Origin of the sequence: Arthrobacter sp. UNCCL28 (genome assembly GCF_900102805.1) — a bacterium.
GTDB lineage: Bacteria > Actinomycetota > Actinomycetes > Actinomycetales > Micrococcaceae > Arthrobacter > Arthrobacter nicotinovorans_A.
Genome location: NZ_FMWE01000008.1, coordinates 1 through 172,385, shown reverse-complemented (window position 1 = coordinate 172,385; position 172,385 = coordinate 1). Strand labels below are relative to the sequence as shown.

At 63.5% G+C, this 172,385-nt stretch carries 170 protein-coding genes, 1 tRNA gene, 2 pseudogenes and 1 riboswitch; of the genes and pseudogenes, 105 read left to right on the top strand and 68 right to left on the bottom strand.

What is annotated here, in order from left to right; translation table 11 throughout:
- Nucleotides 1-327: 327 nt before the first annotated feature.
- From trxA to BLQ01_RS19160, 5 genes are all read right to left on the bottom strand, one after another.
- A complete protein-coding gene (trxA, locus tag BLQ01_RS19180) occupies nt 328-654 on the bottom strand; it encodes a thioredoxin (protein ID WP_021473158.1) in 327 nt (108 codons plus the stop codon).
- Nucleotides 655-689: 35 nt separating this feature from the next.
- A complete protein-coding gene (trxB, locus tag BLQ01_RS19175; RefSeq protein ID WP_026541023.1) occupies nt 690-1,646 on the bottom strand; it encodes a thioredoxin-disulfide reductase in 957 nt (318 codons plus the stop codon).
- A 228-nt stretch (nt 1,647-1,874) separates the two neighbouring features.
- A complete protein-coding gene (locus BLQ01_RS22470) occupies nt 1,875-3,611 on the bottom strand; it encodes an ABC transporter substrate-binding protein (RefSeq protein ID WP_091553665.1) in 1,737 nt (578 codons plus the stop codon).
- 141 nt (nt 3,612-3,752) lie between these two features.
- Complete coding sequence (murJ, locus tag BLQ01_RS19165; RefSeq protein ID WP_026541025.1) at nt 3,753-5,765, bottom strand: murein biosynthesis integral membrane protein MurJ; 2,013 nt, start codon at nt 5,763-5,765, stop codon at nt 3,753-3,755.
- Nucleotides 5,766-5,791: 26 nt separating this feature from the next.
- Entirely contained in the window at nt 5,792-6,295 is a 504-nt protein-coding gene (locus BLQ01_RS19160) for an NUDIX hydrolase (RefSeq protein WP_026541026.1), read from the bottom strand.
- 196 nt (nt 6,296-6,491) lie between these two features.
- On the opposite strand from BLQ01_RS19160, the gene BLQ01_RS19155 reads away from it, so the two are divergent.
- The 5 genes from BLQ01_RS19155 to BLQ01_RS19140 all read left to right on the top strand — a co-directional run bounded on the left by BLQ01_RS19155 (nt 6,492) and on the right by BLQ01_RS19140 (nt 12,426).
- Nucleotides 6,492-7,961, top strand: coding sequence for a CCA tRNA nucleotidyltransferase (locus tag BLQ01_RS19155; RefSeq protein WP_091553663.1), 1,470 nt, complete (start codon nt 6,492-6,494; stop codon nt 7,959-7,961).
- Nucleotides 7,958-8,539: a histidine phosphatase family protein gene (locus tag BLQ01_RS19150; protein ID WP_026541028.1), complete on the top strand. Its 582-nt coding sequence runs from the start codon at nt 7,958-7,960 to the stop codon at nt 8,537-8,539. The genes BLQ01_RS19155 and BLQ01_RS19150 overlap by 4 nt, the downstream gene beginning before the upstream one ends.
- A 609-nt stretch (nt 8,540-9,148) precedes the next feature.
- A complete protein-coding gene (locus BLQ01_RS22465) occupies nt 9,149-9,289 on the top strand; it encodes a hypothetical protein (RefSeq protein ID WP_167332893.1) in 141 nt (46 codons plus the stop codon).
- A 188-nt stretch (nt 9,290-9,477) separates the two neighbouring features.
- Nucleotides 9,478-10,974, top strand: coding sequence for a glycosyltransferase family 87 protein (locus BLQ01_RS19145; protein ID WP_091553661.1), 1,497 nt, complete (start codon nt 9,478-9,480; stop codon nt 10,972-10,974).
- A gap of 6 nt (nt 10,975-10,980) precedes the next feature.
- A complete protein-coding gene (locus tag BLQ01_RS19140; protein WP_091553660.1) occupies nt 10,981-12,426 on the top strand; it encodes a phytoene desaturase family protein in 1,446 nt (481 codons plus the stop codon).
- 15 nt (nt 12,427-12,441) lie between these two features.
- Here the strand turns inward: BLQ01_RS19140 and BLQ01_RS19135 are convergent, their stop codons facing one another.
- Nucleotides 12,442-13,047 carry an NAD(P)-dependent oxidoreductase gene (locus BLQ01_RS19135; protein WP_091553659.1) on the bottom strand — a complete coding sequence of 202 codons (606 nt, stop codon included), beginning with the start codon at nt 13,045-13,047 and terminating at the stop codon, nt 12,442-12,444.
- Between the two features lie 83 nt (nt 13,048-13,130).
- On the opposite strand from BLQ01_RS19135, the gene BLQ01_RS19130 reads away from it, so the two are divergent.
- Nucleotides 13,131-13,529 (top strand): winged helix-turn-helix transcriptional regulator, encoded by a 399-nt coding sequence (locus tag BLQ01_RS19130; protein ID WP_026541031.1) that lies wholly within the window; start codon nt 13,131-13,133, stop codon nt 13,527-13,529.
- Nucleotides 13,530-13,577: 48 nt separating this feature from the next.
- Here the strand turns inward: BLQ01_RS19130 and BLQ01_RS19125 are convergent, their stop codons facing one another.
- Together BLQ01_RS19125 and BLQ01_RS19120 are read right to left on the bottom strand one after the other, a co-directional pair.
- Nucleotides 13,578-14,279, bottom strand: a complete 702-nt coding sequence (locus tag BLQ01_RS19125; RefSeq protein ID WP_091553658.1) for an ABC transporter ATP-binding protein — start codon at nt 14,277-14,279, stop codon at nt 13,578-13,580.
- A 24-nt stretch (nt 14,280-14,303) separates the two neighbouring features.
- A complete protein-coding gene (locus BLQ01_RS19120; RefSeq protein ID WP_091553657.1) occupies nt 14,304-15,383 on the bottom strand; it encodes an ABC transporter permease in 1,080 nt (359 codons plus the stop codon).
- A 194-nt stretch (nt 15,384-15,577) separates the two neighbouring features.
- On the opposite strand from BLQ01_RS19120, the gene BLQ01_RS19115 reads away from it, so the two are divergent.
- The 8 genes from BLQ01_RS19115 (at nt 15,578) to BLQ01_RS19080 (ending at nt 28,954) form a co-directional block, all read left to right on the top strand.
- The gene (locus BLQ01_RS19115) at nt 15,578-16,855 is read left to right on the top strand and encodes a sensor histidine kinase (RefSeq protein ID WP_091553656.1); all 1,278 of its coding nucleotides are present in this window, start codon (nt 15,578-15,580) and stop codon (nt 16,853-16,855) included.
- Nucleotides 16,852-17,508, top strand: a complete 657-nt coding sequence (locus BLQ01_RS19110) for a response regulator (RefSeq protein WP_026541035.1) — start codon at nt 16,852-16,854, stop codon at nt 17,506-17,508. Before BLQ01_RS19115 ends, BLQ01_RS19110 begins: the two co-directional genes overlap by 4 nt.
- 204 nt (nt 17,509-17,712) lie before the next feature.
- Nucleotides 17,713-21,561, top strand: coding sequence for an NPCBM/NEW2 domain-containing protein (locus BLQ01_RS19105; RefSeq protein ID WP_091553655.1), 3,849 nt, complete (start codon nt 17,713-17,715; stop codon nt 21,559-21,561).
- Between the two features lie 107 nt (nt 21,562-21,668).
- Nucleotides 21,669-23,741 (top strand): penicillin-binding transpeptidase domain-containing protein, encoded by a 2,073-nt coding sequence (locus BLQ01_RS19100; protein ID WP_175493496.1) that lies wholly within the window; start codon nt 21,669-21,671, stop codon nt 23,739-23,741.
- Nucleotides 23,742-23,755: 14 nt separating this feature from the next.
- Nucleotides 23,756-25,012 carry an FAD-dependent oxidoreductase gene (locus BLQ01_RS19095; protein ID WP_091553653.1) on the top strand — a complete coding sequence of 419 codons (1,257 nt, stop codon included), beginning with the start codon at nt 23,756-23,758 and terminating at the stop codon, nt 25,010-25,012.
- Nucleotides 25,013-25,170: 158 nt separating this feature from the next.
- Nucleotides 25,171-26,853 carry an ABC-F family ATP-binding cassette domain-containing protein gene (locus tag BLQ01_RS19090; RefSeq protein WP_026541039.1) on the top strand — a complete coding sequence of 561 codons (1,683 nt, stop codon included), beginning with the start codon at nt 25,171-25,173 and terminating at the stop codon, nt 26,851-26,853.
- A 149-nt stretch (nt 26,854-27,002) separates the two neighbouring features.
- The gene (locus BLQ01_RS19085) at nt 27,003-27,770 is read left to right on the top strand and encodes a DeoR/GlpR family DNA-binding transcription regulator (RefSeq protein WP_091553652.1); all 768 of its coding nucleotides are present in this window, start codon (nt 27,003-27,005) and stop codon (nt 27,768-27,770) included.
- Entirely contained in the window at nt 27,767-28,954 is a 1,188-nt protein-coding gene (locus BLQ01_RS19080; protein WP_091553651.1) for an MFS transporter, read from the top strand. Before BLQ01_RS19085 ends, BLQ01_RS19080 begins: the two co-directional genes overlap by 4 nt.
- Here the strand turns inward: BLQ01_RS19080 and BLQ01_RS19075 are convergent.
- The gene (locus BLQ01_RS19075; RefSeq protein WP_091553650.1) at nt 28,899-29,603 is read right to left on the bottom strand and encodes a phosphatase PAP2 family protein; all 705 of its coding nucleotides are present in this window, start codon (nt 29,601-29,603) and stop codon (nt 28,899-28,901) included. The genes BLQ01_RS19080 and BLQ01_RS19075 overlap by 56 nt on opposite strands.
- 75 nt (nt 29,604-29,678) lie before the next feature.
- Here BLQ01_RS19075 and BLQ01_RS19070 point away from each other — a divergent pair, with 75 nt between their 5' ends.
- From BLQ01_RS19070 to BLQ01_RS19030, 9 genes are all read left to right on the top strand, one after another.
- Nucleotides 29,679-31,181, top strand: coding sequence for a bifunctional phosphatase PAP2/diacylglycerol kinase family protein (locus BLQ01_RS19070; RefSeq protein WP_091553649.1), 1,503 nt, complete (start codon nt 29,679-29,681; stop codon nt 31,179-31,181).
- 147 nt (nt 31,182-31,328) lie between these two features.
- Nucleotides 31,329-32,273: an ABC transporter ATP-binding protein gene (locus BLQ01_RS19065; RefSeq protein ID WP_026541044.1), complete on the top strand. Its 945-nt coding sequence runs from the start codon at nt 31,329-31,331 to the stop codon at nt 32,271-32,273.
- Nucleotides 32,274-32,275: 2 nt separating this feature from the next.
- Complete coding sequence (locus BLQ01_RS19060; RefSeq protein WP_091553647.1) at nt 32,276-33,127, top strand: ABC transporter permease; 852 nt, start codon at nt 32,276-32,278, stop codon at nt 33,125-33,127.
- Between the two features lie 26 nt (nt 33,128-33,153).
- A complete protein-coding gene (locus BLQ01_RS19055; RefSeq protein ID WP_026541046.1) occupies nt 33,154-34,443 on the top strand; it encodes a sensor histidine kinase in 1,290 nt (429 codons plus the stop codon).
- Nucleotides 34,440-35,132, top strand: coding sequence for a response regulator (locus BLQ01_RS19050; RefSeq protein ID WP_026541047.1), 693 nt, complete (start codon nt 34,440-34,442; stop codon nt 35,130-35,132). The genes BLQ01_RS19055 and BLQ01_RS19050 overlap by 4 nt, the downstream gene beginning before the upstream one ends.
- A gap of 151 nt (nt 35,133-35,283) precedes the next feature.
- Nucleotides 35,284-35,733 carry an Lrp/AsnC family transcriptional regulator gene (locus BLQ01_RS19045; RefSeq protein ID WP_026541048.1) on the top strand — a complete coding sequence of 150 codons (450 nt, stop codon included), beginning with the start codon at nt 35,284-35,286 and terminating at the stop codon, nt 35,731-35,733.
- A gap of 227 nt (nt 35,734-35,960) precedes the next feature.
- Nucleotides 35,961-37,403, top strand: coding sequence for an amino acid permease (locus BLQ01_RS19040; protein ID WP_091553642.1), 1,443 nt, complete (start codon nt 35,961-35,963; stop codon nt 37,401-37,403).
- Nucleotides 37,404-37,473: 70 nt separating this feature from the next.
- Nucleotides 37,474-38,628 carry an alanine racemase gene (gene alr / locus BLQ01_RS19035; RefSeq protein ID WP_091553622.1) on the top strand — a complete coding sequence of 385 codons (1,155 nt, stop codon included), beginning with the start codon at nt 37,474-37,476 and terminating at the stop codon, nt 38,626-38,628.
- A gap of 36 nt (nt 38,629-38,664) precedes the next feature.
- The gene (locus BLQ01_RS19030) at nt 38,665-39,447 is read left to right on the top strand and encodes an IclR family transcriptional regulator (RefSeq protein ID WP_091553619.1); all 783 of its coding nucleotides are present in this window, start codon (nt 38,665-38,667) and stop codon (nt 39,445-39,447) included.
- A gap of 109 nt (nt 39,448-39,556) precedes the next feature.
- On the opposite strand, the gene BLQ01_RS19025 is transcribed toward BLQ01_RS19030, so the two are convergent.
- The 3 genes from BLQ01_RS19025 to BLQ01_RS19015 all read right to left on the bottom strand — a co-directional run bounded on the left by BLQ01_RS19025 (nt 39,557) and on the right by BLQ01_RS19015 (nt 41,603).
- The gene (locus tag BLQ01_RS19025; RefSeq protein WP_026541051.1) at nt 39,557-40,333 is read right to left on the bottom strand and encodes an IclR family transcriptional regulator; all 777 of its coding nucleotides are present in this window, start codon (nt 40,331-40,333) and stop codon (nt 39,557-39,559) included.
- Between the two features lie 86 nt (nt 40,334-40,419).
- Entirely contained in the window at nt 40,420-41,160 is a 741-nt protein-coding gene (locus BLQ01_RS19020) for a cyclase family protein (RefSeq protein WP_091553603.1), read from the bottom strand.
- The gene (locus BLQ01_RS19015; RefSeq protein WP_026541053.1) at nt 41,157-41,603 is read right to left on the bottom strand and encodes a hypothetical protein; all 447 of its coding nucleotides are present in this window, start codon (nt 41,601-41,603) and stop codon (nt 41,157-41,159) included. The genes BLQ01_RS19020 and BLQ01_RS19015 overlap by 4 nt, the downstream gene beginning before the upstream one ends.
- Nucleotides 41,604-41,766: 163 nt before the next feature.
- On the opposite strand from BLQ01_RS19015, the gene BLQ01_RS19010 reads away from it, so the two are divergent.
- The 3 genes from BLQ01_RS19010 (at nt 41,767) to BLQ01_RS19000 (ending at nt 45,631) form a co-directional block, all read left to right on the top strand.
- A complete protein-coding gene (locus BLQ01_RS19010; RefSeq protein ID WP_091553601.1) occupies nt 41,767-42,645 on the top strand; it encodes an intradiol ring-cleavage dioxygenase in 879 nt (292 codons plus the stop codon).
- Between the two features lie 38 nt (nt 42,646-42,683).
- Complete coding sequence (locus BLQ01_RS19005; protein ID WP_091553599.1) at nt 42,684-43,991, top strand: M18 family aminopeptidase; 1,308 nt, start codon at nt 42,684-42,686, stop codon at nt 43,989-43,991.
- A 224-nt stretch (nt 43,992-44,215) separates the two neighbouring features.
- Complete coding sequence (locus BLQ01_RS19000) at nt 44,216-45,631, top strand: amino acid permease (protein ID WP_026541056.1); 1,416 nt, start codon at nt 44,216-44,218, stop codon at nt 45,629-45,631.
- Between the two features lie 84 nt (nt 45,632-45,715).
- On the opposite strand, the pseudogene BLQ01_RS18995 reads toward BLQ01_RS19000, so the two are convergent.
- The 3 genes and pseudogenes from BLQ01_RS18995 to BLQ01_RS22455 all read right to left on the bottom strand — a co-directional run bounded on the left by BLQ01_RS18995 (nt 45,716) and on the right by BLQ01_RS22455 (nt 46,730).
- Nucleotides 45,716-46,329: pseudogene (locus BLQ01_RS18995) on the bottom strand (DUF1345 domain-containing protein).
- A gap of 54 nt (nt 46,330-46,383) precedes the next feature.
- The gene (locus tag BLQ01_RS22460) at nt 46,384-46,545 is read right to left on the bottom strand and encodes a hypothetical protein (RefSeq protein ID WP_175493495.1); all 162 of its coding nucleotides are present in this window, start codon (nt 46,543-46,545) and stop codon (nt 46,384-46,386) included.
- A 35-nt stretch (nt 46,546-46,580) separates the two neighbouring features.
- Nucleotides 46,581-46,730, bottom strand: coding sequence for a hypothetical protein (locus BLQ01_RS22455; RefSeq protein WP_175493494.1), 150 nt, complete (start codon nt 46,728-46,730; stop codon nt 46,581-46,583).
- A 19-nt stretch (nt 46,731-46,749) separates the two neighbouring features.
- Here BLQ01_RS22455 and BLQ01_RS18990 point away from each other — a divergent pair.
- Nucleotides 46,750-46,832: transfer RNA gene (locus BLQ01_RS18990), tRNA-Leu, on the top strand.
- Between the two features lie 70 nt (nt 46,833-46,902).
- On the opposite strand, the gene BLQ01_RS18985 is transcribed toward BLQ01_RS18990, so the two are convergent.
- Entirely contained in the window at nt 46,903-47,241 is a 339-nt protein-coding gene (locus tag BLQ01_RS18985) for a YnfA family protein (RefSeq protein ID WP_091553597.1), read from the bottom strand.
- Between the two features lie 266 nt (nt 47,242-47,507).
- Here BLQ01_RS18985 and rpsF point away from each other — a divergent pair, with 266 nt between their 5' ends.
- The 4 genes from rpsF to rplI all read left to right on the top strand — a co-directional run bounded on the left by rpsF (nt 47,508) and on the right by rplI (nt 49,284).
- Nucleotides 47,508-47,813 (top strand): 30S ribosomal protein S6, encoded by a 306-nt coding sequence (rpsF, locus tag BLQ01_RS18980; RefSeq protein ID WP_011776755.1) that lies wholly within the window; start codon nt 47,508-47,510, stop codon nt 47,811-47,813.
- Between the two features lie 50 nt (nt 47,814-47,863).
- On the top strand, nt 47,864-48,445 hold the full coding sequence (locus tag BLQ01_RS18975) for a single-stranded DNA-binding protein (protein ID WP_011776754.1): 582 nt from the start codon (nt 47,864-47,866) through the stop codon (nt 48,443-48,445).
- Nucleotides 48,446-48,573: 128 nt separating this feature from the next.
- Nucleotides 48,574-48,813, top strand: a complete 240-nt coding sequence (gene rpsR, locus BLQ01_RS18970; protein WP_003800144.1) for a 30S ribosomal protein S18 — start codon at nt 48,574-48,576, stop codon at nt 48,811-48,813.
- An 18-nt stretch (nt 48,814-48,831) separates the two neighbouring features.
- Nucleotides 48,832-49,284: a 50S ribosomal protein L9 gene (gene rplI, locus BLQ01_RS18965; protein ID WP_024818808.1), complete on the top strand. Its 453-nt coding sequence runs from the start codon at nt 48,832-48,834 to the stop codon at nt 49,282-49,284.
- 64 nt (nt 49,285-49,348) lie between these two features.
- Here rplI and BLQ01_RS18960 read toward each other — a convergent pair whose 3' ends face one another.
- Nucleotides 49,349-49,771, bottom strand: a complete 423-nt coding sequence (locus tag BLQ01_RS18960) for a DUF1801 domain-containing protein (protein WP_091553595.1) — start codon at nt 49,769-49,771, stop codon at nt 49,349-49,351.
- 70 nt (nt 49,772-49,841) lie between these two features.
- Here BLQ01_RS18960 and BLQ01_RS18955 point away from each other — a divergent pair, with 70 nt between their 5' ends.
- Nucleotides 49,842-50,693 carry a PhzF family phenazine biosynthesis protein gene (locus tag BLQ01_RS18955; protein WP_091553593.1) on the top strand — a complete coding sequence of 284 codons (852 nt, stop codon included), beginning with the start codon at nt 49,842-49,844 and terminating at the stop codon, nt 50,691-50,693.
- 16 nt (nt 50,694-50,709) lie between these two features.
- Here the strand turns inward: BLQ01_RS18955 and BLQ01_RS18950 are convergent, their stop codons facing one another.
- Together BLQ01_RS18950 and BLQ01_RS18945 are read right to left on the bottom strand one after the other, a co-directional pair.
- Nucleotides 50,710-52,242 (bottom strand): DUF6297 family protein, encoded by a 1,533-nt coding sequence (locus BLQ01_RS18950; RefSeq protein WP_091553591.1) that lies wholly within the window; start codon nt 52,240-52,242, stop codon nt 50,710-50,712.
- A 1-nt stretch (nt 52,243) separates the two neighbouring features.
- Nucleotides 52,244-52,921: an ABC transporter ATP-binding protein gene (locus BLQ01_RS18945; protein ID WP_091553590.1), complete on the bottom strand. Its 678-nt coding sequence runs from the start codon at nt 52,919-52,921 to the stop codon at nt 52,244-52,246.
- A gap of 80 nt (nt 52,922-53,001) precedes the next feature.
- Between BLQ01_RS18945 and BLQ01_RS18940 the strand changes: the two genes are divergently transcribed.
- On the top strand, nt 53,002-53,793 hold the full coding sequence (locus tag BLQ01_RS18940) for a class I SAM-dependent methyltransferase (protein ID WP_091553589.1): 792 nt from the start codon (nt 53,002-53,004) through the stop codon (nt 53,791-53,793).
- Here BLQ01_RS18940 and BLQ01_RS18935 read toward each other — a convergent pair.
- A complete protein-coding gene (locus tag BLQ01_RS18935; protein ID WP_035760803.1) occupies nt 53,750-53,959 on the bottom strand; it encodes a hypothetical protein in 210 nt (69 codons plus the stop codon). The two genes, BLQ01_RS18940 and BLQ01_RS18935, sit on opposite strands and share 44 nt — an antisense overlap.
- Nucleotides 53,960-54,153: 194 nt before the next feature.
- On the opposite strand from BLQ01_RS18935, the gene BLQ01_RS18930 reads away from it, so the two are divergent.
- Entirely contained in the window at nt 54,154-55,053 is a 900-nt protein-coding gene (locus BLQ01_RS18930; RefSeq protein ID WP_026547766.1) for a diacylglycerol/lipid kinase family protein, read from the top strand.
- A 60-nt stretch (nt 55,054-55,113) separates the two neighbouring features.
- Here the strand turns inward: BLQ01_RS18930 and BLQ01_RS18925 are convergent, their stop codons facing one another.
- Both BLQ01_RS18925 and BLQ01_RS18920 read right to left on the bottom strand, forming a co-directional pair.
- Nucleotides 55,114-56,088 (bottom strand): hypothetical protein, encoded by a 975-nt coding sequence (locus BLQ01_RS18925; protein ID WP_254779537.1) that lies wholly within the window; start codon nt 56,086-56,088, stop codon nt 55,114-55,116.
- Between the two features lie 69 nt (nt 56,089-56,157).
- A complete protein-coding gene (locus BLQ01_RS18920; protein ID WP_254779536.1) occupies nt 56,158-56,505 on the bottom strand; it encodes a hypothetical protein in 348 nt (115 codons plus the stop codon).
- Between the two features lie 165 nt (nt 56,506-56,670).
- Here BLQ01_RS18920 and BLQ01_RS18915 point away from each other — a divergent pair, with 165 nt between their 5' ends.
- Nucleotides 56,671-56,964: a DUF4287 domain-containing protein gene (locus BLQ01_RS18915; protein WP_091553588.1), complete on the top strand. Its 294-nt coding sequence runs from the start codon at nt 56,671-56,673 to the stop codon at nt 56,962-56,964.
- An 85-nt stretch (nt 56,965-57,049) separates the two neighbouring features.
- Nucleotides 57,050-57,499, top strand: a complete 450-nt coding sequence (locus BLQ01_RS18910) for an SRPBCC family protein (protein ID WP_091553587.1) — start codon at nt 57,050-57,052, stop codon at nt 57,497-57,499.
- Between the two features lie 9 nt (nt 57,500-57,508).
- Here the strand turns inward: BLQ01_RS18910 and BLQ01_RS18905 are convergent, their stop codons facing one another.
- Together BLQ01_RS18905 and BLQ01_RS18900 are read right to left on the bottom strand one after the other, a co-directional pair.
- Nucleotides 57,509-58,477, bottom strand: a complete 969-nt coding sequence (locus BLQ01_RS18905; protein ID WP_091553584.1) for a beta/alpha barrel domain-containing protein — start codon at nt 58,475-58,477, stop codon at nt 57,509-57,511.
- Nucleotides 58,474-59,724 carry a CaiB/BaiF CoA transferase family protein gene (locus tag BLQ01_RS18900; RefSeq protein ID WP_091553583.1) on the bottom strand — a complete coding sequence of 417 codons (1,251 nt, stop codon included), beginning with the start codon at nt 59,722-59,724 and terminating at the stop codon, nt 58,474-58,476. The genes BLQ01_RS18905 and BLQ01_RS18900 overlap by 4 nt, the downstream gene beginning before the upstream one ends.
- A gap of 99 nt (nt 59,725-59,823) precedes the next feature.
- On the opposite strand from BLQ01_RS18900, the gene BLQ01_RS18895 reads away from it, so the two are divergent.
- The 5 genes from BLQ01_RS18895 (at nt 59,824) to BLQ01_RS18875 (ending at nt 63,679) form a co-directional block, all read left to right on the top strand.
- Entirely contained in the window at nt 59,824-60,336 is a 513-nt protein-coding gene (locus BLQ01_RS18895) for a GNAT family N-acetyltransferase (RefSeq protein WP_091553580.1), read from the top strand.
- Nucleotides 60,337-60,491: 155 nt separating this feature from the next.
- Nucleotides 60,492-61,478, top strand: coding sequence for an alpha/beta hydrolase (locus BLQ01_RS18890; protein WP_254779535.1), 987 nt, complete (start codon nt 60,492-60,494; stop codon nt 61,476-61,478).
- A 62-nt stretch (nt 61,479-61,540) separates the two neighbouring features.
- Nucleotides 61,541-62,497, top strand: a complete 957-nt coding sequence (locus BLQ01_RS18885; RefSeq protein WP_091553575.1) for an alpha/beta hydrolase — start codon at nt 61,541-61,543, stop codon at nt 62,495-62,497.
- 90 nt (nt 62,498-62,587) lie between these two features.
- Nucleotides 62,588-63,214: an FMN reductase gene (locus BLQ01_RS18880; RefSeq protein WP_026547758.1), complete on the top strand. Its 627-nt coding sequence runs from the start codon at nt 62,588-62,590 to the stop codon at nt 63,212-63,214.
- A 108-nt stretch (nt 63,215-63,322) separates the two neighbouring features.
- The gene (locus BLQ01_RS18875; RefSeq protein ID WP_026541075.1) at nt 63,323-63,679 is read left to right on the top strand and encodes a TFIIB-type zinc ribbon-containing protein; all 357 of its coding nucleotides are present in this window, start codon (nt 63,323-63,325) and stop codon (nt 63,677-63,679) included.
- 6 nt (nt 63,680-63,685) lie between these two features.
- Here BLQ01_RS18875 and BLQ01_RS18870 read toward each other — a convergent pair whose 3' ends face one another.
- Nucleotides 63,686-64,261: a hypothetical protein gene (locus tag BLQ01_RS18870; protein ID WP_026547757.1), complete on the bottom strand. Its 576-nt coding sequence runs from the start codon at nt 64,259-64,261 to the stop codon at nt 63,686-63,688.
- A gap of 7 nt (nt 64,262-64,268) precedes the next feature.
- Nucleotides 64,269-64,742 (bottom strand): hypothetical protein, encoded by a 474-nt coding sequence (locus BLQ01_RS18865; protein ID WP_026541077.1) that lies wholly within the window; start codon nt 64,740-64,742, stop codon nt 64,269-64,271.
- 590 nt (nt 64,743-65,332) lie between these two features.
- Between BLQ01_RS18865 and dnaB the strand changes: the two genes are divergently transcribed.
- Nucleotides 65,333-66,721, top strand: a complete 1,389-nt coding sequence (dnaB, locus tag BLQ01_RS18860; RefSeq protein WP_026541078.1) for a replicative DNA helicase — start codon at nt 65,333-65,335, stop codon at nt 66,719-66,721.
- A gap of 97 nt (nt 66,722-66,818) precedes the next feature.
- Nucleotides 66,819-67,550 (top strand): hypothetical protein, encoded by a 732-nt coding sequence (locus tag BLQ01_RS18855; RefSeq protein ID WP_026547756.1) that lies wholly within the window; start codon nt 66,819-66,821, stop codon nt 67,548-67,550.
- 73 nt (nt 67,551-67,623) lie between these two features.
- Here BLQ01_RS18855 and BLQ01_RS18850 read toward each other — a convergent pair whose 3' ends face one another.
- The 4 genes from BLQ01_RS18850 to BLQ01_RS18835 are packed head-to-tail and all read right to left on the bottom strand — an operon-like array spanning nt 67,624 to nt 71,517.
- Nucleotides 67,624-68,082 carry a ribose-5-phosphate isomerase gene (locus BLQ01_RS18850; protein ID WP_026541080.1) on the bottom strand — a complete coding sequence of 153 codons (459 nt, stop codon included), beginning with the start codon at nt 68,080-68,082 and terminating at the stop codon, nt 67,624-67,626.
- An 8-nt stretch (nt 68,083-68,090) separates the two neighbouring features.
- Nucleotides 68,091-69,839 (bottom strand): dihydroxyacetone kinase family protein, encoded by a 1,749-nt coding sequence (locus BLQ01_RS18845; RefSeq protein WP_091553573.1) that lies wholly within the window; start codon nt 69,837-69,839, stop codon nt 68,091-68,093.
- Nucleotides 69,840-69,872: 33 nt separating this feature from the next.
- On the bottom strand, nt 69,873-70,646 hold the full coding sequence (locus tag BLQ01_RS18840) for an SDR family NAD(P)-dependent oxidoreductase (protein ID WP_026547753.1): 774 nt from the start codon (nt 70,644-70,646) through the stop codon (nt 69,873-69,875).
- 28 nt (nt 70,647-70,674) lie between these two features.
- Complete coding sequence (locus BLQ01_RS18835) at nt 70,675-71,517, bottom strand: sugar phosphate isomerase/epimerase family protein (protein ID WP_091553570.1); 843 nt, start codon at nt 71,515-71,517, stop codon at nt 70,675-70,677.
- A gap of 204 nt (nt 71,518-71,721) precedes the next feature.
- Here BLQ01_RS18835 and BLQ01_RS18830 point away from each other — a divergent pair, with 204 nt between their 5' ends.
- The 4 genes from BLQ01_RS18830 to BLQ01_RS18815 all read left to right on the top strand — a co-directional run bounded on the left by BLQ01_RS18830 (nt 71,722) and on the right by BLQ01_RS18815 (nt 75,804).
- Complete coding sequence (locus BLQ01_RS18830; RefSeq protein WP_026541084.1) at nt 71,722-73,059, top strand: MFS transporter; 1,338 nt, start codon at nt 71,722-71,724, stop codon at nt 73,057-73,059.
- Between the two features lie 64 nt (nt 73,060-73,123).
- Nucleotides 73,124-74,020 carry a transketolase gene (locus tag BLQ01_RS18825; protein ID WP_091553566.1) on the top strand — a complete coding sequence of 299 codons (897 nt, stop codon included), beginning with the start codon at nt 73,124-73,126 and terminating at the stop codon, nt 74,018-74,020.
- Nucleotides 74,017-75,036, top strand: coding sequence for a transketolase family protein (locus BLQ01_RS18820; protein ID WP_026547750.1), 1,020 nt, complete (start codon nt 74,017-74,019; stop codon nt 75,034-75,036). The genes BLQ01_RS18825 and BLQ01_RS18820 overlap by 4 nt, the downstream gene beginning before the upstream one ends.
- Before the next feature lie 111 nt (nt 75,037-75,147).
- Nucleotides 75,148-75,804 carry a GntR family transcriptional regulator gene (locus BLQ01_RS18815; protein ID WP_026541087.1) on the top strand — a complete coding sequence of 219 codons (657 nt, stop codon included), beginning with the start codon at nt 75,148-75,150 and terminating at the stop codon, nt 75,802-75,804.
- A 6-nt stretch (nt 75,805-75,810) separates the two neighbouring features.
- Here the strand turns inward: BLQ01_RS18815 and BLQ01_RS18810 are convergent, their stop codons facing one another.
- From BLQ01_RS18810 to BLQ01_RS18795, 4 genes are all read right to left on the bottom strand, one after another.
- Nucleotides 75,811-76,011, bottom strand: a complete 201-nt coding sequence (locus BLQ01_RS18810; RefSeq protein WP_091553564.1) for a hypothetical protein — start codon at nt 76,009-76,011, stop codon at nt 75,811-75,813.
- The gene (locus BLQ01_RS18805) at nt 76,011-76,985 is read right to left on the bottom strand and encodes an acyl-CoA thioesterase (protein WP_091553561.1); all 975 of its coding nucleotides are present in this window, start codon (nt 76,983-76,985) and stop codon (nt 76,011-76,013) included. The genes BLQ01_RS18810 and BLQ01_RS18805 overlap by 1 nt, the downstream gene beginning before the upstream one ends.
- Before the next feature lie 62 nt (nt 76,986-77,047).
- The gene (locus BLQ01_RS18800; RefSeq protein ID WP_091553558.1) at nt 77,048-77,611 is read right to left on the bottom strand and encodes a hypothetical protein; all 564 of its coding nucleotides are present in this window, start codon (nt 77,609-77,611) and stop codon (nt 77,048-77,050) included.
- Nucleotides 77,608-77,940 (bottom strand): PEP-utilizing enzyme, encoded by a 333-nt coding sequence (locus BLQ01_RS18795; protein WP_091553556.1) that lies wholly within the window; start codon nt 77,938-77,940, stop codon nt 77,608-77,610. The genes BLQ01_RS18800 and BLQ01_RS18795 overlap by 4 nt, the downstream gene beginning before the upstream one ends.
- Before the next feature lie 117 nt (nt 77,941-78,057).
- On the opposite strand from BLQ01_RS18795, the gene aztD reads away from it, so the two are divergent.
- Complete coding sequence (aztD, locus tag BLQ01_RS18790; RefSeq protein ID WP_175493493.1) at nt 78,058-79,371, top strand: zinc metallochaperone AztD; 1,314 nt, start codon at nt 78,058-78,060, stop codon at nt 79,369-79,371.
- Between the two features lie 125 nt (nt 79,372-79,496).
- Here aztD and BLQ01_RS18785 read toward each other — a convergent pair whose 3' ends face one another.
- Nucleotides 79,497-79,931, bottom strand: coding sequence for a DoxX family protein (locus tag BLQ01_RS18785; RefSeq protein ID WP_026541093.1), 435 nt, complete (start codon nt 79,929-79,931; stop codon nt 79,497-79,499).
- A gap of 67 nt (nt 79,932-79,998) precedes the next feature.
- Entirely contained in the window at nt 79,999-80,571 is a 573-nt protein-coding gene (locus BLQ01_RS18780) for an antibiotic biosynthesis monooxygenase (RefSeq protein WP_026541094.1), read from the bottom strand.
- A 41-nt stretch (nt 80,572-80,612) separates the two neighbouring features.
- Between BLQ01_RS18780 and BLQ01_RS18775 the strand changes: the two genes are divergently transcribed.
- The 3 genes from BLQ01_RS18775 (at nt 80,613) to BLQ01_RS18765 (ending at nt 82,957) form a co-directional block, all read left to right on the top strand.
- On the top strand, nt 80,613-81,953 hold the full coding sequence (locus BLQ01_RS18775; protein ID WP_091553553.1) for an MATE family efflux transporter: 1,341 nt from the start codon (nt 80,613-80,615) through the stop codon (nt 81,951-81,953).
- A gap of 9 nt (nt 81,954-81,962) precedes the next feature.
- Nucleotides 81,963-82,544: a DUF308 domain-containing protein gene (locus BLQ01_RS18770; protein WP_175493492.1), complete on the top strand. Its 582-nt coding sequence runs from the start codon at nt 81,963-81,965 to the stop codon at nt 82,542-82,544.
- Nucleotides 82,545-82,612: 68 nt separating this feature from the next.
- On the top strand, nt 82,613-82,957 hold the full coding sequence (locus tag BLQ01_RS18765) for a hypothetical protein (RefSeq protein WP_026541097.1): 345 nt from the start codon (nt 82,613-82,615) through the stop codon (nt 82,955-82,957).
- A gap of 92 nt (nt 82,958-83,049) precedes the next feature.
- On the opposite strand, the gene BLQ01_RS22570 is transcribed toward BLQ01_RS18765, so the two are convergent.
- Genes BLQ01_RS22570 through BLQ01_RS18750 form a run of 3 tightly spaced genes read right to left on the bottom strand, consistent with a single transcriptional unit; the run spans nt 83,050 to nt 84,728 of the window.
- Nucleotides 83,050-83,667: a hypothetical protein gene (locus BLQ01_RS22570; protein WP_217638397.1), complete on the bottom strand. Its 618-nt coding sequence runs from the start codon at nt 83,665-83,667 to the stop codon at nt 83,050-83,052.
- Nucleotides 83,664-84,161 (bottom strand): hypothetical protein, encoded by a 498-nt coding sequence (locus BLQ01_RS18755; RefSeq protein WP_139183518.1) that lies wholly within the window; start codon nt 84,159-84,161, stop codon nt 83,664-83,666. Before BLQ01_RS18755 ends, BLQ01_RS22570 begins: the two co-directional genes overlap by 4 nt.
- An 18-nt stretch (nt 84,162-84,179) precedes the next feature.
- Nucleotides 84,180-84,728 carry a CGNR zinc finger domain-containing protein gene (locus BLQ01_RS18750; RefSeq protein WP_091553543.1) on the bottom strand — a complete coding sequence of 183 codons (549 nt, stop codon included), beginning with the start codon at nt 84,726-84,728 and terminating at the stop codon, nt 84,180-84,182.
- A gap of 71 nt (nt 84,729-84,799) precedes the next feature.
- Here BLQ01_RS18750 and BLQ01_RS18745 point away from each other — a divergent pair, with 71 nt between their 5' ends.
- Nucleotides 84,800-85,819 carry an EamA family transporter gene (locus BLQ01_RS18745; protein ID WP_091553540.1) on the top strand — a complete coding sequence of 340 codons (1,020 nt, stop codon included), beginning with the start codon at nt 84,800-84,802 and terminating at the stop codon, nt 85,817-85,819.
- 57 nt (nt 85,820-85,876) lie between these two features.
- On the opposite strand, the gene BLQ01_RS18740 is transcribed toward BLQ01_RS18745, so the two are convergent.
- Nucleotides 85,877-86,140 carry a WXG100 family type VII secretion target gene (locus BLQ01_RS18740; protein ID WP_011776688.1) on the bottom strand — a complete coding sequence of 88 codons (264 nt, stop codon included), beginning with the start codon at nt 86,138-86,140 and terminating at the stop codon, nt 85,877-85,879.
- Between the two features lie 158 nt (nt 86,141-86,298).
- Between BLQ01_RS18740 and BLQ01_RS18735 the strand changes: the two genes are divergently transcribed.
- The gene (locus BLQ01_RS18735) at nt 86,299-86,571 is read left to right on the top strand and encodes a DUF2277 domain-containing protein (RefSeq protein WP_026541100.1); all 273 of its coding nucleotides are present in this window, start codon (nt 86,299-86,301) and stop codon (nt 86,569-86,571) included.
- Between the two features lie 25 nt (nt 86,572-86,596).
- Here BLQ01_RS18735 and BLQ01_RS18730 read toward each other — a convergent pair whose 3' ends face one another.
- The 3 genes from BLQ01_RS18730 to BLQ01_RS18720 are packed head-to-tail and all read right to left on the bottom strand — an operon-like array spanning nt 86,597 to nt 89,749.
- Nucleotides 86,597-89,092, bottom strand: a complete 2,496-nt coding sequence (locus BLQ01_RS18730) for a heavy metal translocating P-type ATPase (protein ID WP_091553539.1) — start codon at nt 89,090-89,092, stop codon at nt 86,597-86,599.
- Between the two features lie 8 nt (nt 89,093-89,100).
- On the bottom strand, nt 89,101-89,334 hold the full coding sequence (locus tag BLQ01_RS18725) for a heavy-metal-associated domain-containing protein (RefSeq protein WP_026541102.1): 234 nt from the start codon (nt 89,332-89,334) through the stop codon (nt 89,101-89,103).
- Nucleotides 89,335-89,383: 49 nt separating this feature from the next.
- On the bottom strand, nt 89,384-89,749 hold the full coding sequence (locus tag BLQ01_RS18720) for a metal-sensitive transcriptional regulator (RefSeq protein WP_026541103.1): 366 nt from the start codon (nt 89,747-89,749) through the stop codon (nt 89,384-89,386).
- 167 nt (nt 89,750-89,916) lie between these two features.
- On the opposite strand from BLQ01_RS18720, the gene BLQ01_RS18715 reads away from it, so the two are divergent.
- The 4 genes from BLQ01_RS18715 (at nt 89,917) to BLQ01_RS18700 (ending at nt 92,618) form a co-directional block, all read left to right on the top strand.
- Nucleotides 89,917-90,573: an alpha/beta fold hydrolase gene (locus BLQ01_RS18715; protein WP_091553678.1), complete on the top strand. Its 657-nt coding sequence runs from the start codon at nt 89,917-89,919 to the stop codon at nt 90,571-90,573.
- Nucleotides 90,574-90,769: 196 nt separating this feature from the next.
- On the top strand, nt 90,770-91,132 hold the full coding sequence (locus tag BLQ01_RS18710; RefSeq protein WP_368086119.1) for a prevent-host-death protein: 363 nt from the start codon (nt 90,770-90,772) through the stop codon (nt 91,130-91,132).
- 3 nt (nt 91,133-91,135) lie between these two features.
- On the top strand, nt 91,136-91,480 hold the full coding sequence (locus BLQ01_RS18705) for a hypothetical protein (protein WP_091553536.1): 345 nt from the start codon (nt 91,136-91,138) through the stop codon (nt 91,478-91,480).
- A gap of 127 nt (nt 91,481-91,607) precedes the next feature.
- Nucleotides 91,608-92,618 carry a YdcF family protein gene (locus BLQ01_RS18700; RefSeq protein WP_091553534.1) on the top strand — a complete coding sequence of 337 codons (1,011 nt, stop codon included), beginning with the start codon at nt 91,608-91,610 and terminating at the stop codon, nt 92,616-92,618.
- Between the two features lie 15 nt (nt 92,619-92,633).
- Here the strand turns inward: BLQ01_RS18700 and BLQ01_RS18695 are convergent, their stop codons facing one another.
- The gene (locus BLQ01_RS18695; RefSeq protein ID WP_254779534.1) at nt 92,634-94,646 is read right to left on the bottom strand and encodes a glycoside hydrolase family 3 protein; all 2,013 of its coding nucleotides are present in this window, start codon (nt 94,644-94,646) and stop codon (nt 92,634-92,636) included.
- A gap of 60 nt (nt 94,647-94,706) precedes the next feature.
- Nucleotides 94,707-96,002, bottom strand: a complete 1,296-nt coding sequence (locus BLQ01_RS18690) for an exo-beta-N-acetylmuramidase NamZ family protein (RefSeq protein WP_091553532.1) — start codon at nt 96,000-96,002, stop codon at nt 94,707-94,709.
- Between the two features lie 174 nt (nt 96,003-96,176).
- Here BLQ01_RS18690 and BLQ01_RS18685 point away from each other — a divergent pair, with 174 nt between their 5' ends.
- From BLQ01_RS18685 to BLQ01_RS18655, 7 genes are all read left to right on the top strand, one after another.
- On the top strand, nt 96,177-97,085 hold the full coding sequence (locus BLQ01_RS18685) for a MurR/RpiR family transcriptional regulator (RefSeq protein WP_026547738.1): 909 nt from the start codon (nt 96,177-96,179) through the stop codon (nt 97,083-97,085).
- A 78-nt stretch (nt 97,086-97,163) separates the two neighbouring features.
- Nucleotides 97,164-97,700 carry a GNAT family N-acetyltransferase gene (locus tag BLQ01_RS18680; RefSeq protein ID WP_091553530.1) on the top strand — a complete coding sequence of 179 codons (537 nt, stop codon included), beginning with the start codon at nt 97,164-97,166 and terminating at the stop codon, nt 97,698-97,700.
- A 51-nt stretch (nt 97,701-97,751) separates the two neighbouring features.
- Nucleotides 97,752-98,210: a hypothetical protein gene (locus tag BLQ01_RS18675; protein WP_139183517.1), complete on the top strand. Its 459-nt coding sequence runs from the start codon at nt 97,752-97,754 to the stop codon at nt 98,208-98,210.
- Entirely contained in the window at nt 98,207-98,884 is a 678-nt protein-coding gene (locus BLQ01_RS18670; RefSeq protein ID WP_091553526.1) for a hypothetical protein, read from the top strand. Before BLQ01_RS18675 ends, BLQ01_RS18670 begins: the two co-directional genes overlap by 4 nt.
- 79 nt (nt 98,885-98,963) lie before the next feature.
- Nucleotides 98,964-99,899, top strand: coding sequence for a polyphosphate kinase 2 (gene ppk2, locus BLQ01_RS18665; protein ID WP_035760806.1), 936 nt, complete (start codon nt 98,964-98,966; stop codon nt 99,897-99,899).
- Nucleotides 99,900-99,958: 59 nt separating this feature from the next.
- Nucleotides 99,959-100,489, top strand: a complete 531-nt coding sequence (locus tag BLQ01_RS18660; protein ID WP_081733321.1) for an RNA polymerase sigma factor — start codon at nt 99,959-99,961, stop codon at nt 100,487-100,489.
- On the top strand, nt 100,482-101,228 hold the full coding sequence (locus BLQ01_RS18655; protein WP_091553524.1) for a hypothetical protein: 747 nt from the start codon (nt 100,482-100,484) through the stop codon (nt 101,226-101,228). The genes BLQ01_RS18660 and BLQ01_RS18655 overlap by 8 nt, the downstream gene beginning before the upstream one ends.
- Nucleotides 101,229-101,277: 49 nt before the next feature.
- Here the strand turns inward: BLQ01_RS18655 and treS are convergent, their stop codons facing one another.
- Nucleotides 101,278-103,569, bottom strand: coding sequence for a maltose alpha-D-glucosyltransferase (gene treS / locus BLQ01_RS18650; RefSeq protein ID WP_026541114.1), 2,292 nt, complete (start codon nt 103,567-103,569; stop codon nt 101,278-101,280).
- Between the two features lie 353 nt (nt 103,570-103,922).
- Here treS and BLQ01_RS18645 point away from each other — a divergent pair, with 353 nt between their 5' ends.
- The 3 genes from BLQ01_RS18645 to BLQ01_RS18635 all read left to right on the top strand — a co-directional run bounded on the left by BLQ01_RS18645 (nt 103,923) and on the right by BLQ01_RS18635 (nt 107,368).
- Nucleotides 103,923-104,897 carry an NAD-dependent epimerase/dehydratase family protein gene (locus BLQ01_RS18645; protein ID WP_091553522.1) on the top strand — a complete coding sequence of 325 codons (975 nt, stop codon included), beginning with the start codon at nt 103,923-103,925 and terminating at the stop codon, nt 104,895-104,897.
- 56 nt (nt 104,898-104,953) lie between these two features.
- The gene (locus BLQ01_RS18640) at nt 104,954-106,258 is read left to right on the top strand and encodes an LssY C-terminal domain-containing protein (protein WP_091553520.1); all 1,305 of its coding nucleotides are present in this window, start codon (nt 104,954-104,956) and stop codon (nt 106,256-106,258) included.
- Between the two features lie 186 nt (nt 106,259-106,444).
- Nucleotides 106,445-107,368, top strand: coding sequence for an AEC family transporter (locus BLQ01_RS18635; protein WP_091553518.1), 924 nt, complete (start codon nt 106,445-106,447; stop codon nt 107,366-107,368).
- 486 nt (nt 107,369-107,854) lie between these two features.
- On the opposite strand, the gene BLQ01_RS18630 is transcribed toward BLQ01_RS18635, so the two are convergent.
- Genes BLQ01_RS18630 through BLQ01_RS18620 form a run of 3 tightly spaced genes read right to left on the bottom strand, consistent with a single transcriptional unit; the run spans nt 107,855 to nt 111,759 of the window.
- Nucleotides 107,855-108,361 carry a universal stress protein gene (locus BLQ01_RS18630; protein ID WP_091553515.1) on the bottom strand — a complete coding sequence of 169 codons (507 nt, stop codon included), beginning with the start codon at nt 108,359-108,361 and terminating at the stop codon, nt 107,855-107,857.
- A 58-nt stretch (nt 108,362-108,419) separates the two neighbouring features.
- Nucleotides 108,420-108,761 carry a CU044_2847 family protein gene (locus tag BLQ01_RS18625; protein ID WP_026541119.1) on the bottom strand — a complete coding sequence of 114 codons (342 nt, stop codon included), beginning with the start codon at nt 108,759-108,761 and terminating at the stop codon, nt 108,420-108,422.
- Nucleotides 108,745-111,759, bottom strand: coding sequence for a CHAT domain-containing protein (locus tag BLQ01_RS18620; RefSeq protein WP_175493491.1), 3,015 nt, complete (start codon nt 111,757-111,759; stop codon nt 108,745-108,747). Before BLQ01_RS18620 ends, BLQ01_RS18625 begins: the two co-directional genes overlap by 17 nt.
- Before the next feature lie 204 nt (nt 111,760-111,963).
- Here BLQ01_RS18620 and BLQ01_RS18615 point away from each other — a divergent pair, with 204 nt between their 5' ends.
- Nucleotides 111,964-112,164, top strand: coding sequence for a hypothetical protein (locus BLQ01_RS18615; protein WP_026547727.1), 201 nt, complete (start codon nt 111,964-111,966; stop codon nt 112,162-112,164).
- A 165-nt stretch (nt 112,165-112,329) separates the two neighbouring features.
- On the opposite strand, the gene BLQ01_RS18610 is transcribed toward BLQ01_RS18615, so the two are convergent.
- Both BLQ01_RS18610 and BLQ01_RS18605 read right to left on the bottom strand, forming a co-directional pair.
- A complete protein-coding gene (locus BLQ01_RS18610; protein WP_091553511.1) occupies nt 112,330-113,361 on the bottom strand; it encodes an LLM class flavin-dependent oxidoreductase in 1,032 nt (343 codons plus the stop codon).
- A gap of 170 nt (nt 113,362-113,531) precedes the next feature.
- Entirely contained in the window at nt 113,532-113,894 is a 363-nt protein-coding gene (locus BLQ01_RS18605; protein ID WP_175493490.1) for a CBU_0592 family membrane protein, read from the bottom strand.
- Nucleotides 113,895-114,077: 183 nt separating this feature from the next.
- Between BLQ01_RS18605 and BLQ01_RS18600 the strand changes: the two genes are divergently transcribed.
- On the top strand, nt 114,078-115,001 hold the full coding sequence (locus BLQ01_RS18600) for a LysR family transcriptional regulator (RefSeq protein WP_026541124.1): 924 nt from the start codon (nt 114,078-114,080) through the stop codon (nt 114,999-115,001).
- A gap of 43 nt (nt 115,002-115,044) precedes the next feature.
- Here BLQ01_RS18600 and BLQ01_RS18595 read toward each other — a convergent pair whose 3' ends face one another.
- Nucleotides 115,045-115,824, bottom strand: a complete 780-nt coding sequence (locus BLQ01_RS18595; RefSeq protein ID WP_091553509.1) for an isocitrate lyase/PEP mutase family protein — start codon at nt 115,822-115,824, stop codon at nt 115,045-115,047.
- A 112-nt stretch (nt 115,825-115,936) separates the two neighbouring features.
- On the bottom strand, nt 115,937-117,139 hold the full coding sequence (locus tag BLQ01_RS18590) for a GGDEF domain-containing protein (protein WP_091553507.1): 1,203 nt from the start codon (nt 117,137-117,139) through the stop codon (nt 115,937-115,939).
- Between the two features lie 357 nt (nt 117,140-117,496).
- Between BLQ01_RS18590 and BLQ01_RS18585 the strand changes: the two genes are divergently transcribed.
- Both BLQ01_RS18585 and BLQ01_RS18580 read left to right on the top strand, forming a co-directional pair.
- Nucleotides 117,497-118,744 carry a WD40/YVTN/BNR-like repeat-containing protein gene (locus BLQ01_RS18585; protein ID WP_223944218.1) on the top strand — a complete coding sequence of 416 codons (1,248 nt, stop codon included), beginning with the start codon at nt 117,497-117,499 and terminating at the stop codon, nt 118,742-118,744.
- A gap of 8 nt (nt 118,745-118,752) precedes the next feature.
- Nucleotides 118,753-119,040, top strand: a complete 288-nt coding sequence (locus BLQ01_RS18580) for a MoaD/ThiS family protein (protein ID WP_091553505.1) — start codon at nt 118,753-118,755, stop codon at nt 119,038-119,040.
- A gap of 40 nt (nt 119,041-119,080) precedes the next feature.
- Here the strand turns inward: BLQ01_RS18580 and BLQ01_RS18575 are convergent, their stop codons facing one another.
- On the bottom strand, nt 119,081-119,317 hold the full coding sequence (locus BLQ01_RS18575; RefSeq protein WP_026541127.1) for a hypothetical protein: 237 nt from the start codon (nt 119,315-119,317) through the stop codon (nt 119,081-119,083).
- A 227-nt stretch (nt 119,318-119,544) separates the two neighbouring features.
- Between BLQ01_RS18575 and BLQ01_RS18570 the strand changes: the two genes are divergently transcribed.
- Complete coding sequence (locus BLQ01_RS18570) at nt 119,545-122,256, top strand: FG-GAP-like repeat-containing protein (protein ID WP_091553503.1); 2,712 nt, start codon at nt 119,545-119,547, stop codon at nt 122,254-122,256.
- Nucleotides 122,257-122,464: 208 nt separating this feature from the next.
- On the opposite strand, the gene BLQ01_RS18565 is transcribed toward BLQ01_RS18570, so the two are convergent.
- Nucleotides 122,465-123,802: an MFS transporter gene (locus tag BLQ01_RS18565; RefSeq protein ID WP_026541129.1), complete on the bottom strand. Its 1,338-nt coding sequence runs from the start codon at nt 123,800-123,802 to the stop codon at nt 122,465-122,467.
- A 203-nt stretch (nt 123,803-124,005) separates the two neighbouring features.
- Here BLQ01_RS18565 and BLQ01_RS18560 point away from each other — a divergent pair, with 203 nt between their 5' ends.
- From BLQ01_RS18560 to BLQ01_RS18505, 12 genes are all read left to right on the top strand, one after another.
- A complete protein-coding gene (locus BLQ01_RS18560; protein ID WP_091553500.1) occupies nt 124,006-124,776 on the top strand; it encodes an IclR family transcriptional regulator in 771 nt (256 codons plus the stop codon).
- A gap of 524 nt (nt 124,777-125,300) precedes the next feature.
- On the top strand, nt 125,301-126,206 hold the full coding sequence (locus BLQ01_RS18555) for a shikimate dehydrogenase (RefSeq protein ID WP_091553498.1): 906 nt from the start codon (nt 125,301-125,303) through the stop codon (nt 126,204-126,206).
- Complete coding sequence (locus BLQ01_RS18550) at nt 126,206-128,077, top strand: bifunctional sugar phosphate isomerase/epimerase/4-hydroxyphenylpyruvate dioxygenase family protein (RefSeq protein WP_091553495.1); 1,872 nt, start codon at nt 126,206-126,208, stop codon at nt 128,075-128,077. The genes BLQ01_RS18555 and BLQ01_RS18550 overlap by 1 nt, the downstream gene beginning before the upstream one ends.
- A 53-nt stretch (nt 128,078-128,130) precedes the next feature.
- Complete coding sequence (gene pcaH / locus BLQ01_RS18545) at nt 128,131-129,000, top strand: protocatechuate 3,4-dioxygenase subunit beta (RefSeq protein ID WP_026547718.1); 870 nt, start codon at nt 128,131-128,133, stop codon at nt 128,998-129,000.
- A gap of 4 nt (nt 129,001-129,004) precedes the next feature.
- Nucleotides 129,005-129,625 carry a protocatechuate 3,4-dioxygenase subunit alpha gene (gene pcaG, locus BLQ01_RS18540; protein WP_091553493.1) on the top strand — a complete coding sequence of 207 codons (621 nt, stop codon included), beginning with the start codon at nt 129,005-129,007 and terminating at the stop codon, nt 129,623-129,625.
- Nucleotides 129,622-131,040 carry a lyase family protein gene (locus tag BLQ01_RS18535; RefSeq protein WP_091553490.1) on the top strand — a complete coding sequence of 473 codons (1,419 nt, stop codon included), beginning with the start codon at nt 129,622-129,624 and terminating at the stop codon, nt 131,038-131,040. The genes pcaG and BLQ01_RS18535 overlap by 4 nt, the downstream gene beginning before the upstream one ends.
- Entirely contained in the window at nt 131,033-131,836 is an 804-nt protein-coding gene (locus tag BLQ01_RS18530; protein ID WP_091553488.1) for an alpha/beta fold hydrolase, read from the top strand. The genes BLQ01_RS18535 and BLQ01_RS18530 overlap by 8 nt, the downstream gene beginning before the upstream one ends.
- Nucleotides 131,833-132,279, top strand: coding sequence for a 4-carboxymuconolactone decarboxylase (gene pcaC / locus BLQ01_RS18525; protein WP_091553486.1), 447 nt, complete (start codon nt 131,833-131,835; stop codon nt 132,277-132,279). The genes BLQ01_RS18530 and pcaC overlap by 4 nt, the downstream gene beginning before the upstream one ends.
- 98 nt (nt 132,280-132,377) lie before the next feature.
- Complete coding sequence (locus BLQ01_RS18520) at nt 132,378-133,592, top strand: thiolase family protein (RefSeq protein WP_091553484.1); 1,215 nt, start codon at nt 132,378-132,380, stop codon at nt 133,590-133,592.
- A gap of 14 nt (nt 133,593-133,606) precedes the next feature.
- Nucleotides 133,607-134,290, top strand: a complete 684-nt coding sequence (locus tag BLQ01_RS18515) for a 3-oxoacid CoA-transferase subunit A (protein ID WP_091553481.1) — start codon at nt 133,607-133,609, stop codon at nt 134,288-134,290.
- Between the two features lie 2 nt (nt 134,291-134,292).
- The gene (locus BLQ01_RS18510) at nt 134,293-134,961 is read left to right on the top strand and encodes a 3-oxoacid CoA-transferase subunit B (RefSeq protein WP_091553479.1); all 669 of its coding nucleotides are present in this window, start codon (nt 134,293-134,295) and stop codon (nt 134,959-134,961) included.
- A 405-nt stretch (nt 134,962-135,366) separates the two neighbouring features.
- Nucleotides 135,367-136,170, top strand: coding sequence for an IclR family transcriptional regulator domain-containing protein (locus BLQ01_RS18505; RefSeq protein ID WP_091553477.1), 804 nt, complete (start codon nt 135,367-135,369; stop codon nt 136,168-136,170).
- Nucleotides 136,171-136,199: 29 nt separating this feature from the next.
- Here the strand turns inward: BLQ01_RS18505 and BLQ01_RS18500 are convergent, their stop codons facing one another.
- Nucleotides 136,200-136,544 (bottom strand): iron chaperone, encoded by a 345-nt coding sequence (locus BLQ01_RS18500; RefSeq protein ID WP_026541142.1) that lies wholly within the window; start codon nt 136,542-136,544, stop codon nt 136,200-136,202.
- Nucleotides 136,545-136,585: 41 nt separating this feature from the next.
- Entirely contained in the window at nt 136,586-136,984 is a 399-nt protein-coding gene (locus tag BLQ01_RS18495; RefSeq protein WP_026541143.1) for a RidA family protein, read from the bottom strand.
- A gap of 136 nt (nt 136,985-137,120) precedes the next feature.
- On the opposite strand from BLQ01_RS18495, the gene BLQ01_RS18490 reads away from it, so the two are divergent.
- Genes BLQ01_RS18490 through BLQ01_RS18460 form a run of 7 tightly spaced genes read left to right on the top strand, consistent with a single transcriptional unit; the run spans nt 137,121 to nt 145,313 of the window.
- Nucleotides 137,121-137,975 carry a fumarylacetoacetate hydrolase family protein gene (locus BLQ01_RS18490; protein WP_091553474.1) on the top strand — a complete coding sequence of 285 codons (855 nt, stop codon included), beginning with the start codon at nt 137,121-137,123 and terminating at the stop codon, nt 137,973-137,975.
- Between the two features lie 32 nt (nt 137,976-138,007).
- A complete protein-coding gene (locus BLQ01_RS18485; protein WP_091553472.1) occupies nt 138,008-138,490 on the top strand; it encodes a cupin domain-containing protein in 483 nt (160 codons plus the stop codon).
- A gap of 3 nt (nt 138,491-138,493) precedes the next feature.
- On the top strand, nt 138,494-139,366 hold the full coding sequence (locus BLQ01_RS18480) for an acyl-CoA thioesterase (RefSeq protein WP_091553470.1): 873 nt from the start codon (nt 138,494-138,496) through the stop codon (nt 139,364-139,366).
- Between the two features lie 58 nt (nt 139,367-139,424).
- Nucleotides 139,425-141,134, top strand: a complete 1,710-nt coding sequence (locus tag BLQ01_RS18475; RefSeq protein WP_091553468.1) for an AMP-binding protein — start codon at nt 139,425-139,427, stop codon at nt 141,132-141,134.
- A 14-nt stretch (nt 141,135-141,148) separates the two neighbouring features.
- Nucleotides 141,149-143,539: a bifunctional salicylyl-CoA 5-hydroxylase/oxidoreductase gene (locus BLQ01_RS18470; protein WP_091553465.1), complete on the top strand. Its 2,391-nt coding sequence runs from the start codon at nt 141,149-141,151 to the stop codon at nt 143,537-143,539.
- Between the two features lie 2 nt (nt 143,540-143,541).
- The gene (locus tag BLQ01_RS18465; protein WP_026547707.1) at nt 143,542-144,900 is read left to right on the top strand and encodes an MFS transporter; all 1,359 of its coding nucleotides are present in this window, start codon (nt 143,542-143,544) and stop codon (nt 144,898-144,900) included.
- An 8-nt stretch (nt 144,901-144,908) separates the two neighbouring features.
- Nucleotides 144,909-145,313: an acyl-CoA thioesterase gene (locus BLQ01_RS18460; protein ID WP_091553462.1), complete on the top strand. Its 405-nt coding sequence runs from the start codon at nt 144,909-144,911 to the stop codon at nt 145,311-145,313.
- An 88-nt stretch (nt 145,314-145,401) separates the two neighbouring features.
- On the opposite strand, the gene BLQ01_RS18455 is transcribed toward BLQ01_RS18460, so the two are convergent.
- Entirely contained in the window at nt 145,402-145,935 is a 534-nt protein-coding gene (locus tag BLQ01_RS18455) for an ABC transporter permease family protein (RefSeq protein ID WP_026541151.1), read from the bottom strand.
- 266 nt (nt 145,936-146,201) lie between these two features.
- On the opposite strand from BLQ01_RS18455, the gene BLQ01_RS18450 reads away from it, so the two are divergent.
- Nucleotides 146,202-147,086, top strand: a complete 885-nt coding sequence (locus tag BLQ01_RS18450; RefSeq protein WP_026541152.1) for a PaaX family transcriptional regulator — start codon at nt 146,202-146,204, stop codon at nt 147,084-147,086.
- Here BLQ01_RS18450 and BLQ01_RS18445 read toward each other — a convergent pair whose 3' ends face one another.
- Nucleotides 147,087-147,869: a VOC family protein gene (locus BLQ01_RS18445; protein ID WP_175493489.1), complete on the bottom strand. Its 783-nt coding sequence runs from the start codon at nt 147,867-147,869 to the stop codon at nt 147,087-147,089.
- A gap of 211 nt (nt 147,870-148,080) precedes the next feature.
- A complete protein-coding gene (locus tag BLQ01_RS18440) occupies nt 148,081-148,722 on the bottom strand; it encodes an NADPH-dependent F420 reductase (protein ID WP_091553671.1) in 642 nt (213 codons plus the stop codon).
- An 82-nt stretch (nt 148,723-148,804) separates the two neighbouring features.
- Between BLQ01_RS18440 and BLQ01_RS18435 the strand changes: the two genes are divergently transcribed.
- Nucleotides 148,805-149,119 carry a hypothetical protein gene (locus BLQ01_RS18435; RefSeq protein ID WP_223944177.1) on the top strand — a complete coding sequence of 105 codons (315 nt, stop codon included), beginning with the start codon at nt 148,805-148,807 and terminating at the stop codon, nt 149,117-149,119.
- Nucleotides 149,109-149,825 (top strand): HAD family hydrolase, encoded by a 717-nt coding sequence (locus BLQ01_RS18430; RefSeq protein WP_091553460.1) that lies wholly within the window; start codon nt 149,109-149,111, stop codon nt 149,823-149,825. The genes BLQ01_RS18435 and BLQ01_RS18430 overlap by 11 nt, the downstream gene beginning before the upstream one ends.
- A gap of 207 nt (nt 149,826-150,032) precedes the next feature.
- Here BLQ01_RS18430 and BLQ01_RS18425 read toward each other — a convergent pair whose 3' ends face one another.
- Nucleotides 150,033-150,476, bottom strand: a complete 444-nt coding sequence (locus BLQ01_RS18425) for a hypothetical protein (RefSeq protein WP_091553458.1) — start codon at nt 150,474-150,476, stop codon at nt 150,033-150,035.
- 124 nt (nt 150,477-150,600) lie between these two features.
- Complete coding sequence (locus tag BLQ01_RS18420; RefSeq protein ID WP_091553456.1) at nt 150,601-151,212, bottom strand: NADPH-dependent FMN reductase; 612 nt, start codon at nt 151,210-151,212, stop codon at nt 150,601-150,603.
- Nucleotides 151,213-151,408: 196 nt separating this feature from the next.
- Between BLQ01_RS18420 and BLQ01_RS18415 the strand changes: the two genes are divergently transcribed.
- The 5 genes and pseudogenes from BLQ01_RS18415 to BLQ01_RS18395 all read left to right on the top strand — a co-directional run bounded on the left by BLQ01_RS18415 (nt 151,409) and on the right by BLQ01_RS18395 (nt 155,349).
- The gene (locus tag BLQ01_RS18415; protein WP_254779533.1) at nt 151,409-152,755 is read left to right on the top strand and encodes a Re/Si-specific NAD(P)(+) transhydrogenase subunit alpha; all 1,347 of its coding nucleotides are present in this window, start codon (nt 151,409-151,411) and stop codon (nt 152,753-152,755) included.
- A pseudogene (locus BLQ01_RS18410) lies at nt 152,755-153,030 on the top strand (NAD(P) transhydrogenase subunit alpha); the annotation flags it as partial. The gene BLQ01_RS18415 and the pseudogene BLQ01_RS18410, both read left to right, overlap by 1 nt.
- Before the next feature lie 170 nt (nt 153,031-153,200).
- On the top strand, nt 153,201-154,574 hold the full coding sequence (locus tag BLQ01_RS18405; protein WP_091553453.1) for an NAD(P)(+) transhydrogenase (Re/Si-specific) subunit beta: 1,374 nt from the start codon (nt 153,201-153,203) through the stop codon (nt 154,572-154,574).
- 83 nt (nt 154,575-154,657) lie between these two features.
- Nucleotides 154,658-154,912, top strand: a complete 255-nt coding sequence (locus tag BLQ01_RS18400; RefSeq protein WP_026547700.1) for a hypothetical protein — start codon at nt 154,658-154,660, stop codon at nt 154,910-154,912.
- Between the two features lie 89 nt (nt 154,913-155,001).
- Nucleotides 155,002-155,349, top strand: coding sequence for a hypothetical protein (locus tag BLQ01_RS18395; RefSeq protein WP_026541161.1), 348 nt, complete (start codon nt 155,002-155,004; stop codon nt 155,347-155,349).
- Nucleotides 155,350-155,434: 85 nt separating this feature from the next.
- Here the strand turns inward: BLQ01_RS18395 and BLQ01_RS18390 are convergent, their stop codons facing one another.
- The 6 genes from BLQ01_RS18390 to speB all read right to left on the bottom strand — a co-directional run bounded on the left by BLQ01_RS18390 (nt 155,435) and on the right by speB (nt 162,634).
- Nucleotides 155,435-156,352 (bottom strand): ACT domain-containing protein, encoded by a 918-nt coding sequence (locus tag BLQ01_RS18390; RefSeq protein ID WP_026541162.1) that lies wholly within the window; start codon nt 156,350-156,352, stop codon nt 155,435-155,437.
- 158 nt (nt 156,353-156,510) lie between these two features.
- A complete protein-coding gene (gene mscL / locus BLQ01_RS18385; protein WP_026541163.1) occupies nt 156,511-156,975 on the bottom strand; it encodes a large conductance mechanosensitive channel protein MscL in 465 nt (154 codons plus the stop codon).
- A gap of 192 nt (nt 156,976-157,167) precedes the next feature.
- Nucleotides 157,168-158,451 carry a D-arabinono-1,4-lactone oxidase gene (locus tag BLQ01_RS18380; RefSeq protein WP_091553451.1) on the bottom strand — a complete coding sequence of 428 codons (1,284 nt, stop codon included), beginning with the start codon at nt 158,449-158,451 and terminating at the stop codon, nt 157,168-157,170.
- 29 nt (nt 158,452-158,480) lie between these two features.
- The gene (locus tag BLQ01_RS18375) at nt 158,481-160,031 is read right to left on the bottom strand and encodes an aldehyde dehydrogenase family protein (protein WP_254779532.1); all 1,551 of its coding nucleotides are present in this window, start codon (nt 160,029-160,031) and stop codon (nt 158,481-158,483) included.
- Nucleotides 160,032-160,190: 159 nt separating this feature from the next.
- On the bottom strand, nt 160,191-161,633 hold the full coding sequence (locus BLQ01_RS18370; RefSeq protein ID WP_091553448.1) for a purine-cytosine permease family protein: 1,443 nt from the start codon (nt 161,631-161,633) through the stop codon (nt 160,191-160,193).
- The gene (gene speB, locus BLQ01_RS18365; RefSeq protein WP_175493488.1) at nt 161,630-162,634 is read right to left on the bottom strand and encodes an agmatinase; all 1,005 of its coding nucleotides are present in this window, start codon (nt 162,632-162,634) and stop codon (nt 161,630-161,632) included. The genes BLQ01_RS18370 and speB overlap by 4 nt, the downstream gene beginning before the upstream one ends.
- Before the next feature lie 188 nt (nt 162,635-162,822).
- Between speB and BLQ01_RS18360 the strand changes: the two genes are divergently transcribed.
- From BLQ01_RS18360 to BLQ01_RS18335, 6 genes are all read left to right on the top strand, one after another.
- The gene (locus BLQ01_RS18360; RefSeq protein WP_091553443.1) at nt 162,823-164,352 is read left to right on the top strand and encodes a PucR family transcriptional regulator; all 1,530 of its coding nucleotides are present in this window, start codon (nt 162,823-162,825) and stop codon (nt 164,350-164,352) included.
- 75 nt (nt 164,353-164,427) lie between these two features.
- Nucleotides 164,428-164,526: riboswitch (glycine riboswitch) on the top strand.
- A 159-nt stretch (nt 164,527-164,685) separates the two neighbouring features.
- Entirely contained in the window at nt 164,686-167,538 is a 2,853-nt protein-coding gene (gene gcvP, locus BLQ01_RS18355) for an aminomethyl-transferring glycine dehydrogenase (RefSeq protein ID WP_091553667.1), read from the top strand.
- Between the two features lie 11 nt (nt 167,539-167,549).
- Entirely contained in the window at nt 167,550-168,698 is a 1,149-nt protein-coding gene (gcvT, locus tag BLQ01_RS18350; RefSeq protein WP_091553441.1) for a glycine cleavage system aminomethyltransferase GcvT, read from the top strand.
- 455 nt (nt 168,699-169,153) lie between these two features.
- Complete coding sequence (gene gcvH / locus BLQ01_RS18345) at nt 169,154-169,537, top strand: glycine cleavage system protein GcvH (protein WP_091553439.1); 384 nt, start codon at nt 169,154-169,156, stop codon at nt 169,535-169,537.
- The gene (gene glyA, locus BLQ01_RS18340) at nt 169,534-170,853 is read left to right on the top strand and encodes a serine hydroxymethyltransferase (RefSeq protein WP_091553436.1); all 1,320 of its coding nucleotides are present in this window, start codon (nt 169,534-169,536) and stop codon (nt 170,851-170,853) included. The genes gcvH and glyA overlap by 4 nt, the downstream gene beginning before the upstream one ends.
- A gap of 933 nt (nt 170,854-171,786) precedes the next feature.
- Nucleotides 171,787-172,385 (top strand): serine dehydratase beta chain (locus BLQ01_RS18335; RefSeq protein ID WP_302846723.1); only part of this gene is annotated, 599 nt, incomplete at its 3' end.

Sequence of the window (172,385 nt, the reverse complement as noted above, 5' to 3'; positions counted from 1 at the left end):
CCAGGAGGGGGCGGGGATGTGGAAGAGGATCGGCCGGGACCGGGGTGGGGATGTGGAAGAGGGTCGGCCGGGAGGGGGTGGGGATGTGGAAGAGGATCGGCCGGGACCGGGGTGGGGATGTGGAAGAGGGTGCAAGTTCTGCCTACCCCAGGTAGGGCCAACCGAGAAAGCCAAAACCTGAACCGCTGAAGGCTCCCCCGCAACGAACTGAGTGAAATGAAAGCTCTGGAAGTTTACTTATCCATGAAATACAAAAAAGCCGGCGGCTCCCGCTCCCTGAGGAGCAGCAGCCGCCGGCTTTCGTTGACTCGGAGTCAGGAATCCGAGCTAGGACAGGACGTCCGCGAATTCCTTCTCGAAGAACTGCTTCGGCTTGGCGCCAATGACAGTGCTCTTCACTTCTCCCCCGCTGAAGAGGTACACAGCCGGGATGGACGTGATGCCGTACTCAGCCGCGATCGCGGGGTTGTCGTCAACGTTGAGTTTCACAACGTCAACCTTGTCGCCGTACTCGACAGAGATTTCGTCGAGGATGGGGCCGAGCTTGCGGCAGGGGCCACACCACTCTGCCCAGAAGTCCACGATGACCGGCTTCTCGGAAGCCAGGACATCCGTGCTGAAGCTTGCGTCAGTTACGTCTTTTGCGTTGCTCATAACTTTTCCCTTCTTATGGTTGCTTGGATGCAGCTCTAGGAGTGCAGGTCTGCGAGGTAGTGCTCAACATCGAGGGCCGCCACACAGCCGGAACCCGAAGCCGTGATGGCCTGGCGGTAGGTGGGGTCAATGACATCGCCCGCGGCGAAGACACCCTTGATGTTGGTGCGTGAGCTGCGGCCCTCTACGGCGATGGTTCCCTCGGGGGTCAGGTCCACCTTGCCTTTGATGAGGTCCGTGCGGGGATCATTGCCGATAGCCACGAAGACGCCGGTGACAGCCAGTTCGGACTCCGTGCCTTCCACCAGGTTCTTCAGCTTCAGGCCGGTGACCTTGTCTCCACCGAGAACATCTTCGACGGCAGTGTTCCAGACGAAGTTGATCTTCTCGTGGGCCTGGGCGCGGTCACCCATGATCTTGGAAGCCTTGAGGGTGTCGCGCCGGTGGACCACGGTGACCGACTTTGCGAACTTGGTGAGGAACAGTGCTTCCTCCATGGCGGAGTCGCCACCACCGATGACGGCGATGTCCTGATCCTTGAAGAAGAAACCGTCGCAGGTTGCACACCAGCTAACGCCGTGTCCTGAGAGTCGCTTCTCATTGGTCAGGCCGAGCTCGCGGTAAGCCGAACCAGTGGAGAGGATGATGGCCTTCGCCTGGAAGGTCTCCCCCGTTCCGATGGTCACGGTCTTGATGTCGCCGTCGAGGTCCAGTTCCGTGACGTCCTCAAACAGGATCTCCGTGCCGAAACGTGCGGCCTGCTTTTCGAAGTTTTCCATGAGGTCCGGGCCCATGATGCCGTCCGGGAAACCCGGGTAGTTTTCCACGTCTGTGGTGTTCATGAGTTCGCCACCAGCGGTGACGGAACCGGCAATGAGCAGAGGCTTCATGTTGGCACGGGCGGTGTAAACGGCGGCGGTGTAGCCGGCCGGGCCTGAACCTACAATGATGACGTCACGCACCTGCGATGCGCTGTTTTCTGCAATGCTCACGTGGCGTGAACCTCTTTCTTGGTCGATGCTGCGGCTTTCGGGGCAGCCACCTGACTCAACCCCGGTTAAGCCCCAAATATTCCGTTGGAGTTGGGGACCTGAAAGCCACCAACATTCAGGGTACCGTCTGCACGAGCGCCGGTTCCAAGCGGTGAAGTCATTGCGGGTAGCAGCAGGGGCCGTTTCGACTGGTCAAAACGGCCCCTGCTGCTACTTGGATGGATGTGGCTATTGGACGGTAACCTCAGCCAGGCGCAGGCCGAACCCGTACCGGGTCTTCGGTGCGGCCAGCTTGGGCAGGGCCTTGACATCCACGATCAGGTATTTGGTTTGCGTCGGCGCTGCCAATGGCATGGTCAGTTCCGGGGAGGTGAAGCTGTTGGTTCCAACCAGCTTGGCACCGTCCATCGCAGGGCGGTCGTTGGTGTAAACGCTGATGCTGCCCCCGGATCCACCCAACTGGTTCAGCACAATGGACTTAACCTCGGTTTTTTCCTTGAGCTCAATCACCAGCGGCATGTTGGTGACGAGTCCGCCCCAGTCTGCCGTAGCAAATTCCATGTCTGACCAGTAGCTTGCTGCGTTGCCATCGAATGCCCGGACCAGGTCTTTGTCGTACGTGGCGGCGAAGGGGAAATCACCCAGCCGGGAAATGCCCTGGATGGCCGGTGGCACAGCCGGAGGCGCCGTTTCCGAAGGCGTTGGCTCCTCAGCTTGAGTGCTGCTGCTGGTTTGCGGAGCGGGCGTGCTCTGCGTGGCTGCAGGGGCGCCGCTCGGAAGGAGGCTGCCCAAATTCGTGACGGCGAGGACAAGGCCCACGATCAGCACGGCAGCCAGCAAGCCGCCGACGAGCCAGCGGAGTGATCGCGGCTCCTTCTCCGGAGCGTCGTCCTCGTACACTTCCTCGTCGTCGTAGTCTTCCTGGACAGCGGCCGACGCCGGGAAGCTGGTAGGTGCGCGGTCGTAACCCGGGTCGGAGGTACCTCGCGAAGCAGCCGAGGCACCAGCGGCAGCAGCACCACCGGCGGCAGCACCAGCGGCAGCGGCACCACCCGCAGCGGCACCTCCCCCGGCGAAGCCGTAGTCCTCTTCAGACCACAGGGACACCTTGGGCTCTGAAGGTTGACGCGACACTGCCGGTTCGCGTGTGGGTGCCGGCTGCGCATTGACAGCTCGCGTCGGCGGCTGGGGCGGCGCGGCAGGAGGCTGTGCGGCAGGAGCCGGCGGAGCAGCAGGAGCCGGCTGGGACGTCACGGCCTGGGTGGGCGGCTGGGCTGAGGCTCCGGCAGCCGCATCGGAGGCACCAGCAGCACCAGAGCCGGCGTCGTGGTTCTTGGTCCCCGAGTTCTTCCAGGCGGCCAAACCGGCCGCACCAGCGCCGGCGGCGGCAGCAGCCAGCTTGCCGGCGATGCCGCTCTTGGACGACGACGGGCTGGCGGCAGGCCGCGGAGGAACGTTGCCGGCCTCGGGCTCAGCGGCGGGATCGGTGTCGTCCCCGTTGTGGATGGGGTAGCCGTTTTCGTCGTACTGGATGTACGCGGCGTCGTGCTCGTCATCCTCGTACAGGCCGTCATAGGTTTCGGGCTCGTATGTGCGGGGCTGTCCGAAGATTTCGCTGCCCAGAGTCTCGGTGAAGAAGGGCTCAATGTACGGCGGGTTGGTGGCGACCACCAGGTCCAGCAAATCAGGCGCGCTGCTGTGGTTGGTGATGAGGTATGTGGTGTTGTCGCTGACCCCAAGGTCCAGGATCTGGACGTGGCCGGGGCGCTCCCCCGTGGCGACTTCGCGGGCGCTCTGGGCAACCTGCTCGGCGTTGCCGGGTCCTGCGACAAGGATGCTCACGGGACGGTTGAGGACCTGGTCCACGCCGTCGAGCACCTGATCTTGGTCATGCGAGGTCAACACATTGGCCGTGACCTTGTAGCGGCCGCCAAGTACTGATCCGACGTCGATCGGGTGGGACACGTGTTCCTCCTAGGCTGTCCGGGAGCTGCGGGTCCTGCACGCGGCCGGCCCGGCGAGCCGGTTCAACCGCTTTTGCAACTACCTGTATTCATTTTCTAGCCTATCCGATCCATGCCCTGCGCCCATGTTGGCGCCACTGGCTCACTTCCGGTGATTTCCGCGCGTCGGGAAGTAGGGATTGCTCCCGGCGTCGCCTTGGTAGGTGCGTCGGCCCGGCAACGGGACCTGCGGACGGAATCTGCCGCCGCGCGCGGTGCTGGGTGCATCCTCTTCCGGCAGGTATGTCTTGGGGGCGTCCGCAACGTCCGCGGCAGGCGCGGAAGGCACACGTTCCACGGCCGGTCCGGCACGGTAGGAGGCGGCGTCGAACTCACCCGAGATGCGCGGGATCAAGCCGGTGTCGTCCGACACCGTGGCCCGGGCCGCCGTCGTGGTGTCCACAGCCTCGCCGGAAACGGGTGCGGGGACTCCGCGTCCCAAGCGTCCCATCAGCGGCCGCAGGAGGTCCCGCAGTTCGGTGACATGGAAGACGCGAAGCAGGACCAGGTACGCGAGCAGCATGACGGGCCCGACGACGACCACCGTCACCAGGGCGGCCGGGCGGCTGCTCCACGCGAAACCGTCTGCCCGGTAGCTGCCCAGAAGCCACAGTGCAGCGGCACCGGCCAGTGCGGAACCGAGCCCCGCATAGCCCATGCGGATGTACGAGTTGGCAATGCGGGGGCCGTCGAGGTGGCCCAGCAGGCGGCGCAGGAACACCACGCTGATCACAACGGAGAGGATGTTGCCCAGGGTGTAAAGAATGGCGATCGCGTAGATGATCTGGCCGACGGGAAGGAACTGGATGAAGAACGCGCCCACCACGTAGATCACTGCGAGCCATAGCTGGACATACAGGGGCGTGCGGGCGTCCTCGTTGGCGTAGAAGACACGGGACATCATGAAGTTCGCACTGAGGAACGGTGTGCTCAGGGCAAGGATGGTGAGCGTTTGGGCGAGCATGACGCCGTCCTGCGGCTTGCCGCCGGAGAAGAACATGCCCAGCGGACCCGCCAAGGCGAAGAGCGCCAAGGCGCCGAAAACCGTGGCCACAGCCATGGTCCGCAGGCCATGGGACAGGGCATCGCGAAGTTCGGCTTTATTGCCGTCCTGGGACGCACGGGTCATGCGGTTGAAAAGGACGGTAGCCAGGGACAACGCGATGATGGAGTGCGGCAGCAGGTACAGCTGGCTCGCGACTTCCAGGACGGCGTTACCGGGCAGGACCGCTGCGCCGACCGTATCCCCAGCGTTCTGGAGGCGGAGCCGCTCTGCGCCTGGAATGGTGGCGATCCTCATGATGTACAGGAAAGCCAACTGCCCGACGGCGGCAGTCGCCAATGTCCACACGCTCAGCTTGGCTGCCTGGCCCAGTCCAACACCGCGCCAACCGAAGCGGGGCCGCAGGCCGAGGCGCAGGCGGAAAACGGGGACCAGCAGGATGGCAGTCTGGGCGATCACGCCAAAGGTGGAGAACCCTGCGATCAGGAACGTCTGGGTGGGTCCCCAGTTGTCCAGCGTGTGCGGGTTGGTGATGTTGGCGCCCAGGATCCAAATGAACATGCCCAGGCCGGCGATGGCCACCAGGTTGTTAAGGATGGGGGCCCACATGGCGGGCCCGAACGCTCCGTGGGCGTTCAGTATCTGGGTCAGCAGGGCATAAAGCCCGTAGAAGAAGATCTGCGGCAGGCACCAGAAGGCAAAAGTGACGGCAAGGGCCTTCTGCTGCTCGGAGTACCCCTGGGTGGTGAGGTCGATGACCAACGGTGCCGCGAGAGTTACCAGCGCCGTCAAAGCCAGCAGGACCAGCACAGCCAGGGTCAGCAGGCGGCTGATGTAGTCGGCACCGCGGTCCGGGGCTTTGCTCGCTTTGATGATCTGCGGAACCAGGACGGCGTTGAACACGCCGCCGGCCACCAGCAGGAAGATCAGGTTGGGCAGGTTGTTTGCGTTGATGAACGTGTCATTGACCGTGGAACCGAGGCCAAGGGCGGCACCGAGCATCCAGGTTTTTGCGAAGCCAAGGAACCGGGAAACCAGCGTTCCTGCGGCCATGATGGCACTGGAACGGGCTTCTCCGGATTGAACGGACTGGGTTGTTTTGGCTTCAGACATCGCCTTTATCGTCCCACGTACCCGGCTCAGAGGTGTTCGGGCAGCACTTCCCGTGCCAGGTCGGCGATGCGGCGTTCGTTCGGGAAGGACAATTTGCGGGCCAGTTCCTGGATGGGAACCCAGGCAGCGTCAACGGCTTCCTGATCGGGATCGTTCTCGATGGTCAGCTCGCCGCCGGTTGCCTGGAGCAGGAAATGGTGCACGGTCTTGTGGACGCGGTGCCCGCTCACGGTGAACCAGTAATCGATGCTGCCCAGGGGCGCCAGGATGCTGCCTTCGATGCCGGTTTCCTCGGCGATCTCACGGACAGCAGCTTCCTCGTTGTTCTCACGGCCTTCCGGATGTCCCTTCGGGAGGCACCACTCAAGCCGGCCACCCCTATTAAGGCGGGCGATGATCGCAACCCGGAGTTCGCCGTCGGACGTGTCTACTACAACGCCACCGGCTGACACTTCCTCCACAGTGGGAAGCGAGGCCTGCACCGGGTGCTGCTGGGCAGGCGCGACGTGTGCACCGATTGCCGACGGCAACGGTGCGTTTGTCCTCCTGCCAGGAGCGCTCGGGATCGGGTTGGCCATGAGGTCCACTCTAACGACTCTTGCCCTCGAGTGATGACCGGGACATGGCCACAAGATGGACTGCAGGAGATGCTCCGCGGACACATGCCCGATTTCGCATGGAACAGTGGCCCACTGCGGAGCAAAAATCTGCCAAGCTTAAGGAACTATGGCGCACGTATTGGACAGCTCTTCAGTTAACTTCACCATCGATCCGGTGGTGCTCGACCTCGGGCAGCGCTTTGTCGATGCCGGCTTTGAGCTGTCCCTGGTGGGTGGACCCGTGCGCGACCTCTTCCTGGGCAGGACATCCCCGGACCTCGACTTCACCACCGATGCCACACCGGACCAGACCATTGCCGTCATCAAGAAGTGGGCGGACAACTTCTGGGAAATCGGCCGCGCCTTTGGCACCATCGGGATGAAGAAGGACGGCTTCCAGATTGAAGTCACCACCTACCGCGCGGAGGCTTACGACCCCGATTCGCGCAAGCCGGTGGTGGCGTTCGGCAACTCACTGACCGATGACCTCTTGCGGCGCGACTTCACCATCAATGCCATGGCGCTGCGGTTGCCCAGCCTGGAACTCGTGGATCCGTTCGGCGGCGTCCGTGATCTCCATGCCTCCGAACTGGCCACGCCCGGAGCGCCCGAGGCGTCCTTCTCGGACGACCCCCTGCGCATGATGCGCGCTGCCAGGTTCGCGTCCCAGCTCGGCGTGTCGGTCCACGACGACGTGCGGCTCGCGATGTCGCAGATGGCCGACCGCATCAAGATCATTTCCGCGGAGCGCGTCCGTGAGGAGTTGGTCAAACTTATTAACGGAGCACACCCCAGGGTGGGAATCGACCTCCTGGTGGACACCGGGCTCGCCGAATTCGTGCTTCCGGAAGTTTCCGCATTGCGCCTCGAAGCCGATGAGCACCACCGCCACAAAGACGTCTACCAGCACTCGCTTCAGGTCCTCGAACAGGCGGCGGCTTTGGAAACCGGTCCGGACGGCCCCGTGCCCGGCCCTGACTTTGTGTTGAGGTTCGCTGCGTTGATGCACGACGTCGGAAAGCCGGCTACGCGCCGTTTTGAACCGGGCGGCGCGGTGAGCTTCCGCCACCATGACGTTGTGGGATCCAAACTGACGGCGAAGCGGATGAAAGCACTCCGGTTCGACAACGACTCCATCAAAGCCGTGTCCCGCCTGGTGGAACTGCACATGCGCTTCTACGGCTACGGCGACGCCGGCTGGAGTGACTCCGCGGTCCGGCGCTACGTGACCGACGCCGGCCCCCTCCTGGAACGCCTGCACCGCCTCACACGATCCGACGTCACCACGCGTAACCAGCGCAAGGCCGACCGCTTGTCCTTCGCCTACGATGACCTTGAGCAACGCATCTCGACGCTCTTGGAGCAGGAATCGCTGGCAGCTGTAAGACCGGACCTTGATGGAGCGCAGATCATGGCACTCCTGGGACTCAAGCCCGGTCCCGTGGTGGGTAAGGCCTACAAGTTCCTTCTCGAAGAACGGATGGAACACGGGCCGCTGTCCCCCGAGGAAGCCGAGCAGAAACTCTTGGCATGGTGGGAAGCGCAACCCGAGTCCGCCGTCGTCGAACCTTTGACCGAAACCGAGGAGCCTTCATGAACGCTGCGACTTCCCCACGTCCGCAACTATGGATCCTGCGCCACGGCGAGACCGAATGGTCCAAGAGCGGCCAATACACGGGCCTGACCGACCTTCCCCTCACTGTCGAGGGTGAGCAGCAGGCAGTGGAGGCCCGGAAGGTCCTGGAAGGCATCGACTTCGACCTCGTCCTGACCTCGCCACTGCGCCGCGCCCGCCGCACCGCGGAACTGGCCGGCTATCCGGAGGCCGTGCACGAGCCGCTGGCGGTCGAATGGAACTACGGCGACTACGAAGGCATCAGCTCGGACCTGATCCGCAAGGACAACCCGGACTACCTCATCTGGACCGACGGCGTACCCAACGGGGAGACCCTGGACGAGGTTGCCGCCCGGGCCGACAAGATCATTGGGCGGGTCCTGGAATCCGGAATGGACAATGTCCTGATAGTGGCCCACGGACATTTCTCCCGTATCCTCACGGCCCGCTGGCTGGAAATGGACGCCCGGGAAGGCCGGCACTTCATTCTGGGGACTGCCAAGGTTTGCACCCTGGGTTGGGATAAGCGGACGCCGGCAATTGTGCGTTGGGGCCTCTAAACCGGGAATTTAAAAAAACTTTTGGCGAAATGCCTAATTTCGCTGGTCAAACTCCTTCTGCATGCGGTAGCTTATATCTTGTTCCCAGAGCGATCCGCCGGGAACAAGGCGCGCATTCCCTGGTTCAGTCAGCCGGGAGAATGCCACAGCAGGTCCTCGTGACCAGAAAAGGAGGTTGGGAAAAATGATTACTTTGACTAGCGGACGGAAGTTGACCGTCACTGCTGCCCCGGCCTCTGCTGATGATCGACGCCATTTTTGCTCTCTGACCCACTCCTGAACCATCCGGACCGGCCTTGACGCCGGCGGTGTTCTTGTCGGCCTCCTTCCCTGGATGGCCGGGTAGTCAGTTGTAGGCGCGGACCCACGCAGCATGCCGCGGGTGCGCAGTTTCCCCATAGTTCGGAACCAGCTTCTTGTTGGGTCGACTGCCGGAAGCACGCGCAATTGTGCACGGCGTTTCAGGATTTCCTGATTCAGTCCGCTTAATCCCCTTTATTAGCCTCGGCCTTTTATGCCCTTTTTACGCCTTGATTTCTTTCGAATTCATATGGCTCTAATTGTTGTGCCTAAACGCCGGATTAGTTGCCCCCGGAAAGGAGGTGAACCATGCGAAAACGCCCGGAAGACATGCGGTTCTTCAAGAGCACCAATGCTCCCAAGGACCGCACCCTGTTCAACGGCCAGCTGCTCGACCAGCACCGTGAAGACGTCTACGTTGTCCTGCACCAAATGGGACTCATCCGTTGATGTCCTTCAAACTGCCCCGAAGGAGTTCAGGTGCCACACATTCATGCTGAACCTCAAGGAGCCCACGCGGCTGCGCGTGGGCTCCTCCCTTTTAAGGGCCGTTTAGGTCCGCCTTTGTGCTGCCACTTTGTGCTGCCACCCTGCCGGGTGTGATGCTGCAGGCCAAAGGGTGACTGTAAGCTCGATCCATGCAGGAGACGAAGCCGCACCGGCCGCAAAAACGTGCCCGCTTTGTGGTTCCGAGCCGCAGCGACTCCCTGCTCCGGAACTTCACGGAGCTGATAGGTGGCCCGCTGGGCAAGCATGCGTCTCCAGGACGGGTTTCCTCCGGGCCGTTCACTGTTGAGCGCGTCCTCATTGTCCTTACCGTGCTGGCAGCACTGCTGGCCGTGCTTGCCAAGGAGTACTGCCGGGTCAACGGGTGGCAAACGCCCGGCCAGTTCTACGCCACCTGTTACTCCGACTTCCCTGAGCTCTTCAAGAACCGCGGCCTGGGCGACGGCGTCTTCCCGTTCTTCACCCAAGGCAGCTTGTTCGAGTACCCCGTCCTCATGGGGATCATTGCCGGTATCACGGCAATGATGGTGCCGGGCCAGGGAGTGGGCAGCGAACGCATCCTTGGCTACTTCGATATCAACGCCACGCTCATAGTTGCCGTCTGGATACTCACGGTTCTTTTGACGGCCCGCATCAACAAGCGGCGCCCGTGGGACGCGGCCATGGTTGCGGTGGCACCGGGCATCATCCTTGCCGGCTTCATCAACTGGGATATGTGGGCTGTGGGGCTGCTCGCCCTGGGCATGTACTTCTTCTCGCGGGACAAGCTTGTCCTTGCGGGTGTGTGCATAGGGCTCGGTACTGCCACCAAGTTGTATCCCGTCCTGATCCTGGGCGCGGTACTGGTCCTTGCACTGCGTTCGGGCAAGCTGCGGGCGTTCTTTGTGACCGCCGGGGCTGCCCTGGCATCGTGGCTGGCCGTGAACCTTCCCATCGCGGCGATGAACCCCTCCGGCTGGCGCTACTTCTTTGAGTTCACCCAGGAACGCCCCGCCGGCTACAGCTCGCCATGGTTTGCCTACAACCTGGTGGCGGACCGGCTTCAGTGGATGCAGATGAATGCCGCAACCATCAACTCGCTGGCTCTTTACCTGTTCATCATTGCCTGTGCGCTGATTGGCGCCCTGGCATTGTGCGCGCCGCAGCGGCCCCGGATCGCGCAACTGGCGTTCCTGATTGTTGCCGCCTTCATCCTTACCAACAAGGTCTACTCGCCGCAGTTTGTTATCTGGCTCATTCCGCTGCTGGCCCTGGCCCGGCCGCGCTGGCGCGACTTCCTCATCTGGCAGGCAGCCGAAGGCCTGCACTGGGCGGCCATCTGGATGTATCTGGGCCAGGCCACCAGCGGGGGTTCCGTCCAGCACAACATCGATATGTCCTACTACGTCCTTGCCGTCGGCTTGCACATGGTGGCCACGGCCTATCTGATGGCCCGCGTGGTTCTGGATATCTGGGATCCCGCCCAGGACCCCCTGCGTATCCACGGCGAGGACGATCCCCATGGAGGGCCCTTTGACGGCGCCCGGGACTGGCTGAGGATTGACCTCCTCCGTCCTTCACGGTCCCTGCTGCCTTGGCGCGCCGCCCAAAGTGTTCCCGAATCCCGGAAGCCCAGCGAGCGGAGGTAGAAAGCAATGGTGGATGTCGCCGTCGTCGGAGCCGGTCCCAACGGACTGGCGGCCGCAGTAGTCATGGCCCGCGCCGGCCTGGAGGTTGAACTTTACGAGGCCGCCGAGGCCATTGGTGGTGGTTCACGAACCAGCCAACTGATGGAACCGGGCTACCTCTACGATGTCTGCTCCGCTGTGCACCCCATGGCACTCGCGTCGCCGTTCTTCCGCGCCTTTGAACTTTCCCGGCGCGTGGATCTGCGGATCCCCGAAGTCCAGCACGGTACTCCGCTGGACGCAGGGGGCGCTGCGTTGGCCTATCAGTCCTTGGAGCGGACCTCACTGGAACTTGGCGTTGATGGTGACGCATACCGGCGGCTCCTTGGGCCGTTGGTGAAGCGTGCCGACGGTGTGGTGGACTTTACGTCCAACCAGCTGTTGCGCCTTCCCAAAGACCCCTTGGCGGCTGTCATGTTCGGGCTGGCCACGCTGGACCAGGGGACGCCGCTGTGGAACCGCCGCTTCCGCGAAGAGGCCGCGCCTGCGCTGCTGACGGGTGTCATGTCGCATGCCCTGGGTTCCCAGCCGTCCCTCAGCTCGACCGGGGCCGGGCTCCTGCTCAGTATTTTGGCCCATGCCGGCGGCTGGGCCATCCCGGTGGGCGGTTCCATGTCCATCGCCAGGGCCATGGCGGACGACCTGATTGAGCACGGCGGAAAAATCCACGTGGGAGAACGAGTCAACTCGCTGGACCAAATCCGCCCCGCGAAGGCCATTCTGCTGGACGTCGCCCCGCCCACGCTGGCACGGCTGGGCGGACCCGAAATCCCCGACCGCTACCGGCATGCACTGGAAACGTTCCGGTTCGGGAATGCGGCGTGCAAGGTGGACTTCATTCTCTCTGCGCCGGTCCCTTGGCTCGACCCCGGGCTGGCGAAGGCAGGAACGGTCCATGTAGGTGGGTCCCGACGGGCCATGGCTGAGTCGGAGAACCTGGTGGATATGGGAAAGCACCCCACCGAGCCCTATGTCCTGGTGTCCCAGCCATCGGTAGTGGATTCAACCCGCGCTCCCGAGGGCAAGCATGTCCTGTGGTCCTATTGCCATGTCCCTGCCAACTCCACGGTAGACATGGCGGAAGCCGTCACGGCCCGCATAGAGCGGTATGCGCCCGGCTTCCGGGACGTCGTGGTGGCTTCGCAAACCACGACGGCGGCTGAACTGTCTGCGTACAACGAGAACTACGTTGGGGGTGACTTCAGCGCCGGGCTCCTGGACCTGCGCGGCCTGGTGCAACGGCCTGTGGTCTCCAACGTGCCGTGGAGGACGCCGGTGCACGGGGTCTACCTTTGTTCCTCGTCTACTCCGCCCGGACCCGGAGTCACAGGAATGCCCGGATACCACGCTGCCAAACACGCCCTCAAAGACATCTTTGGAATGCAGGTACCCGGGCTGGGCCTGGGGTTGTAGCTGCCAGGGCCTGTATCAGTTGGCTGCCGTGAAGCGGGCGCGGCGGTGGGCCGGGGTTTCGATCTCGTCCAGCATGGCTACTGCGTAGTCCTGCGTAGAGATTGCGTTGCCGGCCGGTGAATCCTTGGCCACGGTGTATACGCCGGTGCGTTCGCCGGGCTGGATCACCGGGGCGGGGGCAAGCACGGTCCAGTCCACGGATTCCGGGGTTTCCTTGACTGCCTCGAGTGCCTTGCCGGCGGTGGTGGCCTCAGCCTTGTACGCCTCCGGGAAGTCCGGTGAATCGAGCAGGCGGACACCATCGATTTCCAGGGTGCCGGCACCCCCTACGATCATGAGGCGGGTTCCTTCGGCGTTGCTGTAAGCGGCTGCCATGGCATCGAGCCATTCTCCGTGGTCACCGCCGGTGCGGCTGGGACCCGTCGCCAACACAACGACGTCGTGTTCCTTTGCAATGGAGGCAAACGCCTGGGTGTCAGCCAGGTCTGCGGCCTGGGCGGCGGCACCCGGGACCTCTGCACCCTTGCGGGAGATGGCCGTGACCTGGTGGCCGCGGGTGATGGACTCGTTGACGATCTGGCTGCCGACCATGCCCGTTGCGCCGTAGACTGCGATTTTCATAGCTCTCCTTGGGGTTGGTATCCTTGCAATAACACAAAGGTATCCATTGGATACTGATAGCTTCAAAGGAACTGAGTTACCTCATGGATACTAATGACCTGGCCGGGAATGTCCTGGACCCCAACTGCCCGTCGCGCGTGGTCTTCCAGCGCATCGGCGATAAGTGGGCATCGCTGGTGATCCAGGTTCTGGGCGACGGTCCCGTCCGCTTTTCCGAACTGCGCAAAATGGTAAACGTGGTTACCCCGAAGGTCCTGACGCAAACACTGCGCACCTTGGAACGCGACGGCCTGATCACCCGAACCGTCTACGCCCAAGTGCCGCCACGCGTGGAATACGAGCTGACAGACCTGGGCCAGTCCCTGCTGCAGCCTCTCACCCTGCTGCGTCGATGGGCCGAGAGCCACGTGCCCACCATCCTGGAAGCGCGGGATGCCTACGATGATGCGCAGGACGAAGCCCTCCTCGGCTCACCCAACTGAGTAACAGCTCTTGCTCCAATGAGGCTCCAGTGGGACGTTTAATGTCACCTAGTTGGGTTGCGCAGACGGGACCACGGAGCGGCTGATCCTTCCGTCCCGCATGGTGGCAACTGCATCGGTGATGGGCAGGAATTCCGTGTCATGCGTGACCATGACGGTGGCCGTGGAGAACTCATCGGTTACCTGCCGCAGCAGCCGGACGATCGATTCGCTCCGTTCGTGATCCAGTGCCGCCGTTGGTTCGTCAACCAGCAGGACACTGGGACTCCCCATGAGGGCGCGGGCAATATTCACCCTCTGACGCTGGCCGCCGGACAATTGATGTGGCCTCTTGGACCCGGCCGCGGACAGACCCACAACATCCAGGAGATCCTCGGCCTTGCGACGGGCCTCCTTCACCGACTTGCCGCGAAGATGCTCGCGGATGAGCAATTGCTCGACGGCGGTCAGTGAGGGAAGGAGGTTGGGTTGCTGGAAGATGATGCCCACCTTGTCCCGGCGCAGCGCCGTGCGTTCGGCCTCCGTGAGGACGGAAACGTCCTGCCCATCAATCACCACGGTTCCCGCAGTTGGCTTGACCAGGGTGGCAGCGACAGCGAGCAAGGACGATTTGCCGGATCCGGACGGGCCCACCAAGGAGAGGAATTCGCTCCTGTGGACCGGGAGGCTGACGGCGTCCAGAGCCTTCAGGACGGACCCGCCGTCGGGATACTCCAGTGAAACGTTGAGGAGATTCAGTGCAATGACCATTGTGTATTCCTTTCGAGGAATGTATTAGTTGCCGCCGAGGGCAAGCAGCGGATCAACGGAAACGACCTTCCGGACTGCCAGCACCGCGCCGGCCAGTCCCAGCAGCACGATCCCTGCCACCGGAAGAAGGGTTGTCAGCGGAGTGATCAGGAAGGGCGCCGCTTGGGCGGCAAAGACGCCAGCAACCAAGCCAATGGCACCGCCCACGGCTGCGCCGGTCACCAAAACCATTGCTGCCTGGGCCAAAGCGTCCTTCAGGACGTACGCGGAGGATCCACCCAGGGCTTTGAGTACGGCGATATCGCGGGTTCGCTGGACAGTCCAAACCGTTAGGAAGGCAACAATCACCAGAGCAGAGATGCCGTAGAGAAATGCCTGCATGAGCATAAGTGAGCCGTTCTCACTCTTGTACGAGGACAGGGCCTGGAACGAGCCCACAGGATCGGAGCTGACCGTGCCGGCCGCCGCATTGGCGGCATCGATGTCCAAGGAGGTCCCGGCGTCGTGCGTGACGGCCAGGACGGTAGCGGTACCGGGTGCCGCATGGGCGATGGTCCGCCAGGTTTCAAGGGTGGTCCAGATGACCCCGGTGTGTGAATACCACTGGTCCTCCACAACATCGGCCACGGTCAGTTCCGAACCGCCCACCCGGACCCGGCTCCCTTTCGAGAGGGACAGTTCCCCGGCCAGGGTTTCGCCGACCACCACCGTCCCGTCCTGCACGGCCGATGGCGCAACTGCTCCGCCGAACACACCTACATTCGCGGTTCCGCTCGGTGTGCCGGAACTGTCCAGTGACTGGAACCGGGTTTGGCTGATTCCCACTGCCTTCGCCGATGAAACCCCCGGTTGTTCACGCCAGGTCGCCAGCTGGGAGGCCGATACTTCGGACTCCGTATAGGAGGCTTTAGGCTCTCCGCCGGCGGGTGCGCCGAAGACAATCTGTTGAGCGGGGAGTGCCGCAATGGCCGACGTCGACTGGTTGCCCAAGCCTGCCGTCAACCCGGAGAGCATGACGAGCAGCAGGGTGATCAAGGCGACCACGCTGCCCATGAGCGCGAAGCGGCCCTTGGCGAACCGGAGGTCGCGGATGGCGAGAAACATCAGAATCCTTTGCTTGGTGCGGGCTTGATCCCGGCATAATCAACTCTTCCGCTGATGGGTCCGCAGCACATCGGGAGCCGGATGGATTGCTTGCCGTCGAGGGGTTGAGGGGCTGATCATCCGAATGGTTGATTCGGGCGCGGTGCGCGGAAAACCGGGCTGGGTGGGGGACGCCGGGGGATACGCTGGGACGCATGCAAACCACCGGTGCCGCCACCATCCTCCGCGTGCTGCGGGTGAGCCTGCATGTAGGGTTCGCGGTGCTGCTGCTGGTGGCAGTCGTCCGCCTGCTGGCCGGAGTTGGAACCGCCGGAGCGCCGTCGTCGGTGGCCATTGCCGCGGGACTGGGTTTATCAGCGGTGCTTGCCCTGGTGTATTTGGCCGGCACCGTCCTGGAGAAGCGCTACGCCGGTGATGCCGGCCGCTTCAACCCCACGCCGTACGCCCGCTGGTGGCTGGGGGCGGTGATGCTGCTATGGCTGCTGCTCCTGCTGGTCAGCGGTGACTTCGCCTGGGTGGCCTTCCCCCTGTTCTTCCTGCAACTCCACCTGCTCCCCCGGCGCCTTGCCCTCCCCGCCATTGCCCTGAGCACGGCACTGCTGGTTGGTGCTTTGTGGTTCCACAGCCGGGATTCGGTTGATGGCGGATTGCAGCCCGCCATGGTCCTGGGGCCGGTGTTCGGGGCTGTTTTCGCCGTGGTTACCGGCCTTGCCTACCGGGCCTTGTTCCTCGAAGCCGAAAACCAGCGAACCGTGGCCGACGACCTCCGAAGGACGCGGGCTGAACTGGCACAGACCCAGCACGACGCCGGGATGCTGGCCGAGCGTGAACGGCTGGCCCGCGAAATACACGACACCCTGGCCCAGGGATTCTCCAGCATCGTCCTCATGGGCCGGTCAGCTGAGAAGGCCCTCGATGACGGAGACACGTCCGTGGCCAAGGAGCGCCTGAAGATGGTGCAGGACACCGCGTCCGGCAATCTCGCCGAGGCCAGGAGCTTTGTCCGGGGCCTGAGGTCGCCGGACCTCGAGCAGTCCGGCTTGGTGGATACTCTGCGCAGGCTATGCGAAAAGACCGAGACGGAAGCCGCTGCCAGGGGAACCTCCCTGCGATGCCGCTTCGAGTTGGTGGGCACCCCGGTTGAGCTGCCCAATACGTTCCAGACCACCCTGCTCCGGGCCGCCCAGGCTTCCCTCGCGAACGTGTGGGCACACGCCCAGGCCAGTACCGCCGTCGTGACCTTGTCGTTTCCAGGCACGGAGGTGACGCTTGACGTTTTCGACGACGGCGTAGGTTTTGAGTCGTCGACGGCGGCCGGTACAGCGCGCGGCGACGGCACCGGCGTCGGTCTCATGAGTTTGCGGGAGCGGCTGGCTGCGTTGGACGGCAGCCTGGAGGTGGAGTCGGCGCCCGGTGAAGGCACAGTGGTGGCCGTCAGGGTGCCGTTGCCGGCCGAAGAGGGTGCTTCATGAGCGAAATCAGGATCTTGTTGGTGGATGACCATCCCGTGGTGAGGGCAGGCCTTCGGGCCATGCTGGCTGATTTCCCGGGGGTGACGGTTGTTGCCGAAGCATCCGACGGCGACGCTGCGCTGGCTGAGTTGGGCAGGTTCCATGCACTCGGCGAACCGGTGGACCTGGTGCTGATGGACCTGCAGATGGGCAGCGGCATGGACGGCGTCACGGCCACCGGGAAGATCAAAGCCGGTGAGGCCGGGACTCCCCCGCCGCCCGTGCTGATTCTGACCACCTACGACACGGACGCGGACATCCTTGCTGCAGTGGAGGCCGGAGCCAGCGGCTACATGTTGAAGGATGCCCCACCCGAGCAGTTGCGCCAGGCCGTCCTGTCAGCAGCGGCAGGGCAAACTGCGCTGGCACCTGAAGTTGCGGCACGTTTGATGGGACGGATCCGAAATCCCGCTCCCGTGCTGAGTGGGCGGGAAGTCCAACTCCTGGAACTGTTGGCTACGGGGATGAGCAACCGTGCCATGGCCAAGCAGCTCTTCATTTCCGAGGCCACGGTCAAGACGCACTTGGTGCACATCTACTCCAAGCTCGGGGTGGATAACCGCACGGCTGCCATCGCTGTGGCGACGCAGCGCAGGATCATCCGCGGACACTGAGTCCCGGCCGGTTGGCCTCGGATATCCGAACCCAGCTGAGGCGCTTTAGTGCGCTTCAAGAGCCTTCGAAACGCGCAAAGAGGCAACCTGTTGGGTAAGTTAATTTTGGTTAAACGGTTGACCTTTGGGCTTTTTGCAGTGACGATTAGTGCACGTTTCGCTATGAGTTAGATCACAAAAAGTCACTCGTCGAAAGTTGGCCCCATGTCCGCACCCTCGCTGGGTCTGTCCGGAGCTGCGCCCAACAGCTTCGGATACATCAGAAAACGTTCGCTGGCCAAGAAGGCAGCCTCTCTTGGCCTTGTCTCGCTGCTCCTCGCCGGAACCATCCCCGCACTCACCTTCGCTGCGGCTGCCACTGCAGCTCCCGGCGATCCGGCCGCCATCAAAACAGTCACCCCGGAAGTGCCGGTTGACGCTGCCGGAGTCCCGCTCGGCGCGGTGACGGGTTTTACCCAGTCCGGCAACGTCGTAGACCTAACAGCAGAGAAGGGGGCCATCCGGGTCACGTTCCTGGATGAGGCCAACTTCCGCCTGGAAGCTGATCCCAGCGGAAAATTCACCGACCCCGCCAACACAGATCAGGGCGATCCCGCCAGGACAGCCAACATCGTGGTGGGCAAGGACAAGTTCCCCGGCGCCACCCCGGCAGTTACCAACGGTGACTGGCTGGGCCTGAAGACAGCCAGGATCAGCGTGGAAATCAACAAGGCCACCACACAGCTTCGGGTGGTCAGGGCCGACGGCTCACTGGTGCTGGAGGAATCCGCGCCCATCACTTTTGGTGCCAACTCGGCTACCCAGCATCTCGCCCAACAGGACGGTGAGCAGTTCATCGGCGGCGGCATGCAGAACGGCCGCTCGGTCCACACCGGCGCCTTGATCAACATCGCCAAGAACTTCGACTGGGACGACGACGGCTACCCCAACGCAGTTCCTTACTACATGTCATCCAAGGGCTACGGCGTCCTGCGCGATACGTTTGCCCGCGGCTCCTACAACTTCAGTGGCCAACCCACCACTACCCACGAGGAAAAGCGGTTCGATGCCTACTACTTCGTGGGGGACTACAAGCAGTCACTCGGCGCCTACACCACCCTGACCGGCAAGCCGATGATGCCCCCGGTCTACGCACTGGAATACGGCGATGCCGACTGCTACAACCGCTCCAACCCCGGATATTCGTCCTCCGGGTACGGGGATCCGGACGGTGCCAAGCAGCGCACCCCGGATGCCATCAAGACCGCGCGGAAGTTCGTTGAGAATGACATGCCGGCCGGCTGGATGCTGGTCAACGACGGCTACGGCTGCGAATACCAGCAACTTCCGGAAACCGCGAGCAACATTGAGGAAGAAACCGACCTCAAGGTAGGCCTGTGGACACAGCGCTCCCTCACGAACCAGGAGTACGAAGTGGGAGAGTCCGGAGTTCGGCTCCGCAAGCTGGACGTCGCATGGGTGGGCCAGGGCTACCGCCAAGCGCTCACAGGCTGCGAGGCAGCACACGGCGGTATTGAGCAATACTCCAACGCACGTGGCACCTCACTGATGGTTGAAGGGTGGGCGGGGTCCCAGCGCTGCGGCATGCAGTGGACGGGTGACCACTCAGGAAACCTCGACGCCGTCCGCTGGCAGGTCTCGGCCCTCACCGGCGCCGGCAACTCAGGTTTGGCATTCACCACGGGGGATGTTGACGGCATCTTTGGTGGCTCTGCTGAGTCCTACGTCCGCGACCTCCAGTGGAAGGCCTTCGCTCCGGCGCTCTACTCCATGTCCGGTTGGGCTGCTACTGACAAGCGCCCATGGCTCTACGGTGACGAGGCCACGGCCATCAACCGCCAGTACCTGCAGCTCCGCCAGCAACTCATGCCGTTCATCTACACGTTGGCCCAGGAATCCTCCACCAGCGGCGTTTCGATGATGCGGTCCATGGCCCTCGAATTCCCCGACCAGCAGTGGTCTTACGGAGCTGAGGCGAACAACCAGTTCATGCTCGGCTCTGATTTCCTGGTGGCTCCGGTGTTTACCCAGACTGACGTCCGCAACGGAATCTTCCTGCCTGCAGGCCAACAGTGGGTGGACTACTGGACGGGCAAGCTCTACCAGGGCGGCCAGATCCTCAACGGTTACAACGCCCCGCTGGACAAGCTTCCGGTGTTCGTCCGCGCCGGCGCTGTCATCCCGCAGGGCCTCGTGGCCCGAAATGCTTCCTTGGTCCCCGAAGACTCCATGATCACTTTGGATGTCTACGCCCAGGGCCAGGACACCTTCACCCTCTATGAGGACGACAAAGTCACCCGTGAGTTCAAGGACGGAAAATCCTCCAGCCAGGTCTTCGCAGTGGATGCTCCGGGCAAGGGCAACAGCAGTGTGAAGGTCTCCATCGGTGAGCGGAAGGGCGATTACACCGGCAAGGCCGCAGCCCGCCCCTACGAACTGAAGGTCCACGCGGGAGCAGCCCCCAAGGATGTGAAAATCGGAGGGACCAAGCTCGCCCAACACACCACCCAGGCCGCTTACGCAGCAGCAACCACCGGCTGGTTCTTCGATGAAGCCAACAACGGCACCATCTGGGTAAAGACCGGCTCCATCGCCTCCAACCAATCGGCCACGGTGCAGCTTCAACAGGCCGGCCCGCTGGGAGGCAAGAGCCAGGAGGACACCGCAGCCGAGGTCCGGGTGACCACGGGCGGGCAAGTCTTCCAGGACCAGGAAACAACGGTCACCGCGGCATTTGTGAACACCGGTACCAAGGCCAAGACCAACGTGGTCCTTACCCCTGTTCTTCCCGAGGGATGGAAAGTGGTTTCTTCCTCAGGAGCCACTGCGGCCAAGGTTGAAGGCGGCGCGGACACCACAGCCACGTTTGTCATCAAACCTGGCTCCAGCGCAAAGGCTGGTCAACAGACCGTGCGGGTTTCGGCGTCGTACTCTGCTTCCGGAAGCACGCAGACGGTGACCGGCGGCAACCAGATCTACGTCGCCTACGGTTCCCTGGCGGCGGCTTACAACACGGTTTCGGTCACCACCGTGGCGGGCAAGGCGCTTGGAAACTTCGACGGCGGAGGGGCCACCTTCGCTGCAGAGCAGCTGGCTGCCGCTACGGTTCCGGCCGGTGGTGTCCGCCCGGGTGGCACGGTAACAGTGGATGCAGGGAAACCGACGCAGGTTGATTACACGTGGCCGTCCGTGGGACCGGACATTCCCAACTCGGTGGCTCTGTCAGCCCAGACCATTGCCGTCAAGGGCAAGGGCACCCATCTGGCCGTCCTCGGATCCGCTGCGGTAGGAAATGGCACCAGTCCTACTCTTACCCTGACATATGCCGATGGAAGCATAGAAAAACAGTCCATCTTCTTCCCCAACTGGTTGCAGCCCCCGGTGTTGAACGGGGCAGTCCTGGCCGTATCCGAGCAAGGCCGCAACAACGCCAACGGGCCGTCGCCGGAGTACACGCAGTACAAGTACCAGGCGTTCTCCAACACCGTCCGTTTGAACCCCACCAAGGAACTGGCGTCCGTCACCCTGCCGACTGACACCCGGGTAAAGTTCTTCGACTGGAAGGTGACCTCGCAGCCCTTGCCGGCCGTTCCGGTTGGCTCTGTGTACGCCTCCGAAACCCCATGGGTCCAGGCTCTGAACGGCTACGGAGTGATCGGAAAGAACGTGGCCAACAAAGACTCTGCATCGTCCCCGGACGTGCCGCTTGCCATCAATTACACGGACCCGTCCACAGGGAAACAGCCCGTATTCACCAAGGGCCTGGGGGTCCACGCTGCCTCGAAGATCACGTACTACCTGGGCGGAAAGTGTTCGTCCTTCACCTCACAGGTGGGTCTCGAGAGCGGTTTTGGCGGCAACATCGTCTTCAAGGTCAATGCCGACGGTGTGAACAGGTACCAGTCGCGCACGTACACCCCCGGGTTCGCGCCGGAGTCAGTATCCGTTGACCTGACAGGTGCGGCTTATGTGGAACTGGTGGTTGACCCGTCCGGCTCCATCAACGGCGCACACGGCGTGTGGGGTGATGCCAAGTTCACCTGCGCTCCCTAGTTCGGTTTTCCAGGCAGCCGCCGCGTGCCCGACCCTTTCCGGGGATGGCAGGCGGCGGCTGTCCGCTTCCCGGGCACAACAAGAAACTGTCAGGGGAACGGGGCATAATGTCGCAAATGGGGAAACTGAAGATGCAGCAAGGTTTTGTTCTTGGTCTCGTGGCGTTGGTGATGGGTGGTTCACTGACCGCGTGCGATGACGGGCGATCGGGTGCGGAGGGCGCTGCCAAGCAGCTCGCTTCCTCCCTGGCAGCGCTCGACGTCGGTTCGCTCGCCGTAGACGGCAAGGACGCTGCCGCGGCCAACGATGAGCTGAAAGCCGTTTTCGCCGGCTTGGACGCCAATCCCTCGGTTGTCTCCGGGGAGGTAAAGCTCGACGGCGACACCGCCACCTTCCCGCTTAACTACAGCTGGAACATCGGCTCGGCCAAGTGGGAATACAGCTCCGAGGCCACCCTGAAGAAATCGGGTGACAAGTGGGCGGTCCAGTGGACTCCGTCCCTGCTGGCGCCGGAACTCTCCGATGGTGAGACTTTGTCCGTCAAAACTGTTCCTGCCCAGCGCGGCCAGATCCTTGGAGCCGGCTACGCCCCGATTGTCCAGGACCGGCCCGTCTTCCGGGTGGGCATCGACAAAACCAAGGTAGCCGCCGAGCAGGCCGATGCCGCTGCCCGCGCCATGGCGGCGCTGCTGGGCCTGGATGCCGAAGAGTACGCCAAACAGGTTGCCGCCTCCGGACCGCAGGCCTTCGTGGAGGGACTGGTCCTCCGTGCCTACACCGCCGAGGTCACCGAGGCCAAGATCAAGGCCATCCCCGGTGGCGTGAGCATCCTGGACTCCATGGCCCTGGCCCCCACACGCACCTTCGCCCGGGCCCTGCTGGGCAGCGTGGGCCAGGCCAGCGCAGAACAGATCGAGAAATCCAACGGGGCCCTGCGTGCGGGAGACACCACAGGCACAGGTGGCTTGCAGCAGAAGTACGACTCCCTCCTGCGCGGCAAGGACGGCGTGGAAGTGGTGGCCACCCCCGCTGAAAAGGCCGAGGGCGAAACCCCAGGTCCCAAGGCGTTCTTCTCATCCCTTCCCGCTCCGGGAACCACCCTCAAAACCACCCTGGATTTGAAACTGCAGCAGCTGGCCGAGGAAACCTTGGCCGGGATAGAGCCGGCCTCCGCCATTGTGGCGCTCAGGCCGTCCACCGGTGCCGTGCTGGCCGCAGCATCCGGGCCTGGGAGCAACGGCTACAACACTGCCCTCCTGGGCCAGTACGCCCCCGGTTCCACCTTCAAGATTGTTGATTCCCTGGCCATGTTCCGCAACGGCGCCACCCCGGACTCAAAAGTGGAATGCCCCTCAACGTTGACCGTGGACGGCCGCACGTTCAAGAACGCCGAAGGCTACCCCGAAAGTTCGTTGGGCACTGTTGCCTTGCGGGATGCCTTTGCGCACTCCTGCAACACAGCTTTCATCAACGCCCGGGAAACGGTCAGCCAGGATCAACTTGAGTCCGCCGCCCAGGCTTTGGGGGTTGCGGTCGAAGCCCCCAAGCTCGGCGCAGACGCCTTCCTGGGTTCGGTTCCCGGGGCCGCTGAAGGAACTGAGCACGCCGCATCCATGATTGGTCAGGGCAAAGTCCTCTTCTCGCCGCTCTCGGCCGCTGTCATGGCGGCTTCCGTCGCCAACGGGGCTCCGGTTTCACCGCAGCTCGTGCTCAACGCCGATGCTGCCCAGGATCCCAGCGCCGCTTCGGACCCCGGCGCTACCGGCGCTACGACGGAAAGCGGCTCCGCCCCGCCGTCGTCCAGTGCGGCAACGTCCGGCGCAGCAACATCCAGCGCAGCAGCATCCGGTGCAGCCTCCGCTGCGGCCTCGTCCGCTGCGGCAACCGCCGCGCCGGCGTCCACCAAGCCGATTACCAAGGAAGAAGCCGCCTCCCTGGCGGACATGATGCGTGCCGTGGTCACCTCCGGACATGCGGGCTTCCTGGCCCAGGTGCCCGGCGCACCCGTGGGCGCAAAGACGGGCACCGCAGAGTTCGGAAACGACAACCCGCCCAAGACCCACGCCTGGATTGTGGCGACCCACGGGGACCTGGCGGTCGCAGTGTTTGTTGAAGACGGCGGGCTGGGTGCCACCACCAGCGGCCCGTTGTTGAAATCGTTCCTGACCGCGGCGGGCTGAATCGGAGGCTGAACATGGCAGCGAATACCCAGTGTGTAGTGGCGGGCGGAGGGCCGGCCGGGATCGTACTGGGATTGCTGCTTGCCCGCGCCGGCGTGGAAGTCACCGTGCTGGAGAAACACGCTGACTTCCTGCGTGATTTCAGGGGCGATACTGTTCACGCCTCCACCGTCAGGCTCCTTGACGAGTTGGGTCTGGGCGAGGGCTTCCGTGCCCTTCCCCAAAGCAAGCTGGGCAATTTCCGCCTACCCGTCGGATCGGATGATTCGGTAGTCCTGGCTGATTTTGGGCGGCTCAAAGCCCCGTACAACTACGTCGCCATGGTGCCGCAATGGGACCTGTTGAACTTCCTGGTCGAAGCGGCACAGCAGGAACCCAACTTCACGTTGCTGATGAATACCGAGGTGACGGAACCGCTGACGGACACGGCAGGAGCGGTTGTTGGAGTTGCGTACGGAACACGCGATCCGCAGACGGGGGCGCTGACGGGACACGGTGAGCTGCGGGCGCCACTGACCGTTGCCTGCGATGGACGTGGTTCAGTCCTCCGCAGGAAGGCCGGCCTGGTTCCACAGGAGTTTCCCGTGCCCTTTGATACCTGGTGGTTCAGGATCCCCCGCACTCCCGGCGAGGACGAACCACTGGCTTCCATTGCCCCGCGTTTTGGCAGCTCAGACGTCCTGTTGAGCTTGACCCGCAAGGATTACCACCAGATCGCGTACTTGGCGGCCAAAGGCTCGGACCCCCAACTGCGGGCTGCAGGAATTGAGGCGTTCCGTGGCAAGGTAGCCGCTTTACGGCCGGACCTGGCAGACCGTGTGGAAGCCATCGAATCGCTGGACGATCTGCACCTGTTGGACGTGAAACTCAACCGGCTGTCCCGGTGGCACAAGCCCGGGCTGCTGCTCATAGGGGATGCAGCCCATGCGATGTCCCCTGCCGGTGGGGTGGGAATCAACCTTGCGGTGCAGGATGCAGTGGCGGCGGCGCGCCTGCTCGCAGGGCCGCTGCTGACCCAAACACTCGACGACGGCCACCTCGCCGCGGTCCAAAGGCGGCGCTGGCTTCCCACTGTCCTGATCCAATTCTTCCAGCGCGTGCTGCACCGTGTGGTGTTTGCACAGGTCATGGCCGGGAAACAACCCAAACCTCCCAAGCCTCTGGTCTTTGTTGTTCGGAACTTCCCCTCGTTCGGGAAGCTTCCTGCGCGAATGATCGCTTTCGGTCCACGGCCTGAACACGCGCCGGAGTTCGCCCGAAGGAAGCCCTAGCCGGACTGCCCCGTTCCTCTCCTTGACCGAGGTCCGGCACCCCGTTCCTCTCGCCGACAGCGGTCCGGCCCCAGTTATTTCCCCCAACAGGGGACGCTGTCGGGCGGTGCCGGCTGCCGCCGTCGAGCGTTAATACCTTGCCGTGGGAGGATTGAAACGTGGCCCATATTGACGTTTCCGGCATCGACTACTTCCTCTCCGACGGCACCCAGCTGCTCAACGGTGTGACCTTCAAGGTCCCCGACGGCACCAAGACCGCCTTGATCGGACCGAATGGAACCGGCAAGACCACCCTGTTCAAGATCATCTCCGGCGACCTCACTCCGGACGAGGGGGCAGTGGGCCGCTCCGGCAACATGGGGATCATGCGCCAGTTCGTAGGCCAGGTCCGTGACGAATCCACCGTGCGCGACCTCCTGGTTTCCACAGCCCAGGCAGGGCTGGCAGCTGCCGCCAAGGCGGTTGAAGACGCAGAGCTGGCCATGATGGAGCATGACGACGAGCCCACCCAGATGAAGTACGCCCAGGCGATAGTGGACTGGGGCGATGCCGGTGGGTACGACGTCGAGACCGTGTGGGACGAAGTTTGCATGGCCGCCCTGGGGATCTCCTTCGACAAAGCGCAATTCCGCCGCGCCTCCACGTTGTCCGGCGGCGAGCAGAAGCGCCTGGTGCTCGAAGCCCTGTTTGCCGGCCCGGACGAACTCCTGCTCCTGGACGAGCCGGACAACTACCTTGACGTTCCCGGTAAGCGCTGGCTTGAAGGCAAGCTCAACGAGTCCAAGAAGACTGTGCTGTTCATCAGCCACGACCGCGAATTGCTCAACAACGCCGCCGGTCGCATTGTCACCCTCGAACCCGGAATCAATGGTGCCGGTGCCTGGATCCATGGTGGCGGCTTCGGCTCGTACGTTGAGGCGCGCGCTGATCGGAACGCCCGGTTCGAGGAACTGCGCAAGCGTTGGGACGAGGAGCACGTAAAGCTCAAGGAACTCGTCAACATGTACAAGAACAAGGCTGCTTTCCGCTCCGACATGGCCAACCGGTACCAGGCTGCGCAGACGCGCCTGGCCAAGTTCCTGGAAGCGGGACCGCCCGAGGCCCTGCCCATCGAGCAGAACGTCAAAATGCGACTGAAGGGTGGGCGCACCGCGAAGCGGGCCGTCGTGGCCGAGAAGCTCGAACTGACCGGGCTCATGAAGCCGTTCTCCACGGAAATCTGGTTCGGGGACCGCGTGGGCGTGCTCGGCTCCAACGGTTCGGGCAAGAGCCACTTCCTGCGGCTGCTCGCTACCGGAGGCACGGACCCGGAGCGCGAGCACCTGCCGGTGTCCGACGTCGTCATCGCTGAAGTTCCGCACCAAGGCACCGTGAAACTGGGCGCCCGAATCAGGCCCGGATTCTTCGCGCAGACCCATGTACGGCCCGATCTTCTGGGCCGAACATTGCTGGAGATCCTGCACAGGGGCGACGAGCACCGTTCGGGCCTTCCCCGTGAGTCCGCTGCTGGTGCCCTGGACGGGTATGGGCTGGCCGGCCAGTCGGAGCAGAAGTACGAATCCCTGTCGGGTGGTCAGCAGGCACGGTTCCAGATCCTCCTGCTGCAGCTCTCCGGTGCCACTTTGTTGCTGTTGGATGAGCCTACGGACAACCTCGACCTGCATTCGGGAGAAGCCCTGGAACGGGCCATCGATGCTTTCGAGGGCACTGTCCTGGCCGTGACCCACGACCGCTGGTTCGCCAAGTCCTTTGACCGTTTCATGATCTTTGGATCCGATGGCAAGGTCTACGAGTCCGAGGAACCTGTGTGGGACGAGAAGCGGGTGGAGCGCGCCCGCTGACGCTCTCGCACATCCCCTTGGTTTCCCGCGAACGCTCTTGCACTTGCTGCAGGAGCGTTTCGCTTTAAGCCCGGGGATGTGAGAGAGGATCGAATGCGCGAATGATCACTACTGATGATTAAATGCGCAAAGCTTGCTACGGTTGAATTATGGGAACTGCTGACCGACACCGGCTCATTGGCGAGCTGCTGCGCACCCGCGAACAAGCCACGGTGGACGAACTGGTGGACGCCACGGGAGCCTCGGGCGCCACCATCCGCCGCGACCTTGAGATACTCGCGGCCAACGGAGTGCTCAAGCGCATCCACGGCGGTGCACGCAGCCTGGTGGCACGTGGAGACAACCCCGGTTACGGCCAACGGGAACTGGAAGACCACGAAGCCAAAATCCGCATTGCCACCGCAGTTGACGGGCTCCTCAAAGATCGCGAACACGTGTGGCTGGACAGCGGATCCACGGCCACCGAGATTGCACGCGGGCTGGGCACGCGGGAACTCACCGTGATGCCCATGTCACTCCACGGTGTTGAAGCCCTCACGCACGCCAAGGACGGACGGGCGCCCCGGCTCATCCTTCCCGGCGGCAGCCTCATCCCCGGCGAGCAGTCTTTCCGGGGACCCATGACTGAAGCCAACATCCGCTCGCTCAGGTTCGACACCGCCGTCGTAACTCCCTGCGCACTCAACCTCAGGGACGGCCTGCTGGCCCACGACCTCGATGATGCGGCGGTGAAACGCGCAGGTCTGGAATCCGCGGCCCGTGTCATCGTGGCGTCGGCAGGCAGCAAGTGGAATGCCAGCGCGGTGGCTTTGGTTGCAGCCATGGACGCCGTGGATGTCATTGTCACTGACCAAAAACCGTCCCCCGAAGATCTTGTCCGGCTCAACAAACTCTCCGTGGAAGTTGTGATTGCATGACCACCAACACCAGAAGCACCACCAACGTCAATGCCGCTGCGGTGGCGACGTTCCTGATCTTCGGCATGAACGGGTTGGTCTTTGCCAGCTGGGCTGCGCGCATTCCTGCAGTGACGGAAGCGTTGAGCCTGACCTCCGGCCAGATGGGCACCCTGCTGCTGTGCACAGCGGTGGGGTCGCTGCTGGCGTTGCCTTCGGCGGGCTGGGTTGTGGGCAGGATCGGCACTGCGAATACCGTCCGTGTGGCCGGGATCGTTGCAGGAGCTGCAGGCGCAGCCATCGCTTTCTCCCTGATGGCCGCCTCTGTGCCCGCCACGGCAATCGCCTTGTTCTTCTTCGGCATCGGAATCGGGCTGTGGGACGTTGCGCAGAACATCGAAGGCGCCGACGTCGAGCACCGGCTCAAGCGAACCATCATGCCGCAATTCCACGCGGCATTCTCCGGGGGAGCCTTCCTTGGCGCCTTGATCGGCGCCGGCCTTTCACAGCTGGGCGTGGGCCTCCCTGAGCATTTGCTGGTCATCGCCGCCATCGCTGTCGCCCTTGCGCTGACGGTCCCCCGCTTCTTCCTGCCCCACGAGGCCGCAGAAGTACACGACGACGGCGCTCCAGCTGCTAAGGGACCCTCCGCTTGGCGCGATGGCAGGACCCTGTTGATCGGCGTCGTAGTACTTGGTGCCACCCTGACCGAAGGTGCGGGCAACGACTGGATCGCGAAGGCTGCGGTGGACGGACTGGGTGCTTCGGAATCTACCGGTGCGCTGTTGTTCGCCCTCTTCGTCCTGGCCATGACGATCATGCGGTTCCTAGGGGGCAAGGCGATTGATGCCTTTGGCCGCGTGGCCGTCCTGCGGGCCAGCATGGCAGCGGCCGCAGCTGGCCTGGCGCTGTTTGTCTTCGCAGGAAACGTGGTTCTTGCCGGTATTGGTGCCGCTTTGTGGGGAGTCGGTGCCGCACTGGCCTTCCCCATGGGCATGTCGGCCGCTGCGGATGACCCCAAGCACGCCGCTGCGCGGGTGTCCGTGGTTTCCACCATCGGCTACATAGCTTTCCTGGCCGGCCCGCCTTTGTTGGGATACTTGGGCGACCACACAGGCATCCACCTGGCTCTCCTGGCCATCGGTGCGCCTATTCTGCTCGCTCTCCTGCTTGCAGGCGTCGCGAAGCCCTTGCCGCCCAAATAGTCCGGGGACCTCCCGTTTCATTCTCTTTGACGCATACGTTCCGGAAGCGCCACCAGAGGATCAGCACTACTCCGCCGGCAAGGCAGGCGCCGCCGAGGACATCGCTGAGCCAATGTGCTGAGAGGTAGGTGCGGCTGATCATCATGGCTATGACTCCCAGGGCAGCCAGCAGGGTCATCCACCAGCGGCTGACCAGGATGGCCAGTACCATGAGGAAAGCCGTGGTGGCAGATACATGCCCGGAGGGGTATGAACCGGTATCCGTCAGGACTCTGGCACCCACTGGCCGTTCCCTGCCCACCACCACCTTGCCCAGCTGCGTGAGTGCCAGGGCAGTCACACCTGAGACCAGGACGAAGGTGGCCGTGAGGGGTCGGCGCCAAACGAACAGTACTGCGGCCAACACCCCGTGGAGCACCAGCATGCCCGCGTACCCTACGCCGTTCAGGACTGCGTTCACGCCATCCCAGAAGGGTGAGTGCAGAGTGAACGCAAAGGCCTGCCACGTGGTGTCAACGCTGTTGAACGCGGGCTCGCCCTGCCCCACCAGGAGCATGATGCCCGGGACTATGAAGGCGCACAGCAGGAGTACGCCGGGAACCACCATTTGCCACCCGGGTTGTTGACGTGGACGCAGGACGCGGATCATCCATTCATCGTAGCCACGGCCGGGTGAAGTCGAGGGCAGCCCACCGCGGGGGTGCGCAGGCGTTACTGTGAAGTAATGCGAGGCTTCGTGGCCAAGGGCCCCAAACGAGTTGTGAAATTCGATCACTTCCTGGTCCGGGTTGTCTCCCGGCAACCCCAGGGTGACCATGACGTCTTTTTCCGGCGGCTCTCGGCAGCCGCCACCAAAGGAAAACTTTGGTTCGGTATCGCTGGGGTCATGGCCGCGTTCCCCGGTAAACCGCGCAGGGCAGCCCTTCACGGCGTGTTGGCCTTGGGTGTGGCTTCAGGGGTCACCAACGTCATCTTCAAGCGGGCACTCCCCCGACGGCGCCCGCTTCCTGAGCACCTGCCGCTGTTTCGTTTCGTGAACCCGCAGCCAACCAGCTCATCGATGCCCTCCGGGCACTCTGCCTCCGCGGTCGCCTTCGCTGTGGGCGCCGGCGTCGTCTCCCCCGTCATCGGAGTTGCCCTGGCGCCCATTGCCGCCGGCGTGGCTTACTCGCGCGTGCATACGGGCGCACATTGGCCCTCGGATGTGGTGCTGGGTTCCGCCCTTGGGGCCGGCGCTGCTTGGGCAACCCGCAAGTGGTGGCCGGCGCGGCCCCCCGAACCGACTCCCCGGCGCACGCCGGTTGAGGCGCCGGCAATCCACGACGGCGAGGGGCTGAGTATCGGGGTCAACGTCATGGGTGGCTCCTACACGCCCGAGACCGGAGAACTGCTGAAAGAAATATTCCCGAAAGCTTATATAAGGGAAATTTCTGAAGGCGAAGACATAGCTGCAGAGATGGAAGCCGCAGCCACGCGGCCCGGAACCGTCGCATTGGGCGTGTGGGGTGGCGACGGAACGGTTGGCACCGCGGCGGCTGCCGCCGTCGAGCATTCACTGCCGCTCCTGGTGCTGCCAGGCGGGACGCTCAACCACTTTGCCCGCGATATTGGCACCGGCTCGATCGATGACGCCATCGAGGCACTGACCAAGGGGCAGGCGGCCTCCGTTGACCTGGGGCATGTAGTGGTGCAGCGTGGCCTGCCTGAAACCCCCGAAACCACGGAGCTGGCAATGCTGAACACCGCCAGCGTAGGCGTGTATCCGAACCTGGTCAGGCGTCGGGAACGGCTCCAGCCGGCAATGGGCAAGCCGATGGCCAGTGTGGTGGCTTCCTTGCGGACTTTCGGGGTGAATTCGCCCACCGCGCTCATGGTGGATGGGGTAAAGCACAAGCTGTGGATCCTCTATATGGGCCGCGGAAGGTTCTACCCCAGCGACCACGCGCCGCTCCGCAGGCCTGTGCTGGATGACGGCGTCTTTGACCTGCGCATGATCACGGCGGATGAGCCGTTCGCCCGGGCACGGCTGTTGTGGGCCGTGGTGACAGGGACTGTCGCGGCGTCCCGGGTTACCCACCTGACGGAGGCCACAACCATCACCGTGGAAGCAATCGGCCAGCCCCTGGTCCTGGCCGTGGATGGCGAACCGAAGCCCGGGGTCCGCAGCGCCACCTTCACCGTGAAACCCCGTGAACTCCGCGTGTACTCGCCCCTTCCCGCCGACTGAAAGCCTGCGGGTCATCCGCGAGGACTACCCTGACTGAACCCTGAATCATCCCTGAGACCGGCGATTTACGTCCTCCCGGTGAGTAGCGTGGTGAGTACATTCGAAACTCATCCGCACACTCATGTGCTCCGAGGAGGGAACGCTTCCATGATCGAAGCAAAAGGCCTGACCAAGGTCTACGGCGAGAAGACCGCCGTCGGCGGTGTCAGTTTCACTGTCCAGGCAGGACGGGTGACGGGCTTCCTGGGTCCGAACGGTGCCGGCAAGTCCACCACCATGCGCATGATCATGGGGCTGGACACTCCGTCGTCGGGCTCGGTGACCGTGAACGGTGAGCCGTTCGCCCAGCACAGGGCACCGCTGCGGGAGATCGGTGCCCTCCTGGACGCCAAGGCTGTCCATACGAGCCGCACCGCCTACAACCACCTGCTCGCCATGGCAGCGACGCACAGCATTCCCAAGAGCCGGGTCCGCGAAGTCATCGAAATGACCGGCCTGGGGGACGTCGCCAAGAAGAAGGTCAAGGGCTTCTCGCTCGGAATGGGTCAGCGCCTCGGCATTGCCGCCGCACTGTTGGGCGATCCGCAGACCATCATCCTGGACGAGCCGGTCAACGGCTTGGATCCTGAAGGCGTGGTGTGGGTCCGCAACCTGGTGAAGTACCTGGCATCCGAAGGCCGCACGGTCTTCCTGTCCAGCCACCTCATGAGCGAGATGGCACTCACTGCAGACCACCTGATCGTGATTGGCCGGGGCAAGATCATTGCAGACGCCCCGATCGCCGAAATCATCACCGGCAAAGGCCAGGCACGCACCCGTGTCCGTACCGACCAGCCGGAACGCCTCATGCAACTCCTGGCGGGAACCGGCGTTTCCGTGGAGGTCCACGAGCGCGAACTCCTTGAGGTGTCCGGACTGGATCCCCGCGGGATCGCCAGGACTGCCCTGGAGAACCAAGTCATGGTGTACGAGCTGACCCCGCTCCAGGCAAGCCTGGAAGAGGCGTACATGGAACTGACCAAGGACGAGGTGGAATACCACTCGCACATCACCACCGGGGCCTCGGTTCCCGCCCAGGCCGGAGGGAAATAGACATGAGCACCACAACCTTGGACCGCAGGTCCACCCGTAACGCCGTCGGTCCCGGACCGGCCTTCCACCGTGTGCTGAACTCGGAGTTCATCAAGTTCCGCACCCTGATGTCCACGCTGATCCTCCTGGCCTCGACTGCCTTGGTGATGGTGGGGTTCGCCGCGCTTTCGGCGTGGGGAACCGGACAGTTTGCCGAGCAGGTTGCCAGCGATCCCGAAGCAGCAGCCGCCATGGCCGCACAAGGCGGGGACCTCGCAGTCAGCATTCCCACCTCCGGCATCTCGTTTGCCCAGCTCATCCTCGGTTCCCTGGGCGTCCTGCTCATGAGCTCCGAATTCACCACCGGCATGGCACGCTCCACTTTTGCCGCCGTCCCGAAGCGGCTCTCCCCGTTCCTGGCCAAGCTCATTGTGGTGATGGTCAGCGCCTTCGTGCTGACGGCTGTGTCCATCTACATCGCGGGCCTGGTGTCCCTGCCGATCGTGGACAACTACAACCTCAAGCTGGACCTTGGCAGCTCGCAGTCCGTCAAGCTCCTCTTGGTCAACAGCCTCTATGTCGCAGCAGTGGCAGCAATCGGTATGGCGCTGGGAACCATCGTCCGGAACTCGGCCGGCGGCATCATGAGCCTGGTGGGACTGCTGTTCGTGGCCCCGATTGCCTTCCAGCTCATTCCCGGCGACTTCTTCAAGGAAGCCAACAAGTTCCTTCCCACCAGCACCATCAGTCCCATGACCGCCGTCGAACATGTTCCTGAGACGCTGGAAGCGTGGCAGGCCGCGCTGGTCCTGGGTGCCTGGGTTGTTGTACCGGTTGCCCTGGCCATGATCCTGCTGAAGAAGCGGGACGTCTAGGACGGGTTGCCGTCTAGGCTCGATCCATGACTGAAGCACCACAAGTGAAGGACGCGGCCACCGCTACGGTGGACGCGTCCTTCGCTGAAATCACCCAGCGCCGCAGGGGCCGTATCCGGCGCTACTTCTTTGAGCGGCCTCGCGCCATGGACGCCGTAGTGGTCCTCAGCTACGTGCTCCTGGCCCTGCCAACCATCATCACCTCCATCATTGAGGGCAAGTGGCTGGTAGTGGTGCTGCTGCTGATGATCGCGGCTGCGTTGACGTTCAGGCGACGATACCCACTGCAGGTGGTTGCCGCCGTCGTACTTCTCGAGGTTGCCGCCACCATCCTCAACCCGTGGGGTTCCAACGTCTCGGCCGGCCTGTGGTTCGCGTTGTATGCCGTGGCTTCCCTCCGGAAACGCAGCCTTGCTTTGGTGCTGTTTGTTGCCGCGAGCCTGCCGTTGAGCCTGCTGTACCTGTTTATGTGGACCAGTCCCAGCGGCATGGACAACCTGCAGGACGTCCCCGAGAACTTCCACCTGATCAACAACATCGCAACCGCGGTGACCATCATGTTGTCCAACCTGCTGGCCACCGGCATCGGCATTTCCGTACGCCAGCGGCGGGAGCATGAGGCCGAAATCGCTGCCTGGGCGGCCCGCACGACGCACCTGGGCAAGGTGACGGAGCGGAACAGGATCGCGCGGGAGATGCACGACGTCGTAGCCCATTCCCTGACCGTGATGATCAGCCTGTCCGACGGCGCTGCGGTGGTGGTCCGGAAGAATCCGGAGCGCGCAGGTGAGGTCCTTGGCGAACTGTCACGGACCGGCAGGGCTGCCTTGGCCGACATGCGCCGCGTGTTGGGCGTTCTCCGCGACGACTCCGGGCGTCCGGCACCGCTGACGCCCTTGGAATCCGGACATAACCTCGCAAAGCTGCTGGACGGCTTCCGGACTGCGGGCTTGCCGCTGCACTATGCGCACACAGGCCCTGGCCTCCCGGCGGATCCCGCCTTTGAACTCACCGTTTACCGCATTGTGCAGGAGTCATTGACGAACGTCCTGCGGTACGGCCGCTCGCTCAGCCGTGTTGACGTCCAGGTGGCGCGCGACGCCGATCTGGTCACCATTGACGTGCACGACGACGGCCGCGGAACCTTGGAGGGCGGCAGCGAACCCGTGGGGAGCCTGGGCACCGGCCAAGGCATTGCAGGGATGAATGAACGCGCAGGAATTTATGCTGGAATCGTTACTGCCGGCCCCAGTAAGAGGGGCGGCTGGGCAGTCCACGCCGAGCTCCGCTGGGCCGGCGACAAGGGGGAATCATGACAGAAGACATCATCAAAGTGCTGCTGGTGGACGATCAGCCACTGCTTCGCATGGGCTTCCGGCTCATCCTCGAAGGTGAGGACGACTTCCATGTGGTGGGTGAGGCGTCCGACGGTGCTGAAGCCGTACGCCAGGTGGAAGCCCTGGCCCCGGATGTAGTGCTGATGGATGTGCGGATGCCTGCCATGGACGGCATCGAGGCGACGCGTCGGATCTCGGACTCCGGTTCCGAGGCCAGGGTCATCATTCTCACCACCTTCGACCTCGATGAGTATGCCTTCACGGGCCTGCAGGCCGGCGCGTCCGCCTTCCTGCTCAAGGACGTTGCCCCGTCAGAGCTGGTCCACGCTGTGCGGCTCGTGGCCAGCGGTGACGCCGTGGTGGCTCCCCGGGTTACGCAGCGTCTCCTGGAAACGTACGTTCGTGGCGGAGCAGTACCAGGCCAGTCGCCGACGCCGCACCGGGATCCGTTGCTTGATGAGCTCACCCCACGCGAAACCGAAATTCTCACCACTATTGCCGAAGGCTTGTCCAACGCAGAGATTGCCCACAAGTTTTTCCTCTCCGAGGCGACAGTGAAGACCCACGTTCGCCGGATCCTGAGCAAGCTCCAGTTGCGGGACAGGGTGCAGGTTGTGGTCTACGCCTACGAGACCGGGCTGGTTGTGCCAAGCAACCCGGACTACTGAGCCTTCGCCGGGAAGGCCCCGACACCAACCGGCCGTCGATGTCCAATTGGTGGCAGGAAACGCCGCTGGGCTTGTGGACGTATCATTTCTTTCGCGGGCCTTTCGGTCGGGGCAGGAGCTTGGTTCCTGCAGGGTAGGTGGAAAGGGACACATGGAGCGGGCGGGTCTGGACGGCATCGATCAAAGAATCCTTGCGGAACTCACCAAGAACGCCCGTATCCCGCACGCCGAACTGGCCGGCAAGGTTCTCCTGTCCAGAAATGCGGTGAGGCAGCGGATTGACCGCATGGAACGGCAGGGGTATATCCAGGGCTACACGGTGGTGGCCGGAGTCGACGTCGAATCACTGGTTTCCGCGTTCCTGATGGTCTACCGCAAAGACCGTATGCGGGGTGCGGACGTCCTGAACGAACTCCGATCCATTCCGGAAGTGGTTCTGTGCGACGTCCTCAGCGGGGACTTTGACCTTATTGTGCGCGTCGAAGCACGTTCCCTGGGCCGCGTCCAGGAGATTTGGGAGCAGATCGCTGCCCTCCCCGGAGTGAGTGACACCGTGACGGCAATGACCTTGTCCAATGTGATCCGACGGGCTTCGCTGTAGGAGCTGCGTTTTTCGGGATCAGCAACCATGTAGGGGCGTTCTGCCCTGCAAACAGTCACATCGTCATGCCATGCGGGCAAAGCGTGCGTTATTTGCATTCATAAATGTTTTTAATGACTAAAGTCACATGATCTGTGTTACCTTCGTCACTACAGGCGCCCCCACGGCTCCCCGCCCCGGAAGTCACCGGCGTACCGTTCGCAGCTGTCACTCAACGGAGACAAGACATGGAATCTTCAACACCCCTGAAGCTGGACCATCCAGTTGATACCCCCTTGGCCACCGCGGAACCCGGGTTGCGCCGCTCCATGGGACCCCGCCACCTGATCATGATCGCGATGGGAGGAGTAATTGGCTCAGGTCTCTTCCTGAGTTCGGGGTACACCATCTCCCAGGCAGGCCCGTTGGGAGCGGTGATCGCTTACCTGGTGGGTGCCTTCGTGGTCTATTTGGTGATGGCATGCCTTGGGGAGCTCGCCATTGCCTACCCCGTCTCCGGTGCTTTCCACATCTACGCTTCCCGTTCAATCGGTCCGGCAACGGGCTTCGCAACGGCGTGGCTGTACTGGCTCTGCTGGGCAGTAGCCATCGGATCGGAATTCACGGCCTCCGGCCTGCTCATGCAGCGCTGGTTCCCAGACGTCGAGGTCTGGGTATGGTGCCTCGTTTTCGCGGGCCTCCTCTTCGGTTTCAACGCTTTCTCCTCCAAGTTTTTCGGGGAATCCGAATTCTGGTTTTCGATCATCAAAGTGGGCGCGATCATCGCCCTTATCGTCTTCGGCGGGGCCGCGTTGTTTGGCTTCCATCCCCTGGCAGAGTCCGGTAACCACCCCTTCCTTTTCGAGAATTTCAGTACCCCGGGCGGGCTTTTCCCCAACGGTTTCGCCGGAGTGCTGGTCACAGCGCTGGCCGTCTTCTACGCCTTCTCCGGCTCTGAACTGATCGGCGTCGCCGCGGGGGAGACCAAGGACCCTGCAAAGAACATCCCCAAGGCCATGCGCAGCACCGTCATCCGGCTCCTGATCTTCTTTGTTGGAGCCATCGCCGTCATTGCTGCAACGGTCCCTTACGACCAAGTGGGCTTGGATGAAAGCCCGTTCGTGACGGTCTTTTCATCCGTAGGCATCCCGTTCGCGGCGGACATCATGAACTTCGTCATCATCACGGCGCTGCTTTCAGCGGGAAACAGCGGATTGTTCTCCTGTGCACGGATGCTCTACTCCCTGGCCGATGAAGGACATGGCCCCCGGGCACTGAAGAAGCTGACCCGGCGCGGAATACCCCTGGTTGCCCTTTCGGTCAGCATGGTGGGAGGACTGGCTTCACTGGTCAGCAGCGTGGCTGCACCGGAGACCGTCTACCTGGCCCTGGTGTCCATTGCCGGATTCGCGGTGGTGGGAGTCTGGATGTCCATCACAGCATCACACTTCTTCCACCGCAGGGCATTCATCCGCAATGGCGGGAAGGTGTCCGATTTGGCCTACAAAGCGCCGTTCTTCCCGGTACTGCCCATCCTGGCCTTCACCCTGTGCCTGGTGTCCCTGGTCGGGATAGCGTTCGACCCTTCCCAAATTGCTGCTCTGTACTTTGGCGTTCCGTTCGTTGCCGCGTGCTACCTGTTCTTCCACTTCCGCTATGGTCCCAAGGCCAAGGCAAAGCGTTCTGCCTGATACGGGATTCGCCATGCGTCACAGTCGGGCTTTGTGCCCGGCTGTGACGCCATTTCCGGGGGACAACAGTATGACTGCGAATAGGAAACTCTCTGTGGTGACCGACAACCTGGCCAGTTGGCTTGAGATTGACGGTGCTGCCTTCGACGCGAACGTCCGGTCCATGATCGCAATGCTCCAGGACCGGGCCCTGTTGTGTGCCGTGATCAAATCCGACGCCTACGGGCACGGGGCGGACCTCCTGCTGCCGTTCCTGGTGGCGTCCGGCGTTCCGTACATAGGGGTAGGCACCAACACTGAAGCGGCACTTGCCCGGAAACATGGGTTCACCGGGAAGCTGCTGCGGGTCCGTGCCGCGGCGCCCCAGGAGATCAGGGCGGGCCTGCCCCACCACATTGAGGAACTCGTTGCCGATCCTCAGAGTGCGTGGGAAATGAGCAGGATCGCAGCGGGGGAGGGGCGAAAGCTGCGCGTGCATCTGGATATCAATTCCTCAGGAATAAGCCGGCACAGCCTCGAGGTGTCCTCGCCTTCGGGACGTGCATGCGCTGCGGGAATCATCAGTCATCCGGAGTTGGAACTTGCCGGCATCATGACTCATTTTCCGCACGACAACGTGGGCCACGTGAAAGAAGCCTCGAGCCGCTTCAAGGCCGACTCGAACGCGATCCTCTACCAGGCCGGAATCTCCCGCCACAATGTCCTCCTGCATGCCGCCAACTCCTACACGGCACTGAACGTTCCGTCCGCTTGGTTGGACATGGTCCGGGCGGGTGCTGTGCTCTACGGCGATTCCGATCCCGGGCACTCCATGTTCCAACGCTGCATGAAGTTCAAAGCCCGGATCGGGTCCATCAACAGCTACCCGGCCGGCAGCAGTGTCGGATACGGGCTGACCCATACCCTTGCCACCGATTCACGCCTCGCCACAGTAACTGCGGGCTACGGTGACGGCTACCGACGCTCACTCGGACGGAGGGGGCATGTGCTGGTCCGTGGTCAACGGGTACCGGTGGTGGACATCGTCTCCATGAATTCGATGGTTGTGGATGTCTCTTCCGTCCGGGATATCAGCCCTGGTGACGAGGTAGTCCTCTTTGGTGGGCAGGATGGCGGGCAAATCACGGTGGGGGAGCTGGAGACGGCGAATGAGGCGATCCTCGCGGACCTCTACACGGTGTGGGCCAACGGTGCCCGTGTCCTTGCCGCGGACGTCAGCGTGTGAGAATGGCGTGAACGCTAGGTGGAAGGAGCGGATTTCGTGGAGGTGTCACCGGAGGCGTCATCCCTGGCCCAGGGTCTTCGCCTTGTCCGCATGGTCACGGACCGCGAAAAGCAGGGACGCCAACTGTTGGGTGTCTCCCAGCTCGCAGCTGGCTTGGACATGGAGCAAAGCCGGGTCTCCCGATTGGCCCAGGAGTTGTGTGACCTGGGGCTGCTGGAGCGGGTGGACCGCGGACCGTTCCGGACAGGACCACGCTTCTTCAGCCTTGCAGCGTCCCTCAACAGCACGTGGGTACAGCAATCCCGAGCCGAGCTTGAAGAGCTGGTTTCCGCGTTCGGACTGCGGTCCAGGCTGTCAGTGCGGGAGGGTGTCCGCGTTCTCTTGCTGCGTTCGTCAACCAACAACTCGGTCCTGGGCGGATTCGCCAAGCCCGGCATGGTCACGCCCGTATGGTGCACGGGGTCCGGGCGGGCCTTGCTGTGGGACCATTCGCAAAAGGACATTGGTTCCCTGCTCAGGGATGTCAACTTCATTGGCGTAGGTGGACCCGCGGCGGCACACACAGCTCCCGAAGTGTCAGATTTGATGGAACGCGACAGGCCGGGAGGCTACGTCCTTGCTGCCGAAGAATTTGAACATGGAGTCTGGGAGCTGGCCGTTCCCGTTCGCGCTGGGGATGGCCGGATCATTGCTGCCCTGAGCGTGCTGGGCAGCCGGTCCGGCGTAGAATCCAATGCCCCGGAAATCGCCGCCGTGCTTCATGCCGGCGCCGAGCGCCTTGGCACCCAGGGATCCAGCACCCAGGGATCCGGCGCCTAAAACCCCAGTACCCAGGAGTCCGGCCATCCAAGAAACCCAAGCGCCCAAAGCCCGGCCACCCAAGAAACCCGAGCGCCCGAACCCCCAGCCGCCCACCGGCGTCGGACGTTTAGGCCTCAACCCCGGGGGCAATCCCGCCCACCCGGGACTCAAGCCACGTCCGCCAGGAACCAAGCGCGACGGCGAAAGCCTCCCGCTGGGGCTCCACGCGCATCTTCGGCCCAACAATTTGCAGGGCTGCGGCGACATCGCCCTTGAAGTCCCGGATGGGCGCCGACAAAGAGTAGAGGCCGGGCTCGGCTTCTTCATCAACAATCGAGTACCCGCGGACGCGTGCCTTGCGGAGCCTATCCAGGAAGTCATCCACGGAGACCGGCGTATTGGGCCCGTGCTTCACGAACTCCACTGTGCCAAGGATCTTCCGGATTTCCGCCTCGGGGGCATCCCACAGAAGCGCCTGGCCGGCATCACTGCAGTAGGCGGGGTAGGGGCGGCCCAACCACGAGCCCACAAGGTTTGCACTTTCAGGAACCTGCTCGCCAATGGTGACCGTACTGTTTCCGCTCAATACGCCAAGGAAGCAGGCCTCGTTGGTTTCCGTGGCCAAGCCCTCCAAGGCGGTGAGGCCATCGGTCTTCAAGCGTTGTTCGGTGACCAGTTGGGCATCCGTCAGGATGGACCAGTCCAGGCTGTACTCGCGTTGGTCGGAGCGGGTCAGGAAGCCCTCTTGCTGGGCACCCTTGAGGCTTCTGGACACCTGGCTGCGGTCTTTGCCAAGGTGGGCCGCGACGTCGGCCACCGTGCCGCCGTCGAAACCGTCCGCATGACGCGCCCCCACCGCAAGGAGGGCCATCATGCCGCGTCCCATGCTGGAGCTCTTTGACATGGATCGATTCTAGCTACCCCGGCCTGCCCAGGTGTCACAGCAGCGTGCCACGCCGTAAGGCCGCGCCATTAAGCGGCGGCCGGCTGCTAGTGGATGGCGAAGACCCTGGCGGGAAAACCACTGCCCGCGAGCGGTTTGGCCCATGAAGCTACCAGGGCGGCGCCTGCTTCCGGGAGGTGGTCCATGGAGGCAAGGAGTTCAATTTGCCACTTATCCTGCGCCAGGACGTAGGTTTCCAGGCTGAAATCCTGCCGGGACGTGGCCATGCCGGGGTCGGTATCGGTCTGTTCGTGTCCTACCGCGCTGACTGACCGCTTTTCGATCAGGTACTCCAGAACCTCCCGCGACCACCCCGGGGTGTGGCTGATCCCGTCGTCATCGACGTTCGCCATGGCGGCGCTGTCCGGCCAGCGGTGGCTCCACCCCGTGCGCAGGGCAACAAATGATCCGGCGGGGATCTCCCCGTTTCGCGCTTCCCAGTTGTGGACGTCATCCAAAGTAGGAGTGGCATCCGAATCTGCCGCGACGCGTTCGCTGATGTCCAGGACAACCAGTGGCAGGATCATGTCCTCCACCGGCAGCTGATCGAGGGTGCGGCCACCGCGGATAAAATGCGACGGCGGATCCACGTGGGTGCCCCACTGGCCCACGATCGAGTACCGGTGCGCCGTGAACCCGTCGCCCTTTTCCAGGTCGAAGAGGGCTTCCCTGGACTCGTCGGGGAAGGCCGGAAAGTGCGGTTGTCCGGGATGGAAGGCGTGGGTGAGGTCCGTGAAAGTCCTGTTGCGGAGCAGTGGTGCCAGTTCCTGCCAAAGGGGAGGGGTCATGATGCCACCCGCGTTTCGGCGTGGATTGCGGAGCTGCTGGAGACGCTGAGCGGCCCTGATACTTCGATGACCGGAACTTCCCAGGGGTGGATATCCACAATCCGTTGCACCAGCTCCTGGACGGTGCGGTGGTCCAGGGAATCGTCAAAGTAGGTGGTGAACACAAAGGTGGGTGAGATGGTTCGCTGTCCTACGGTTCCCAGTGTGGGCTTTGCGCCCTCGGCCACGGTGAAGCCCTCGAATCCCGCAGAGGACTCGAAGACGTGGTGGTAGTTGCCGAAGCCGCCCAGCTCGGGAGCGGTCTGAAGTTCGTTCAGCAGTGAGCTGATGCCCGCGTCGGACTCAAGGGCTGCAAGGTCGCCACTGGCAAGCTGCTTCATGGTCTCCACCGGTATGGGCCAATGGATCCGAAGCTTGCGCACTGGTTTCAGTTCAATATTCATGCGAGTGACCTTCCGTCATTATGTCCGTGGAGCCATCGTGCCACGATGTGACGGGCATTACAAGCATATGAAAATGTCTATGTTGCACGCTGGGCCAGCTCTTCACAGGCTTGCCACAGCGGCACCATGTACAAGACACAGGCTGCACGGGTTTTATGGAGGCATGAATACTCCCCACCCGAACCACGACCGCGGGCTTGAGTTCGACCTCTCCACGCTCCTCAACCGGCGGCGCACTTTGGGTGTCCTCCTGGGCGCCGGCTCGGCAGCAGCCCTGGCTGCCTGCACCCCGGGTACGGGAGGTAGCGCCGCAACGCCGTCGAGCACCGGCAGTGCCGCCACAACGACGCAAAGTTCGACGGCGGCCGCGTCACCTTCCGCTACCAGCACGGTCACGCGGGCCTTCGCCGAATGCGGCGTGGAAATCCCCGAAGAGACGTTGGGACCCTACCCCGCCGACGGAAGCAATGGCCCCAATGTGCTCGAAGCTTCCGGGGTGGTCCGGAGGGACATCCGTTCCAGTTTCGGAACCTCCACCGCCAAGGCCGAAGGCGTGCCCCTGACAGTAACCCTGACGCTCCTCGACAATGCCAACGGCTGCGCGCCCTTGGCCGGCGCTGCGGTATACGTCTGGCACTGCGACCGGAACGGAAAGTATTCGCTCTACGATGCAGGCCTGAAGAACGAGAACTTCCTGAGGGGAGTGCAGGAAGCCGACGCAAAGGGCCAGTTGACCTTCAGCACCATCTACCCGGGCGCCTACACGGGACGATGGCCGCATATTCACTTTGAGGTATTTGAATCCATGGGCAACACCACCGCGGCAGGGCAAGTATTGGCTGTCTCGCAGATAGCCCTTACGGAAAAGGCGTGCAAGGAGGTCTATGCAACCACCGGCTACGAGTCCAGCGCCCGGAACTTCCCCAGGACGACGCTGACGTCCGACAACGTCTTCGGCGATGACGGAGGTATATACCAATTGGCGACTATATCCGGCTCGGTTGCGGGCGGTTATACAGCCGCGCTGAACGTCACCGTGTAAGCCCCGCCGGCACCGGAAGCGGGGCTAGACTCGGGGTCATGCCTTCGAATGCCTCCACAGCAATTGACCATGTCCAGGACCTGGGTGCCTACGTTTCGGCATCACCGTCGAGCTTCCACGCAGTCCACGAAGCAGGGCGACGCCTGGACGCGGCCGGCTTCACGGCGCTGGATGAACTGGAGCCTTGGGATGGCGGGGCAGGTAGGTTCTACATCATTCGCGACGGCGCCCTGATCGCGTGGGTCACGCCGGAAAATGCGGGCCCCACCACGGCCTTCAACATCCTTGGCGCCCACACGGACTCACCGTCGTTCAAACTGAAGCCCAAGCCCACCACCGGCAAATTCGGTTGGCTGCAGGCCGGCGTCGAGGTTTACGGCGGTCCGCTGCTCAACTCCTGGCTGGACCGGGAACTGCAGTTGGCCGGAAGGTTGGTCATGCGCGACGGTACGCAGCATCTGACAGCCACGGGTCCCCTTCTTCGCTTCCCGCAATTGGCCATCCACCTGGACCGGGGGGTCAACGACAACGGGCTGCATTTGTCCAAGCAGCAGCACATGAACCCGATCTTCGGCCAGGGGGACCCTGCTGGTGAGGACCTCCTGGGATTGCTCGCGGATCGCGTTGAGGGCGCCACCGTGGATTCGGCTGCCATTGGCGGGTACGACGTCGTAGTGGCAGACACGCAGCCACCCGCGGTTTTCGGGGCCAACAGCGAGTTCTTCGCTTCGGGCCGAATGGACAACCTGTCCTCCACCCACGCGGGCTTGGTGGCATTGATCAGCCACGCTGCAACAGCTACGGAAGGGGGCCCGATCGCTGTGCTGGCCGCTTTCGATCATGAGGAGATCGGCTCCAACTCGCGCTCCGGCGCCTGCGGCCCCATCCTCGAAGACATCCTGGTCCGCATTTCGGACGGGCTCGGTGCCTCGGTGAGCCAGCGGCGGCAGGCCCTTGCGGCCTCGTTCTGCGTCTCGGCCGACGCGGGCCACGCTGTCCATCCCAACTATGCGGAAAAGCATGATCCTGCCAACAAGCCGGTGCTCAACGGTGGGCCGCTGCTGAAGATCAACGCGAACCAGCGCTATGCCACGGATGCCACGGGTGCTGCATTCTGGGCCCGGCTGTGCGATGAGTCCGGTGTTCCATATCAGGAATATGTTTCGAACAACGATCTCCCGTGCGGGTCCACCATTGGGCCCCTGACCGCTACGCGCCTTGGCATCCGGACGGTGGACGTGGGCATCCCCTTGCTGTCGATGCACTCTGCCCGCGAGCTGTGCGGCGTTGAGGATCCCCGGTACCTGGCGACTGCTGTTGAGCTGTTCTTTCGCACTTCGCTCTGACGGATAGCCTCAAACAGTTATTTCACGGGTGTAACAAAAGTTTCGAATATGAAACTTCGGATGCCCTACGGTTTACATTTTGTGCACACACCCTTTTTTGATGCTGTCAAAATGTTCAGCTGCACAGGCTTGGTGGTGGGGTAGCAGGCTAGCGTGAATGAGTCATGTGGCCCGTGGCACACCGCGCGGCCACCCCGCGAAAACCTAAAGGACGGCGCAGATCCATGCACGCTGACCAACAACTTTCAAAATCCCTGAAGCCCCGCCACCTCTCCATGATCGCCATTGCCGGCGTGATCGGCGCAGGACTGTTCGTTGGCTCGGGGGCCGCCATCCAGCAGGCTGGTCCCGGCATCCTCGTGGCCTACCTGGCTGCCGGCCTGGTGGTCATCCTGGTGATGCGGATGCTGGGCGAAATGGCTGCTGCCAACCCGGAGACCGGCTCGTTCTCCACATACGCTGACAAAGCCCTTGGCCGCTGGGCAGGGTTCAGTATTGGCTGGCTCTATGCCTGGTTCTGGATCATCGTCCTCGGCATCGAGGCAACGGCGGGCGCCGCCATCATGCACCGCTGGGTGCCCGGCGTGGACCAGTGGATCTGGGCGCTGGTTTTGATGGTGCTCCTGACACTGACCAACCTTGGCTCCGTGAAGTCCTACGGCGAGTTCGAGTTCTGGTTCGCGTCCATCAAGGTCGCGGCGATCGTCATCTTCCTCCTTGCCGGCATCGCTGCCATCCTCGGCCTTATGCCGGGTGTTTCCGCGCCGGGCGTCGCCAACCTCCTGGACCAGGGCGGCTTCATGCCCAACGGTCCTGGCGCAGTCCTGGCGGGCATCCTCGTGGTGGTGTTCTCGTTCTTCGGCGCCGAAATCGCCACCATTGCCGCGGGCGAATCGGAGAACCCCGTAGACGCCGTGAAGAAGGCAGTGAAGTCCACCGTGTGGCGCATCCTGATCTTCTACATCGGCTCCATCGCCATTGTTGTCACGCTCCTGCCGTGGAACGACGCCTCCGTGGCCAAGAGCCCCTATGTTGCCGTGATCGAGCTCTACGGCATCCCGGGCGCAGGCACCATCATGGACATCGTGGTCCTCACCTCGGTGCTGTCCTGCCTCAACTCCGGCCTGTACACCGCCAGCCGCATGCTGTTCTCGCTCTCGCAACGTGGCGACGCTCCCAAGTCCTGGATGAAGATCTCCAAGCGCGGCGTGCCGGCAGCAGCAGTCCTGGCCTCCACCGTGGTGGGCTTCGTGACCGTTGGCCTGAACTACATCGCCCCGGACACAGTGTTCCTGTTCCTCGTGAACACCTCAGGAGCCATCGCACTCTTTGTGTGGCTGGTTATTGCGGCCTCGCAGCTCATCCTCCGCAAACGCATGGGCGCCGCGGCCAAGGACCTCGACCTCAAGATGTGGTTCTTCCCGTACCTCACGTGGATTGCGATCGGTGCCATCGTGGCGCTGATCATTGGCATGGTCATCATCGATTCCACCCGTGAATCGCTCTTCCTGTCGCTGGCACTGGCCGCGATCGTGGTGGGCATCGGTGTGTGGCGCTACCGCAAGCGCGGCGCCACTTCACCTGAGGCGACCACTGAAGAAGCCGAGCAGGCCAGCATCGGTGGGGGACCGGCGTCGTAAGCGTCTTTCAACAGCGGGGCAGCAACCGACAACATTCGACGGCGGCTGCCCCGTTTCGCTTTAAGCTCCCGTTGAACGTCTTGGTTATTGGGCCAGGCCGATGACCAGGTTGATGGTCACTGCCAGGATGACGGTTCCAAACAAGTAGGAAAGAAGGCTGTGCTTGAGCGCTTCCAGCCGGATCGAGTGGTTTCCGAGATTGGTGTCGGAGACCTGGTAGGTCATACCCAGGCTGGTGGCCAGGTAGGCAAAATCCGTGTACTGCGGTGGCCGGTCCTGATTGAAGCTGATGCCGCCCACGGAACCCCCGGCATGGGCGTCCCTGCTGTAGTAGAGCTCTGCATAGCGGAGTGTGAACAGTGTCTGGACCAGCATCCAGGACAGGCCCACGCACCCAAAGCCAAAGCTGCAGAGGCCAAACGTGAGCCCGTCCCCTGGGCATGGGAATCCACGATCACAGCTGCCACGGCGGCGAGGCTGGCCAGATTGGCGACGAGGATCAAAAGATCCGTAACTCCCCTGGAGGGATCCTCGGAGGTTGCGTGCTGTTCCGTGCGGGACGGATCCAGCCGGGCAATGACAAGCCAAACCCAGGCAACGTAGACCAGGGCGGCCACGGCCCAACCAACTGCCGGAGCATCCACCCAACTGCCCGAGAGGCCGGTGGCGGCAAAAGCCGCTGCGCCGGCCAGCACCATGACCACAAACCGCAGCCGGCTCCGCTTCACCCTGACATTGTCCATGTGCCCACCCTAGCCAGTTGGAGGTTGGGCTTCCTTGTGTCCGCTCCGTTTCTCGTCGGCCTGGAGGATTCCGTCGCGTACGCCGGAGCGGACCACGAAGTACAGGGAGTAGAGACCTATCGCGGCGAACACGACGGTCAGGAGCAGGGCGCTGATGGGTGTGGCATCCATGTGCACCACCCTAGCGAGGAACCGGCCTGGCAGGCCTAGCGATGAACCGCCCTGGCGCTGACGGCCTTGGTGAGCGCCGCCTTGGTGAGGACCGCCTCGGCGAGGGTGATAGAGGCGACAGGAATCCACGGATCGGCTTCGTTCGTGTTATTGTCTTTGTCGCTGTCAAGGAGAAAATGGAACATTGTTTCTCCTGATCACCTTGCGCGGGTGGCGGAATGGCAGACGCGCTAGCTTGAGGTGCTAGTCCTCGAAAGGGGGTGGGGGTTCAAGTCCCCCTCCGCGCACAGAGAAACCCCCGGAAGGAAATCTTCCGGGGGTTTTGTCGTGTTCGGGCCGGTACCGTCGGTGCCGGGCCTAGGCGCCCGGGCGTGGTGCGAACATGATCACGCCTACGCCCGCAACACAGATGGCCGCGCCGATCACGTCCCAGCGGTCGGGACGGAAGCCGTCCATGAGGATTCCCCACGCGAGCGAGCCGACGATGAAGACGCCCCCATATGCTGCCAAAACCCGGCCGAAGTGGGCCTCGGGTTGGAAGGCTGCGAAGAAACCGTAAATGCCAAGTGCCAGGACGCCCAGTCCAGCCCACCACCAGGCCTTGCCCTCACGGACGGCTTGCCAGATCAGCCAGGCACCGCCGATCTCTGCAACGGCGGCAAGAATGAAGAGAATGATGGACTTCAGGACGGTCATGGCTCCAGTATTCCCTGCTCCATCCCACCTCGTTTCCTGCCTGTTCCGTGCAGGGCGCCCTTGGTTATCCACATACGCCAAGTGCCCGGTTCCAGCCGCGGACACCCTCGAATAGCTTTGAGTGCAGGAGATGCACTAAGATATTGAAGTCTGTGTTACGCCCTCTTGCCGTGTCTTCGGTCGGGGAGCGCCAACGCAGCATCGCAAATGAACCTCCTGTTACGGAAATACCGTAACCGCTTAGCCCAAAGGAGGTGGGTTCACATATGCGTCCTTACGAATTGATGGTAATCATCGACCCCGAGGTCGAAGAGCGTACCGTAGAGTCGTCGCTTCAGAAGTTCCTCAATGTCATCACCACCGATGGTGGAACCATCGAAAAGGTAGACATCTGGGGCCGTCGCCGTCTGGCGTACGACATCAAGAAGAAGTCCGAAGGTATCTACGCAGTGGTGAACTTCACCGCAGCACCGGCTACCGCCAAGGAACTTGATCGCCAGCTGTCTCTCAACGAGACGATCATGCGCACCAAGATCATCCGTCCTGAAGACCAGAAGGTTGTTGCTGAGTAATCAGCCCCTTTCAGATCTTTACCCCGCAGGAACGAACAAGGAGGAAGTAGATGGCAGGCGAAACCACTATTACGGTCATCGGTAATCTCACCAATGACCCGGAGCTGCGGTTCACCCCGTCTGGCTCGGCAGTAGCGAACTTCACCATCGCTTCTACTCCCCGGACCTTTGACCGCCAGTCCAATGAGTGGAAGGACGGGGAAACCCTGTTCCTCCGCGCATCTGTCTGGCGCGAAGCGGCCGAGAACGTAGCGGAGTCCCTCACAAAGGGAATGCGCGTCATCGTTTCCGGCCGTTTGAAGAGCCGTTCCTACGAAACAAAAGAAGGCGAAAAGCGCACCGTTATCGAGCTTGAGGTCGACGAAATCGGCCCCAGCCTGCGTTACGCAAACGCCAAGGTCAACCGTACCCAGCGCTCCGGCGGCGGGCAGGGCGGCTTTGGTGGCGGTAACGCCGGTAATTCCGGTGGCTTCGGAGGTGGCGCTCCTGGTGGAAACCAGGGCGGCGGCAACTCCGGTGGAACCTGGGGCGGCAACCAGCCCGCACAGCAGCAGGATGACCCCTGGGCTACGCCCGGTGTCAGCAACGCTGGCGGCTGGGGCAACGGCCCGGATTCCGAACCCCCCTTCTAAACACAACATTAAAGTCCGACGCCGGACGCTCACCGGAACTGCCGCAAGGCACCAAGGTGGCAACCGCCGTCGAACACCACCATCCCGTGGATCAATATCCACGGGCTCCATAGAAAAGGAGCTCCACGATGGCTAAGGCTGAACTCCGTAAGCCCAAACCAAAGTCCAACCCCTTGAAGGCCGCTGACATCACTGTCATCGACTACAAGGACGTAGCACTGCTGCGCAAGTTCATCTCCGACCGCGGAAAGATCCGCGCTCGTCGCGTCACTGGCGTTACCGTTCAGGAACAGCGCAAGATCGCCCAGGCAATCAAGAACGCCCGCGAAGTTGCTCTGCTGCCTTACTCCGGCGCTGGCCGCGGCTAAGGGAAGGGATTAACTAACATGGCAAAGCTCATTCTGACCCACGAAGTAACCGGTCTCGGTGCTGCTGGCGATGTCGTCGAGGTCAAGGACGGTTACGCACGTAACTTCCTGCTGCCCCGCGGTTTCGCCCTGACCTGGAGCAAGGGTGGCGAGAAGCAGGTTGAGTCCATCAAGGCTGCCCGCGCTGCTCGTGCCCACGCTTCTGTTGAAGCTGCACAGGCACAGGCCCAGGCTCTGTCCTCCAAGAAGGTCAAGCTCGAGGTGAAGGCCGGCGAGTCCGGTCGTCTCTTTGGCACCGTCAAGCCTGCTGATGTCGCTGCTGCTGTTGAGGCTGCTGGCCTCGGCGCCATCGACAAGCGCAACGTTGAACTGCCGAACCACATCAAGTCTGTCGGTTCGTACACGGCCAACGTTCGCCTGCACGAGGACGTTTCCGCTGTTATCGACCTTGAGGTCGTAGCAAGCAAGTAGTCTCTGACTGCAACTGAAGACCCCCGCTACCGGATTCCGGTGGTGGGGGTCTTTTTGCGGGAAATCATGGGGTGTGCAGCGACTCCATGACGTGCTGGTATCCCGTGCGGATCATCTGGGCGAGGACTTCGCGGTCGATGTCGTCCAGTTTGTTCACGTAAAGGCAGGCCGCGCCGGTCTTGTGTTTGCCAAGGTCGGGAAGCAGCCGGTCAGCATCCGGACCATAGGTCAGCCCGTACAGCGCCAGGTTGGCCTTGCGTGGCGAAAACCCGACGGCGGCCGAGTCGCCTTCGCGGCCGGTCCCGTATTTGTAGTCGTAGCTGCCGAAGCCCACAATGGTGGGCCCCCACATGACGGCCTCCTGACCGGTGATGGTGCGCATCATTCCGAGCAGCTCGAAGCCGTCCGCACGCCGCGTCGGGTGTTCCACTGCGGCCAGGAAATCTTCAGCGGACACGTCCGTGGGCTGGGTCTTGTTCTCTGCCATAGGGGTAGTTTCGCAGACGCAGGACAGGTTCGTCAGCAATACCTGGCTGCGCCGATGGTAGCCTTCACCGGTGACTTCACAAGCCCCGCGCACCCGCCCGTTCCACCAAGTGGATGTCTTTTCCGATCAGCCTTACCGGGGCAATCCGCTCGCCGTGGTGGTCGATGCCGAAGGCCTCAGCAGCGAGCAAATGCAGCACTTCGCCAACTGGACAAACCTCTCGGAGACCACGTTCCTCCTCCCTCCCACCGACCCCCGGGCGGACTACAAGGTACGGATCTTCACGGGCAGCGAGGAGTTCCCGTTTGCCGGGCACCCCACCCTTGGTTCGGCACACACGTGGCTGCAGGCCGGGGGAGTGCCAAAGACAGATGGTGTCCTGGTCCAGGAATGCGGCGCGGGTTTGGTCCGGGTGAAGCACGACGCCGGACGGTTGGCTTTCGCTGCGCCGCCGCTGACCCGCTTCGGCCCGGTTGATGACGACATCAAGACCCAGCTCGCGGCAGCCCTCCGTCTGCGCGAGGAAGAGTTGCTGGATGTGTCATGGCTCGTGAACGGGCCCACCTGGATTGGCGTGCTCCTCAGCTCGGCCGAACAGGTGCTGTCCATCGACCCCGACTTCGTGTCCATGGATGACCTCAAAGTGGGAGTGATTGGTCCGCACCAGCCCGGTTCAGCCGTCGACTTTGAAGTGCGCACGTTCATTCCGGGCGACGCCATGGTGGAAGACCCAGTGACCGGCAGTTTCAACGCCGGCGCGGCCCAATGGCTAATCGGAAGCGGCCGGGCGCCCGGGGAATACGTCGCTGCCCAAGGTACTGTGCTCGGCCGGGCAGGCAGGATTCACGTCAAGGCCGGGGACGGCGAAATCTGGGTGGGCGGGGCGTCGGCAACGTGCATAGAAGGGACCGCCCTGCTCTAGGCAAGTCCCTGTGCACTCAGGGCTGCTTTGGCCGCGTCAACACAACCACCATGAAGATCCCTGCACTGAATGCGGCCTGCACCATCAGTACGGACCACGGGACGTACCCCAGGTAAAGGGCCACCAGCAATGGAATTGTCGCCAGGATGGTTACATCCAGCCCGCGGAGCAGGGACCCCAACTGGGCGCGTGGTACAGGGCCAAAGGGGGTTTCAACCGGCGGAGCTGTCCAGTCCGGCGGGGTCCTGGCAGCCGCCCGGAGAGTGCCCGCACCCATGCCCACGCCGGCAAGGCCGCCAACACCGACCAACCAGGGATCCGCAGCGCCCAAAAGAACCAACAGCCCGCTGAGCGTCGCCATCCACGCGGCCATGGCCAGGCACGGCATCAGGGCGCGGCTGGTCTTCACCAGCGCCGGATGCAAGGGCAGCAGGGCATCGAGCTCAGGAACCAGCGCGGTCTTGCGGGCCACGGTTCCCATGCCGGACGCAGTGGCACATCCCGCGATCACGATCACCGCAAGCTGCGCGAACTCCGGCAGGCCGCCTTCTACGAGGAGGATCGCTACGCAGGCCGCAAGCCACAGGCCGGCTGGGATCAGTGGGGGATTCAGGCGGAGGAAGGCAACGGCGTCAGCACGGATCAGCGAGCCCAGTGGACCACGCGCCGGCCGGGCGTAGAAGCGGCCGGCCCTGCCGCCGTCGACCCTTTGACGGCCGCCGCCCAAGGCCCGAAGTACCTCGTTGGAGTCCATCAGGAACAGCGACGCGCCAGCGTGGCCGGCCACGGCACCACCGCGAACCAGCTCTTCACCCCGCACCTTACCGGCGCGGGGCGCCACCAGCGCCAGTAGTCCGACGGCGGCAGCGGCTACCAGCGCCGTCGGCCAAGGCGATCCGGACAGCGACGGCAGGACTGCGCAGGCGAGGAGGGCCGCCGTCGTCGCAGCTTTACCTGCGCGCGGTCCCAACCAGCCCAGTTGCTGCACTGCCGCCATCGCCATGGCAACAGCAGCGGCGCCGCCAAAGGAAAGTGCAGCGAGAAGATGTTCACTGGGGGTGCGGTCAACGGCGGTCACCAGGCTGAAGGGCAGGTAGGCGATGACCGAACCTGCCGCCGTAAGCGTGACGTTGCGGAGGAACGACGGAAGGACCATGGGCCGGCGGTCCACCGGCAGCGACAGCCACCAGGTACTTTCTGCGCCATTTGCCGTTATGGGCCCAAGCTTTCGCGCCAGGTTGCTGATGACCATGAGGACCGCGAAAGTTACTGAAGTCCACAACACGGTTTCCGGAAGAACCAACCATCGCTCGTCGATGATGCTGTTGGTTGTGGACGCCCTGTCCGCAATCTCGTTGCGCAGCGCCAAAACGAACGAGGCCGCGATGGTGAGGGCGACGCCGATCCCCAGCCCCCAGCTGTAGGCGTCCACAATACGGTCACCCCAGGAGGTCCGGCTGCGTTTGTAGCGTCGGGCGGATCGGCGCGTGAACCGGACCAGCTCGGCGGCCAGGTTCCTGTTTTGCCTCGACGGTTCAAGATCGAGCATGTCAGGAGCCGGCAATGATCGAGGCCCCCTGTTCCGGATCGAATTCCCGGACTTCCTCGTCAATGACCAAGCATGTGGAGGCCGTGGCCAGGAGCATTTGGGGATCGTGGGTAACCAAAACCACCGCACCACCGTTCTTGGCATGGGCTGTGATGCGCTGGCCCAGCGCAATCCTCATGCGCGGATCGAGCCGTTGCTCCGGCTCGTCAAGAACCAGGAGCGACGACGGGCGGATCAGTCCGGCTGCCAGCAACAGCCGGCGCCGCTGACCGGAAGAAAGAGCATCAGGTATTGCGTGGGACCTGCCTGTGAGTCCGAAGAACGCCAGCTCTTCCTCCACCCGCTCTTCAGGGGCGTCCAGGGAATGGCCGCGGGCAATGAGGAGCAGATGTTCCCGGACGGTGAGGGAGGGGAAGAAGAGGTCGTCGTCAAACACCGCGGAGACCTGCCGGCGGAAGGGGACAGCGTCCGGGTCGATGAGGAGGCCGTGGACTTTCACTTCGCCGGCCAGGGACGCCTGCCGTCCAACGAGGGTGCGTGCCACCGTGGACTTTCCTGCGCCGTTGTCGCCCACGATCCCCAGCACTTCACCAGCGTCGACAGACGCAGTAACTTCGCCGCATACCGGGGCTCCGGCATAACCGACCAACAGGCCTTCGGCCTCCAAAACTGTCCCCATGCCTCAACCCTACCGGCGGATTGGCGGGTGCCTGCCGGACCGTTTAGCGTGGCCATGGCAGATACACACCGGAGGCACTGATGCGTGATTTTGAGACCTTGGTAGCTGAGGCTGAAGAAGCCGACGTGAACGGCTGGGGATTCGGCTGGCTGGAGGGACGGGCCACCGAGGAACGGCCGCCCTGGGGATTCGCGAAGCTCTTGGCGGGCCGCCTTGCTGCTGTGCGCAGTGCCCTCGACCTGGACACAGGGGGCGGGAAGGTCCTCTCCGAAGCTGCCCGGTTTCCGGAGGTCATGGCTGCCACCGAGGGCTGGCCGCCCAACGCGCAAAAGGCCCGTGAATTGCTGGGTCCGCGCGGGGTGGAGATCGTGGAAACAACGGCAGGTTCCGGGCTGCCTTTCCCGGACGGGTCTTTTGAATTGGTGACGGCGCGTCATCCCGTCAGCCCGGACTGGGCAGAAATCCACCGCGTTCTTGCCCCCGGCGGCCACTATTTCGCGCAGCATGTGGGGCCGGCGTCGGCCTTTGAGCTGATTGAACATTTTCTCGGCCCCCTGCCGGAAGAGCGGAAGGGCCGTGATCCACACTCCGAGGCAGCTGCCGCGGAAGCTGCGGGCCTGACAATTACCGGCCTCCAAACAGCCAGGAGCCGCATGAAGTTTTTCGACGTAGGCGCCGTGGTGTGGATCCTGCGCAAATGTGTGTGGTGGGTTCCCGGCTTTACACCGGAGGGCTACGAGGAAAAGCTCAGGGAGCTGGACCGCCGGATGCGGGCGGGACAGCCGTTTGTTGCCCACTCAACGCGGCACCTGATCGAGGCAGGCAAACTTACAGCAGCGCCCGGGCATCAAGGTCTTCCATTGCCCAGCTGAGGATCTTCAGCTCGAAAGGATCGCGCTCCTGGATCCCAAAAATATAGGCATCGAAATCCCAGAGCCGGGCATTCCCGCCATTCGCCCAGTACCAGGCCCAGAGATCGTCCAGGGTGATCTCATGCTCAAGGACCAGCGTGCGTGCAGTCTGGCGTGAGTCGTCCATGGGTTGTCCCCGCTGCTGACACAGCACCACACCGTATCAGGCTGATTGAGTCGGATCTCCGCTTCTGGAAACCCTTTCTCATGTTTTCACGTTCATGGGCCATCCGGAACCCCCACTGGATTACGAATAGTATGGGAACTTCCGAGGAAAACTACCGCCTGAAAAGGGACCTCGCAATGAATCAGGAGCGCACTGTGGATTCTGCCCGGACCTTTGAGTCGATCGTCATCATCTTTAACCCCAACAGCACCGGGGATGCGCCCGAGTTGGCGCAGCAGCTGCATGACCGCCTGAAGGAACTCCTCACGTATCAGCCTGAGATCACGCTCCAGCCCACCGAGCACGCCGGGCATGCCGTGGACCTGGCCCGTGAAGCTGCCTCAAAGGGCGGCGACGTCCTGGTGGTTTCCGTCAGTGGCGATGGCGGTTACAACGAGGTGGTCAACGGTGTGATGCAGGCCGGGAACCCGAAGGCAGTGTGCGCCGTCAGGGCTGCGGGTAACGCCAATGACCACAGCAGGATCATTGCCACCAAGCCGTTGGAAGAGGCAATTGCGGAGGGGCGGGTCCATAACATCGACCTCCTCCGGATCCACACCGGACAAAAAGAGAATGAGCCGCTACAGTATGCGCATTCGTACATCGGTTTCGGCCTTACTCCAGTGGTGGCTACTGAGCTGGAAAAGGGCAGCAAGGGTGCTCTGAAGGAAATGGTCACGGTGATCCAGACCTTTTCCAAGTTCGAGCCCTTCGGCATCCGCCTGGCTGACGGGAAGCGCAGGAAGTTCGACAGCCTGGTCTTCGCCAATATCAATGAAATGGCCAAGTACGCCACGTTGAGTGAGGCGGAGAACCACCCTTCGGATGGCAAGTTCGAGGTCATCGTTTTCCCGCACATGCCAAAATGGCGGACGCTGCTGACGGCATTGAAGGCCACCACGCAGGGCCTGGGTGACCAGCCGAGCGTGAGCCGCTACGAATTCACCACGCTCAAGCCGCTCCCGTACCAGATGGACGGCGAAGTGAAGAGCGTCGAGGCCAACGTCAAGGTCATTGTGGAGTGTGCTCCGGGGGCCCTGGCCACGCTCGGTTAGCCCGCCTGCAGGAGCGCATCGCTGTGTCCCTGCGGGGTGCTAACCTGCGGGGCGCAGCGCCTAACCTGCAGGGACGCAGGCGGCCGTAACGAAGTCGTAGATTCGGCCACGCAGGTCATTGGACGCCGGGATTTTCAGCACGCCTTTCCTGTCTCCCACCGTGACCCGCAGCGGTAGGAGTGTCCCCACTTTGTCCTCGGCAACAGCGTGCGGATCGCAACGTGCAGGGCGAATGGTCAACGGGATTTCCTGAGGCGCCCCGCCCACGGTCACGTTGACGGGCCACGGAGCTTCGGGGGATTGCGCCAGCAGGGTGGTTTCGTCGATCGACTCAATAGTGATGCGTTCCGCGCCTTCTCCCGCTGTGGACGGTGCCGTTGGCGTAATGACAAGGCGTACGACGGCGGTGCGGCCGTCCGCTGCCACCTCCAGTTCGGGGTCCAGGACAATGCCCGCGACGGCGGCCGCCTCCGATGCGAGGCACAGCTCGCCGGCATTTCTGGAAAGGACGCCGAAAGGATCCGAAGCGCTGGTGTCTTCCTCCACAGACGCCTTGTCCGGTGCTGAGTAGGTTACCTGGGCTCTGAGTTCAGCGGACGTGCTTTCAGATGCTTCGCAGGTGGCCGCGGGCAATACTGCCGGAAGACTTTTAGGCTGATGGGGCGGCAACTCAAGGCTGCCCGCAGACGGTTCCCAGGAGATGTCACCGTTAAAGAGCGTGGATCTCAGCTGGGCGCGTGTCACGGTCAGGGGCAGATCCGTGGTGTTGGTGAGCTGCAGCAGGATGGCCTGCTTGCCGTATTGGTCCCTGGATTGATTGACCTCAACCGTGATGGGGCCATGGTTTGTGCCCGTGGTCTCTGGGCTCGAACCGCTGGAACCGCCGGGACCGCCGGAACTGGAACCGTTGGAACTTGAACCGCCGGGATCTGGCCGGCCGGAACTTGGCCCGCCGGAACCGGCGGGACCGCAGGCGGCCAAAAGCGGTACGGCCATAGCAAATACCATGCCCACCGCAATCGAACGCCACGTCATGCGATCAGTGTAGGGCGCAGGTCAACGTCAAGGGCTGGAACAGCTATTTTCCGCTGCCCAGCCGCCCTATTACTTCGACAGTGGGGACGAGTACTGCAGGTAGATCCGGAATTCCCTGCCGCCGGCGTTGGCGATACCGGTGCAGGTCTTTCGCAGGGTCCACAAGTTCAGGGGGCCACAGCGTTTAGAGGTCAGGCCCATTTCGGCTCCCAGCGATTGGGCGGTGTGTGGCGGTTGGACGTCCACAACCATTTCGCGCGAACAGCCTCCTGATCCACATTCCAGGGAAATTACTCCTGCTTTGCTGGGTGCGGGAACCGCGGGGAATCCTGCGTCGGATGGGACGCCGCCTTCATCTATTGCCGTCCAGAGAATGGAGCAAAGCCAGGCAATGAACACAACTCCAACGAACAGCACGGAGATGCATCCAGCGCGTGGCCGTGCATGAGAGTGAAACTGGTTTGCCATTGATTCCCCCAAATTCAAGATGCCAGCCTACAGGGGCCACCTGATGATTCGTTCGGCCCGGTACGATGACCGCACAAATAGATGAATTCATGAAACAGAGATGGGGCACCACTGATGTCATTCCAGGCTTACCTCGATGCCATTGAAGACAAAACCGGGCTCACTCCGCGGGAATTGGTGGGGATCGCCGAATCCAAAGGATTTAATGATCCTTCCGTGAAAGCCGGGACCATCCTTGAATGGCTCAAAGCTGACTACGACCTCGGGCGGGGACATGGAATGGCCTTGGTTCACGTCATCAAGAAAGGGCCACAGATCGACAGCAAGCATGTGGGATCGGATGGAACGCACCGGGACGAGTCGGACATACTCTGGTTGGACGGCAAGGCCACCAAGCCGGGCTCCTGACAGCCGGCGGCCTATGGCGGGCAAACAATAAGCATGCTTAGCTTAACGTCATCGCCGCGGCTACACCTGCTCAGAGAGGAACACCATGTCCACCGTGACGCAGCTGTTCACGTCCCCCGCCACTGACGTCTGGAAGGTCATCGAAGACGGCTGGCTCTATTCAGGCTGGGTGGTGGGTGCCTCAAGGATCCGCGCCGTGGACGATCACTGGCCGCAGGTAGGTTCCAAGCTGCACCACTCAGTGGGGTCGTGGCCCTTCCTGCTCGATGACAGCAGCAGGGTGACCGGCATGGAACCGGGCAAGTCGCTGGAACTTGTTGCCAGGGGCTGGCCCTTGGGCGAAGCCAAAGTGCTGATCACCATGGAAGACCTTGGGGGTAACCAGTGCAAGGTCTCCATTGAAGAGGACGCCGTGCGTGGTCCTGGAAAAGTGATACCCAAGGCCCTGCGGGACCCGGTGATAGCTGTGCGCAACCGCGAGACCCTGAGGCGTTTGGCGCTGATGGCTGCGGGCGGAGCAGGCAGGAAGAACTAGGAAACAGCATTAGGGCGCAGGCTGAAGAGGGACAGGAACCACCCAGTCAAAGGCCTCTGCCTTCGAACGCGCGCCCTGGGCCGCCTTGGAACGGTTCGGTTCACCAAGTTCGGCCAGCAATTTCTCGGACAGCGCCACGAGCTCTCCGAAAATCCCGGGAGTAAGCCACTCCGGACGGGTTGCGAAGAGAATGTCCTCGCTGGAGGTATTGCCGCTGGCGCCGGGGGCGAACGGGCAACCACCCAATCCGCCAAGGGCGCCGTCCACCATGGCGGCGCCGGCTTGAATGGCCGCGAGGGTGTTCGCCACCCCCAGGCCCCAGGTGTCGTGCCCGTGATAGACGATCCGGCGCTCAGGGGACTCGTCGCGCACGCGGGTAATAAGGCGGGAAACCTGCGCAGGGACGGCCTGGCCCAGGGTGTCGCAGATGACGATGTCCGCGGTGCCTGCAGCACGGGGATCGTTGGCAATGGAAAGGATGCGTTCCTCGGGGACGTATCCCTCAAAAGGGCAGGTGAACGAGGTCGCAATGCACAACTGGATCCGCCCGTTCACGGCACGGGAGTATTCCACAGCTTCAGGCAGCGCGGCCAGGCTCTCATCCGTGGTGCGCCCGATGTTCGCCTTGTTGTGCGAATCCGAGGCAGACAAGCAGTACTGGAAATTACGGGCACCAGCCGCTGACGCCTTGGCTACGTGTCCGGGTGTGGCTACCCAGATCCAACACTTTTCCAGTTCCTCCGGCGTGAGGGCCCGGACTACGTCCAGGGTGTTGGCCATGGTGGGGACCAGGTCTGCGCGGGCCATGGAGCCCAGCTCGATGGCGGGCACTCCCAGCCGCAGCAGTTCCCTTACGGTCTGGATCTTCTGTTCGGTGGGCAGGAGCTTGCCGGTGAGCTGGAGTCCGTCGCGCAGCGTGACGTCACGCAGGATCACGTTGCCCAGTGTTGAGGCCAGGGGGCTTTCGTACGGGTTCATGGGTGGAGGGCCTCCTCGTGGCCGGTAGCGGCCTTGATCTGTGCGGCATCCATGTTCAGGAGCCCACCAAGGATCTCCTGGGTATTTTCACCCAGGTCGGGTCCCAGGTTCCGGATGGGCAGGGACTGGTTGCCAATGACCGGAACAATGCCGGGGAAGCCGACGCCGGGGAGGACTTCCTCGCCGGTAGAGACGTCGAACTTCTGGATCATGTTGCGGGCAGCGTACTGGTTGTCCGTGCTGATATCGGCCGCCGTGTAGATGGGCCCGGCTGGAACCCCTGCAGCCTCAAGCGCCGCGAGAGCCTCGGCAGCGGAGAGCCCAGCGGTCCATTCTCCGATCGCCTGATCCAGTTCTTCGCGCTGCGCCCAGCGCCCGGCATTCGATTGCAGGGAAGGGTCCTCCGCCAGGTCCGGGCGCCCAATGGTCTGCATGTACCGCTGAAAGATCGAGTCGCCGTTGCCAGCCACCACAATACTGGAACCGTCCTTGCACAGGTATGCGTTGGACGGCGCAATCCCCTCCATTCGGCCACCCACGCGTTGCCGGTCCACGCCGTACGCCTGATAGTCCGGGATCAGCGATTCCATCATGGAGAACATGGCCTCGTTCAGCGCGACGTCGATAATGCGCTCGGTGAGGGGGGCAGCGCCTGCCGAGTCCCGGCGTCGTGCTTCACGCTGGTACAGGCTCATCACGGAACCGAAGGCGGCATACAGTCCCGCGATCGAGTCGCCAATGGAAACGCCTACCCGGACGGGAGCACGGTCCGGGTCGCCCACCAGATTGCGGAACCCACCGTACGCTTCGGCGACGGCGGCGAAGCCGGGCCGCTCAGACAGCGGTCCGGTCTGCCCAAAGGCGGAGATGCGGGTGATGATCAGGTCCGGATTCGCTTGGTTGAGGACGTCCGGTCCCAGGCCCCACTTTTCCAAGGTGCCTGGCCTGAAGTTCTCCAGCAGGATGTCGCACTTGGCAACGAGTTCGAGCACCGCCTTCCTGCCCGCATCGGTGCGAAGGTCCAGGACCACGGACTTCTTGTTGCGGTTCAGCGTCCGGTAGAGCATGGACGTGGTGCCTTTGTGCAGGCGCCAGTTGCGCAGTTCGTCGCCGGTCCCGGGCCGCTCCACCTTGATGACCTCGGCCCCGAAATCGGCCAGCAGGCGTCCTGCCGTGGGTGCCGCGATGTAGTTGCCGAGTTCCAGGACCCGGACACCGTCCAGAGGGGCGATTGCTGGCTGTGTCATGGTCTGCTTTCGTAGGTGCCGTTCAGGCGTCGGTGGCCAGATTCCACTCTATGAGCTGGCCCTCATAGTGCAAGCAATTCCGCTGATTAGACTGGGCCGATGTCTTTCACGATCCGACCCGCCCTGCCCGCTGACGTGGCGGGCATACTGGCTGTGGAGCTGGATGCGGGTCGTGTTTCCGCAACCGGATCGGGGCCGTTCACCGCGAATATGACCGCCGCTATGGTGGACCCCGCCCGTCTGGTCCTAGTGGCCGAAGCGCAGGATGACACGACGGCGGCTGGAGGTTCCGGCGTCGTGGGCTGGGCGAAAACGCACTACTGGGACCATGGCGACGGCCCGGCACCAACTGGGCACTATTTGGGTGGCGTCACTGTCCGACCCGGGTTCCGGCGGCGGGGAGTGGCTGTGGAGCTGACCCGGGCCCGCCTTGAGTGGGTGTGGGAGCGGGCGGAGTGTGCCTGGTACGTGGTCAATGCGCGCAACGAGGCCTCGTTGGCTTTGCACCGGCGGTGGGGGTTTACCGAGGTTGCCCGCGGTGCCGCCTTCCACACGCTAACGTTCGACGGCGGCGAAGGCGTCCTGCTGCGGGCGGCGCGACCGTCGGACTGACGTCGGCAAACGCCTTGGCGGCCGTAGCATGGTCCACAAGTGCGCCGACCGGGGGAGTGTGTGTGATGGGACCGTTGGAATCAATCCAAGCCAGCACGGGTAAAGACCAACCAGCAGGCGCGGGTCGATTGTCGCGGCCGGGGCGAAAACGGTCCTTGCGGCTGAAGAAGCTGGACATCGCGATCGTGCTGGTATTGATCGTCCTGCTGGTGTTGTCGGCGACGCCATGGCCTTCGGCGATGCTGATCCGGAGCGTCTTTGAGCGCGGGGCGCAGGCAACCATCGACGAGATGACACCGTATATCCCGGATACCCCGCTGCAGACCCAAGCTGGAGTGGTCTATAAGCCCGGTTCAACCTTTGACGTCTTCAGCCCCGAGGGAACCACGGCGCCCCTTCCCACGGTGGTGTGGATTCATGGGGGTGCCTGGATTTCCGGCGCGCAACGGGACGTGAATCCGTATCTCCAGATCATTGCCGCCGAGGGGTACACCACCATTGGCATGAGTTACCCCATCGCGCCCGAAGCCACGTACCCCACTGCCGTGCGTGACATCAACGAGGCCTTGGCCTACATCAAGGCCCATGCAGCCGAACTGAATGTGGACACCAGCAGGATTGTCCTGGCCGGTGACTCTGCCGGGGCCCAGCTCGCCAGCCAGATGACCACCCTGACCGTAAACCCGGAGTATGCCAACCTGATGGGGATCGAGCCGGCCCTCCAGAAGTCGGAGTTGGCGGCCACCATCCTGCATTGCGGTGTCTATGACCTCCGGGCCATGGCGGACCTCAGCGGGATCGTTGCCTGGGGTTTCAAGACGTCCTTGTGGGCGTACACGGGCACAAAGGATTGGTCCGCCACCTATGCCGGGGCCACCATGTCCACCATTGACTTCGTCACGGACGATTTCCCGCCCACTTTCATCAGTGGTGGGAACGGTGACGGACTCACCTGGCTGCAGTCGGTTCCCTACAGCAACCGCCTCAAGGATGCCGGCGTTCAGGTGACCGAGCTGTTCTGGCCCGCCACCCACGAGCCCGAACTGCCGCACGAGTACCAGTTCCACTTGAACTTTGACGAGGCCCGCGAGGCGCGGGACAGGACGTTTGCTTTCCTGTCCACACACGCCCCGCGGCGCTAAAACTTCAGCGTCCCACATGCGGAAGGTTCAAAGTATCTCCATGATGGAACTATTATTGGAGTATGACTTCCTCTCCTGACGCCGTTCAAGCCACTCGCAGGCCCGTTCTTTACTGGGCGTCCGGAGTGTGCGCGGCGGCCCTGGTCCTTGTTCCCCTGTGGATGCTGATCGGGAATCCCGCCGTTCTGCGCGGCCACCCGTTGATGCCCGCCCTGTTGGTGACTGCCGCCGTCGTCGGGCTTCTTTGGGCTGTCCTGCTGTGGCGGCGCCGCCGCGTTTCCCTGAAGCGTTCTGCATGGCGGGCCGTCGGGGCGTGGGCAGGGCGCGTGGCGGTGCTCGCGCTGGTGGCCATGCTGGTGTGGCTGAACCCTTTCGCGTACCAGCCGCCGGCCGCAGCCGGGGCAGCGGCCGGCGTCTCTATGGCTGAGGAGCCGACGGCGATCGTCCTGGCGCCCGAAGGTGGACAGGCCACCAAGGGCCTCGTCTTCTACCCGGGCGCCCGGGTTGAAGCCAGGGCCTACGTGGATATTCTCAAGCCCGCAGCGGATGCAGGAGTGTTGGTGGTGATTTTGAAGACACCCCTTAATCTCAGTTTGCTGGACGGCAACCAAGCCAGTGGTGCGATGGCGGCGCATCCGGAGATTTCCACGTGGACGGTAGGCGGCCATTCGTTGGGCGGCGTCAGTGCGAGCTCGTTCGCGCTGGGCAACCAGGACGTTAACGGCCTGCTGCTCTACGCCTCCTATCCGCTGGATTCCATGCGCGACCGCGCCGGGCTGAAGGTGCTGTCCATCTCCGGCTCGAAGGACGGACTCAGCACGCCGGAAAAGATCAATGCTTCCCGCGAACTGCTGCCCTTGGATTCCACGTTCGTGGAGGTCCAGGGCGGTAACCACGCGTTCTTCGGCAGCTATGGGCCCCAGCCCGGCGACCGCGACCCTTCTGTGGATCGCGAGGATGCGCAAGGGCAGATTTCCGCGGCCACGGTGGCGTTCCTGACCGAACTGAAGGGGAGATAGGGGTTCAGGGAATACTTCAGGGCAGCCCCCTGTTCATTGATTTAGATGCAAACGCATGTAAACTGGATGAACAAGCAACAGGAGAATGCCATGGAAACCCGCCGCATCACCGTACTTTCCGCCGGACTCGGTGTCCCGTCGTCGAGCCGCCTGCTGGCCGACCAACTGGCCGCTTCCGCCGAGCGACAGCTGCGTGCGGCAGGCTACGACGCCACGATCGACATCGTCGAACTGCGCGACCTCGCGGTGGACATCGCCAACAACTTTGTGACCGGCTATGCCGCGCCCCGTCTGGCTGAGGTGATTGCCGGCGTCGACCAGTCCGACGCCATCATCGCCGTGAGCCCTGTCTTCAGCGCCTCCTACAGCGGACTCTTCAAATCGTTCATCGACGTCCTTGATCCGAAGTCCCTGGATGGCAAAGCCGTTCTCCTCGGCGCTACGGGCGGCACGGACCGCCACCAGATGGTGCTCGACTACGCCATGCGGCCGCTGTTCACCTACCTCCGCACCAGGATTGCGGCTACCGGCGTCTTCGCGGGGCCGCAGGACTGGGGAAACACCGACGACGGCGGCTCGCCCCTCTCGGCGCGCGTGGACAGGGCTGCGGGTGAACTGGTGCAACTGCTCAGCGGCCCCCAACCAAACCGCAAGAATGATGCCCTTGAGTCATTGCCGTTCGAGCAGCTGCTGGCAGGGATCTCAGCGGGCCGTTAGTCCTGTCCGGGAAGCAGCCGCGGAAGAGGCTGCCTGGGGCAGTCCCGGTCCTTGGCTGGCCTGAACTAATTTGCACGGTTGATCGTTGGGGCAGACATGAAATGTCCTGTGGATTCCATTGACCTGGTGATGAGCGAACGAAGCGGCGTGGAGATCGACTACTGCCCGCAATGCAGGGGTGTATGGCTGGACCGTGGCGAGTTGGACAAGATCATTGATCGTGTCGCCGCGGAAACAGGCCCTGCGGCCGCCCGTCCTGCAGCTGCACCGGCCCAGCCCCCTATTGCGCCGCCGCCCCTTTACAACCCGTTCGAATCCCGTCCCCAGCAGCCGCGCTATGACGACAGGGACAGGCGTGACTACGACCGGCGGGATGGGGACAGGCGTGATGGCTACGACCGCGATGGATATGGCCGCAAGCGCAAGAAGAAGGAAGGCTTCCTCGGGGACCTGTTCGACTTCTAGGGCTTCCTAGTCGTCCAACAGTTCAATAAACTCGCGGGCCTGTTTGATGGTGATGTCCGAGTGGCGTGTCAGCGCGATGGCAGCGCCCTCGACATCGCCGCTTTTGGCGAGCGTGCGGATTCTTCCGTAGATCTCGTCATTGAGCATGTTGCTGCTCACTTCCCGGGTCACCTCGCCTTTGCTGACGATGGCCCGGTACCGGTACGGGAAACGCTCCGGCTCGTCATCGTCCTCGGCCAGCAGGTCCTTGGCGGGGACCTCGGGCGTGAACGGCTGCGGGTGCGCTGCGAGGGCACCTACGGCATCGCGCGATGCCCGTAGGCCTTCTCCGGTGGACTGGAGGTATAGCTTGATGGCTGCCATGCCTTGGCCCCGCGCAATCAGGGAGTACAGCTGCCGGTGCTGCTCCTGGTTCAGCTTGGCGGCAGATTCCCTGGCGAGCTCCACGGGATCCGTAGGGGTGTTGGCCGCTGCTGCGTCCGCCTTGGATTCGGCGGAGCGCTTGGTGAACGAGCGAATGAGCAGGAGCACGCCCGCAATGACCGCAACGAGGATCAGGAGCGGGATGAGGATGGAATCCATGGCGTTGTCAGAGCCGATCTACGTAGTTCTTGGCGGTAAGCAGGTCTGAGTGGGTGGCTTGGCGCAGAACCTTGATGGCCTCGATCTTTTTCCCGCTGCGAACCAGGTTTTGGAGCTCGAAAGCAAGCTGTGGGTTCAGTTGGCCGTTGGGAAGGACGGCGGGCTGGTGTCCGGCCTGCCCCGCCGATGCTGACCTCCCGGCCTGGGCTTGGATGGCGGTCCGGGCGTTCTCCGCCTGTTCCCGGTGGCTGGCCTCGTTCTGGCTTGGCTTGGTGGTGGCCTCGATGCGGGCCCGCAAAGCCAGTGCTTCCTGGACTTGGGACGCTTGGTGCGCAGCCGAGCGGGCTGCCAGTTCCCGCTGATACCTCTCGGCGTCGGAGACGCCGGTATCGCGCGGTTTAAAGGCCGCCGTGAGCGCCCACAGCAGGCCGACGAGGACTAGAAGCGGAAGGGCAATCGTCAACACATCACCAAAGTTCATCCCCATGCCTAGAGCTTATGCCAGAAGTTGGTTATCCACAGCACATTCCATGAACGGCATAAGCTTCCGAGAGAGTCGTGTCAAATTCAAGTGACTTTGTAAGATGCATCACATTTGGGGCATGTTTGGTGTGTTTTTTTCGCCCCTCCATGCGTGGTTGGACGCGGGGTCTGTGGATTAATCCGCGGCGAATCTTTCTTCAGTCCACAGCTTGTGAAGTACGTTTCCGCAGGTCAGGGGCTGTTTTCCTGCAAAAGAATTTCTCTATCCACAGGGTAACGCACAGTCTGTGCACAACGTGGGGCTTGTATTCCACAGGTTTTCCACAGGGGGTGTCAGGCACCTGCTGTAACGTGTCTGGAGTGTCCATTTTGGACCTGGATATCCCCTGTTGAGTTTCCCCGGACCCTGAAATAGCCACTTCTGGCGCCAGGTGGGAGATATCAGCTGTGGATAACTTGTGGATACGCTATTTTGTCCGCCCTCTCTGGCATCGTCAGAGACACCAGGCGGACCTCGTAGCCACACACTGCGCTTTACGGGCCGCCAGGGAGTAGATCTCTGCAGCGGTACACAAATGGAGGACGGCTTTGTCAGTTACGCACTTGGACTCAATCGAGGGCACACGCGCTTCGGACTCGAGCCGGAAACCTCCCCAGGACATTCCTGCCGAGCAATCGGTGCTCGGCGGCATGATGCTGTCCAAGGACGCAATCGCGGATGTGGTCGAAATTGTCCGCGGCCACGACTTTTACCGTCCGGCGCACGAGACCATCTATGAGTCCATCATCGACCTCTATGGTCGGGGTGAACCTGCTGACGCCGTCACTGTCTCCGATGAACTGACCAAGCGCGGGGAAATCAACAGGATCGGTGGTCCTGCCTACCTTCACGAGCTCATTCAGACCGTGCCCACGGCAGCCAACGCCGGGTACTACGCCGAGATCGTTGCCGAGCGCGCAGTCCTCCGCCGCCTCGTTAATGCCGGCACCAAAATCGTCCAGATGGGTTACGGCCAGGACGGCGAAGTGGAGGACCTGGTCAACCAGGCCCAGGCCGAGGTCTACGCGGTGGCGGAAAAGCGTACCGCCGAGGACTACGTGGCGTTGAAGGACGTCATGGAATCCACCGTGGACGAGATCGAAGCCTCCGGCCACCGCGGCGAAGGCATGACCGGCGTCCCTACCGGCTTCTACGAGTTGGATGAACTGACGCACGGACTCCACCCCGGCCAGATGATCGTCATCGCAGCACGTCCCGCCGTGGGTAAGTCCACGTTCGCGCTGGACTTCGCCCGTTCCGCCGCCATCAAGAACAACCTGGCTACAGTCATGTTCTCCTTGGAAATGGGCCGGAACGAGATCGCCATGCGCCTTCTTTCTGCCGAAGCCACCATTGGCCTGCAGGACCTCCGCAAGGGCACCATCAAGGACGAGCAATGGTCCAAGATTGCCACCACCATGGGCCGCATGAACGATGCTCCATTGTTCATTGACGACAGCCCCAACATGTCCCTCATGGAGATCCGGGCAAAATGCCGCCGCCTGAAGCAGCAGCACGACCTCAAACTGGTCATCCTGGACTACCTCCAGCTCATGAGCTCCGGCAAAAAGGTGGAATCCCGCCAGCAGGAAGTTTCCGAGTTCTCGCGTGCGCTTAAGCTGCTCGCCAAGGAGCTCCAGGTTCCCGTCATCGCCCTCTCGCAGCTGAACCGTGGTTCCGAGCAGCGTCAGGACAAGCGCCCCATGGTGTCCGACCTCCGTGAATCCGGCTCGATCGAGCAGGACGCCGACATGGTTATCCTGCTGCACCGTGAGGATGTCTATGACAAGGAATCGCCGCGCGCCGGTGAAGCGGACATCCTCATCGCCAAGCACCGTAACGGTCCCACCAAGGACATTGTGGTTGCGTTCCAGGGCCACTACTCGCGTTTTGCCAATATGGCAGGCGACTCAGGCGCCGGTGGCGGCGGCTTCTAGCCCCCAAACGGCGCAGTCCAGGGCAGCCAAGCAGGGCCAGTAGTCTAAGTGGGGTCCGTGTCCGCGGGCGCATCACTAAGAATTATTGGGGAAACACATGAAGAAAAATTCGCTGCTCGGATTCGGGGCATCGGCACTGGTAATTGTGGCTCTCACGGCCTGTGGTGGTGGGACGGCGGCCCCACAAGGATCAACGTCCGCCCCGGCAAGTGAGGCTGCTGCTCCGGCGCCGACGCCCGTGAAGCAGTACACCAAGGAAGAGCTCATCGGATTGGTCGGGCAGGTCAAGCTGGCCGATGGCACCACCCCCGCCGTCCTCTCCGGCGACGAGCTGCTGGCGCAGTATGACTCGGTGGTCAAGGGATTCGCGGGAGCCACCATTGAACCCGCCGCCTGCAAGGATCCATTCCTGCTCGGGGCGCCTCGCACCATCGATGGTTCCGCGGTGGCCGGCACCACCCGCACCAAGGCCAACGGTTTCATCAGCAGTGTCTCAATGACCTCCGGCGTCGATGCCGCCCGCCTCCGTGACGACTTGGAGAAGAGCAAATCCCAGGCGGAGGAGTGCAAAAAGGTCTCGTACTCCGCTGAAGGGCAGACGCTCACTACCTCTACCGAGAAGGTCGAAGGCATGGGCAAAGTACCCGGAACAGCGGGTTACAAGACCGTCATGGCCCTTCCTGACGGAAGGGTGGGTGCAATCTACATTGCCCATGCGGTCAAAGATGGTGTCCTGATCTCCGCCACGGCGTCCGCCAGCGAGGGTGTGGACGGCGGGCCGGAAGCGGCCGGTGCCCTTATGGATCAGGCAGCCGCGCTGATCAAGTAGGTTTTACGCCTCGAGGGCCGCGCAGGAGGGTTTCTTACCGCCTGCGCGGCCTTTTTCCATGCTCAGGAGGTTTTCAGCAGCCCTCGAAGTCGCTGAGGACCTTCACTTTCGCAGCTGATCCGGACGAAGGATCGAAGACGTAGCCGATCCACTCCCTGGCCAACCGGCGGGCCAACTCCACGCCCACAACCCGCTGGCCCATGGTGAGGACCTGGCAGTCATTGGACAAGATGGAGCGCTCAACGGAGAAGGAATCGTGTGCGGCTGTGGCCCTGATACCGGGAACCTTGTTGGCAGCAATTGCAACCCCGATTCCCGTGCCGCAGAACAGGATGGCCCGGTCGGCCTTGCCGTCGCGGATCATTTCACCGGCCGCGATGCCAACGTAGGGATAGGGCCTGGTGAAGTCCTCATCGGCCCGGTTTACTCCGATATCGATCACTTCAGTGATCCGGGAGTCAGCCTCAAGGTCGGCCAGAATCCTGTCTTTGTAGTCAACGCCGGCTTCGTCGGCGCCCACAATGATGCGCATAAGTTCTCCTAGGTGGTTGCTGCAACGGGGGCTGCAACGGGAACGGCAGTGAAGTGAGGCCCGACGGCGGCAAACACCATGGCGAGCGATGTCGCCCCCGGATCCGGGGTGCCGAGGCTCTTCTCTGCCAGCGGCCGGGCGCGTCCCTTCAAGGGGCGAAGTTCCGCAGTGGACGCAGCGGCCCGGGTGGCGTCGGCCGCGGCGGCGGACCAGGCTTGCTCAGGGTGGGTGCCGGCGCCGATTCGCTCCTCAAGGGAGGAGGCAAAAGGCAGCAAAGCGTCCATCATGGTCTTGTCGCCAAGCTCCGCCTTTCCGAGGCTTGCGATGCGGTCGGCGAAGGCCCGGACAGCCTGGGCGAGGACATCCGGCGTCGGGATTTCCGCATCTCCCAACCGCTCACCAAAGGCGCGCAATCCCGCGCCCCACAGCACGCCTGACGTTCCTCCGGCTCTGTCGGCCCACGCGTCTCCGGCAGCGGCCAGCAGCGAGCCGGCTCCGGCGCCGCGCCCAGAAGCAACTGCCGCTGCGTCCAGGGCTGCGACCGAGCCACGGACCATCCCGCGGCCGTGGTCGCCGTCGCCTGCTATTGCGTCCATGTCGCCGAGCATCGTTGCGGAGGTGCGCAACAGGGCTGCAGTGGTGTCCAAGGCATGCAAGCAGTGCGCGGCGTACGAGCGCGACTCCTCTGTTGAGGAGTAGTCGGCGGTGGTCGCAGCATCCAGCTCGGCGTCTGCAGCAACTGCGGAAGGAACCTCGAACCCCAGGGCACCCCTGCGGTAGGCCGGTGTCAGCGCCGGAGCGGTCCAGTACTGCTCGAGTTCCTCATCCAGCCACGTCAGCGTCAGCGAGGCACCGGCCATATCCAGGCTGGTCACCAGCTCGCCAACCTCCGGCATCACCAAGGTGTAGCCGGCTTCGCGAAGCAGCGGAGCCACGGTGCGCCAGAGGACAAAAAGTTCCTCGTGCTTGGTGGAACCCAGGCCATTGAGGATTACAGCCAGGCGGCGTGAACCGTCCGGGGGCGCTTCAGCCAGCACTCGCCGCACCAGTTCCCGGCCGAGCTCGACGGCGGATGGCAGCTCGGTATCGAACAGTCCAGGTTCGCCGTGGATGCCAAGTCCCAGGCCCATCTGCCCCTCGGGAAGGCGGAACAGGGGCTGCTCGGCACCGGGGAAGGTGCAGCCGCTGAAGGCTGTGCCGATGGTCTTGGTGAGGCTGTTGGCCTTTCGACCCAAACGAACCACAGACTCAAGGTCCAGCCCGGCTTCGGCCGCTGCACCCATGACTTTGAAGACCACGAAGTCACCGGCAATACCGCGACGCTTCTCCGACTCTGCGGGGGATGCGCTGGCGATGTCATCAGTCACCAGAACGTTTTCCGTCGGGATCCCCTCTGCGTTCAGCCGTTCGCTGGCCATGCCGAAATTCATCACGTCACCGGCATAGTTCCCGTAGGTGAACACCACACCGGCTCCGGAGTTGGCCGCTTTGGCCACTGAGTAAGCCTGCTGCGCTGACGGGGAGGTGAAGATGTTGCCCACCACGGCGCCGTCAGCGAAGCCCGGGCCGATGATGCCGGCGAAGGCCGGGTAGTGTCCGGATCCGCCGCCGGTGATAACGGCGACCTTGGGGGCTGACGGGCGGTGCCGGCGTACGGCGCCGCCCGGAACGTGCCGGACAAGGTCCGAATGGGCATCGCAGAAGCCGGCCAAGGCCTCGTCCGCAAAATCAGCTGGATCGTTGAAGATTCTGGTCATTGGGGCTCCTGGTGCTGGTGCGGGCGACGAGAGTTAGTGGATGTGGCTGCCGCCGTTGATGTCGATGGTGGTGCCGGTCAGGTAAGCCGAGTCTTCGGAGGAGAGGAAAGTGATGACTGCTGCTACTTCCTCGGTGGTGGCGTTGCGGCCCAGCGGGATGCCGGCGTTGATGGCGGCTTCCTGCTCCTCGGTGCTGCCCACGCGGATGTTGGTGTCCACGGCGCCGGGGGTGATGGCGTTTACGGTCACACCGGTCTCGCCGATTTCGCGGGCCAGTGCCTTGGTGAAGCCCAGGATGGCGGCCTTCGCAGCGGAGTAGGGCACCTTGCCGAAGACGCCGCCGCCGCGCTGGGCCGAGACCGAGGACATGTTCACAATGCGGCCCCAACCGTTGGCGATCATGTCCGGCAGGAAGGCCTTGGTGACGAGGTAGGTTCCGGTGGCGTTGACGTCCATGACCTTGTGCCACAGTTCGAGGGTGGTTTCCAGGAACGGGACGGGGGAGGTGATGCCGGCGATGTTGGCCAGTGCTCCCACGGGAGGGAGGTTTCCTGCGGCAACTTCGGCGGCGACGGCGGCTTGGGCTGCAATGACGGAGGCTTCATTGGCAACGTCGATCTCGTAGCCGAACGCCGGAACGTTGAACTCGTTGGCAATCTCGGCGGCAACCTTGGCAGACTTCTCGCCGTCCAGGTCCAGGATGACGATGCCCCAGCCCTGGTTGGCGTAGCGGCGGGCGGTGGTGAGGCCAATGCCGCGATCGGAGGTAGCTCCGGTGAGGACGGCGGTGCGCTGGATGGTGGTCATGGTGCTCCTTGAATATGAGGTGGCGGGTTTAGATGAGGTCTGTGATGAAGCTGGCTGCCTTGGCGGCGGCCGCCGGGCGTTCGTCGTGGGTGACGTCCCGGGTTTCGAGTTCCAGGGAGAAGTGGCCTGTGTAGCCGACGTTCCCCAGTGCTGCCAGGCCTGCAGCGAAGTCTGCGTTGCCGTTGCCGATGCTGAGGTTGATGTTTCCGGGTTCGGTTTCCGTGGCCGGAACTGCGTCCCGGAGGTGGACGTGCTTCACCAGTGGGGCGAAGCGGTCCACGAAGTCCACGGGGTCGCCACCGGAAGCAACGATGTGGCTGAAGTCCATGACGATTCCGACGCCGGAACCGGCCAGGCGGTCGGCCAGCAGCTGTGCCCGTTCCGTGTTCCAACACAGCCGGTAGTAGTGCAGGGATTCGGTCCAGAGCTCGACGCCGAACTCTGCTGCACGGGAAGAGGCATGGATCAGCTGCTCCGCCACGAGGTCGATGTCTTCTTCCAGGCCGCGCACGGGATCGTGGTCGATTGCCCCGCAGGGCAGTACCAGCGCTTTCGCACCGGTCTTGGCGGCCAGGGCGAGCAGCATCCCGAGGTGCCGTTCGCGCGTTTCCCGGGCACCGGCGTCGAGCGTTTCATTGAGGTCCCCGATATCGCCGTTCACCGAACGGACGCGCAGTCCTGAGCTATTGACGACGGCGGCAACGGCCTCCACTGCCCCGGCGTCCAGTACGTACGGCACATGGTCGCAAACGCCCGGAAGTGCGCCGAGGTCGATTTCCTCGAAGCCGAGGCTGCGCATCGTGTGCAGGGCACTTGCCAGATCCTGGTGGCGGAAGCTGATGGACGAACAGCCAAGTCGTTGATGAAACATCGTCGTTGATCCTCAAATTTGGGCCCTCGCCAGAGAGGGACCTTAGTGATGGACACCACGTTACTTCCGTTAACTGTCAACAGTCAACCTTCTAAGTTGACTGTTGACATTGCTGGTGTCGTCGGTCACAGTTGTCGTATTATGTTGACTGTCGACAGTGGGGTTGCCGAAGAAGCACCACACTCTTGAAAGGGAAAGACACACATGAGCAATGAAGCTCTGACCATGCGTGGTCCGGTTCATGGAACCAAGGAAGCAAAGCGCGTCGCCGTCGGTTCCGGCGTTGGCGCAGTCATCGAAACCTACGACTTCATCGGTTTCGGCACCGCCGCTGCACTGTACTTCGGTACGGCATTCTTCCCGGGCGCCGACCCGGTGACAGGCACACTGGCCTCCTTCGCGACCCTCGGCGTCGGCTTCGCTGCCCGTCCCCTTGGCGGCATCATCGGTGGGCACCTCGGCGATAAGCTCGGCCGCAAGCCGGTCCTGGTGGCCTCACTTATTCTCATGGGCCTGGCCACCTTCGCGATCGGCCTGTTGCCTACCTACCAGCAAGTGGGCCTCCTGGCCCCCGCACTGCTGGTACTGGTCCGCGTCATTCAGGGCCTGGCCTTCGGAGCCGAATGGGGCGGTGCCATCCTCATGAGCTACGAGCACGCACCATGGCGGAAGAAGGGCCAGTTCACGGGAATCGTGCAGGCCGGCTTCCCGGTTGGCCTGCTGCTCGCAAACCTGGTCTTCCTCAGCAGCGTTGGACTCGGCAGCGAGTGGGCATGGCGTGTCCCGTTCCTCGCCAGCATCATCCTGGTGGCTGTTGGACTGATCATCCGTTCCAAGGTTCCAGAGTCCCCGGTATTCGAGGACGTCAAGAGCAAGGGCGACATCGTGAAGTCCCCCATTGTGGAGGTCATCAAGACCGACTGGCGCAACATCGTCCGCGGCATCGGACTGCGCATTGCTGAAACGGCCGGCTACGCGGTCTCCGTGACCTACATGATCTCCTACCTCCACACCAACAAGCTGGCGGACAAGACCGAGACGCTTGTGGCCCTCTGCATCGCGGCCGGCATCGGAATCTTCGCCACCTACTTCTGGGGCAAGCTCACGGACCGAGTTGGTCGCCGCCCCGTCTACATCTGGTCCACGGCCTTCGCAGTATTGTTCGGTATCCCGATGTTCATGCTGGTCAACACCGGCCTGTTCTTCCTGATCATCGCCACGATCGTGATCGCCTACGCCGTGTGCCAGAACTCCCTTGCCGGCGCGCAGGGTGCCTGGTTCCCCGAACTGTTCCAGGCCAAGACCCGCTCCTCCGGCGCCTCGCTGTCCTACCAGATCTCCGCCATGGTCTCCGGGTTCACGCCTTTCATCACCACGCTGCTGTTCGTCAGCATGGGCTGGATGGGCCCGGCACTGCTCTTCAGCGTCTACGCAGCAATCGGCCTGTGGGCAGCACTGATCACCAGGGAAACCTGGGGCAAGCGCGAGCGTGCACTCGCCGAAGAAGCCGCCAGCAAAACTCCCCAGACGGTAAACGCCTAAAGCACCAATCGACGTCGGGCGCGTTCTCCCCATCGGTACGCGCCCGGCTCCGGAAGGAAACCCAATGATTCTCTCATCAGTCGAAGCGGCTACGGCTGCAGCAAACCCAGAACCCGAGCGCGTGGACCGTATCCGCGCCGCCGCCTACCGCATCCGGCACCACGCGCTGAACATGGGCGAGGTCCAAGGCCAGGGGTATGTTGGCCAGGCGCTGGGTGCAGCCGACATGCTCGCCGCGGTCTACGCTGACCAGCTGACGTACCGTGCCGAAGACCCGCACTGGGAGGGCCGCGACAGGTTCCTGCTTTCCACCGGGCACTACGCAATCGGGCACTACGCCGCGCTGGCCGAAGCCGGAATCGTTCCCGTGGCCGAGCTCGAAACCTACGGATCCGACGACTCCCGCCTGCCGATGTCCGGGATGTCCACCTACACGCCCGGCATGGAAATCTCGGGCGGTTCGCTGGGGCACGGGCTGACGGTCGCCGTCGGAATGGCGCTTGGCTTGCGGCTCCAGAGCTCCGGATCCCGCGTGATCAACTTCCTCTCCGACGGCGAACTGGACGAAGGTTCCACTTGGGAAGCGGCCATGGGTGCGCACCACCACCAACTCGGCAACCTGATCGCCATGGTGGACATCAACGCACTCCAGGCCGATGGCGCCACTGACACCGTGCTCCGCACCGAACCCGTCACCGAAAAGTGGGAATCGTTCGGGTGGTACACGCAGCGGGTGGACGGGAACGACGTCGGTGCGCTGCTGGCCGCGTTCGACAACATCGCCGCCGTCGCGGCTCCATTCGGGCGACCCTCGGTCATCCTCTGCGATACCAAGGTGGGACGCGGCGTGCCGCTGCTGGAGACCCGCGAAAAGGCGCACTTCATGCGCATCGAAGAGCACGAGTGGCAGATCTGCCGCGAACAGCTGACCGCAGGATACGAAGGGACGGCCGCCCGATGAGCGCCACCACTGAAGCCCCCGACACCACCGCCACCGTGAAGCCCAAGCTGAAGACTTCCGCCATGATCGCGTCCTTCGCGGACCCCGGGCAGAAGACCACGTCAGCACCGTTCGGCCATGCCTTGGTCAAAGCCGCAGAGGCTGACCCGCGGATTGTGGGCCTGACCGCGGACCTGGGCAAGTACACGGACATGCACATCTTCGCCAAGGCCTTCCCTGAACGCTTCTTCCAAATGGGCATGGCTGAGCAGCTCCTGTTCGGCGCCGCCGCCGGCATGGCCGAGACCGGCCTGATCCCGTTCGCTTCCACCTATTCGGTGTTCGCGGCACGGCGCGCTTACGACTTCCTTTGCCTGGACATCGCCGAGCCGAACCTCAACGTCAACATCATCGGCGGCCTGCCCGGCCTGACCACCGGGTACGGACCGAGCCACCAGGCCACCGAGGACATGGCCATCTTCCGCGGAATGCCCAACCTGACCATCGTGGACCCCTGTGACTCGGTGGACATCGAGCAGGCCGTTCCCCAGCTGGCGGCCTCCGAGGGGCCCACGTACCTGCGCTTGCTGCGCGGCAATGTGCCCACGGTCCTGGATGAGTACGACTACACGTTCGAGCTCGGCAAGGCCAAGGTCCTGCGCGGCGGCAATGATGTTGTGTTCGTTTCCTCGGGTTTGATGACCATGCGTGCCCTGCAGGCGGCGGATGCCCTGGCCAAGCACAACGTGGATGTTGCCGTGGTTCACACGCCCACCATCAAGCCCTTCGACTCCGCCACTGTCCTCGCCGAGCTGAACACCGACCGCCTCGCCGTCACGCTGGAAAACCACACCGTTGTTGGCGGCCTGTTCGAAACTGTTGCCTCCGCCGTCGTAACCTCCGGCCTGGGCAAGCGCGTGGTTCCCATTGCGCTTCCGGACCAGTTCCTCGACGCCGGTGCGCTGCCCACCCTGCACGAGCGCTACGGACTGTCCGTGGACAGGATCGTCGCGAAGGTGCTCGCAGAGCTCGGCTGAGGTGCGCCGCATGCGCGGGACAGGACTTACTGCCTGTCCCGCGCATCTGCACGTAGTATCGACAGTTAACACCCGACTGTCAGCAGTTGCCCATAGAACCGAGGACCCACCATGGCCGTCACCGCATCCCTGCTGGGACTTGAAAAAAAGAGCCTGCGAGAACAGGCGCTCGCAGCACTGCGGACCGCGATCACCAGTGGTGAGCTGGAACCCGGACGGCACCTGGTGGAAACCGAGCTGTCCGAGATGCTCCAAATCAGCCGCGGCACGCTCCGGGAAGCCCTGCGCCAGCTGGAACAGGAAGGCCTGATCTCCGCCGGAGCACGCGGCCGCATGTCAGTGCGGCACCTGGACGTCAAGGAAATCCGCGATATCTTCGCCGTCCGTGGAGTATTGGAGTCCCTCGCGGCACGGACGTTGAGCGATATGCCCGACAAGGAGGCCGCGCTCGCAGAGCTGCGTGCCGCCGTCGATGCGATGGAGAAGGCTGCTGCATCTTCCCTGGAGGAACGGATCGAATCCGACCTCGAGTTCCATCGCACCCTGTGCCGGCTGTCCGGCAACGAAACGCTCCTGCACTCGTGGGAATCGCTGGAGGGTTCCATCCGCATGTCCATCATGTTCGCCGGGCTGGAACGCGCCACCCGGAACATGAGCGTCGGGCGTCACCACGACATTGTTGCAGCCATTGAGACCGGCAACGCGGCCAAGGCGAGGGAAACGATCATCGCCCACATGGACGGTGCGGCGGAGAATTTGGTGGGGTAGTCCGCCCTACGTGCCGCTGCCCGGAGTCGCGTTGTGGCTGGTGGAGCCATGCTTGTATACCCGTCCGCGCTGGGATTGGAACGCCCCCCTGTGCGCCGGCGGTTTCACCTTCGCCCGCCTGCCCTGCTGCACGTTGGTCCAAACTATGCTGCCGAGGGCAACGGCAAACACCGCCGCGAAGACGGCCACCACAAAAACGACATCCATCAGCTGCCAGCTGCCTTCAACAAGTGGTCCGGCAGCCGGTTTCCGGGCGCCCGTCCCCGGATTTCCAGGAGTTCGCGGGCGTGGGCGTGCAGCTTCTTGTCCTCGTCCGATACCGGAACCCATTCGGGAATAGGTACAGCAGTGCCGGTGTCATCGCGGGCCACCATCACCGTGAGGCAGTAGGTGGTCAGGTTCATTTCACGGGTTTTCGGATCACCGGAACGGACGTGGACTGCGATGTGCATGCCCTTGGCGCCGGTGTAGACGAGTCGGGCCTCTACCTCTACTACGTGGCCGATCAGCAAGGGCCGGTAGAACCGGACGCCGCCGGAGAAGACGGCCACGGTGTCCTTTCCGCAGTACCGGGAGGCGCACACATACGCGGCCTCATCGATCCACTTCATGACGATGCCACCGTGGACCTTGCCACCCCAGTTCACATCAGTAGGGGACGCCATGAACCGCAGCGTGACCCTTTCGGCGGTCCCGGCGTCGGTGTATTCCTGGGCGTTCATCGCGTTGACGATCTGCTCGCGGACCTCGATGCGCGCCAAGGCGTGGTCGCGCTGCTCAATCTCATCAGACGTTGAAGGCTCAAACTGGGGGACAGGAATTGGTTTGCCGTCCGGGCCCACGGCCACGAAGATGACCATGCATTGGCTGTGCATCGTCTCGGGGCCGCCTTTGGGATCACGCGAGCTGACCACGGTGTGGATATGCATGGAGGACCGGCCGGTGTAGACGATGGTGGAGGTCACCTCAACCATGTCGCCGCTGTTGACCGGATCAGTGAAGTGGATGTTGCCCACGTAGGCGGTGACGCAGTACGACTTTGACCAGCCCACTGCTGCTGCGTACGCTGCCTTGTCCACCCACTCAAGGACCGTGCCGGCGTCGACGGACCCGCTGTGTCCGATGTCCATGGGGGCCGCCAGGAAGCGGAGGGTCACTGAATTGGCGGCGTCATCGCTCATGGTTGGAATCTTACTGTCGGCAGGTTTCTGTTACGTGACTAAGACGTGATGGCCCGTAGGCGTCAGCTGCGTTGAATTCCCAGGGTGGCGATGAGGTCCTCGTGGAGCTCGAACCAGACGCGGTGGAAGGAGTCACGGTCCGTGGCCGTGAGCCACGCGGTGTCATCGGGAGCGTGCTTTAGTGCTTGCACCAACCGCTCGGCGTAGCCTTCGAATCGGGGCAGCGCACCGGTGAGTTTCGCTTCGGAGGGATGCCACGCGGTCAGGGCCTCGCTCAGGACGTCCGTAGCGTGATCCTTGGCTGCTGCCTGCAGCTGGACGGCGCTGCAAGCCTCCACAACCGACTTGTTCAACCCGCCGAATGCGTCGTGGACGGCCAGCACGGTATCGCGGGCGCCGGCGTTGTCCAGTTCATCGGCCAGGAGCCGCCCGTTCTGTGCCCTGCCTCGGCTCGACAGTGACCACCCGCTGCTCCCCGCAAAGGTGCTGTATGACACAAAGCCGTTCACACCGGCATCGATGAGTTCCGACTCCACCATGGCGCGATCCCGGGCGAAGCGTTCTGCCACCGCGTCAGTATCTGCGAATCCAAGAAGGCGTACGGAATGCAGGGTGAGAAGCGTCATTTGCTGTCCGTGACCGTGATGGTTCCCTGCGTGCCGTCCACGTGCAGGGGGCTTCCGTCCGTCAGCAGGTCCAATGCATCGCGGACGCCCAGAACGGCAGGAATTCCGTACTCGCGGGCCACGATTGCGGCGTGGGAGAGCATTCCGCCGGTTTGCGTCACTACGGCGGAGGCCATTCCGAAGAGGGGCGTCCACGCGGGGTCTGTGGTGCGGCAGACCAGGACGTCGCCGGGTTGCAAGCGGCTGAATTCGTCGGGACCGTGGATGAGCCGGGCAGGGCCCTGCGTGGTCCCGGTACTGGCACCAACACCGGTGAGGATCGTGGTCATCTGGCCATTTCTATCACTGAAACCGTCCGGGGGAGGCATGGGTGCCGGCGGCGTGCAGTATGACAACCATCTGGCAGCCATATTTGCGCCTTAGATGAGAATGAATATCATTTAAGCATGTCTCATCATCTCACCCCCTCGCCCCTAGTCCTGACCCCGCGGAAACGCCGGCTTCGCGCCCAGCCGATTGCCGCCGTCGGGCTCTCTGCTCTCTTGCTGACGGCGTGCGCCGCCCCTGGTGGCTCAGCCGGCAACCCAGTTGACCAAGCGCCCCCGCCAACGTCATCCCCCAGTGCAAAGGAGGCCGGAGCGCCGACTCCGCGGCTCGTTTACACGCACGACGCCGGCATCTCGGTTCTGGACGCAGCCTCGCTTGAGCCGGTGGGAAGTGCTGAAATTTCCGGGTTCAACCGCTTGAACCCCGCTGGCGACGGGCGCCACGTTTTCGTATCCACGGGGGACTCCTTCCGACTTTTCGACGCCGGCGCCTGGACCGAGCCGCACGGCGATCACAGCCATCATTACGTGACTGATCCCCGGCTGACTGACCTGGCATTCGGGGCAGACAAGGCCGGGCACGTAGTGCTGCACGGGGGCAAGGCGGTGCTGTTCAATGATGGTTCCGGCAAGGTGGAGAGCTTTGAAACTTCCGCGTTGGCAGCTGCCGTGGAAGATGGAAAATTACCCTCTACCGACGTTTACACCACTCCGGAGGCCCATCACGGAGTGGCCGTGGAGCTTGAGGATGGCGGGCTCCTGGTAACCCTTGGCAATGAGGAAGGCCGTTCCGGTATCGCAGTCCTTTCCGCAGGCAAGGGCCAGGACCGAAAGGAAGTGCTGCGTAACGAGGACTGCCCCGGCGTTCATGGTGAGGCCGTAGCGGCGAACGAAGCCGTGGTGGTTGGCTGCGAAAACGGAATGCTCATCTACAAGGATGGTGCCATTACCAAGGTAGCGAGCCCGGACGCTTATGGTCGGATGGGGAATCAGGCAGGCTCCGAAAAATCGCCAGTGATCCTGGGCGACTACAAGGTGGATAAGGCTGCAGAGCTGGAGCGGCCCACCCGGATCTCGCTGGTCAACACCGAGACGGCCAGTCTCCAGTTGGTGGATATTGGCACCAGCTACTCCTTCCGCTCATTGGGCCGCGGGCCTGCTGGTGAAGCGCTGGTACTCGGCACGGATGGTGGATTGCGTGTCATCGATCCGCTGACAGGCACCATCACTTCCACCATTCCGGTGGTTGGGGCATGGGAGGAATCGACCACATGGCAGGACCCTCGGCCCACGCTGTTCGTTCAAGGCTCGACGGCGTACGTCACCGAGCCGTCGACGCGAACCATCCACGCGGTGGACTTGAGCGCCGGAAAGGTAGTGAAATCGGCCCAGCTGGAGCACGTGCCGAACGAGCTGACGGGCGTCAAGGGCTAGACCGTCTCTCACATCCCCTGCCTTAAACACCGACGCTCTCTCCCTTTCTTGAAGCAAGGGAGAGAGCGTCGGTGTTTAGGGACGTTTATGTGAGAGAGGATCGGTGGGGGCTGGCGGGGAACTGGCTACGCGAGAACGCGGAGCTTTGATCCGGAGCGGCCGAACAGTGCTGCGTCGGCGGAGATTTTTCCTGCACCTGCCAGTGCCAGGGCAAGGGCTGCTCCGGCAAACAGCAGCACCAGCTCGTACCCGCCATTGCCGACGAAGACGCCTGCCGGTGCGTGCACCAGGAAGAGGGCGCCGAGCATGTTGACGGCCAGGAGCGTTGCGAACACGCGGGTCAGGAACCCGATGATCAGCGCAATGCCACCCACCAACTCCAAGGTGGCAACGATGGGGGCTACTGTCGAGGCTCCGGGGACACCCATCTGCGCGAAGGAGGCCTGGGTGCCTGCGATGGTGAATTCGTTGAACTTCTGCCAACCGTGCGCGGCGAAGAGAAATCCTGCAATAACGCGCAGGATGGTCAGGGCTGTGGTGGTCAAGCTGGACTTGTTCATCCTTCAACCCTCCCGGAGATAAGTTGAAGTGTCAACTAATCGTGGCTTTTTATGACCAAACTCCCAGCTAGCGGCTGCGGCGGGGTTTCGCTTGGAGCCACGGCTGCAGCAGCCGGGTGGTGATCGGCAGGAAGATGTACGTCATCAGCGGCGTAAGGATCACGATGTTCAGGAGCACCGCGAACACCAGCGGCCAGTCCTGCGTCAACGGATGAAGCAGGAAGTTGGCCAGCAAGCTCAGCGGGAAGAATGGCAGGAAGATGCTGATGGCCTGCTTCCAACGCGGCGGCACCACCGTTTCGGGCACTACCACCGAGACGTCGCCAGGCTGCGAGAACCAGCCCTCAATCCCCGTGTGACGCTCCACCCGGGTGGTTTCCATCATGTCCCTGGCGCTGTCAATCCACCAACGCCGTTCCTCGGAGTCCTCCCACTCCTGCAGCGACTCGGCGTCTGAGAAGCGATAAAGCATGTGCCATTCGGTGGAATCCACCCCATTGCGAACCCACCCCGACCCCAAATATCCGGGCCATTCGCGGGCGAGTTCCTGGCCGGCGTGGGCCCACGCGTTGGCTTGGCGGGTGTAGCCCGGGAGGATGGTGCGGGCTACGGAAACGGTGACGGGATGCTCATGTGACACGGCCCAAATGTACCCGGCCCGCGGCGGACTAGTCTGGTTTAGTGCCTCAAACCACAACCGCCCCCACCCGCTCCAACGCCCGCGAGATCCTCCGCCTGGCCGTCCCCGCGTTCGGCGCACTCATAGCCGAGCCCCTGTTCCTGCTGGCCGACTCGGCAATCGTCGGGCATCTGGGCGTCGACCAACTGGCCGGCGTGGGGCTCGCGTCCACCATTCTGCATACCGCCGTGGGGCTGATGGTCTTCCTGGCGTACTCGACGACGCCGGCAGTGGCCCGCGCGATCGGCGACGGCAAGCTGGGCAAGGCTTTGGCAGCAGGGCGCGACGGCGTGTGGCTGGCGCTGCTGCTCGGATTGGCGCTCGCAGTGGTTGGTTTTGTGGCCGCCGAGCCCCTGGTGGGCTTCATGGGAGCGACGGGAGACGTGCAGCAATTCGCCGTCGATTATCTGCGCTGGTCCATGCCTGGCCTGGCCGCGATGCTCCTCATTTTTGCCGGCACGGGTGTTCTTCGCGGACTCCAGGACACCCGGACCCCGCTTGTCGTGGCAACTGCCGGCTTCGCAGTGAACATCGCCCTCAACCTGTTCTTCGTCTACGGCCTGAACATGTCCGTGACGGGTTCCGCGATCGGTACCAGCATCGCCCAATGGGCCATGGCCGCCGTCTATCTGGTGATGGTCAGCCGCAATGCCCGGCAACACGGCGTGTCCCTGAGGCCCGACTGGCATGGCATCCGCGCCATGACCAAGGTGGGTTCGTGGCTCATGCTCCGCACCCTCAGCCTTCGCCTCGCCATCCTCGCTACGGTCCTGGTGGTCACTGCCCAGGGCGCCGTGAACCTCGCGGCCCACCAGTTGGCCATGACTATTTTCTCGTTCCTCGCGTTCGCCCTTGATGCCTTGGCCATTGCCGCGCAGGCGTTGATCGGCAAGGAACTTGGCGCCCGGAACGCCGGCCGGGTCCGGGAACTGACGCGCACCATGATCCGCTGGGGCTTGGGATTCGGCGTGATCACCGGGGCGCTGCTGGCCATCGCGGCGCCGTGGGCCGGCTACCTCTTCACCCCCGACGGCGGGGTTCGCTCGGCCCTCACCGTTGCCCTCTGGGTCCTCGCGGTGGGACAGCCCCTGGCAGGCTACGTTTTCGTCCTCGACGGAGTCCTCATCGGCGCCGGCGACGCGCGCTACCTGGCGATTGCCGGCGTCGTAAATCTCGCCGTCTATGTGCCGCTGTTGGTGGCAGTCCACCAACTAAGGCCCGACGGCGAGGCGGGGCTCCTGTGGCTGTGGGCAGCGTTTGCGCTGGGCTACATGCTGGCCCGTGGGGTGACTTTGGGGCTGCGTGCACGCACGGATCGGTGGATGGTGCTGGGTTCGCACTAAACTGGACGGGTGACTCTCCCAGCGACTCCTGCCCAGACCCCTTCTGCCTCCGCGGCCGGTCTCTGGAAACCCGTGCTGATCCGTGCCACTGTTGCGCTGGTGTTCGGCGCGGTCACGATCTTCTGGGCCACCCCTTCCGTGCACGTCCTGGCGTGGGCCGTGGGCCTGTATCTGCTGGCAACCGCAGGCGCGGTGTGGATGTCGCGTGCTTTGCCGGTGGCTGTCCCCGCAGTGGTGGCCGTGGCTGGGATCGTTGCGCTGGTGACGCAGTCGGATGCCGGCGTCGCTTTGTCGGCGATGTTGGGTCTCCTGGTGCTGGGGCTCCTTGAATTCGCCCATGGTTTCCGGAAACGGGACATGTTGGCGCGGGACTGGCTTGTTTCCGGCGTCATTTCCGTCGGAACCGCAGTTCTGTTGCCGTTCTTCACCTCCCTCGGAGCCCACGCGCTCCTGGGCGTGGCCGGTGGAGGAGCCATCATTTCCGGTGTGCTGTGGATCCTGTCAGGGCTGACTTTGCGGCACGACGCCAAGACAGCCTCCGGCACTTCCCAGGCCGCTGCTCCCGGCGCTTCGCCCGAGGCCGTAAACTAGTAGCTGGACGTTCTACTCGTTGTAGAACTTTTGCAGACCGGCGGACACGAACCGCCATCATTGGAGGAATGACCGTGGCTGACCAGACACCAGGAGAACCGCGCAAGATGCGGACCTCGGTCAAGGGACCGCTCATGTTCTCCGCGTTCTTTGCGGTACTTGCTTTCGTTGCTGTGCTCATCTTCGCTTCCGGCGGCAGCGCGAAGGCCCCGCGGTTCGACCTCGCCTTCACGGGCGCCGGCATCGCGTTCATCGTGAGCCTCGTTGTGGCAGCCATGTTGTCCATGAGCCACAAGGAAAACGCCGACCACCTCGGCAAGGGATCCGGCGTCAACCTCAGTTCCAAGCGCCCCAACCATGGCGGCCCTGGTGCTCCGGATGATGGCACGGAAACGCACGACGCCGGCCGCTGACCTTCGAGCGCTTCCTCACCTTGGTGGGGGAGCGCTTTTTTGTGGGCGCTGCTGGTCTCTGCCTTCAACGGTGCGGCGGGTGGTTCGAGGGATCAGGCCGCTCTTGATTTCTTCGACCACCGAAGGGGGAGCGACGCGTTGACCAGGAGCAGGGCCGCCAGAAGCCAACCGGCGCATAGGAGGTAGGGGTCCGGGGTGACGGTGTCATAGGCGATTCCGTCCAAGTCGCCAACCTGGCGGACTGTCATAACGAATCCGGCCGCCATGAGGCCGATGGTGATGGTTGCCAGAGACGCATATACGCGCAGGTTTCCTGACCACCAACGGTTCACTGCGGGGATGAGTCGAAGCGGCAGGCCGACAACAACCGCGGCCACGATCGCCAACGGCGGAATGATGAGGCCGCTCAGCGCCAGACCGATGAAACTTAGCAGTCCGTCATAGCCCACCATCAAAGAAAACTGGAAGCTAACCCAGGTTGGTGCGAGCACTGCGAAGGCGAGAGCCAGTTGGCTGAAAGGTGCCAGGCCCGTGCTGCCTGACCGCTCCCGGGGAAGTTCCCGCAGAGTCAAAGGCCGTGGGGCGCCAGGCTGTGGCAGTGGTTGTCCGGTTGCCTGCGGATGATGCCTTTCCGCGACAACCGGATATCGGGGTGGTCCCAAGGGGTTGGTTGGCGGTTCCGCGGCTGACCCGCCGTGGAGGTCACTCATGGTGCCATGCTCCCCACGTCGGTGCGCTTCTTGAATCGGAGAGGGAGCGAAGCGTTCACAGCCAGGAATGTGATGATGAAGCAGCCGGCGGCCACAAGTCCCATGTCGGGGGTCACCTCGTCGTATGGCATTCCGTCGATCACCCCCGTTTGGCGAATCCGCCGGGAATAGCCCGAAATCATGAGGAGTGTCGCGGCGGCAGCGAGCAAGATGTAACAGCGGCCATTTCCCATCCACCAGCGTGAAAGGCGTTGGTTGAGTCGCAGCGGCAGGCCAGTCAGCAATGCCAGGCCGATAGCAAAGACCGGAACATGGGTCACGGCCAATAAGACGCCAAGTATGGTGTCGACGCCGATCATCGGCGGCGTTAGCATCGCAGCAATCCAAGCCGTAGCTACGAATGGGTAAACGACGGCAATTTGCCGGAAAGAAGCAACACGCAACCTGGTTTGTCCGTGGTGATTGATTCCAGGCCCGATGCGTTGTTCCCCCATGCCCGCCATTATGCCCTTTTATTCGCCCCCGGCGGCCTTTCTGGCCCGGTATGCGGCGACGTGGGCGCGGTTGGCGCAGGTGCCGGTGTCGCAGTAGAGCTTGGAGCGGTTGCGGCTCAGGTCCAGCACCACGGCGTCGCAGTCCTCTGCAGCGCACACCCGCATGCGCTCCATTTCCCTGCTGCGGATCACGTCGATAATGCCCATGGCGGCTTCGGTGCCCATCCGGTCTGCCAGGGGAGCTTCGGGGGTGGTGGCGTGGAGGTGCCAGTCCCAGTGATCGTGCTTTACCAGTTGGGGGAGTGCCTTGGCGTCGGCCAGGATCTTGTTGACAGACTTTGCGGCCGTGTCCTCGTCGGCGCTCCAGAGTGCCGTGAGTTCACTCCGAAGGCGCTTGATGCTGTTCAGCTCGGCAGGGGAATTGACCCGCGAACCGGTGAACTCTTCCGCTTTCAGGAACGCATCGAGGTCCTCAAGGGTGACGAGTGATTCCTGCCCATTGGCTGCCGTGTTGATCAGGTTGACGACGCTGCGAAGGGCAACTTCGGTGTCAGGCGCAAAGAGCACTTTGACTCCTTACAAGTTTCGGGAGTACTGTCATGACCATAAGCCCACTTTACTCCTGACAGGAGGCTGCTGTGTCAGCTCCAACGACGAAGGCTGATGCAAAAGGTTTCCTGGCATCAGGACTCGGCATCGCACTCTTTTCTTCCGCTGTCTTCGGCACGTCCGGCTCATTCGCCAAGTCGATGCTGGAAACCGGCTGGTCACCCGGCGCCGCAGTTGCCGTGCGCCTCACAGGTGCCGCACTGATTCTGCTGATACCCGCCGTCGTGGTTCTCCGCGGCCGCTGGCACCAGCTCAAGGACAACTGGCTGACCATCCTCCTGTTCGGGCTGATCGGCGTGGCAGGCTGCCAACTGTTCTACTTCAACGCCGTGGCGCGGTTGTCCGTGGGCGTTGCCCTGCTGCTCGAGTACCTGGCTCCGGTGATGATTGTCCTCTGGCTCTGGATCGCCAGCCGACGACGGCCTCGCGCGCTGACCGCTGCCGGCGCCCTGCTCTCGCTTGGCGGATTGGTCCTGGTGCTTGACCTGACAGGTGCCGTGAAGGTGGACTTCGTTGGGGTCCTGTGGGGCATGGCTGCTGCTGTGTGCCTGGTGATCTACTTCTTCATCACCGCCAAGGAGAATGACACCCTGCCTCCACTCGTGCTCGCTTCGGGCGGCCTCCTGGTCGGTGCAGTGGTGATATGGCTGGTAGGCCTGTTGGGGCTGCTCCCCATGACGTTCAGCGCTGCCGACACAACCCTTGGCCCGTGGACCACTCCGTGGTGGGTATCCGCCGTCGGGCTCATCATCCTGGCCACAGTGCTCGCCTACGTTTCAGGAATCATGGCCGCGAGGAGCCTGGGTTCAAAGGTGGCATCCTTCGTCTCACTGACTGAAGTGCTGTTCGCCGTGATCTGGGCGTGGCTGCTGCTGGGCGAACTCCCGGGGCCAATTCAATTGCTGGGCGGCCTCCTCATTGTGGGCGGCGTGGTCCTGGTCCGGGTTGACGAGCTCCGGGGCGACCGCCGCGCCGCCCGCGTCCTGGACCACCCGAACGACGTCGAACCCGTTCCGAGCGGTTCCGTCACCGAGGCGCCCCGCAGCTAAGCGGCTTTAACAGCAAAGAACCCGGACGCTGGTGCGTCCGGGTTCTTCCCAACTGTCTTAGTTGGAAGCCTGCTGCTGCTGCTCAGCGTTCTTCTGAGCGCGGTCGCCGGCTTCGCGAAGTGCGTCGGCAACCTTCTTCAGGTTCGAAGCGTGCTGGCTGTCCCACTCGCCGCGGAACTTGTCAGCGTCCGGGCCCTTCCAGTCGGTGCCATCAAGCGCGCCCTTGAGCTGTGAACGCTGCTGCTCGATGTTCTCGGCACCTGCCTTCAGCTTGTTACCGAGCTGACGAAGCTGATCAACATCTGCACCCCAAATAGCCATGAGATTCTCCTTCATTTGTTCGGACCCGAGCTCTTCGGCATCCCCAGCGGCCTCCGGCTCATCCGGAAGATCCAATAACTAAAACCTATCCCGGGAATCCAAAAACCGTCGATGGGCACCCCTCCCCATGCAGCACTGCCCATAGTTAGCATGGGGTTATGTGCCGCAATATCAGGACCCTGCATAACTTCGAACCGCATGCCACGAATGCCGAAGTGGAGGCCGCAGCGCTGCAGTATGTGCGCAAAATCAGCGGATCCACCAAGCCTTCCAAGGCCAACGAGGAAGCCTTCGCGGAGGCTGTCCACGAGATCGCGCATATTACGCAACATCTCCTGGACTCCTTGGTGAGCAATGCTCCGGCGAAGAACCGGGACGAGGAAGCAGCCAAGGCAAAGGCCCGGTCGGCCGTCCGTTTCGGGACAGCCTAGCCGGGCCCTGCTTCCGTTCCTGGGGCTACTTCCCGAAGGAGCGCAGCCTCAGCGAGTTGGCTACTACCAGCACCGAGCTCGCTGCCATCGCTGCGCCGGCGATCATGGGGTTCAGGAATCCCAGTGCCGCCACCGGAATGCCGATCGCGTTGTAGAAGAACGCCCAGAACAGGTTGGTCTTGATGGTGGACAGGGTCTTGCGGGACAACTCAATTGCCTGCACCAGCTGACCAAGGTCGCTGCCCATCACCGTCAGGTCCGATGCCTCGATGGCAACATCAGTCCCCGAGCCCATCGCGATGCCAAGGTCCGACTGTGCCAAGGCCGCAGCGTCATTCACGCCGTCGCCGGCCATGGCCACGGTGGCCCCGGAGGCCTGCAGTTTCCGGACTGCCTCGACCTTACCCTCGGGCAGGACACCGGCGAAGACATCGTCCGCTGAAATCCCGACGGCGGCCGCTACTTGCGCGGCCACGGCAGCGTTATCGCCGGTCAACAGGATGGGACGGATGCCCAGGTCCTTCAACTTTTGGATTGCCGCTGCCGAACCGGGCTTGATGGTATCGCTCAGGCTGATGATGCCGGCCGGCTGGCCGTCAACCGCAACCCAGATTGCCGTGGCGCCCGCGTTTTCCTCTGCAGCGAGTGCTTCCCGCTGGCTGGAGTCGAGCGTGATGCCGTTCTCCTCGAGCCAGCCGGAGCGCCCGACAACCACGGTCTTGGTGGTTCCCTCGAAAGCAACGGTTCCCCGGACGCCGCCGCCCGGAGCGGAACTGAAGCCTTCAACGCGAGGCAGGCTGCCGCCGTCGTGCGTTGCTTCCTGCGCCGAGGCCGCAATCGCGTGGGCGATCGGGTGCTCAGAGGCGGCTTCAACTGCTCCAGCCAGCGTCAGTACGGTGGCCGATGAGTAGCCGTTGAGGCCCACGGTGTGGTCCACGGCGAGCTTCCCGCTGGTCACGGTGCCCGTCTTGTCCAGCAGGATGGTGTCCACGTGCCGGGTGTCCTCAAGAACCTGCGGCCCCTTGATGAGGATGCCCAGTTGGGCTCCACGGCCGGTTCCCGTCAGCAGTCCCACCGGAGTCGCCAGGCCCAAGGCGCAGGGGCAGGCGATCACCAGGACCGCGACGGCGGCCGTGAAGGCTGCGTTGAGGTCACCGGAGAAGAACAGCCACAGCAGGAACGTCACCAGGGCGATGACCAGCACGATCGGCACGAACACCGAACTGATCCTGTCCGCCAGCCGCGCAATGGGCGCTTTTCCGGTCTGTGCCTGGCTGACCAGTCGACCCATCTGGGCGAGCGTCGTGTCCGAGCCAACGCGGGTTGCCCGCACCAGCAGGCGGCCCGAAGTGTTGATCGTTGCACCTGTCACAGCGCTGCCCGGACCGACTTCCACGGGCACCGATTCGCCGGTCACCAGTGAAGCATCGACGGCGGAAGCACCATCCGTGACCACGCCATCGGTGGCGATCTTCTCACCGGGGCGGACCACGATGACGTCGTCCACCAAAAGTTGATCGGCAGGAATCTTCTGCTCCACGCCGTCCACCAGGATGGTGGCGTCCTTGGCGCCCAAATTCAGGAGGGCCTTGAGAGCATTGCCGGCCTTGGCCTTCGCGTTCGCCTCAAGGTAGCGCCCCAGCAGCAGGAACGTGGTGACCACCGCGGCGACCTCGAAGTACAGCCCGCCGCCGGACATGCTTTCCATGCCGGGGTGTTCAGTCATCCGGGGATCCGTGAACAACTGCCACGCCGAGTACAGGTACGCGGCGATGACACCGATGGAGACCAGGGTGTCCATGGTGGAGGCAAAGTGTCGGGCGTTGATGGCAGCAGCGCGGTGGAACGGCCAGGCAGCCCAGCTCACCACCGGCAGGGCCAGTGCTCCGGCAACCCAGCCCCAGTTGGCGAATTGGAGGGCGGGGATCATGGAGATGGCGAAAACGGGAATTGTCAGAAGCGCGGCAACGATCAGGCGGGGACGCAGTGTTGACGCCGCTGGGCCGTGGGCCATGTGATCAGAGTGCGGGTGCTCGGCGTGTGTGGCACCGGCGGTGCCATGCTCGGCATGCTCGGTCGTTCCTCCCTTAGACGCATGCTGCCGCACGCCGCCGGCGGCGCCGCTATGGTCGTGCTCCGTTCCCGCAGGCGAATTTTGGGCCGTGTCTTTCGGTGCCCCATCGTCGTGAAGGGTGGACTTATGTCCGTGGCCCTCGTGATCCGTGGGGTGGCTGGTGTGGGTCTCGTGGGGGCGGGGTTCGCGGGTGTTTGGGGGTGGGGCTTGGCGGACGGTGGCTTTGTAGCCTGTCGCGTTGACCGTGTCCACGATTTGCTGGTCTGTCACGGTTGCCGGGACGGTGACGTGGGCTGATTCGAGGGGCAAGTTGACGCTGGCCTCGACTCCTTCAAGTTTGCCCAGTTTTCGTTCCACTCGATTGACGCACGAGGCGCAGGTCATGCCCTCGATGTCCAGCTCGATGATCCTGTGCGCAGGTTGGTTGAAAGTCTCCTGGCTACTCAAGAGGACTCCTAAGCTTCGTTGGCTACCACCAAGTAGCCGGCTTCTGCCACGGCTTCGCCAATTTCAGACGGCGAGAGCTCCTTGGTTGATGTGATGGTCACGGTGGACAATCCACCGGGGTTGAGGTCTACGGCCACATTCTCGACGCCGTTGAGCGACTCAAGTTCTTCGCTCACGCTGGAGACGCAGTGGCCGCAGGTCATGCCGGAAACGTTGACGTTGGTCTGGATGGTCTGGCTCATGGTGGTCTCCTTGGTGGTGAGTTGGATGGTGTGGTGGTTGTTGGCGGAATTACCGCAGCAGGCGCCCGATGGCATCGGTGGCCTCCTTCACTTTGGCGTCGATCTGTTCGGCTCGGGCTTCAGGGTTGGGCTCGGAGGCGGCGCCAACGACGCAATGGCCGATGTGCTCTTCGACGAGTCCCAGGCTGACGGCATGGAGGGCCTTGGTGGCCGCAGCTACTTGCGTGAGGATGTCGATGCAGTATTTGTCGTCCTCCACCATCCGCGCAATTCCGCGGACTTGCCCCTCGATCCGTTTCAAGCGTTTGAGGTACGCGTCCTTGTTGCTGGTGTACCCGTGGGGTGCGGTGTGCTCCGGTTCCACCTCGACGGCGGGTGCATCCGGTTGGCTCATGCTCAGGTCTGGCGTGCTCATATTTAGAATCTATACCCATGGGGGGTATGCGTCAAGTACCCCCTGGGGGTATTTTTTGGGAATTGGGCCTGCGGTAAAGCCCGGACTCGACCCATACTGGAGGCAGCGCCGTCGATGCTGCTTCATCGCCGACGCAGGCACCAGTGGAGCGATGTCGGGGTGGGATGATGGCGGTTTTCGTACTGATTCATGGGGGCGGTTCCACGTCGTGGGACTGGCACTTGGTCCAGCCCCTGCTCGCGGCTGCTGGCCATGAGGTCATTGCGGTGGACCTGCCCATCGAAAACAAGAACGCGATGCTTGAGGATTACACCCGCGCCGCAACGGAGGCGGCCGACGGCGCCCGGCACACCATCGTGGTTGGTCACTCGCTGGGTGGCTTTACGGCGCCTTTGGTCTGCGATGAACTCAATTCGGACGGCCTGGTGTACCTCTCGGCAATGATTCCCATGCCGGGTGAGACCTTCGGTGAATGGTGGACCAATACCGGGCATGACCGCGAGACCATCCCCGACGAGGCGTTCTTCAACCTCGTTCCGGACGATCTTGCACAGCAAGCCCGTGGCAAGGAGCGCGATCAGCAGGGGGCCTGGATGTCAGGACCTTGGCCCGGCCGGCATCCGGACGTCCCCACACTGGCCATTTTGTGCCGTGACGACCTGTTCTTTCCGGCGCCGTTCATGCGGCGCCAAGTACAGGACCGGTTGGGAACCGAAGCGGTGGAGATCCCGGGCGGCCATTACGCCACACTGAGCCACCCGGATGCTGTGGCTGCGGCGTTGGACGACTTCGCCCAGGGGATCGCACTAACACGACCAGCGTGAGTGCCAGCTGGTCTGGACTTCAGAATACGTTCTGAGTTAGTGTTATTGCATGGGTGCAGCCACAAAATCTGAAAGAACAATCCGACCTTCCCGGGCTACGGCAGCGTCCGAGTCCTTTAGAGCCCGCACGTCATTTCAGTCTTCTGAACTGAGCCGATCCTCGGCGGACGTTTTTGCGGCTGCCGCAGACCATCCCGTGAAGGTCACGCGACGTGATGGCGAATCTCTGGTGCTGATGTCGGAAAGCGCCAATGCGGCGCGCGTTTCCCTGCTTGAACTCGCGGCACAACTGGTCGCTGTTTCGACGAGCATGGAGGGAACGCTCGCGGACCGCATGAGTGATCGTTTTCCTTGGATGCTGGCACTGAGCCCGGATGACCGGGCGGCATGTGCCGAAAAGGTGCTAGCGGCAGCAAGGGCATCCTTTGCAACTAATCAGCCTCATCTGGCGATTGCAGAACTGACGTCATGGCGCGAAACGGCGACAGCCCTTGCAGCGGGGCTCGGCAGGGAACCGGTGGAGTGGTTGGACGCCTCGGAATCCGTCCAGCGTCCATAGCGAATGTCGAAGAACGAAAAGGTTGAACGTCCGACCAAAAAGAGCGAGTACGAACTCCGATTTGCCTCCGTCCAAGCCAGACGGGGATGGACAGACTTGAAAGCCACCATCAGGAATTCGATGGCTGATGCGTGGGATTTTCTGACCCGGACTCCTCAGCAGGTAACTCCTTTCAACTATCCGCTACGCGGCGAGCTGGGAATCGTAAAGCGTGACGGAGCTACCCATGAGCGATGGCAGTACAAGCCCACCCTCAAGGGAGATGCCCGCCTCTGGTTCTACATTGAGGATCGTGTCGTATTTCTCGAGCAGGTCCATACAAGCCACCCCAACGAGACCAAGAGCTGAATCCGCCCAAAAGCCCGACGTCGGCACCCACCCGGTGGCCGACGTCGAACTTTACTCATGCGGCGACCGACTACCGAGGCGTCCGTGACCAGACCAGGGCGCCATCCTCAACGCATAGGCTTGGACCATGCTGAACCTGGTCCTTGGACTTCTCTTTGCGGGGCTCTTCCTTGCCTCCTACCAGTCCGATCGGCGCAGGCTCCGCAACGGGGTGCTCCTGCTGGTGGCGGCCTGGTTGCTGCTTCAGGCGCTCTTGGACTTCCTCATCGACCTGAACCCGTGGTTCGAGTGGCTGAACCTGGTGATCGTAGTGGTCCCGGTGGTGAGCATTTTTGTGTTCGCCGGCTTCCTGATCGCCAACGGCATCACCATGGTCCACAGGGAGGGTCCCGGCATCAGCAGCTTCCTGCCCATCGCCGTGGGCCTGGCAGTGTTCCTCGCTCCCGTTGTGGCCTTCCTGTTCGTGCTGAGCGGGCAGCCCGTCCTGGCGGGTCTCGCCGCCTTGGCGTTCTTCCTCTGCGCTTACCTGGGCTGCGCCTTTGTGGTGTTCCTCGGGTATGCGCTGGTGTATTCAAGGATGCGGTTCAGCGCGAATCCGGCGGCCGTGATTGTCCTGGGCTCCGGCCTGATTGACGGCAAAGTCCCGCCATTGCTCGCCGCGCGCCTGAACAAGGCTTTGGAAATTTACGACGGCGGCGCACCGGTCAGGCCCGTACTGGTGCCTTCCGGTGGCCAAGGCCCGGACGAACCGCGGCCCGAGTCCACCGCAATGAAGGAATATCTGGTGGCCAAGGGCGCTTCGGCCGTCGATGTGCTGGAAGAAAACCAGGCCACCACCACCCGAGAGAACCTCGCCTATTCGGTTGCCTTGCTTGCCGACAAAGGTATCCAGGGACCGGTGCTGGTGTGCACCAACAACTACCATGTTCTCCGCGCGGCCCTCCTGTCGCGGCGCCAGAAAATCAACGCCGAGGTAGTGGGTGCTCCCACCGCCAGGTACTTCGTGCCCAGCGCCTTTCTCCGCGAGTTCGTGGCCGTGATGAGGGACAACCGGGTGACAAACCTGGTACTTTGCCTGCCGATGTTCGGGGTTGCCCTGCTCATCACGGTCGCACTGATGAACTCCGCGGTGGTGTAGTCCTTTTTCCAGGGCCTACGGCTTGGGGAGTCCCGTGGTGAACGTGTGGCTCCATTCGGTGACGGCGCCTTCGGTGAACACGTACCCCTTGCCGCGTACGGCCGTGACGGTCACCGTACCTTCAGGCTTCTTGTACGTTCCGGCGGAGATTTCCTTGCCGTCCACCAGGTAGGTCACGCCGTCCACCGATGGGACGGTGTAGGCGTCCTGGCCCCGGCCCGGCTTGTCCGTGAAGGTGACGGCTGCCGGCGTCGTGGATTCGTAGTGGAGGCCGAAGCCCAAAGGCAACAGGACGCCGTCGCCGTCTGCTTCGGGTATGTTGACCGGCAGCTTGCCGCCGGGGTTCACCGCACCGGAGATGGCGCGGGCCACGCCGTGGAAGTTTACCGCGTTGACGCCGTAGCTGTTGAGGACGGCGGCTGCACCAGGATAGACGCTGATGTCATAGGGATTTCGTGTGGCAACGACGATCACGGGGGTTCCGGTCGCCGCCAGTTCTGCCACCATTTGTTGCTGGGCCGCGTTGGCAGTGGCGTTGTACGAGGCGAAAACCACGGCATCGACGCCGCGTGCGGCCGCTACCGCCCGTGCCCGATATGCGGCGGAGGGCGAGGCTCCGGCTTCGTAGTCTTCGGTGACGGCGAAGCCTTGTTCCTTCAGGAGGGGAGCGGCAGTTTCAGGCTTGGCGGAACCGGCCCCCACCATGAGTACCGAGCTTCCGGGGGCGAGGGGGAGGACCCTGTCCTCGTTGCGGAGCAGCGTCGCCGCCCGGTCCGAGATCTGGTTGGCCGTGGCCAGGTTGCCCGCGGTTCCCACCAACTGGTCCACGGCGTTGGGGTCCGCCATCGGCTGCTCGAAGACTCCCCGCTTGACCTTCCACTCAAGAATCCGGCGGACGGACTCATCAAGGCGGCTCTCCGTCAGCTCACCGGACTCGACGGCGGCGCGGACCCCTGCGAACGAGGCGTCCACATCCGGGGAGTTCAGGAGGATGTCCGAGCCGGCCTGGATGGCCTTGACCGCGATTTCTTCCTGGGGCCATTCGGCGGCCATCGCGGCCATATCGAGTGCATCCGTGGTGACCAGGCCCTTGAATCCGAGCTCGTCCCGGAGCAAACCAGTCAGAACCTTGTGCGACAGGGTGCCGGGCATTTCCGGGTCGATGGCCTCAACAATGATGTGGGCTGTCATGACCATGTCCACGCCACCGTCGATGGCTGCTTTGAAGGGTTTCAGGTGCTGGTTCAGGGTCTCGCGGTCGTAGGTGACGGTGGGCAGTCCATAGTGGGAGTCCACCGATGTATCGCCGTGGCCGGGGAAGTGCTTGGCAGCAGCGCCCACGTTGTGTTCCTGCATGCCGTCGATCTGTGCCACGCCAAGGGCGCTGACCAGCGCCGGGTCTTCACCCATGGAACGGATGCCGATCACGGGGTTGTCCGGGTTCGAATTGAGGTCCAGGACGGGTGCGAAGTCCACATTGATACCCATGGCGCGCATCTCGGACCCCAGGATTTCACCCTGCGCCCTGGCAAGTTCCTGATCTGCCGTGGCACCCAGGGCCATGTTTCCGGGGAGGACGGTGGCCGGTGACCCGATCCGGGCCACCAACCCGCCTTCCTGGTCGATGGTGACGGCCAACGGAATGCCCGTCCCGTCCTGGCCTACTGCCGTTTGCTGCAGCCCGTTGGACAGGCCAGCCACCTGCCCGGGATTGTTGGTGTTCCCGGACCAGGCGAAGTAGAGGACCCCGCCAAGGTTGTACTTGGCTACGACTTCAGCGGGCGTATTGACGCCGTAGCGGGCCTGGTTGCTTGCCGCCATGGACGTGTCGTCGGCCGATGAACCGTAGACGTGCGTCCAGGTCATCTGGCCGATCTTCTCGTCCAGCGACATGCCGGCAATCATCGCCTCGATGTCCGGCGAGGCAGCGACCGTCGTCGTGCGTGCCGTGGTGGGGGCGGCTGCGGCGACGCCCCCTGCCACCACTCCCGCGCCTGTCATGAGCAGCGCCGTGGCGGCGGCCGTCATCAACGTAGTTCCTTTTCTGAGCATGAGGGTTCCCATTCCGATCGTGAGTGTTCCGGCTGGTTAGCGGGGTCCGTTGTAGAGGAGGTATTGGCGGGTATCGCGGACGAATTGACCCAGTTCCGCCCGCCAGCTGTCCATGATGGTCCGGGCGTCCGCGCCGGCGTCGAGTTGTTCGGCAAAGCGGGCCGACCCGCTCAGCAGCCCCATCCAGCGCCCGGCGTCGCCGCGCCAACCGAAGCCGGGGTACAACCGCTTTGCTTCCACCAGCATGTGCGTGCCGATTTCCAAGGCTTCTACGCGGGCAGGATCGGTGATGTGTACCTGGACTCCACCACAGATGATTCCCTGGTTCTTGGAAAGGGTGGGCTGGAAGTAGGCTTCGCGGAACGTGACACCTGCGAGGCCCTTGCTGTTCAGTGCCTCGGCCCAGCGGTAATCCACGTAAGGAGCGCCGATCAGTTCGAAAGGCCGGGTGGTCCCGCGGCCTTCGGACATGTTGGTGGCCTCAAAGAGTGCTGTGCCCGGGTACAGGAGCGCGGTCTCGGGAGTGGGCATGTTGGGGCTGGGCAGGATCCACGCGGCGCGGTTGTCCGGTCCGGTCATTTCGCGGCGCCATCCCTGCACTTCCACTATGTGGAGGTCCTGGAGGGGAGTGAGGCCGGCTGCGGGCAAGTGCACTGCATTGAAGTACTTGGCCAGCTCGCCTACGGTCATGCCGTGTTGGAGGGCGATTCCCAGCTTTCCCACTCCGGACTCGAATCCCGGCCGCAGGACCGGGCCGCGCGCCTGTCCGCCGACGGGGTTCGGCCGGTCAAGGACCACGAACCTGGCGCCCGTCCTGGAGGCGGCCTGCATGGCTCCCCACATGGTCCAGATGTAGGTGTAGAACCGCGCGCCCACGTCCTGGATGTCGAAGCAGATAGTGTCCACACCGGATTTCTCGTAGAAGCCCACGTAGCCGTCCACTTCAGCGCCGTAAGAATCGTAAACGGTGATGCCGGTGCGGGGATCCACTGAGGTGCCCTCGCTGCCGCCGTCCTGGGCGGTGCCGCGGAACCCATGCTCGGGGCCGAAAACGGCTCTTACGTCCACGCCGTTATCCGCCATGTCGTCAACGATCGAGTGGAAGTTTGCCAGGACTCCGGTGGGGTTGGTGATGACTCCCACCCGCCGGCCGGCAAAAATGCTCCATTTGTCCGCGGCGGCAGCGTCGGCGCCGTTGATTGTGGTGCCGGGCTTCCCGGGGCGGGTGGTTTGGAGGCTGGCAGCAGTAGCGCCGGGGGCAAAGGGTGCGATGACGGCTGTTGCGGCAGCGAGTCCCGATGCGTGGAGTAATTTTCGGCGGTTGAGTGTCATGGGGAGCCTTTCAGATGAGCAGGGCATGACAACTTTTGTGATGTCGCTTACACCGACCGTATTCGCTGTGGAGTTGCGCGTCAATCGTTTACCCGCGATGCGATGGTTGGGTAAATTATTTACATGCACGGGCCGCTACTGTGGGCTGGGCTGACCCGTCTGAAAGGAAGCTCCATGGAAGAGGCACCGAACGTGCAGTTGTCGCGGACCGTTTTGGTGCGGATACGCTCCGCATTGCCCTCCCTGCGCCCTTCCGAGCGCGCCGTCGCAGAGTTGGTGCTCGCTGATCCTTCCCGGGCCGCCATGATGTCAATCGCTGATCTCGCTGAACAGGGCGGAACATCCACCACGTCCGTTGTGCGCTTCTACAAAAAGGTGGGCTACAGCGGGTATTCCGATCTGCGCCTGGACCTCGCCCGGGAAACCGCTCGCGAAAGCCTCGCCAACAGCGTCCCGGCGGGAGTCTACGAGGACATCAACACGTCCGATTCGCTGCGGGATATAGTCTCCAAGATCGCCTTCAACGAGACCATGTCCATCGCCGACACGGCACAAGTGCTCGACGTCGACCACCTCGCCCAGGCTGTGAAGGCCATCTCCGCTTCGCGGAAGACCGACATCTTCGGCGTTGGGGCAGGAGGCCTGGTGGGCGAGGACCTGCAGCAGAAACTGCACAGGATCGGCCGGACGTCCTTTGCTTGGTCTGACCCGCATGCGGCGCTGGCCTCTGCGGCGCTTTTGGACCACGACGGCGTTGCTGTCGCCGTCTCCCACTCGGGCACCACCGTGGACACGGTGGACTTCCTCGCGGCAGCGAAGGCGGCAGGGGCAACCACTATCGCGGTCACCAATCACGCCGACTCGGCGTTGGGGCGGGCGGCGGATATTGTGCTGAATACCGCCGCACGCGAGACTCCCTTCAGGTCCGGGGCCATGGGGAGCCGCATCGCCCAGATGATGGTGGTGGACTGCCTCTTCGTGGGAGTCGCCCAGCATTCCTATGACGCCTCGGTTTCGGCGCTCCAGAAGACCCATGCCGCGGTCCAGGGCCGGAAATTGCCCCGGGGTTCGACGCAGGCGTAGGCCTGTTGCCGGGCGAATGTTCTGCAGGACCAATCAGCTGTCCCGGGACGAGTTTGCGCGCCGGGGTAGGGTCGAGGGATGTTGACGCTTGTTGCCCCGGACGTTTCCTTCTACGAGTCATTCATCGAGTCCCACCGCGAATGGGATGGCACGCATCAGGATGGTGCCGGGCTGTTTGCCGGCGATGACATCAGCACGGCGGAAGGTTTCGCTGCATGGGTGGATAAGTTGCTTGAGGCTGAACATGCCGAAGAAGTGAACGGCATCGTCCCCTGCACTTATCGCTGGATAACTGATGGCTCACGGTATGTGGGGGCCATCGCCTTCCGTCACTACTTGACACCGGCCCTGCTGAACTCGGGCGGACATGTTGGGTACGGCGTGCGTCCTTCCGATCGTGGCCGTGGGGCAGCAACCTGGGCTTTGCAGGAAGTATGTGCCGGGCTGGCAGCCGGGGGAGGGCCCGGGCGGGTCCTCTTGACCTGTGATGACAGCAATGCGGCGTCCGCCAGGACCATCGAGCGCAACGGCGGCCAGCTCGAAGACGTTCGCTTGGATGAGGAAGGCCAGCCCTTCAGGCGCTACTGGATTGAGCTCGCCACTGCCGGGCAGTAAATTTGTCACCCGGGGGTTGACGCGGTGCTTGAGTGCGGGCACCATGGACGCATGGTCAGTCAACCCGGGGGTGACAGCTTAACTTCGCCAGGCCCTGATCCGCAGTGGCAGCAGGTGCTCACCCATCGTGCAGCCGACGACGGCTCCCGTGAAGCAGCAGCCAACAGGTTTGCAGAACGCGGGATCACCCCGGAGCAGGTGCGCTCCGTCTTGAACGATGGCGGCGATGCCATGTACGCGGCTGCCGCAGCGGGCAGTCCTGGTTGGGCAGAAGCATTCGGCGGGCCTTTGGCCGTGGCCCTGCTGTCCGCGGAAGTCAGTGCCTTTGCCGCACATTTGAATTCCAGGGCGTCCGGAGTCAGGTCAGCGGCTGTCGCTGAGCTCCTGGACGAATACAGCGCCGTCACCGTGGCCGGAGAGCTCGGAGTGGCGCGCCAGAAGGTATACGAAATTGCACGGGCAGGTCTTCGTCCGCCCTACATTGAGAAGGTCCCTTGGAGGACACAATGAATCCGATCGAAGAGAAGGTCCAATTACCGGACCCGCAAACCCACTTTCTGGTCCATCCACTTGACCTGCCGGCAGCCCGCAAGGAGTTCCTGCTGGGCTGGTGGTTGGGCGTCTTCGCCACACCCCAGGTCTACACGGCGCTCCTAGCCTTCTTCTGGGCAGTCAGCAACAACTACGTCACACCCGTGCTGGTCCCGCTCGTTCTGGTGGTGATTGCGGGGTGGGTCGGTTCCAGGCTCACCCGCGGCGCCTGGGACTACATTCCACGGAAACGGCATGACCGGCAGCGGCGGTTGCCTGGCCTGAGGATCAGCGCAGCGCTCGTCACCTCGATGGCACTCCTTGCCGGGCTGGTGGTTTTCATGCTCTGGGCTTCCGGGCAGGACTTCGTTCCCGGCTTCAGTGCGTACCCCTTGGGAATGGGTGCGGCCATTGTGCTGATCATGGTCTTGGAGTTGGTGGTCAAGCTTGTCCGCCGCAGGACGCTGGAGATTGTTCCCCAGGTCCTGAGCACGGTTGTAGTGGCGATCGCCCTGTGCCTGGGATTCGTCCTCCTTCCGCCGGGGGATGCCCCTGGTGTCCCGGAGGTGCTGCCCGGTGCCGCCATCCTTGTGGGCGTCTGGTTGATCTGGCTGCTTTTCACCACAACGGAGTCCCGCCGCAACCACGGTTGATGGCCTGCAACCCTGTTCATGTTCCCGTCACCAGTCATTGCTAGGCTCCGGGCACTACACGGCTGACCAGGAGGACCGCATGACGGAGGCAAACGCACTATCCACTTCTCTGGACAATTGGTGGGTCAGGGACAACTTGAGGGAGACCATCGATCACTTGGTGGAGCTGGGTTACACCATCAGCGGCGGGCAGGGGGAAGACCCCGACCTGATCGACCCCGGTGGATCGGCGGTGGAGACCTGGAACGAGGATTATCCCTACGAACAGCGGATGACGCGGGACGAGTACGAGATCGAGAAGTACCGGCTCCAGATCGAGCTGCTGAAATTCCAGTACTGGGGCCAGGATCGCGGACTCAAGCATGTGATCGTGTTCGAAGGCAGGGACGCGGCAGGCAAGGGCGGCACCATTAAGCGTTTCACGGAGCATCTGGACCCCCGTTCCGCCCGGACTGTGGCGCTTGCCAAGCCGTCGGACCGCGAGCAGGGCCAGTGGTATTTCCAGCGCTATATCCAGCACCTTCCCACGGCCGGGGAGATCGTCATGTTCGACCGCTCCTGGTACAACCGGGCCAACGTGGAGAAAGTCATGGGCTTCTGCACCGATGACGAATACCGCATCTTCATGGGGCAGGCGCCGGTCTTCGAAAAGATGCTGGTGGACGCCGGTATCCACGTGACCAAGTTCTGGTTTTCCGTTACCAGGCAGGAGCAGCGCACCCGTTTCGCCATCCGCCAGATCGATCCCGTCCGCCGCTGGAAGCTCTCGCCCATGGACCTTGCGTCATTGGACCGCTGGGAAGAGTACACCGACGCCAAGGAACAGACATTCCTGCACACGGACTCGGACCACGCACCGTGGATCACCATCAAATCCAACGACAAGAAGCGCGCCCGCATCAACGCCATGCGCTATTTCCTCAACCAGTTCGAGTATGAGGACAAGGACACCTCGGTGGTCTACGACGCCGATCCGCTGATCCTCCGCCGTGGCCGCGACGCAGTAGGCGACTAACCTCGGGCCTTTTTCCGGAAGTTGGTTACATTCTTCCTACGGCCGGACATTAACGGGGTATGAGCTTGCAAATGGAGCAGGGGGATCGTGTGGAGCCAGCCAGGCAGAAGCATTTCCTGGCGGCACACGCGGCGTGCCACGACAAGGTGTACCGCTATTTCCGGCGTCGAACCGACGGTGCGTCGACGGCGGAGGACCTCACCGCCGACGTTTTCCGGATCGCGTGGGAAAAGTCCCGTCAGGACCAGGAACTCTCAGTCCTCGTGGTGTTCGGAATTGCCCGGAACGTCCTCCGCAACCACTACCGTTCAGCCGTTCGCTCCCACAACCTCACGCAGCAACTGGAGCGGCAGCGAACCCACGAGCTGGGGACGGACGACGGCGAGGTGAGGGAAGCGCTGGACCGGCTCAGACCCGAGGAACGCGAGGTCCTTCTCCTGACGTACTGGGATGGATTCAGTTCTGCCGAGGTTTCCGACCTGCTCGATGTCACGGCAACAGCGGTCAGGATGCGTCTGCACCGGGCGCGGAAAGAGCTCAGCAAACTGCTTCGGACGGACCACACCACGGAGGATCCCCGCAATGCGTAACAACGAAACGTCTACCCTGGACCGCCTGGCTTCTGCCGATCCCGCCTTGACGGTCACAGAGGATGAACTGGCCCGGAGCCGGGAGAAGAGCCTGGCCGTCATGCGCACCGATGCAGAGCAGCTTTCTGTCGGGGGCTTCGTAGAAGATCTCCACCGACGCTCGCCCAAGGGACGCCGCCTCCGGGTGCTGGCCGGTGCAGGGTTGGCGGCCGCGGCAGCAGCAGTTGTTGTGGGTGTGGTCCTGACGTCCTCCATGCCGGCTCCCCCCAACGAGCAAGCTGCGCCGGCTGCAACGGAACCCGTCACTGTTCAGGAGGACGCGTCGAACCCGCCAGGCCTTTCGCCCCTGCCGGAGATTACGGGGCTCAAAGATGCGACGGGGAACGCCAGGATTATTACCGGTGGCAACGGCAATAAGGCGGCTGTTTCCACGGACGAAGACGTAAACGTCTTCATGGAAGCGCTCGCCACGGGAACCTTGGGACTGAGCAGCGGCGGCTGCATAGTCAGCAACCCAGGGGACGGAAAATTCCATGGACTGATCTTCCCCTTCGGAACCAAAGTCACTAACGAGGGGGTTGTGCTGCCGGACGGCGTGGCGTTCAACATCGGCGATGAATTCTCGTTCGGCGGTGGCGGCACTCCCGAGGGCCTGCCGCCCAACGAGTGCCTTCCATCAGGCGGCGGTTTCCTGGTTCAGTCCTGGCGCGAGGCCCCGGTTTCGACGCAGCCTGAATAACACCAAACCGCGACGTCGGCACTCACCGTGAGTGCCGACGTCGTGCGTTCTATTCGGCGGACTCTTCCTCCACAACCGGGTCCTTCAACAGCAGCGCCGTGCCTTGGAACGGCCCGAGCTGGAGGAAGAAGCTGCACAGATCATCCACCTGGCCGACGTCCTCGCCGCTGAACAGGTCATGCACGGCAGCTCCCGGAACGAGGTGTGAGGACTGGATGCTGCCGGCGATGTCCTGGTCCGAGAAGTTCAGCACGGTGACCTGGAGTGCTCCGTCGGCGAGCTGGTTGACCAACACCAGAAGCCCCCGGTTGGAGACCTCGGGCACGTCCAGCAAGGTGCTGGTGGCGATGCCCGACTCCTCCCGCACTGTGAGGATCTGCTGGAGCCGGCGCGCGTAGGAGCTTGGATCGTTGAGCTGCTCAGGCAACGAGCCGTAGAGGCTGCGGGCCCGGGCCATGCCTGCCAGCGAGGTCTTCGCTTCGGGGCTGGTTCCCATGAGGTCGTGGGCGCCGCGGTTGATCCAGCGGGTGTCGCCCTGCGACGTCAGCTCCTTGACGGTCTCGCGGTCCAGGGCCGTGATACCGGTGAGGTCCCAGCCGGAGAGCGCGAAGACGCCCGGCTGCAGCGCGTTGTACATGGACAACAGCACGTGGGCATCCCGCACCTGGGCCTCCTGCTCGGTGGTGATGGCGTCCTGGTCCGTGATACCCAGCGCGGCCGTGATGAAGCTGACCGTGGTGCAGGCGATGCCGTTTGTGGTGAAGAGTGCGTTGTACGGGCCGTTCGCGCCCGTGAGGCGTTCCCGCAGGGTTTCCTGCACCTTCTCGGCAACTTCGGCACCGGTCAGTTCTTCGCCGCCCAGCTCAAAAATGTCGTCCCTGTGGCCGGCTGCGAAGTGCAGCAACTCGTAGGTGAGCTCGTCGTGGTTCTGGAGGGCATGGACCAGGGAAGCCTGGTCCACCCCGATCTCCATGGACAGGCGCAGGGTCAGGCGCAGGAATTCGGTATCTCCGGTGACGAAGGCGTAGTGGTACGCGGGCCGGGTGATGAAATCGTACGAGAGGTCGGGCCCGGACTCCGACTGGGCTTTGATGTCATCAATGGTGAGGTTCAGTTCCTGGAAGGAGAACCCGCCCACTTTACGGATCATGGACCCGATCAGCTGGTTTGCGGCCTCAGACAACGGGTGGCCCTCCGACCAACCCGGCTCCTCCTCCGCACTCTTTTCGACGCCCAGGAATCCGTTGGCATCGAGCCTCAGTGCGCCCGTGCCAAGGTCCAGCAGCGAGTGCAGGGCATCGCCGACAACCAGGCGCATGCCGGCGAAGGTTGGGTCCAGCCAGTTGATGGAAGGCTGTCCGGACTTGAAGTAGTGGAGGTAGACCCAGCGGCGGGTCTTTCCGGTGGTGTCGATGATTGGCTTGGTGGCGCTCCAGTTGGTTTCCTTCACGCCGGGTTCATAGAAAATGACCCGCTGCAGCCGCCCGATGATGTAGCCCGCCTTCTGCAGGGCTTCCTCGGCAGCCGGGCTGATGTTCACCGAATCCGCGCCCTCGGGGACGTCCGGCAACAGGTGCCAGTCTTCCTCGGGGATGTCCACCATGTGGTAGATCCCCGGGTAGTCGCGGAAGTTCATCTCAGCCAGCCGGAAGTCGGCACCCTTGCCGGTGTGCCCCGGGACGATGTCGTCAATGATGGTTCCGCCGTGCTGGTTGGCGACCTCGCACATTTGGCGGAACTCTTCTTCGGTGCCGAACGCGGGATCGATCGCCATGGAGATGCGGTCAAAGTGCCCGTCCACGCTGGGAGTCTGAGACCATCCGCGGATGCCGCCGGCCAGCTTCACCGGGCCTGTGTGCAAACCGCGGATGCCGATCTTGCTGAACGCATCCCAAAGCTCGGGATCACCCAGCGCCGAGAGGAAGGACTGGCCATCCTTGGTGATGAAGGACAACGGGTAGGCCGTGAACCAGACAGGTGCGCGCTCCACGGCAGCGCGGGGGTTGGGCCTGGCATAGGAGTTCTGCCACATGCTCGCCTGGCCGGAAAGCTGCCGGGCCATGGTGTTGGCGTCCCCCAGCATGGACTGGTTCCGGAGCCAATCCACATAGGTGGAGTTCAGGCCGTCGAATTCAAGGGAAGGGCGGGCCGCGAAAAATTGCCGCCTGCGGGCAATGGGCCTCAGCGCCTTGGGGCGGGCCGGGTAGAACTGCTCGTCGAAAGTGATTTCCGCCGGTTCGCTCACGCTTTCATCGGGCGTTTCCTGTGGCGTTTCCTCCGAATTTTCTTCCGGAGTTCCGCTGGTTTCTGACACGCTCTCGCTGACTGCAGGCTCCCGCACAGTTTTCTCCTTTACGTGGTCGCCGCGTCAACGCCGACCGTCCGAGGGGGTCGTTCAAGAGGTCACGTACCCGGGCTGCCCCGGACTATTCATGCTAGTCACGTTGGCCTGCGGTTTGTCGAACCCGCGAACAAGTAAGTCTCGTTATTATTCAGCGGCTTGACGTTCAGTGCTTGGAGGCCAACTGCAAAGAAGCCCGACGTCGGCACCCGGGTGAGTGCCGACGTCGGGCTTCACAGGGTGCTTTTGCTGTTCTTTAGAAGGACCGCCACTCCACGGGAGCCGTGACTGCGTTCGGCCCTACCGAGAGGCCCTCACCTGCCAGTACCGTGGCTCGTGGAGATCGGAGAACAATGAAAATCGTGGTGATCGGCGGCAGCGGCCATATCGGGTCCTTCCTTGTACCCAGGCTCGTGCGGGCCGGGCATGAAGTCATCAACATCAGCCGCGGGACCGGCACTTCCTATGTTGCTGCGCCTGAATGGCAGCAGGTCCGCCAGGTAACCGCGGACCGGGAGCAGGAGGACCGGGAGGGCAGCTTTGGCGACCGGGTAGCGCAACTGGGTGCCGACGTCGTGGTTGACCTCATCTGCTTCACGCCCGAATCTGCCAGCGCTCTGGTTGGACGCCTGCGCGGCGGGACCGGCCATCTGCTGCATTGCGGCTCCATTTGGCGCTACGGCATCAGCCTGAAGTTGCCCCTTGTTGAAGGCGCGGACTCCGCTGCAGAGCCCCTGGATGAGTATGGGATCCGGAAGCGAGACATTGCCCGCATGCTCAAGGAAGAGACGGCAGCGGGCGGGTTGGCCACCACGTCGATTCATCCCGGCCACATCGTGGGTCCCGGATGGCAGCCGATCGGGCCGTTGGGGAACCTGGACCCGGGAGTGTGGAAGACGATTGCCGCAGGGCACGCACTCCAGGTTCCGGGGAACGGCACCGAGTTGATGCATCATGTCCATGCCGACGACGTCGCTCAGGCCTTCGAGAAAGCCATCCTGAACTGGGAATCGGCTGCCGGGGAAGATTTCAACATTGTTGCCCCCACCGCGTTGACGGTTCGGGGTTACGTGGGCATGGCGGCATCGTGGTTTGGCCAGGAGCCTCGTATGGAAACGGTGGGCTGGGAGGAGTTCCGCCGGAGCACCACTGCGGAAGCTGCCGATATCAGCTGGGCCCACCTGTCCCGCAACCACTGCGTGAGCATCCAGAAGGCTGTATCGATGATCGGGTACGCGCCGCGCTACGAACCCGAGGAGGCAGTCCTGGAATCCCTGCAGTGGCTTATCGCCCACGGCCAGCTCGACGTACCGAAACTGCGGGCCTAAGCCTGTACAACTGCCACCCGAAGTCCCAAGCTTAAGGGGCCACAGGGGGGAGCTTCATGGACACAGCGCCGAACAAGGACGCCACGGACAGCAGGCTCGACCACGGGTTCTTCGTCCTCGGTGGAGCCGCCACGGTATGGCTGGCATTCCTGTTGGTGGGCGAAAGCTTCCATCTGGGGTGGGGCCAACTGTGGTTCTCCCTCGTATTTTGGGCATTCCTTGCCTACCTGCTGTTGCCGCGGCTGCACCGGATCCTGACCACCATTTACGTTCCCGGGTATTTCATTGGCCGCGCCCGGACCAGCGACGGGCTGCTGGGTGACCCCGTCAACGTCGCGTTGCTGGGGGCCGAACCCCAAGTCCATGCGATCATGAGGTCCGCCGGGTGGACCCTGGCCGACGACGTCACCTTCGCCAGCAGCCGGCGCATCGTCAGTTCCACCATCTTCCGGCAGAGCTATACCGAGGCTCCGGTCAGCCCGTTGTATCTCTTCGACCGGCAGCAGGACTTTGCCTACCAGCAAGAGGTCAACAACACCCCCGGCAAACGCCACCACGTCCGCTTTTGGCGATGCCCTGAAGGGTGGCTCCTCCCAGGCGGACACCAGGTGGACTGGCTCGCCGCCGGAACATACGACCGCAGTGTCGGCTTCTCGCTCTTCACCTTGCAGATCACGCACAAAATCGAGCAGAACACGGACGTGGAGCGGGACCACATCGTTTCCACCGTGTCGGCTGCCGAAGCCAGTGTCTCCGTGCACGTCATCAAGGACTTTTCCACCGGCTACCACACGCGCAACGGCGGCGGTGATTCCATTTCAACCGACGGCGACCTGCCCATTGTCGATGCCCGCAGCGTCTCCGTCCCCGCCGACCAACCACCCAGCCGGACCGACAGCCGTGACCGGCGTCCGGCACCCATCGTGACCGGTGCGGTCCTGGTTGCCATCCGGGCCATAGCCGCTTTTACGTTGGCGATGACCCTGCTGACGTCAGGCGGCGACATTGGCCTTGAAGATGTCGTCCTGGATGCGGAGACCACGACGTCGGTAATCGTCACCATGGCGGTCATCGTCCTGCTGTTCGGACTTGGCGAGGTTTTCCTGGCCTGGCGGATCTTCCTTGGCAGCAATGGGGCCCGGGTGATCGCCATGGCTTTGAGCTCCATCTCGATCCTGGTGCAGGCCGTCGACTATTCCACCGGCACTGCCAACCTCACCCTGGAAGCCGGCCTCTCCGGCCTGGCCTCGGACATCCTCGTCCTCTTGGCGTTGTCCAGCCAGCGGGCCAGGGTCTATGCCAAGCGGCAGCGCGTCCCGGCCGTTCCGGCTTCCGTAGTGGTTCGGCGTGTGCCTTCCTGACCTTCTTTGAGTGTTGGTTCGGCCTGACACGCCTTCCTTTGCGGCGTGTCGAGGTGGTTTCGGACCCAAAGTGGGTGGTGACGACGCGTGGCAGCCCCGCCGTTTCCTGCCCGATAGGGTTAATCCGTTCCCAGCCAGCCTGCGTCACCAGCCGGGCCTCCAGAGTTACGGATTGAGGAAAACGGTGTGGACGGAGTCCTTCAAGGTTTCTTTGTGGTCAGCGTGGTGCTGCTCATTGGCTACATCCTTGGCAGGACCAAGGCACTGGGTCCCGAGGGCAGCAAGGTTCTCTCGACGCTGACTTTCATGGTGGGGCTGCCCTGCCTGATGTTTTCGGCGATTGCCTCGCGCCATATTTCAGATGTCCTCAGTGCCACGGGCCTGATTTCGGTGGTCACCGCGGTGGCGGTCATGCTCGTGTTTACCGTGGCTGGCCTCATTGGCCGCTGGGGTGTCCGGCGGACCACTATCGGCGCGCTGTCCGTAGGAATCGTGAACTCCACCAATTTGGGGGTGCCGTTGTCCTTGTATATCCTCGGCAGCGCCACGTACGTCACGCCCATCATGCTGTTTCAGCTGGCCATCGTGACACCCATCGCCTTGACCATCCTCGACCTCACAGATCCCGCGGGCAAACATGTCTCCGTCTGGCGCGTGCTGTCCATCCCGTTCCGCAACCCTGTCACCGTGGCAGCAATTCTCGGGGTGGGCGTGAGCGCTTTGGGCATCGAAGTGCCCTCGCTCATCCTCGACCCCCTGGCGCTTGTAGCCCAGTTGGCTGTGCCGCTGATGTTGATCATCTTCGGCATGTCCCTGCACGGGCTCTCCGTCCGGCCCGGCATCGGCGATCGGGCGCCCACCACTGTGGCCGTGATCCTCAAATCTGCTGTTCAGCCAGCGCTTGCCTGGATCCTGGCGGCATTCATGTTCCATCTGGACCCGTTCAGCACGTTCGTGGTCACCGCCTGCGCCATCCTTCCCACCGGCCAAAACGTGGTGCTCTACGCGGTCCGGTACGGCGTGGGCCAGGGCATTGCCCAATCCACGGCGGTGTTCACCAGCATCCTGGCCGTGCCGCTGCTTCTTGGGGCAGCGTGGCTGTTCGGCTGAGCCGTTGTGATTTCCCATCCGCGTTGGAGTCGGCGCTCACGCCGTGGAAGTTCCGTCTTCAAAAGTAGGCGGTCCCGTCGCCACCCACTTTGAATCGGCTGAAGGCTGGACACGCCGGTGCATGCGGCGTGTTGCCGTTCTCGGAGATCCAAAGCGGGTGGCGACGGTACGCGGCACGAGGCCAGCCACCCGTTGAAGGCCGCCCCCATAAGGCTCGACGACGGCACTCACCATTAGCGCCGCCGTCGTCCCGTCAGCGTGGGATGTGGAAGAGCGTCCGGCTGGAGGGGAGGGGATGTGGAAGAGCGTCCGGCTGGAGGGGAGGGGATGTGAGAGAAGGTTGCTTAAACAAAAGAGCTCCGGAGTGCGTTATTGGGGGATACGCACTCCGGAGCGGTCTTTGAGCAGGGGCTTTCGCTACCCTGCAGTAATCACTCTACGTCGCCCGCAACCCCTTCGCCACCACCTCGAATAACTACTTTCGCTTTAGTTTCCATGGGGAGCTTCCGGCCGCTTTTTCTGGGGCACAATCAGCACCGGCCGGCGTTGGTGATGGCTCAACCAAGCGGCCACGGAGCCGTTGAGGGCCTCGGAAATCCGGTGGCCAAACCCGGGTTCGGGTGTTCCCACGATGATCATGGAAGCGTTGATATCAGCGGCAAGCCTGCCCAGTGCCCGTGCAGGATCTCCCGCCAGCAGACGCAACGTCCACTCGGCGGTGCCGCCGTCCATCGCTTCCGCGATCGCTTTGCCGAGGTCACCCCGGACGGCTTCGACGTCGGCGTTGTCCTTCTCAGGGTGCAGCGACATCCGGTGTGTCTCCCGCGAGGGGTCCCACTCAACGAGGTAGCTGGCCTCGTCCACATAGGCGCACACCAACGGCACGCCGAGCCGCTCGGCCAACGTCCGGGCGGTCTGCAGGACCTCCACGTGCTGGTCCGGAAGAACCCCCACCACCAGGGGAATCGGTCCGCTGAAATCTTCCACAGCCATACCCTTATTGTTGCGCCGGGGTGCCCCAATGAACAGGTTGTTCAGAGGCGTAGGGGCATCAGGTTTCCGTCGGCTTGTTCCACGTCAGTCGCACCTTGAAGTTCGATGCCGTACTGGCCGAAGCGATGAACGCACCCGCCTCGGCATGGAGGTCTATCCCGAATTCCACGCTTACCTCATCAGGACGGTTTTCCAGGCTCAGAAGCTCATCGATCACCCCTTGGACCGCTGGGCGCACGTGGGCCAGCGCGCGCTCAAAGGTCTGCTGGGCCCGGGCAAAGACCCCCGAATGGTCCCCGGCGTGATCCCCGCCCCTTGTCACCAGGCTCCCCGCGGCGTTCGCGACCTCCACAACTACCGTGCCGCCGTCGTCGGTAGTGAATTCAACCAACCTGCTCATGTTCCTGTCCCTTCTCCGCTGCGGCAAGGCGGCGGGCCGCCACCACCAGTCCGACCCCCGCCGCACAAACAACCACAAGCTGAATCAACACAAAGTACGCATGCGTCCGGTACCAGGACTCAAGGAAGACTCCCTTGTCCTGCACCCAGACCAGCGGGACTGTCACCGTGGGCCACATGAGCAGCCATCCGAACGGCTTGGAGGTGCCGGACCTCAAGGCCAGGAGTCCCGCCCACGCGCCCAGGCCCGCATGCACAAAGCTGGCAACGACGGCGGTGGCGTCCACCGTTTCGTTGAGCCCGGAAAGCCCAAAAACAGCCCCGGAAACCACCACGCCCACCATCGCCACCCTGCCGGCGGCGGTGCGGTCGGGAAGTCCCGCCACGGCCAACAGCACGTACCCCAGGGGTGCCACCAGGCCGTAGACGACGCGGAGGGACCCATCGCCCCCGCTCTCGTACCAATAGTTGTCGTCCAGCCAGAGGAAGTAGACCGCGAAGCATGCGCCCAGGCCGCCGGCCACCACCAGTGCGACACCTCCCCACAACAGCGGCATCCACCGGGGTGTGGTCAGCCCGTCTCCGGGGACCCCCGCGGAAGGGCCCGGTGTCGGGGCGCCGGTTGTCGACGGTTCGCCTCTTGAAACGCCGGCGTTCGACGGCGGGATGGCAGCGGGTGCCTCGGCCGCAGTGGTGGATGTGGCTGAGTGCATTGTGGCTGGGGGTGCGCCGGCCTTGCCCGCGGTGGTGGATGTGGCTGGGGTCGGTGCGGCTGGAGCTGTTGTCCGGCCGGGGTCTTTCAACGGGCGACGGGGTTGGCCCTGGTCCGTCGAGGGCGGGGTGAATGCCGCCATTTTCCGTGCCGGCCGAACCGGGGGATCGGCTGCCGTGTACGAGCCCTCCGGCTTCCTTTCCCCGGACACCGCATCCATCCCGGTCCCGGCCACCGCAACGTTCGAAGGGTCCGTGGGCCTGGTTTTCTCCAATTCCTCCCGGGCTGCCGTTGCGAGCCCGTCCGGATCTGCGGCGAGCGGATCCACGGTAGCCAGCTCTGCTGAAACGTCCAGCACCGCCTGCCAGGAGCCGAGGGAGGAATGGTATCGGAGCTCACCTTGCAGGTCCGAGATTCGTTGGCGGCGCTCGCAGTCCTGCCGTCGGGAGGCGGCGTCAGGGAATGCGGGGTGGTCCTGGACCGCTGCGAAGCCATCTGCTGCGGCCAGCCAATCTTCGGTCTCCTCGGCCTCCAGTGCTTCGCGATAAGTGCGCTCCAGTTCCAGTCTTTGCCTCGCGTTGTCTCTCAGGGTTGTCGCGTCAAGGTACCCGGGCTCCAGCGTCAGGAGGTCTTCGAACAGTTCCACGGCCTGTTCCAGTCGGCGGGCCCGCAACTCGGCGGAAGCTTGGACGTACAGCGCCCTCAGTTGCGCACGTTTCATGGCCTGCTCTTGGGCGGCCCGCGGTTGGGCCACTCGATTGGCATTGGCCTGCCCGGCATTGGCCTGCGGCGAGTTGGCGCCGGGCTGTGTGCCTTGCCCGGGGGTGCCCGGAACCTGCGGAGTCGTCAACTGCGCTGTTTGGGTCGGTAAACGGGGGTCCTGTACCGGGTCGGGCGATGACGCCGTTGAACCTTTGTCGGTTGGTACCGCAGCTTGACCGCCCGGGGTGCTGGTCGCCGTCGAACCTGTGTTGGTTGGTACCGCAGCTTGACCGCCGGAGGTGTTGGTCGCCGTCGAACCTGCGTCCGCTGGTGCCGCAGCTTGGCCGCCCGGGGTGCTGGCCGCCGTCGAACCTGCGTCCGTTGGTGCCGCAGCTTGGCCGCCCGGGGTGCTGGTCGCCGTCGAACTTTCAACGGACGCCCCGCTTCCAACCCGCGCCGTGCCTTCAACTGCCACCGGAGTGCGCGGTGTTCCTTTCAACGTGAACAGTTGAGTGGTGCCGCCGCGGACGTAGAGGGCCGGGGTGACCCATTCGAGCGTTCCGTCGGGGCTGGCCATGACTGAGATCCTGCCGACGCGCGCCGCCTCATCCACGGTGCGGCCGTTGGCGATCGCGGCGTAGAAGCCGTGGGCGAAGGCGATGGCGGCGTAGTCGCTGATGGCGAATTGCATTGCAGCGACGGCGCCAATGCCGCTCCTGACCAAGGCGGACGCCGTACCTGAGAAAAGGTCTGATTGGCCCATTTCCCCGGATGAGCAGGAGTTCAGCACCACCAACCTCGGGCGTGGCGCGGCGACGCTGAGCAGGGCCATCAACCTGACGGCGCGGACCATGGCGGCCCTGCCGTCGGGACCCACCAGGGCTATCCTGCCTTCGTCGGTTCGGGAGTCGTAGTCGCCGTGGCCCACAAAATGGACCACATGCCAAGGCCCGGCCAACAGCAAGGACTGCACATCATCCCAAGTCCCCGTTTTCGCCCAGACCAGCTCCACCCGGCCTTCGGCAACGGGGCCAGCCAACGCACGGGCCAAGTGTTCTTTCTCGGCAGCGACATCCAAGGAGGGCAGGTCCCGCGGCGAGGCAACAATTCCCAGGATGCGCAGAGCGGGCTCCACATCCAAGGGGTTCAAGTTGTAGTCCGGTGCGGGGATGTGGCGGAGGAGGGGCTCGGTCTGGCAGAGGTAGGTTTCAGTTTCGGGGTCGAACAAGGTCTCCCAGGGCATGGTGGCCAGTTCCGGCGCCGACAACCTTAGAACCACCCTGAGCTGCTGGCCGGCGTGCTGCGCGGCGCCCAGGCTGGCACGGTAGGTACCGTAAACCTCGCGGGTGAACAGAGCCTGGAATAACTGTTGTCCCACTTCCCGGACGGCCATTTCAGCCACGGGCATGGTCCTTCGCGCAGCCACGGCAGAGGCCAGGACCGTGGCTTCAAGTTGGGGGAGCCGTTCCAGGATGCCATCCACATCCAGGGTGAACGTGCCCGAAGCGTGGCCTCCCGCCGGTGCACGGACCACGTGCACCGCATATTCGCCGCGTCCAGAGCCGGCATCAATCTCCAGCTCCATGTCACAGTCCATGGCGGATCCCTTGTGTGACGGGAGTCCGGCCCAACGAAGCGTACGCCGGGAATTCCCCTAGGAACAGAGTGGCCCTAAGCGGGGCCCGCCACAAGGGCCGGACCCTTGTAGACACCCCCGCCCCGGCCTACGGTTAATCCGTGCCCGCGGCGTACTTGAACCCACGGCACATCCGAAAGAAGGCGGTCCGCGATGGAAATTTTCATGTGGTGGCTCGATCTGCACCTGGACAGCAAAGAATGGTTGCGGGAAAACCTGCGCGTCGATGAGCTTCCCCTGCCCGTACTGCAGCATATTGCCGAAGCCGGGGGACCCCATCCGGACAAGGTCAGCGGTGTGCTGACGGAGGCGGACTGGGACTTCATTGAGACACAGTCGGAGTTTGTGGACTGACGCTGCGTGGCCCGCGACGCCGGTCAGGCGGGGCCTGGCTCGCGACGCCGGACTGACGCTGCGTGGCCCGCGACGCCGGTCTGACGCGGCCTGGCCCCGCGACGCCGGTCAGACGGTGCCAGGCCCCGCGGCGCCGGTCTGACGCGGCCTTGCCCGCGACGCCGGTCAGGCGGCGGGCGTCCACCCCAGGGCCGGCCCGAGTTTCTCCGCGATGTCGGTGAGGATCTGCACATAGTCCTCGTGCTCGAAGCTGAAGGGCAGCGCGAATGCCACCTCGTCCACCTCTTGGAAACCTTGGTGGGCGTAGAGTTGCCCGGCGATCTCCTCGCTGGTTCCGATAATGTCCTGGGCGAACATCATGCCCTTCGGTCCCTGGGGCGCACGGGTACGTGGGGTCCGTTGGTCCACATACCGCTGGTATTTCTGCCGCTGGTCCGGTGAGGCCGAGTCTGTGGGAATCACCACCAGGCCTTGGGAGACGCGGGCAGGATGGCCTGCTTGGGCTGCGGCTTCGCGATAGGCGCGGATCTGGGACTGCTGGACCCCGGCAAAGTCCGGTTCCTGGTCCTTGTCCGGGAAGATCACGCTGCTGGAGAGCAGGTTGAAGCCGTTTTCCCCGGCCCACACCGCCGATTTCATGCTCGCAGCCCCGTACCAAAGCCGCGCACGCAGGCCCGGTGAATGTGGTTCCACGCGGTGCGAAAATTCCTCCACCACGCCTTGTTTACCGGAAAATTCCCGGATTTTCTCCCCGGCGACCAGACGGGCAAGCCGGTTCACACGGGCGTAGCTGAAATCCTCTACATCGGCCGTGTCCGGGTAGAGCTCATGCTTCACGGTGTCGTAATTCATGGGTTCCCCCACGCTCAGCCCCGGGTTGATGCGTCCACCAGAGAGAAGGTCCACGGTGGCCAGGTCTTCGGCCAGGCGCAAAGGGTTTTCCCAACCCAGCGGCGTCACGGCAGTTCCCAGCTCAATCCTTGAGGTGCGCTGGCTTGCTGCTGCCATGACCGCAACGGGCGAGGAAATCCCGAACTGCAGATGCCGGTGCCGGAGCCATGCGCTGTCGAAACCCAGCCGTTCCCCAAGCTCGATGATCTCCAAGGTGGACCGGTGCCCTGCGGCCGGATCCGCGGGATCGAACAGGCCGATGGTGAGGAAACCAAGTTTGCGCAGGGGATGTTCGGGAGTGGGCATTGGCTTCCTTCACGGTTGGGCGGCGGCTACTGCCCAGAATAGGCTCCGGTACCAGGCACGACGTCGGGACGTTACCTTTTGTGATGCCGATGCTGGTGCTGGCGCCGTTCCTGGTGCCGGTGCTGGTGCTGGTGCCGGCGCCGTTGAAGGACTTTGGTGCCGGGCGGAGGCTATGCGGCGATGGCGCTGGGGCGGGTGGCCGCGACAATGACCTGGGCGGCGGTGTCCGGGCCAAGGGAGGAGGTCCTTTGAGCCTGTTCCTGAACCTGTGCCTGGTGAGCCTCGCGCTCCTGCCGTTCCTTTGCCCGCATCCGGAGCAGCGAAACTGCTGAGATCAGGAACCAGGCCACGTTGGTCACTACGGAAGGCCATGCACCGTGGAGCGTCCCATTGATGATGAAAGCGCACGAACCAAGGAGGTTGACGGTTTGGAAGGTAGCGCCTGCCTGCAACCAACCCATGGACACTGACAAGTAGCCGCCGAGCATTGCCACTGCGCCGGCCCAGCCGGTGATTTCGAACAGCAGTTCCATGGGATTTCCTTTCGGGATTTGGGCACCCCGGAAGGCGCCGGTGGGCGGCGTCTGATCCGGAGTGGAGGCTTGATTAGCTGATCGGTATTTCGAGGCTGAATCGTGCTTTTGAGTCAATATTGGGCGAGGATTGCCTTTAGATCAATTGCAATCTTCTGAAGACGGAGTTTAGGAGCGCTTAACATGGATGTGGACCCCCGCAGACTCCTGGTCCTTCTTGCTGTCGCCCGTACCGGAGGCGTCCTCGCAGCTGCCGATGAACTGCGCATTACGCCCTCCGCGGTGTCCCAGCAGCTAAGCAAACTTGAGGCCGAGGCAGGGCAGTCGCTGCTCCTTCGAACCCCCAAAGGGTCAGTGCTCACACCCGCGGGCCTGGCCATGGCAGAGGCGGGGGAAGAGATAGAGCGTGCGCTCAACGTCGCAAGGGCCCGGATGCAGAGCGAAGTGAATATCGCAGGCGTTGTACGGGTGGGCGGCTTCACCAGCTTCATGCGCACAGTAGTGATCCCGCGCCTTCCGGAATGGCGGAGCCAATACCCCCAACTGCAGATCCAGATCGTGGAGGACAGCTTCCCTGCGGTGATGAGGCTGATTCGCCAGCGCCAGCTCGATGCCGTGGTGATCGAACAGGACTCGACGGCGGCAGAGCAGCATCCGATGGCCGCCGGAATGGTCCAGGAGCCCTTGATGGATGAGCCGTGGAAACTTGTGGTGCCCGCAGGCAGCCTGCTGGGCACGGATAACATCGATCTCAGCCGCTTGCACTTGCCCTGGCTGGGAGTGGAGTCATCAGCAGCCAATACCGCAGTGCTCGGACGCCTCCGGCACTCCACGGGGGCACGGATTGAGACTGTTCATCAGTACCACGACACCCTGACGGCGCTGGCACTCGTCGCTGCCGGTGAGGGGGTGGCCATTGTGCCCACCCTTGCGCTCACGGGAGTGGTCCACGACCATGTGGACATCCTGGACGTTCCTGGTTTGGGCACCCGGCACATCGCCCTGCGACGCTTCGATCGCCGTCGGGCAGCGAGCCTGCCCGTGGACACGGTGGCCCGGCTTCTGCGGGAATCCGCAGCTGCCTTCGACACCCGCTCCGGCTCTTGACCTGTCCCGCCGCCACCGACGGAACAGGCCAGGAGCGGCCCGGCTAGTTCAGCGCCGGAGTGTCGGTCGGGATCACGCCGGAGCCGTAAAGATCCGAGGCAAGATCCTGCAGTGCCCGCAAGGCCACGCGCTGGGTGAACGGACCGTAGGACACCCGGGCCACACCGAGTTCCTGGAGTTCTGCAGCCGGAAGGGCTCCCGGGGCGCCGATCACCGAAAGCTTGCCGTGGCCGAGGCCTTCAACCAGCGGCTCGATGACCTCACGGGTCATGGCGCCGGGCACGAAGACCAGGGCAGCACCGGCGTCGAGGAAAGCGCGGCCGCGGGCGATGGCATCCTGGATGCTCTCTTCAATGGGGCGGTCGCCGCCCCGCACAATGGCATCGGTGCGCGCATTGAGCTGGAATGCGATTCCTTCATCTGCGGCAGCCGAGATGATTGCCTGGACGCGGGCAACGGCTTCGTCGAAGGGACGGAGTCGGTCTTCGACGTTTGCACCGACCACGCCAATCGCAATCGCCCGGCGGATGGTCTCGGCCGGGTTGTCGTAGCCATCGTCCAGGTCTGCGCTGACAGGGTGATCCACGGCGTCGACAATCCGCTTTACTCCATCCAGCGCGACGTCCAAAGGCATGGTTCCGTCGGCATATCCGAAGGACGCAGCAATGGAATGTCCTGCCGTCGCAATCGCCTGCGTCCCAGGAAGCTCTGCGATGGTCCGGGCGCTGATGGCGTCCCACACGTTCACCACGCTCAGGATTTCGGGGGCCTCGTGCAGGGCTTTCAGCTTTTGTGCGCGTGCATTGGTGTTTGCTTCAGTCATCGTCGCTCTCCGTTAATGTTTGTCCTCCGTGATTCACGGGTGGGGACCACTCTCACTTGCCACCAACAGCCTAGGCATAAGGCCACGCCAGGCGATACCAACCTATGTGAACTTACGACGGCGGACGGCTGGCTTCGGGCGCGGGTTCCGTTCCCGCAGCTCCCACCACCCGGTTCCGCCCCTGCGCCTTCGCGCTGTAGAGGGCGGCGTCGGCCACGTTGATCATGAAGGAAAGGTCCTGGACGTCGGTTCCCGTGGAGGTCACGCCATAGCTCACTGTCGGGAAGGGCAACCCGTCCGGACCCCTCATGGACTGCAGGTGGTCACTGATTTCGGAGGCGATTGCCTCGGCCCTCTGTTGGGAGGCGCCGGGCAGGAAGAGGATAAACTCCTCCCCTCCATACCGCCCTACGAGGTCTGTTGACCTGACCGAGGCGGTGCAGGCTGCAGCGAAGGCGCGGAGGGCTGCGTCTCCGGCTGAATGCCCATGCTCGTCATTGATTGCCTTGAAGTGGTCCAGGTCGGCGAGGATCAAAGCTGCCCCCCGGCCGGACGGCCGGGCGAGGGACCGGGCTGCCAGGTCCAGGAACGCGCCCCTGTTGAGCAGGCCCGTCAGGTGGTCACGCTCGGCACGTTCCCGGAGGCGTTTGATCAGCTGCTTGTTGCTGAGCGTATTCATGGTGGAGGACACGGACACCAGGAGCATCAAATGCATGAGGGCCGCCGGCGCGTAACCAAAGAAGTCAAGGAACACCGCGCTGTTGGGCCCGGCTGCCACAAAGGTGATGCCGCGGGACAAGTAGTACAAGGCAGTCAGCGCGGCAATCAAGGACAGGAACGTGGTGATCCGCGAGCGTCCGGGCCTCGCGAACCACAGTTCCACGGCGGCCAGGCTGATTCCCAGCGTAGTCAGGCTGAGGTACGTCAAGCCGCCCGACCATACTCCGGATCCCGGGTCATCCAATGCCGAGGCAAGTCCGCTGAGCAGGGGAGCCGGTACCAGGAGCCACGGGGTGGCGCGGCGGTCCCTTAAGGTACGGGCTCCCGCCCAGAGGCAGAAGGTACCGGCAACAACCAGGGCCTTGCCCAGCGGGTTTGCCCAGAATTGCGAGGCCGTCCCGTTCAGGAGGAAGGCGGCGTTGCCAACAAAGAACAGGCATAAGGCAACCCGCCACCACCCGGCGTATGCCGAGTGTCTCCGCTGGGACGACACACAGGAAATGACGATCAGGGCCAGGGTGACCAGGCCGAGGACCATCCTTACGGAGAAGGGGTCCAGGACTATTGCTCCCTCTTGCAGTGCTGCTGCAACCATGGCGCGGCCCCGCTAACGCGCTGGGACCGCAGAGTTCCCTTGTGACGGCTTCATGGCTCCCTGACCTCGCAAAACATCTGTTCCCCCAACAACGTTGTTCCGGCCTCGTGACCGCAAAACCACAGTCAAGCACGTTTTCTCCCGCGCCGGGGGACAACGGTGGTTCTGGCTCCAGAAAAGTTTTTTCTATTTCCGCGTCACGATCTGGAGTTTGGCGACACTGTAACCGTTAGGAGTTCTTTGCCCAGAGTTTGAACGCAATGGAAAGTCCGGCCGAATCTGCTGAGGGCATCCCAAAACTGCGACTATCCACATACGCCCGGAAAACCGTTGCCACCCACCCGCACCGATGGTTCGATGGGACTCATGGCAACCGCAGATAACGCAGAGAGTTATGTCCTGGCTATCGGGACCAAAAAGGGCCTGTGGCTGGCAACCAGCCCGGACCGCAAGGATTGGTCCCTCTCCGGCCCGCACTTCCTGATGAGCGAGATACCCAGCATCGGGATAGATACGCGCAACGGCAAAACCCGGATCATGGTGGGAGTCCGTTCCGAGCATTGGGGGCCCACCGTCGCCCACTCCGACGACCTTGGAGCCAGTTGGACCGAGCCGGAGCAAGGCGCCATCAAATTCCCGGAGGGCACGGATGCAGCCCTGGAACGCGTCTGGCAGATCTACCCCGACGCCGAGTCCCGGCCCGGCGTGGTGTGGGCCGGGTGTGAACCGATTTCAGTGTGGAAATCCACCGACGGCGGCGAACACTTCGAGTTGAACCGCGGACTGTGGGACCACCCCCACCGCAGCGAATGGGGTGCCGGTTACGGGGGAGCGGCGGCACACTCGATCGTGGTTGACCCGTCCGGCGAGAAAGTCCACATCGCCATGAGTACGGGCGGGGTGTACAGATCGCTCGACGGCGGGACCTCCTGGGAGCCCCGGAACAAAGGAATCTCGGCCTACTTCATGCCCGATCCCAACCCCGAGTTCGGGCAATGCGTCCACAAGATCGCGGCAGACGCCGCCGTCGAGGGCCGTTTGTACGCTCAAAACCATCACGGCGTGTACCGCTCGGATGACAACGGGGAGAACTGGGAATCGATCGCGGACGGGCTGCCTGCGGATTTTGGCTTCGTCATGCTGACGCACCCGCGGCGCGAAGGAACCGCGTGGGTGATTCCGTTGAAGGCCGATGGCGAACGCATCCCGCCGGACAGCAAGCTCAGCGTCCACCGCACCAATGACGCCGGCAACACGTGGACCGAACTGCACGCCGGGCTCCCGGACCATGAGTACAACGCCGTCCTGCGCGATGCCGCGTCCGTGGACACGGCCGAGCCCGTGGGGGTGTATTTCGGAACCCGCGGAGGTGCCGTCTATGCCAGCGCTGATGAGGGCAGCACCTTCACGGAAGTTGCCTCACACTTGCCGGACGTCCTGTGCGTAAGGGCCGCCGTCGTGGTGGACAACACGGCAGGAGTGGAAGCGCCACTGGCTGCGGCGGAAGCCACAGTGATTGCCGAAGCCGCAGTGATAGTGGAGGCAGCGGCCCAGGAGATTGACCCCACTCCGGGCGATCAAGCCAGCGCGCCGGTGCCGGGTTAGGCCCCGTTGTGGCTGACTTTACGGTCCTGCTGCCTGGTGTCCTGCAGCCCCTCGTCGGCGGACAGTCCTATCTGACTGCGTCCGCCGACGGGGCTGTGACCGTTGGACAATTACTTGATGCGGTGACCGAAGATTATCCGGTGCTGGCCAGGCGTTTGCGTGATGAAACCGGGTCCCTCCGCCGTTTCGTGAATATTTACGTGAACGGTGATGAGGTGCGGCGTCTGAAGGGTCTTGATACGGAGGTCGCTGCCGGACAGGAGGTCCTGATTGTCCAGTCCGTGGCCGGCGGCTAAGCCCGATTTGAAGGCTAAGCGGGATTTGGGGTCAGCCGGTTCAGGCGACGCGCCAAACACTGCATTCGTCGGTATTGATGGCTTTCCTCAACCCTGAGGCGTGGTCCATGATCCAGACGACGCCGATACCCGGCGCGGTCTCCTGAACCAGTCCGCGGCGGATGACCACGTCATCGTAGGCGGGTCCCACGGACAGGCGGGCTTCGATCTCGTCTCCACGGTGGAGCTGGCTGATCGCGCGTATACGTGTTGTGTGAGTTGTGACTTCCTTCAGCATGGTGGCCTCCTGGGCTGGAGCTTGTGCCTGCACTTGCCGGCTATTCCAGTGTGGCCCGGCATTGTTGCCACGGTATTTCGGGCCGGTTAGGGTCCGGTTAGGATTCCGGGTTGGTTGCATTTCAATCGACCCAGCCCTGCCTTCCCGGCGTGGTGGGGCCGCGGCTGTAGCCTGATCTCGGTTCTTGAGACTCACAGGAGCCACAGGCTCCGTCCCCGGGAGATTCAATGGGTGTTTTGCGGCGATCCATCGCGCTGTCCACAGGCTTGATGGTGTTTGCCACCGGCCTGTTTTTCGTTCAGGCCCCTGCAACAGCCGTTCCTGTCCCAGGCCCGGACAATCCGAACGTGAAGTTCATTGAAGGCACGCCACACTCGGATCACACGTTCGAAGAGCCGCCGGTGGGCGGCGCACCCAAGGGACAGTCCGACGTCGACTCCCTCCTCAGCGACGGTGCAGCAGCGATTGGCCCGGGCGGTGACATCCGTGTCCGGCTGGTGACGGCAAAACTCGCGGACAACTCCAACACTGTCTCCATGGCCGACGCCGAAAAGACTGTGGCCGCCACCAGTTCCTACTGGCAGGCGATGACAGCGAACAAGCTCTCCATGACGGTCAACAGCAAGGTTGCCGGGCACCAATCCCAAGCAAAATCGACCGACAGCTACAGCACCATCATCTCCACCATCACCAGCGAGCTGAAGTGGTCGGCGAGCCCGTACACGGCGCTGGTGATCTTCATTCCCACCGCCACGTTGTCCGGAAACGCGCTCGGCGCCGGCTACAGCAGCGGCAGTTACAGCGGCCGCGTCCTGATGCCGCAGATCAGCAACTTCTCCAACAACGTCATGAGCCATGAGTTCGGCCATGTCATCGGCATGATGCACGCTGATGCGCTGCAGTGCACCAGCGGAGCATCGGACGTCGGAGTCAACAGCAACGGCCAGTTCACGGACCCGTCCTGCTACATCCGGGAGTACGGCGATACCACGGACATCATGGGCGCTGCGCAATGGAACTCACCCGTCATCAGCTCCACTTTCTGGGACTACGGCGGACTTGGACGAGGCGATGAAATCCGTGACACCGGAGTGGCCACGGGAGTCAAGAGCTATACGCTTAAGCCCTGGGGAGGAACCGAAGCCCAGCGGGCCCTCAAGTTCACGGACCCCGTCAGCAAGGAGGTCTATTACCTGGAACTTCGGCAGCCGGTTGGCTACGACAGTTACCTTTCAGGCGGCAACAAAGGCGTCAAAATTGTCCAGCGCGGCGGTGCCACGATTGCTTCGTCGCTGATCCTCATGCCGGACACCACGCCGTTCAGTGGTTGGTACAGCCAGAACCACGCCTGGCAGGCCGGGAGCACTTTCACCACCTACACAGGTACCAGGGTGACCATCAACTCGGTCAGTTCAACCTCCGCCACGGTCACCATCAATGCGGACACGAAACTCAAGACACGAATGAGCTTCTCCGCCGGAGATTTCGACGGTGACAAGCTGGCCGACGTCCTTTCCCGCGAAGCGGACGGTTCGCTTCTCCTCTACGCAGGCCTCCCCGGGAACCGCCTCGAGGACCCTGTACGGATAGGCTCCGGCTGGGACATCTTCAACGCGGTCCTGGGCACGTCCGATTTCACTGGCGACGGCTTCGCCGACATCCTGGCGCGCAGCAGCGACGGCGCCTTATGGCTCTACCCGGGCAATGGCAAGGGCGGCTTCCTGCCCCGAAGCCAGGCAGGGTATGGCTGGCAGGGCTTTACGCAGTTGGTGGCTCCCAGTGACTTCAACGGCGACGGCCGGGCAGACCTTATTGCCGGCAGTTCCGACGGCCGTCTCTGGCTTTATCCCGGCAGCGGTTCGGGTGGATTCCTGGACCAGCGGCAGATCGGCCAAGGCTGGGATGTGTTCACCAGTCTTTCCGCGGCGGGCACTTTCGGTGGCGGCACGGCCGGACTCCTTGCCCGCACGTCGGACGGCACTCTCTTTGTCTACCCCGGCGACGGCGCGGGCAGCCTCCTGCCGCGTACCGCCGTCGGAACCGGTTGGAACCTGGCCGGTGACATTGTTGGCGGGCAGGAATTTACCGGCGACGGCAAGGCGGATGTCCTTGGCGTTGGTTCCGATATGACGCTTTACCCGGGTGACGGGACCGGCTTTGCCGAGCGGCTGGCGATCGGAAGCGGTTGGAACCAATTCAGCCAGGTGTGGGAAGCCGGTGATTTCGACGGCGACTCCGTGGGCGACATCCTGGCGCGGGGAGCCAACGGCATCCTGTGGCTCTACCCGGGGAACGGTTCGGGTGGCTTCCTGCCGCGCGTACAGGTGGGGACCGGGTGGAACATCTTCACGTCGGTTCTGAGCGTCGGCGACTTCGACGGCGACAGGCACCCGGATCTGGTGGCCAGGGCCTCCGACGGGACGCTGTGGCTTTATCCGACCGATGGGAAGGGGCAGTTCCTGGCCCGCAAACAGATTGGTACGGGCTGGCAAGGATTCACTGAGCTGCTGGCACCGGGCGACTTCTCCGGCGATGGCCGCTCCGACATCCTGGCACGGGCCGCGGACGGAGCCTTGTGGCTCTACCCCGGCAACGGTGCCGGGGGATTCCAGCCGTGGAAGCAGATCGGGACTGGCTGGAACATCTTCAACGCCGTCATGCAGGGCAGCGACTTCAACGGTGACGGCCGGGAAGACGTCCTCGCACGTGGTACCGATGGTGCACTGTGGCTCTATCCGGGCAACGGCACCGGGGGCTTCCTGACACGGCAGTACCTGGGGTCCGGGTGGAACATGTTCACTTCCTTTGCTGCCCTGGGCAACGCCTTTACGGGGACGGGCGATCCGTCCCTGGTGGGCGTGGCCGGGGATGGAACACTGCTTCTCTACTCCGGAACGGGTTCTGGAAAGTTCAAGCCGGTGGCGTTGGACCCGCGGTAACCCGCACTCGGAGTTGTCCACAGGTGAGCCTCAGGCCCGGCGCCGTGGAATTGTTGAATAGGGCGACGCAACGTGGAAGTGGGAAGCGCTCCTTCCCGGTTGCTTGGGCCCCTCAGGTTTAAGAAGAGCGAAAAAACCCGGAATGCCGTGTGGCATTCCGGGTTTTTCGCTGCTTCTCCGGTCTCAGCCCAGCGGGGCTGAGTGCGGGTTACACGTGCTGGGTTTGCTTGGGCAGGCCGAGCTCTGCGGTGGGCGTCTTGGCGGATTCGCGGGCGGTGGAGGCCGAGATGACGGCGATGAGGCAAACTACGGCTGTGAAGATCGAAACTGGGACCCATCCGCCAGGCTTGGTTCCGCCGATCGCGGTGACGATGGTGGGCGCGAAGCCTGCCGCAAGGAAGCCAAGCTGGGTGCCGATGGCCAAGCCGGAGAAGCGGACTTTAGTGCTGAACATCTCGCCGTAGAACGAAGGCCACACGGCGTTGGCTGCCGCGTAGCCCAGTGAGAAGTACGCGATAGCGGCGATGAACATAAGCGGCGTGGAGCCGGATTCGAAGCTCAGGAAGAAGAATGGTGTCATGATGGCGCTCGCCACGGCCCCGTAGATGAACACGGGCTTGCGTCCGATGCGGTCTGCGAGCATGCCGAACAGCGGCTGGGTTCCCAGGGCAACAACGTTGGCCGCAACCACCAGCCACAGAGTGATGGTGCTGTTGACCCCGGCGACATCCTGGGCGTATTTGATGGCGAGGGTGCCGAAAACGGTGCTGACTGCTGCAATGAAAGCGCAGCAGATGACCCGCAGGACGTCCTGCCAGTGGTGCTTCAGCAGGTCTGCGATGGGAAGCTTGGCGATCTGGTTGTTCTTCTGGGCCTCAGCGAAAGCGGGCGGTTCGTGCAGGGTGCGGCGGATGAAGAAGGCCACAAGCACCACCACTGCGCTGAGCCAGAAGGGGACGCGCCAGCCGATTCCGTATTTGATGTCATCCGGCAGTGCCACCACGGGGATGAAAACCAATGCGGCCAAGATCTGGCCTCCCTGGGTTCCAGTGAGGGTCCATGACGTAAAGAAAGATCGGCGGTTGTCTGGAGCGTGTTCCAAGGTCATGGATGACGCGCCAGCTTGTTCACCGGCTGCGGAAAGTCCCTGGCACAACCGGGCGAGCACCAGCAGAGCGGGCGCCCACCAGCCGATTGTTTTGAAATCAGGGAGGCAGCCGATCACGAACGTCGACGCGCCCATCAGGACCAGGGTAAACATGAGGACCTTTTGCCGGCCGATCTTGTCTCCGAAATGACCCAGGAATGCCGCACCGATGGGGCGGGCCAAGTACGCGAAACCAAAGGTGGCAAAAGACATGACAGCCGCATTGGCGTCGGCGGAGGGGAAGAACACGTGGGGGAAGATCAGGGCTGCGGCGGAGCCGAAGATGAAGAAGTCGTAGTACTCCACCGCGCTGCCCAGGAAGCTGGCAAGTGCGGCTTTCCGGGGTGTTCCTGTGGTGGTTTCAGTGCCTGGCGTCGCTGACGGCATTGTTTGGCTCATGGAAGGTTCCTTCTGTGACGACGATGTCGCGGATCTGGCTTCGGTGGGAAGACCAGAGCGAGGTGCGGCCGGATCATCCCTAAAGTAACCACATGGTGAGAGCTACTTGTGCAATACAGCAATAGTGGCTGTGAGTGGGGTCACTTGTCAAGAGATGTCACCACCATCTAGAAATAGCTCTCACTATGTGGGAGCATCGAGTCATGAGTGTGAAAGAAGACACAAAGACCGACATGGTCGGCAAAGCCCTGAGTTTGTTGGTCCTGCTGGGCGACGAGCCGCGCGGCGCCAGTGCGGCGGACCTGGCAAGGAGTGCAGGCCTGCCCTTCAGTACTACCTACCGGCTGCTGGGCTCGCTCACGCGCGACGGCTTTGTGGACTACGAGCCCGACGGGCGGCGCTACCACCTGGGCCTGCGCGTGTTCCAGCTGGGGCAGCGGGTTTCCAATCACCACGGCTTCGCGGCTACGGCACTGCCTGTCCTGCAGCGGGTCACGGAGCAGACGCATGAGGCCACCATCCTTTCTGTCCGCGACGGCAACCATCACCTGACGGTCAACAAGGTGGATGGCCCCAAGACGTTCCGCGTCACCAGCGATCCCGGCCATCTCGGCGCCCTGCACACGACGTCCGTGGGCAAGGCCATTGTGGCTTTCGAGGAAGAGGTGGAGCGGAAGCGCCTGCTGGAAGAACTTCCCCTGGACCCCCTCACGGAACGTTCCATCACAGATCGCGATGTGTTCCGCGAGGAAATCGAGCAGGTTCGACGTCAGGGCTACGCCGTGATGGACGAGGAGAACGAGGTCGGAATGCGGGCAGTCGCCGTCCCTGTCCTCAACTCCCAAGGGCATGCGTTCGCATCGCTGGCAGTCGCCGTGCCCGTCTTCCGGATGGGGATGGAGGAGCTGATCGCGCACGTCCCCACCCTGCAGGAAGCCGCAGCTGAGCTGTCGGCCCGCCTGCCCCAGCGCTAGCCCTCGTTGTGAGGCCCGTTTTGCACACCAAACACGCGGGATACCCGGCAGAGCGGGCCCCGCAACGCACCCCCCCTCGTTGCGAGGCCCGTTATGCACACCAAACACGATGGATACCCAGCAGAGCGGGCCCCGCAACGCACACCCTTCTCGTTGCGAGGCCCGTTATGCACACCAAACACGATGGATACCCAGCAGAGCGGGCCACCCAACGCATACCCCCTCTCGTTGTGAGGCCTGCTTTGCACACCAAACACGATGGATACCCGGCAGAGCGGGCCACCCAACGCATACCCCGCACGTTGTGAGGCCCGCTTTGCACACCAAGCACGCGGGATACCCGGCAGAGCAGGCCCCGCAACGCACACCCCTCAACGCAGCACCAAACAGAACCCGCCAAATGTTCGCGATAAGAACAAGCGTGCGGAATATGAACACTTGTAGTAATCTCAATAACACCCGGTCAGGCGGCGCCCTCCAAAAGCGCCAAACGCCCGCGGTGCTGAAGTCAAAGGAGCTTTAGGATGAGCAACCGAGCCGAGTCCGTTCTGGTGGGCCTCATAGGCGAAGGCGTCATGCCCTCGCTCACGCCGCCCATGCATGAACGCGAAGCCGATGTGCAAGGCCTCCGCTTGCTGTACCGCCCCCTGGACCTGCTGGAACTCGCATTGCCGGCCACCGCCGTCGGGGATCTCCTGACCGCAGCGAACCGTATGGGCTACAACGGCCTGAACATCACGCACCCGTGCAAGCAGTTGGTGCTGGAACACCTTGATGAAATTTCCGACGACGCCCGTCGACTGGGTGCCGTCAATACAGTCCTGATCCAGGATGGTCGGCTGATCGGCCACAACACCGACTTCTCCGGTTTCGGCTCGGCGCTCGCCGACGGGCTCCCCAAGGCAAAACTGGATCGCGTGGTCCAGCTTGGTGCGGGCGGTGCCGGCTCCGCCGTCGCCTACGCACTCCTCACAGCCGGCGTCAAAACGCTGGACCTCGTGGACATGGACCCGGCCCGTGCGGCAGAACGCGCCGCGGAACTGGGCGCACTCTTCCCGGAGGCCACCGTGACGCCCCGAAGCACCACCGAGCTGCCGGGGATCATGCCCCTGGCTGACGGATTGGTGCACTGCACCCCGATCGGCATGGCCGCCCACCCTGGCTTGCCTTTGGACATCGAACTCCTGGAACCGCGCCACTGGGTGGCGGACATCGTCTACCGGCCCATCGAAACGCAGCTGGTCCGCCAGGCCCGCGCCAAGGGATGCGACGTCCTCGACGGCGGTCGGATGGCAGTCGGTCAGGCGGCGGACGCTTTCCAGCTCATCACCGGCCGCAAAGCCGACCGGGAACGGATGCGCGCCCATTTCCTGGAGCTGATCGCGGCGGAAGACGCAGCAACCCCCGAGCTGGCAAAGGCGGGCCACTGATGCGCACCGGAATCGCAACGGTCTGCCTGTCCGGCACGCTGAAAGAGAAAATGCAGGCCTGCGCCATTGCGGGCTTTGACGGCATCGAGATCTTCGAACAGGACCTGGTCACCTCTCCGCACAGCCCGGAGGAAGTACGGAAAATGGCCGCGGATCTTGGCTTGGGCCTTGATCTCTATCAGCCGTTCCGCGATTTCGACGGCGTCACTCCGAACCTGCTGAAGGCCAACCTCAAGCGGGCAGAGGCCAAGTTCAACCTGATGGAACGCCTTGGCATGGACACCATCCTGGTCTGCTCCAACGTCGCCACGGCCACCATCGACCACGACGACCTCCGCGCTGAACAGCTGGCCGAACTCGCAGGATTGGCAGGGGACCACGGCGTCAAGGTTGCCTACGAGGCACTGGCCTGGGGCAAATACGTCAACGACTACGAGCACGCGTACCGCTTGGTGGAGATGGTGGACCACCCCAACCTCGGCACCTGCCTGGACTCGTTCCACATCCTGTCCCGCGATTGGGACACCGCACCGATCGAGGACATCAACGCGGAGAAGATCTTCTTCGTCCAAGTTGCCGACGCCCCCAAGCTCTCCATGGATGTCCTCTCCTGGAGCCGCCACTACCGGGTTTTCCCCGGGGAGGGCCAGTTCGAACTCGCCAAGTTCATGGGCCACGTGGTTCGCGCAGGTTACGCCGGGCCGGTGTCACTGGAAGTTTTCAACGACGTCTTCCGGCAGTCGGACACCGAGCGCACGGCCGTTGATGCCATGCGCTCCCTGATCTGGCTTGAGGAGCAGAGCGCCGCATGGCTCGCAAGCACCTCCGCGGAAGCGGGAACTGACGCAAAAGCCGCATCCCGCCGTCGTTATCCCATGGAACTTGCCACGCTGCCCAAGGTGAACGAGCCCGCCGGCTTCAACTTCGCCGAGGTTAAAGCGGACGACACCGCGCAGCTGGAGAAGCTCCTGGGCCAGCTCGGGTTCGAGTTCGAGGGCCGGCACCGCACCAAGGACGTCCAGCTCTGGACCATGGGCCAGGCCCGCGTGATCATCAACGAACAGGCGGCATCCCACGCGGAACCGGCTATCGCCGCTTTGGGGTTCGACGTCGACTCCCCAGTGATTGCCTCCGCCCGCGCCCAGCAACTCAAGGCACCCGTGGTGGCCCGCAAGGTCCAGGCCGACGAGGAAGTCTTCCAAGGCATCTCCGCGCCCGATTCCACCGAGATCTTCCTGTGCCAGGGAAGCCCGGACGGCACCGCGGCCTGGACGCACGAGTTCGGCGAAGGGCGGGAACACGCCCCCAGCACGCAGAACGCCGTGATCGACCACGTGAACCTCGCCCAGCCGTGGCAGCACTTTGACGAAGCCGTCCTCTTCTATACCAGCGCCCTTGCCCTGGAACCCCAGCCGTTCGCCGAAGTTCCCAGTCCCAGCGGCCTGGTCCGCTCGCAGGTCATGGAAACCAGCAACGGGGAGGTCAGGCTGGTCCTGAACCTTGCACCGGCCCAGCAGGCACAAACAGCGCGCAAAACGTATCAGGAACACATCGCCTTCGCTGTGGACGACCTCGTGGCCACCGCCCGGTCCGCCCACCAAAGAGGCCTGGAGTTCCTGCAGATTCCGGCCAACTATTACGAGGACCTGGATGCCCGGTTCGATCTCGAACCCGGATTCCTGGCCACCCTCAAGGAGCTGAACCTCCTGTATGACCGGGACGCCAACGGCGAATTCCTCCACTTCTACACCGCCACTGTGGGCAGTGTGTTCTTCGAAATGGTGGAGCGCCGCGGCAACTACGACGGTTACGGGGCGCCCAACGCCCCGGTGCGTCACGCCGTCCAATACGACTCGCTCCACCGGGTGTAAACCCACCGCCGCCCCGCAAGCCAACAGAAACCATCAACCGAAAGGAGCCGGCCGTGCCACACGAACAGACAGCACAGGCGCTCGAATCCGAGGAACTCGTGCCGCCCGCAGAGCCGCAGGCCGCCCACCAAGCCAAAAAGGTGGAAACCCAGGCGGATCTCAGTGCTGAGATCAAGGGCATCGGGGACCGCTATGCCGAGGCACTGAAGAACGGGAAAGGCCCGGAGACCATGCCGCGGCTGGACTACGCGCCGTACCGCAGCAGCATCCTTCGCCACCCCACCAAGAGCCTGCACCACGCGGACCCGGAAACCATTGAGCTCTACTCGCCGGCGTTCGGACACCAGGACGTGCACGCACTGGAGTCGGACCTGACCATCCAGCACAACGGCGAACCGCAGGGTGAACGCATCATCGTCGCGGGCCGGGTCCTTGATGGCGACGGCCGCCCGGTGGCCGGCCAGCTGGTGGAAATCTGGCAGGCGAACGCATCAGGCCGCTACATCCACAAGCGCGACCAGCACCCCGCACCGCTGGACCCGAACTTCACCGGCGTCGGGCGTTGCATCACCGGCGACGACGGCTCCTACAGCTTCACCACCATCAAGCCCGGCGCCTACCCGTGGAAGAACCACCTGAACGCCTGGCGTCCGGCCCACATCCACTTCTCCATGTTCGGCTCGGAGTTCACGCAGCGAATCGTCACCCAGATGTACTTCCCGGGTGACCAGCTCTTCCCGCTGGACCCCATCTACCAGTCGATCGTGGACCAGGACGCCCGCGACCGCCTCGTGGCACAGTATGACCACGAGCTCACCAGCCCCGAATGGGCGCTCGGCTACAAGTGGGACATCATCCTGACCGGTTCCAAGCGGACCTGGACAGAAAACGAAGCATACGGCGACGCCGGGGACGAGGAGTAAGCGCATGAGCAAGCTGGCACCCACACCGGGCCAGACCGTAGGCCCTTTCTACGGCTACGCCCTCCCCTTCAACAAGGACAACGAACTCCTGGCACCCGGAAGCCCCGGCAGCATCCGCCTCCAGGGCACCGTGTACGACGGCGCCGGCAACCCCATCCCGGACGCCATCCTGGAAATCTGGCAGCCTGATTCCGAGGGCAACATCGTTCAGCGCACCGGCTCCCTGGTCCGCGACGGCTACACGTTCACCGGATGGGGCCGCGGCTCTGTTGGCAACTCGGGCGTGTACACCTTCACCACGGTCAACCCTGGCCCCACGGCTCCGGGTGCGGCAGCATTCATCTCCGTTGCCGTGTTCGCCCGCGGCCTCATGAACCGCCTCTTCACCCGTGTCTACCTCCCCGAAAACGAGGAAGCGCTGGCCAACGATCCCCTGCTGGGCTCCCTGGATCCCGAGCGCCGCAAGACGCTGATCGCCCGCCGCGACCCTGACGGCGGTCTTACCTGGGACATCCGTCTCCAGGGCGGCGACGAGACCGTGTTCCTTGATTTCCAGCAGGACGGATCGCTGGATAACAGCGTCGGGAACAACCAGGAAACTGCCGAGACGGAAACCCCGGCATGATCGACGGCGACTTCGGCCTCCTCAGCCCCGTTTCGGCGTCGCCCTCCGTGGTGGCGCTGACGGGCGACCGTGCCGTCATCTCGGCAATCCTCGACGTCGAAGCCTCCTGGGCTGCTGTCCTCGAGGAAGCGGGACTGGCTCCCGCCGGATCCGCCGCCGTGGTGGCCGAAGCCGCCGATGCGGGTTCTTACGACGTTCCTTCGGTAGCGGAGCGCGCCCAAGGCGGCGGAAACCCGGTGATTCCGCTGCTCGGTGATTTGCGGGCCCGGGTCCGGGAGTTGGACACTGCCGGAATCGGCGCCGCCAAAGCTGTGCATACATCGCTGACCAGCCAGGACGTCCTCGACTCCGCGCTCATGCTTCTCGCCAGCCGCACCGTTTCCTCGTTGCTGGCCGAGGTCAAGGGCACGACGACGGCGCTCGCCGCCCTGTCGCGGGACCACACGGACACGCTGTGCGTTGGCAGGAGCCTGACGCAGCATGCCCTGCCCTATACCTTCGGGCTCAAGGCCGCCCAGTGGTTCCAGGGCGTGGCCGCCGCGGCTGCGCGATTGGAGTCCTTGGAATTGCCGGTGCAGTTCGGGGGTGCTGGGGGGACTCTGGCTTCGGGGACCAATCTGACTGCTGGTTCGGACGCAACACCGTTTACATTGGCCGACTCACTGGCCGGAAGGTTGGGCCTCGCACCCGCCCCCGCGCCGTGGCACACCAACCGGCTGGCCGTCACTTCGTTGGGCGACGGACTCGCAGCGCTCCTGGATTCCTTCGGCAAGATCGCCGCGGACCTGCTGTTCCTCAGCCGGCCGGAAGTCGCCGAACTCGGCGAACCCCTGGCCGCCGGACGTGGAGTTTCCTCGGCCATGCCGCAGAAGCAGAACCCCGTGCTGTCAGTGCTGATCCGTAGTGCCGCATTGCAGGCACCCGGTCTCGCATCGCAACTGCACCTCGCCGCAGCAACCTTCAACGATGAGCGACCCGATGGCGCCTGGCACAGTGAATGGCCGGCACTTCGCCGGCTCTTGGCCTTGACGCTCGGGGCTGCCGGACACGTCCGCGAGCTCGTAGAAGGACTGCGTGTCTTCCCTGATGCGATGCGCCGGAACTTGGAGATCTCGGGACCGCTGCTCCTCAGCGAAGGCGCCTTGGCCGCCGTCGCCCCCCTCCTTGGGGAGGACGGGAAGCAAAAGCTGCAGGGCGTCGTCGATGAAACCCTCAAAGCCCCCGCCGCTGAGCAGCCCCGGATTTACACCAAACTCCTGCGCGAAACTGTGCCTGCGGACAAGCTCTCCGACGCCGAACTTGATGCACTCCTGGACCCCGCAAGCTACCTCGGCGAGGCCCGGGAAATCAGTCGTCGGATCCTTGCCGCCTACCCGAACTTTGCATCATCACCGAAGGGAGCCACTCGTGGCTAAACCAATCGTCAAGGCCGTGCTGCTCTCCCCGCAGCGCGGGCTCGGAACCAAGCCGCTCCTGGTGGTGGGCCCTTCGCTGGGTACGTCCACGGTTCTTTGGACCGAAACCGCGGCCCTCCTCGGCGACGAGTACGACGTCATCGGTTGGGACCTCCCCGGCCACGGCATTTCGCCGACCACCACAGAAGGTTTCGATGTCGCGGAACTGGCGGACGCCGTCGTCGATCTCGTTGACTCTGTTTCGCCGGGCGCGTCCTTTCACTATGCGGGTGTTTCGCTCGGTGGGGCCACCGGCCTCCAACTCGCCATCAAGCATGGCCACCGCCTTCGCAGCCTGTCCGTCCAGTGCAGTGGCGCCAAGCTGGGCACGCCCGAAGGCTGGCTGGAGCGCGCCGAAACGGTCCGCAGGCTGGGGACGCCTGTCATGATCCAAGGCTCGGCAGAACGCTGGTTCGGTCCCGGTTTCATGGACCGGCAGCCGGACATCAGCAGCCGCCTGTTGCACGCCCTCCGCGACGCCGACCGCTTCGGTTACGCGTTCTGTTGCGAGGCCCTTGCCGCGTTCGACGTCCGCGAGCAGCTCGGCAGCATCACTGTCCCCACGCAGGTGATCGCCGGCGTCGAGGATTCAGTAGCACCGCCGTCGATGGCCGAAGCCGTGGTTTCCGGCATCAAAGCCGGCGGCGGTTTGGCCGAAGTGCAAACGCTCGACGGCGTGGGTCACCTGGCGCCCGCCGAGGCACCCGCCGCTGTGGCGGACTTGATGCGCACCTTTATGAAGGAGAACGGACTGTGAGCGCTGTGTCCCCGGACAATTTCGAACGGAACGGTGCCGTGCAGCCGGACTCCACCATCCAGGACCTGTACGACGCCGGAATGGTGGTCCGCCGCGAAGTACTGGGCGATGCCCACGTGGACCGGGCCAACGCCGGCAAGGACTCCTTTACCGAGGACTACCAGGACATGATCACCAGGATCGCCTGGGGTGGCATCTGGACGCGGCCCGGCCTGAGCCGGCAAATGCGCTCCGCCGTCACCCTCACGGCACTGGTGGCGCACGGTCACTGGGAAGAGCTCGCCATGCACATCAGGGCAGCCCTCAATAACGGCCTGAGCAGGGACGAAATCAAGGAAATCCTGCTGCAGACCGCCATCTATTGCAGCGTGCCGTCAGCCAACTCCGCGTTCAAGACGGCCCAAAAAGTATTCGCCGAGATCGACGCCAACGAACCCAACTAGTCCCCACCGCCACCCAACTAGGTAACAGCAAACGTCCCATTGGGGGCTCATAGCGACGTTGCTGTTACTCAGTTGGGAAAGAGAACGAAGGAAATCCCATGAACCAGGCTTTTGTGTACGACGCCGTGCGCACGCCCTTTGGCAAGTTCGGCTCCGGCCTTGCTGCTGTCCGTCCCGATGACCTTGCTGCCCACGTGGTCCGTGAGTCCGTCAAGCGTGCTCCCGGCCTGGATGTCGAGAGGATCGACGAGGTGGTGTTCGGCAACGCCAACGGTGCCGGCGAAGAAAACCGCAACATTGCCCGCATGGCCACGCTGCTCGCCGGGCTTCCGGTCTCCATTCCGGGAACCACGGTCAACCGTCTGTGTGGATCTTCCTTGGATGCAGCGATCATCGCTTCGCGCCAGATCAACGCCGGCGACGCCGACCTCATGCTCGTGGGCGGGGCCGAATCCATGTCCCGTGCGCCCTGGGTGTTGCCGAAGACGTCCAAGCCCTACCCGGCCGGTGACATGACCCTCGCGTCCACCACGTTGGGCTGGCGTTTGGTGAACCCGGCCATGAACAAGGACTGGACCATCTCCTTGGGCGAAGCCACCGAACGGCTGCGGGAGAAGTACGGCATCACCCGGGAACGCCAGGATGCTTTTGCGGCTGATTCACATAATCTGGCCGATGCTGCGTGGAACGAAGGCTTCTACGATTCTCTGGTGTCGCAGGTTCCGGGCACTGACCTGGTCCGCGACGAGGGCATCCGAGCAGGTTCATCGGCGGAGAAGCTGGGCGGTTTGAAGACCGTGTTCCGGCCTGAGGCTGACGGGCCCGACGGCGGTACGGTCACCGCCGGGAATGCCTCGCCATTATCCGACGGTGCTTCGGCGGCGTGGATCGGCTCGGAGGCTGCTTCTGGGCTGCTGGGCATGGAGCCCCTGGCCCGCATCGCCGGCCGGGGTGCGCACGGCAACGATCCCCAGTACTTTGGGTTTGCCCCGGTGGAGGCCGCAAACAAGGCCCTCGCGAAGGCGGGCATTGGCTGGGACCAGGTTGGCGCCGTCGAACTTAACGAAGCGTTCGCCGCCCAATCGCTGGCGTGCGTTGACGCGTGGGGGATCGATCCCGCGATCGTGAACCAGCACGGCGGTGCGATCGCCATGGGTCATCCGCTGGGTGCTTCCGGTACCCGCATCCTGGGTACGCTCGCCCGTTCGCTGCAGGCGTCCGGGCAGCGCTGGGGCGTCGCGGCGATCTGCATCGGCGTGGGCCAAGGCCTGGCCGTGGTGCTCGAAAACGTCACTGCCGGCGCGTCGGCATAAGAAGGGGTTGAGTCATGCTGAATTTCATTGACACTGTTGGCGAGGCTGTCGCCGGCATCAAGGACGGCTCCACCGTGATGATCGGCGGGTTCGGCAACGCCGGGCAGCCGTTCGAACTGATCGATGCCCTCATGGACTGCGGTGCCAAGGACCTGACCGTGGTGAACAACAACGCCGGCCAGGGCGACCAAGGCCTGGCGCTGCTGATCAAGGAAGGCCGGGTCCGCAAGATGATCTGCTCCTTCCCGCGGCAGTCCGATTCCTGGCACTTCGATGCCAAGTACCACGCCGGCGAGATCGAGCTGGAACTCGTCCCGCAGGGCAACCTGGCCGAGCGGATCCGTGCCGCGGGCGCTGGAATTGGTGGCTTCTTCACGCCCACCGGCTATGGCACCACGCTGGCCGAGGGCAAGGAAACCCGGTTGTTGGACGGCAAGTGGCAGGTCTTCGAAACACCGATCCACGCCGATGTTGCCCTGATCAAAGCACTCAAGGCCGACGGCAAGGGCAACCTCGTGTACCGCAAGACCGCCCGGAACTTCGGCCCGATTATGGCTGCCGCTGCCAAGCACACCATTGTGCAGGTCTCGGAGATCGTGCCAACCGGTTCCCTGGATCCGGAAAACGTGGTGACCCCGGGAATTTACGTCAACAGCGTGGTCCGCGTCGGCGGTTCCAGCGCAGAACAGGTGGCCTGATCATGAGCACCCAAACCAGCCTCCAGACCTTCGAAAAGCCGCTGGGCCGCGACGAACTCGCCCAGCTGGTGGCCCGCGACATCGTCCCTGGCTCCTTCGTGAACCTGGGCATCGGCCAGCCAACACTGGTGTCCAACTACCTCACCGAGGAACAGAACATCACGCTCCACACGGAGAACGGGATGCTGGGGATGGGCCCGGCCGCCGTTGGGGATGACGTCGATGGTGACCTGATCAATGCTGGGAAGATCCCCGTCACGGAGCTTCCCGGGGCCTCGTACTTCCACCACGCCGACTCGTTCGCGATCATGCGCGGCGGGCACCTGGACATCTGCGTGCTCGGCGCCTTCCAGGTTTCCGCAACGGGTGACCTCGCCAACTGGCACACCGGAGCGCCCGACGCCATCCCCGCCGTCGGAGGTGCCATGGACCTGGCCACCGGCGCCAAGGACGTGTTTGTGATGATGACTTTGCTGACGCGCGAGGGCGTGTCCAAGCTCGTGGAACAGTGCACCTACCCGCTCACTGGCGTCGGCTGCGTCACCCGCGTGTACACGGACAAGGCTGTGTTCCTGACAGGACCCGACGGCGTCACCGTCCGCGAGACCTTCGGCTGCACCTTCGAGGAAATCCAGGAGCTCGTACCGCTGCCGCTGAAGAAGGCAGAGTAGGCCTCGCAACGTTGGGTCCTTCGCGTTGTGGGGCCTGGTTTGCAGGGTATTTCGCGCGCTAAGCGTGCGGAGTAGGCCCCGCAACGTTGGGCCTCCGTGTTGTGGGGCCTGGTTTGCAGGGTGTTTCGCGCGCTGAGCGTGCGGAGTGGGCCTCGCAACGTTGGGTCCCTCCCCGTTGTGGGGCCTGGTTTGCAGGGTATTTTGCGCGCTAAGCGTGCAGAGTGGGCCCCGCAACGTTGGGTCCCTTCGCGTTGTGGGGCCCGGTTTGCGTGCGTGATCCCGGGTTTGGGGCGCAGAGTAGGCCCCGCAACGTTGGGTCCCTCGCGTTGTGGGGCCGGTTTGCAGGGTATTTCGCGCGCCAAGCGTGCGGAGTGGGCCTCGCAACGCAATCTAGGATTGGAAACCATGACCGACTCCGCAGTTACCCCACAGGCCAGCGACCAGTACGTCCAGTCGTTGGCCAGGGGTCTCGCTGTGATCCGGGCCTTCGACGCAAACAACCCGGTGATGACGCTCAGCGAAGTCGCGGCCCGCACGGACCTGACCCGCGCAACGGCCCGGAGATTCCTGCACACCCTGGTGGAGCTGGGCTACGTCCGTACTGACGGCAAGACGTTCGCGCTCACTGCGAAGGTGCTGCAGCTTGGCTACTCGTATCTCTCCGCGCTGTCCCTGCCCCAGCTCGCCCAGCCCCACTTGGAGCAGCTCAGCCTGAAGCTGGGGGAGTCGACGTCGGCCGCGGTCCTGGACGGTCCGGACATCTTCTACGTTGCCCGCGTCGCCACCCGCCGGATCATGAACGTCGGCATCACCGTGGGCACCCGCTTCCCGGCGTACGCAACGTCCATGGGGCGCGTACTGCTCGCCGGATTGCCCCACGCCAAGTTTGAGGCCTACCTTTCGACGGCGGAACTCACCCCGATCACGCCGCGAACCGTGGCCAGCGTGCCCGACTTGAGGGCCGCCGTCGAGCATGTCCGTGCGCAAGGCTGGTGCCTGCTGGACCAGGAGCTGGAAATCGGCCTGATGTCCATCGCGGCGCCGGTGTGGAACCACAACAACGGCGACAATGTTGCCGCAATAAACGTGTCCCTGCAGGCCCAGGCCGTCGCAGCCCAGCCAGACCCAGACGTGTACCTCGAATCAGTGCGGCTGGAAGTAGTGGCCACGGCCAACGCGATCTCGCAGGACGTGTCCGCCAAGCATTAACCCACCCGACTCGGTCGGTCAGCCGGAGGCTACTTCCGGATCGCCGCCAGCCGTGTCTCCAGGATCCGCCGCACCATCGAGTCGGGCACTGGGTTGTCTGCCGAGAACCGCAGCGTCCCCGGCGACCACGAATAGCCGCCAAGCTCCTCCGACATCTCCGGCAGGATCTGACCGCTGAACGGGTACAGGGCCAGGTGTTTCTTCGTTTCGAGCACGCTCACCAGGCCCTTGCCGTCAACCAGCAGCGCGGGCATCCCGTAGCTGACGCCTTCTTCGGCGTCGGGAGCGAGCTCGCGGGCGATTCCCACAATCCGCTCAAGAATGCCGCGATTGCCGGCAGAGACGCTCTCCAGATATTCGGTGACGGTTCCCATAGGGACATGCTTCCCCAAGCGCGCCGCAGGTGCCAGAGTCTTTAGCGCTCGGGAATCACCGCGATGCCCTGGATTTCGATCAGGGCCTCTTTCTGCCACAGCCGTGTGACCCCGATGCCAGCCATAGCCGGGTACTGCGATCCCGCCATTTCACGCCAGATGCGCCCGATTTCGCGGCCGTTGGCCATGTAGTCGTCCACGTCCGTGAGGTAGATGGTCACGTTGACCAGGTCTTCAGGCTGTCCGCCGGCCTCGCGCAGGGTGGTGATGACGTTGGAGAACGCCTGCGTGAACTGTTCCACGATGCCGCCGGGAACGATGTTCATGTTCTTGTCCAGAGCGGTCTGCCCGCCCAGGAACACGGTGTTCCCGGCAAGAATGCCGTGTGCGTAGCCGGATGGTTTGGCCAGCGATTCCGGGTTGATTGTTGTGTGGCTCATGCTGTTCCTCCTCGTTGTGGCAACTGCAAAAACTTTTGGAAAGCCTCTGTGCAGATCATTTCCGCCGTGCTACGTTGAGCATATGTGACGATCGTAAAAAAGTCGACACATCGTAAAACTCGAAGGGAACCCCCACATGAAACTCGCCACCTTGCGCACGGCCAACGGAGGTACGACGGCGGCGCTCGCCACGGGCGCCGATTCCTACCTCACGCTGCCCGCCACCGACGTCGGGGCCCTCCTGGCCCAGCCGGAATGGCGGATAGTGGTGACGGAGGCCGCGGCATCCAAGGAGCAGAAGGTCATCGCAACCGGTGAAGCCGACCTGGCGCCGCTCCTTCCCCGCGCCGGCAAAGTCATCTGCTGCGGCCTGAACTACGGTGACCACATCCAAGAGATGGGCCGGGACCTTCCGGAGTACCCCACGCTGTTCGCCAAGTACGCGGACACCCTGGTGGGAGCCAACGACGCCGTGGAAGTCCAGGGCAGCGACCGCGTCGACTGGGAAGCCGAGCTGGCCGTCGTCGTGGGTTCCGAGCTGTACCGGGCGGATGAAGACCAAGCCCGCGCGGCAATTGCCGGGTACACCGTGGCCAACGATGTTTCCATGCGCGATTGGCAGAGCCGGACGCTGCAATGGTTCCAAGGCAAAGCGTGGGATGGCAGCACCCCTGTGGGCCCGGTCATGGTCACCGCAGATGAAGCGGGAGAACACTTCGAGGTCCGCGGCTACGTCAATGGCGAGCTCGTGCAGCAGGGAAACACCAGCACCTTGGTGTTCGGCCCGGCCCAGTTGCTGTCCTACATCTCCCAGTTCACCCTCCTGCGTCCCGGCGACCTCGTCCTGACGGGAACGCCCGGGGGAGTGGGCATGGGGATGACCCCGCCACGCTTCCTCAAGGACGGGGATGTCCTCACTACCGAAATCGACGGGATCGGGCGTTTGGAAAACCAGTTCCGCATCCACGCGTCAATCCCGGCACACGCCTAAAAACGCCTAAAACCACACCGAAGGAGAACCCCATGAGCCAGAGCACCACCGAATACGTCCTCGAAGGCGACAACTCCATCTACGCCCAGGCCGACGGCAAGGTTGTCCCCGTCGTCACCCGTGCCGGCGCGGAAGACACCAACACCGCCCAGTCCGGCGACTGCATCCGCGTCTCCGGAGTGAGCATCCAGCACACTCCGGCAACCAAGATCTGGTTCGGCCAGGTATCGAACACTCCCGGGTACCGCTCACTCCCGCACCACCATGGCGAGGCCGAAACGGGTGGCTATGTACTCCGGGGGCACGGCCGGATCTACTTCGGCCAGAACTACTCCGAATTCCTGGACATGAAGGCCGGCGACTGGGTTTTCGTGCCGCCGTTCATGCCCCACGTTGAAGCCAACATGTCCGTCACCGAGGAACTCGTCTGGCTGACGGCGCGCACGCCGGAGAACCTGGTGGTCAACCTCGAAGACGTGGCCGACGAAACCCTCGCCGACTACCGCCGGGCCTAAGCCATGATCACTGGAACCCTGACCTCGGAGACCTTCCTCAAGGCCGTTGAACTGACGCCCACAACGGCTGAAGTTTTCGATGAAGCCTATGAAGCGACCACACAGTATGTACCGTGGCCAAAAGCCTATGGTGGAGACATGGTGGCACAGGCCGCGGCCGCAATGATGCGGTCCGTTGATGCTGACAGGACTCTGCACTCGATGCACAGCTACTTCATGCGTCCGGTGGATATTGGTTCCAGTGTCCGCTACGAAGTGGAGCGCCTGCGGGATGGCCGGGGCTACTCCACGCGTACCGTCCGCGGCTTCCAAAACGGCAAACCCGTCTACGCGGCCATGGGTTCGTTCCAGGTTCCCGAGAACGGACCGGACTTCCAGCCTGAGGCCCCTGCCGCCGTCGAGCCTGAATCGCTGCGGACGGCAGCTGAAGCACTGGAAGGCGTCGACGGCAAAGCCGCCGACTACTGGTCCACGGGCCGGAGCTTCGATATGCGCCATATTCCTGGTCCGGTATATATCGATCTGGAAGGTGGATCGGTTCCGCAGCAGGCGATCTGGGTGAAGGCATTCGACGCACTGCCCGACGACGCCGACCTCCACCGCACAGCCTTGGCTTACGTCTGCGATTACACGATTTTGGAGCCACTGCTCCGGGTGAACGGCCTCAATTGGTCCAGCCCGGGGCTCGCCACCGCCAGCCTGGACCACTCCATGTGGTTCCACCGCGACGGTCGCGCCGACGACTGGGTGCTCTACGCCCAGGATGCCATTTCCGGTCAGAGCAACAGGGGCCTTGCCATGGGCCGCTTCTTCGACCGCCAAGGACGTCTGCTCGCCACGGTGGCCCAAGAAGGCATGATCCGCGCCGGCGCGTAGATAACTTTCCACCTCCCCAACCATCAGCTTCAACGACGCACCACTGAAAGGACCGGCCATGAGCATGATGCCATCGGCCCACGTGGACACGTTCACCCGCGACCACCTGCCGCCCGCCGATACCTGGCCTGCGCTTGAATTCACCCTCCCCGAACTCCACTACCCGGAGCGGCTCAATGCTGCTGCCGTGCTGATCGACGACGCTGTTGAACAGTTCGGCGCGGATCGCCCCGCCCTCTGGACCCCGGACGGCGTTGTCTGGACCTACGGCCAGCTCCAGAAGCGCTCCAACCAGGTGGCCCAGGTCCTTACCGAAGACCTCGGCGTGGTCCCCGGCAACCGCGTGCTCCTGCGCGGGCCCAACAACCCGTGGATCGTGGCCGCCTGGCTCGGCGTGCTGAAGGCCGGCGCCGTAGTGGTGACCACCATGCCCATGCTGCGCTCCACCGAGGTCGCCACCCTGATCGACCTCACCAAGCCGGTAGTGGCCATTTCCGACCACCGTTTTGTGGACGAACTCGCAATTGCCGCTGGGAACGAAACAGCCGGCGTCGAGGTACAGGTCCTGACGTACGGGGCCGGCAACGGATTCGACGACGACGGCGACCTCGCCTCGCGCTGCGAGCACAAGAGCGGCAGGTTCACGGCAGTGGACACCGCCGCTGACGACGTTGCCCTGCTGGGTCCGACGTCGGGCACCACCGGTGTGCCGAAGGTGACCATGCACTTCCACCGGGACATCCTGGCCAATGCGGACACCTTTGCCCGCTACATCCTGCAGCCCACGGCTGATGACGTGTTCGCCGGTTCCCCGCCCCTGGCCTTCACGTTCGGACTGGGCGGCCTGGTGGTCTTCCCGCTCCGGTTCGGCGCGTCCTCGCTTCTGACCGAGAAGGCCGGTCCTGTGGAACTCGCGGAGCACGCCGCCGCAGCCGGGGCCAGCATTCTCTTCACGGCACCAACCGCCTACCGGGCGATCCTGAAAGAGAAGCGAGGAGATCTCCTCCGGGGCCTGCGCATCGCCGTTTCTGCCGGCGAGCACCTTTCCAAGGAAACCTGGGACGCCGTGCATGAAGCCACGGGTCTGCGGTTGGTGAACGGGATCGGTGCCACGGAGATGCTGCACGTCTTCATTTCCGCTGCCGGCGATGACATCCGGCCCGGAACCACCGGCCGTGCGGTGCCTGGATTCAGGGCCACCATCCTGGATGACGACGGCAATGAGCTCGGCGCCGGCAACATCGGCCGCCTGGCCGTGATTGGTCCTACCGGATGCCGGTACCTGGATGATGCCAGGCAGGCGAACTACGTGGTCCGTGGCTGGAACGTCACCGGAGACACGTTCTCCATGGACGCGGACGGCTACTTCACCTATCAGGCCCGCTCGGACAACATGATCGTCTCTTCCGGCTACAACATCGGCGCGCCCGAAGTTGAAACGGCCATCGACCAGCACCCTGACGTCGTGGAGAACGCGGTCATCGGGGTTCCGGACGAGGAGCGCGGCAGCATCGTCTGCGCGTTCATTGTCCTGCGCGAAGGCGTCACCGGCGATGCCACCAAGCGCAAGGAAATCCAGGACTTCGTGAAGCAGACCATCGCCCCGTACAAGTACCCCCGGGACGTGCGCTTCGTCAACGAACTTCCGCGCAATCCCAGCGGAAAACTCCAGCATTTCAAGCTCCGTGACGGCCTTTTTGCCAAGGAAACCGGCGCGAACGCGAGCCAGAACGAACAACTTACCCCCGCCGGCCAGAGCCAGGCCTGAGAAGGAGCAACACCATGAAAATCGCAATCGTTGGAGGCGGCCCCGGCGGCCTGTACTTCGCAGCACTGATGAAGCAGTTGGACCCCTCGCACGACATCACCCTCTGGGAACGCAACGCTGCCAGCGACACCTTTGGCTTCGGCGTCGTGTTTTCCGATGAGACGCTCGGCGGCATCGGCAATGCCGATCCCGTGGTGGCCGAATACATGAGCCGCCGTTTCGCCCGCTGGTCGGACATCGACATCCACTTCCGCGACCAGATGATCACCGTGGGCGGACAGGGCTTCGCTGCCATGAGCCGCAAGGAACTGCTGGAACTGCTCCAGCGCCGCTGCATCGAACTGAACGTGGACGTGCGCTTCAGCACCCTGGCCCCGGCCGTTGAAGAACTCGAAGCCAACTACGATCTCGTACTTGCAGCGGACGGCATCAACTCCCAGATCCGCGCAAAATACGCTGACTCGTTCAAGCCGAACCTGGACCCGCGGACCAACAAGTTCATGTGGCTGGGCACCAACCAGGTGTTCGAGGCCTTCAAGTTCTTCGTGAAGGAAACCGAGTGGGGCGTCATGCAAATCCACGGTTACCCCTACTCGGATGAGGGCTCCACGTTCATTGTGGAAATGCACCAGGACGTGTGGCACGCTGCCGGCTTCGACGAAACCGCCAACGAGGTCTTCCCTCCCGGCGTCTCGGATGAAAAGGCAATCGCAAAGATCCGCGAGATCTTTGCCGAGGAACTGAACGGCTACGAGGTTCTTACCAACAACTCCAAATGGATCAACTTCACCACGGTCCGGAACGAGAACTGGCGCCACAACAACGTGGTGCTGCTGGGCGACGCAGCCCATACAGCCCACTTCTCCATCGGTTCCGGTACCAAGCTGGCTATGGAAGACTCGCTGGCATTGGCTGCCTGCCTGCACGAACACCCGGACGTTGAGTCCGCCCTCGCCGCGTATGAGGCAGAGCGCCGGCCCGTGGTCGCTTCCACGCAGCGTGCGGCCCAGGCGTCCTTGGAGTGGTTCGAGCGCATCGGCCAGTACAAGGACCAGGACCCCACCCAGTTTGCGTTCAACCTGCTCACCCGCAGCCGCCGCATCACGCAGGAAAACCTGCGCCTGCGCGATCCCGAGTTCGCCGACGCCGTGGACCGCGGCTTCGCTTCCTCCCAGGGACTGCCAGAGGTGGCCCCGGCCATGTTCCAGCCGTACCGTATTGGTGGGCTGGAGCTGAAGAACCGCATCGTGGTCTCCCCGATGGACATGTACTCCGCCACGGACGGCATTCCCGGTGACTTCCACAAGGTCCACCTCGGTTCCAAAGCCCTCGGCGGTGCCGGCCTGGTGATGACCGAAATGGTCTGCGTCTCCGAAGCCGGCCGCATCACCCCCGGCTGCAGCGGCCTGTACACCGATGAGCAGCGTGACAGCTGGAGGGAAATCGTGGACTTCGTTCACGGCCGTTCCACTGCCAAGATCGGCGCGCAGTTGGGTCACTCAGGTCGCAAGGGCTCCACCAAGCTCATGTGGGAAGGCATCGACCAGCCGCTCGAGTCCGGCAACTGGACCGCCGTCGGGCCCTCTGCGCTGCCGTACAGCCCGCAGAACCAGACGCCCGTGGAGCTGGACCGCGCCGGCATGGCCGCCATCAAGGCCGAGTTCGTTGCTTCCGCAGTCCGTGCCGACGAGGCCGGGTTCGACCTTCTGGAAGTCCACGCCGCCCACGGCTACCTGTTGTCCTCCTTCCTTTCGCCGGTGTCCAACAAGCGGACCGACGAATACGGCGGCAGCCTGGAGAACCGGCTGCGGTTCCCGCTGGAAGTGTTCGACGCCGTTCGCGCGGCTTGGCCGGCCGACAAGCCGGTGACGGTACGCATCTCCGCCACGGACTGGATCGAGGGTGGCAACACTTCCGATGATTCCGTGGCCATTGCCCGCGCCTTCGTAGAGCACGGCGCAGCCGGCCTGGATGTTTCCACCGGCCAGATCGCCAAGGAAGAGAAGCCTGCCTACGGCCGCAGCTACCAGACGCCGTTCGCCGACCGTATCCGTCAGGAAGTTGCCGCTCCGGCAGGTGTGGCCGTGATCGCCGTCGGCGCCATCTCCAGCTATGACGACGTGAACTCCATCCTGCTCGCCGGCCGTGCGGACCTGATCGCCCTTGGCCGTACGCACCTCTACGATCCCCAATGGACCCTGCACGCTGCCGCTGAGCAGGAATACCAGGGCCCCGGTGCCGAGTGGATCCCGCAGTTCCGGGCAGGCCGCCGGAAGCCACCGAGCTCCCGCACTGACGCCGTTCGTCCGCGCTTGTCCTTGCTCAAGGAAGCGGAAATCGAAGAGGCCAACACCCACCTTCGCTGGACTCCCGAGTCCGCCGCCGCATCGGTTTTGGTGAAGTAGCCATGGCCACCGCACCGGTCAACGACTGGAACGTGCCCAAGAAGACCACCGGAGTGGTCCTCTTCTGCTGCTGGCTTGCCATCCTGGCCGAAGGCTACGACGTCGGCGTCCTGGGAGCCATCCTCCCCGCTCTCGCCGAATACAAGGAATGGAACCTCAGCCCGCTGGCTCTCGGCGGCCTCGGCTCATATGCCTTGATCGGCATGCTTATCGGAGCACTGTTCATCGGTACCCTCAGCGACCTCGTGGGCCGCAAGAAGATGCTCCTGGCTTCCATGGTGATCTTCACGATTACCCAAGCCGGCGCAGCGTGGGCACCTACCCCGGAACTGTTCGGAATCTTCCGTCTGATCGGCGGGCTGGGCATGGGTGGAGTCATCCCGGTGGCAGCGGCCCTGACCATCGAATATTCGGCACCGAACAAGCGGTCCTACAACTACGGCCTCATGTACTCCGGATACTCGCTGGGAATTGTGGCTGCCGCCCTCGCTGCCCTGTTTGTCTTGCCCGTGGGCGGATGGCGTGCAGTCATCGCCATCGGTGCTGCCCCCGTGGTTCTGCTTCCCATCATCTGGAAGTTCCTGCCTGAGTCCTTGGAATTCCTGGAATCGAAGGGGCGGAAGGCGGAGGCCAAGGCCTTGGCCGGCAAACTGAACATCGCCAACTACACGCCGGTGGTTCCCGCCGCTCCTGTTGCCGGTGTCCAAACGGACCCGTGGTGGAAAACCATCACCACCATGTTCTCCCGCAAGTACCTGCGCTCTACCGTGTTCTTCTGGATCTCGCTCTTCTGCGGCCTGGTCCTGGTCTATGGCCTGAACACCTGGCTGCCGAGCATCATGAAGAAGGCCGGCTACGACCTCGGCTCTTCCCTGACGTTCCTCCTGGTCTTCAGCCTTGCATCAGCCATCGGCGGCCTGCTCCTGGGTCGCGCTGCGGACAAGTACGGCAAGAAGCTCATCCTGGTGGTGTTCTACATCCTGGGCGGCCTGGGCATCATGCTGCTGGTCTTCCCGAACACCATGGTGGTCAACCTGCTGTTCGTCGCCTTCGCCGGTGTCGGTTCCATCTCCACCTCGCTGGTCCTCACCGGATACATCGCCGACTACTACCCGGCCAAGGTCCGCGGCACGGCGACGGGTTGGGCGTTGAGCTTCGCCCGGCTGGGTGCCATCTCCGGACCGTTGATTGGTGGCTGGATCGCAGGCTCCAAGCTTCCATTCGAGGCCAACTTCGCGATCTTCGCCGGCATTGCCGTGCTGGCCGCGGGTGCTGTGGCGATGATTCCCAAGCCGCAACCTGAGGTGCCCATTGCCGCCATCGACGTCGATCCTGACGACGCCGCCGTCGGTGCCCGCTAGGAGTGGTCATGGACAGGTTTCCGGAGGCGAGCGTCGAGCGAACGGTGGAGTGGGTGGACACCGACGCCTCCGGACACCAGCACAATTCAGCCATCCTGCGCTGGGTTGAGGCCGCCGAAGCCAAACTCTTCCGCCTGCTGGACTTGCCGGATTACTTTCCCAACGCTCCCCGGGTCCAGCAAGTGATCAACTACAAGGCCAAGCTGTGGTTCGGCCAGCGCATTACCGCCATGGTGAAGATCCAGGCGCTGGGCCGGACCTCCATGACAATGGCTTTCGAGGTAACGTCCGACGCCGGTGAGGTTGCCGCTTACGGGACGGTCACCACCGTGCACGTCCCCCAGGGGACCACTTCTGCGCAGCCTTGGCCGGAGCATCTGATCCGGGCGGTCAGGGCTGGGCAGGAAAGTTAGCCCCCTCCGCCGGGATGGCAGTTAATGACAATGTCGAGCTCTGGGACTGTCATCAACTGCCATCTCGGCGTTTGGGGGTGTGGGGCTTCTAGCGCAGGCCCTTGAGGATGTTCTTGGGGCGCTGCATCTCTCCATGCTTGGCGCCGAGGATGATGACCCAGCCGGCGAATGCGGGAATGGCCCACTGGAGTGCTTTCAGCTGCGTTTGGGCGGCCTTCAGCTCGTCCGATGCCCCGGCGCGCGGTTCGGTTGCACCCTCGGCCCCTTCACCGGAGAGTTCGTCCACTTTCTTGCCCACAATGCCTGCATACAGGGTGACGGCAGCGCCTGCCAGGGTCACGGCCGTCTTGTAGACGGTGTTGGCCGCAACGCTGTCCTGCTTGGCGATCCGGCCCTTGTTTTCCCATGCGATGGCCAGGTCTGCCGCCAGGTGCCCAGCGAAAGCCGCAGTCTGGATCGGCGCCCACTTGCCCCAGCCCTTGCTTGAAAGGCGGGTCCGCTCGGTGGGGTCTTTTGCCTCTGCTGCGGCACCATTGAGTCCGATGGCCCCCATCAGCGAGCCGCCGAACCATGCTGCGGCGGTGAGGTCGTGAATGGAACGGGCTACGAGATTTCCTGCCATGATGTGCTTCCTATCGTTGATACGGAAAGGACCCTTCGAGGCCGCGGGGCCTCAAAACAGCGTAGTTCTATAGTAAGCATGCTTACTAAGGCGGGGCCACCCGTTGGCGCGGCGGGCCACCCGTTGGTGCGGCGGGGCGACCCGTTGGTGCGGCGGGGCCGTGGCCGCTCGCACGGTTGGATGGCGCCGAGTCGATGGGGACTGTGACCGAACCTATGATGAACTGGACTGGCGCCTGATGAGGGCGCGGAAATGAGGCTCTCCAGATGTTCGTCGTTCCGGCACCCCCGGTGCGCCACCAGCAGTTGCTCGTTACGATCTTCGGCCTCTACGGCCGGAACGCGGGCGATGCCTTGCCGGTTTCTGCGCTGATCTCCATGCTGGGCTCGCTCGGCTATGACGCGCCGGGCGTGAGGTCGTCGGTTTCAAGGCTCAAGGCGAAGGGCGTGCTCAAGAGCGTCCGCGAAGGCGGGATCGCCAAGTACAAGATTTCCGAGTCCGTCAGCGATGTGTTCCGTGAAGGTGACAAGCGCATCTTTGCCCCGGAGCAGCCCGCCCCGGTTGATACCTGGGTGCTTGCCGTCTTTTCGGTGCCTGAGTCCATGCGCAACCGCCGGCACCAGCTGCGCTCCGCATTGCTGGCGCTGGGGTTCGGTTCAGTGGCCAACGGTGTGTGGATCGCGCCGGCCCACAAGCTGGAGCAAGCCCGCGAACGGCTCACTGCCGGCGGGCTGATTGAGTTCGTGGACCTGTTCCGGAGCGACTACGTTTTTGATGGCCCCATGCGGCCCAAAATCTCCGAATGGTGGGATCTCAAGGAACTTGACGAACAATTTACCGAGTTCCTTGGGCTGTATGAGGGTGCGGAACAGCAGTGGACGCAAAGGGTCGGCGACGATCCTGAAAGGGCCCTGGCAGAGTCCACGGAAGAGCTGCGGCGCGACGCTTTCCGTTACTACATTCCCATGCTGACAATGTGGAGGAAGTTCCCTTACCGGGACCCCAACCTGCCCACCGACTACCTCCCGCCGGAGTGGCATGGGCCCGCGGTCCGCAGGACGTTCCAGGCAGTTCACCGCCTGGCAGCACCCCTGGCCGCAGCCCATGCACACGAGATCATCGCAGAAGCGCTGGATCCTGCGGCGGCCTGATTAGTCGCTGGTCCGTGGGGCATCAATGACGCCGAACACTTCGCCTTGCGGTCCCCGGACCACTACCATCCGCCCCAGTGCGTTCTCTTCCACGGGGCCAAGGAGGGTGGCCCCGAGCTCTACTGCCCGGGTGGCTGTTCCGGCAACGTAATCGCTGGCGAACCACGTCATCCAGTGGTTGGGGGCGTGATCGGGAAGTGCGGTGTCATGATGCACCCCGCCCACTTCCCGGCCATCGAAGGGCCGGCGGATCGTGGAGTAGACAAGGCCTTCTTCACTAACGTCCTGGTAGCTGACGTCAAAGACCTCCGCGTAGAAGGACCGGGCTGCGGAGTAGTCCCGTGTATGGAGTTCGTTCCAGCAGAGGGCGCCATGCTCATTGACGCGTTCAGCGCCGATATGGGTGCCGGCCTGCCACACGCCGAACGTTGCACCAGCACTGTCTGCGGCAAGGGCCATCCGGCCGGATTGGTTGACATCAAAGGGCTCGGCAAGCAGCTGCCCTCCGGAAGCGACGATTTTCTTGGCCGTGAGGTCAACATCGTCCGAGGCCAGGAACGTCGTCCAGGACGTAGGCGTGCCGGGATCTTGTTTGGGCCCCATTCCCGCCACGGTGCGGCCCCTCAGCTGGGCCAATTGATAGCCCCCGGCTTCCTGTCCGCCGGACACAAATTCCCAGCCGAACAGGTCTTCATAGAACGCCTTCGCCGCTTCGGGGTGGTCCACGCCCAGGTCCACCCACAGGGGAGTTGCTGCGGGCCAGTTTGAAATCTTGGTGGACATGGGACTCCTCGGGTCGGGGCGCTGGCGATGTAGCTGCTTCCCCAGGTGCTCGATGCGCCAAGCACCTAAGGAAGCAGCCACCCATAAAGTGCGCCGTTGGCCCGATTCGTGACACTGTTTCCGGCCACTTTTTCAAGGCACCGTGCCGCGCAGCAGTCCATCGCAAGGCGACGCGGGAGCGTCGGCCGCGCCCCGCCGTCGTGCGTGAGGGTTAGACGGTGCGGCTCGCCTTGGCGAGGTTGTCCTGAAGCTCGACGGCGGTCTGCCGGACGACGTACGCGGGACGGTCGCGTTCAACGCGCCAGCTGTCTTCCAGGGGGCCAATGTTGACGGTGTCGAAACCGAATTCGTCGTAGAGCTTGGTGACGAGCCCGGCGGCATCCGGGAAGTCGCTCGCGGTGGCCAGCGCCCGACGGTTGGGCGTGCCTGCAGGGGTGCCGTCGGTAGTGATGTCCTTGGCGAAAATGTGGTTGAAGCCCTTGGCCACCTTGGACGTCGGGAGATGCTTCTGGAGCAGGCCGGAGGTGGTGGCTTGGCCGTTGTCCAGCTCCGGGATGCGGCCATCGCGCTCCCAGTAGTAGTTGTTGGTGTCGATGACGATCTTGTCCTCGAGCGGCTCTACCGGGATGTCCTGATAGTTTTTGAGGGGTACGGTCACGACGGCGAAATCGCCTGCCGCTGCTGCCTCACCCGGCGTGGCGGCACGGGCCCGCGGTCCCAGTTCTGCCACCAGTTCACCGAGGGTTTCAGGTCCCCGTGAATTGCTGATGACGACGTCGTAGCCCAGCTCCACGGCTTTGCGCGCGATCTGGCTGCCAATGTGTCCTGCTCCGATGATTCCGATTGTTGTCATGCAGGCGGCAACCAAAAGTTGCACGCGCGTATTTCCCGCGTTACGCAATATTTCTATGAGGCCTATACTAAGGAGTCTTACTATGCTGGTTGGCATCGAAGACGAGGAGGTAGCGATGGCCGGACATTTGGAACTGGTTGAAACGCCTGATGGGGAATATCGGATTCTGATGGTGGACGGCGAGGACGTCCTGATGGGACTTTCCAAGCAGTTTTCATCAATGGATGAGGCTGTGGAGGGAGTTGCCGCCATCAGGGAAGTGGCGGGAACGGGCCTTCTTCGCCCGGCTTCAGCTGAGCGCTACGCGGTGCTGATGCTGGAAGAACCCGTCATCGATTCCGCACTCGCCGAGCAAGGGGCGCGGACCCAAGCGAAGGCGGTCAACTGTGGCAGCTGAATCAACGCCGCATAAGAAGCGCGGGATTCTCTTCGACGTGGACGGGACCCTGATCGATTCCAGCTACTTCCACGCCATGGCCTGGTGGCAGGCCTTCCGGCGGGAAGGCCTGGACATCGAGATGTCAGCAATCCACCGGCGGGTGGGCATGGGAGGCGACCGGCTGATCCAGAGCCTTCTGCCCGACTGCACCGACGAGATGCAGGAAGACCTGAAGAGTGCCCACGGCGCAGTCTTTTCAACATTCTGGCCGACGCTGAGGGCATTCGACTCGGCGCGCGACCTCCTCGCGGCATGCTCCGATGCTGGACTGGCCGTGGGCTTGGCGTCGTCGGCTCAGCAGCGTGACCTCGAGGTCAGCCGGCATATCCTCGACGCCGGATCCTCGATCGACGCCTGGACCAGCTCCAACGACGCCAAGGAGAGCAAGCCGGCGCCGGACATCCTGGTTGCGTGCCTGGAAAAGCTCGGAATCAGCCCCGAGGACGCCGTATTTGTAGGCGACGCGGTTTGGGACGTGAAAGCCGGCGCGGCCATTGGTGTTCCCGTGGTTGGACTGACCTGCGGCGGAATCAGCGAAGCGGAGTTGCGCGACGCAGGTGCCGCGGAAGTTTATGACAATCCACGGCACCTGCTGGAGCACCTGGAAAGCAGCATCGTGGGCCGGCTCGCTGCGGGGGGTCGCGCGGGGCTTAGCGGGACGTAAGCCCCTGCGGGTTGGCCGGGTTGGCCGGGTTGGCTGGCTTGGCTGGCTTGGCTGGCTTTGGTTGGACGCAAGCGCCTGCGGGTCGGAGTGGAGGGCCCGAGGGCCCGCCGGTGCAGGCTGGCTTCAGCGCGCGGGGGCTTAGCGGGGCGGCTGGGTTGGTTGGACGCAAGAGTCCTGATTGCGGAGCCGTGGAGCTGTCCCGGGCGACTACCGCTGGGAATCGCTGATGCCCTTGTCCCGTCCACGCCGGTTGCGTGCGGTCCAAATAATCAACGCAATGATAATTACCGCGGCTACACCGGCCAGTACCCAGGGAGTGGCGTCGGTGCGGGTCTGTTCCTGGGGATCGGACTCTCCGGTCCCGGGGTTGGCCGGGCCGCTGCCTGCAGGGTTGGGTGTGCTGGGCGCACCGGATGAGGGTGCAGGGTTGGTTGGCGTTTGAGTCGAAGGACCGGACGGGTTGGTGGAATCCGCGGTGGGCGTCGGTGTCGTGGCGGCCACGTTGCCTTGGGTGGCGCTGGCCTGGGCGGCACTGGCCTGAGCAGCACTTGCTTGATAACCGGGCGCTGCGCTGGCTGCGGCCGAGGTCGCGAGCATGGAGCCTGCAATAAGGGCGAATGCCGCTGTAGTGGTGGCTAGTCTTCGAAACATCGTTACCTCCAGGGGTCTAGGGGGTTTTCGTTATCCTCACACTAGTAAGGATACTGACTAAACCGTCCTGGTGGGTGATTTTCGGGGGTGCCGCCCGGGCACAGGGGCGGCACCCATTCCTTTCCTAGCGGGTGAGTTTGGCGGAATCCGGTTCCTGGTCGCCGATGTGGCCAGGTGCGTTGGCGGCGAGGACACGCTGCACGAACGCGCTGTATTCCTCCATGTAATGCCGCAACAGGGCAGCGGTGCCTTCGTCCTTAACTGAACCGTCGTCGTCGTACGCGTCCGCGACAAAGCGGATGTACGCCTCAGGTGCGTTCAACTGCGGTGCGTCCAGGAAGCTCAACACACTGCGCATGGACGACTGCATCACCGCTGTCCCGATGCCGCCCGGCGATGCGCCAATAATTCCCGTGGGCTTCCGGGCAAACGAGTTGGTGCCCCACGGACGCGAACCCCAGTCGATGGCATTCTTCAGGGCGCCGGGGATGGAACGGTTGTATTCAGGGGAGATGAAAAGGATCCCGTCCGAGGCCGCGATCGCATTCTTAAGTTCGCGTCCGGCCGGCGGGAAATCGGCGTCGTAGTCCGAACTGTAGAGGGGAAGGTCCTTGATGGCGATCTCATGGAACTCAAGCTCCGGAGGCGCAACGCTGATCAGCGCCTTGGAAAGAACCCGGTTGATCGAATTGCCCGCCAGGCTTCCCACGAAATAACCGATTTTGAAGGTATCCATAGTGGCGTTCCTTTCCGACGGCACGGCCGGAACCGGCTCGTCGACGGTGTGGTGGCTGGTTGCCCCCAGCTTCCACCGACCCTAATGGAGTTGTGCACATAGCGCAGCCCCCTACTCCCGCACGGACCCTTGCAGTCATAGACTCATGCCAACTGGTTCAGGAGCGTTCGGGAGAGTTCAGGAAGTGGGGTGGCGGGTGAGAGCAGGCATTGCGCGCGAGGCGCTCGACGGCGAGAGACGCGTGGCCGCCACGCCCGAAACGGTCAAGCAATTGATCGGGCTGGGCCTGGAAGTTCAGATCGAGTCCGGTGCCGGATTGGCATCCGGGCACAGCGACGACGATTACCGTCAGGCAGGCGCATCCGTGGTGCAGTCCCTGAATCTGGGGGCCCTGGATGTTTACTGCCACGTCCGTCCCATGGAACCGTCGACGGCGGCAGCCCTCCGCCGGGGTTCGGTCACCGTCGGATTAGGGTCACCGGCCTCCGAATTGCCTACCGTGCGGGCGCTCGCCGCAGGCGGGATCACCGCTTTTGCCCTTGAACTGGTTCCCCGGATCTCCCGCGCCCAATCCATGGACGCGCTGACGTCCCAGGCCTTGGTGGCGGGCTACCGGTGCGTCCTTGAAGCGGCCATGCGCTTGCCCCGCTTTTTCCCGCTGTACATGACGGCAGCCGGGACCATTCCGCCCGCCCGGGTGCTGGTGTTGGGCGCCGGTGTTGCCGGACTTCAAGCGATCGGCACAGCGAAGCGGCTCGGGGCCAGGGTTTCGGCCAATGACATCCGTCCGGCGTCGGCGGATGAAGTAGCCTCCATGGGCGGAACGTTCATCAAGCTGGACCTGGAAACCGCTGAGGCCTCCGGTGGCTACGCACGCGAACTCAGCGCAGACCGGGGGGCCTTGCAACGGGCACTCCTGGCGCCGCATGTGGCCCAGTCCGACGTCTTGATCACCACCGCCGCCGTTCCCGGCAGGAGGGCGCCGCTCCTGGTGAGCCGGGACATGGTCCAGGGCATGAAACCTGGCTCCGTGGTGGTGGACCTGGCCGCCGAATCGGGCGGCAACGTCGAAGGAAGCATCCCGGGGCAGGATATCCCTATCCCCACAGCCGACGGCCAGGGCGTTGTGACGCTGGTAGGCATCAAGGACGCCGCCTCCGCAATGCCCGCGGACGCCTCCCGCCTTTACGCAAAGAACGTGGCCAACCTGCTGGCGCTCATGACCAAAGACGGCAAAGTGTCCCCGGATTTCTCGGACGAAGTCGTGGCCGGGACTTGCCTGACCCACGACGGTCAAGTCCGGCACGCCCCCACCGCAGAGGCGCTCACGGCGTTTGCTGGCGAGACTGTGCCCGTCGTCGGTGGGAGTGCCGGCGTAGTTCCACGCGGCGGTCCCTCGCCTGGCAGTGTTCCGCCGGGCGGTGCCGGTTCCGGCAGTCTCCCGCCGGGCGATGCGGCTTCCGGCAGTTCCTCGCCTGGAAGTGCGGCTTCCGGCAGTCTTCCGCGCGGCGGTCCCGCACCCGGCAGTGAAGGAGTGCGCTGATGGACGGCATGAGCCTGCTGACCATTACAGTCCTGGCAGTGTTCGTGGGCTTCGAGGTTGTTTCCAAAGTCTCCAGCACCCTGCACACGCCCCTCATGTCAGGCGCGAACGCGATCCACGGGATCATCCTGGTGGGTGCCATCATTGTTGCGGGACAGGCTGCGGATCCGTGGGTGTTGGCGGTCGCCCTGCTGGCTGTCGTCCTCGCTACGGCCAACCTTGTAGGCGGGTTCGTGGTGACCGACCGCATGCTGGAGATGTTCCGCGGACGGCAACGGCCGCCGTCGAACGTTGGACAGCTTGGCAGCACTGGCGGCACTGGCGGCACTGGAGGTGCAGGAGGCGCGGCAAGGTCTCCAGGTCAGGCAGATTCTGGAGGTCAGGCGGGTTCCACGGCAGCCCGGCCGGTCGACTCCGCGGGTCCAATCAAAAAGGGGCGCCGGCAATGACGCTGCTGAACCCCACCTGGACCGCGCTTCTGTATCTCGCCGCGGCAGCATGCTTCATCCTGGCCCTGAAGGGCCTTAACTCGCCCCGGACGGCGCGGCGCGGAAACCTGATCGGAGCCTTGGGTGCCCTGGTGGCCGTGGTCACGGTGTTCCTCTCCATGAAACTGGATAACATCCCCTGGATCCTGGGGGCCATTGCCGTTGGCTCCGGCGTTGCCGCCCCTGTTGCCCGACGGGTGCAGATGACGCAAATGCCCCAGCTCGTGGCACTCTTCAACGGTGTGGGCGGTGGGGCTGCGGCGCTCGTGGCCTTGCTTGAACTTTCCCACACGGATGATCCCTGGGTTCGGCTGGCCATCGTGTTCACCTTGCTGGTGGGGGCGGTCTCCTTCGCCGGATCAGGTGTCACCTTTGCCAAACTCCAAGGGCTCATGACCACCCGGCCCGTGACTTTCCCCGGACTTCCCATCCTCATGGCCGTGGTGCTGCTTGCTGCGGTAGGGGCAGGGGTGGCCGTGATCGTCACAGGCTCGCTTGCGCTGGCACTGGTGCTGCTGGTCCTGGGTCTTTGTGCCGGCATCCTTTTGGTTCTTCCGGTGGGTGGTGCCGATGTCCCGATTGTCATCTCGCTCCTGAATGCGTTTACCGGCCTTGCCGTGGCAGCGTCGGGGCTGGTGCTGGGCAACGTTCTTTTGGTGGTGGCCGGGACATTGGTGGGCGCATCTGGCACCATCCTGACCCGGGCCATGGCCGCCGCGATGGGGCGGAGCGTGGCGGGCATCATGTTCGGAGCGTTCAAGGGCGGCTCCACTGCCGGATCCACAGAGGTCAGCGAACGGCCGGTCCGGTCTTCCAGCGCGGAGGATGTGGCGGTGCTCCTGGGGTATGCGCAGCGGGTCATCATTGTGCCGGGGTATGGCTTGGCAGTTGCCCAGGGACAGCACACTGCCGCCGAGCTCGCCTCAGCCCTGGAAGCGCGGGGCATTGAAGTCGACTTCGCCATCCATCCCGTGGCAGGACGAATGCCCGGACACATGAATGTACTGCTGGCCGAGGCCAATGTGCCCTATGAGTCGCTGAAGGAGATGGGTGACATCAATTCCGAATTCAAGACCGCCGACGTTGCTTTGGTAGTTGGGGCCAACGACGTCGTGAACCCTGCAGCGAAGACCACCTCCGGATCGCCGATATACGGAATGCCAATCCTCGAGGTCGCCGACGCCCGGCAGGTGGTATTCCTCAAACGCTCAATGCGGCCAGGATTCGCCGGTATCGAAAACGAACTCCTTTACGAACCACAAACCACCTTGCTCTTCGGAGACGCCAAGGATTCCCTGACAAAGGTCCTCGGTGCCGTGAAGGGACTCTAGGAAAAATCGTTGAACCGCGTCATGTACTGGGCCGTGGCGGCACAAGTCTCTACAGAAGGCTTGTGACCGCTAGGAGTATTGACGTGCAGGACAGTAAGAAGGAGTCGGCGCCCGGGCCGCGTTTCGTCGAAGCGGAAGGCCGGGCCGTGACCAATTGGCGGATCCTCGTGGGTCAGACGGTTCAGGTTTGGCGGTACAACGAGATTGTCGACCAAGGCTGCGTGGAGTCTGTGACCTATGACGGAAAGGTTCTCTGGCTTGCCCAAAGCGGACCCATAGAGCGGCGGTTGGTTGAGAAAGAACGCGGAACCGGTCTCCGGCTCAGGCTCATGGACTGAAAGGCTTTCCTGGCCGGTCGGACTGATCCTAAGCTGGGCTGCACGAAGTACCCAATCATGTACGGCCCACATCCAAGGGAGGTTCCGACGTGACCGTAAAACTCAATAAGAAGGCCTATGATCACGCGAAACGTTTGATTCAGGACGGCAAAGTAGTCAAGGACATCCGCGATGACTGGAGTGAGCACGCTCCCTCCACCAAACAAGAGAGTGCCTTTCTGGACAAGCACGGGCACGCCGAATATTCCAAGTGGTTCCTGGGTGTGGACGACGAACACCCGGAGGACCAAAAGGGCCACTACAAGTTCCCCATCGGGGATTTCAAGAAGATCCACCGCTGCGGTGTGATCGCGGCCGAGAGCCGGGCGGGGCAGTACGACCACGACGACATTCGTGAGGCCTTGGGCAAACTGCTGGAGAAGATCGACCAGGACTGAGTTTAGTCACCCGGCTGATCCACTCCCGCCTACTTAGGAGAGTTCAAGCGGCGTCCACCCGCCCCGCAAGTGGCCCTTTGTTCCCCTACCCGGGCGGGAACACCGCGACCCGAGCGGGTGGGCTTTCCATGGAGCCCGGACTGTGTGCCAGGATTTCCGCGAGCTCCGCCAGCCGGTGTGCCCTCGCCGATTCTGCCAGCGAGAAGGGTTCACCTGGCCGGGAGAATACCAAGGGTCCGTGCCAGGCGGTCGGGATCTTGAGGATGTCAGCGGACGGCCCGACGGCGGCACTCAGGTTGGGGGCCGGGTGCTCGGGATCCACTTGGACGATTTTCGCGGACAGGAGCTCGGCAACCGCGTGTGGAAGTTCCTTCGGGTTTCCCGCAATACGGGTGGCGAGGCTCAAAGCCTTGGTTTGGCCATCAGCCATAGCCAAGGCGGTGGTGGGCCACACCTGGGAATCCCGCCCGCCGCCGTCGTCCAGTGCCTTTAGCAGTTCAAGCTCGGTGAGCTCTCCAGGGGCGGACAGCACAAACTCATCCATCACCGACTGGGTAAGCTCCCCGGAAGGGGACTGCGTTCCGGGCATCGGATGCACGTGGACGCTGAGGATGTTGCTGTCCAGTTTGGCCAGGGACTTGGTGATTTTCTGCAGGGAACCAGGCTGGTCGAGAAGCACAGTCCGGGCACGCCAAAGGGAAGGTGCCAGATGCAAGGTGCGTCTCTGGCGGAGGGCTGCCGCGTGCAACCACCGCCTGAGCACCTTGGCAGCCGACGGCTCTGCTACCCATATGACCAGCACGGTTGCGGTGACGGCCAGGAGCACGACCTTGGCTGCGTACGGGAGATGGGTTCCCACCACGGCAGCATGGACCAGCAGTTCGATGGGAAGCATCACGGCGATATTGGCCAGGGTGAGCCGGGCCTTGGGCGGTTCGGGGAGTTGGCCACAGGCATCGCAGAGGAGATCCGCGGTGGCCGGAGTGCTCGCGCTGGGCTTCATGCTTTCATGCTGGCTTGTCCCTGTTTCGAACCCGTTGCTTGTGCGTCACGTTCCTGGGACAGTCTCGTGAACACGCAAGAACCCGGCGTTCTCAATGGGAGAACACCGGGTTCCTGGCGAAGAAACGGGAGGGATCGCTCGCGGAGAGCGGCCAGTTCCTAGCGGGTGCGGTCGGAATCGAAGTCCGGATCCACGCCTTGGGCTTGTCCTGCATTGCGGGCGGCAGCAGCATCCTTCAGGAGATCGCGGATCTCGGCAAGCAGGGCGGTGTCCGCCGGCAGGGGCTCTTCCTCGGGTTCCTCCGTGGAGAGACGGTCCTTGACCAGGGAATTGATCTTGTTCATGGGGGCCACGAAGATGAAGTAGACCACGGCAGCGGTGATCAGGAAGGTCACCAGGGCGGTCAGGACGGCGCCGAAGTTGATGAACGTTGCCGGGTTGTCCTGCCAGATCCGGAAACCGAGCCCGTCGGCGTTCATACCGCCGGCTGCCGCGATCACGGGGTTGATGATGTTGTTGGTGAATGCTGCAACGAGCGCGGTGAAGGCACTGCCGATAACCACAGCAATGGCCAGTTCGATCACGTTGCCGCGAAGTATGAAGTCTTTGAAGCCCTTGAACATGGATGGTCCTCCCAATAGGTGCAGTGTCTGCCTCCAGCAGTGATCAAAATACCACTCGGAAGTTTCCAGCTGGTGTAACCGGGATGTGAGTGAGGGTTGGCGGGAAGGGGGTGGGATGTGAGTGAGGGTTGGCGGGAAGGGGGTGGGATGTGAGTGAGGGTTGGCGGGAAGGGGGTGGGATGTGAGAGATGGTCAGCCGAGCAGCGACCTGGTGTGGTCGTTGAGGAACATTCCCTTGGGATCGAACTCCCGCCGGACCTGGATGAAGGTGTCCAACTCCGGGTAGAGGCGTTCGAGGCGGCTGCGGGTCATGAAGTGGATTTTGCCCCAGTGGGCGCGCGGCTCGAATTCCTGCAGCACGGCGTCGGCGTCACGGAAGAACTGCCAGTAGTCGGTTCCGGGCTCGGTGGTCAGGGTGATGACGGTGCTGTCTCGGCCTTGGAACTGGGACATGTAGGCGTCGTCGGACTTCACCCAGCGGACCTCCACGGGGTATTTCTGCTCGGGGTACCTGCTCCGGATCAGCTCCTGGATGGCTTCGGCGGCCACCAATCCGTCCTCGCTGCGGACAAAGTACTCCAGCTCATGGAACTGCGTTGTGAATCCGCCCGGATAGATGCGGTAGGAACGGTCCAACCGGGCACCTTCAACAGTGGAAAGCTGGCTCTCGTCCTGGACTGAAGCCGCGTTGTAGCGCTTGGTGTAGCTGCGGCCGCCCATGCTGTGATCCGGCGAACCGGGCAGGTCAAGGAGTTCACACGAGTCGTCCCCGGGGCACCACAGGAAGGAGTAGTGCCGGTTGTTGTCGATGTCGGCCTGCCACGTGGACCTGGTTTCCGCCCACGTGGGGTAGGTGATCTCTTCCTGCAGGTAGTAGCTGTCCTCCACGGCCAACTCGACTTCCAAGAAGATCCCCAATGTGCCCAGAGCCGTCTGGGCTGCGCGAAGTTCCCGTATCTGGTCCTCGCCGATTTCCACGATCTCGCCGTAGCCGTTGATCAGCTTCACCCAGCGCAACTTGGAAGAGAAGCTGCCGAGGTCCTTGCCGGACCCGTGCGTGCTGGTGGCCAGTGCGCCTGCGATCTGCTGTTTGTCGATGTCGCCCTGGTTGCTCAGCGCCAAGCCCTTGTCCCACAAGGCGTCCCCGAAGGCGTTGATGGTGGTGCCGGCCAATGCCCGGGCTCGGCGCCCTGAACGATCCGTGCCGGTGATGGCTGAGAGCCCGGACATGTCCATCAGGACCCCGCCGGTCTGAACCAAAGGCGAGGACGAGTGCCCTGAGCCGACCGCCCGCACAGGCAAGCCCTCGCGGATGGCGAAACGGACGGCGTCGAGCGCTTCTTGTTCATTCCCGGGCCGTACGGTGAAGGCGGGCGTAGCACTTTGGTTCCCGCCCCAGTTGGTCCACGTCGCGTCCGTGGTGAAGGGGGCTGTGGGGGTAGCTGCGGCAGGTACGCCCGAAACATTGGTGGTCATGGTGAAAGCTCCGTTGCTTGTCCGTGCGCTTACGCGCCGTGGTTGATCATGACGTGCTTGGTGCGCGAGTAGTCATCCAGGGCGTAGAGCGAGAGGTCGCGGCCGTAGCCGGAACCTTTGAATCCGCCCCACGGTACCTCGCAAGCCAGGACCAGGTGGGCATTGACCCACACGGTGCCGAAGTCCAGCTGCTTGGGAATCCGGAGGGAAAGGCTTGAATCGCGTGTCCAGACCGAGGCTGACAATCCGTAGGGGCTCTCATTGGCGCGGGTCACCGCTTCTTCGGTGGTGCTGAAGGTTTCCACGGTGACCACCGGCCCGAAGATTTCATGCGTGGCGATGTGTGCCCCTGCGGGCACGTCGGTGATGACTGTGGGCTCAATGAAGTAGCCGGGACCTTCCAACGCGGAACCGCCGATGGCGACTGTGAGGCCTGCGGCCCGTGCTTCAGCCAGCGCTTCCTTGACCCGTTCAAAGTGCGGGAGGGAGATCATGGGGCCGATTTCGACGTCGTCCCCGGCGTCGGGCGCGCCGATCACCAAAGTGCTGACCTCCCGGACCAGGTGACTGGTGAATTCTTCGGCTACGGACTCGTGCACCAGGACACGGCAGGCGGCACCGCAGTCCTGGCCGGCATTCCAAAATCCGGCGTTCCGGACACCGGCAGCAGCTGCGCGGAGGTCGGCGTCGGAGAAGACCACAACAGGGGCCTTGCCGCCGAGTTCCAAGTGGACGCGTTTGACCGACTTCGCCGCTGTTTCGGCCACCGCCTGGCCGCTGACCACACTGCCGGTGAGGGCTACCAGCGCGATGTCAGGGTGCTCGGAAAGGCGCTGCCCAACGGTCCGGCCGCGGCCGGTGACCACGTTGAGGATGCCATCCGGAATCCGTCCGGCCAGCACTTCCACGAGCTTCAGCGTGGACAAGGGGGTCTGCTCGGAGGGCTTGATGACGATGCTGTTGCCGGCGGCAAGGATGGGGGCGATCTTCCAGGCAGCCATCAGCAGCGGGTAGTTCCATGGCGTGATGACGCCCACCACGCCTACGGGTTCGCGCAGGATCACCGAGGTGTGGCCGCTGGCGTAGTCACCGCCGGCCATGGAGGTGAGGGTCCGCGATGCGCCGGCCATGAAGCGGAAAGTGTCGATGGTGCTGGAGACGTCGTCCTCGGCCACGGCTTGCGGCTTGCCGGTGTTTGCGGACTCGATGGCCTCAAAGTCGGCCCGGTTCTCCTCGATGATGTTGGCAATGAGATTCAGGACGTCGGCGCGTTCCTTCGGGGTAGTGGCACCCCAGGTTTTTTGGGCCACGACGGCGGCGGCAACAGCGGCGTCCACGTCATCGGCGGTGCCCGCCTGGACTGAGGCGATGACGGCCTCGGTGGCGGGATCAACGACGTCGATCAGGAGCCGGGTGGAGCCTGGGACGAAGGAACCGTTGATGAAGTGCCCCGCCGGAGGCAGGGGCAGAGACAGGGGGAGTTGCAGGGGCTGCGGGGACATCGGGTGTTCTCCGGGGAGGGAAGCTTGGGCGTCGGGGGCTGGGCGTCGGACGGTGAACTGTTCGGTCTGGGTGGTCATGGTGATCCGCTTTCAGGAAAGGTTTGGTCGGGGGCGGTGGCCGGATGAAGCGGTGGCCGGAGGAGTGGCTGGCCGGAGGACGCTGGGCGGATGAGGTGCCGGTCAGGGGTGGTGGGGAGATCAGGAGGCGGCCGGGTCAACGACTGGCCACGGGTGCCCTCAGATGAGGTCCGGGGTGAGTGCCGTTGCTGGGAACGTGGCTGGTTCAGTCTTCTTGCCGAACACCCGGGCCGCCACGTAATAGAGGGGAGCGACAACCACGAGTCCGACGATCCAGGAGATGTCCACTCCACCCATCGCCGCAGCCAAGGGGCCGGTGTAAATAGCTGTAGCCGAGAAGGGAACCTGGATCAGGGCGCCTGCCAGGTATGAGCCGATGGCGATCCAGTTGAACCGTCCGTAGACGCCGCCGTCGCGCTTGAAGAAGTCTTCAACCCGGTAGTCTCCGTGCCGCAAAAGGTAGTAGTCCACCAGGTTGATGGCCGTCCACGGAACCAGCACGTACATCAGGAAGGAGAGGAAGTTGGTGTAGAAGAGGATGAAGTTGTCGCGGGCAAAGAGGGCAATGGAGACAGCCACAACGAAGAGGATGATGGCGGCGATGGTGCGGGTCTTGGCACGTGGCAACCACGAGGGCCTGAAGGTCTGCCCGATGGTGAGGGTGCACAGGACACCGCAGTACAGGTTCATGGCGTTCGAAGCCGCAACTCCCAGGCAGAAGATGCCCACGATAATGAGGGTCCACGGCTGCAGCAGGGTGCCGAGGCTGCCGACGATTTCGACGTCGCCGGTGCTCATGGACACCGCGAGGGTACCCACCAAAGCACCCAGGATCATGGGGAACAGCGTGCCCAGGACGCAACCTGAGTAGGAAGCCCAGAAGGCCGGGCCGGAACCGGTGCCCTGAGGCATGTAGCGGGAGTAGTCGGAGACGTAGGGTGCGTAGGCCAGTTGCCACAACGCGGAAACGGAGATGGTGCCCATGAAGCCCACCCAGTTGAAGTTGCCCGTCTCCAGGAAGTTGCCTGGCAAGCCATGGACCATCAGGATCCAGCCGAACGCCAGCAGCAATGCCAACCCTGCCGCGACGCTGAGGACGCGGGCATAGGCGTGGATGAGCCGGTAGCCAAAGATCGTGGCGATCACGCTGACCACGCCGATGATGATGATTCCGCCGTCAACGCTGATGCCGGGACTGACCGCGGCCATCGCTTCGCCGCCGAACACCAGGTTCGCCGCGAAGAAGCCCACGTACATGACCACCACAATGACCACTATCAGCAGTGCACCGAAGGAACCGAACTGGCCGCGGGTCTGGATCATTTGGGCCACACCCAGTTGCGGGCCCTGGGCGGAGTGCAGCGCCATGAAGATGCCGCCCACCACGTTGCCGATGATGATGCCCACGATCGCCGGAACGAATCCCAGGCCGAACACCGTGGTGGCGAGCCCGCCGGTCACGATGGTCATGATCATGATGTTGGAGCCGAACCAGATGGTGAAGAGATCCCGCGCCTTGCCGTGCCGCTCGTTGAGGGGGATCGGCTGGATGGTCTTGTCCTCGAGGCGTGGCACCTCGGTTGTGACGGGCGCGGTGTTCATGACGCACTCCGGGATGCTGAAGCGAGTTCGCGGACAGCTGCGCTGTTTGACTTGCTGCGGTTCACCATCAGCCCCAGCAGATCGAACACCAGGGTGGCGGCGGCAACGGTGGTGATGTCCGCGTGATCGTAGGCAGGGGCGACTTCCACGACGTCGGCGCCCACGATGTTGATGCCGTTCAGTCCGCGGAGCAAGGCCAGGAGTTCGCGGGAGTGGAGCCCGCCCATCTCCGGGGTGCCGGTTCCGGGAGCGAAGGCCGGGTCCAGGACGTCGATGTCGATGGAGACGTACACGGGGGTGTCCCCGAGCCTGTCCTTCACGCGCTGGATGGCGGCCGGAACGCCGATGACGTCCAGGTCCGAGCATCGAATGATCTGGAACCCGAAGTCGTGGTCCCGGAGGAAGTCGTTGCGGTCATAGACCGGCCCGCGGATTCCTACGTGCATGGACTTGTCCTCCACCAGCAGGCCTTCCTCGAACGCCCGCCGGAAGATGGTGCCGTGCGTGATGGGCTGGTCGAAATAGGTATCCCAGGTGTCCAGATGCGCGTCGAAATGCAGCAGTGCCACCGGACCGTGGACTGTGTTCAGGGCCCGCAGCATGGGCAGGGCGATGGTGTGGTCGCCACCGATGGAGATGAGCCGCTTGTCCTCGCTGATCAGGGGCAAGGCCTGCTCCTCGATCTCACGGACTGCCCGGGCGATGTCGTAGGGGGTGCAGGCGATGTCGCCGGCGTCCACAACCTGGGCTTCGTACACAGGTTCAACGTCCAGCTCCGGGTGGTAGCCGGGGCGCAGGAGGCGGGAGGCCTCGCGGACCGCGGCAGGACCGAAACGGGCGCCGGGCCGGAAGGAGGTTCCGCCGTCGAACGGTACGCCGACGATCGCAATGTCGTAATCCGGGACGCGGTCGATTTGGGGGAGACGGGCAAAGGTGCCGAGGCCTGCATACCGGGGGACTTTGGTTGCATCAACCGGGCCGATGGGCTTGTGCGTTGTCATTGACGGATCCTTGGGGTGAGGGGTGCTCGCCGTTGAGCGGGAAGTACGTAATTCCATTGTTGGTGACGTGGATCACCCCGGATAGCGGTACATTGACTACAAATGGCCGAGCCGTTTAGACGAATGTCTAAGTCCCGCTGAACCGCGCGGCAGGACCCAACACAAAGGCCAGGAACCGGAGCGGAAACATGGCGATTACCGTCGCTGAACTCATCGCAGAGCCGCAACTCGGACTCACCCTCCTGGCCGGAAAAGCCGGCCTGGACAACCGCATCACCTGGGCCCACACCTCAGACCTGCCCAAGCTCTGGGAATGGGTCACCGGCGGAGAACTCATGATGACCAACGGCCTCTCCATACCCGCCGACGCAGCAGGCCAGGTGGCGCTCGCCGAGGCCCTCATGGACAGCGGCGCCAGTGCGCTGGCCATTGGCGAGAAAATGCACGCACCGCCCCTCACTCGGAAATTCCTGGCCGCCTGCGAGCAGCTCCCCTTGCCCCTGATCAACATCCCGTACCCGCTGCCATTCATCGCGATAGCCCGGTCGGTAGCCGAGTCCTCCCTGCTCGAAGAGTCGCGCCGGCTGCGGCAAACGGCCCGCGTCTACGATCTCCTCCGCACCGCCGGAGCCTCCGAGGACCACTGGCAAAGCCTGGTCCAGCGGCTGGCCACCGAACTCGACGCGGACCTGTTCGTGGTGGACCGCCGTTGCCTCCACCCCTGGCATCCCGACGGGCAGTCCCTCCCGGTGTTCCTGGCCGAAGAGTGGGCTCCCTTGTCCGGGCAGGTATCCCTCGCGGGGAAGAACTTCCAATGGCACCGCATCCGCGGCCGGCACGTGCTCACCATGGACATTCCCACCCATGCCAACGCGCTCCTGGTGGTGCTGCCCAACAACGAACCGCACCCGGACGCCGTCGTGCTTCTCCATGCCGCAACGGTGCTGGGACTGCAGTTGTCGCGCATTGTCTTGTCCCTGGAAGGCCGCCATCGCCTTGCCGGCGAGTTCCTGCTGCAGGCCATGGACGGGCGCCTCGGGGCCGCGGAGATGGAGAGCCGGCTGGCTGCATTCGACGTTCCGCCCGAGGAATTCCTGCTCGCCTCCCTGACGGCGGCCGCCGAACCAAAAGCGACCGACCAAAAAACTGCGGACGACGGCGACAAGCTGGCCAACGTACACATCGAACTGTGGCGGCACGGGGTTGCGTCGGCATCGCTGAAGCGGAACAACAGGCTCCACGTGGTGGTCCCGGCAGGCGTGCCGGACGACGTCCTGGTTCATTGCGCCGGCCTGGAAACCTCGATCGGAATCAGCGCACCGGCAGCAGTGTCCACTATCCAACGCGCATTGCAGGAGTCCCTCTGGGCACTTGGTTCCGCCCGGGCCAACAAGCTGGGGCTGGCCCGCTATGCCGAAGGGCCGTCGTGGCTTGGGCTTACCGGATTCGAGGAAGGAACGGCGCTGGTGAGACGGTTGCTCGGGCCGATTTTCGACTACGAACAGAGCCAGGAAGGCGACCTCATCCTGACGTTGAGGACGTATTTGGACTCGCAGCGTTCCTGGCAAAAGACCGCGGCTGCGCTCTTCGCCCACCGGCAAACCATCATTTACCGGATGCGGAAAATCGGCGAACTGACGGGGCTGGACATGGGGGAAACGTCCACAGTTGCCCAGCTCTGGTTCGCCCTGCAGATCCACGAGGCGATGCATCAGTAGCCACACCTTGCTTGCGCTTTTTCGCGGGAAGCGGCTATGGTGTGAAGCGTGTCACTCATGGTGATGCAACGCTTTTGATCTGCGGCGGGAGAGTCCTGCCGGTACATCCAGTCGGGCGCCGTAGGAGCAAATCCTCCCCAGGAATCTCTCAGGCCCATGTACCGCCGCGGGTAGGCAACTCTGGAAAGCAGTCCGGGTAACCGGGCTCACCGACGGTGCAAGCAGACGGCATGTGGAAACACAGTCTGCGGAATCTCTCAGGTCCAATACAGAGCGGGGAGGAACCCCACATCATCGTGGCGCTCACTGGGCGCCTGAATCATGGAGTTCCTCTTGACTGTTCAATCAACCCCCACCGCCTTCGCGGACCGGCACATCGGCGCCCGCCGCCAAGCCGATGTTGACACCATGCTCAAGGCCATCGGCTACGACTCTGTCGACGGACTCGTGGACGTCGCCGTCCCTGATTCCATCCGCCAGGACACGGCCCTGAAGTTGCAGGACGCCCTTACCGAGGTGCAGGTCCTCGCCGAGCTCCGCAAGCTCGCGTCCAAGAACAAGACCGCCGTTCAAATGATCGGCCAGGGCTACTACGACACCGTCACGCCCCCGGTCATCCGCCGCAACATCCTCGAAGCACCCGCATGGTACACGGCGTACACGCCCTACCAGCCGGAGATTTCCCAGGGCCGCCTCGAAGCGCTGCTGAACTTCCAGACCATGGTGCAGGACCTCACGGGGCTGCCGGTTGCCAACGCGTCGTTGCTGGATGAAGCCACTGCCGTGGCCGAGGCTGTGCTGTTGATGCGCCGGGCCAACAAGTCCAAGACGGCCAAGGACGGCAAGACGGTCCTGGACGCCGACCTCCTTCCGCAGACCATCGCCATTGTGAAGGGCCGCGCCGAGGCTCTTGGCTTCGAGGTTGTCATCACTGACCTTTCGGCAAGCCTTCCCGATGGCGACATCAACGGCATCGTCCTTCAGCAGCCCGGTGTTTCGGGCCGCGTGTTCGACCACTCCGCTGTGATCGCATCCGCGAAGGAACGCGGCGCGCTGGTCACAGTTGCCGCTGATTTGCTGGCGCTCACCCTCATCACGCCCCCCGGCGAACAAGGTGCGGACATCGCCGTCGGAACTGCGCAGCGCTTTGGTGTCCCGCTGTTCTTCGGCGGCCCGCACGCCGCGTACATGGCCGTCCGCGAAGGCATGGAACGCACCCTCCCGGGCAGGATCGTGGGTGTGTCCAAGGACAACGCCGGCGTCCCCGCTTACCGCCTCGCCCTGCAGACCCGCGAGCAGCACATCCGCCGCGAAAAGGCGACGTCCAACATCTGCACCGCACAGGCCCTGCTTGCGATTGTTGCCTCCATGTACGCGGTGTACCACGGTCCCGAAGGCTTGAAGTCGATCGCCGAGACAGTCCACGGCCACGCCCGCGTTTTGGCCGCGACCCTGCAGAAAGCCGGCCGCGAACTCATCTCCGAATCCTTCTTCGACACCCTCACGGTCCGCGTGCCGGGCAAGGCAGACAAGGTCATCGCCGCCGCCGAAGCCCGCGGCATCAACCTGCGCCTCATCGACGCGGACACTGTTGGCGTTTCCGTTGATGAAACCACGACGCCGGAGGTCCTCTCCGCTGTGGCCGTCGCCTTTGGTGCCGGCCCGGTAGGGGACGCCACCGGATTCGAATTGCCCGCTGAGGTAGTCCGCACCTCCGATTTCCTCCAGCACCCGGTGTTCAACACGCACCGTTCCGAGACGCAGCTGTTGCGCTATATCCGCAAGCTGTCAGACCGGGACCTCGCGCTGGACCGCACCATGATCCCGCTGGGCTCGTGCACCATGAAGCTGAACGCCACCGCTGAGATGGAAGCCATTTCCTGGCCCGAGTTCGCCTCCATCCACCCGTTCGCTCCGGACCACCAGACAGCGGGCTGGCGCGAGCTGATCGAGGACCTCGAAGCGGACCTGACGGAGATCACCGGCTACGACCAGGTTTCCATCCAGCCGAACGCCGGTTCCCAGGGCGAGCTCGCGGGACTCCTGGCGATCCGCGGCTACCACCTGTCCCGTGGCGACGAGCAGCGCAACGTCTGCCTCATTCCTGCCTCGGCCCACGGTACCAACGCAGCCTCGGCAGTGCTGGCCGGCATGAAGGTTGTTGTGGTGGCCACGGCTGCTGATGGGACTATCGATCACGCGGACCTTGCCGCCAAGATCGAGGCCAACCGCGAGGTGTTGTCGGCCATCATGATCACCTACCCGTCCACGCACGGTGTGTACGATGCCGACGTCCGCGAAGTCTGCGACGCCATCCACGCAGCCGGCGGCCAGGTGTACGTTGACGGCGCCAACTTGAACGCGCTGGTTGGCCTTGCCCAGCCGGGCAAGTTCGGCGGCGACGTGTCCCACCTGAACCTGCACAAGACGTTCTGCATCCCCCACGGCGGCGGCGGCCCGGGTGTCGGGCCGGTTGCTGCGAAGGCACACCTGGCTCCGTTCATGCCGGGCGACGCGAACAAAGCAGCGCACGAACCCGGTCACGGCGTTGCCATCTCCGCTTCCCGTTATGGCTCCGCCGGTGTGCTGCCGATTTCGTGGGCGTACGTGAAGCTCATGGGTGGCCAGGGCCTCACCGAGGCAACCAAGTCGGCGCTGCTGGCTGCGAACTACGTTGCTTCCCGCCTGGATGAGCACTTCCCTGTTCTGTACACCGGCGAGGGCGGGCTCGTGGCCCACGAGTGCATCCTGGACCTCCGTGAACTGACAGCCCGCACGGGTGTCACGGCCGAAGATGTTGCCAAGCGCCTGATCGACTTCGGCTTCCACGCCCCCACCCTGGCGTTCCCCGTTGCGGGCACCTTGATGGTGGAGCCCACGGAGTCCGAGGACCTTGCCGAGATCGACCGCTTCATCGAAGCCATGATCACCATCCGTGCCGAGATCGACCAGGTAGCCGACGGTGATTTCACTGTTGAGAAGTCGCCGCTGCGCAACGCGCCGCACACGGCTGCCGCCGTCGTGAGTTCCGCCTGGGACCGCGACTACCCGCGTGAGCAGGCCGCCTTCCCGGTCCACCACCTCAAGCAGGACAAGTACTTCCCGCCGGTCGGCCGTATTGACGGCGCTGCAGGTGACCGCAACTTGGTGTGCTCCTGCCCTCCCCTCGAAGCGTTTGAAAACTAAGGACTCCCCACATGTCTGAGAATTACACCGCTCTCTATGAGCAGCACAAAAAGGCCGGCGCCTCCTTCACGGACTTTGGTGGCTGGCAGATGCCGCTCAAATACTCCTCGGAGTTGGCTGAGCACCACGCCGTCCGCAAGTCCGCGGGCCTTTTCGACCTCTCCCACATGGGCGAAGTCTGGGTCACCGGCCCCGACGCGGCTGCCTTCCTGGACTATGCGCTGGTGGGCAAGTTGTCCGCCGTCGCGGTAGGCAAAGCCAAGTACTCACTGATCTGCAACGCCGATGGCGGCATCATCGACGACCTCATCACCTACCGTCGGCCCTCACCCGAAGACGGCGTGGACAAGTACCTGGTAGTCCCCAACGCGGGCAACGCGAAGGTGGTTGCTGCCGCACTTCTGAAGCGCGCGGCCGGTTTTAACGTTGCAGTGGAAGACGCTTCCGCCGAGACGTCCCTCGTCGCCGTGCAGGGCCCGAACGCCGAAGAGATCCTCCTGGGCCTGGTGCCGGCAGAACAGCACGCGTTGGTCACCGAACTGAAGTACTACGCGGCGGTGGAGGTGCCGGTAACGTTCGACGGCGGCACGCAGCAGCTGCTGCTGGCCCGCACCGGCTACACCGGCGAAGACGGATTCGAGATCTACGTCCCTAACCTCGATGCCGCAGGCCTCTGGGAAGCCTTGCTCGCAGCCGGCGAAGGCCACGGTCTGATCCCGGCAGGCCTCGCCGCCCGCGACTCGTTGCGCCTGGAAGCCGGGATGCCGCTCTACGGCAACGAGCTCTCCATCCACGCCAACGCCTACGCCGCCGGACTTGGCCCCGTTGTTTCCCTGGCCAAGGAAAGCGACTTCATTGGCCGGGAAGCGCTCACAGCCATCAAAGCTGCCGGCGTCGGATCCACACTGGGCCAGAAGCTGGTGGGCCTCAAAGGCACCGGACGCCGCGCCGCACGCGGACACTACTCGGTCCTCAAGGACGGTTCGCTCATCGGCGAAGTCACCTCCGGCCAGCCAAGCCCCACGCTCGGCTACCCGGTAGCGATGGCCTATGTCGACGTCGAGCATTCAGAGCCGGGCACGATCGTTGATGTCGATTTGCGCGGCAAAGCCGAGCCGTTCGAAGTCGTGCCGCTGCCGTTCTACAAGCGGGTCAAGTAAGTCCCGGCGGGAGTGGCTGGGTGCGTCACGTCCGGCTGGAGTGGCTTGGTGCGTCACGCCCGGCGGGAGTGGCTTCCTCCGCGGGCTCGGTCGCAGGAGCGCCCGCTGGGCGGGCGCGATGCTCTCTTGGACGCCCGCTTCCGGACGTCACTCCCGCAGGGGCTTTGTTGCCGGATGGCACTCCCGCGGGGGCCGCGCGGCTCAACTTGCGCACGGAACCAGGAGACCGAGGCAACCTGCTGAAAGGCGGGTTCCAAGTCACCGTTCGCGGGATCGGAACCCTGTGACTGACAGAAGCTGAGAAACGAACTCCGGAAGCGTGCGTCCAAGGAAGCGGCACGTCCGCTCAGCGGGCGTCTTCGCGACCGAGCACGCGGAGGAGTTCGGTTCTCTGCCACCCAGCCCGGGACCGCGGAACACAACAGTTTTAGGCATACGAGAAGTAAGGAATTGGAATGAGCAAAGTAGTTGCTGGATTGAAATACTCGGCTGAGCACGAGTGGGTTGCCGTTGATGGTGACGGGCCCGTGGGGATTGGAATTTCCGCGGTTGCCGCTGATGCCTTGGGCGACATTGTTTATGTGGACCTGCCTGAAATTGGTTCCACGGTGACTGCCGGCGAGACGTGTGGCGAGGTGGAGTCGACCAAGTCGGTCTCGGACCTCTACTCGCCCGTGACGGGGGAGGTGACCGAGATCAACGATGCCGTTGTTACCGATCCGGCGCTCATCAACAACGATCCCTACGGTGCAGGCTGGCTATTCAAGGTGGCCGCCACGGAGGAAGGGCCGCTCATGACGGCCGAAGAATACGCTGCAACGAACGGTGGAGAACTGTGAACCCTGTGTCTGTAACTGAGTACCAGCAGGTGGTGTCGGCGTCGTTGGATGCCCAGCTGTCCGAGCTTGATCCTGAGATCGCTGCGAAGATCGACGACGAACTGGGCCGCCAACGCGACGGCCTGGAAATGATCGCCTCCGAGAACCACACGGCCGTTGCGGTCATGCAGGCCCAGGGTTCCGTCCTGACCAACAAGTACGCCGAGGGCTACCCGGGCAAGCGCTACTACGGCGGGTGTGAGCACGTCGACGTGGTCGAGCAGCTCGCGATTGACCGGATCAAGGCTCTGTTTGGTGCTGAATTCGCCAACGTCCAGCCGCACTCCGGCGCCCAGGCCAACGCCTCGGTGATGCACGCACTGATCAAGCCGGGCGACACCATCATGGGCCTCAATCTCGCCCACGGTGGCCACCTGACCCACGGCATGCGGATCAACTTCTCCGGCAAGCTTTACAACGTGGTCCCCTACGGTGTCCGCGAGGACACGCACACCGTGGACATGGCCGAGGTTGAAGCCCTGGCGCAGGAGCACAAGCCTGCACTGATCGTGGCCGGCTGGTCCGCTTATGCGCGGCAGCTGGACTTCGCGGAATTCCGACGGATTGCCGACTCCGTGGGCGCCTACCTGATGGTGGACATGGCCCACTTCGCCGGCCTGGTTGCCGCGGGCCTGCACCCCTCGCCGGTTCCGCATGCGCACGTCACCACGTCCACCACCCACAAGACCCTCGCCGGTCCGCGTGGCGGCATCATCCTCTCCAACGACGCCGACATCGCCAAGAAGATCAACTCGGCCGTGTTCCCAGGGCAGCAGGGCGGACCGCTCGAGCACGTGATCGCGGGCAAGGCCGTGGCATTCAAGATCGCCGCTTCCGAGGAATTCCGTGAGCGCCAGGAACGTGTCCTCGCGGGCTCGCGCATCCTCGCCGAGCGCCTGATCCAGCCCGACGTCGCCGCCAAGGGGATCTCCGTGGTGTCCGGCGGAACCGACGTTCACCTGGTCCTCGTCGATCTCCGCAACTGCGAGCTCGACGGCCAGCAAGCCGAGGACCGTCTCGCCGCCGTCGACATCACAGTCAACCGCAATGCCGTGCCCTTCGACCCACGCCCGCCCATGGTCACCTCCGGTCTCCGGATCGGCACGCCGGCTTTGGCTACCCGCGGGTTCGGGGAGGCAGCCTTCCGTGAGGTTGCGGACATCATCGCCGAAGTATTGATCGCCGACGCCGACGCGGACCTTTCCGGCCTGCGGCACCGCGTTGACGTCCTCGCGAAGGCGCACCCGCTGTACCCGGGGATCGCGAACCTGAGCTAGCCGCTCGGTTGCATTGGCCGATGGGCCTGAAGTCCTCGGCGGGCTCGGTCGCATAGGCACCCGCTGAGCGGCTGCGATGCTCCCTTGGACGCCCGCTGCCGGACCTCAGGCCCATGAGGGCCGCATACCTGACCGCCGTCTCAGGACCGGACTCGGGTTCGCTTGTTTGTGAATGGATCCAGCTTCCGGGGGTGCTCCTTGGGCGTCCGGTTGGTTGGGGAGTGGGCGTCTGGGGCCGGTTCGGGGGGTTGCTGCTGGGGGTGCCGTGCGCACGGCATGTTTGGCAGTGATTCCTCGAAATGGAGGGGGTGTGTCAGGGTCCTCGGGGTTTGGCCAGGAGTCCTGGGCGGGCTCGGTCGCAGAGGCACCCGCTGGGCGGATGCGATGCTCCCTTGGGCGCCCGCTGCCGGATGCTTAGGCAGGGGGCCGCCGGGTGGTGTGGGTTTGCGCCGGTTCGGGGGTTTGCTGCTGGGGGTGCCGTGCGCACGGCATGTTTGGCAGTGATTCCTCGAAATGGAGGGTGCGTGTCAGGGTCCTCGGGGTTGGGCCAGGTGTCCTCGGCGGGCTCGGTCGCATAGGCATCCGCTGGGCGGATGCGATGCCCCCTTGGACGCCCGCTGCCGGATGCTTAGGCAGGGGGCCGCCGGGTGGTGTGGGTTTGCGCCGGTTCGGGGGTTCGCTGCTGGGTGTGCCGTGCGCACGGCATGTTTGGCAGCGATTCCTCGAAGTGGAGGAGCGCATGCCGGCGTCCGTGATGCGCACGGCATGTTTGGCAGCGATTCCTCGAAGTGGAGGGGCGTATGCCGGCGTCCGTGATGCCAACGGCATGTCTGGCTGGGGCCCCGAAATGGGGGCTGAAGGGTTTGAGGGTCCGCTCCGTTTGTTGGGGGCGGGGCGGGTTCTGCTTCGTTTTACTTAGGTTAGGAAATGACCATGGCCGTTGGGGTCTTTGATCTGTTCTCTGTGGGTATTGGTCCGTCGAGTTCTCATACTGTGGGGCCGATGCGGGCTGCTGCGGTGTTTGCCGGTGAGCTGAAGGACGCTGGTGTCCTGGGTTCGGTGGCGTCGTTGCGGGTGGATTTGTATGGGTCGTTGGCTGCGACGGGACGTGGTCATGGGACCATGACTGCCACGTTGTTGGGCTTGGAGGGGTATCACCCGGAGCTGATTCTGCCTGAGGAGGTGGAGGCGCGGTTGGCTGCTATTGCTGAGACGGGTGTGTTGAACCTGGCTGGTGCCTCTGGTGAGGGGGTGGAGTTGCCGTATGCGGTGGAGGACATGGTGTTGCATCCGTTGACGGTGTTGCCGCGGCATACGAACGGGATGAAGTTTGCTGTCTCGGATGCTGGTGGGGCTGTGTTGCGGGAGGCGACGTTCTTCTCTGTTGGTGGCGGGTTCATTGTCCGTGAGGGTGAGGAGAACGCGGCGCAGCAGGAGTTGGAGGAGTCCAAGAAGGAGTTGCCGTTGCCGTTTAGGACGGCGGCGGAGTTGTTGGGCCGGTGTGCGTCCAAGGGGTTGGGGATCAGCGACAT

Excerpts from the sequence above, each read along its gene's own strand:
- BLQ01_RS18435 (WP_223944177.1), top strand. The coding sequence starts at position 148,805 with ATGCTGGTTGGCATCGAAGACGAGGAGGTAGCGATGGCCGGACATTTG.
- BLQ01_RS18615 (WP_026547727.1), top strand. The coding sequence starts at position 111,964 with ATGGAAATTTTCATGTGGTGGCTCGATCTGCACCTGGACAGCAAAGAA.
- BLQ01_RS19140 (WP_091553660.1), top strand. The coding sequence starts at position 10,981 with ATGGTGGATGTCGCCGTCGTCGGAGCCGGTCCCAACGGACTGGCGGCC.
- BLQ01_RS18570 (WP_091553503.1), top strand. The coding sequence starts at position 119,545 with ATGGGTGTTTTGCGGCGATCCATCGCGCTGTCCACAGGCTTGATGGTG.
- BLQ01_RS18520 (WP_091553484.1), top strand. The coding sequence starts at position 132,378 with ATGAACCAGGCTTTTGTGTACGACGCCGTGCGCACGCCCTTTGGCAAG.
- BLQ01_RS18690 (WP_091553532.1), bottom strand. The coding sequence starts at position 96,002 with ATGACACTCAACCGCCGAAAATTACTCCACGCATCGGGACTCGCTGCC.
- BLQ01_RS18675 (WP_139183517.1), top strand. The coding sequence starts at position 97,752 with ATGGTCAGTCAACCCGGGGGTGACAGCTTAACTTCGCCAGGCCCTGAT.
- BLQ01_RS18700 (WP_091553534.1), top strand. The coding sequence starts at position 91,608 with ATGCTGAACCTGGTCCTTGGACTTCTCTTTGCGGGGCTCTTCCTTGCC.
- BLQ01_RS18405 (WP_091553453.1), top strand. The coding sequence starts at position 153,201 with ATGACGCTGCTGAACCCCACCTGGACCGCGCTTCTGTATCTCGCCGCG.
- BLQ01_RS19000 (WP_026541056.1), top strand. The coding sequence starts at position 44,216 with ATGCACGCTGACCAACAACTTTCAAAATCCCTGAAGCCCCGCCACCTC.
- BLQ01_RS18455 (WP_026541151.1), bottom strand. The coding sequence starts at position 145,935 with ATGGCAGGAAATCTCGTAGCCCGTTCCATTCACGACCTCACCGCCGCA.
- BLQ01_RS18630 (WP_091553515.1), bottom strand. The coding sequence starts at position 108,361 with ATGGCTGTGGAAGATTTCAGCGGACCGATTCCCCTGGTGGTGGGGGTT.
- BLQ01_RS18915 (WP_091553588.1), top strand. The coding sequence starts at position 56,671 with ATGTCATTCCAGGCTTACCTCGATGCCATTGAAGACAAAACCGGGCTC.
- BLQ01_RS18505 (WP_091553477.1), top strand. The coding sequence starts at position 135,367 with ATGACCGACTCCGCAGTTACCCCACAGGCCAGCGACCAGTACGTCCAG.
- BLQ01_RS19010 (WP_091553601.1), top strand. The coding sequence starts at position 41,767 with ATGAATACTCCCCACCCGAACCACGACCGCGGGCTTGAGTTCGACCTC.
- BLQ01_RS19045 (WP_026541048.1), top strand. The coding sequence starts at position 35,284 with ATGGAGCGGGCGGGTCTGGACGGCATCGATCAAAGAATCCTTGCGGAA.
- BLQ01_RS19150 (WP_026541028.1), top strand. The coding sequence starts at position 7,958 with ATGAACGCTGCGACTTCCCCACGTCCGCAACTATGGATCCTGCGCCAC.
- rpsR (WP_003800144.1), top strand. The coding sequence starts at position 48,574 with ATGGCTAAGGCTGAACTCCGTAAGCCCAAACCAAAGTCCAACCCCTTG.
- BLQ01_RS18885 (WP_091553575.1), top strand. The coding sequence starts at position 61,541 with ATGACTTCCTCTCCTGACGCCGTTCAAGCCACTCGCAGGCCCGTTCTT.
- BLQ01_RS18725 (WP_026541102.1), bottom strand. The coding sequence starts at position 89,334 with ATGAGCCAGACCATCCAGACCAACGTCAACGTTTCCGGCATGACCTGC.
- alr (WP_091553622.1), top strand. The coding sequence starts at position 37,474 with ATGACTGCGAATAGGAAACTCTCTGTGGTGACCGACAACCTGGCCAGT.
- BLQ01_RS18870 (WP_026547757.1), bottom strand. The coding sequence starts at position 64,261 with ATGGATTCCATCCTCATCCCGCTCCTGATCCTCGTTGCGGTCATTGCG.
- BLQ01_RS18360 (WP_091553443.1), top strand. The coding sequence starts at position 162,823 with ATGGCGATTACCGTCGCTGAACTCATCGCAGAGCCGCAACTCGGACTC.
- BLQ01_RS18835 (WP_091553570.1), bottom strand. The coding sequence starts at position 71,517 with ATGTTTCATCAACGACTTGGCTGTTCGTCCATCAGCTTCCGCCACCAG.
- trxA (WP_021473158.1), bottom strand. The coding sequence starts at position 654 with ATGAGCAACGCAAAAGACGTAACTGACGCAAGCTTCAGCACGGATGTC.
- BLQ01_RS22465 (WP_167332893.1), top strand. The coding sequence starts at position 9,149 with ATGCGAAAACGCCCGGAAGACATGCGGTTCTTCAAGAGCACCAATGCT.
- BLQ01_RS18950 (WP_091553591.1), bottom strand. The coding sequence starts at position 52,242 with ATGCTCGATCTTGAACCGTCGAGGCAAAACAGGAACCTGGCCGCCGAG.
- BLQ01_RS18595 (WP_091553509.1), bottom strand. The coding sequence starts at position 115,824 with ATGACTGAAGCAAACACCAATGCACGCGCACAAAAGCTGAAAGCCCTG.
- BLQ01_RS19020 (WP_091553603.1), bottom strand. The coding sequence starts at position 41,160 with ATGACCCCTCCCCTTTGGCAGGAACTGGCACCACTGCTCCGCAACAGG.
- BLQ01_RS18670 (WP_091553526.1), top strand. The coding sequence starts at position 98,207 with ATGAATCCGATCGAAGAGAAGGTCCAATTACCGGACCCGCAAACCCAC.
- BLQ01_RS19145 (WP_091553661.1), top strand. The coding sequence starts at position 9,478 with ATGCAGGAGACGAAGCCGCACCGGCCGCAAAAACGTGCCCGCTTTGTG.
- BLQ01_RS18715 (WP_091553678.1), top strand. The coding sequence starts at position 89,917 with ATGGCGGTTTTCGTACTGATTCATGGGGGCGGTTCCACGTCGTGGGAC.
- rpsF (WP_011776755.1), top strand. The coding sequence starts at position 47,508 with ATGCGTCCTTACGAATTGATGGTAATCATCGACCCCGAGGTCGAAGAG.
- BLQ01_RS18590 (WP_091553507.1), bottom strand. The coding sequence starts at position 117,139 with ATGGTTGCAGCAGCACTGCAAGAGGGAGCAATAGTCCTGGACCCCTTC.
- murJ (WP_026541025.1), bottom strand. The coding sequence starts at position 5,765 with ATGTCTGAAGCCAAAACAACCCAGTCCGTTCAATCCGGAGAAGCCCGT.
- BLQ01_RS18660 (WP_081733321.1), top strand. The coding sequence starts at position 99,959 with ATGAGCTTGCAAATGGAGCAGGGGGATCGTGTGGAGCCAGCCAGGCAG.
- BLQ01_RS18465 (WP_026547707.1), top strand. The coding sequence starts at position 143,542 with ATGGCCACCGCACCGGTCAACGACTGGAACGTGCCCAAGAAGACCACC.
- BLQ01_RS18855 (WP_026547756.1), top strand. The coding sequence starts at position 66,819 with ATGAAGAAAAATTCGCTGCTCGGATTCGGGGCATCGGCACTGGTAATT.
- BLQ01_RS18485 (WP_091553472.1), top strand. The coding sequence starts at position 138,008 with ATGAGCCAGAGCACCACCGAATACGTCCTCGAAGGCGACAACTCCATC.
- BLQ01_RS18480 (WP_091553470.1), top strand. The coding sequence starts at position 138,494 with ATGATCACTGGAACCCTGACCTCGGAGACCTTCCTCAAGGCCGTTGAA.
- BLQ01_RS19095 (WP_091553653.1), top strand. The coding sequence starts at position 23,756 with ATGGCAGCGAATACCCAGTGTGTAGTGGCGGGCGGAGGGCCGGCCGGG.
- BLQ01_RS19105 (WP_091553655.1), top strand. The coding sequence starts at position 17,713 with ATGTCCGCACCCTCGCTGGGTCTGTCCGGAGCTGCGCCCAACAGCTTC.
- BLQ01_RS18975 (WP_011776754.1), top strand. The coding sequence starts at position 47,864 with ATGGCAGGCGAAACCACTATTACGGTCATCGGTAATCTCACCAATGAC.
- BLQ01_RS18830 (WP_026541084.1), top strand. The coding sequence starts at position 71,722 with ATGAGCAATGAAGCTCTGACCATGCGTGGTCCGGTTCATGGAACCAAG.
- BLQ01_RS19110 (WP_026541035.1), top strand. The coding sequence starts at position 16,852 with ATGAGCGAAATCAGGATCTTGTTGGTGGATGACCATCCCGTGGTGAGG.
- BLQ01_RS19025 (WP_026541051.1), bottom strand. The coding sequence starts at position 40,333 with ATGTCAAAGAGCTCCAGCATGGGACGCGGCATGATGGCCCTCCTTGCG.
- BLQ01_RS19115 (WP_091553656.1), top strand. The coding sequence starts at position 15,578 with ATGCAAACCACCGGTGCCGCCACCATCCTCCGCGTGCTGCGGGTGAGC.
- BLQ01_RS22570 (WP_217638397.1), bottom strand. The coding sequence starts at position 83,667 with ATGAGTGACCTCCACGGCGGGTCAGCCGCGGAACCGCCAACCAACCCC.
- BLQ01_RS18815 (WP_026541087.1), top strand. The coding sequence starts at position 75,148 with ATGGCCGTCACCGCATCCCTGCTGGGACTTGAAAAAAAGAGCCTGCGA.
- BLQ01_RS22460 (WP_175493495.1), bottom strand. The coding sequence starts at position 46,545 with ATGGATGCCACACCCATCAGCGCCCTGCTCCTGACCGTCGTGTTCGCC.
- BLQ01_RS18695 (WP_254779534.1), bottom strand. The coding sequence starts at position 94,646 with ATGACGGCCGCCGCCACGGCGCTGCTCATGACAGGCGCGGGAGTGGTG.
- BLQ01_RS18880 (WP_026547758.1), top strand. The coding sequence starts at position 62,588 with ATGGAAACCCGCCGCATCACCGTACTTTCCGCCGGACTCGGTGTCCCG.
- BLQ01_RS18565 (WP_026541129.1), bottom strand. The coding sequence starts at position 123,802 with ATGAGCCAAACAATGCCGTCAGCGACGCCAGGCACTGAAACCACCACA.
- BLQ01_RS18585 (WP_223944218.1), top strand. The coding sequence starts at position 117,497 with ATGGGACTCATGGCAACCGCAGATAACGCAGAGAGTTATGTCCTGGCT.
- ppk2 (WP_035760806.1), top strand. The coding sequence starts at position 98,964 with ATGACGGAGGCAAACGCACTATCCACTTCTCTGGACAATTGGTGGGTC.
- BLQ01_RS19120 (WP_091553657.1), bottom strand. The coding sequence starts at position 15,383 with ATGTTTCTCGCCATCCGCGACCTCCGGTTCGCCAAGGGCCGCTTCGCG.
- BLQ01_RS18445 (WP_175493489.1), bottom strand. The coding sequence starts at position 147,869 with ATGTCCACCAAGATTTCAAACTGGCCCGCAGCAACTCCCCTGTGGGTG.
- BLQ01_RS18945 (WP_091553590.1), bottom strand. The coding sequence starts at position 52,921 with ATGGGGACAGTTTTGGAGGCCGAAGGCCTGTTGGTCGGTTATGCCGGA.
- BLQ01_RS18620 (WP_175493491.1), bottom strand. The coding sequence starts at position 111,759 with ATGGAGCTGGAGATTGATGCCGGCTCTGGACGCGGCGAATATGCGGTG.
- BLQ01_RS18805 (WP_091553561.1), bottom strand. The coding sequence starts at position 76,985 with ATGAGCGATGACGCCGCCAATTCAGTGACCCTCCGCTTCCTGGCGGCC.
- BLQ01_RS18755 (WP_139183518.1), bottom strand. The coding sequence starts at position 84,161 with ATGGGGGAACAACGCATCGGGCCTGGAATCAATCACCACGGACAAACC.
- BLQ01_RS18765 (WP_026541097.1), top strand. The coding sequence starts at position 82,613 with ATGACCGTGGCTGACCAGACACCAGGAGAACCGCGCAAGATGCGGACC.
- BLQ01_RS18820 (WP_026547750.1), top strand. The coding sequence starts at position 74,017 with ATGAGCGCCACCACTGAAGCCCCCGACACCACCGCCACCGTGAAGCCC.
- BLQ01_RS19070 (WP_091553649.1), top strand. The coding sequence starts at position 29,679 with ATGCGAGGCTTCGTGGCCAAGGGCCCCAAACGAGTTGTGAAATTCGAT.
- BLQ01_RS19100 (WP_175493496.1), top strand. The coding sequence starts at position 21,669 with ATGTCGCAAATGGGGAAACTGAAGATGCAGCAAGGTTTTGTTCTTGGT.
- BLQ01_RS19015 (WP_026541053.1), bottom strand. The coding sequence starts at position 41,603 with ATGAATATTGAACTGAAACCAGTGCGCAAGCTTCGGATCCATTGGCCC.
- BLQ01_RS18555 (WP_091553498.1), top strand. The coding sequence starts at position 125,301 with ATGAGCAACCGAGCCGAGTCCGTTCTGGTGGGCCTCATAGGCGAAGGC.
- BLQ01_RS18500 (WP_026541142.1), bottom strand. The coding sequence starts at position 136,544 with ATGGGAACCGTCACCGAATATCTGGAGAGCGTCTCTGCCGGCAATCGC.
- BLQ01_RS22455 (WP_175493494.1), bottom strand. The coding sequence starts at position 46,730 with ATGTTCCATTTTCTCCTTGACAGCGACAAAGACAATAACACGAACGAA.
- BLQ01_RS18425 (WP_091553458.1), bottom strand. The coding sequence starts at position 150,476 with ATGTTTCGAAGACTAGCCACCACTACAGCGGCATTCGCCCTTATTGCA.
- rplI (WP_024818808.1), top strand. The coding sequence starts at position 48,832 with ATGGCAAAGCTCATTCTGACCCACGAAGTAACCGGTCTCGGTGCTGCT.
- BLQ01_RS18800 (WP_091553558.1), bottom strand. The coding sequence starts at position 77,611 with ATGACGCTTCTCACCCTGCATTCCGTACGCCTTCTTGGATTCGCAGAT.
- BLQ01_RS19135 (WP_091553659.1), bottom strand. The coding sequence starts at position 13,047 with ATGAAAATCGCAGTCTACGGCGCAACGGGCATGGTCGGCAGCCAGATC.
- BLQ01_RS19040 (WP_091553642.1), top strand. The coding sequence starts at position 35,961 with ATGGAATCTTCAACACCCCTGAAGCTGGACCATCCAGTTGATACCCCC.
- BLQ01_RS18440 (WP_091553671.1), bottom strand. The coding sequence starts at position 148,722 with ATGACAACAATCGGAATCATCGGAGCAGGACACATTGGCAGCCAGATC.
- BLQ01_RS18375 (WP_254779532.1), bottom strand. The coding sequence starts at position 160,031 with ATGACCACCCAGACCGAACAGTTCACCGTCCGACGCCCAGCCCCCGAC.
- gcvH (WP_091553439.1), top strand. The coding sequence starts at position 169,154 with ATGAGCAAAGTAGTTGCTGGATTGAAATACTCGGCTGAGCACGAGTGG.
- BLQ01_RS18370 (WP_091553448.1), bottom strand. The coding sequence starts at position 161,633 with ATGAACACCGCGCCCGTCACAACCGAGGTGCCACGCCTCGAGGACAAG.
- BLQ01_RS18935 (WP_035760803.1), bottom strand. The coding sequence starts at position 53,959 with ATGGACGACTCACGCCAGACTGCACGCACGCTGGTCCTTGAGCATGAG.
- BLQ01_RS19055 (WP_026541046.1), top strand. The coding sequence starts at position 33,154 with ATGACTGAAGCACCACAAGTGAAGGACGCGGCCACCGCTACGGTGGAC.
- BLQ01_RS18600 (WP_026541124.1), top strand. The coding sequence starts at position 114,078 with ATGGATGTGGACCCCCGCAGACTCCTGGTCCTTCTTGCTGTCGCCCGT.
- BLQ01_RS18605 (WP_175493490.1), bottom strand. The coding sequence starts at position 113,894 with ATGGAACTGCTGTTCGAAATCACCGGCTGGGCCGGCGCAGTGGCAATG.
- BLQ01_RS18550 (WP_091553495.1), top strand. The coding sequence starts at position 126,206 with ATGCGCACCGGAATCGCAACGGTCTGCCTGTCCGGCACGCTGAAAGAG.
- BLQ01_RS18490 (WP_091553474.1), top strand. The coding sequence starts at position 137,121 with ATGAAACTCGCCACCTTGCGCACGGCCAACGGAGGTACGACGGCGGCG.
- BLQ01_RS18900 (WP_091553583.1), bottom strand. The coding sequence starts at position 59,724 with ATGACACAGCCAGCAATCGCCCCTCTGGACGGTGTCCGGGTCCTGGAA.
- BLQ01_RS19155 (WP_091553663.1), top strand. The coding sequence starts at position 6,492 with ATGGCGCACGTATTGGACAGCTCTTCAGTTAACTTCACCATCGATCCG.
- BLQ01_RS18910 (WP_091553587.1), top strand. The coding sequence starts at position 57,050 with ATGTCCACCGTGACGCAGCTGTTCACGTCCCCCGCCACTGACGTCTGG.
- BLQ01_RS18785 (WP_026541093.1), bottom strand. The coding sequence starts at position 79,931 with ATGAACAAGTCCAGCTTGACCACCACAGCCCTGACCATCCTGCGCGTT.
- BLQ01_RS19050 (WP_026541047.1), top strand. The coding sequence starts at position 34,440 with ATGACAGAAGACATCATCAAAGTGCTGCTGGTGGACGATCAGCCACTG.
- BLQ01_RS18450 (WP_026541152.1), top strand. The coding sequence starts at position 146,202 with ATGTTCGTCGTTCCGGCACCCCCGGTGCGCCACCAGCAGTTGCTCGTT.
- BLQ01_RS18845 (WP_091553573.1), bottom strand. The coding sequence starts at position 69,839 with ATGACCAGAATCTTCAACGATCCAGCTGATTTTGCGGACGAGGCCTTG.
- BLQ01_RS18560 (WP_091553500.1), top strand. The coding sequence starts at position 124,006 with ATGAGTGTGAAAGAAGACACAAAGACCGACATGGTCGGCAAAGCCCTG.
- BLQ01_RS18740 (WP_011776688.1), bottom strand. The coding sequence starts at position 86,140 with ATGGCTATTTGGGGTGCAGATGTTGATCAGCTTCGTCAGCTCGGTAAC.
- BLQ01_RS18985 (WP_091553597.1), bottom strand. The coding sequence starts at position 47,241 with ATGACCGTCCTGAAGTCCATCATTCTCTTCATTCTTGCCGCCGTTGCA.
- BLQ01_RS18510 (WP_091553479.1), top strand. The coding sequence starts at position 134,293 with ATGAGCACCCAAACCAGCCTCCAGACCTTCGAAAAGCCGCTGGGCCGC.
- BLQ01_RS18680 (WP_091553530.1), top strand. The coding sequence starts at position 97,164 with ATGTTGACGCTTGTTGCCCCGGACGTTTCCTTCTACGAGTCATTCATC.
- BLQ01_RS18475 (WP_091553468.1), top strand. The coding sequence starts at position 139,425 with ATGAGCATGATGCCATCGGCCCACGTGGACACGTTCACCCGCGACCAC.
- BLQ01_RS18685 (WP_026547738.1), top strand. The coding sequence starts at position 96,177 with ATGGAAGAGGCACCGAACGTGCAGTTGTCGCGGACCGTTTTGGTGCGG.
- speB (WP_175493488.1), bottom strand. The coding sequence starts at position 162,634 with ATGACAACGCACAAGCCCATCGGCCCGGTTGATGCAACCAAAGTCCCC.
- mscL (WP_026541163.1), bottom strand. The coding sequence starts at position 156,975 with ATGTTCAAGGGCTTCAAAGACTTCATACTTCGCGGCAACGTGATCGAA.
- BLQ01_RS18655 (WP_091553524.1), top strand. The coding sequence starts at position 100,482 with ATGCGTAACAACGAAACGTCTACCCTGGACCGCCTGGCTTCTGCCGAT.
- BLQ01_RS18420 (WP_091553456.1), bottom strand. The coding sequence starts at position 151,212 with ATGGATACCTTCAAAATCGGTTATTTCGTGGGAAGCCTGGCGGGCAAT.
- BLQ01_RS18380 (WP_091553451.1), bottom strand. The coding sequence starts at position 158,451 with ATGACCACCAATGTTTCGGGCGTACCTGCCGCAGCTACCCCCACAGCC.
- BLQ01_RS19125 (WP_091553658.1), bottom strand. The coding sequence starts at position 14,279 with ATGGTCATTGCACTGAATCTCCTCAACGTTTCACTGGAGTATCCCGAC.
- BLQ01_RS18705 (WP_091553536.1), top strand. The coding sequence starts at position 91,136 with ATGTCGAAGAACGAAAAGGTTGAACGTCCGACCAAAAAGAGCGAGTAC.
- BLQ01_RS18795 (WP_091553556.1), bottom strand. The coding sequence starts at position 77,940 with ATGACCACGATCCTCACCGGTGTTGGTGCCAGTACCGGGACCACGCAG.
- BLQ01_RS18840 (WP_026547753.1), bottom strand. The coding sequence starts at position 70,646 with ATGACCACCATCCAGCGCACCGCCGTCCTCACCGGAGCTACCTCCGAT.
- BLQ01_RS18575 (WP_026541127.1), bottom strand. The coding sequence starts at position 119,317 with ATGCTGAAGGAAGTCACAACTCACACAACACGTATACGCGCGATCAGC.
- pcaG (WP_091553493.1), top strand. The coding sequence starts at position 129,005 with ATGAGCAAGCTGGCACCCACACCGGGCCAGACCGTAGGCCCTTTCTAC.
- BLQ01_RS19080 (WP_091553651.1), top strand. The coding sequence starts at position 27,767 with ATGACCACCAACACCAGAAGCACCACCAACGTCAATGCCGCTGCGGTG.
- BLQ01_RS18535 (WP_091553490.1), top strand. The coding sequence starts at position 129,622 with ATGATCGACGGCGACTTCGGCCTCCTCAGCCCCGTTTCGGCGTCGCCC.
- BLQ01_RS18645 (WP_091553522.1), top strand. The coding sequence starts at position 103,923 with ATGAAAATCGTGGTGATCGGCGGCAGCGGCCATATCGGGTCCTTCCTT.
- BLQ01_RS19085 (WP_091553652.1), top strand. The coding sequence starts at position 27,003 with ATGGGAACTGCTGACCGACACCGGCTCATTGGCGAGCTGCTGCGCACC.
- aztD (WP_175493493.1), top strand. The coding sequence starts at position 78,058 with ATGTCTCATCATCTCACCCCCTCGCCCCTAGTCCTGACCCCGCGGAAA.
- BLQ01_RS18640 (WP_091553520.1), top strand. The coding sequence starts at position 104,954 with ATGGACACAGCGCCGAACAAGGACGCCACGGACAGCAGGCTCGACCAC.
- BLQ01_RS18515 (WP_091553481.1), top strand. The coding sequence starts at position 133,607 with ATGCTGAATTTCATTGACACTGTTGGCGAGGCTGTCGCCGGCATCAAG.
- BLQ01_RS18810 (WP_091553564.1), bottom strand. The coding sequence starts at position 76,011 with ATGGATGTCGTTTTTGTGGTGGCCGTCTTCGCGGCGGTGTTTGCCGTT.
- BLQ01_RS18470 (WP_091553465.1), top strand. The coding sequence starts at position 141,149 with ATGAAAATCGCAATCGTTGGAGGCGGCCCCGGCGGCCTGTACTTCGCA.
- BLQ01_RS18390 (WP_026541162.1), bottom strand. The coding sequence starts at position 156,352 with ATGAAGCCCAGCGCGAGCACTCCGGCCACCGCGGATCTCCTCTGCGAT.
- BLQ01_RS18735 (WP_026541100.1), top strand. The coding sequence starts at position 86,299 with ATGTGCCGCAATATCAGGACCCTGCATAACTTCGAACCGCATGCCACG.
- BLQ01_RS19065 (WP_026541044.1), top strand. The coding sequence starts at position 31,329 with ATGATCGAAGCAAAAGGCCTGACCAAGGTCTACGGCGAGAAGACCGCC.
- BLQ01_RS18460 (WP_091553462.1), top strand. The coding sequence starts at position 144,909 with ATGGACAGGTTTCCGGAGGCGAGCGTCGAGCGAACGGTGGAGTGGGTG.
- BLQ01_RS18895 (WP_091553580.1), top strand. The coding sequence starts at position 59,824 with ATGTCTTTCACGATCCGACCCGCCCTGCCCGCTGACGTGGCGGGCATA.
- BLQ01_RS18960 (WP_091553595.1), bottom strand. The coding sequence starts at position 49,771 with ATGGCAGAGAACAAGACCCAGCCCACGGACGTGTCCGCTGAAGATTTC.
- BLQ01_RS18925 (WP_254779537.1), bottom strand. The coding sequence starts at position 56,088 with ATGACGTGGCGTTCGATTGCGGTGGGCATGGTATTTGCTATGGCCGTA.
- BLQ01_RS18825 (WP_091553566.1), top strand. The coding sequence starts at position 73,124 with ATGATTCTCTCATCAGTCGAAGCGGCTACGGCTGCAGCAAACCCAGAA.
- BLQ01_RS19130 (WP_026541031.1), top strand. The coding sequence starts at position 13,131 with ATGGATACTAATGACCTGGCCGGGAATGTCCTGGACCCCAACTGCCCG.
- BLQ01_RS18625 (WP_026541119.1), bottom strand. The coding sequence starts at position 108,761 with ATGAGCAGGTTGGTTGAATTCACTACCGACGACGGCGGCACGGTAGTT.
- BLQ01_RS18610 (WP_091553511.1), bottom strand. The coding sequence starts at position 113,361 with ATGCCCACTCCCGAACATCCCCTGCGCAAACTTGGTTTCCTCACCATC.
- BLQ01_RS19075 (WP_091553650.1), bottom strand. The coding sequence starts at position 29,603 with ATGATCCGCGTCCTGCGTCCACGTCAACAACCCGGGTGGCAAATGGTG.
- BLQ01_RS18850 (WP_026541080.1), bottom strand. The coding sequence starts at position 68,082 with ATGCGCATCATTGTGGGCGCCGACGAAGCCGGCGTTGACTACAAAGAC.
- BLQ01_RS19060 (WP_091553647.1), top strand. The coding sequence starts at position 32,276 with ATGAGCACCACAACCTTGGACCGCAGGTCCACCCGTAACGCCGTCGGT.
- gcvT (WP_091553441.1), top strand. The coding sequence starts at position 167,550 with ATGTCTGAGAATTACACCGCTCTCTATGAGCAGCACAAAAAGGCCGGC.
- BLQ01_RS18495 (WP_026541143.1), bottom strand. The coding sequence starts at position 136,984 with ATGAGCCACACAACAATCAACCCGGAATCGCTGGCCAAACCATCCGGC.
- BLQ01_RS18865 (WP_026541077.1), bottom strand. The coding sequence starts at position 64,742 with ATGAACTTTGGTGATGTGTTGACGATTGCCCTTCCGCTTCTAGTCCTC.
- BLQ01_RS18940 (WP_091553589.1), top strand. The coding sequence starts at position 53,002 with ATGCGTGATTTTGAGACCTTGGTAGCTGAGGCTGAAGAAGCCGACGTG.
- BLQ01_RS19005 (WP_091553599.1), top strand. The coding sequence starts at position 42,684 with ATGCCTTCGAATGCCTCCACAGCAATTGACCATGTCCAGGACCTGGGT.
- BLQ01_RS18905 (WP_091553584.1), bottom strand. The coding sequence starts at position 58,477 with ATGAACCCGTACGAAAGCCCCCTGGCCTCAACACTGGGCAACGTGATC.
- BLQ01_RS18720 (WP_026541103.1), bottom strand. The coding sequence starts at position 89,749 with ATGAGCACGCCAGACCTGAGCATGAGCCAACCGGATGCACCCGCCGTC.